The sequence below is a fragment of the Mycobacterium yunnanensis genome (assembly GCF_025823185.1).
GTDB lineage: Bacteria > Actinomycetota > Actinomycetes > Mycobacteriales > Mycobacteriaceae > Mycobacterium > Mycobacterium yunnanensis.
This window is the reverse complement of the sequence record NZ_JACKVK010000013.1, coordinates 1-230,686: the sequence shown is the minus strand read 5'-3', so window position 1 is coordinate 230,686 and position 230,686 is coordinate 1. Positions and strand designations below refer to the sequence as shown.

The window sequence follows — 230,686 nt, the reverse complement described above, 5'->3', positions numbered from 1 at the left end:
GCGCCACGACCTGTCGGACACCTTCCCCCAGGGCACCTTCGATCTGATCTCCGCGCAATTCCTGCACTCGACCGTGCGGCTTGAGCGCCCGCAGATCCTGCGCACCGCCGCGAGCGCCGTCGTCCCCGGGGGCCTGCTGGTCGTCGTCGACCATGCCGCGCCGCCGCCGTTCTCCAAGAAGGTGCCCCACGATCACCCGTTCCCCTCGCCAGAGGAAGTGCTGGCCGATCTGGACCTGGCCACCGAAGAATGGGAGCGGGTGCGCGTGGAGGTCGTCGACCGCGACGGCACCGGCCCGGACGGTGAGCCGTTCACCTGGCGCGACAACGTGATGGTGCTGCGCCGCCGCGCGTGATCGCCGACTATGCGGCCACTGTGCAGATGTGCGAGAGGCCATCACCGTGACCGCAGAGTCGGGCCGGTGGCCGCCGAGGGCCGAGTCCCGGGGTACCGTGATTCCCGCGGACGAGTTGGCCGGGCGGCCGCGGCTCTCGGGTCTTGCCCGAGAGTCGAGGAAAGTCCGGACTTCACAGAGCAGGGTGATTGCCAACGGCAATCCGAGGTGACTCGCGGGACAGTGCCACAGAAAGTAGACCGCCGCCCCTCCTTCGGGCAGGGCGGTAAGGGTGAAACGGTGCGGTAAGAGCGCACCAGCACTCCGGGTGACCGGAGTGGCTAGGTAAACCCCACCCGAAGCAAGGCCAAGAAGGCCGCAACCTGGTTGCGGCTGCGCGGACGTTCGAGGGCTGCTCGCCCGAGTCCGCGGGTAGGCCGCTTGAGGCACCCGGTGACGGTGTGTCCAGATGGATGGTCGCCGCCGCACCGTCGGAAATGACGGCGCGGAACAGAATCCGGCTTACAGGCCAACTCGTCCGCCCACCGCGTCAGCGCGCGGAGCGCACCGCCTTCTTCAAGCCCTCGAGTGCGGCGTCGAGCTTCTCCTCCGCGCTGCGCGCGATCTCGGCCTCGAGCTGGAACAGCACCCCGTAGGTGAAGGTGTCCTCGCCCGCGGCATGCGCCGCCAGGGCCTCCTCGGACAGGTGTGCCCGGCTGACCACACTGTCCTGATGGTCGCCGAGCAGCGACTGGATCGACTTGGCCCCGTCGGCCACCCCGTCCTTGCCGAGCGCGGATGCCGTGTAGCGAAGCTGCTTGGCTCGTTTGCGGATCGCGTGCAGTGCCTCGTCGGCGTCCTCGGGGGAGACCGTCTCGTCAGCGGCGGCGGCCTCGGCCTTCTTCGCCGACTTGCGCAGCTTCTTGTACGCCGTCCCCACGGTCACCTGCTCGGGCTGCGAACCGGCCTCCGTCGGCGCGGGCTCGGCGGTGAGCAGTGCCTCCAGCCCGTCGAGCAGGCGGAAGTATCGCTCGGACCGCATCGCCACCAGCGACCGCTTCCAGCCGGCGCGGTACCGGCGTTTGGCGCCGTCGACGAGCCGTTCACGAACCGGCCCGCGGATCAGCTCGGCGGGCAGCTCGCCGAGCACCGTCTCGTACTTCTCGGCCAGCACCTCCGCGTCGCGCGCGACACCCAGGATGCCCGCCAACTCCTTCAGTTCTTCGAGCAGCCACGAATCGTCGTCGATGCCGAAGGACTCCTCGGAACCACGCAGCAGGCTGCGCACCTTGCGGGTGATCACCCGCATCTGATGCACGGAGTCCCAGGCGTCGGCCCGAACGGCCCTGTCCCACACCAGGAGTTGCTCGACCTGCTCGGCGACGGCGCGGTGCACCGGGTCGTCCGCGCGCGCAGTCAGTGGAGCGGCAGACGACTTGAGCACCTTCGCCAGCTTGGAGCCGTGCCCTGCCGGCTCGGCGCCCGCGTCGAAGAGCCGGTTGGCCAAACGGTCCAGCAGCGCCGCGTCACCCCCGCCGCCCTCCACGAGCTCGAGTTCCCACTCCCGCCATTCCTGGGGCCCGTCGTCGCCCTCGGCCGACGCGCGGACGACGTCGTCGCAGAACTCGGCGATCGCCGTGCCGTCGGAACCGAACAGCAGGTCGACCGTGCGGGTGGTGGAGATGTGCGCCACCGGCCGCAGCGGACGGTCCCGCACGATTGCGAGCACGACGTCGCGCAGGTCGTCGGGAACCGTGTCGTCCGGCACGCCCGACTCGCCGAGCGGGGTGCGGACCTCGGTCCTGGAGTCAGCGCCGGCGGGAAGCTTCAGATGCCACCCCGCATCGGGTCCGCCCGTACGGCGCCGCAACGTGATCCGGTGCCGAGCGAGATCCTGTTCCGGCGTGTCGAAGTAGACGGCGTCGAGCTGCTGGACGGGGGACCGGTCCACCCGGGCCACCGCGGACAACCCGCCGAAGGACGGTGACACGGTGTCACCGGTGACCGCGAACTTGCGCTCGACCTCCGTGTGGCGCGACGGCTTGCGCTTCTGGGCTGACATCTCCACCTTTGGTTGGTCGTCGTAGTGGTGAACAGGTTGCCACATCAAGGTGAACGAACGTCGGCTCGACCACGTGGCCTCGCCGACCGGTGGGATAACGTCGGACGATGCCCGAATTCGACACGTTGAAGTTCACCCGATCCGGCCCCATCGTCGACGTCGTCCTGGACCGGCCGGAGGCCGCCAACGGGATGAACGACACGTTGACCCGGGAGCTCGCCGAAGCCGCGGCCCTCTGCGACGACGCGGCCGTCAAGGTCGTCACCATCACCGGTGAAGGCAGATTCTTTTGTGCCGGAGGCGATCTCAAGGCGGTCTCGTCGGCCTCCAGCCCCGGCGCGTACGTCGACGGCATGGCCCAAGACCTGCACCGGGCGATGTCGACCTTCGCCAGGATGGACGCCGTGGTGATCACGGCGGTCAACGGCGTCGCCGCCGGGGCCGGGTTCCCGCTCGCGGTGTCCGGCGATCTGGTCATCGCCGCGGAATCGGCGTCCTTCACGATGGCCTACACCAAGGCGGGACTGAGCCCGGACGGCGGCTCGTCCTACCTGTTGCCCCGGCTGATCGGTCTGCGCCGAACCCAGGAACTCATGATCACCAACCGAGTGCTGCGTGCCGCCGAGGCCGCGGACTGGGGACTGGTGACCACCGTGGTGCCCGACGCCGAGCTGCCCACCGCCCTTCGCGAGCTGGCGACCCGGACCGCGTCGGGGGCGCGCAAGTCCAACGCCGCGGTCAAACAGCTGCTGCTGACGTCCTATTCGTCGACGTTCGAAGATCAGGTCGCCCGCGAGGCCCAGCTGATCTCGGCGTGCGCCGACTCCGACGACGGCAAGGAAGGCGTCGCGGCATTCCTCGGCAAGCGACGCCCGGAATTCGCCTAGAAGGAGTGCTCCTCGGCGGGGAACGCGCCCGTGGCCACGTCGGCGGCGTACTGCGTTGCGGCGCGCCGCAGTTCGCCGCCCACGTCGCCGAACCGCTTGACGAACTTGGCGGTCCGGCCCGCCGTCATCCCGGCCATGTCCTGCCACACCAGCACCTGGGCGTCGCAGTTGGGTCCCGCGCCGATGCCGACCGTCGGAATGGTCAGCTTGCCGGTGATCTGGGTGGCCAGCTCCGCGGGCACCATCTCCAGCACGACGGCGATCGCGCCGGCTTCGGCGACGGCGATGGCGTCGTGGATGGTCTGGTCGGCGGCGTCACCCCGGCCCTGGACGCGGAAACCGCCGAGGCCGTTGACGCTCTGCGGGGTGAAGCCGATGTGGGCCACCACGGGGATGCCGGCCTGGGTCAGGGTCGCGATCTGCTCGGCGACCCGTTCACCGCCCTCCAGCTTGACCGCGGCCGCGCCGGCTTCCTTCATGAACCGCGTCGCGGTGGCCAAGGCCTGCTGCGGGCTCGCCTCATAGCTCCCGAAGGGCAGGTCGGCCACCACGAGGGCGTGCGGGGCGCCGCGCACGACCCCGCGCGCGAGGGGGATCAGCTCGTCGGCGGTGACCGGGACGGTGGTGTCGTAGCCGTAGACCACGTTCGCCGCGGAGTCGCCGACGAGGAGGACGGGAATGCCGGCCTCGTCGAAGATGCGGGCGGTGGAGAAGTCGTATGCGGTGAGCATCGACCACTTGTGACCCTCGGCCTTCCACTTCAGAAGGTGATGGGTGCGGGTCTTGGTCCGCGGAGCGGCCGATGGGGCCGAAGTGCGGGGGGCGGGCGTTTCGGTGGCGGCACCGTAAACCGTCTGCTCAGACATCGTTGTCCTCAATCTCGTCGACTCATTCCTCGAGGCCCATCCGGGTCCCCGGGTCATCTGACGCCACAAGTCTGTCACCCCGCGGAGCGAAGGTGAACCGACGGTCGAGTGCAGTTCCTCACACCTGAACCGTCGGCGGGCCTACCATCGGCGACATGCAACGGCTCAGCGGACTCGACGCCAGCTTTCTCTACCTCGAAACGTCCGCGCAGCCGCTACACGTGTGTTCGGTCCTCGAGATCGACCCGTCCACCATCCCCGGCGGGTACACCTTCGACCAGATGCGCGACGCGCTGACCCAACGCATCAAGGCCATGCCCGAATTTCGGGAGAAGGTTGCCGACAACCGGTTCAACCTCGACCACCCGGTGTGGGTGGAGGACCACGACTTCGACGTCGACCGGCATTTGCACCGCATCGCCCTCCCGTCGCCTGGGGGGCGCGTCGAGCTCGGTGAGATCTGCGGTCACATCGCCTCGCTGACTCTGGACCGCACCCGACCGCTGTGGGAGATGTGGATCATCGAGAACGTGGGAGGCGCCGACGCGGATTCCGGCGGCCGCCTAGCGGTGTTGACCAAGGTGCACCACGCCTGCGTCGACGGCGTGACCGGCGCCAACCTCATGTCGCAGCTGTGCAGTACCGAGCCCGACGCCCCGGCTCCCGATCCCGTCGACGGCGTGGGCGGGGGGTCGGATCTCGAGATCGCCGTCAGCGGGGCCTTCAAGTTCGCCACCCGGCCCCTGAAGCTGGTCAACGTGGTGCCGTCGACGCTCTCGACGGTGGTGGACACCGTGCGGCGAGCACGCAACGGGCTCACCATGGCGGCGCCCTTCGCCGCGCCCAAGACCCGGTTCAACGCGACGGTCACCGGCCGCCGCAACGTCGCCTTCGCCCAACTCGACCTCGAGGACGTGAAGGCCGTCAAGAATCAGTACGGCGTGAAGGTCAACGACGTGGTGATGGCCTTGGTGGCGGGCGTCCTGCGCCGGTTCCTGCTCGACCGCGAGGAACTTCCCGACGGCACGTTGGTGGCGATGGTGCCGGTGTCGGTGCACGAGAAGTCCGACCGGCCCGGCCGCAACCAGGTGTCGGCGATGTTCGCCAGCCTGCACACCGACATCGAGGACCCGGCAGAGCGCCTGCGGGCGATCGCCGGCGCGAATTCGGTTGCCAAGCAACACAGTGCGGCCATCGGGGCGACGCTGCTGCAGGACTGGTCGCAATTCGCCGCGCCCGCGGTGTTCGGCGCTGCGATGCGCGTCTACGCGTCGAGCCGGCTGACGAGCGCCGTCCCCGTGTACAACCTGGTGGTGTCCAACGTGCCGGGCCCGCAGGTGCCGCTGTACTTCTTGGGCGCGCAGGTGAACGCGATGTATCCGCTGGGGCCGATCTTCCACGGATCCGGGCTGAACGTGACCGTGATGTCGCTCGACGGCACGCTCGACGTGGGGCTCATCTCCTGCCCCGACCTGCTGCCCGACCTGTGGGACATGGCCGACGACTTCGAGGTCGCACTCAAGGAGTTGTCGAACGCGGCGGGTTGACACCCTCAACTGCGCCGACGGTTCCTCATGGCAGCATGACAGCCATGAACCTCAGACGCGGGGTCCTCGCGGCCACCCTCATCGTGCTGCTGGTGGCCGGGTGCAGCCGTCTGGTCGACGGACGCGGCGTCATCGCCACGCCGCGGCCAGGCACGCCGATCGAATGGTCGCAATGCGACGCCGCGTCCTCCGACGTCCGCATCCCGGCGGGTGCCGAATGCGGAAAGCTCTCGGTCCCGGTCGATTACGCCAAGCCCGACGGTGACGTGGCCCGTCTGGCGATGATCCGGTTCAAGGCGACGGGGGACAAGATCGGGTCGCTCGTCGTCAACCCCGGCGGACCCGGCGAGTCCGGCGTGAACGCCGCCGCCTCCCTCGTCGGCGCCATTCCCGATTCGGTCCGGCAGCGCTTCGACCTCGTCGGCTTCGACCCTCGCGGGGTCGGTGCCTCCACGCCGGCGGTGTGGTGCAACTCCGATGCCGACAACGACCGGCAGCGTGCCGACGACCAGGTCGACTACACCCCCGAGGGTGTCGCCCACATCGAGTCCGAGACCAAGGACTTCGTCGCCCGCTGTGTGGAGAAGATGGGTGACGAGTTCCTCGCCAACGTCGGAACCTCAAGCGTCATCAAGGATCTCGACGCCATCCGCAGCGCCCTCGGCGACCAGAAGCTGACCTACCTCGGTTACTCCTACGGCACCCGCATCGGAGCGGCGTACGCCGAGGCCTACCCGCAAAACGTCCGCGCGATGATCCTCGACGGCGCGGTAGACCCCAACGCGGATCCGGTCGAGGCCGACATCCGCCAGGCCGCGGCGTTCCAGAAGGCGTTCGACGATTACGCGTCCGACTGCGGGAAGAGTCCGCGGTGCCCGCTGGGCACCGACCCCGCCAAGGCCGTCGACGTCTACAAGGACATGGTCGAGCCACTGGTCGACGATCCGGCCAAGACCCGGGACCCGCGGGGGCTGAGCTACAGCGACGCCATCGTCGGCACCATCCTGCCGCTGTATTCACCGAACCTGTGGCGCCATCTCACCCAGGCGCTCTCCGAGCTGAAGAACGGCAACGGCGACACCATGCTGGCGTTGGCCGATCTCTACATGGGCCGCGACGAGAACGGTCACTACAACAACTCGACCGACGTTCGGGTCGCGGTCAACTGCGTCGACGAGCCGCCGATCACCGACCGCAAGACCGTGGTCGACGAGGACCGCCGCGTCCGTGAGGTCGCGCCGTTCATGAGCTACGGGCAGTTCACGGGGAACGCCCCACTGGGCACGTGCGCCTTCTGGCCGGTGCCCGCGACGTCCAAGCCGCACCAGATCTCGGTCGCGGGACTGCCTCCGGTGCTGGTGGTCTCGACGACCAACGATCCGGCGACGCCCTATCAGGCCGGCGTCGACCTGGCCAAGCAGCTGGGCGGCACGCTGGTGACGTTCAACGGAACCCAGCACACCGTGGTGTTCCAGGGCAACAGGTGCGTCGACGACATCGCCGCGAAGTACCTCGTCGACGTCGCGGTGCCGCCACCCAGCTCGACCTGCTGACCGGCCGAAGGTCACCGTCGGATCACCGTCCGGTTGCCGACTCGCGTCTGCTCGAGCCCCGCCGGGTCACCGAACTGCCTTGCGTGCAACCATGTTCGCCATGGCGATGGTGGGCAGGCTGATCGCGGCACTGCCCGCACTGCTGCTGGCGGCGACGCTGGTGGCCCCCGAGGTGTCGGCCTCGCCCGAGGAATCGCCCACCGCGCAATACGGGCAAGCCCCGGTGTGGGGCAGCTGTGCCGAGTTCCTGGGATCGGCCACCGCGCTGCCGACTGCCCGGTGCGGCATGGTGAACGTACCCGTCGACTACGCGAAACCCGAAGGGCCGCAAGCACAGCTGGCGGTCATCCGGGTGCCGGCCACCGGCGACCGAATTGGCGCGCTGATGGTCAACCCCGGCGGGCCAGGGGCGTCGGCCGTCGACGCCGTCGCGGCGATGGCCCTGAGTTTCGGGGACAACGACGTCACCCGTCACTTCGATCTGGTCGGCTTCGACCCGCGTGGCGTCGGACGCTCCACCCCGCAGGTGCGGTGTCGCACCGACGCCGAATTCGACGCCTTCCGCCGCGAATCGCTGACCGACTACAGCCCGGCCGGAGTGGCCCGCATCGAACAGCTCTATCAGCAGTACGCCCAAGAGTGCGTCGCCCGCACCGGGCGCGACTTCCTGGCCAACGTGGGCACCGCCTCCACGGTTCGCGACATGGACGTCGTCCGGGCGGCGCTGGGAGAGAACCAGATCAACTTCCTCGGCTACTCCTACGGCACCGAACTGGGCGCCAGGTATGCCGAACTGTTCGGCGACCGGGTGCGGACCATGATCCTCGACGGCGCCGTCGACCCCGGTGCCGATCCGGTCGCGGAGAACGTCCGTCAGCTCGCGGGCTTTCAGACCGCGTTCGACGACTACGCCGCGGACTGCGCGCGGTCGGTGGACTGCCCGCTGGGCCAAGATCCGACTCAGTTCGTGGCGCGGTACCACCAGTTGGTCGACCCGCTGGTCCAGCAGCCGGGCCGGACCTCCGACCCGCGGGGGCTGGGCTATCAGGACGCCGTCACCGGCACCGCCAACGCGCTCTACACGCAGCGGTATTGGAAGTTCCTGACCAGCGGGCTGCTTGGGCTGCAGCGCGGCACCGACGCCGGCGACCTGCTGTTGCTCGCCGACGACTATCAGGGGCGCAACGCCGCCGGTCGCTACACCAATCAGCAGGACGCGTTCTCGGCCATCAGGTGCGTCGACTCGCCCTATCCGACCGACCCCGCCGTGTGGGCCGACGCCGACCGTCAGGGCCGGGCCGCGGCGCCGTTCATGTCCTACGGTCAGTTCACGGGGTTCGCCCCGAGGGACGCCTGCGCGCTGTGGCCGGTGGCGCCGACGTCGACGCCGCACGCCGCGACCTCACCGGGGCCGGGCAAGGTCGTCGTGGTCTCCACCACCCACGACCCGGCCACACCGTACGAGGCCGGGGTGGATCTGGCGCGGGAGATGAACGCCTCGCTCCTGACGTTCAACGGCACTCAGCACACCGTCGTGTTCAACGGCGACGCGTGCGTCGACTCCGCCGTCGTCCGCTTCTTGGTGGACCTCGTGCCGCCACCGCCGGACTCGCAGTGTTGATCGGGCCGCCCGGCAAAGGCGAAACTGCCGAGCCGCTCACCATACGCAGCAGGCGCGTAACACGGAATTAACAGCCGATGCCTACGCTTCGCACATGGATCGGCAGAAGGAATTCGTGCTCCGGACGCTCGAGGAGCGTGACATCCGATTCGTACGGTTGTGGTTCACCGACGTCCTCGGCTACCTCAAGTCCGTAGCGATCGCCCCTGCGGAGCTTGAAGGCGCGTTCGAGGAGGGCATCGGCTTCGACGGTTCGTCGATCGAGGGCTTCGCCCGGGTGTCAGAATCCGACACGGTCGCCCGCCCCGACCCCTCCACCTTCCAGGTGCTGCCGTGGACCACCAGCGGTGGAAAGCACCACTCCGCGCGCATGTTCTGCGACATCACGATGCCCGACGGCTCCCCGTCGTGGGCCGACTCGCGCCACGTCCTGCGTCGGCAGCTGGCCAAGGCCAGCGAATTGGGCTTCTCCTGCTACGTGCACCCGGAGATCGAGTTCTTCCTGCTGCAGCCCGGCCCCTACGACGGCTCCGAGCCCGTCCCGGCCGACAACGGCGGCTACTTCGACCAGGCGGTACACGACTCGGCCCCCAACTTCCGCCGGCACGCCATCGACGCCCTGGAGTCGATGGGCATCTCGGTGGAGTTCAGCCACCACGAGGGTGCGCCCGGTCAGCAGGAGATCGACCTGCGGTACGCCGACGCGCTGTCGATGGCCGACAACGTGATGACCTTCCGCTACGTCGTCAAGGAAGTTGCACTGACCGAAGGCGTCCGCGCCACGTTCATGCCCAAGCCGTTCTCGGAGTATCCCGGGTCGGCGATGCACACCCACATGAGCTTGTTCGAGGGTGACTCCAACGCCTTCCACACCCCCGACGACCCGCTGCAGCTCTCGTCGGTCGGCAAGTCCTTCATCGCCGGCATCCTGGAACACGCCAGCGAGATCAGCGCGGTCACCAACCAGTGGGTGAACTCCTACAAGCGGCTCGTGCACGGCGGCGAGGCCCCCACCGCGGCGTCGTGGGGCGCGGCCAACCGCTCGGCGTTGGTCCGGGTGCCGATGTATACCCCGCGCAAGGCGTCCTCGCGACGCATCGAGGTGCGCAGCCCCGACTCGGCCTGCAACCCCTACCTCGCGTTCGCGGTGTTGTTGGCGGCTGGACTGCGCGGCGTCGAGAAGAACTACGTGCTCGGCCCGCAGGCCGAGGACAACGTGTGGAATCTGACGCCGGAGGAGCGGCGCGCGATGGGTTACAAGGAGCTGCCCGGCAGCCTGGGCGTGGCCCTACAGGAGATGGAGAACTCCGAGTTGGTCGCCGAGGCGCTCGGCGAGCACGTCTTCGACTTCTTCCTGCGCAACAAGCGCGCCGAGTGGGAGACCTACCGCAGCAACGTCACGCCATATGAGCTGAAGGCCTACCTCTCCCTGTAGCGCCGGCGTCCCTGACCCCTGCGTTACCGTGAAGGGATGGCCAAACCAGCGACGCAGCGTCCGACGCTGCCCAGCGTCGGGCGGCTCGGGCTGGTCGAGCCCCCCGCGCGCGAGGGTCTGGACCGGCTGGGGTGGACCACCGACGCCTACGTCGAGCTGCTGTGGTCGCTGTCCCGGGCACCCGACGCCGACACCGCGCTGCGGACCATGGTGCGCCTGGCCGACGCGCTCGGTGACGACTGGCAGGAACTCGACCGCGCGCTGGTGAAGGACCGCGGTCTTCGAGGTCGGCTGTTCGGCGTGCTTGGCTCGTCCTTGGCGCTGGGCGACCACCTGGTCGCGCAGCCGAACTCCTGGCACCTGCTGGTCGGGCAGGTCACGCTGCCCGGGCCCGACGAGCTTCGCCGCGTGTTCACCGAGATGGCCGAGACCACTTCGGAGACAAACGATTTGCGGGTGCTCTACCGCGACCGGCTGCTGGTGTTGGCGGCGCTCGATCTCGCGCCGACGGTGGAGAACGAACCCGTGTTGCCGTTTCCGACGGTGGGGGAGCATCTCGCGGACCTCGCCGACGCCGCGTTGGCGGCCGCGCTGGTCGTCGCGACCAGGACGGTGTGCAAGGACACCGCGCCGCCCCGGCTGGCCGTCATCGCGATGGGCAAGTGTGGGGCCCGCGAACTGAACTACGTCAGCGACGTCGACGTCATCTTCGTCGGCGACAAGGCCGACCCGGTCAGCGCCCGGCTGGCCGGGGAGATAATGCGCTTCGCCGGGGAGGCGTTCTTCGAAGTCGACGCCGGCCTGCGGCCCGAAGGCAAGAGCGGCGAGCTGGTGCGCACGCTGGAATCCCATGTGGCGTACTACGAACGCTGGGCCAAGACCTGGGAATTCCAGGCGCTGCTCAAGGCCCGCCCGGCCGTCGGCGACGCCGAACTCGGCGAGCGGTACATGGCCGCCCTGATGCCGATGGTGTGGGCGGCGTGCGAACGGGAGGACTTCGTCTCCGAGGTGCAGAAGATGCGCCGGCGCGTAGAAGAACTCGTGCCCGCCGGGGTCCGCTCCCGCGAGATCAAGCTCGGCACCGGCGGGCTGCGCGACGTCGAGTTCGCCGTACAGCTGCTGCAGCTCGTCCACGGCCGCAACGACGAATCGCTGCACGTGGCCTCGACCGTGGACGCGTTGGCGGCGCTGGGTGCCGGCGGCTATGTCGGCCGCGACGACGCCGCGAACCTCACCGCGTCCTACGAATTCCTGCGGCTGCTCGAACACCGCCTTCAGCTGCAGCGGCTCAAGCGCACCCACATGCTGCCCGAGGCCGGCGACGACGAGGCCCTGCGGTGGCTGGCCCGCGCCGCACACATGCGCCCCGACGGACAACACGACGCGCTCGGCGTGCTGCGGGAGGAGCTCAAGCGTCAAAGCCTGCGGGTCTCGCGTCTGCACGCGAAGCTCTTCTATCAACCGCTGCTGGAATCCGTCGACGTCGACGGATTCCAGATCTCCCCGACCATGTCGCCCGAATCGGCCGAACGTCAGCTCGCCGCACTGGGTTACGAGGGACCGCAGAGTGCGCTGACCCATCTGGCGGCGCTCACCGGCAGCAGCGGTCGGCGGGGGCGGGTGCAACAGGTGCTGCTGCCGACGCTGCTGGACTGGCTGTCGGACACACCCGACCCGGATGCCGGGTTGCTCGCCTACCGCAGGCTCAGCGAGGAGATGGCCGAGCAGCGTTGGTTCTTGGCGTCGTTGCGTGACGAGGGCGCGGTGGCCAAGCGGCTGATGCACGTGCTGGGTACGTCGGCGTTCGTCCCCGAACTCCTCATGCGCGCACCCGAGGTGATCCGGCAGTACGCCGACGGCCCGTCGGGACCCAAGCTGCTGGAGGTCGAACCGGAGAGCTTGGCTCATGCGCTGATCGCGTCGGTGGGCAGGCACACCGATCCGCTGCGGGCGATCGCCGCGGCCAGGACGCTGCGTCGCCAAGAGCTGGCACGTCTGGCGTCTGCGGATCTGCTCGGCATGCTCGAGGTCACCGAGGTGTGCCGGGCGCTGACCTCGGTGTGGGTGGCGGTGCTCCAAGCTGCCCTGGACGTCGTGATCCGGGCGAACTCGCCCGCGACCGGCCCTCCGGCGACGATTGCGGTGATCGGCATGGGCCGACTCGGTGGTGGGGAACTGAGCTACGGCTCCGACGCCGACGTGATGTTCGTGTGCGAACCCGGCGGTGGCGCAGAGGAATCCGTGGCGGTGAAGTGGTCGGTCACCATCGCCGAACAGGTCCGTGCGCTGCTGGGCACCCCGAGCGCCGACCCGCCGCTCGAGGTGGACACCAACCTGCGTCCCGAGGGTCGCAGTGGCCCGCTGGTGCGCACGCTGGCCTCCTACGAGGCGTACTACGCGCGGTTCGCCCAGCCCTGGGAGGTGCAGGCGCTGCTGCGGGCCCACCGCGTCGCCGGTGACGAGGACCTCGGCCACCGCTTCCTGCTGATGGCCGACAAGACCAGGTACCCCTCCGGTGGGGTGTCGGCCGATGCGGTGCGCGAGATACGCCGGGTGAAGGCCCGCATCGACGCCGAGCGGCTGCCCCGAGGGGCGGATCCGAACACGCACACCAAACTCGGTCGCGGCGGCCTCGCCGACGTGGAGTGGACCGTGCAACTGCTGCAGTTGCGCTACGGTCACGAGATCGAGGCACTGCACAGCACCTCGACCCTGGACGCGCTCAACGCAATTGGCGCCGCCGAGCTCATCGCCGAGGGTGACGTCGACCTGCTGCGGCAGGCCTGGCTGACCGCGACCAAGGCCCGCAACGCCCTGGTGCTGGTGCGGGGCAAGCCGACCGACCAGTTGCCAGGACCTGGCCGTCAGCTCAACGCGGTCGCCGTCGCAGCGGGCTGGGAGACCAGCGACGGAAGCGAGTTCCTCGACAACTACCTGCGGGTGACCCGGCGCGCGAAGACGGTCGTGCGACGGGTGTTCGGCGAGTGAGCACGGACTTTCCGTTCGACGTCATCACCGCCGAGGAGTACGAGCGGCAGCAGCGGGTGCATGGTGGGCTGACCGATGCCATCCGGGAGCTGATCGACGCGGGCATCCGTACCGACGTCGACGACGCCACGGCGCTGGAGGCCAAGGCGGCCGTCGAGGCGGTCACGGCCCGGTTGCGCAGCGCGCAGCGCACCACCACCTCGACGCTGCGCCACGCCGGCACCGGGCTGCCACTCGCGTGGGCGAATCCCGCAGTGGGGCTTCGCAACGCGATCGCCCCGCCGATGGTCATCCACCACGAGGACGGCGGCCGGTGCTGGGCCGAGTTCGACCTTGGGTTGCCGTACGAGGGGCCACCGGGTCTGGTGCACGGCGGCATCTGCGCGTTGGTGCTCGACCATCTGCTCGGCGAGGTGGCCAGTGACGGGCTGACCAAGCCGTTGTTCACCTGCACCATCACGCTGCGCTATCTGCGTGGCACCCCGCTCGGTCCCGTGCGGGCAGAAGCGTTCGTCGAACGCAGCGAGGGCGTCAAGACCTTCGCGCGGGGATTCCTCGGCGACGCCGACGGCTGGACGGTGGAGGCATCCGGTGTGTTCATCCGACCGGCGTGGGCGCGGGGAACGGAGTGACGGTCTGCGTCAGCCCCTGGTGCGGGTGACCGTTGCCGTGCGGCCGCGACGCCGGGCGTCAATGGCCCATGCGCCGCCGCCGGTGAACACCAGCAGCAGGAACGCGAAGCAGTAGAGCACTGCCGCTTCGCCGCCGTTGACCAGCGGGACGAAGTTCTTCGGCAGGTGCGCGGTGAAGTACGCGAAGGCCATGGTGCCCGAGGCAATGAAGGCCGCGATCCGGGTGAACAACCCAAGGCCGATGAGGACGCCGGTGACCAGCTCGATGACCCCGGCGTACCAGTAGGGCCACAGTCCGACCGGAGCTTGCTGCTCGGCGACCGGCCAGCCGAAGAGGTGGGAGGTGGCGTGGCACAGGAAGAGCAGCGCGAAGACCACGCGGAAGATGCTCAGTACCGCGGGGGCGTGGGGGGTGAGTCTGGCGTCGAGGTTCGTCAGCATGGCCACGACTCTACTATCCGGACCATGGTCCGTATAGTCGTACCCGGTTGCGACACGACGAAGCCGGGCGGAGTGAACTCCGCCCGGCTTCGTGTGCCGGCTTACGCGCCGATTGAACGTCACATCGGCGAGCCGATTAAACGTCGTAGTACAGCGCGAACTCGTACGGGTGCGGACGAATCTGGATCGGCATGATCTCGTTCTCACGCTTGTAGGAGATCCAGGTGTCGATCAGATCCTCGGTGAACACGCCGCCCTCGGTGAGGTAGTCGTGATCCTCCTCGAGACGGTCGATGACCGCCGACAGCGACGTCGGAGCCTGCGGGATGTTCGCGGCCTCCTCGGGGGGCAGTTCGTAGAGGTCCTTGTCGACGGGCGCCAACGGCTCGATCTTCTTCTTGATGCCGTCGATGCCTGCCATCAGCATCGCCGCGAACGCCAGGTACGGGTTGCCCGAGCTGTCCGGGCAACGGAATTCGAGACGCTTGGCCTTTGGGTTGTTGCCGGTGATCGGGATGCGCACGCACGCCGACCGGTTGCGCTGGCTGTACACCAGGTTGATCGGCGCCTCGTAACCCGGCACCAACCGCTTGTAGGAGTTCACCGTGGGGTTGGTGAACGCCAGCAGCGACGGCGCGTGGTGCAGGATGCCGCCGATGTAGTGGCGCGCCAGATCCGACAGGCCGGCGTAACCCGACTCGTCGTGGAACAGCGGCTTGCCGTCCTTCCACAGCGACTGATGGGCGTGCATGCCGGACCCGTTGTCGCCGAAGAGCGGCTTGGGCATGAAGGTGACGGTCTTGCCGTTCTTCCACGCCGTGTTCTTGATGATGTACTTGAACAGCAGCACGTCGTCGGCGGCGGCCAGCAGGGTGTCGAACTTGTAGTTGATCTCGGCCTGGCCCGCGGTGCCCACCTCGTGGTGACCGCGCTCGAGGACGAACCCCGCGTTCTGCAGGTTGGTCGCCATCTCGTCGCGCAGGTCGACGTAGTGGTCGTACGGAGCGACGGGGAAGTAGCCGCCCTTGGGCCGGACCTTGTAGCCGAGGTTGGGGCTGCCGTCGGCTTCGAACGGCTCGCCGGTGTTCCACCAGCCCGACTCGGAGTCGATCTCGTAGGAGGTGCCGTTGATCTTCGAGTCGAAGGTGACCGAGTCGAAGATGTAGAACTCGGCCTCGGCACCGAAGAAGCAGGTGTCGGCGATTCCCGTGCTGGCCAAGTAGTTCTCGGCCTTGCGGGCCACGTTGCGCGGGTCGCGGGAGTAGGCCTCGCGGGTGAACGGGTCGTGCACGAAGAAGCTCAGGTTGAGCGTCTTGGCGTGGCGGAACGGATCGATGCGCGCGGTGTTGGGGTCCGGCAGCAGCATCATGTCGGATTCGTGGATGGACTGGAAGCCGCGTACCGACGAACCGTCGAACGCCAAGCCGTCCTCGAACACGCTGGCGTCGAACGCCGAAGCGGGGATCGAGAAGTGCTGGACGACGCCCGGCAGATCGCAGAAGCGAATGTCGACGTACTCGACGTTCTCGTCCTTGATCAGCTTGAAGATGTCGTCTGCAGTCTTTTCTGGCACTGAGAATTCTCCTTTGACTGGATGATCCGCCGTTCGACGCTAGGGACACCATATTGCGCGCCGGTCAATGCCATGTTGCACGGACGTTACGCAGTGGTGGTGCCAGGCGCCCACCCTATGCTGGTTTCATGGCCCGCACCTTTGGTTCTTGGCTCTCCGGGCCACCGCCGTCCGAAGCTGGCGACGCGAGTCAGGGACCCAATGACTACGCCGGTCAACGTCTCGGTCTGCCCCAGTCGGGCCCGGGTTCACTGGTCGGCACCGGCCGCCGCGTCCTGGCCGTCACGCTGGACTGGTTGATCGCGATGGGGCTCGGGTCCCTCGTCGGATCGCTGGACCGCACCGGCACGCTCGCCGACCATCGGTCGCTGGTGCTGGAGGCGATCTGGGTGGTGATCGGGATCGTCTCGGTGCGGCTGTTCACCTTCACTCCGGGACAATTGGCGTTGGGTCTGCAGGTGGTCTCGGTCGACCACCGCCAGCACGTCGGCATCGGGCGGGCGGCCGTTCGCGTTCTGCTGGTCGCCCTGGTGATCCCCGCCCTGTTCACCGACGCCGACGGTCGGGGGTTCCAGGACCGGTTGACCGGAACGGCCGTCGTCCGCCGCTAGACCTCGTGGCGGATCTGCCCGTTCATCATGGTCATGGTGACCTTGGCCTGGTGAATGTCGTGCGGGTCGCCTTCGAGGATGTTGGCGTCGAGCACGATGAGGTCGGCGAGCTTGCCGACCTCCAATGACCCCACCTTGTCGTCCAGTCGGATCTGGTGGGCCGCGCCCAAGGTGTTCGCGTGTACGGCCTCGACGATCGAGAGCCGCTGGTCGACGGGCTCCAGGACCGGCCCGTCCGGCTTCCCGATGAGCTGCCGGGTGACGCCGATCTGGATCGAATCCAGCGGCTTGTACGTCGAGAAGTAGCCTGCCGCAGGCCAATCCGTGCCTAGCGAGATCCGACCGCCGGACGTGAGCGTCGCCTGCGTCCGGTAGAGCAGGTTCTTGCGGGGCGCGCCGTACCGGGCGCCCATGTTCATCACCGTGTCGGGGTCGGCCGACATCCAGTTCGCCGAGAACTGCGAGATGACGCCTAGCTCACCGAACCGCGGGATGTCCGAATCCTCCACGTAGACCAGGTGGGCGATGGCGTGGCGGCGCTCCCGCGGCGGGTTGGCCGTGATCGCCTCGGCGATGGCGTCGAGTGCGACGCGGGCGGTGCGGTCCCCGCAGGCATGGATGTGCAAGTCGAAACCGGCGGCGTCGACGTCGCGCACCATGCGGTGCCACTGCTCCTCGGTGAACGGTGAGCTGCCCGTGCTGTCGGGCTTGTCGGCGTAGGGATCTACCAGCCACGCGGTGTAACCGCCCTGCGTGCCGTCGCCGACGATCTTCACCACCGTGGCCTGCACCTGCTCGGTCGAGACACGGTTGCGCACCTCGGTCATCTTGGCCACCGTGTCGTCGACCGGTGGTCCCTTCACGGCGTAGGAGGCCACGACGCGGAACGGCAACTCGCCCCGCTTCTCCGCGTCGACGTAGAGCTCGAGGATCGCGGCCTGGTCCTCGCCGATCGGCGGCACCCCCGCGTCGAACAGGGACGTGATGCCGGCGGCGGCGGCCTTGGGCGTCCACGAGGCCAACAGCTTCGCCATCGTCTCGGGGGAGATGGGCTCGACGGCGTTGACCACCTGGAGCTCGGCGACGACCTCGAGGACGTAACCCGTCGGATCGCCCTTGCCGTCGCGAGCGAAGTAACTGAACCCGGGGATCGGATCGGGGGTGTTGCGGTCGACGCCCGCCATCTGCAACGCCTTCGAGTTGACCCACAGGCTGTGGCCGTCGATGGCGAAGAAGAACGCGGGGCGGTCCGGCACGATCCGATCCAGGTCTGCCTTGGTGGGCCCTTCGGGACCGAACATGTCGACGCGCCAACCGAATCCGCGCAGTGGACCTACCGGGTTGTCGGCGGCGTACTTCGAGATCGCGGCGAGCGCGTCGGCCCCGGTGGGCACCTGCAGGTCCAGGCCCGAGGTCAGGAACGCACCCATGAAGGGGTGGATGTGGGCCTCCACGAACCCCGGCATCAGCAGTCGGCCTTTCAGGTCGACCACCCGGGTACCGTCGCCCACCCGCGCCATCGCCCCGGCCTCGTCGCCGACGTAGGTAATGGTGTTGCCCGTGACGGCAAGCGCCTTCACCCACTGCTGCGGGCCGGCGACGGTGTAGATCGGACCGTTGCGGAAGACGAAGTCCGCCTTCGTGTCCGAACCCGCGGCTTCCGGTGCGCTACTCGGCGACGCCGACTCGCGGCCTGGCGAGCAGGCCGCCATTGCCGTCGTGGCCGCGGCCACCGCGGCGATCGTCAACACCGTCCGTCTGGTGGTCTTGGCGGCCCCGAACGCCGCGAAATGTGGCGCCCACTGACACGATGTACACATGCGCTTCCCCCCAAAGGCACTGTCGAGAATGCCTTTTCACGCCCCGCCCGATGCGGTGACGCTAGCGAAGATTAGCGGGTGAACCTCGACTGCGACGCGATTTGACGCACGCGTCACGGACTGTGACGAACGTGGGGCTACTTGCGGCGCACCGTGCGCTGGACGCCGCGCATCTTCGCGCCGGGAGGCAACGGGCCCTTCGGCATGGCCGACGGTCCCATCCGGGTTCCCAGTGCCGCCAGCCGCGACTCCAGGGAGTCCATCTGCTTGGCGGTGATGTTGGCGGGCAGCTTGGTCAGGTGTCGCTCCAGCTTGGACAACGGCACCTCACCCTCACCGTTGCCGACGACGAAGTCGTAGATCGGAATGTCGCCGATGAGCCGCGCGGTGCGCTTCTTCTCCTGGGCCAGCAGCGGCTTGACGCGCGTCGCCGATCCCTCGCCGACGAAGATCACACCGGGCCTGCCGATCACGCGGTGCACGGCGTCGAAGTGTCCGGTCGCCGCGACGCCCGGGGTGACCCGCCACTTGCCCCGCAGGTTGTCCAGCGCCCACGCGGCGGCGCCGGTCTGGCCCTCGGCCTTGCGGTACACCGACTTCTGGGCGCGACGCCCGAAGATGATGAACGCCACCAGCAGACCCAGCACGATGCCGAGCGGGATCAGCGTGACATAGGTGAACGTGTTGCCGACGAGCACGCCGATCAACACCGCGATCGCCACGATCAGCACGAAGGCGCCGATCATGTAGGGCAGGAGCCGGCTGTCCTCCTTGCGCTGAATCTGGAAGGCCTGCCAGAGCTGACTGCGGCGCTCCTTGGATGCGGCCTTGCGGGCAGCCTTCGCCTCGGCCTTGGCGGCCTTGTCGACGCCGGGTTTGCGAGTCTTCGCCATCGGATCAGGATACGGGTGGACGCCAGCCGAGAGTCAGGACGGGCTGGTCCGGGCCTGGGCCGCCTGGGCGTACAACTTGCCCGCCCGGTAGGACGACCGCACCAGCGGGCCCGCCAGCACGCCGGGGAAGCCGACCTCTTCGGCGAACTTGCCGTGCTCGACGAATTCCTCCGGCTTGACCCACCGCTCGACCGGATGGTGCCGGGGGGTTGGCCGCAGGTACTGCGTGATGGTGATGATGTCGCAGCCCGCGTCGTGCAAGTCGACCAGGGCCGTCCGCACTTCCTCCGGGGTCTCGCCCATGCCCAGGATCAGATTGCTCTTAGTGACCAATCCGTAGTCACGCGCCGCGGTGATGACCGCGAGGCTGCGCTCGTAGCGGAAGGCGGGACGGATGCGCTTGAAGATGCGCGGCACGGTTTCTACGTTGTGCGCCAACACTTCTGGGCGCGTCTCGAAGACCGTCTCGAGCTGTTCGGGGATGGCGTTGAAGTCCGGGATCAACAACTCGACGCCGGTGTTCGGGTTGAGCGCCTTGATTTGGCGCACCGTCTCGGCGTACAGCCACGCACCGCCGTCGGGCAGGTCGTCGCGGGCCACTCCGGTGACCGTCGAATACCGAAGACCCATCGCCTGGACGCTCTCGGCCACCCGCCGGGGCTCGTCGCGGTCCAACTCCGAGGGCTTGCCGGTGTCGATCTGGCAGAAGTCACACCGGCGCGTGCACTGCTCGCCGCCGATGAGGAACGTGGCCTCGCGGTCTTCCCAGCACTCGTAGATGTTGGGGCAGCCGGCCTCTTCGCAGACCGTGTGCAGACCCTCGCGCTTGACCAGGGCCTTGAGTTCCTTGTACTCCGGGCCGGTCTTCAGCTTGGTCTTGATCCACGGCGGCTTGCGCTCGATGGGGGTCTCGGCGTTGCGGACCTCCAGGCGCAGCAGCTTGCGGCCGGTCGACGACACGGGCAGCTTGGCGATCTCGGACGGTTCTGCGGTCACTCCGACAATGCTAGCGCTGGTCGTCGGTCGAGGGCGGCGGGCACCGTGACGGCGACGGCGTCGGCCACCTCGTCGACGGTGATCCGACGGCCCAGCTCGGCGGTCAACGACGTGACACCGGCGTCGGAGATGCCGCACGGGACGATCGAGGTGAAGGCGGACAGGTCGGAGTCACAGTTCACCGAGAAGCCGTGCAGCGTGGTCGCCCTGGCCACCCGGATGCCGATGGCCGCGACCTTGCGTGCCGGCCTGGCGGCGGACTGCGGGACCCACACGCCGGATCGACCTTCGACCCGGCCGGTCTCGAGCCCGAAGCCCGCGCACACCGCCATCAGGGCGCCCTCCAGGCGGCGGACGAACTCGACCACGTCCAGCGGTTGCGCCAAGCCGACGATCGGATAGCCGACCAGCTGACCCGGCCCGTGCCAGGTGATCTTGCCGCCGCGGTCGGTGTCGACCACCGGGACGTCGGAGTAGACGGGACGCTCGTGCGGTTCGGTGCGGCGGCCCGCGGTGTAGACCGGTGGATGTTCGAGCAGCAGCAGGGTGTCGGGGCCGCCGGCGATCCGCGCCTCGGCCACTTCGCGCTGCATCTGCCAGGCGTCGAGGTAGTCCACCGAGCCGAGTCGTCGCACCTCGACCTCGGTGTCCGTCGACCGGACCGATGCTGCGCCCACGCTCTGAACGGTACGCGCGTCAGGTCGTCTTGGGCGCGGTGACGTAGGCCATGGCCTCGCCGATGGTGTGGTGGTGGAACTCGAAGCCGGCCCGTTCCAGCGCCGCGGGGATGGCCCGCTGTCCGCCGAGGAGACCCTCGTCGGCGAGTTCGCCGAGCACGGCCCGCAGGGCGAACGCGGGCACCGACATCGGCGTCGGCCGGTTGAGTGCCCGACCCAGCGCCGCGGTGAATTCGGCGTTGGTGACCGGCGCGGGTCCCGTGCCGTTGACCGGACCGACGAGGTCGTCGTGCTCGACGGCGAATGTCACCGCGCGCACCTCGTCCTCCAGGCTGATCCACGGCATGTACTGCTTGCCGTTGCCCAACCGGGCTCCCAAGCCGAGGCTGAAGAGCGGCTTGAGCTTGGCGAGCATGCCACCCGACGGGGACAGCACCAGCCCGGTCCGTAGCTTCACCACCCGCACGCCTGCGGCGACGGCGGTCGACGTGGCGTCCTCCCAGTCCTGGCACAGGCCGGCGAGAAATCCCTGACCCGCCGGGGCGGACTCGTCGACGACGCGGTCCCTAGTGTCGCCGTAGTAGCCGACCGCGCTGGAGTTGACGAGCACGGGGACACCGGATTCGACGACCGCCCGGGACAGCACCTCGGTCGGCCCGATGCGGCTGTCGCGCAGGCTCTGCTTGAACGCACCCGACCACCGCTTGCCTGCGACGTTGACGCCGCACATGTTGACCACGGCGTCCGCGCCGCGCAGCGCACTCGCGTCGAACTCACCGGTGTCGGGATCCCAGAACACCTCGTCGGAGCTCGACGGCGGACGACGCACCAGCCGCAGCACGCGGTTGTCGGCAGCGCGCAACGCCGACGTCAGCGCGGAACCGATCAGCCCGGAGGAACCTGCAATCGCGATGACGGCATTTCGCACGAGGCCTACAGTCCGAGGTCGGCCTCGAACGCTCCCTCTTCGAGGCGGCGTTTGACCGTCGTCAGGAAGCGGCCGGCATCGGCTCCGTCGACGAGTCGGTGGTCGTAGGTCAGCGGCAGGTAGCACACCGACCGGACGCCGATCGACTCGTTGCCGTTCTCGTCGACCACCACGCGGGGACGCTTGACGATCGCGCCGGTGCCGAGCATCGCCGCCTGCGGCGGGACCAGGATCGGCGTGTCGAACAGCGCGCCCTGGCTGCCGATGTTGGTGATGGTGAACGTGCCGCCGGACAGCTCGTCGGGCTTGAGGTTGCCCGAGCGCGCCCGTGCCGCGATGTCGGCGATCGCCCGCGCCAGCCCGCCAAGGGACAGGTCACCGGCGTTCTTGACGACGGGGGAGAGCAGACCCTGTTCGGTGTCGACCGCGAAGCCCAGGTGCTCGGCGTCGTAGTAGGTGATCTGCTTGCTGTCCTCGTCGTAGCTGGCGTTGACGTTCGGGTGTGCCTTGAGGGCGTCGATCACCGCGACCGCGAAGAACGGCAGGTACGTGAGGTTGACGCCTTCGCGTTCGGCGAACGTCGCCTTGGCGCGGGCGCGCAACGCCACGATCTTGGTCAGGTCGACCTCGTGGGTCTGCGTCAATTGTGCTGTCGTCTGCAGGGATTCGCGCGTCTTCTTGGCGGTGATCTGCCGGATGCGGTTGGCCTTCTGCGTTGTGCCGCGCAGGTGCGCCAGCGCCGGTGCGGGCGCGGACGAGGCAGCCGCAGGCTTGGAGGCGGGTGCGCTCGGCGGTGCGGCGCTCGGCTCGGGAGCCTTCTTGGCCTCAGCGGCGGCGAGCACGTCCTGCTTGCGGATGCGGCCGCCGACGCCGGTGCCCTTGACCGACGACAAGTCGACGTCGTTGTCCGCGGCCAGCTTGCGGACCAGGGGAGTGACGTACGGGCCGCCGTCGGACGACGGTGCCTCGGCGGCAGGGGCTGCCTTCGGTTCGGGCTTGGGTTCCGGTTTGGGCTCGGGCTCGGACTTCGGTTCCGGCATGGGCTCGGGCTTGGCCTCGGCCTTCGGCTCGGGTTCCTTGGCGGGCTCGGGCTCGGGCTCCGGCTCCGGCTCCGGCTCTGGTTCGGGCTCCGGCTCCGGCTCGGGTTCTGGCGTGGCGTCGGCGTCGGCATCGCCAATCTTGGCGAGTTCGCCGCCGACGGCGACCGTGTCGTCCTCCTCGGCGGTGATGGACAGCAGGGTCCCGGCGACCGGCGACGGGATCTCGGTGTCGACCTTGTCGGTGGAGACCTCGACGAGCGCGTCGTCGACCTCGACGCTGTCGCCGACCTTCTTGAGCCACCGGGTGACGGTGCCCTCGGTGACGGACTCACCAAGTTCGGGCATCACGACCGAGGTGGACGAGCCACCGCCACCGCTGGACTTCGGGGCGGCCTTGGTCTCTTCCTTCGCCTCGGGCTCGGGCTCTGGCTCTGGCTCTGGTTCGGGCTCCGGCTCTGGTTCGGACTTCTCCTCCGCGGCGGGGGCGTCGTCACCGCCGTCACCCTCGCCCTCATCACCGATCGTGGCGAGATCGCCGCCGACCTCCACGGTGTCGTCCTCGTTGGCGATGATCTTGGTGAGCACGCCGGCGGCCGGCGACGGAATCTCGGTGTCGACCTTGTCGGTCGACACCTCCAGCAAGGGCTCGTCGACCTCGACGGTGTCGCCTTCTTGCTTCAGCCATCTCGTGACGGTCCCCTCGGTGACGCTCTCACCGAGTGCGGGCATCTGGACGGTGATGGCCATGTGATGTGACTCCTCGAACGGTCGCTCGTAACGGTCGAAAATGCTCGACGCCCATCCTGTCACGTCCGAGGCCGGTGGTCGCCGCAGACCGGCCGAGTTGCTCCTCTGGCACCATTGAAGGTGAATCCGAGTGAGTGAGGTCCAGTTGGGACTGTTCGACACCTTCCGCCGTCGCGGGTCCAAGGGCGCCTCCGACCGGCGAGACCCCGGGGCCGACCTCAAGTACCTCCGGCAGTGGGTGGCCGAGCACCACGGGGTCGAGGCGTTCGTCGAACCCAAGACCACCGTCACCGAGGTCACCGTGGTGCTGGTGGCGGCCGACGGCGAATGGACCCGGCGCCGAGCCGGCGGCGACAGGGGCGCCCGCCGGCTCAGCGACAAGCTGAACATCCCGGTCTACGACGTCCAGAAGGTCGGCTACCCGCAGCGCATGCGCGACTTCGACGCACGCCGGCGCATCGAGCGCAAACGCGAGCTCAGGCGGGAACTCGAGGATGACTGAGGTGGGCAGCCGTCACAGCTGCGACGCGCCGCCGTCGACGACCAGCTCGGCGCCGGTGGTGTAGGTCGCGTCGAAGGCCAGGAAGACGACGGCCTTCGCCACCTCCTCGGGCTCGCCGAGACGACGCATCGGGTTGAGGGCCCGCTGCGCCTCCAGGAAGTCGCGTGCCTCCTGCGCAGGCATGGATCGCTCGAGGATGCCGGTGTCGACGGGTCCGGGCGAGACGGCGTTGACCCGAATTCCCCTGTCGACCAGTTCCGCGGCGAACGTGCGGGTCATGGACCGCAGGGCAGCCTTGGTCGCGGAGTAGACGCTCGTCGCGGCGATGCCCTTGCGGTTGGCGATCGACGTGGTCAGCACCACCGAGCTGCCGGGCGGCATCAGCGGGACGAAGCGTTGCAGGGTGAAGAACGGCGCCCTGGTGTTGACGGCGAACACGTCGTCGTACTGCTCGGCCGTGGTGTCCTCGATGGTGCCTCCCCCCGTCGCGCCGGCGTTGAGCACGAGCAGGTCGACGCCGCCGAACGCGGCGGCCGCGCGGTCGGCGAGCCCGTCGACGTCGCCGACGTCGCGACGGTCCACCAGGGCCCGCGGACCGAGGGCCGCCGCGGCGGCCGTCAACGACGCGGGGGTGCGGCCGGTCACCAGCACCCGGGCCCCGCCCGCGTCCAACACCTTGGCGGTGGCGAGACCGATGCCGCTGGTGCCGCCGGTGATGACGACGCGCTTGCCGTCGTATCCAGTCATGTGAATTCCTCTCTCGGACAACTGCTTAGAGCTGTGAGTCGCCACCGTCGACGACCAGTTCGACGCCTGCGACGAACGTCGCGTCGAAGGCCAGGAACGCCACCGCAGGCGCGAACTCGCTCGGCTGGCCGAAGCGCCGCATCGGGTTGCTCGCGGTGAACGCGGCCTTGATGTCGGCGGCTCGCTCCGGCACTTCCTTCTCCAACTTGCCGGTGTCGATCGAGCCCGGGCTGACGGCGTTGACCCGGATGCCCCGCGGCAGCAACTCCCGGCTCAGCGTGCGGGCCATCGAACGCAGCGCGGCCTTGCTCGCCGAGTACACGCTCAGCGCGTCCCAACCCGTCTGGTTCGCCGTCGACGTCGTCAGCACCACGGCACTGCCCTCGACCATGAGCGGCACCAGCTTCTGCACCGTGAAGAACGGGCCCTTGGTGTTGATCGCGAACACGTCGTCGAAGGTCTGCTCGGTCACCGCGTCGAACGGGTCGAAGCTGCCGATTCCCGCGTTGACCACCAGAGCGTCGACCGTGCCGAACTCGGCCCGCACCCGCTCGGCAAGCGCGTCGACGTCCGCGAGCGAACTGGTGTCGCTGCGGACGGTGACGGCCTGGCTGCCCAGCTGCGCCGCCGCGTCGTCCAGCGTCTGCTGATGGCGTCCGGTCACGAGGACGCGTGCGCCCTCGTCGACGAGATGCGCGGCCGCGGCCAACCCGAGGCCGCTGCTTCCGCCGGTGATCACTGCCGTCTTCCCGTCGTATCTGCCCATGCGACGAGTCTTTGGCAGTTCGGCGCGCGCGTCCAAGACCCGTTCGGCACCCCGCCATGCGACAACGGAATGACGGTGTCGGAATAGCGATCCGCGTCGATCGGGTTGGACCTCGGCGATGAACGACAACGGAGCCGACCTCGAACTGCGGCTGGTGCGGTACTTCACCGTCGTGGCCGAGCACCGGAACTTCGGCCGGGCCGCGGCCGAGCTACGCGTCGCACAACCAGCCCTGAGCCGTCAGATCCAGCGGCTGGAGAACCGGCTCGGCGTACTCCTCTTCGACCGCGTGCCCCACGGCGCCGAGCTGACCGACGCGGGAAGGGCGTTCCTCCCCGAGGCGCACGACGTGCTGCGGGCCGCGCACCGGGCCACGCTCACCGCCCGGGCTCACGCACCCGCGGGCAACGTGGCCGTCGGCTACGTCGAGGATCTCGTCGTCACCCCGGCCGTGCGTGAACTGCGACGCCGCCACCCGCAGGCGACGATCGGCACCCGGCACCTCGAGTGCCGGGACGAGCGCATGTTCGCCGACGGAACGGTGGACGTGGTGGTCGCGCGGGCGCCGCTGCCTCACCCGGCCGACGACCTGCGCGTCACCCCGCTCTACGAAGAGCCGCGGATGCTGGTGCTGCCGGCCGACCACCACCTCGCCGGTCGGGCCTCGGTGTCACTGCAGGACTTCGCCGGCGGTCTGCCCGTCTACTGCTCGCACGGCGCGCCACGGTCGATCTACCCGACCGGCGTCGCCTCGCTGCAGACGGGCCCCGTTGTCGAAGGCTTCGAGGACAGACTCGAACTCGTCGCCAGCGGCCAGGCGGTGGCCGTCCTGCCCGTCGGGGACCGGCGTAGCTCGCTGCGTGCGGACCTGGCGTCGGTCCCGATCGACGACGTGCCCGCCAGCGAGGTCGTCGTGGTCCACCGGGCGGGGGAGACCAACCCGCTGGTCGCCGAGTTCGTCCTGGTCGCCCAAGCTCGCCTGATGCCCGTACCGGCCTGACCAACCGTTCTCGGCTAGCCCTCCTTCGCTACGTCCTCCAGCACGGCGAACATGGTCCGGGTGGGCACCCCGGTGCCGCCCTTGCCGGTGTACCCCCACGGGCCGCCGGTGTTGTAGGCGGGTGCGGCGACGTCGACGTGGGCCCACTGCACGCCCTCGGCGACGAACTCGCGGAGATAGACCCCGGCCACCAGCATCCCGGCGTACCGCGAACCGCTGACGTTGGCCAGGTCGGCGACGGTGGACTTCAGGTCGTCCTTCAACTCGTCGGGCAGCGGCATCGCCCATCCGTTCTCCCCGACGGCCTGCGACAGCGCGGCGACCCGATCCCGGAACTCGTCGCTGCCCATCACCCCGGGGGTGCGGGCGCCGAGTGCGACGGTCTGCGCACCGGTCAGCGTGGAGGTCTCGATGAGATAGTCGGGGGCGTCCTCGCACGCCCGCACGATGGCGTCGGCCAGGATCAGCCGGCCCTCGGCGTCGGTGTTGAGCACCTCGACGGTGATGCCGCCGTACTGGGTGAGGACGTCACCGGGGCGCTGGGCGGTGGCCGAGGGCATGTTCTCGGCCATCGGCACCGTCGCGACGACGTCGATCGGCAGGTTCTGCTTGGCGGCCAGCACGACGGTCGCGATGACGGCGGCCGCGCCGCCCATGTCGGAGGTCATGTGATGCATGTTCGCGGCCGGCTTGATGGAGATGCCGCCGGTGTCGAAGGTGATGCCCTTGCCGACGAGGGCCACCTTCTTGGGCTTGCGGCCCTTGCCGCCGGAGTGCGTCAACCGGACCAGCCGCGGCGGCCGCGACGAACCCTTGCCGACGCCGACGATGCCGCCGTAGCCGCCCTTCTCGAGGGCCTCCTCGTCGAGCACCTCGACCTTCAGGCCGACCGATTCACCCAAAGCCCGTGCGCGCTTGGCGAATTCGTCGGGAAACAGGTGGCTGGGCGGGGTGTTGACGAAGTCGCGCGCGGTGGCGACCGCGGTCGCCACGTCGGTGCCGCGGACGGCCTCGGTCTTCGCGCTCTTCGCCGTCGAGAGCACCGTGATCTTGGCCAGGCGGGCGTCCTTGGGGGCGGTCTTGGCACTGCGGAAGTCGCTGAAGCGGTAGGCGCCGAGGATCAAGCCCTCCACGGTGGCCGCCACGTCGACCTCCGAGAGCGTCGTCACGACGCTCTCGACGCCGCTCAGCGCCCGCGCCGCCACCCCCGCCGCGCGCCGGATCACGTCGCCCGGCCACTCGTCGCGGGCCTTGCCGAGGCCGACGGTCAGCACGCTGGCCACCGGCAGCGAGGGAACGACGATTCGCGTGGTCTGCTCGCTGCCGCCCTTGACGCCGAGCGCGGCCAGGGCCACCTCGATCTCGCCGACGGCCTCGGCGTCGAGGAAGGGATTGGGCAGTACCCGCGCACGGTCGTCGTCACCGGAGACGACGGGCACGATCAGCACCGCCGAGCCAATGCCGCGCTTGGGCAGGCCGGTGGAGACGGTGACGGCGGGGGACTGGTAACCGGGTGCAGTGCTCACGGGGGTCACCCTAGTAGCGCAGGCACGGGTCCGGCGGGGCAGGAGCGAGGCGACCGGGGGCATTAGAGTCACTGGCCGTGAGTGACAACCTGCTGAAGGGTCCGCTGGAGGACCGCCACCGCGAGCTGGGCGCGAGCTTCGCCGAATTCGGGGGATGGCTGATGCCGGTGTCCTACGCGGGCACCGTCAGCGAGCACAACGCCACCCGAAACGCCGTCGGCCTCTTCGACGTCAGCCACCTGGGCAAGGCCCTGGTGGTCGGACCGGGCGCTGCGGAATACGTCAACTCCGCACTCACCAACGACCTGCGCCGAATTGGTGCGGGCAAGGCGCAATACACGTTGTGCTGCAACGACTCCGGCGGCGTCATCGACGACTTGATCGCCTACTACGTCTCCGACGACGAAGTGTTCCTCGTGCCGAACGCGTCGAACACCGCCGCCGTCGTCGCCGCGCTGAAGGAGAAGGCACCGGCAGGATTGACCATCACCGACGAGCACCGCAGCTACGCCGTGCTCGCCGTGCAGGGTCCGAAGTCCGCCGAGGTGCTCGCCGCGCTGGGCTTGCCCACCGACATGGACTACATGGGGTACGCCGACGCCGAATATGAGGGCGTGCCCGTCCGGGTCTGCCGGACCGGGTACACCGGCGAGCACGGCTACGAGCTGTTGCCCGAGTGGGACCGCGCCGCGGTCGTGTTCGACGCACTGGTCGAGGCCGTCGCGGCCGCCGGCGGCGAACCGGCCGGGCTTGGCGCCCGCGACACGTTGCGCACCGAGATGGGCTACCCGCTGCACGGGCACGAACTGTCACTGGACATCTCGCCGCTGCAGGCGCGGTGCGGCTGGGCGATCGGCTGGAAGAAGGACGAGTTCTGGGGCCGCGAGGCGTTGCTCGCCGAGAAGGCGGCCGGCCCACGGCGGGTGCTCCGCGGACTCAAGGCGGTGGGCCGCGGCGTGCTCCGAGCCGACATGACGGTGCTCGACGGTGACCGGCCGGTGGGCGTCACCACGTCGGGAACCTTCTCTCCGACAATGAAACTCGGCATCGCGCTGGCCCTGCTGGACACCGACGCCGGCATCGCCGACGGCCAGCGCGTCGCGGTCGACGTGCGGGGCCGGGCGTTGGAGTGCGAGGTGGTCGCGCCGCCGTTCGTCGAAGCGAAAACTCGCTAGTCACGGGTTATACAATCGCCACATGACTGACCGCTCCCTGGACTTCACGCTTGCCCGCAATGCGCATCCGGCAAGTGACGAAGTACGGGCCGGAATTCTGGCCGACCCCGGGTTCGGCCGGTACTTCACCGACCACATGGTCTCGGTGGACTACACCGAGTCAGACGGCTGGCACGACGCCACGGTGCTGCCCTACGGCCCGATCCAACTGGACCCGTCGTCGGTGGTGCTGCACTACGCGCAGGAAGTGTTCGAGGGTCTGAAGGCCTATCGATGGAGCGACGGTTCCATCGTGTCGTTCCGGCCGGAGGCCAACGCCGCGCGACTGCGGACCTCGGCCAGGCGGCTGGCCATCCCCGAACTGCCCGACGAGGTGTTCCTCGAATCGCTGCGCCAGATCATCGCGGTCGACGGTGACTGGGTGCCTGCCGCCGGTGGCGAGGAGTCGCTCTACCTCCGTCCGTTCATCTTCGCGACGGAGTCGGGCCTTGGCGTGCGACCGGCCGTCGAGTACCGCTACATGGTGATCGCGTCACCCGCGGGCGCGTACTTCAAGGGTGGCCTCAAGCCGGTGTCGGTGTGGCTGTCGACGGAGTACGTGCGGGCCAGCCCCGGCGGCACGGGCGCGGCCAAATTCGGCGGCAACTACGCCGCGTCGCTGCTCGCCCAGGCCGAGGCCACCGACCACGGCTGCGACCAGGTGGTGTGGCTCGACGCCCTCGAACGGCGCTACGTCGAGGAGATGGGCGGCATGAACCTGTTCTTCGTCTACGGCAGCGGCGGTACCGCGCGGTTGGTCACCCCCGAGCTCAGTGGCTCGCTGCTGCCGGGGATCACGCGAGATTCGTTGCTGCAGTTGGCATCCGACGCGGGGTATTCGGTCGAGGAACGCAAGATCGACGTCGACGAATGGCAGAAGAAGGCCGCCGCGGGGGAGATCACCGAGGTGTTCGCCTGCGGCACCGCCGCGGTGATCACCCCGGTCTCGCACGTGAAGTCCGCCGACGGCGAGTTCACCATCGCCGACGGCCAACCGGGCGAGGTCACCATGGCACTGCGCGACACCCTGACCGGTATTCAGCGTGGCAAGTTCGCCGACACCCACGACTGGATGACCCGGCTCGGCTGATCAGCCGTTGGCCGACCGTCGTCCCCGACGGCGCGGGGCCTCGTCGAGCGTGGCGGCATTCGATTCCACGGCGAGGCGGACGACCTGCTGCGCCAGGACGTCGCTGACGTAGTAGACCTGGCGCCTGCCGTCACGGCGGGCGTCGACGACACCGGCCAGTTTGAGCTTGCCGAGGTGGTGGCTGACGGTGGCCATCGACTGCCCGGTCTCCTCGGCGAGGGTGCCAACGTCCCGCTCGCCGAGGGACAGCAACCACACGAGGTGCAGGCGTACGGTCGCCGACAGCATGGCGAACATACCTGCGGTGTCTTGAATTAGCTGCTCGGAGACCCTGGCCTCGGGTGACTGGCCGGCGGCCACGGGCACTCCTTCCTGACGACGTCTGGATAGGTTCCCGCAAGTTGGACGCTGTGACAACCGTTTGATCGTCTGTTCCCGTCGACGAGGATCCGGCATGGCCCTGCAGTCACTCGTGACCACCCGCCGCGGTCCGACGCCGTCCGGAGACGAGCCGCGGTTGGCCGAACTCGCCAATGCGCCGTCGTTCGTCGCATTCCAGCGGTTGGCCAGCTCCCCGAATGGCCTGACCGAGCAGAGCGCTGCCGAGCGGGCCGCCGAGTTCGGGGAGAACAGGCCGGGCTGCTACGTCGACGACCGGGTGGCCGCACGGGTCGTGGCTGCCGTGCGCAGCCCGTTCGTCGCCCTGCTCAGCGTGCTCGGCATGGTGCTGATCGCCGTCGGCGACCAGGGGGGCGCGGTTACCGTCGCCGTGGTCGTGTCCTCGGCGGTGGGGCTGCGGCTGTGGCAGCAGACGCGCGCGGACAGGGCGGTGCGCGGGCTGCGTCGGCAGTCGTCGACGACGGCCACCGTCCGACGCAGGCCCGGGGCCGGGCAGCCGGCCGTCGACCGCGAGGTCTCGGTTCGCGACCTGGTGCCCGGTGACGTCGTCGTGCTCGTCGCCGGTGACGTCGTCCCGGCCGATCTTCGGATCGTCACCGCTGCCGGCCTGATGCTGGATCAGGCCGTGGTGAGCGGGGAGTCGATGCCGGTGCCCAAGGCGCCCCCGGCCGCCGACGTCGACCCCCGGACCGACGTCGGATTCGACACCTCGTCGCTGTGCTTCACCGGAACGACGGTGGTCTCCGGGACCGGTACGGCGCTGGTGGTGGCGACGGGCCCGGCCACGCTGCACGACGCGCTGGCGCGAACGGTCGCCGATCTGCGTCCCACGTCGAGCTTCGAGCAAGGCGTGCGCACGGTCGGGCTGGTGCTGATCCGCTTCATGCTGGTGATGGCGCCCGTGGTCTTCGTCGTCAGCGGTCTGGTCACCGAGGACTGGCGCCGAGCCGCGTTGTCCGCGGTGTCCGTGGCAGTCGGGCTGACACCGGAGATGCTGCCGGTGATCGTCACGGCCAACCTGGCCCGCGGCGCGACCAGGTTGGCGCGAGATCGGGTGATAGTCAACCGGCTCGAGGCGATCCAGGATCTCGGCGCGATGGACGTGTTGTGCGTCGACAAGACCGGCACGCTGACCGAGGACCGGGTGGTGTACGCGCACGCCGTCGACCCGGCGGGGGCCGTCGACGACTCCGTCGGCGAACTCGCCCACCTCGCGGTGTCGCTTCAGGACTGCCCCTACGACGTCCTCGACGAGGCGATCGTGGAACGGATGGCCGGCGCCGATGCGGCGCTGCTCGCCGATGCGGCCTTCGACAAGGTCGACGAGATCGCCTTCGACCACACCCGGCGGCTGGCCACCGTCGTCGTCCGCCGTCGGCGGGACGAGCACATCCTCGTCACCCACGGTGACCCGTCGGCCGTCATCGCCTGTTGCGACCGGATTCGATTGGCCGGCAACGTGATCGAGATGGACGACGAGCGCATCGCCGATGCGATGTCCGTCGTGCGCGACTGCGGCGCCCGCGGGATGCGGACGTTGGCCGTGGCGGTCCGAGACGGCCGGGCACGCCTCGAGCGCTACACCGAACGCGACGAGCACGCCATGGTCCTCATCGGATTCCTCGGGTTCGTCGACCCCGTGCGCGTCGGTGCCGACGCGGCGATCGAGACCCTGGCCGGACACGGCGTCGCGGTGAAGATGCTGACCGGCGACGGTGAGGACATCGCGCGCATCGTGGCCGAGCGGGTCGGATTGGCCCCCGGTGACCCGGTGCTCGGCAGCCAGGTCGACGCCGCCGACGACGCCGGACTCGGGGCGCTCGTCGAGGGAGCCACCGTGTTCGCGCGCTTGACGCCCGCACACAAGGCCAGGATCGTGGGTGCGTTGCGCAGCACGGGACACACGGTCGGATTCATCGGCGACGGCGTCAACGACGTTCCCGCACTGCGCGTTGCGGATGCGGGCATCGCCGCCGACGACGCCTCCGACGCGGCGAAGGGGGCCGCCGACCTGATCCTCCTCGAGGACGGCTTGGACGTCCTGGCCCGTGGTGTGATCGAAGGTCGTCGCACGCTGTCGAACACCATGAAGTACGTCAAGATCACCGCGAGCTCGAACTTCGGCAACGTGTTCACGGTGCTGATCGCGTCGGCATTCCTGCCGTTCCTTCCCATGTTGCCGGTGCAGTTCATCGTGCAGAACCTGCTGTACGACGCCGCGCAGCTGGCGCTGGCGTGGGATCGCGCCGAAGACGACTATCTGCGCTCGCCGCGCCGCTGGAATCCCAGTGGGCTGGTGCGTTTCATGCTCTGGTTCGGACCGCTGAGTTCGTTGTTCGACGTGGCGACGTTCGCCGTGCTGTGGTGGATCTTCGACACCGCGCATCGGCCGGCCCCCTTTCACACCGGGTGGTTCGTCGAGGGATTGCTGACCCAGTTGCTGATCGTGCTGGTGCTGCGCGTCAGGACGGCGCCGTGGCGGGGCGCGGGACCGTCGCGTCCCGTGGTGGTCGCGTCGTCGGGGGCCGCGGCTGTCGGACTGTTGCTTCCCCTTACATCCGTGGGGGCACGGCTGGGGTTGGTGGCTCTGCCGTGGGTCTACCTGCTCTGGATCGCCGCCGCCATGACGGCATATGCGCTGTCGGCCCAGTTCGCGAAGCGGTGCTACGTGCGGCGCCACGCCGACTGGCTGTAGGACGGGGCCTCACCCCTTGCTGCCGTAGAACGTGGCCTTCACCGACGGGCTGGCCTCCGGGGTGGCCATCGCCGTCGGAGCGTCGTCGTTGCCCAGCGCGACCGTCTCGGTGGTCGTCGAGGCGAGCTTCATCGCCGTGACGACCGGCTGCGTGTACATGGTCGTCGTAGCCGAGTCACCGGAGCCGCCGGCGACCGCCTGATGGGGTGCCGGGCCTGCACTGCCCACGATCGCGGCGGCAGTGGCGACGGCGCAGGCGCCCACGGCGGCGGCCGTCGACTTCAGTCGTTGATTGGTCATTCTCGCTCCTCGGGTCGGGGGGTCGACACCGTCGAGTAGAAGCCTCAACACTCAAATAGTCAAACGATTGTACAACTATCGGAAGGTGATGTTCAGGCCCCTGACATGTTCGCGCGCAACGATCCTCGTCGAGCGCGACGAGCCGAGGAGGCCCACCATGACTGAATCGACCACCGTCGGGGAGCACACCGGCCCCGAGGCGACCACGATCTCGTTGTCGGATCTGCTGCGCGCGCCAGTGGTCGCCAGTGCCGGCGAGACCATCGGCCGGGTCGTCGACGTCACCGTCCGACTGCGCGGACCGGACGCCTATCCGGAGGTCACCGGTCTGGTCGCCGCGATGGGCGGCCGTCGCGTCTTCGTCGCCGCCCGCACCGTCGACCAGTGGCGACCAGGCCGGGTGACGTTGACTGGCAACGCCGTCGACCTGCGCAGCTTTCAGCGCCACGACGGCGAGGTGTTGCTGCGGGCCGACGTGCTCGGCCACCGCCTCATCGACGTGGCGGCCGCAGAACTGGTGCGCGCCTATGACGTCGAGCTGGAGCACACCGGTCGAGGGTGGTCCCCGGTGCGCTTGGACACCCGGCGTCGGCCGCGGTTCTTCGGTCTGTTCGGATCCAACGACGTTGCCTCCGTGCGGGATTGGCGGTCCTTCGAACCGCTCATCGGTGACGGACGCTCGGCCGCGGCGCGCCGGGTCGCGGGTCGGGTCGGCGCGCTCAAGCCCGCTCAGATCGCCGACCTGCTCGAGGACGCCGACCGCGCCGAGGGTTTCGAGATCCTCGACCGTGTCCGCAGCAATCCCGGACTCGAGGCCGACGTGTTCTCCGAACTCGACTCCGACAAGGCCAGCCAGCTGCTCGACGGCATGCCCGATGCCGACGTCGCCGGACTGCTCGGCCGGATGCGCGCCGACGACGCCGCCGACGCGATCGTCGACCTGCGCCAGTCGCGCCGGCTGCGGGTCCTCGATTTGATGCCCGCCCCGCAACGCGTCAAGGTGACGACCCTGATGGGCTTCAACCCAGACACCGCAGGCGGGCTGATGAACACCGACGTGACGACCTGCGCTGCCACCGCAACCGCAGGCGAGGCGCTTGCGGTGATCGCCGCCGCGACCACGCTGGCGCCCGAGGCGCTGTTGAAGGTCCACGTCCTCGACGAGGGTGCCCACCTGGTCGGGCTGGTCTCGGTGATCGCCCTGCTGCAGAGCGAGCCCGCCACTGCCGTCGTCGCGCTGATGGATTCGGACCCGTCCCGGGTAGATGCCGCCGTCGACCTCGCCGACGTGGCCCTGCTGATGGCGGACTACGACCTGTACCTGGTGCCCGTCGTCGACGACGAGGACCGCGTGCTTGGCGTGGTGACGGTCGACGACGTGCTGCAGGCGACCATCCCCGAGGACTGGCGACGTCGCGAACCCGCGCCCCGGGCCGTCCGAGCCGCCCGGTACCCGTCGTGACCGCCGATCCCCGCCTGCGCACGGCGGTACTGGACAGCGCCCACCTCGGCGACATCGAGGGTGCCTTCGGCCGGATCTCGGTCGACGCCGGCGACCGGCCACGCACGCTGAAGGTGCGACTCGTGACGATGCTCGCGATCGTGGGTCCGGGCCTCGTCGTGATGGTCGGCGACAACGACGCGGGCGGCGTGTCCACCTACGCCCAGGCCGGGCAGAACTACGGCTACAGCCTAATGTGGGTCCTGCTGCTGCTCATCCCGGTGCTCGTGGTCAACCAGGAGATGGTGGTGCGCCTCGGCGCGGTCACCGGCGTCGGGCATGCGCGGCTCATCAACGAGCGGTTCGGCCGGGGCTGGGGCTGGTTCTCCGTCGGTGACCTCTTCGTCCTGAACTTCCTGACCATCGTCACCGAGTTCATCGGAATCGGCCTTGCCGCAGACTACTTCGGCATCTCCCGGTACGTCGTCGTGCCCACCGCAGCCGTCGCGCTGGTGGCCGTCATGGCCTCGGGAAGCTTTCGTCGGTGGGAACGGGCCATGTTCGCATTCATCGCCATCACCCTGCTGCAAGTGCCCATGCTGCTGATGTCGCACCCCGACTTCGGCCGTGCAGCAAGGGACTTCGTGGTGCCCGGCATCTCCGGCGGAGTGAGCTCGGACGCGGTGCTGCTGATCATCGCCATCGTCGGCACCACCGTGGCCCCGTGGCAGCTGTTCTTCCAGCAGTCCAACATCGTCGACAAGCGCATCACGCCACGCTTCATCGGCTACGAACGCGCCGACACCGTGCTCGGCGCGTTCGTCGTGGTGCTTGGCGCCGCGGCACTGGTCATGACCGGCGACTGGGCCGCCCGGTCCACCGGGACCGAGGGCGCCTTCACCGACGCCGGCGCGGTCGCCGAGCTGCTCGGCCACGGTGACCATCTGCTGGGGTCGATCTTCGCGATCGTGCTGCTGGACGCCTCCGTCGTCGGCGCGGCCGCGGTGACACTGGCCACCAGCTACGCCTTCGGGGACGTGTTCGGCATCAAGCACTCCTTGCACCGGAGCTTCTCCGACGCCAAGCGCTTCTACCTGTCCTACACCGCCATGGTCGCCCTCGCCGCGGGGGTCGTGCTCATCCCCGGCGCGCCGCTGGGCGTGATCACCACGGCCGTGCAGGCCCTGGCCGGCTTGCTGCTGCCCAGTGCGAGCGTCTTCCTGCTGCTGCTGTGCAACGACCGGGAAGTGTTGGGTCCGTGGGTGAATCGGCGGTGGCTCAACGTGGTGGCCATCGTGATCGTGGCGGTTCTGCTGGTCCTGTCGGGAATCCTGATGGCCACCACGCTGTTCCCGGACCTCGACGTCGTCGAGACGGCCGAGGGTCTGAGCGCGGTGCTCGCGGTGGCCGGCGCGGTGGCGATGGTGGCGCTGCGCCTCGCGGCCAGTCGGCGGCCGCCCTCGAGCCCGCCGCCGCTGCCCAGCGGCCTGGACCGCGCGACGTGGCGCATGCCGCCGCTGACGCTGCTGCGACCGGTGACGTGGTCGGCGGGCACCCGCACCGGCATGCTGGCACTGCGTGGCTACCTGGTGCTCGGCGCGCTGCTGCTCATCGTGAAGGCGCTGCAGCTCGGGCGGGGTTAGCGCACCACAAGGCCCAGCGCGGCGACGGTGGTCGTCAGTTCCACGCACGCACCGAGTACGTCACCGGTGACGCCGCCGAACCGACGGACGCAGTGGCGCAGCAGGAGTGCGGTGATCCCGAGGGCGACGGCCACGGCGAGGGGACCCTGCCACGGCCGGTGGGTGGCGAACACCGAGCCGGTGGCGAGCGCCACGATCCACGCGGCGGCCACCCATCCCGGTTGAGATCCCGCCACCAGCGCGGCCAGGGTGCCGCCGGGCGCCGCGGGGACGCCCCGGCGGCAGGCCGTCACCACCGCGACCCGGCCCGCCGTCACCGCCACGACGATGGCCGCCGGGTCGAGCATGCTGAACGCCAGGCCCTGGACGACGATCGCCACCACGATCGCGGCGACGCCGAACGGACCTGCCGGTCCGTCACGCATGACCGCCAGCGCCCGTTCCGGCGGGCCGTAGCAGCCCAATCCGTCGACGGTGTCGGCGAACCCGTCGACGTGCAGACCCCGCGTCGCGAGCAGCAGCACCGCCACCACGGCCATCCCGGTCAGCGGACTCGTCGACCCGAACGCGTGCCCCGCCAGCCAGGCCGCCGCGGCCGCCACCGCCCCGAGAGCCACCCCCACCACCGGCAAGGCGGTCAACGCGCCCCGGCCGAAGGGCTGCCGGGTACGAATCGGTACGACCGTACCGAACGCGAACGCCGAAGCGAGCGAACCGATCACGACGACGGCCCGTCCTTGACCGTCAGCGGTTGCCCGGCCACCACCAGGACCACGCGGTGACACGCCGCCGCGAGGCGCTGGTTGAGCAGGCCCAGCGCATCGGCGAACAGTCGACCCGCCGCGGTGGCCGGCACCACCGTCAAACCCACCTCGGGGCTGACCAGTGCCAGCGGACCGCAAAACGCCTCGACGGCGGCGACCAGGTCGTCCACGTCGGGCTCGACGCTCCCGCCGGTCCAGGCGTCACGCCGATCCATCGCACCGACCAGCCACCCCCCGACGTCGTCGACCAGGGTGGGCACCTGCGCGTCGGCCCGCAAGAGCGTTGCCACGTCGGCACTCTCGACCGTCGACCACCGGTGGTCACGGCGGCGACGATGGGTGTCGACCCTGGCCACCCAGTCCGGATCGTCGGACACGGCTCCGGTGGCCACATACCGGATCGGGCCGGCCGCGGCGTCCTGGACGAGGGCGGTCTCGGCCCACTGCGACTTGCCGGACCGGATGCCGCCGAGCGCGAGGACGCGCACGACGACTCAGGCGACCGTGGCGCCGCGCTCGACCTGGGGGCGCGGTGCCCGCATGCGGCGCAGCTGAGACGCCCGGCTGGCGGCGTAGAAGCCCAGCTTCCATCCGCTCTCGGTGTTGTCGGGGAACTTCGCGTCGACTGCCTTGTTGACCTTGCGGCCGATCAGCAGGCCGTCGGCCACCATGACGAGCACCAGGCCAAGCATGACGAATTGCACGTAGTACTGGATCTGCACCGACGGCAACGACAGCATCACGAAGACCAGCGCCAGCGCGGCGGGCATGAACAGACCGAGCAGGTTGCGCCGGGCGTCGACGACGTCGCGGGCGTAGCGGCGCAGCGGGCCCTTGTCGCGGGGCAGCAGGTACGCGTCCTCACCCGACATCATCTTCTCGCGGCGCTCGGCCAGCGCGGCGCGGCGGACCAGCTTGTCGGCCTTGCGCTCCTCCTTGCTCATCGTCTGCTTGACGGCCTTCTTGCGCTTGCGCGCCTCGGCCGACGTCATCGGAGCGGGAGCGACCGGACCGCGGCTGCGGGTCTGGTTGCGCTTGGGGGTGGGCCGACCCTTGGGGGCCGTCACCCGGGCCCCGGCCTCTCGAGCGGTCGCCAGCTCGGCCTCGGACATCCCGGGGGCGTCGCCCTCTTCGGGTGGGGGACTGTCCTTCTTGCGACCCAGCAGATTCACACCTCACAGGTTACTGACGATGTCGCGGCACTCAACACGAGCCTCCGTACTGTCGAGTAGGCGGCACCCGCCTTACCCTCTTGGGGTGACCCCCGACCTGCGCGTGCTGATCGCACCCGACTGTTACGGCGACAGTCTCACTGCCGTCGACGCGGCCGAGGCCATCGCCACCGGCTGGCAACGAGCCCGGCCGGGCGACCAGCTGACCCTGGCACCACAATCCGACGGCGGTCCGGGGTTCGTCGACGTGTTGGCCACCCGGCTCGGCGAACGTCGGTCGGCTCGAGTCAGCGGTCCGCTGGCCGCCGAGGTAACCGCCGACTGGGTGTTCGACCCCGACTCGTCGATTGCCTACGTCGAATGCGCGCAGGCCTGTGGCCTGGCCATTCTCGGCGGCCCGCCCACGGTGCGGACCGCCGTCGACGCGCACAGCCGCGGCGTCGGCCAACTCGTCGACGCCGCGCTGACCGCCGGCGCCACCCGCGTCGTCGTCGGATTGGGCGGCAGCGCCTGCACCGACGGCGGCCGCGGCTTGGTCGACGCGCTCGGCGGCCTCGACGCCGCCGTGGCGCGGCTCGCGGGCGTCGACCTGGTCGCCGCCACCGACGTGGAACACCCGCTGCTCGGACCCAGGGGAGCGGCGCACGTCTTCGGTCCGCAGAAGGGCGCCGACCCCGCCACCGTCGACCTGCTCGAAGAACGGCTGACCGCCTGGGCCGACACCCTGGAGGCCGCCGCGGGACGCGCCGTGCGCGATCTGCCCGGCGCGGGGGCTGCCGGCGGCCTGGGAGCGGCGCTGCTGGCACTCGGCGGTCGACGGGAATCCGGCGCCGCGGTCATCGCCGAACACACCAACCTGTCCGGTGACGTCGCGTCCTCCGACGTCATCGTCACCGGGGAGGGCCGCTTCGACGACCAGTCGCTGCACGGCAAGGTCGTCAGCGCCCTGGCCTCTGGTGCCGAGCACGCCCAGGTGCTTGTGCTCGCCGGGCAGGTCACCCTCGCCGCCGACGCCTTGGCCGGGGCGGGCATCGCGGCCGCGCACTCGATCACCGACTACGCCGGCTCGATCCAGCTCGCGATGGACGACGCCGCGCGGCAGCTCACCGGGCTGGCCGAGCAGACGGCGTCACGCTGGGCGGCCGCTGAGGGTCGGGAATAGCGCTCCGGCAAGGTACCGTTGAGATATCCGACGCATGACAATCTCCTCGATGAAGATTGGCACTAGGGAGTAGGAATGACTGTTCAGGACGAGTCGACCACGACTACCACCGCCGCCCACGGCGCGATCCTCACCGACGCGGCCGCGGCAAAGGCCAAGTCCCTGCTGGATCAGGAAGGCCGTGACGACCTGAATCTCCGCATCGCCGTCCAGCCCGGCGGGTGTGCGGGTCTGCGCTACGAGTTGGCATTCGACGATCGCTCGCTCGACGGCGATCTGAACGTCGACTTCGGGGGCGTCACGCTGACCGTCGACCGGATGAGTGCGCCGTACCTGCAGGGCGCGACGATCGACTTCGTCGACAGCATCGAGAAGACGGGCTTCACCATCGACAACCCGAACGCCGGCGGATCCTGCGCCTGCGGAGACTCCTTCAACTGAGTCGCGGCCGCGCGACGCCGGTCAGAACTGGCCGGCGTTGCGGGGCAAGTACGAACACACCAGGATGTTCCGGTCCTGGATCAACAGCTGAGCGATGCCTTGGCGTTCCACCTCGCCCTGGCCGCGGCCGGCCGGTGTAGCGCGCATCGTGAACAGCACCTGAGCCTGCGTCGGCGACCACGTCACGATCTTGTCGATCGACGCCACCTTCACCGAGGCGTACTGCCGCCGAAACGCGTCGCTGGTCAGATTGGCCAGGGTCATGTCGGAGCGGCGATCGGTCACCGCGTCGAAGAACCCGCACGAATTGTTGCGGGCCACGGTCTCGTCGTCCCCGTTGGTCAGCGCGTCCAAGAACCCCTGGATCGCTGCCGAGGCGGAGGAATCGGTCACCGTCACCTGGTCGTCGCCCGTGCGCCCGCGGACCAGTACGACGGTGACGACGATCGCCGCGATGAGAGCCAGTGTCAACACCGCGATCAGCACCAGCCGTCCCCGCCGTCGCGGCGACGGGTAGTTCACCGGCGGGGGCAACGTCCCCGGGTACGCCGCGGGCACGGCACCCGGATAGAACGGCAGGCCAGGGGGCTGCATCCCTGCGGGCGGATACGGTTGACGGGGCGTCGATTCCGGGTACGGGGACTCGGGGTACGGGATGGGGCCGGCCATGACGTTGTTAGGCTAGCGCACCGACCTGCTGTTTAGTCTTGGCAGCGCGTGCAACCAACTGAAGGGCAACGCTTCGTGACGATTGTGGTGACCGGATCCATTGCGACCGACCATCTGATGAAGTTCCCCGGCAAGTTCTCCGAGCAGCTGTTGCCCGAGCACCTTCAGAAGGTGTCGCTGAGCTTCCTGGTCGACGACCTCGTCCTGCACCGCGGCGGCGTGGCAGGCAACATGGCCTTCGCGATCGGTGTCCTCGGCGGCGACGTGGCGCTCGTCGGCGCGGCCGGCAAGGACTTCGAGGAGTACCGCAGCTGGCTCGACGAGCACGGCGTCGACTGCTCCAACGTGCTGATCTCGGAGAACGCCTACACCGCCCGTTTCGTCTGCACCACCGACCAGGACATGGCCCAGATCGCGTCGTTCTACCCGGGTGCCATGTCGGAGTCCCGCAACATCTCCCTCGCCGCCGTCGCGGAGAAGGCCGACTCGGTCGACCTCGTCATCGTCGGGGCCAACGATCCCGAGGCGATGTTCCTGCACACCGAGGAGTGCCGCACGCTGGGCCTGCCCTTCGCGGCCGACCCGTCCCAGCAGCTCGCCCGCCTCTCCGGTGAGGAGATCCGCAAGCTCATCGACGGTGCGGCCTACCTGTTCACCAACGACTACGAGTGGGACCTGCTGCTGCAGAAGTCGGGCTGGAGCGAGGCCGAGGTGATGAACCAGATCGGCCTGCGCGTGACCACGCTCGGACCCAAGGGCGTCGACCTGGTGTCGGCGGACGGTACCTCCGTCCACGTGGACGTGGTGCCCGAAACCCATCAGGCCGACCCGACGGGCATCGGCGACGCGTTCCGTGCCGGCTTCCTCACCGGCCGTGCCGCCGGGCTCAGCCTCGAACGGTCGGCCCAGTTGGCCTCGCTGGTCGCGGTGCTCGTGCTCGAGGCGACCGGGCCGCAGGAGTGGACCTGGGACCGCGACGCGGCAATCGAGCGACTGTCGGCCGCCTACGGCGCCGAAGCTGGCCAAGAAATCGGCGCGACGCTGGCCTGACGGCCTACAGCTGCACCGGATACGTCGGTTCGGCGATCTCAGGCACCACGCTGCGTTCGACGAAGATCGCGTGCCACAGCATGAAGATCAACACCGTCCACAGCCGACGGCTGTGATCGGCGGCGCCGGTCCGGTGCTCGTCGAGCATGCGAGCCACCGCGCCCTTGTCGACCAAGTCAGCGGTCTGGGACGACGCGAGCGTCTCGTGTGCCCACTCGAGTAGCTCACCCGAGCGCAACCAGTGCCGGATGGGCACCGGGAAGCCGAGCTTCGCGCGGTTCAGAACGTGGGCGGGCACGATCGGTTCCAGCGCCCGGCGCAACGCGTACTTCGTGGTGGTCCTGGTGATCTTCTGGTCGAACGGCAGGCGCGAGGCCACCGCGAACACCTCGGGATCCAGGAACGGCACCCTCAGTTCCAGCGAGTTGGCCATCGTCATCTTGTCGGCCTTGACCAGGATGTCGCCGCGCAACCACGTGAACAGGTCGACGTGCTGCATCCGGGCCACCGGGTCCCAGCCCCGCGACTCGTCGTACACGGCAGCGGTCACGTCGGTGTGCGTCCACTCCGGCCGGAACCCCGGCAGCACCGCCCGCAGCTGGTCGTCGGAGAAACTCCTGGCGTTGCCGTAGTACCGCTCCTCGAGCGTCAACGACCCCCGGTGCAGCAGGCTCTTGCCGCGCACGCCCTCGGGCAACGGTCGCGACGCGCGGCCCAGGGTGCGGCGCAGCCGGCCGGGCACGTAGTCGAAGGCCTTGAGCGACAAAGGTTCCCGATAGATGGTGTACCCGCCGAACAACTCGTCGGCGCCCTCCCCGGAGAGCACCACCTTGACGTGCTTGCGGGCCTCGCGCGCGATGAAGAACAGCGGCACCAGGGCGGGATCGGCGACCGGCTCGTCGAGATACCAGACGATCTCGGGCAACGCGGCCACGAATTCGGCCTGGCTGACCACCTTGGCGACGTGGCGGGCGCCGATCGCCTCGGCCGAGGCCACGGCCACGTCGATCTCCGAGAAGCCCTCCCGCTCGAACCCGGTGGTGAAGGTGATCAAGCGGGGGTTGTGCCGCATCGCCAGCGCCGCGATGGCCGTCGAGTCGATGCCGCCGGAGAGGAACGCACCCACCGTGACGTCGGCGCGCATGTGCTTGGCCACCGAGTCCTCCAGGACCGCGGTGATCTCGTCGTAGCGGCTCTTCTCCGCGCCCGCGACGAACGGCACCGCCGAGAACCGGGGCGTGAAGTAGCGCGTCACCTCCGGCTCGTGGCCCGGACGGATGCGGGCGTAACTGCCCGATTCCAGCCGGCGCACGCCGCGGTGCAACGTCTCGGGCTCGGGCACGTACTGCAGCACCGTGTAGTGCTGCACGGCCCGCTCGTCGACGCCGAGGTCGACACCCGCGACCGGGGCGAGGTCCAGCAGCGATTTCTTCTCGCTGCCGACGACGGTGCCGCCGGCTGCCGTGGCCATGAACAGCGGCTTGATGCCGAACGGATCGCGCGCACAGAACAGCACGCCGTCGAGGGCGTCCCACAGCGCGAAGGCGAACATGCCCCGCAACCGGGTCAGGGCCTCGGTGCCCCAGTGGTGATAGGCCGCGATGATCGCCTCGCCGTCACCGTCGGTGGCGAACTCGGCGCCGTGCTCGGTGCGCAACTTCTCCCGCAACTCGAGGTAGTTGTAGATCTCGCCGTTGAACACCAGCCGGTAGCGGCCGGGCTGCTCGGGCGGACCCCAGCTCAACGGTTGATGGCTGTGGGCGATGTCGATGATCGACAGCCGGTTGAAGCCCAGCACCACGGTGGGATCGGACGCGTCGTCAGCCCAGGTACCCGGCTCGTCGGGCCCGCGGTGACGCATCAGGTGAGTGGCCCCCGACACCGCGTCGACCAGCCCGGAAGCCGGGTCTGCGGACGGGTTGCGTAGATAGGCCAGCAGTCCGCACATCGCGTCAGTATGCCGAATCCCCAAGGGTCACGGAACCGACACCCCGGTCGCTTCGCTCGAGCCGCCAGGCGTGGTCTACGCTGCGTAGTATTCGCCTGGTTTCACCCATCTTCTAGGAGGCACCGACGTGACCGCACGCTGGTTCCGGTTGGTGGCGTTGTCGGTAGTTCTCGGTGGGACTTCGCTCCTGCTCAGCGGCTGCAGCTGGTCTGAGGCACTTGGCCTCGGCTGGCCCAACGGCATCACGCCCGAAGCCAAGGTCAACCGAGAGCTGTGGATCGCCTGCGTCATCGCAGCGCTGGTCGTCGGCGCCATCGTCTACGTGATGCTGTTCTGGACGAGCGTGTTCCACCGCAAGAAGAAGACCGACACCGACCTGCCCCGCCAGTTCGGCTACAACATGCCGCTCGAGCTCGTCTTGACCGTCGTGCCGTTCCTCATCATCTCGGTGCTCTTCTACTTCACCGTGGTGGTGCAGGAGAAGATGCTGCACAAGGATCCCAACCCCGAGGTCGTCATCGACGTCACCGCCTTCCAGTGGAACTGGAAGTTCGGTTACCAGAAGATCGCCTTCAAGGACGGCACGCTGAACTTCGACGGCGCCGACGCCCAGCGCAAGGCCGCCATGGTGTCCAAGCCCGAGGGCGTCGACGAGCACGGCGAGGAACTCGTCGGCCCGATCAAGGGGCTCAACCCCGAGGACCGCACGTACCTGAACTTCGACAAGGTCGAGACGACGGGTACCAGCAACGAGATTCCAATCCTGGTGCTGCCCAAGGGCAAGCGCATCGAGTTCCAGATCGCCTCGGCCGACGTGATCCACGGCTTCTGGGTGCCGGAGTTCCTCTTCAAGCGCGACGTGATGCCGGATCCGAAGGCCAACAACTCCGACAACGTCTTCCAGGTCAGCGAGATCCAGGAGACCGGCGCGTTCGTCGGTCGCTGCACCGAGATGTGCGGCACGTACCACTCGATGATGAACTTCGAGGTGCGCGTCGTGGAGCCCAACGTGTTCAAGGCCTACCTGCAGTACCGCATCGACCACCCCAACGGAACCAACGCCGACGCGCTCGGAGCGGTGGGGCTGCCCGAGCTGGCGGTCACGACGCACCCGTTCGAGTCGCGCCGCGGCGAGCAGGTTCCGATGGCGAGCAAGTAGGGACGACGACTCATGCACATCGAAGCGAGACTGTTCGAGTTCCTCACCGCGTTCTTCGCCGTCTGCGCCGTCGGCTACGGCGTCCTGACCGGGATCTACGCCAACGGCGGCATCGAATGGGCGGGCACCACGGCGCTCGTCCTGACCACCGGGCTGTCGCTCATCATCGGCACCTTCTTCCGGTTCGTCGCCCGGCGCCTCGACACCCGGCCCGAGGACTACGAAGACGCCGAGATCTCCGACGGCGCAGGCGAGTTGGGCTTCTACAGCCCCAGCAGCTGGTGGCCCTTGCTGATCGCGCTGTCGGCGTCGGTGACCGCCGTGTCGATCGCCCTGTGGTTGCCATGGATGATCGTCGCCGGCGTGTGCATGGTGCTGGCGTCGGCCGCGGGTCTGGTGTTCGAGTACTACACCGGTCCCGAGAAGCACTGATCCCGACGAACTCAAGGTCACGATAGAGGGCCTAGTTGGTCCGTGGGTCGCGCCACCGCGGTCGTCCGGGTGTCGTGTTCGGTAAGGTTGCCGAGGCACGACCACCAGTCACGACCCCGACGCTGACGTCGCGCCACTCGGGCAGTCGAAAAGGACAGGCGTAGATGAGCGGGCCGAATCCCCCAGAGCCGGATTCTCCAGGATCGAAGTCACTGGGGCCGGACGAACCGGATCGGGATTCGCCGAAGACCGGCGAAACCGAGATCTACTCCCGGGCGTACTCCGCCCCGGAGTCCGAACAGTTCACCAGCGCACCGTACGTGCCGGCGGATTCCGCCCTGTACGACTACGACGACTATTCCGCGAAGTCCGAACTCGACGACTCCACCCCACCGCGCTGGCCGTGGGTGGTCGGGGTGGTCGCCATCGTCGCGGCGATCTCGCTGGTGGTCTCCGTCGCCGTCCTGGTGACGCGCACCGACAGCGAAACGCTCGCCACCCCCGACACGAGCACCACGACGACGGTGCCGCCGGTACAAGACGAGATCACCACCACGACGCCACCACCGCCGCCGCCCCCACCGCCGACCACCACCGAAGAACCCCCGCCGCCGCCCCCGGAGACGATCACCGTCACCCAGGAGCCGCCGCCACCGCCGCCGCCCGCGGCCGAAGCGCCGCCGCCCGCGCCGCCGGCCGAGACGGCACCGCCGCCGGCGACCTCCGCCGCACCGGCGGGCCCGCGTTTCATCACCTACACCGTGACGGGTACCAAGGCGCCGCTGGACCGCATCTCGGTGACCTACACCGACGCCTCCGGTCGCCAGCGCACCCAGCAGAACGTCTACATCCCGTGGTCGCTGACGGTCACGCCGATCTCGATGTCGGAATTCGGCTCGGTGCAGGCGTCGAGCCTGCTGCGGTTGAGCAAGCTGAACTGTCAGATCACCACGAGCGACGGGCAGACCATCGCGTCCCAACAGAACAACGATTGGCAGACGAGCTGCTGATGACTACTGACATCGACAATGGAGCGGCGGGGTCCTCGCACGTGCGTCCGCGTCCTGGCACGCCCGACCGCACCGACCGCCTCCTGGTGGTCGCGGCCGTCGCGCTCTGGTTGGCGGCGCTGGGGGCCGCGGTGGCGGCCGTCGTCGCACTCGTCGACTTGGCCAGCGCCCACACCGGCGGTGCCGAGAAGTCGGACACACCCTGGCTGCTGTACGCCGTCATCGGGGTGTCGGCACTGGTGATCGTCGGCGCAATTCCGTTGCTGCTCAAGGCTCGACAGTCGGCGGTGAGCATTCCGTCGCGTACCGAGGGGTCCGGGGAGGCCACGTCCCGGGAGACCCCGTCGGTGGCTCAGCGGTTGCAGCCCTTCGGCGCTCCGGTGCTGCGGCGGTACTCGACGCCGCCGGCCGGGCACCGAGTGGGCTTCCCGACCGCGGCCGTCGAGCAGATCTGGTTGCGTTGCACCGCCTCGCTCGCGGCCTTGATGGGCGCCGCTGCAACGGCAATCGGCGTGGCCACCTATCTGATGGCCACCGATCACGACACGGCGTCCTGGAGCGTGTACGCCGTCGCCGGCCTCATCACGGTGGGCATGATCGCCGTGCCGTGGATCTTCCTGCGCCAGCTTCACGGCGTGCTCGAATCTGCCGCCTAGCACCAGGCACCCGGGGTAGGGGAGTGGGGCCCAGGGTCGAGGGTGGGTTTCCGTACGCAGTCTGCGAGTGCGGCGTGCACGAGCTACACGCTCGGCGACGAATGTGGCCGTCCCACAGACGAACACCGCCCCGACTGTCGTCGCGGTGGGGGAGCGAGGGTTGGCGTCGTGCGCCCCACCGCGTGACGAGCGTGGTGTTCTGTACGCGGTCTGCGAGTGCGGCGTGCACGAGCTACACGCTCGGCGACGAGTGTGGCCGTCCCACAGACGAACACCGCCCCCGACTGTCGTCGGGGGCGGTGCGTCGTTCGCGTCTAGCAGACGGTCAGTGGTCTCCGTCGGAACCGTGGCCGTTGGAACTGTGGCCGTTGGAGGCGTGACCGTTGGAACCGTTGCCGTTGCCGAGCTGGCGTTCCTTCAGTGCCAGCATCGCCCGGTGTTCGGAGGCGTGCGCGGCCTGAACCAGCGCAGCCTGCTCACCCTCGGGATCCGGGAACAGGAAGCTACCCGTGCCCGGGGCGCCGGCAGAGCCCAGCTTGTTCATCTTCTTGGGCAGCGGGGCGCCCTGGTACTCCAGCGGGATCGGGTGGCCGTGCTCGTCGACCGGCCCCAGCGGCTGGTGCAACTCGACGTAGGCACCGTGCGGCAGCCGCTTGAGGATGCCGGTCTCGATGCCGTGCTCGAGCACGGCGCGGTCACTGCGCTGCAAGCTGATCGCCCACCGGTAGGTGATGTAGTACACGATCGCGGGCAGCACGACCATCCCGATGCGGCCGATCCACGTCGTCGCGTTCAAGGACACGTGGAACTTGAGCGCGATGATGTCGTTCATGCAGGCGAACGTCAGCACGATGTACAGCGCGATGGCCATCGCACCGATCGCGGTGCGCACCGGGGCGTCGCGGGGGCGCTGCAACAGGTTGTGGTGCGCGGTGTCCTTGGAGAACCGCTTCTCCAGGAACGGGTAGATCGTCAGCAAGATGAAGACCAACCCCATGATGAGGGCGACGGCGACCGCGGCGGGCACGGTGTGGCCGAAGGGGTAGATCTCCCAGGCCGGCCACATACGAGCCAGGCCGTCGGTCCACATCATGTAGAAGTCGGGCTGTGAACCGGCCGAGATCTGGGAGGGCTTGTACGGGCCGAGCTGCCAGATCGGGTTGATCTGGAGAAGACCGCCCATGAGGCCGAGGATGCCGACGGTCATGGCGAAGAAGGCGCCGGACTTGACCGCGAACACCGGCATGACCCGCACGCCGACCACGTTGTGCTCGGTGCGGCCCGGACCGGGGAACTGAGTGTGCTTCTGGAACCACACCATCGCCAGGTGCACCCCGATCAACGCCAGTATGATCCCCGGAATCAACAGGATGTGCAGCGCGTAGAGCCGCGGGATGATGATCGACCCCGGGAAGTCCCCACCGAAGAGCGCCCAGTGCAACCAGGTGCCAATCAGGGGCATCCCCAACGTGATCGAGGAGAACGCCGCCCGCAACCCGGTCCCGGAGAGCAGATCGTCGGGCAGCGAATACCCGAAGTACCCCTCGAACATCGCCAAGATCAGCAGCAGCGNCCAATCAGGGGCATCCCCAACGTGATCGAGGAGAACGCCGCCCGCAACCCGGTCCCGGAGAGCAGATCGTCGGGCAGCGAATACCCGAAGTACCCCTCGAACATCGCCAAGATCAGCAGCAGCGACCCGATCACCCAGTTCGCCTCCCGNGGGCGGCGGAACGCACCGGTGAAGAACACCCGCGCCAAGTGCACCATGATCGACGCCGCGAACAGCAGCGCCGCCCANTGGTGGACCTGNCGCACGAACAGACCGCCACGGACCTCGAAGGAGATGTCNAGTGCGGTNTCATAGGCCCGCGACATCTGAATGCCGTTGAGCGGCTGGTACACCCCGTGATAGGTGACCTCGGCCATCGACGGGTCGAAGAACAGGGTCAGGTACACACCGGTCAGCAGCAGCACGATGAAGCTGTACAACGCGATCTCACCAAGCAGGAACGACCAGTGCGTCGGGAAGACCTTGTTCAACTGACGACGCACCGCCGCCGAGGGGTGAGGGTCAGGTACACACCGGTCAGCAGCAGCACGATGAAGCTGTACAACGCGATCTCACCAAGCAGGAACGACCAGTGCGTCGGGAAGACCTTGTTCAACTGACGACGCACCGCCGCCGAGGGGTGATACCGCGAATCGATCGCATCGCCCTGATGGGCGGCCAACTCTGCCAACTTAGGGCTCATGACGTCCGCTCCCAGAATGCCGGTCCGACGGGTTCGATGAAGTCACCGTTTGCCACCAGGTAGCCATCCTTGTCGATGGTCACCGGGAGCTGTGCCAATGCCCGCGCGGCCGGGCCGAAGATCGGACGCGCGAAGTGCAACGCGTCGAACTGCGACTGGTGGCAGGGGCAGAGGATGCGGTAGGTCTGCTGCTCGTACAGCGACGAGGGGCAGCCCAGGTGCGAGCACACCTTCGTGAAGGCGAACAGGTCACCGAAGTTGAAGCTCTCCTGGCCCTGCCGCTTGACCACGCGCGAGATGTCCTCGGGGCGGATGCGGATCAGCATGACCGGGTTGCGCACGCCCATCGCGATCTCGTTGAGCTTTTCGTGCGACTCGAATGTCGAACCGTCGCCGTCGGACTCACGCCACGGGAACACCGTCTCCATGCCGCCGGCGTCGATGTCCTCGGGACGCATCTTGACGAACGGCGAGCTGCCGGGCTGGCCGGTGGCCCGCGCCAGGTAGATCGTCTCGCCGGTGAAGCGGGGGCTCCACCCCGAGGTCCACAGGACGGCCTTCTTGCCCTCGGCCGTCGGAACGACCGGCTTCCACGGGTTCTTGATGATGCCGCCGATGAACGCGACCGCGGTGCCCAGGCCGAACGCGCCGAGGCCGATGCCGAGCGACAGACCAATCAGCTTGCGGCGCTTCAGGGTCGAGCCTTCGAGTGCGTCGGTCAGGTTGGCTGCCGTGGCACGTCGTTCGATCTCGGGGGAGCGGCCGTCGTGCCGGTCCTGGATCGAGATCTCCTCGGGGATGAACTTCTTCTGGAACAGCACTGCGCCGATGCCGATCGCCAGGATCGACAGGCCGAACGTCAGACCGTAGAGCGGGGTGGCCAGGCTGTAGACGAACTCGCCAGCCGAGCCGTAGGGCTGGTACTCCCACGGCCAGAACAGGAACACCAGTAGCAGGGCCAAGCCCAGCAGGCCGCCGAAGAGCAGCCAGTAGGCCACGGTGCGCTCGGCGCGCTTCTCGGCCTTGGTGCCCTCGATGGGCCAGCGGTTCTCCTTGAAGACCGTCTCGACGCCGTCCATCCGGCCACCGAGGGCGACGAGCTCCTCGCGCGACATCGCAGCCAGCTCTGCGTCGGTGGGAGCGTTGGCCACGTCGGCGCGCTCGGAGGTGTCGGTGCCCTTCACCTCGGTGGAGTCGGCCTTGGAGCCGTGGCCGTCGTTCACGTTGTCGGTCATGCGCGAGATCCCACCCACATAGCTGCGCCGATGACGGCGACCATCCCGATGATCCAGGCCGCCATGCCCTCGGGCGCGGGGCCGAAGCCGCCGAGACCGTAGCCGCCCGGGTCGGGCGTCTCGGTGGCCTGGCGAACGTAGGCGACGATGTCGTGCTTCTCCTCCGGGCTGAGCTGGCGATCGGAGAACTTGGGCATGTTCTGCGGGCCGGTCAGCATGGCGGTGTAGATCTGCGCGGGGGTGGCCTCGTCCAGCGGCGGGGCGTACTTGCCCGAGGACAGCGCACCGCCCTTGCCGGTGAAGTTGTGGCACGACGCGCAGTTGAGCCGGAACAGGTCGCCACCACGGGCGACGTCGTTGCCGATCAGGTCGGCGTCGGCCACGGCGCCGTTGGCGTCGCGGGGGGTGACGGGACCGCCGCCGTTGGCCTGGACGTAGGCGCCGAGGGCGTCGATCTGGTGCTGGTCGAAGATCGGGGCCTTGCGGGGGGCCTGGGCCTCACCGCGCATCGCGGGCATGCGGCCGGTGCCGACCTGGAAGTAGACCGCCGCGTCACCCGTGCCGATGAGGCTGGGTCCGCGGTCGGGAACGCCCTGAAGGTTCGCGCCGTGGCACGTCACGCAGGAGGTCTCGAAGAGCTGCTTGCCCGTGCGCAGCAGCGCCAAGCTCGACTCGTCGGCGACCGCCACCTGCGGCTTGGGCGTCAGGGTGGCGGCGATGCCACCCGCGACGAGAAGTCCGGTCAGAAGCAGAAGTGCTCCCGACACGCGTCGGCGCAACCGACGGCGAGACTTGTTGGTCATCGATCCCCTTCTCATCGGGCGTTGTGAAGACTGCTCGTCCGTGCCGCTCATCGTCTGCCTCTATCGCACGAAGTAGATGACGGCGAACAGGGCGATCCAGACGATGTCGACGAAGTGCCAGTAGTACGACACGACGATCGCGGCGGTGGCCTGGGCCGGCGTGAACTTGCTCATGCGCGTGCGCGCCAGCAGGAACAGGAAGGCGATCAGACCGCCGATCACGTGCAGCCCGTGGAAGCCGGTGGCCAGGTAGAACACCGACCCGTAGGCGCTGCCCGGGATGGTCGTGCCGTGGGTGACCAGGTGGTAGTACTCGTACCCCTGCCCGAGGACGAAGAACAGGCCCATCCCGAAGGTCAGCAGATACCAGCGGCGCAGTCCGAACACGTCACCGCGTTCGGCGGCGAAGACGCCCATCTGGCACGTGAACGACGATGCGATCAGCACCAGCGTCACGGGCACCGCCTGAACCAAGTTCAGTTCGGTGGGGGCCGGTGGCCAGTCACCGCCGGCTTGCGCCCGTGCGGTGAAATACATCGCGAACAGCCCAGCAAAGAACATCAACTCGCTGGAAAGCCACACGATGGTGCCAACACTTACCATGTTGGGACGGTTCAGCGAATGCACGCGAGCAGTGATCGCGGTTCCAGAGGTCCCTACAGCACTCGTCACAACATGAAGTATGACGCTTTGTAGTTGTCGAACTCCACCCGGGTCGCGACATTGGTCATAATCACTTCGTGACATCTGGAGATTCCCATACGTGGCCGCAGGTTCTGGGCCGACTGACCACTCGGCGCGCACTGGCGGCGGGGCAGGCCGGGTGGGCGATGGACCAGATCATGACCGGCGCCGCGACGCCGGCTCAGATCGCCGGGTTCGCGGTCTCCATGAAGATGAAGGGGCCCACCTCCGCGGAGGTCAAGGAGCTCGCCGACACCATGCTGCGGCACGCCCACCGCGTGCCCACCGACGTCATCGGCACGGCTGCGGTGGACGTCGTCGGCACCGGCGGTGACGGCGCCAACACCGTCAACCTGTCGACGATGGCGTCGGTCGTGGTGGCCGCCAGCGGCGTGCCCGTCGTAAAGCACGGAAACCGGGCGGCGTCGTCGCTGTCCGGAGGTGCGGACACCCTCGAAGCCCTTGGCGTACGGCTCGACCTGAGTCCGCAGGACGTGGCGCGCTGCGTCGCCGAGGTCGGCATCGGGTTCGCCTTCGCCCCGCAGTTCCATCCGTCCTACCGGCACGCGTCGGCGGTGCGCCGCGAGATCGGCGTGCCCACGGTCTTCAACCTGCTGGGGCCGCTGACCAATCCGGCCGGTCCGCGGGCCGGTCTCATCGGTTGCGCGTGGGGTGACCTCGCCGAGGTGATGGCCGGCGTGTTCGCCACCCGTGGTTCGAGCGTGCTCGTCGTGCACGGCGACGACGGTCTCGACGAGCTGACCACCACCACGACCAGCACCATCTGGCGCGTCCAGGCGGGCACCGTCGAGCGGTTGACGTTCGATCCGGGGGCCTTCGGCTTCGAGCGGGCCGAACTCGACGAGCTCACCGGTGGCGACGCCGAAGCCAACGCGGCGTCGGTACGCGAGGTGTTCGGCGGCGCCAAGGGGGCCGTGCGCGATGCGGTGATCCTCAACGCCGCCGGTGCGATGGTGGCCCACGCCGGGCTATCCAGCGACGCCAAATGGGTGCCTGCGTGGGAGATCGGCCTGGCGCGGGCCGCCGATGCGATCGACTCCGGCGCGGCCGAAGACCTGCTCGCGCGTTGGGCGCGGTTCACCCAGGACCTCTGAGCGCTCATCCTGGTCGGCCGCGAGCCGGGCCGAGCGCGCCGTGGCCGCCCACCGGAGGTGCCGGCCCGCCGCGTTGAGCGGGGTGGCGTAGCCGACGCCGTCGGGGGTGTCGGTTCGCACGATGCGCACGCCCGGCTGGGCGAGCCAGCGTGCGACGAGTCCCACCTCCTCGACCAACGCGCCGCCCAGCGGTGCCGGGTCCCGCAGGATCGACTGGGCCGCGGCGCCGAGGGCCTCGACGACCGGCATCGGCGGCACCCCCCGTCGTGCGGTGCCCGCGGCGGCGAGCTGCCCGTTGCGGACGATCGCGAGATGCCACCCGCCTGCGCCGTCCGGGCTGGCGGCGACCAGCTCGTCGACCGCGACCAAGGCCCGCAACCGCTGGCCCCTCCAGACGGTGTCGATGGCCGTGGCCGTGTGATCGCGTAGCCGAGCCGCGGTCTCGTACTTGCCGCGCTCGGCCAGCGCCGCGACGTGGGCCACCGCCCCGCGCAGCGCCGCGTCGTCGGTGCCCGCGATGAGCGCGGCCGCCGTGGCGGGCCCGTCGGCGTAGGCGTCGGCGGCGACCCCGCGCCCGGCCGGACACGGCGACAGCTCGACCTCCGGGCAGGACGGCCCGTGGAGTGCCGAACGGGCCAGCCGGGTGGTGCAGGTCCGGACGCCGGTGGAGCGGGCCAGCAGTGCGGCGGTCTCGACGGCGTCGGCGCGGACGCGGAAGGGGCCGATCGCCCGGTCGTGCTTGGGCGAGCGCACGACCGAGAACCGGGGGAACGCCTCGTCGGTCAACACCACCCACCACCACCGGTGCGGAAACTTCGAGCGCCGGTTGTACGGCGGGGCGTGCGCGGCGAGCAGCCTCAGTTCGCGTACCCCGGCCTCCAGTTCGTGGGCGCACTCGACGTGGTCGACCCGCGTGGTCAACGACGCCATCTCCTTCATCCGCGTGCGCGGATCGCTGCCGTTGAAGTACCCCGACACGCGACGCCGCAGGTCGACCGCGGTGCCGACGTAGAGCACCTCGTCGGACGGGCCACGAAACAGGTACACCCCCGGTCGACGCGGCAGCGCCGTGGCCAGATGCCGGTTTTGGCGCTGCGCGGGGGTGACGTCGGGCAGGTAGGACCGCAGCTCGCCGAACGTGTGGATGCCCTGGTTGCCGACGCGCTCGATGAGCGCGTGCAGCACGTCGACGGTGGCCCGCGCGTCGTCCAGGGCGCGGTGGGTGGGCCTGGTGCTGGCCCCGAACAGCTGGGCCAGGGCCGAGAGCCGGACGCTGGGGGCCTCGTCGCGGGTCAGCACGCGGCGGGCCAGTTTGACGGTGCACAGCACGGGGGGACGCCGCCAGGGCAGCTGCAGTCGCTCGGCGGCGGCGCGGAGGAACCCGACGTCGAACCCCGCGTTGTGGGCGACGAGGACCGCGCCCTTGGAGAACTCCAGGAACGCGGGCAGCACCGAGTCGATCCTCGGGGCGTCGCAGACCATGGCCGTGGTGATGCCGGTGAGCGCGACGATCTTCGGCGGGATGGACCGGCCGGGGTCGACGAGGGTGGCGAGCTCGCCGAGCACCTCGCCGCCGCGCACCTTGACCGCGCCGATCTCGGTGATGGCGTCGAATCCGTAGCCGTTCTCGTCGCCCTTGGCCCGGCTGCCGGTGGTCTCGAGGTCGACGATGACGAAGGTGGTGTCCCGCAGGTTCAGCTCGGTGAGGGCAGCGGCATCGTCGCCGAACGTCGCGTCGACGTCGCCGAAGCTCAGCTGCTCCATGGCAGGGCACGGTAGGCCGCCCAACCGACATCTGCTCACATCGGTGTAATTCGCGGGTCCGCCGGTCTTGTCGGTGGTCGTGGTTAGCGTGCGCCTCATGACCCGACGGAAGGGAGAACGGCCATGACTCGACCAGAGGCGGGACCGAACCCGCCAGAGCCGAACCCGCCCGAGTTGGACCTGGGAGCGGCCGACTCCGACGCCGGGACGCTGCACGTCGACTGCGACGACTGCGCGGTGCGCGGACACGGCTGCAAGGACTGCGTCATCAGTGTCTTGCTAGGTGTTCCCGACACGTTGCTGGCCGACGAACGCCAAGCGCTCGAAGTCCTCGCAGACGCCGGATTGGCGCCTCGGCTACGGTTGGTACCGATTCACCGGAGGCGCGCCGACGGGGTCGCGTGACGGCCTCAGGAGTCGCGGGCAGCGAAATATTCCCGCGATCCCTGTTAAATTTGCGTCCTCTGTTGGACAACCCCGATGCCGTTTCGTAACCTATCCGAGACCTAACGCAGTTCGAGCGGCTCGCTAACGGCAGTTTGAAGGACGCGAAATCTTGAGGTTTTACGCCATGCACCGAAGCGCACGTGTACTTCGGCGACCGATGATCGGCGCGCTAGCAGGGGTGGTGGTCTTCGGCGGAGCGCTGGCGGGTAGTTCGCACGCCGATCCCGCCGCCGACGCGCTGGCAAAGCTGAACGAGCTGTCGCGCCAAGCCGAGCAGACCACCGAGGCGATGCACAGCGCCGAGCTGGACCTGGGCAACAAGCTTGCGGCGCAACAGGCTGCCGACCAGAAGCACGCGGCCGACGTCGCCGCCGTCGACGCCGCGAAGGCGCAGCTGGCAACCTTCCAGAACTCCGTCGACCGAGTTGCTGCAGCCCAGTACATGGGTGGTCGCACCGCCGGCTTGGACGCCATGCTGACCGCCAACTCGCCGCAGGGCCTGATCGACCAGCTCGCCGTGCAGCGGGTGATGGCCACCGAGATGTCGGCTCAGATGCAGAACTTCAAGTCCGGCACCGTGGCGGCCACCAATGCCGAAGTCGAGTCGGCAAAGTCGGCCGCCGACGCCAAGACCGCTGCCGAGCAGGCCGCAGCAGTGCGCGCCGACTTGCAATCCAAGCAAAGCAAACTCCAGATTCAAATGGCGATCGTCAAGTCGCAGTACACCGCGCTGACCCCCGCCCAGCGCGAGGCTCTGGCGGCCATCCCGCCGGCCCCGCCGCTCCCGGCCGCCGCCCCACCGCCCCCGCCGGACGTGCTCGCGTCCGCACCCGACGGCATCAACCCCGGCGACCTGGCTCCGCCGCCCGACGCCGCACCGCCTGCCGCGCCCGCCGAGGGCGAGGGCATGGTCGCCGTGCAAGCCGCGCTCACCCGCATCGGTTCGCCCTACTCGTGGGGTGCCGCTGGGCCCAGCGCCTTCGACTGCTCCGGTCTGGTGATGTGGGCCTTCGGTCAGGCCGGGGTCAACCTGCCGCACTCGAGTCAAGCGCTGGCCCAGGGCGGCCAGCCGGTGTCGATGGACCAGATGCAGCCGGGTGACCTCATCACGTACTACTCGGACGCCTCGCACGTCGGCATCTACATCGGCAACGGAATGATGGTGCACGCCTCGACCTACGGCACTCCGGTGAGGGTGGCTCCGATGGACAATGCGCCGATCCACAACGTCCGTCGTTACTAGCAAGCCGGTCCTCGGCCTGCTGCTGCTGGCCGAGCTGACCGCCGCCGCGGTGCTGGTGTCCCGACCCGTCGGTGACGCCGACCCGCCGGCGACGCCCACCGCCACTCATGCCTCCCTCGACGTCCCGTCGACGCCGTCGGACCCCCTCGTGCTGCGGGACGGCCGAACGGTCTCGCTGATGTCACTCGGGGGTGCCGACACCGCCGACCTGGAGGGTCGGGTCTGGGGTGAGCTCGACGGCGCCGCGGACGCCGTCACCGCCTTCTGGGGCGACCAGTGGCCGCGCAACATCGTCGTCGTGCTGACCCGCACCGACGAGGAATTCAGGGCCTTGGCCGCCGGGGAACCCGACATCGCCGCCGCCACGACCGCGCAACGCATCGTGTTCGCCCCCGGTGCCAGCTCGATGAGCGACGCGTCGCTTCGAATCGTGTTGCGTCACGAACTCTTCCACTACGCCGCGCGCAGCCGCACCGCCGTCGACGCGCCACGCTGGCTGACCGAGGGCGTCGCCGACTTCGTGGGCCGACCGCCGACCGCGATGCCCAACCGGCAGACCGCCGACCTCCTCGCCCACCTGCCCTCGGACGCGGACCTCGACACCGCCGGTGCAGTGCGATCGCTGGCCTACGACAAGGCGTGGTGGTTCAGCCGGTTCGTCGCCAGCCGCTACGGCGCCGAGACGCTGCGCACGCTCTACGTCACCGCGTGCGGGCCGGGCCACCCCGACCAGGCCACGGCGATCAAACGGGTGCTCGGTGCCGACCCGCCACAGGTGCTCGCCTCGTGGCGCGCCTGGCTCGGTGGATAGGCGGACGTGACCGCACCGACGCGAGGAGCACGGTGGCCAACGTCCTGCTGGTGACCAACGACTTCCCGCCGCGGCGGGGAGGCATCCAGTCCTATCTGGAGAACCTGGTCGCCGAACTGGTCACCGCCGGCGAGCACACCGTCACCGTCTACGCGCCGACGTGGAAGGGCGCACAGGAGTACGACAGGGCCGCCCCGTTCGAGATCGTCCGCCACCCGACGACGCTGATGGTCCCGGAACCGTCGGTGGCCCGCCGGATGACCAGGCTCGTCGCCGACCGCGAGGTCGACGCGGTCTGGTTCGGCGCCGCCGCACCGCTGGCGCTGCTCTCTCCGCTGGCGCGTCGCGCCGGGGCGAAGCGAGTGATCGCCTGCACCCACGGCCACGAGGTGGGCTGGTCCATGCTGCCGGTGGCGCGAACGGCGTTGCGCCGCATCGGCAACGACGCCGACGTGGTCACCTATATCAGCCAGTACACCCGGCGCCGGTTCGCGGCGGCGTTTGGTCCCCACGCCGCACTGGAGCGGCTGTCACCGGGCGTCGACGTCGACCGGTTCGCCCGCGACCCCGTGGCCAGGGCGACGATGCGGGCGCGCTACGGCCTCGGCGACGGGCCGGTGGTGGTGTGCGTGTCGCGGCTGGTGCCACGCAAGGGCCAGGACATGCTGATCCGCGGGCTGCCCGCGATACGCGAGCGCGTGCCGGGAACCAAGCTCGTCGTCGTCGGGGGCGGGCCACACCTTGCCGAGCTTCAACGGTTGACGCGAACCTTCGGCGTCGTCGAGGACGTGGTGTTCACCGGCGGCGTACCCGCCGAAGAGCTGCCCGCGCACCACGCGATGGCCGACGTGTTCGCGATGCCGTGCCGCACCCGCGGCTCGGGTCTCGACGTCGAAGGGCTCGGCATCGTCTACCTGGAGGCCTCGGCGACGGGTGTACCGGTGGTCGCCGGTGATTCCGGCGGCGCCCCTGAGTCGGTGCTCGACGGCACGACCGGCCTCGTGGTCGACGGCTGGGACGTCGGCTCGATCGCCGCCGCCGTCGGTGACCTGCTGTCCGATCCCGACCGTGCCGCCGAGATGGGCCGAGCCGGCCGACACTGGGTCGTCGACGAATGGCAGTGGCGAACCAAGGCGCGTCGGCTCTCGGAGCTGCTGACCGGCTAGTGCCTATTTCGCGTACAGGGCGTCGATGTCGGCGGCGAACTTCTCGGCGACCACCTTGCGCTTGACCTTCATCGTCGGGGTCAATTCACCGGTGTCCTCGGTGAAGTCGACGGGCAGGATGCGGATCTTGCGGATCGACTCCGCATGCGACACCGCCTGATTGGCCTCCTTGACGGCCTGGTCGACCTCGGCGAGCAGGTCGGGATCCTCGGCGAGGTCGCCCACCGTGGCCGAGGCGTCCTTGCCGTTGCGCTGCTTCCAGCCCGGGAACGCCTCGGGGTCGACGGTGATCAGCGCGGCGATGAAGGGCTGCGCGTCGCCGACGACCATGGCCTGGCTGATCAGCGGGTGTGAGCGCAGCCGGTCCTCCAGCAGCGCAGGGGCGACGTTCTTGCCGCCCGCGGTCACGATGATCTCCTTCTTGCGGCCGACGATGGTGAGGAAACCGTCGTCGTCGATCGCCCCGAGATCACCGGTGTGGAACCAGTCATCGGTGAAGACGGCTTCGGTCTCCGACGGATTGTTCCAGTACCCGCCGAACACCACCCCGCCTCGGACGAGGAGCTCGTCGTCGTCGCCGAGGCGCATCGAGTTGCCGGGCACCAACTTTCCGACCGAGCCGACTTTCACGTCGTCCACGCGGTTGACGGTGATCGCCGCGCTGGTCTCGGTGAGCCCGTAGCCCTCGTAGATGGTGACGCCGACGCCGCGGTAGAAATGCCCGAGCCGGGCGCCCAGTGGCGCTCCTCCCGAGATCGCGGCGCGGCAGTTGCCGCCAAGCGCGGCCCGCAGCTTGCCGTACACGAGCCGGTCGAAGAGGGCGTGCTTGGCATTCAGAAGCACGCCCGGCTTGCCGGAGGCCTTGGCCTGGCTCCACTCGATGGCGGTGGTCGCCGCCGCGGCGAAGATCTTGTCCTTGCCGCCGTCGCGGGCGTTCTGCTCGGCGGTGTTGTAGACCTTCTCGAATACGCGTGGCACCGACACGACCAGGGTCGGCTTGAACACCCCGAGGATCGGCACCAGGTTCTTGACGTCGCTGGTGAAGCCGAGGGTGACCTTGTTGCTGAAGGCCGCGATCGTGATGGCCCTGGCCAGCACGTGCGCCAGGGGCAGGAAGACGAGCAGCTTCTCGCCCTTGGTCAGCAGGTTCGGGAAACACGCCTTGGCGCCGCGCATTTCGTGCAGCAGGTTGGAATGCGTCAGCTGGCAACCCTTGGGCCGCCCGGTGGTGCCGGAGGTGTAGACCAGCGTGGCGACGTCGGCCGAGCGGGTGGCCTCGAGGCGCGCCGTGACCGCGCCTGCGTCGACGTCGCCGCCGATCCTGGCGAGCTCGTCGAGCGCGGCCGGGCCCGACCCGGCGATGGAGTAGACGTGTCGCAGGGCGGGCAATTCGGCCTTGAGCTGCTCGATGGTGCGAAAGTGCTCGTCGGTCTCGGCGAACGCCGCGACCGCACCGGAGTCCGACAGGACGAATCGAACCTGTTCGGCGGAGCTGGTCTCGTAGATCGGCACCGTCACCGCACCGATGGACAGGATGGCGAAGTCGGCGATGGCCCACTCGTAGCGGGTCGCCGAGAAGATCGCCACGCGGTCGCCGGCCTGCACGCCCTCGGCGATCAGGCCCCGGGCGGTGGCCTGCACCTGCTCGGCGACCTGGGCGCAGGTGACGTCGGTCCACGATCCGTCGACGAGTCGTTGGACGATGACGTGGTTCGGATCGTCGGCGGCGTGGGAGAAGACGGAGGCGGCCACGGTGTCGTGCTCGCCGACGGTGAACGATGCCGGAACGCTGAACTCGCGCACGATGTGGCCCTTTCGAACGGGGTCCCCTCGCGGGACGGATACTTGGACGACTATCCAGGTAGGCAGCCTAGTCGGCCACCTGGTGGTCGCGACGGGCTCGTGTGTGAAGGTGGTGGCGATGAACAGCATCCAAGTGGCCGACGAGACCTTCGTGTGCGCGGACCCGGCCGACGTCGGCGCCGCGGTCGCCGACCCCGCGAGTTGGCGACGGTGGTGGCCCGACCTCCGGCTGACGGTGGTCGAGGACCGTGGCCCGGCCGGCCAGCGCTGGACCGTCACCGGTGCCCTGACCGGCACGATGGAGGTCTGGCTCCAGCCGTCCTTCGACGGGGTGATCCTGCACTACTTCGTCCACGCCGAGCCGTCCGGCGTCGCGGCGTGGCAACTCGCCAAGATGAACCTCGCCAAGGCCAATCATCAGCGTCGCGTGGCAGGCAAGAGGATGGCATTCGAGGTCAAGCAGAAGCTCGAGGAGTCCCGCGGCGTCGGAGTGTCCCGGCTCGCACCGGCAGTTGATTGAGGACCCACGTCGCGGGTACGGGTACATTTCGGGTCGAACGGACGTGAGTCCAGTAGCGCTCTAGCGACCCGGGGAAGTGAACACGTGGCGGACAAGACTGCGCAGACGATCTACATCGACGCCGAGCCTGCGACGGTGATGGACGTCATCGCCGACATCGGCTCGTACCCCGACTGGGTGGCGGAGTACAAGGAGACCGAGGTCCTCGAGAGCGACGACGAGGGCTACCCGAAGACGGCGCGCTTGGTGCTCGACGCCGCTGTGCTCAAGGACACCATGGTGCTGGCCTACACGTGGCCGGCCGATCGCGCGTCGGTGCGGTGGTCACTGGTGTCGAGTTCGCTGCTGCGCGCCCTCGACGGCGCATACCTGTTGACGCCCAAGGGTTCCGGCACCGACGTCACCTACGAATTGTCCGTCGACCTGGTCATCCCGATGATCGGGTTGCTCAAGCGCAAGGCAGAACGCCGTCTCACCGACACCGCACTGAAGGATCTCAAGAAACGAGTCGAGGCTGACTGAGACCAGCGGGCCCGGCGGACGCTCCGCGGCAGGCAGCACCAGGATCAGTCTCTTCGTCGGCAAGGGCGGCGTCGGCAAGTCGACCCTGGCGACCGCCGCCGCGGTCCGCGACGCGCGCAGCGGCCAGCGCGTGCTGGTGGTCTCGACCGATCAGGCACACTCCACCGGTGACGTCCTCGGCATCGAGGTGACGCCGACGGGTGAGCGCCGGCCGACCCGCGTGCTCGCCGATCTCGACGCCGACGGTGGCGCCGGCGGCTCGCTGGACGTCCTCGCCCTGGACACCCTCGCCCTGCTCGAGCGGCGGTGGCGGCAGGTGGCCGGGGTGCTCGCGGCCCGCTTTCCCGAATCGGATCTGGGTGAGGTTGCGCCCGAGGAGCTTTCGGCGTTGCCCGGCATTCAGGAGGTGCTTGGTCTCGACGAGGTTGCCGAGTTGGCGGCCTCCGATGAGTGGGACCACGTGATCGTCGACTGCGCCTCGACCGCCGATGCGATGCGGATGTTGACGCTGCCCGCGACGTTCGCGCTGTACCTCGAGCGGGCGTGGCCGCGCCACCGCAGGCTGTCACTGGGGGACGAGGCGACCTCGGCTGCCGTCGTCGACCTCGTCGAGGGCATCGCCAACGGCACCGAGCGCCTCGGTGAACTGCTCACCGACGCCGCCCGGGTGAGCGCCCACCTCGTCCTCACCCCCGAGCGGGTGGTGGCCGCTGAGGCCGCCCGCACGATCGGGTCGCTGTCGCTGATGGGCGTCGCCGTCTGCGAGCTCATCGTCAATCAGGTTCTCCTGCAAGATGACTCGTTCGAGTACCGGAACCTGCCCGAGCATCCGGCCTTCGACTGGTACACCGAGCGCATCGCCGAACAGCGCCACGTCCTCGACGAGCTGGACGCCGCCATCGGCGACGTCACCCTGGTGCTGGTGCCACATCTGGCGGGGGAGCCGATCGGACCCAAGGCGCTCGGCGAGCTTCTCGACGCGGCCCGGCGCCGCGACGGTTCGCCGCCACCGGCGCCCGCGCGGCCGGTGGTCGACCGCGAATCCGGCTCCGGGCTCGATGCCGTCTATCGGATGCGACTAGAGTTGCCGCAGGTCGACCCGCGCTCGCTGACGCTCGGACGGGTCGACGACGACCTGATCATCGGCGCCGGTGGTATGCGTCGCCGAGTGAGGTTGGCGTCCGTGTTGCGGAGATGCACCGTGCTGGACGCGCACCTGCGCGGCGGTGAACTCACGGTGCGCTTTCGACCGAACCCGGAGGTGTGGCCGGCATGAGTGACTTCCACGCCGACCTCGCCCCAGAGCTTCGCCGCCTGGCACAGACGATCCTCGACCGGCTCGACCCCGCCGTCAGAATGGCCGCCGCCCGCGCCACCACCGGGAGCCCGGGGCAGTGCCAGCAGGTGTGGTGCCCGGTCTGCGCGCTGGCCGCGCTGGTCGCCGGGGAGCAGCACCCCATGCTCAACGTGATCGCCGAACACAGCGTGGCGCTGCTGTCGGTGGTCCGCGCGATGACCGACGCCATGGGCGAGTCCAATCCGGGCGATCCGGGGCCGGATGGCCCCGCGCCGCGCCCCGACCCGGATGGTGGTCCGGCGCCGTCGGGCCCGGGCCACTATCAACACATCCCCGTCAGCGTCGAGGACTGACCGGATACTGGGTAGAGTTGTGTCCTAGGGCACCGTCCGGGCGCCGCATGCGGGAGGCTCAATGTGGTATTGGCTCTTCAAGTACGTCTTCATGGGGCCGCTGCTGCAGATGCTCGGCCGCCCCAAAGTCGTTGGGCTGGAGAATGTTCCGGACCGCGGCGCCGTCATCCTCGCCAGTAACCACCTCGCCGTCGCCGACAGCTTCTACAAGTGCCTGGTGGTGCGACGCCGCATCACCTACCTGGCCAAGTCCGAGTACTTCACCGGCACCGGCATCAAGGGCCGCTTGACCCGCTGGTTCTACACCGCCGCCGGTCAGGTGCCCATCGACCGCACCGACGCCGACGCCGCGTTGGCCGCGCTGACCACCGCCACGCGCATCCTCGGCGAGGGCAAGGTCCTCGGCATGTACCCCGAGGGCACCCGCTCGCCCGACGGCCGGCTGTACAAGGGCAAGACCGGCATCGCCCGGCTGGCGCTGGAGACCGGCGTCCCCGTCATCCCGGTGGCGATGGTCGGCACCGACGACGTCAACCCGCCCGGATCCAAGATGTGGCACTTCGGCCGGGTCGAGGTCCGCTTCGGCAAGCCCCTGGACTTCTCCCGATTCGAGGGGCTGGCGGGCAACCGGTTCATCGAGCGCGCCGTCATCGACGAGGTGATGTACGAGCTGATGCAGATGTCGGGTCAGGAGTACGTCGACCTCTACGCCGCCGACGTCAAGGTCGCCCTCGAAGGCGGCGCTGGTGGGTCCGACGGACCGCCGCCGGCCCGGATGCCCACGTCCGCAGCAGGCTAGACGGCGTGCGCCGGCGAGACGTCGGCGTTCGCGCCCGATCCCTCGCGCTCCCGTAGCGTCACCGCCCCGGCCACGGCGATCAGCGCCAGCGCCCACCACACGTAGGACCCGCCGAGCAGCTGCCGCCACAGCGCGGCCGATGTCTCCTCGTGTTCGACCATCAGATGGATCGGCACGAAGTACGTCAGGCACACCCCGGCGACGCTGATCACGCCCATGGCCGCGTTGCGGTAGCGCACCGCAAGCACGGCCGTGGCCAGGATCGCCGGCAGCGCCCACACCCAGTGGTGTGACCACGACACCGGCGACACGACCAATCCGAACATCGCCACGCACGTCAACGCCAGCACGGCCTGATCGCCGGCGCGCAGCGAACCGTTCCGCAGCACGCGGCGCACCGCCCACACCGTCAGGCCCAGCACCGCGAAGCAGGCCACCAGCCAGATGACGAAGCGCGGCGTCTCGGCGATGCCCAGGCGGGCCAGCGTGCCCGCGATGTTCTGGTTGGTCAGATAGGTGGCGGTGCCGATGCGGTCGGTGTCGCGCACGGTCTGCGTCCAGTACTGCCACGAATCCCGCGGCGCCAGCGCACCTCCGAGAGCCGTGGCCAGGGCGGCCGAGGCCATGGACGTCAGCAGCGCGCGGGTGTCGCGACGCAGCAGGAAGTAGAGCAGGAACACCGCAGGCGTCAGCTTCAACGCGATGGCCACGCCGAGCAGCAGGCCGCGCGGCCACGGCGTCTTCCGCGGTGCGCAGTCCGCGATGACCAGGGTCATCAGCACCACGTTGATCTGACCGAACTCGAAGTTCGACCGGATGGGCTCCAGGTAGACCGCGGCCGGGGCCACCACGGCCGCGGCCAGCCAGACCCGCCGCTGCCAGGCCGGGCCCGCGACGGTCGCGGAGACGTCCCACACTCCGAGCCGGGTCAGCACGATCGTGGTGGTCACCACCAACAGCACGATCGTGATGGCGGTGATGGTCGCGCTGGCCGCGTTGAGGGACAGCATCGCGAACGGAGCGAACACCGCGGCGGCTAGCGGCGGGTAGGTGAACGGCAGGTCGAGACCGGCGCCGGTGTGGAACAACACGCCGTCGCGGTAGAGCGGGGTGCCGTCCAACCACGCCCGGCCGCCCATGCGGTAGACGTCGATGTCGATGCGATATGGGGTCACGGCCAGCAGCCGCCATCCCGCCCAGACCACCACTGCGATGGTGAGCAGCTGAAACAGCCGCCACGCCGCGCCTGCCCATGGCGCGGGCAGACCTGGTGATCCGCCGAGGAGCTGCCGAATTCTCATGTCGCGGACAAGAGTATCGGTGGCACTCGGCGCGTCGGGGACCATCCGGTCCGCGACGCGCGCAGGTCGGCGTAAGTTTTGCGCGTGTTCGACGATTGGAAGTTCGACTTCGGGCTGGACTTGGGGATCCCCCCGGGTCGGCAACCCCTGATGTGGTGTCTGATCGCCTTCTTGCTGACGTTCCTGGTGACGCGCACGATCGTCCGCTACATCCGACACAACGCGAACAACGACACCCCGCCCAAGTGGTGGCAACCCCGCAACATGGGGCACGGGTCGACTCACATCCATCACGTCGTCATCGGTGTGATCCTGGTCATGGTCTCGGGGGTGACGATGGTGACCCTCGCCGTCGACGGCGGCGTCCCCGAATTCACCGTCGCCGCGATCGGGTTCGGCATCGGCGCGGCGCTCGTGCTCGACGAGTTCGCGCTGATCCTTCATCTGCAGGACGTGTACTGGTCCGAGGACGGCCGGGCCTCGGTGGACGCGGTGTTCGCCGCGGTCGCCGTCGCCGGTCTGCTCATCCTGGGGTTCAACCCGCTGTCGTTCTTCGACATCGACATCTGGCGCGAGGATCAGACGTTGCTGGCCCGCGCGACCGTGATCGGCATTGCGCTCATCACCCTGGCGCTCGCGGTCGTGGTGCTGCTCAAGGGCAAGGTCTGGACGGGTCTGGTGGGCATGTTCATCACGCCGTTGCTGATCGTCGGGGCGATCCGGGTCTCGCGCCCGCACGCACCGTGGGCCCGGTGGCGCTACGGCGCCCGCCCGCGCCGCATGCATCGCTCACTGGAGCGAGAGCGGCGGCTGCGCCGGCCGGTCGTCTCGGCCAAGCTCTGGCTCCAACACGTCATCGCCGGCGAGCCGCACTTCCCGGACGAGCTCGAGGTCGACGCCCAGCTCGACCGGGAGATCCACCCGGCTCCCGCCCCGACCCCAGCTCCCGAGACGGACGCCGCCTGATGCGCTACTTCTACGACACCGAATTCATCGACGACGGTCGCACCATCGAGCTGATCTCGATCGGGGTGGCCGCCGAGGACGGTCGCGAATACTACGCCATCTCAACGGAATTCGACCCCCATCGCGCCGGGGCCTGGGTGCGCAAGCACGTGTTGCCGAAGCTGCCGTCGCCCTCGTCGAAGTCGTGGAAGTCCCGGCGCGAGATCCGGTCGGACCTCGAGGACTTCTTCGACATCGACGGCGACGACACCATCGAGTTGTGGGCGTGGGTGGCCGCCTACGACCACGTCGCGCTGTGCCAGCTGTGGGGGCCGATGACCGACCTGCCGCCCGCCATCCCGCGGTTCACCAGGGAGCTGCGGCAGTTCTGGGAGGACCGCGGTTCGCCGAGAATGCCGCCGCGACCGAGAGACACCCACGACGCGCTGGTCGACGCCCGGCACAACCTGACCCGGTTCCGGCTCGTCACCAGCCTTGCCGGCGGCGACGACGACGATGACGGGTCCTGGGCCGCACGCTCCTGAACTGCGGCTATGGGCGGGACCGGGATGCAGGATGAGCATCGGCGCGCGGTTACCATGGACGGGTGAACTGGACAGTCGACGTGCCCATCGACCAGCTGCCGGAGCTCCCGCCGCTGTCGAGTGACCTTCGCGAGAGGCTCGACGCCGCCCTCGCCAAGCCAGCGGCGCAACAACCGAGCTGGCCCGCCGACCAGGCCAAGGCCATGCGGACCGTGCTGGAGAGCGTGCCGCCGGTGACCGTGCCCTCGGAGATCGAACGCCTCAAGGGGCACCTGGCCGACGTCGCGCGGGGCGAGGCGTTCCTGCTGCAGGGCGGCGACTGCGCCGAGACGTTCGTCGACAACACCGAACCGCACATCCGCGCCAACATCCGCACCCTGCTGCAGATGGCCGTGGTGCTGACCTACGGCGCCAGCATGCCGGTGGTCAAGGTTGCCCGCATCGCCGGTCAGTACGCCAAGCCGCGCTCGTCCGACGTCGACGCGCTGGGCCTGAAGTCCTACCGCGGGGACATGGTCAACGGTTTCGCCCCCGACGCCTCGGTGCGCGACCACGACGCGTCGCGGCTGGTGCGCGCCTACGCCAACGCCAGCGCCGCGATGAACCTGGTGCGTGCCATGACGTCGTCGGGGTTGGCGTCGCTCGAGTCGGTGCACGACTGGAACCGCGAATTCGTCCGTACCTCCCCGGCGGGCGCGCGGTACGAGGCGCTGGCCGCCGAGATCGACCGCGCGTTGCGCTTCATGAGCGCGTGCGGCGTGAACGACATCAACCTGCAGACCGCCGAGATCTACGCCAGCCACGAGGCACTGGTGCTCGACTACGAGCGGGCGATGCTGCGGCTGTCCAACGAGTTCCCGGCCGAGGCACCAGAACCGCGGCTCTACGACCTGTCTGCGCACTACGTCTGGATCGGTGACCGCACCCGCCAGCTCGACGGCGCGCACATCGGGTTCGTCGAGACGATCTCCAACCCCATCGGGGTCAAGATCGGGCCGACGACGCCGCCCGAGCTGGCCGTCGAATACGTCGAGCGGCTCGATCCGCACAACCAGCCCGGCCGCCTGACGCTGGTCAGCCGGATGGGCAACGGCAAGGTGCGCGATCTGCTGCCGCCGATCATCGAGAAGGTGCAGGCCACCGGGCGTCAGGTGATCTGGCAGTGCGACCCGATGCACGGCAACACCCACGAGTCCTCGACCGGCTACAAGACCCGGCACTTCGACCGCATCGTCGACGAGGTGCAGGGCTTCTTCGAGGTACACCATGGGCTGGGCACTCACCCCGGCGGCATCCACGTCGAGATCACCGGTGAGAACGTCACCGAGTGCCTCGGTGGCGCGCAGGACATCTCGGACTCCGACCTGGCCGGCCGCTACGAGACGGCGTGCGACCCGCGGCTGAACACCCAGCAGTCCCTCGAGTTGGCGTTCTTGGTCGCGGAGATGCTGCGGGGCTGAGCCGCTCTTAGATCAGGCCCTGCAGGTTGCTGCCGAGCGTCCACGCTCCGGCGGCCACCATGGCGGTCAGCGTCAGGATGCCGACCGCCCAGAACAGCGACACGCGTCTTCCGCGTTGCCGCGCCCATACCAGTTCGTCGATGTCGATGCCTGCGAATTGGCCTGAGCGGTAAGGGGTTCGAGGTCGATCCCAATCATCGGGGTCGCGGGGCATCTCCCGGGTGTGCTGGCGCGGCGCGGGCGGGGGAGTGGCCTCGCGAGGCGGCAGGATCGGGGGCGGTGCCTGTGGTGGTGCCGTGGCCGCGGTGGTGTGCTCGTCTCCGTCGTCGGAATCGGCGCGATTCGCCAGCCGGCTGTGGAACTCGGCCGACGCGGCGTGCTGCGCGGAATTCGCCGGTGCGGGAACGCGAAACGGTGGCAGGCCCAATTCGGTGACGATCGCGGCGAGGTCGGCGCCCATCGCGGCGGCGTCGGGATACCGGTCGCCGGGGGTGCGTCTGGTCGCCCGTCGCACCAACTCGTCGAACTGCGGCGGCACGCCCGCAATCGCGGCGCTCGGCGGCGGGACGTCGTTGTCCATCCGCTGATAGGCGACGGCCAGCACGCTGTCACCGGTGAACGGCGTGGTGCCGGTGAGCAATTCGTAGGTCAGGATGCCCACCCCGTAGACGTCGCTCTCGGGGGTGGCGTCACCCGTGCCGACCTGCTCGGGGGACAGATACGCCGCGGTGCCGAGGATCACGCTGGTGGAGGTGATCTTGGCCTCGGCGACCGCGCGCACCAACCCGAAGTCGGCGATCTTGACCTCGCCGTCGTCGGAGATCAGCACGTTCTCCGGCTTGATGTCGCGGTGCACCAGACCGGCGCGGTGCGCCGCGGCCAACCCACCGAGGATCGGCGTCAGCACCGCGGCGACGGCGTGCGGTGGCATCGGGCCGCGTTCGCGCAGCAGTTCCCGCAAGGTGCCGCCCTCGACGAGTTCCATCACCAGGTAGGGCAGTCCGGCGCCGTGGTCGCCGAGCCCCTGGTCGTACACCGCGACCAGCCCGGGATCCTTGAGCCGGGCCACGGCACGGGCCTCCCGCTGAAACCTTGTCAGGAACTGCGAGTCACCGGCATAGCGGGAGTCCATCACCTTCAGCGCCACCGGGCGGTCCAGCCGTAGATCCAGGCCGCGGTACACCGCGGACATCCCACCGGTCGCGATCAGGGCGTCCACGCGGTAGCGCGCGTCCACGACGAGGCCGACGAGCGGGTCCGATCGTTGGCTGCTATCCACGCACGCATCTTAGACTCGGACGGGTGAGCAACATTCCGGCTGCGGACGACGTCCTGGACCCCGACGAAGCCGTCTACGACCTGCCCGCCGTGGCGTCCATCCTCGGCATCCCGGTGACCAAGGTGCACCAGCACCTGCGTCAGAAGCATCTGATCGGCGTGCGCCGCAATGGGGTGCTGGTGGTGCCGAAGATCTTCTTCGACGGCGGGCACGTGGTGAAGAGCCTGTCCGGTCTGCTCGTCGTGCTGCACGACGGCGGTTACAGCGAGACCGACATCGTGCGGTGGCTGTTCACCCCGGATGCGTCGCTGACGCTGAGCCGTGACGGCACCGGCGAGGTCGTGGAGAACGCGCGGCCGGTCGACGCGCTGCACTCGCATCAGGCGCGCGAGGTGGTGCGCCGCGCCCAGGCCATGGCCTACTGACGTTCGGCCGTCGCCGGTTGGGCAGACTTCGCCAGGGAGTACCACGCCACCACCGCGCAGGCGGTGGCCAGGCCGACGTGCAGCCAGGAGTACATGCCGTGTGAGCCGTCGGGTTTGAAGATCACCATGATCCACGTCGAGAAACCGGCGATCGCCGCGATGGCCCTGGTGCTCTGCGCCAGCGCCGACGCAATGGCCAGCGGCCAGGTGTAGTACCAGGGCAGCGCCGCAGGTACGAACAGCACCACTACGAGCATCGCCAGTGCGATACCCGTCAGCGCTTCGCGGTCGTCGTGGCGAAACCGCCACCACAGCAACGGAAGTGAGATCGCGATGATCGCCACACCCGCGATGCGCGTGACCTCGAGCACGGCGTAGAAGTTCACCGGGAAGAACAACCCGCCGACGGCGTTGACCAGGTTCGCCGTCGCGGTCGGCACGGTCAGCCAGTTGATGATCTTCACCGAGCCGGCGAGTGCGGTCAGCCACCCCAACCCGACACCGGCCAGCCACGACACGACCGCGAAGACCACCACGAAGATCAGCGCCGAGGCGCCGGTCGCGACGGCGAACGCGCGCACCGGCTTCAGCCCGCGCCCGTCTCTGAGGCGGTGGGTCCACATCCACACCATGAACGGCAGCGCGATACCCGCCGTCGCCTTCACCGCCACCGCGATCGCAATGAGACCCACGCCCCACACCGGTTTGTCCTGCAACGTCAGCGCGATCGCCGCCATCATCAGGCCGACCATCAGCATCTCGTTGTGAACGCCGCCCATCAGATGGATGATCACCAGCGGGTTGAGCACGCAGATCCACAGCGCGGCAGGCTCGTTGGCCCCGACGTGGCGGGCGATGCGCGGGGCGGCCCAGATCAGCAACACCAGACCGGGCAGCATGCACAGCCGCAGCAGCATGGTGCCCTCGATGACGTGGTCGCCGACGATCATGGTGACGAACTTGGCCACCAGGATGAACACCGGCCCGTACGGCGCCGTCGTCGTCGTCCAGATCGGACTCACGTTGTCCAACAACGGGTTGGGGTTCTCGATGGGTCCGACGACGTAGGGGTCGAAGCCGTCGCGCAGCAAGGCGCCCTGCGCCAGATACGAGTACGTGTCGCGGCTGAACACCGGCGCGCTCAACAGCAGTGGCGTCAACCAGAATCCGGTGGTGGCCACCATGGTGTACGTGCTGGCGGTCCGGTCGACGACCCGTCGGCCCAGCCAAAGCCAGGCGAACAGCATCGCCGCCACGCCACCCCACAGCAGCACCGACGAGAACACCAGTCCGTGCCCGAAGCGCAACCAGGACAGCTGAACCGACTCCAGCACCGGGTCGTGCAACCGGGTGCTACCTGCGCCGAGACCGCCGAGGGTGATGAGCACCGCGCCGAGGAAGCCGAGCCGGGCCGGTCGGCTCTCCGGCGAGGCGGCGAACGCGGTCAGCCGCGAAACTTGTCCGGCGACACGGGATTTCGGTTGGTGCGCGGCGGTCGGGGTCGTCATGGGCCTCAAGCGGTCCGGTTGGACGCCAATCTGGCGAGCTCGGCCAGACCGACCTTGGCGTCGGCGTCGACTGGCGCCGCGTCCAGCAGTGCCAGGGCCTGCCCGGTGAGGAGCTCGATGCGGGACTCGACCGCGGCGAGTGCGCCGACGGCCTCGATCGCCTGGCACAGCTCGCGGACGTCGGCCTCGGAGAGGTCGGTGCCGATCCCGGTGCGCAACATCTTGGCCGCCAACGGGTCCGAGGCGTCGGCCCGTGTGACGGCCTCCGCGAGCAGCACGGTGCGCTTGCCCGACCGCAGGTCGTCGCCGGAGGGCTTGCCGGTGACCGCGGGGTCGCCGAACACGCCGAGCACGTCGTCGCGCAACTGGAACGCCACGCCCAGGTCGGTGCCCACGCGATGGAACATGTCCTGCACGTCGGGCCGGTCGGCCGCCGCGGCCGCGCCCAATTGCAACGGGCGCGTCACCGTGTAGGAGGCGGTCTTGTAGGTGTTGACGTTCATCGCCGACTCGACCGTCTCGGCGCCGCTGGCCTCGGCGACGATATCGAGGAACTGCCCCCCGAGCACTTCGGTGCGGATGTCGGCCCACACTCGCTGGACGCGCTGGCGGGCGTCGTTCGGCAGGTCGGCGGAGGTGATGATGTCGTCGGCCCAGACCAGCGACAGGTCCCCGAGCAGGATGGCGGTTGACAGCCCGAACTGCTCGGAGGAGCCGTGCCAGTTGCGGTCCCGGTGCAGCTCGGCGAAGTGCCGGTGCACGGTCGGCAGGCCGCGCCGGGTGGCGGAGGCGTCGATGACGTCGTCGTGCACGAGGGCGCACGCGTGGAGCAGTTCCAGCGCGGAGAACAACAGCAGTTCGTCGGCGCCGGCGGTCCGACCCGCCGGCGCCACGGCCCGCCAGCCCCAGTAGGCGAAGGCGGGACGCAGCCGCTTGCCGCCGCGCAGCACGAATTCCTCGAGCGCGGCGGTCATCTCCGCGTAGTCGGCGCCGATGTAGGCGGCGTCGGCGCGGCGGGTCTGCAGGTAGTCGCGCAGTCGGTCGGTGACGGCGCTGGCGAGTTCGGGGGCCGAGGGGCCCGCGGCGGCGTTGAGGCTCAGTGCTCGCCCCTTTCACGTCGTGGAACGTTCAGCCTAGAGCCTTCAGGCAGGCCGGGAATCAGCGAGGGCGACGGGGTCATCGACGCGACTCGTGCGGGTTCGCCAAGACGGGGCTGCGGTCCCGGCTGGCCCACGCGACCCCACCGATGATGCCCGCGACCAGGAAGGCGGCGACGCCCAGCCAGATCGCCGCGCCGGTGAACGATCGGGCGCTGGGATCGGTGTAGCGGGCCTGGGCGTTCATGGTGGTGACCACACCCGGCTTGAGCGTCCACTGCACGACGTCGGAGGACACCTGCTCACCGTTGGTGGAGGTGACGTCGCCGGGGAAGGCGACGTTGAGCGACACGTCGGCGTCGGGGTCGTTGAGCGTGGTGAGGTCGGCGCGACCCTCGAGGATCACCAGGTCACCGGCCCGGCGTAGCGAGATGTCGACTCCGGCGGCGTCGGCGTTCATGTTGGCCAGCTGGGGCAACTCGGCGAACGTCAGGTCGGAGAAGACCGCCTGGCTCCCGACGTAGTCGTCACGCTCGTAGGGGGAGACCGCCACCTTCGTGGCGAAGGGCAGGCTGTTGAGCAGCTGCGGGCCCTTGTCGTTGGCGTCCCGTGGCTTGGCGGCGGCGATGATCTGTCCGGAGACCCGGTCGTCGGGCGAGACGGTGATCGAGGCCCGCACGCGTACGCAGCCCGCGATCATCGGCGCGAGGAGCACCAGCAAAAGCACGGCGAGCAGGCGTTTGCGGCGGGTCGGCACCCCGACATGGTGCCAGACCAATGCCGGAGGCGACGCACTACAGGGGCAGATCTCGGCCCAGGATGGCGAACGGCCGTGGATCACCGGCGAAGTGGTAGCCGCGGATGACGTCGGTGAAGCCGAGGCGCCGGTACAACCGCCAGGCCCGGTTGGCCTCCTCGTCGACCTCGGGGGTGGACAGCAGCACCTGAGGTTCGGTGCGGCCGGCAAGCAGGCGTCGGACCAGCGCCTCGCCCAGACCGCGGCCCTGAGCCCTCGGGTGGATGTGCACCTCGGTGAGCTCGAAGTAGTCGTTGGTCAACTCCGCGATCTCGGCCCGGTCGGCGCCGCCCCGTTCGAGGCCCTGCACGACCTGCTGCTGCCACCACTGATCGGGTGCGCCGCAATATCCGTAGGCCACCCCGAGCATGGGGGCTGCGGCCAGCGGCGGGGCGTCCGGGTCGTCCACGGCGTGGTCGGGGACCTCGACGGCGGCGACGGCCGTCCAGCCCCGGCGACGGATGTGCTCGAGCCACATCGAGGCGCGTTGGTCCTCGGTGCCGCGGGGGTAGCGCATGGCGTCGACGTAGATGCCGAGTGCGTCCCCGAGGCGCCTCTTCATGTCGCCGGGTGACAAGTCGATGAGGAACGTGGTCAACCTGTTGATGTCCTTCACGGTGTTGGCCGAATGGACGTCATTATCCGGTTAGTGACGCGGCATCTCGCCACCGGCGCTGGACGAACTATGATCGTGGTCTGACGTCGGTTCGGTGGGCAGCCTCGAAGTGACTCTCTGGAAGTAGGTGGTACGCGCCGGATTCTGCTCGTATCATGAAGGGCAGGTGCCCCGTGGTTTGCGGGAGTACGTATTTTGAACGCACGACCGTAAATTCGCGGTCGCAGCAGGGACTCGACATGGGAGGCGCGGATGCCACTCTCCGATCATGAGCAGCGCATGCTCGACCAGATCGAGAGCGCTCTCTATGCCGAGGATCCCAAGTTCGCGTCGAGTGTGCGCGGCGGGAACCTGCGGGCACCGTCGGCGCGGCGCCGACTGCAGGGCGCGGTGGTCTTCATCGTGGGTCTTGCGCTCCTCATCTGTGGTGTCGCCTTCCGGGCCACGCAGATCAGCGGCTTCCCGGTGTTGAGCGTGGTCGGATTCATCCTGATGTTCGGCGGCGTGGTCTACGCGATCACCGGACCCCGCGTGGCGGGTGCCCGTGACGGCGGCGCGCCGGAACACAATTCCGCGCAGCAGAAGCGAGCCAAGGGCAGTAATTCGTTCTCCAGCCGCATGGAGGAGAGGTTCCGCCGCCGCTTCGAGGAGTGACGCACGCGGCACCGTAAGGGCAGCTCCGTATGGAGCTGCCCTTTTTCTTTGCGTCCGACACGCCGTGACGGCCGGTATCGGTGGGTGAGCCGCCCTCCTTCCCCCACCCCGCCCCACCGCGGGTGGAAGGGGCTCTTAGCTGGCGTTTTCGTCTGCCAGCGCGTGGCCGCGGGCGATTGCACACCCCCTCGAGCGCACGTCCGTGGTGTCGAGTGGGGGATGACGCCTCACTTTTGCCCATGAATGGAGCAAAGTGGGGGATCGTGGGGTAATGTGGCGGACATCGGAGCGGCTAGGGCTCCGGATGGCGGGCAGAAGCGAAGCGACTCGGGACCCCTCGAGTGGTTGGAGGTGTCGGGATGTTCCTCGGCACCTACACGCCCAAGCTCGACGACAAGGGGCGGCTCACGCTGCCCGCCAAGTTCCGCGAAGCACTGGCAGGGGGGTTGATGGTCACCAAGAGCCAAGATCACAGCCTCGCCGTCTACCCACGGGCCGAGTTCGAGAAGCTCGCCCAACGAGCGGCGCAGGCGTCGAGGAGCAATCCCGACGCTCGGGCCTACCTGCGGTACCTCGCCGCGGCAACCGACGAGCAGCATCCCGACGCACAAGGCCGGATCACCCTGTCGGCCGACCACCGCCAGTACGCCGACCTGTCCAAGGACTGCGTGGTGATCGGATCGATCGACTACCTGGAGATCTGGGACGCCCACGCCTGGCAGGACTATCAGCAGACCCACGAAGAGAACTTCTCCGCGGCCAGCGATGACACCCTGCGCGACATCATCTAGCCCGCCCGTCGACCACGGCCCAGCCCTTGCAAGGTGGCCTCTGCCCGAACCGGCCCTGACGTACTTCCCCAACGCCAGGTACGCAATCTCGGACAGGGACCTCCCTGCAAGGGCGGCCACACGGGCACCCATCTCGAAGGACCCCGCCACTCCTTGCAAGGGCGCTGCCGTCATGCCTGAACATCCGCACGACCCGGTCCTGCTGGACCGGTGCGTCGAACTCCTCCTGCCCGCCCTGACCCGGCGCAGCGCCGACGGCACCGGAGCGGTCCTGGTCGACGCGACCCTTGGCGCCGGCGGCCACGCCGAACGCTTCCTGCGCCAGCTGCCCGGTCTTCGGCTGGTCGGCCTCGACCGCGACCGCACCGCCCTGGCGATCGCCGCCGAACGACTGGCTCCCTTCGCCGACCGAGTCGACTACGTCCAGACCCGGTATGACGGCTTCTGGGCGCAGGACACCGCGGTGGACGGGGTGCTGTTCGATCTCGGCGTCTCGTCGATGCAACTCGACCGTGCCGAGCGGGGTTTCTCCTATTCCCACGACGCGCCGCTGGACATGCGCATGGATCAGGACGCGCCGCTGACGGCCGCCGAGATCCTCAACACCTACGACAAGTCGGCCATCACGCGGATCCTGCAGGAGTTCGGCGAGGAGCGCTTCGCCAGCCGCATCGCGGGCGAGATCGTCCGGCGACGCGCCCGCAAGCCCTTCGAGACCACCGCCGAACTGGTCGAGTTGCTCTACGACGTCATCCCCATTCCCGCCCGCCGCACGGGCGGGCACCCGGGCAAGCGCACGTTCCAGGCGCTGCGCACCGCGGTCAACGGCGAGCTGGACTCGCTGCGCTCGGCCATCCCGTCGGCGCTGTCCGCCCTTCGCCTCGGTGGCCGGATCGTGGTGATGGCCTACCAGTCCCTCGAGGACCGGATCGTCAAGGGCGAATTCGCCGCTGCCACGGCGTCCCGCACCCCTGCCGGGCTGCCCATGGAACTTCCGGGCCACGAGCCGTACTTCGTCTCGCTGACCCGCGGCGCGGAGAAGGCCGGGGACGACGAGATCGCCCGCAACCCCCGTAGTGCATCCGTTCGGCTCCGCGCCCTCGAGAAGCAGACGTCGGACAAGTTCGTTGGAAGGGAAGGTTCGTGATGGCCAAGCGACGAGAAGCGGTGCGCGGCTCTGACGAACGCAAGCGCGTCAAGCGCAAGGCTGGTCGGCCACGCGAGGCCGTCGCCCAGCGGCGACCGGTCGACGCGCCGCAGCGCGGCCGCCGCAACACCAGGGAACAGCGCCCCGACACGTCGCGGCCGCACACCGGCCCGATGCCGCGGCCCGCCGAAGGTCCCGTGCGGCCGAAGAATGCCGCCCAGGCCAAGGCCCGCTCGAAGGCGCGCAAGGCCAAAGCCCCCAAGATCGTCCGCCCCCCGCTTCGGGAGCGCCTGCTGGTCAGGCTGGCGTCGATCGACCTCGATCCGCGGCGGTTCGTCACCCGCGTGCCATTCGTGGTGCTCGTCATCGGCGCGCTCGGCATCGGTCTTGGCGTCACGCTCTGGTTGTCGACCGACGCCGCCGAGCGGTCCTACGAACTGGGCCGCGCCCGTCAGGTCAACCAGGCCCTGATGCAGCAGAAGGACGGCCTCGAACGCGACGTTCTCGAGGCACAGGCCGCGCCGGCGCTGGCCGAGGCCGCGCGCAACCTCGGCATGATCCCGTCCCGCGACACCGCGCACCTGGTGCAAGACCCCACCGGCAACTGGATGGTCGTCGGCACCCCGAAGCCGGCCGAAGGCGTGCAACCGCCACCGCTGAACAGCCCGCTGCCCGACCCGAGCGCCGCACCGCCGGCGCCCCCCGCGGCGCCCGCGCCGCCGGCGCCGCGCGTGGTCGACCCCCGCGAGGTGACCGTGCACCTCCCGCCGCCGGGGACGGCGCTGCCCAACCCCGAGGTCCCCGTCGCCGGACAACCCGCCGTCCCGCTGCTGGCGCCCGTGCCGGGCCAGGTGCCCGTCCTCGGTCAGGTGCCCGTGCCGAACACCCTGCCGCCGGTCGACGTTCCACTGGCCGTCGCACCGGTCGACCCCGCGGCGCCGCATCTGGACTCCCCGCAGGGGGCGGCCCTCCCGGGACCCGTGCCCGCCGACCAAGCCGTCCCGCCCGCGCCCGTCGTCGTGCCAGGAGCCCCCACATGAGCCGACCCGGCACCCCCCACGCGGCCAACGAGCGCCGCATCCGCCAACCCGTCGCCGACGACGGTCCGCGCACCGCCACGTTCGGGTTCCGCCACCGCGTCGGAAACGGCGTGATCCTGCTGGTCCTCGTCATCGCGGCCGGCCAGCTCTTCATGCTGCAGGTGCCGCGTGCGGCGGGGTTGCGGGCTGAGGCCGCCAGCCAGCTCAAGGTCACCGACGTCGAGGCGGCCGTCCGCGGCAGCATCGTCGACCGCAACGACGACAAGCTGGCGTTCACCACCGAGGCTCGCGCGCTGACCTTCCAGCCCACCAAGATCCAGAAGCAACTCGTCGACGCCCAGGGCGTCAAGCCCGACGCACCCGATCCCGTCAAGAGACTCCGCGAGATCGCCAAGGGAGTGTCGGGCCTGCTGAATAACAAGCCCGACGCCGACACCCTCTACAAGAAGCTGGCAGGCAAGGACTCCTTCGTCTACCTGGCCCGTGCGGTCGACCCGGCGATTGCCGACGCCATCATCAGCAAGTACCCGGAGGTCGGCGCGGAGCGTCAAGACATCCGCCAGTACCCCGGTGGCTCACTGGCCGCCAACATCGTCGGCGGCATCGACTGGGACGGTCACGGACTGCTCGGTCTGGAGGACGCGCTGGACTCGAAGCTGGCGGGTACCGACGGCTCGGTGACCTACGACCGCGGCTCCGACGGCGTGGTGATCCCCGGCAGTTACCGCAACCGCCACGACGCGGTCAACGGGTCGACCGTGCAGCTCACCCTCGACGACGACATTCAGTTCTACGTCCAGCAGCAGGTGCAGCAGGCCAAGAACCTCTCCGGCGCGAAGTCGGTGTCGGCGGTGGTGCTCGACGCCAAGACCGGTGAGGTCATGGCGATGGCCAACAACGACACGTTCGACCCCAGCCAGGACATCGGCCGCCAGGAAGACCGCCAGCTCGGCAATCCGGCGGTGTCCTCACCGTTCGAGCCGGGCTCGGTCAACAAGATCATCACCGCGTCGACGGCCATCGAGAACGACCTGACCAACCCCGACGAGGTGCTCCAGGTGCCGGGGTCGATCAACATGGGCGGCGTCACCGTGCGGGACGCGTGGAGTCACGGCGTGATGCCGTACACGACCACCGGCGTCTTCGGGAAGTCCTCGAACGTGGGGACTCTGATGCTGGCCCAGCGGATCGGCCCCGAACGCTACGCGCAGATGCTCGACAAGTTCGGCCTCGGTCAGCGCACCGGCGTCGGCTTGCCCGGCGAGAGCGCCGGACTCGTTCCGCCGATCGACCAGTGGTCGGGCAGCTCGTTCGCCAACCTGCCCATCGGCCAGGGTCTTTCGATGACGCTGCTGCAGATGACGGGGATGTACCAGGCGATCGCCAACGACGGCGTGCGCATTCCGCCGCGCATCCTCAAGGCCACCATCGCCGCGGACGGCACCCGCACCGAGGAGCCGCGGCCGGAAGGTGTCCGCGTGGTGAACCCGGGGACCGCGCAGGCGGTGCGAAACATGTTGCGCGCCACCATCCAGAAGGATCCCACCGGCGTGCAGCAGGGCACCGGGTCCGGTGCCGCGGTCGAGGGCTATCAGATCGCGGGCAAGACGGGCACCGCGCAGCAAATCAATCCCGCCTGCGGTTGCTACTTCGACGACGTCTACTGGATCACCTTCGCGGCGATGGTGCCTGCCGACGACCCGCGCTACGTGGTCGGCGTGATGATGGACAACCCGCACCGCACCGCCGACGGGTCACCGGGAACCACCGCGGCACCGCTGATCCACAACCTGTCGGCGTGGCTGCTGCAGCGTGAGAACGTGCCGCTCTCACCCGACCCGGGTCCCAAGCTCGTCCTCCAGGCTGACTGACGGTCGGTCCGAACCGCGGCCGCTAAGGTGTCATGGCCATGAACTTGCGTCCCTCGAGTCCCGTCGGTGACGACCTCGCCGCAGTGGGTCGACGCGTGCACGCCGTCCTCCGGGGTGGTTCGGAAGGCACGCGGATCACCGGGGTGACGCTGCGCAGCCACGACGTCCAGCCCGGAGATCTGTTCGCCGCGCTGCCCGGAGCGAAGGTCCACGGCGCGAAGTTCGCCGCCGACGCCGTGGGTCGGGGCGCCGTCGCGGTGCTCACCGACGAGGCCGGTGCCCAGGTGATGGCGGGTGTCACGGGCGTCCCCGTGCTGGTGCACCCCGCGCCGAGGACGGTGCTCGGCGACGTCGCCGCCGCCGTGTACGGCAGGCCTTCGGAGCAGATGCGCGTCATCGGGGTCACCGGCACCTCCGGCAAGACCACCACCACCTATCTGGTGGAGGCGGGACTGCGCGCCGCGGGTCGCGTCGCGGGGCTCGTCGGCTCGGTGGGCATCCGCGTCGACGGTCGTGACGAGCCCAGTGCCCTGACCACCCCGGAGGCGCCCGACCTGCAGGCCTTGTTCGCGGTGATGCTGGAGCGGGGCATCGACACCGTGGTGATGGAGGTGTCCAGCCACGCCCTGACACTGGGCCGGGTGGACGCCGTGCACTTCGCCGTCGGCGGGTTCACCAACCTGTCGCGAGACCACCTCGACTTCCATCCGACGATGGCGGACTACCTCGACGCCAAGGCCAAGCTGTTCGAACCGGAGTCCTCGACGCACGCCGACCTGTCGGTGGTGTGCGTCGACGACGACGGCGGCCGCTCGATCGCCGCCCGCGCCGAGCGACCGGTGACGGTCAGTGTGGCCGGACACGAGGCCGACTGGCGCGCCGAGGACGTGCGCACCCTCGACGGCGGGGGACAGGAGTTCCTCGCCGTGGACCCGGCGGGCGTGCACCACCGTCTGCGGATCGGTGTGCCCGGACGCTTCAACGTCGCCAACACGCTGCTCGCCGCGGCGCTGCTCGACGCGGTCGGGGTGTCACCCGAGCAGGCGGCGCCCGGTCTGCGGACGGCGACGGTGCCGGGGCGGCTTCAGCCCGTCGACCGGGGACAGGACTTCCTCGCCGTCGTGGACTACGCGCACAAGCCCGGTGCCCTGCGGGCCGTGCTGGAGACGCTGCGCGCACAGTCACGCGGCCGGATCGCGGTGGTCGTCGGGGCGGGTGGCAACCGCGACCCCGGCAAGAGGGGGCCCATGGGAGAGGTGGCCGCCGAACTGGCCGACCTGGTCGTCGTCACCGACGACAACCCCCGCGACGAGGATCCCGCCGACATCAGGGCGGCGGTCGTGGCAGGCGCCGCAGGCGGCCGGGCCCTGGTCGAGGAGATCGGCGACCGTGCGGCGGCCATCGACTTCGCCGTCCGCTGGGCCGGTGCGGGTGACGTCGTGTTGGTGGCGGGCAAGGGACACGAGACAGGCCAGACCAGCCACGGTCGAACCCGGCCGTTCGACGACCGCGACGAGGTAGCTCGGGCGCTGACCGCACTGGGGGTGACGCCGTGATCGCCATGTCCCTGGCCCGGATCGCCGAGATCGTCGGCGGCGAGTTGGCCGACGTCTCGGCCGAGGACGCCGCGTCGACCGTCGTCACCGGCTCGGTCGAATTCGACTCCCGTGCCTTGACCCCCGGCGGGTTGTTCCTGGCGCTGCCCGGGGCGCGGTCGGACGGCCACGACTTCGCCGCGGCAGCGGTCGCGGCGGGCGCGGTCGGCGTCCTCGCCGCGCGCCCGGTCGGGGTGCCCGCGGTCGTGGTGCGGCCCGACGACGCGCCTGCCGACAGCGGTGCCAGCGTGCTGGAGTTCGACGCCGACGGGTCCGGTGCCGCGGTGCTCGCGGCGCTGGCCAAACTGGCCGCCGCGGTGGCCGCCGAACTGGTCGCCGGGGGACTCGTCGTCGTCGGGGTGACCGGATCCTCGGGCAAGACCTCGACCAAGGATCTGCTGGCGGCGGTGCTCGCGCCGTTGGGCTCGGTGATCGCGCCGCCCGGCTCCTTCAACAACGAACTCGGGCACCCGTGGACGGTGCTGCGCGCGACAGCCGACACCGACTACCTGGTGCTGGAGATGTCGGCCCGCCACCGCGGAAACATCGCCGCCCTGGCCCGCATCGCGCAGCCGTCGATCGCGGCGGTGCTCAACGTCGGCACCGCCCACCTCGGTGAGTTCGGGTCGCGGGAGGCCATTGCCGAGACGAAGGCCGAACTGCCGCAATCGGTTCCGGCCTCGGGGGTAGTGATCCTCAACGCCGACGACCCGGTGGTGGACGCCATGGCCGCCACGACCGCGGCGCGCGTCGTGCGGGTGGGCCGGTCCTCGGGCGCCGACGTGTGGGCCGGTGACGTCGTCCTCGACGACCTGGCCAGGGCGCGTTTCACGTTGCATGCCGGTGGCGCCTCGACCGAGGTGGCGCTCGCCGTGCACGGCGACCATCAGGTGTCCAACGCCCTCGCGGCGGCGGCCGTCGCGCTGGAGTGCGGCGCGAGCCTGGACCAAGTCCGGGAGGCGCTGGCGTCGGCCGGGCCGGTGTCCCAGCACCGGATGCAGATCGGCACCCGGGCCGACGGCGTGACGATCGTCAACGACGCCTACAACGCCAACCCCGATTCGATGCGCGCGGGTCTGAAGGCCCTGGCGTGGATGGCCCGCGGCGGCGCCGACGGTGACGGCCGGCGCCGGAGTTGGGCGGTGCTGGGGGAGATGGGCGAACTCGGTGACGACGCGATCGCCGAGCACGATGCCATCGGGCGGTTGGCCGTGCGCTTAGATGTGTCACGACTGGTCGTCGTCGGAACCGGGAGGGCAATGAGCGCCATGCACCACGGGGCCGTGATGGAGGGGTCATGGGGCAGTGAGTCCGTCATGGTCGACGACGTCGACGCCGCTCTGGCGTTGCTGGGCGAGGAACTCGAGCCAGGGGACGTGGTGTTGGTGAAGGCCTCGAAGTCCGCGGGCCTGGCCGCGCTGGCCGAGAAACTTGCCGGCGGGCAGGAGCGCAGCGACTCGGGGAATGTGACAAGCGAGCAGGACCCGACCGGATGAGGCAGATTCTCATCGCCGTCGGCATCGCCCTCGCCGTGTCGATCCTGTTGACGCCGGTCTTGATCCGCGTCTTCACCCGGCAGGGTTTCGGTCACGAGATCCGCGAGGACGGTCCGCCCAGTCACCACAAGAAGCGCGGCACCCCGTCGATGGGTGGCGTGGCCATCCTGGCGGGCATCTGGGCGGGGTACCTCGGCACGCACCTCGTCGGCTTGGTCATCGACGGCGAGGGTCCCTCGGCGTCGGGCCTGCTGGTGCTGGGCCTGGCGACGGCCCTGGGTGCGGTCGGCTTCGTCGACGATCTGATCAAGATTCGCCGGGCCCGCAACCTGGGCCTGAACAAGACCGCCAAGACGGTCGGTCAGTTGGTCGCCGCGGTGCTGTTCGGCGTGCTGGTGCTGCAGTTCCGCAACGCCGACGGTTTGACGCCGGGCAGCCCGGAGTTGTCCTACGTCCGCGAGATCGCGACCGTGACGCTGGCGCCCGCGATCTTCGTGCTGTTCTGCGTCGTGCTGGTCAGCGCATGGTCCAACGCGGTGAACTTCACCGACGGGCTCGACGGCCTGGCGGCCGGGGCGATGGCGATGGTGACGGCGGCCTACGTGATCATCACCTTCTGGCAGTTTCGCAACGCGTGCGCCTTCAGTCCTGGCCTCGGCTGTTACAACGTCCGCGATCCGCTGGACTTGGCGTTGGTGGCCGCGGCCGCAGCCGGCGCCTGCATCGGCTTCCTGTGGTGGAACGCCGCTCCGGCCAAGATCTTCATGGGCGACACCGGATCCCTTGCCCTGGGCGGGGTCATCGCGGGCCTGTCGGTCACCAGTCGCACCGAGATGCTGGCCATCGTGCTGGGAGCGCTCTTCGTGGCCGAGGTCACGTCGGTGGTGGTGCAGATCCTGGCGTTCCGGACGACGGGCCGCCGGGTGTTTCGGATGGCGCCGTTCCATCATCACTTCGAGCTGGTCGGGTGGGCCGAGACCACGGTCATCATCCGATTTTGGCTGCTCACGGCCATTGCCTGCGGTCTTGGCGTGGCGCTGTTCTACAGCGAGTGGCTGGCCACGGTCGGGGCCTAGCCGGGTCTCGACTTCGGCGACACGCGCCGGATGTCCGCCCACCTCGGCCCGTGACGGGGGAGGATTCTGGGGTGTCAGTGACGAATGAGCCTGCAGTTACGAATGTGACTGATGTGACGAACGTGGCACGGTACCCGCGGTGACCAACCCCTTCGCCAAGTTACGACGCAGCAAACCCCACTCCGGAAACCCCGTCGTCGCCGACACCGTCCCCCGCACCCGCTTCGGCGCCTGGCTGGGTCGCCCCATGACGTCGTTCCACCTGGTCATCGCCGTCGCGGCCCTGCTGGTCACCCTCGGCCTGATCATGGTGCTGTCGGCCTCCGGCGTGCACTCATACGACGAGGACGGCTCGCCCTGGGCGATCTTCGCCAAACAGGTCCTCTGGACCGTCGTCGGCCTGGTGGCGTTCTACATCGCCCTGCGCACGCCGGTGGCCTTCATGCGCAAGGTGGCCTTCCCCGGCTTCATCTTCACCATCTTCCTGCTGGTCCTGGTGCTCATCCCGGGTATCGGCAAGGAGTCCAACGGTTCCCGCGGTTGGTTCGTCGTCGCCGGCTTCTCGATGCAGCCCTCCGAGCTGGCCAAGATCGCCTTCGCCATCTGGGGTGCGCATCTGCTCGCCGCCCGCCGCATGGAGCGCGCCACGGTGCGCGAGATGTTGTTCCCCCTGGTGCCGGGCGCGGTGGTGGCCCTGATGCTCATCGTCATGCAGCCCGACCTCGGCCAGACGGTCTCGCTCGGCATCATCCTGCTCGGGCTGCTCTGGTATGCCGGTCTGCCCCTGCGCATCTTCGCGACCTCGCTGATCGCCGTCGTGATAGCCGCGGGCATCCTCGCCGTCTCGGCGGGCTACCGGTCCGACCGGGTGCAGTCCTGGCTGAACCCGGGCGCCGACTCGCAGGGCTCGGGTTATCAGTCGCGGCAGGCGCGCTACGCCCTGGCCAACGGCGGCATCTTCGGCGACGGGCTCGGGCAGGGCACCGCCAAGTGGAACTACCTGCCCAACGCCCACAACGACTTCATCTTCGCCATCATCGGCGAGGAGCTCGGCCTCGTCGGCGCGGTGGGGCTGCTGTGCCTGTTCGGCCTCTTCGCCTACACCGGGATGCGCATCGCCCGGCGCTCGGCGGACCCGTTCCTGCGGCTGCTGACCGCCACGACCACGCTGTGGGTGCTCGGTCAGGCGTTCATCAACGTCGGCTACGTCGTCGGTCTTCTTCCGGTCACCGGCCTGCAGCTGCCGCTGATATCGGCGGGCGGCACGTCCACGGCGACGACGCTGTTCATGCTGGGCATCATCACCAACGCCGCGAGACACGAACCGGAGGCCGTCGCCGCGCTGCGGGCCGGTCGGGAGGACCGGTTCAACCGGCTGCTCCGCCTGCCGCTGCCCGAGCCCTACGTGCCGTCGCGGCTGGAGTCCGCCCGGGATCGGCTGCGGACGCGCCCCGAGAAGCGCCCGCCGCCCAAGCCGACGCCACCGCGGCCCAGCGCCAAGAAGCCCAAGCAGAAGGCCAACGTCAAGACCAAGGTCAACACCAAGGTCAAGGTGTCCGATCCGAAGGCCGGTAGGAGGGGCAGGCCCACGCGTGTCCGCACCGCAGAGGATCGCAGGCGCGGTTCGGCCGAGCCGGTCGGCAGGACGGCCAAGGGCACAGGGCATCATGGAGACCGTCAGCATCAGCCGAGCCGTCGAGCTCGCCCCTTGGAAGGCCAGCGTTACGGGTGATCGACCCTGATGTGCCGGGCCCCGGCGGGCAGGTCTCCGTCGTCCTCGCAGGCGGTGGCACCGCCGGTCACATCGAGCCCGCCATGGCCGTCGCCGACGCCCTGGTCGCGCTCGACCCCACGGTGCGGATCACAGCCCTAGGCACGACGCGCGGCCTCGAAACGCGGCTGGTGCCCGAGCGGGGTTACGACCTCGAGCTGATCACGCCCGTCCCGTTCCCGCGCAAACCCAGCGGTGACCTGGTCCGGCTCCCGCTGCGGGTCCGGTCGGCGGTCCGGCAGACGCGGGCGATCCTCGACGCCGTCCGCGCCGACGTGGTGGTCGGCTTCGGCGGTTACGTCGCCCTGCCTGCGTACCTGGCCGCGCGAGGTGGTGCGTCGCGACGCTCCGCCATACCCGTGGTCATCCACGAGGCCAACGCCCGTGCCGGCTGGGCTAACCGGGTGGGCGCCCGCTCGGCGCGGCGCGTGCTCGCCGCGACGTCCGACCCTGGACTCGGGCGTCGCGTCGAGGTGGTCGGCGTCCCGGTCCGCGAGTCCATCACGTCCCTGGACCGCATGGCCTTGCGCGCCGAGGCCCGGGCGCACTTCGGCTTCGCCGACGACGACCGGGTGCTGCTGGTCTTCGGTGGCTCCCAGGGGGCGCAGTCGCTCAACCGTGCCGTGTCCGGGGCGGCCGCGGAACTCGCCGCGGCCGGTATCGCGGTGCTGCACGCGCACGGTCCGAAGAACGTCCTGCAGCTTCGCGTGCCTGCGGTGGGGGATCGCCCCTACGTGGCGGTGCCGTATCTGAGTCGAATGGATCTGGCCTATGCGGCCGCCGATCTGGTGATCTGCCGCTCGGGTGCGATGACCGTCGCCGAGGTGACCGCCGTGGGCCTGCCCGCGGTGTACGTCCCGTTGCCGATCGGCAACGGCGAGCAGCGGCTCAACGCGCTGCCCGTCGTCGGCGCAGGCGGCGGCCTCCTGATCGCCGATGCCGATCTGACATCCGAATTCATCATCGAGACCGTGCGCGTGCTGCTGTCGGACCCGCCGAGGTTGACGGCCATGACGGCGGCTGCCACGCTCGCCGGGCATCGTGACGCCGCCCGCCGGGTCGCCGAGGTGGCACTCGCGGCCGTCACCGAGCAACGGAGCGCGCGATGACCGTGATCAGGTCGAGGGAACTGCCGCCGGAACTACAGCGGGTGCACATGGTGGGCATCGGGGGTGCCGGCATGTCCGGCATCGCCCGGATCCTGCTCGACCGTGGCGGTCTGGTGTCGGGATCGGACGCCAAGGAGTCACGCGGGGTCGTGGCACTGCGGGCGCGCGGTGCCCAGGTCCGGATCGGGCACGACGCGTCGTCGCTGGACGTGCTGCCCGGCGGCCCGACCGTGGTGGTCAGCACGCATGCGGCGATTCCGAAGGACAACCCCGAGCTCGTCGAGGCGCGGCGCCGCGGCATCCCCGTCATCCTGCGGCCTGCGGTCCTGGCGCGGCTGATGGACGGCTACACCACGGTGATGGTGACCGGCACGCACGGCAAGACCACCACGACGTCGATGATCGTGGTGGCCTTGCAGCGCGGTGGATTCGATCCGTCGTTCGCCGTCGGCGGTGACTTGGGGGAGGCGGGCACCAACGCCCATCACGGCAGCGGGGAGTGCTTCGTCGCCGAGGCCGACGAGAGCGACGGCTCGCTGCTGGAGTACACCCCGGACGTCGCGGTGGTGACCAACGTCGAGGCCGACCATCTGGACTTCTTCGGCACCGTCGAGGCCTATGTGGCGGTGTTCGACGGGTTCGTCGCCCGGCTGCGGGCCGGCGGTGCACTGGTGGTGTGTGCCGACGACCCCGGTGCCGCAGCCCTTGGCGAGCGTGCCGAGGCCGCCGGGGTGCGGGTGCTGCGCTACGGCAGCGCGGACCGGTCGACGAATCTCGCTGCGGCGCTGGTGGATTGGCGTCAGCAGGGCACCGGCAGCGTGTCGTCGGTGCAGCTGGCGGGTGAGTCGCACCCCAGGGGGATGCGCCTGGCCGTGCCGGGGCGCCACATGGCGCTCAACGCGTTGGCGGCGCTGCTGGCCGCGGTTCGGGCGGGTGCCGACGTCGAGACGGTGCTCGACGGGTTGGCCGCCTTCGAGGGGGTGCGGCGGCGTCTCGAGTCGGTGGGCACGGCCGCGGGCGTGCGGCTGTTCGACGTCTACGCCCATCACCCGACCGAGGTGCGGGTCGACCTCGAGGCTCTGAAGGCCGTGGCGGGCGAGGGTCGCTGCATCGCGGTCTTCCAACCCCACCTGTACTCCCGGACGCAGACCTTCGCCCGCGAATTCGGGCACGCGCTGAGCCTGGCCGACGAGGTGTTCGTGCTCGACGTGTACGCCGCGCGGGAGCAGCCGATCGCCGGCGTCAGCGGTGCCAGCGTGGCCGAGCACGTCGACGTCCCGGTGCGTTACGTCGCGGACTTCTCCGCCGTCGCGGGTCAGGTGGCGGCGGCGGCCAGACCGGGTGACGTGGTGGTGACGATGGGTGCGGGCGACGTCACGATGCTCGGAGGCGAGATCCTGGCTGCGCTGACCCAGCGGGCCGCGCCGGGAGCCCGGCAGTCGTGACCGGACCCACCGAGGAGCCCGAGGCCGCCGACGAATCCGGCGGCGTCGCGGGCGAGGCCCCCGGTGAGGGTGCCGCCGTGCCGGGTGACGTCATCGCCAGGACCGACGACGACGAACCGGACTTCGAGGGGCCCCGGCGCCGGGCCCGGCGCGAGCGCGAGGAGCGCCGGGCCGCCCAGGAGCGCGCGATCGCCATCGAGAACGCCCGCCGCGAGGCCAAGCGGCGCGTCACCGGACGTCCAGCCGACGACCCGAAACCCGCTGCCCGCGGTCTGATTCGGGGATTGAAGGCGCTGATGTGGTCGGCGCTGATCAGCGTCGTGGTCGTGGGTGCCGGACTGCTTCTGTACTTCACGCCCATCATGTCGGCTCGCGTCCTGGCGATCACGGGTCTGGTCACGCTGTCCCAGGACGAGGTCCAGCAGGCGGCCGCGGTTCCGGCGGACACGCCGCTGCTGCAGATCGACACGGATGCGGTGGCCGACCGCGTGGCGACCATCCGGCGGGTCGCCAGTGCCCGGGTTCAGCGGGAGTACCCGTCGACCCTGCGCATCACGATCGTCGAGCGGATCCCGTTGGTGGTCAAGGACTATCCGGACGGACCGCACCTGTTCGACCGTGACGGCGTCGACTTCGCCACCGCGCCGCCGCCGCAGGGGCTGCCGTATCTGGATGCCGACACCCCGGGCCCCACGGACCTTCCGACATTGGCCGCGCTGCAGGTGCTGACGTCGCTGCGGCCGGAGGTGGCCTCTCAGGTCAGTCGGATCGGTGCGCCGTCGGTCGCGTCGATCACGCTGACCCTGTTCGACGGTCGGCAGGTGATCTGGGGGACGACCGACCGGACCGACGAGAAGGCGCTGAAGTTGGGCGCGTTGCTGACCCAGCCGGGGACCACCTACGACCTGTCGAGCCCGGATCTTCCGACGGTCAAGTAGGTCTCGCGTCACCCGCGGTGGAAAATCACGCGGCGTGTCGCGGCGCGCCTGCACCGATACCTCGCGTGCTCGCCCTACCGTTCTGTTCGAGCGAAACTACTTGACATAACTCTAAGCCTATGGTTGAGGTTGAGGGTTGGCCCAGGAGGAAGACTACCGATGACACCCCCGCACAACTATCTCGCAGTAATAAAGGTGGTCGGCATCGGTGGCGGTGGCGTCAACGCCGTCAACCGGATGATCGAGCAAGGACTCAAGGGCGTCGAGTTCATCGCCATCAACACCGACGCGCAAGCGCTGTTGATGAGTGACGCCGACGTCAAGCTCGACGTCGGCCGGGACTCCACCCGTGGCCTCGGCGCCGGCGCCGACCCCGAGGTCGGCCGCAAGGCTGCCGACGACGCCAAGGACGACATCGAGGAGCTGCTGCGCGGCGCCGACATGGTGTTCGTGACCGCGGGCGAAGGCGGCGGCACCGGCACCGGTGGCGCTCCCGTCGTCGCCACGATCGCCCGCAAGCTGGGCGCGCTCACCGTCGGCGTCGTCACCCGCCCGTTCTCCTTCGAGGGCAAGCGGCGGTCCAACCAGGCCGAGGCGGGCATCGCAGCACTGCGCGAGAGCTGCGACACCCTCATCGTGATCCCCAACGACCGGTTGCTGCAGATGGGCGACGCCGCGGTCTCGCTGATGGACGCGTTCCGCAGCGCCGACGAGGTGCTCCTCAACGGCGTGCAGGGCATCACCGACCTGATCACGACCCCCGGCCTGATCAACGTCGACTTCGCCGACGTGAAGGGCGTGATGTCCGGAGCCGGCACCGCGCTGATGGGCATCGGGTCGGCGCGCGGGGACGGCCGGGCGCTCAAGGCCGCCGAGATGGCGATCAACTCGCCGTTGCTCGAGGCGTCCATGGAAGGTGCGCTCGGCGTGCTGCTCTCGGTCGCCGGCGGCAGCGACCTCGGCCTCTTCGAGATCAACGAGGCGGCGTCGCTGGTGCAGGACTCCGCGCACCCCGAGGCCAACATCATCTTCGGCACCGTGATCGACGACTCGCTCGGCGACGAGGTGCGCGTGACCGTGATCGCCGCGGGCTTCGACGCCGCCGGACCCAGCCGCAAGCCGGTCGTGGGTGCCGGCCTCGGCAGTCCGTCGGTGGCCGCGGGCACCTCGGGCAAGCTGCGCCCGGCGTCGGCGTTCGATCCGGATCCGGCGAGCGTGCCCGTGCACACCAACGGAGCGACGGTCAGCATCGGTGGCGGCGGAGACGACGACGACGACGTCGACGTGCCGCCCTTCATGCGTCACTGACCGGGCGACTTCCCGACGGCCGGGATACTGGTTGGCGTGACTCGACGCATCAGATGTGTGACCACGACGAGGGCCGGCGGCGCCTCGGTCGCGCCGTTCGACTCGTTCAACCTCGGCGATCACGTCGGTGACGATCCGGCCGCGGTGGCGGCGAACCGAGCCAGGCTCGCCGCGACGATCGGGCTTGGCCCCGACGGCATCGTCTGGATGAACCAGGTGCACGGCGACCGCGTCGTCGCGGTGGACGGACCGGTCGAGGGCGCGGTCGACGACGCCGACGGGCTGGTGACCACCCGGCCCGGGTTGGCCTTGGCGGTGGTGACCGCCGACTGCGTTCCGGTCCTGGCGTCGGACCCGCGCGCCGGGGTCGTCGCGGCCGTCCACGCGGGCCGGGCCGGTGCCAAGGCGGGCGTCGTGGCCAGGGCGGTGGAGGCGATGCTCTCGCGCGGGGCCCACGTAGAGGACATCTCCGTGCTCCTCGGTCCGGCGGTCAGCGGCCGCAACTACGAGGTGCCCGACGACATGGCCGTCGACGTCGAGGCGGCACTGCCCGGCAGCCGTACCGCCACCGCCCGCGGGACCGCCGGCCTGGATCTGCGGGCCGGCCTCGCCCGGCAACTGGCCGGGCTCGGCGTCACCAAGGTGGCCGTCGACCCGCGCTGCACCGTGGCGGATCCGAACCTGTTCAGTCATCGCCGAGGCGCTCCGACCGGGCGCCTGGCCTCCCTGGTGTGGATGGAATGACCTCGACGCGCGCCGCCAATCTCGCCGAATCCCTTGCCGCCCTGCGCAAGCGGGTCGAGGCCGCCGCCGCCGCGGCGGGTCGCGACGTCGTCGACGTCGAACTGCTCCCGGTGACGAAGTTCTTTCCCACCTCCGACGTCGTGGAATTGGTGCGGCTCGGGTGCGACGCCTTCGGCGAATCGCGGGAGCAGGAGGCGTCCCGCAAGATTGCCGAGGTTGCGGAACTGGCGGTCGGGGAGCGGATGCCGCCGTTGCGCTGGCACATGATCGGCAGCATCCAGCGCAAGAAGGCCCGCGCGGTGGCGAACTGGGCTTTCGCCGCGCACTCGGTGGACCGCACCGCGGTGGTCGAGGCGCTGGGTCGGGCATCTGCCGAGGCCTTGGCCGAAGGCACCCGGACGGCGCCGCTGCAGGTCTATCTGCAGGTGAGCCTGGACGGAGATCCCGATCGGGGCGGGGTCGACGTGGGCCGACCCGACCTCGTGGACGAGCTGTGCGGCCTGGCCGACGCCTCCGACGGGCTGGACTTCGTCGGCCTGATGGCGATCCCCCCGCTACACGCCGACGTAGCGGAATCGTTCGCGCGTTTAGAGAGTGAACTGCATCGGGTACAGGCCTTCTACCAGCAGCGTCTGGGTCTGTCGGCGGGTATGTCCGGAGACCTCGAGACGGCGGTGAAACACGGGTCTACGTGTGTGCGTGTCGGTACCGCACTTATGGGGCCCCGTCCCCTAACGTCACCCTGAGTAGTCACTCCAGTCACATCTTCATCACAGACAACACGTATCCGTCATCAGAAGGGTCTCCGATGAGCACACTGCATAAGGTCAAGGCCTACTTCGGTATGGCGCCGATGGACGATTACGACGACGAGTACTACGACGACGACGACCGCACGTCGCGCGCCGCCTACCCGCGTCGCGCCCGGGAGGACCGCTTCGAGGACGAGGGCCGCGGATACGAGGCCCGTCCCGGCGAGAGCCGCGGCTACGACGACCGGATGGACCGTCCGAGCCCGCGTGAGTTCGAGCGCGAAATGGCCGGTGCGCCAGCGGGTTACCGCGGTGGGTACATGGACGAGCCCGCCTTCCGGGGTCGGCGCGAATTCGAGCGGCCGCGGTTCAACACCCTGCACGGGGCGACCCGTGGCGCCGTCGCCATGGAGCCGCGCCGGATGGCGGAACTGTTCGAGGCTGGCAGCCCGCTGGCCAAGATCACCACGCTGCGCCCCAAGGACTACAGCGAGGCCCGCACGATCGGCGAGCGCTTCCGCGACGGAACCCCCGTCATCATGGACTTGGTCTCGATGGACAACGCCGACGCCAAGCGTCTGGTCGACTTCGCCGCGGGCCTGGCCTTCGCCCTGCGCGGCTCGTTCGACAAGGTCGCCACGAAGGTGTTCCTCCTGTCCCCGGCCGACGTCGACGTCACCGCCGACGAACGCAAGCGCATCGCGGAGGCCGGCTTCTACGCCTACCAGTGACGGCCTGGGTACGCTGGTCCTACATCGGGTCCTCCTTCGACCCGTGGTCTGGCACTACCCAATGTCACCATCGCCTGGAGTGAGGTCGCGCAGTTGTCCCTGTTCTTTTCGATCCTGGGCTTCGTGCTGTTTGCGTTCTGGCTCCTGTTGATCGCACGGGTGGTCGTCGAGTTCATCCGCTCGTTCGCCAGGGACTGGCGTCCGCGGGGCTTCATGGTCGTGGTGCTCGAGGTCATCATGACGCTCACCGACCCGCCGGTGAAGTTGCTTCGCCGCATCATTCCGCAGCTCACGATAGGTGCGGTGCGTTTCGACCTGTCGATCATGGTTCTGCTGCTGGCAGCGTTCATCGGAATGGAATTGGCCTGGAGCCAGTAGCGCACGAGCCCGCGGAAGGCCCCGTGAACAGTAAAATTGGCTCTTAAACTGGACCTCAACCGCAACCGCCGGGTCTACTGTGACAGGATGGACGCCAGTTACTTCCAGCATGGCTTTCACATGACACCGGTTGACGGTCGAGACCTCAAGGGGGCAGACGATGCCGCTTACACCAGCCGACGTCCATAACGTCGCGTTCAGCAAGCCGCCGATCGGCAAGCGCGGATACAACGAGGATGAGGTCGACGCCTTCCTCGATCTCGTCGAGAACGAACTGACGCGCCTCATCGAGGAGAATGCGGACCTGCGCCAGCGGGTCGCCGAGCTCGACCAGGAGCTTTCCAGCGTGCGCGCCGGCAGTGGCGTTCAAGCCACGCAGTCGATCCCGCAGTACCAGCAGCCCGAGCCCGAGCCGGAGCCCGTTGCGCCGCCGCAGCCCGCCTACGAGGCGCCGCAGCCGGTCGCCGCCGCGCCGGTCAGCGAAGATTCGCACATCAAGGCGGCGAAGATCCTCGGCTTGGCCCAGGACACCGCCGACCGTCTGACCGGCACCGCGAAGGCCGAGTCGGACAAGATGCTCGCCGACGCGCGGGCGCAGGCCGACGCCATGGTCAACGAGGCCCGCTCGACCGCCGAGACCACGGTCTCCGAAGCCAAGGCCAGGGCCGAGGCGCTGTTGTCGGATGCGCAGACCCGTTCGGAGGCGCAGCTCCGCCAGGCGCAGGAGAAGGCCGACGCGCTTCAGGCCGACGCCGAGCGCAAGCACACCGAGATCATGGGCACCATCAACCAGCAGCGCACCGTGCTGGAAGGTCGGCTCGAGCAGCTGCGCACCTTCGAGCGTGAATACCGGACGCGTCTGAAGACCTATCTCGAGTCGCAGCTCGAAGAGCTGGGCCAGCGCGGCTCCGCGGCGCCGGTGGACTCGACCGCCAACAACGACGGCGGCGGATTCAACCAGTTCAACCGGGGCAACAACTGATCGGCTGATTGATGCTGATCGTTGCGCTAGTCCTTGCCGTCATCGGCCTTGCCGCGCTGGTGACCGCCGTGGTGACCAGCAATGAGCTGATCGCCTGGGTGTGCATCGGGGCCAGCGTCATCGGCGTGCTGCTGCTCATCGTCGACGCGCTTCGCGAGCGGTCGCGGGGTACCGAGGCGACCGACACCCACGGAGACGACGGCGACGAAGCGACGACCGTGATGCCGGCCGTCTCCGATCCCGAGGCTGCGGAGGACTACCCGGAGGAACCCCTCGAGGGGCGCGCGGCGTCAGTCGAGGAGCCCGCAGAGCCGACCGGTTCCGAGTCCGAGCCGGAGCCGGAGCCGTCCACCGTCGGCGCCGAAAGTCACGACGCCGACGTCACCACCGAGGACGCCCCGGAAGCCAAGCGCGACTGAGCCTTCGGGGCCAATCCTGCGTACGCCTGGCCATCCGCCGGTCGGACCGCTACGAATGGATGTCGTGGGCATCGAGTTCGAGAGCGTGGTCGACCATCCGTTGGACGAGGTCTTCGCGTGGCACACCCGCCCGGGTGCGATGCCGCGGCTCGTACCGCCGTGGCAGCCGATGACGGTGGTCGCCGAGACGACGTCGGTGGCCGACGGTCGCGCCGTGCTCGGCCTGCCCGCCGGCCTGCGGTGGGTCGCGCAGCACGAGGGTGCCGACTACGATCCGCCGCACCGCTTCGTCGACGAGTTGTCCTCCGACGGGATCATGTCGTGGCCGCCGCGGTTGATCGGAAGATGGCGCCACACGCACGATTTCAGCGCTGAGGGGGCGGATTGCACCCGGGTGCACGACCGCGTCGAGGCACCGATCCCCGCGGCCGCCCTGCGCCCGACCTTCGTCTACCGCCATCGGCAACTGGCCGACGACCTCGACGCGCACCGCGACGCCGCCAACGCGGGGCTGACACGCGTCACCGTCGCGGTGACGGGGGCGTCGGGTCTGGTCGGTTCGGCGTTGACGGCGCTGCTCACCAGCGGCGGTCACCGCGTGATCCGGCTGGTCCGCCACGCCCCGACCGGCGCCGACGAGCGCCAGTGGGATCCCGACGCGCCCGCGGCCGACCTCCTGGCGGGCACCGATGCGGTGGTGCACCTGGCCGGCACGTCGATCGCCGGGCGGTTCACCGACGCCCATCGCGCCGCCATCCGCGACAGCCGCATCGAGCCGACCCGCAAGCTCGCCGAGGTCGCCGCCCGTCCCGGCGGCCCGGCCACGTTCGTCAGTGCGTCGGCGATCGGCTTCTACGGTTACGACCGCGGCGACACCCCGCTCGACGAGGACAGCTCCCGCGGTGACGGCTTCCTGGCCGACGTGGTCGCCGACTGGGAGGCCGCGACCGCACCCGCGACCGAGGCCGGTCGACGCGTCGTGGCGGTGCGCACCGGCATCGTGCAGGCCGCCCGCGGCGGAACGCTCAAGCTGTTTCGTCCGCTGTTCGCCACCGGTCTTGGCGGCAGGTTGGGCAGCGGTGAACAGTGGCTGTCCTGGATCGGCATCGACGACCTGCTGGACGTCTACTACCGGGCGATCTACGACGATCGGCTCAGCGGGCCGGTGAACGCGGTGGCCCCGAATCCGGTACGCAACGTGGACTACACCGCGGCTCTGGCGCGCACCATGCACCGCCCGGCCCTGCTGCCGGTGCCGTCCTTCGGTCCGCGGCTGCTGCTTGGGAGTCAGGGCGCCCGCGAACTGGCCGAGGCCAACCAGCGGGTGCTACCCGTGAAGCTCAAGGATGCGGGCCACCGGTTCCGCCAGCCCGAGGTCGGCGACGCGCTGGCCCACCAGCTGGGTCACGCTCAGGCCTGAGCGACCCCGTCGACGAACGCCCTGACCAGGGCGTGCACCCGCTTGGTCGCGCTGTCGAGCTCGGACCGGGTCGCGGCGCGCAGCTGGTCGGCGTCCAGTCCCAGCGCCGCGAGTTCGGTGACGCCGTCCCCGGCCAGCCACAGCTCCAGCAGCGCCTCGTCCACCTCCGGGTGGAACTGCAGGCCCATGGTGGTACCCGTGACGAAGGCCTGGGAGGCGCTGGCGTTCCTGGCGATCTCCACCGCGCCCGGCGGCACGGTGAACCGGTCGAAGTGCCACTCGAACCACGGTCCGCCCGGCACCAACTCGGTGCGGGACGCGTCGACGTCGAACCAGCCCACTTCCGGTGCCGGGGAGCGGGCGACCGACCCGCCGAGGGCGTGGGCGATGAGCTGGCCGCCGAAGCACACGCCGAGCATCGGAACGGCGGCCGCGTGTGCCTCGCGCACCATGGCGGCCTCCGCCGCCATCCACGGGAACGCGTCGTTCACGCCCCACCGCGAGCCCAGGGGTACCACCACGTCGTAGGCGAGGGGATCCGGCATGGGCACCTCGACGGCCGGATCGTGGGCCTGCGCGGCGGTCACCACCTCGAAAGTCGCCACGTCGTAACCACATTCGGTGAACGCGTCGCCCAGCATCGCCTCCGGCGCAGTGGGATCGTTGTAGAGGAACAGCACCGTCTTGGCCACCGCTAGAGGATACGGGCAGCTCCGTCAGGAAGGGATGTCGAGGAGCTGTTCGAAGAACCCACCGAAGCCACCCTCGCGGTCGACGAGGTGCACTTCGAGGATCCAGTGACAATCCCGTCCCGAGGGGTCGACGCGGCGCATGGGGTTCGTGTTCGGCGCGGCGATGTAACTCGCCATGGCGTCGCCGCTGATGCGTTCGTGTGGGAATTCGCCGACCAGATGCCCCACGTGCTCGCCGACGTGGTCCCAGCCGGCGTCGTGAATCAGCCCCCGGACGTGGTCGAAGAGCTGCGCCCCGGTGACGGCCGGGTGGGCGTCGAAGTACGCGCGGCCGGCGTCCCAGATGCGCGGAAGGTCAGCGGCGAGCCGATGTTTGACGGGATCGTCGCCCAGGACGTAGGTGCGCCCGAAGTCGGCCTCCCAGTCGGCGAAGATGGGGCCGAAGTCGAGGAAGACGATGTCGTCGGCTGCGACGACGCGGTCCGGTGGGTTCTCGGCGTAGGGCTCGACGGTGTTGGCTCCGGCGCGCACGATGCGCTTGTGCCAGAACTTCGTGATGCCGAAGAGCTCGTCGGCCAGGGCGCGGATCTGGTCGCTCAGCTCGCGTTCGCCGACGCCGGGAACGATCAGGCGGCGTGCAACCACCTCGTCGAAGAGGGTGACGGCCTTGCGCTCGGCGTCGCGAAGGGCGCCGATCCGGGATTGCTCGACTACTGCGTCCATGGTCCTATTCTGCGTGGTTCGCCCGATAGCGGCGCTCGGGCCTGCCCGCCCCGTACTGCAGGCGCAGCTCGACGGCGCCGACGCCGAGGAAGTGCTCGAGGTAGCGGCGCGCGCTGACTCTCGAAATACCCACCAGCTCAGCGCATTCCGCCGAGGACACCTCGCCGGCGGCCCGCACGGCGTCGAGCACCAGCTGCCCGGTGACCGCGCCGAGACCCTTGGGCAACGCGTCGTCGGCGACGGCCGTCGCGCCGCCCTGGCGGCCGAAGAGGGAGTCGATCAGGGACTGGTCGGCCCCGGCGGCCGACGACAGCGCCTCGGCGCGCGCGGCGAAGGCCTCCAACTTGGCTCGCAGCTGGGGGAACTCGAACGGTTTGATCAGGTAGTCGGCCGCGCCGCCGTCGAGCGCCCCGCCGACGGTGTCCAGTTCACGGGCCGCGGTGATCATAATGACGCCGACGGGGTCGCCGGCCGCGCGCAGTCGTTTGAGGACCTCCAGTCCCGTCATGTCGGGCAGGTACACGTCGAGCAGGATGAGGTCGGGGTGTAGCGCGGCCGCCATCTCCAGGGCCTCCGAGCCGGTGCGGGCAGCGCCGACCGTGGTGAACCCGTCGACGCGGTCGACGAACTTGCGGTGGATCTCGGCGACCATGAAGTCGTCGTCGACGACGAGGACCTCACGCATGCTGGGCCAACCGGGCCGGTGGAAGGCTGACCGAGAAGCACGCCCCGCCCCCGGGCGCGTCGGTGACCTCGACCGTGCCGCCGAGTTGGGCGCTGACCAGGCGGACCAGAGCCAGACCGATTCCACGTCCCCCGGGCACCTCTGGTTTGGAGGTGACGCCCCTGGCGAAGATCTCCTCCCGAAGATGTGCGGGCACACCGGGTCCCGAGTCGGTGACGGACACGGTCATCCCTTCGGCGTCGTCGAGGCGGACGGTCACCCGCCCGGCGTCGGACCCCTCGGAGACGTCGACGGCGTTGTCGATCAGGTTACCCAGCAGGGTGATGACGTCGGTCGAGAGCGCGGGATCGAGTGCCGAGAGATGGGAGTCGGGATCGATGACAAGCGCGACGCCGCTCTCGGCGGCCAGGGAGGTCTTGGCGATCAGCAGCGCGGCGACGGCTGGGTCGGCGACCAACTGGGTGACGGTGTCGCTGATCTCGGCGCGCCGGCGGGTCAGCGCCCCGACGAAGTCGTGCACGGAATCGTATTCGCCGAGCTGGACCAGCCCCGAGATGGTGTGCAACTGATTGGCGAATTCGTGGGTCTGGGCGCGCAGGGTGTCGGTCACGCTCTTGTGCGAGGACAACTGACCCTGCATGGACGCCAACTCGGTGCTGTCGCGCATGGTGGTGACCGTGCCGATCCGCCTGCCCTGGCTGGTCGCCGAGCGCCGGTTGAGCGCCAGCACCCGGGTGCGGGTCACGATGACGACGTCGGATTGGGCGGCCCGCCCGTCCCCTCCGGCCAGGAGGAACTCGGCGACGGCCGGGTCGAGGTCGATCTCGTCGACCCGGCGTCCCACGGCGTCGTCGGTGAGGTCCAGCAGCGCCTGCGCGCTGTCGTTGAGCACCGTGACGACCCCGTCGTCGTCGACGGCGACCACGCCCTCTCTGATGCTGTGCAGCAACGCTTCTCGATGCTCGGCCAGGCCGGCGATCTCGGCGATCTCCAAGCCTCGGGTCTGCCGCTTGATGCGGCGCGACAACAGCCACGACGCCATCGCGCCCAATGCCGCACCGAGCCCGAGGTAGACCAGCAGCCGCTCGCCGGCGCCGCCGAGGAGTCGCCATGCCGAGGGGTAGCGCTCGGAGACCGACACCACGGCCAGCACCACACCGTCGACGTCGTTGATCGGGACTTGGCCGGCCAGGCTGTGCACGCCGTCGACGTCGAGGTCGCCGAACCAGGCCCGGCCGTGGGCGGCGCCGCTGCCGGAGAGGTCCAGGCGCCGTCCGACGCGCGACGGGTCGGTCGAGACGCGGACGGTGCCCGTGGGGTCGACGATCTCGGCGAGCTCGGCGCCCGAGAGCGCCACGGCCCGATCGACGTCGGGGGCCAGGATCTGCGCGGCGAACGGGTCGGCGAACCGCTCGCGGACGATCGGCGTCGACGCCAGGTTCTCCGCGACGGCGATCATCCGCTGGCCGCGGACGTCTCGGAACTCGTCGGTGGACTGGGTGACCGACACCGCGGCGACGGCGACCAGGACGATGGCGATCACGACGAGCTGGAAGACGAGGAACTGGCCGGCGAGGCTACGGGTGCCACGGGTGGCCCCGCCGCCGCGCACCGGCCACGCCCGACGCGTCCATTCCTCGGGTGATCGCAACGACCACAACTTCCTTTGCGTTCGTAAGAGTGACCTGTGTCACCTCGCGGTCCAGTATTGCTCAGCATCACACTCAAGCGAATTGGGACGACCCTATGAGAGCACGACCACCCAGAACCACGCGCACCCTGGCGTTCCTGATCAGCCTCGCGCTCGCCGCTGCGTTCGCGACCGGCTGCGGGGTGACGCGTGGCAATGACGACTCCGGCCTGCACCGGCTGCGGATGATGGTGCCCAACAGCCCCGGCGGCGGGTACGACCTGACCGCGCGCACCGCGGTGAAGGTCATGGAGGACGACGACATCACCGGTCGCGTCGAGGTGTTCAACGTCATCGGTGCCGGCGGCACTGTGGCCATGGCCCGGCTCATGAACGAGAAGGGCAACGGCGACCTCATGATGATGATGGGCCTCGGCGTCGTCGGCGCGGTCTACACCAACGGGTCCAACGCGCTGGTCACCAACGCGACCCCCCTGGCCAAGATGATCGAGGAGCAAGAGGGCATCCTCGTGCCCGCCAACTCGCCGTTCCGGACGGTCAACGACTTCGTCACCGCGTGGAAGGCCGATCCGGCGAAGGTCACCGTCGGCGGCGGCTCCTCCCCGGGCGGACCCGACCACCTCTTCCCGATGGAGACTGCCCGCGCCGCGGGAGTCGATCCCACGAAGGTCAACTACGTCTCCTACGACGGCGGCGGCGACCTGCTGACCGCTCTGCTCGGCGGCAAGATCGCCGCGGGCACCTCGGGTCTCGGTGAATACGTCGACCAGATCGAGGCGGGTCAGGTTCGCGTCCTGGCGGTGTCGGGGGAGAAGCGCGTCGAGGGAGTCGACGCTCCGACGCTGAAGGAAGCCGGTATCGACCTCACCTTCACCAACTGGCGCGGCGTCCTGGCACCACCGGACATCTCCGAGGAGTCCAAGCAGGTGCTGGTGAAGTCGCTCGAAGACATGCACGCCACCGACGCTTGGAAGGAGGCCCTGGTGAAGAACGGCTGGACTGACGCGTTCATGACCGGCGCGCCGTTCGAACAGTTCCTCAAGGATCAGGACCAACGCGTCTCCACGACGCTGACCGAGCTGGGGCTGGTATGACCGCGCCGACCGACGAACCCACCCAGGGATCCGAGCCGATCACCGAGCCTGTGGCACCGACCGTCGACCGGGCGCAGTACCTGGTGTGCGCGGTGCTGGTGGCCGTCGGCGCCTTCCTCTTCTACGACGCGCTGAACCTGCCCGGCGGCTTCGCGAAGGTCGACCCCGTGGGGCCGCGGCTCTTCCCGATGGTCGTCGGGGCCGGTCTGGTGCTGTTGGCGGTCATCCTTGCCATCGCGATTCCCCGCGGATCCCGCGGCGAGGCCGACGCGGGGGAGGACATCGACCCCGATCGGCCAAGTGACTGGCGCACCGTCGGCCTGCTGGTGGCCATCTTCGTGGCCACGATCCTGCTCGTCCTCCCGCTGGGCTGGACCATCACCAGCGCGCTGATGTTCGCCGCGTCGGCCACGGTCCTCGGCAGCAAGCACTACGTGCGAAACCTCGTCATCGGCGCCGTGCTCGGCGTCGTCAGCTTCTACGCGTTCTACTCAGGGCTCGGAATCCCGCTGCCCGCAGGCATTTTGGATGGGATCCTCTGATGTTGGCGAACTTGGACTGGCTGCTGCAGGGGTTCGAGCAAGCGGCCACCCCGATGAACCTGCTGTACGCCTGCATCGGCGTGCTGCTGGGAACGGCCGTCGGGGTACTGCCCGGCATCGGCCCGGCGATGACGGTGGCCCTGCTGCTGCCCATCACCTACAACGTCAGCCCCAGTGCGGCGTTCATCATGTTCGCCGGCATCTTCTACGGCGGCATGTACGGCGGGTCGACGACCTCGATCCTGCTCAACACTCCCGGCGAGTCGTCCTCGGTGATCACCGCGATCGAGGGCAACAAGATGGCCAAGGCGGGCCGAGCCGCGCAGGCCTTGGCGACGGCCGCCATCGGGTCGTTCGTCGCAGGCACCATCGGCACGCTCCTGCTGGCGCTCTTCGCTCCGATGATCTCGCGGTTCGCCGTCACCCTCGGCGCACCGTCGTATCTGGCCATCATGTTGTTCGCCTTGGTCGCGGTGACGGCGGTGCTGGGCTCGTCGAAGCTGCGCGGCGGCATCTCGCTGTTCCTCGGGTTGGCGATCGGGCTGGTGGGCATCGACTCGCTGACCGGTCAGGCCCGGGCGACGTTCGGCCTGCCGCAGCTCTCCGACGGCATCGACATCGTGGTCATCGCGGTGGCGATCTTCGCCCTCGGCGAGGCGCTCTGGGTCGCCGCGCATCTGCGGCAGAAGCCCGCGGAGGTCATTCCCGTCGGACGGCCGTGGATGGGCAAGAGCGACTGGAAGCGGTCGTGGAAGCCGTGGCTGCGCGGCACGGCCTTCGGTTTCCCGTTCGGCGCGCTGCCCGCCGGCGGTGCCGAGCTGCCGACGTTCCTGTCCTACATCACCGAGAAGAAGCTCTCCAAGCACCCCGAGGAGTTCGGCAAGGGCGCCATCGAGGGCGTGGCCGGTCCGGAGGCGGCCAACAACGCCTCGGCGGCAGGCACTCTGGTGCCGATGCTCTCGCTGGGCTTGCCGACCAACGCCACGGCCGCGGTCATGCTGACGGCGTTCGTGTCCTACGGGATCCAGCCCGGCCCAACCTTGTTCGACAAGGAGCCGCTGCTGATCTGGACGTTGATCGCGAGCTTGTTCATCGGCAACTTCCTGCTGCTGGTGCTCAACCTGCCGCTGGCGCCGGTGTGGGCCAAGCTGTTGCGCACCCCGCGGCCATACCTCTACGCGGGCATCCTGTTCTTCGCGACACTCGGTGCCTTCGCCGTCAACATCCAGCCGCTCGACCTGGTGCTGCTGCTGGTCTTCGGTCTGCTCGGGCTGATGATGCGGCGTTTCGGCCTGCCGGTGCTGCCCTTGATCATCGGCGTCATCCTCGGACCGCGCATCGAACGTCAACTGCGGCAGAGCCTGCAGCTCGGCGGTGGTGAATGGGGCAGCTTGTTCACCGAGCCGGTGGCGATCGGCGTCTACGTCTGCATGGTGCTGCTTCTGCTGGCGCCGCTGGTGCTCAAGCTGATGCATCGCAGCGAGGAGACGCTGCTCTTGGTCGAGGACGACAAGGATCAACGAGAGAAGGCGCAGTCGAAATGATCGTCGTCGGATACACCGCGGACCAGTACGGGCAGGCCGCCCTGGAGCACGCCATGACCGAGGCGTCGGTGCGGGGGACGGGTCTGCTGGTGGTCAACTCGACCAAGGGCGACGCGTACGTCGACCCGTCCTTCGCCGGGGCGCCGGAGGTGCACGACGTCGAGGACAGGCTCAAGCGCAGCGGGTTGGCCTACGAGCTGACCCAGCCCGTCGGCGTCGACCCGGTCGACGAGCTCCTCGCGGTCATGGACCGTCCCGACGCCGAGCTGTTGGTCATCGGAATCAGGCATCGCAATCCGGTGGGAAAGCTGCTGTTGGGCAGTGTCTCGCAGCAGCTGATCCTGGAATGCCAAAAGCCGGTGCTCGCCGTCAAACCCTCGGAGTGACGTCGGGCATCGGGCAACGTCCCTACGGGGCCCCCGCGAAGCCGCGTGGGTCGGGGCTCGGCATTCCCGACGACGATCGTCTGACGCGTGTCGAGAAATTTGCCCTCGGGCGGTCGACGATTCGGTGGCGAAAATGCAGTTCGGTGGAAAGCCAATAACGGTTCGGTCGCGCGCAAATCACCCGATGGGCGTCATGACCACACCGGTTACGGCCAGAAGGACTACGAGAGGGAAATTCGTACTACCCGTGTGGCGCGCTGCCAAACAGACGTCGAATGGCGCTGACGACGGCGCACAATGGGATCGTCGCCGCCGGTGAGAACCGCTTTCGTCGACGCCTGGCCGCCACCGGGGGTGCGCCGCGCCGCGGACGCGCCGCAGCGAAGGCGGCACGCCGCAGCGCGACACGCCGTCCTGCCTCGAGCGGCGGATCCTCGGAGACGCCGTCGAACGCAGGAGTAGCGAACAATGTTCGTGGCGGAGGCGTCCCCGAGGCTCGCGGCGCGACGAGCGCCGCGCCGCTGCTGACCAGCCGTCCGGCGGCCAAACCGGACGTCGGCGAGCAAAGAAGCACGCACAGGCATGGGTTTCTACGCCTGCGACGATTCACCGACATCATCGGTCTGGCGACGTGACGGCAGGCGCAGACGTCGCATCGTGACGGTCGACGTCGGGTCCTTCACGGGGTGATCCAATGCCATTGAATGGCGAGTCTCGAGCCGGGCGACGCAATTCTGGCAAGCAACGAAATGTGATCTTGTAGCAAACGTCGGCGACGGCCTCGAAAGCAGGCAAAAGTTCTGTTTGCAAATGTCTGGTGAACCACTTTTCCGTGCTGTAACTTTTGCTGATCGCGCCACATTCCTAATCAGGGGGTTGTCATGCAACTTGCTCTCCGTTCACCCGTCTCGGCCGGCATTGCGCTGGTGGGAGCAACCGCCATCGCGTTGAGCCCGATCACCCCGCCTGCACCGAATTTGAGCCTCAAGCCCGAGCAGATTTCGTCCGTCTACGCGGAGTACACGCCGACCGGACTGGCCTCCGCCCTGACCGATCTGATCGGCGGGGTCGGCGCTGCCGGCAATGCGGCGATCACGGGGATCGGCGGCATCGGGAACACGGTGATCGCGACGGCCGGAAACTTTGGCAACGCACTGAGCGCCACGGGGGTCGGCGCACTCGCGGCGATCGCGTCGAACCCGCTCAACCCGGCGGCCTACCCGGCCGCGCTGGCGCTTCTGTTGACGGGCGGCGGGGCCGCCATCACCGGTGGTATCGCCGGCCTGGGCGTAGCCGGTCAGCAGGCCCTCGCGACCCTCGGCGCGGTCGGCAACATCACGCTCCAGACCATCGGCGCGATCGGAAACGAACTCACCGGCGGTGCCGCTCTCACCGCGCTCGCGGCGTTGGCCCCCGGTGACGTGCTGGCCGCGATCGGCGTCCTCGCGGCAGGCGCTGCGACCGCCATCAACGACGCGTTCCTGGGCGTCGGATCGGTCGGCACTCAACTCGTGGGCGGTCTCGGCGGCGCGGGGACGCAGGCGCTCGCCGGGTTCGGTGGAGTGGGCATCGGCCTCCTCGGTGGGTTGGGCGCGGCGGGCGTGCAGACCGTTGCGGGTCTCGGCGCCACCGGCAACGCGTTCGTCAACACCGTCGGAAACGTTGGCAACGCGGCGATTCAGACGATTGGCGGCGTCGGCAACGCGCTGTCGGGCACGTTGTTCGGCGCCCTGGGCACGATCCTGTCGAACCCGCTCAACCCGGCCAGCTACGCGAGCGCGCTCAACACGCTGGTCAGCGGCGTCGGCGCCGCGGTCAACGTCGGTCTGGTCGGCACGGGCGTCACCGGCAACCTCCTGGTGACCGGCTTGGGCGCCACCGGCGGGGCGTTCCTTGGCACCCTCGGCCTGGCCGGCACCACGCTGGTCTCGACCCTCGGCAACGCCGGGGCGGCCACGATCGGCACCATCGGGACCATCGGCAACGGTCTGGTCGCGAGCGCCGGTGGAATCGGAAACACCATCATCGCCACCACCGGCAGCGTGGTGGGCACTCTCGGCACCGCATTGGGGACCGCGTTCGGCCTCATCACCGGGCAGCCCGTGGCGCCGGCGGCGAACGACGTCCAGTTCGCAGCGCTGGCGGCGCCGGGTGACGTCTCCGTGCAAGCCCTTACACCGGGTGACATCGGCTCGGCCGTCGGCGTGCTGCTCCAAGGCACCGGTACGGCGATCACACAGGGGATCGTGGGCTTCGGCACCGCGGGCAACCAGCTCCTCACCGGGCTCGGCGGCGCTGGCATCACCACCGTGGCGACGATCGGCGGACTGGGCCTCATCGGCCTGGCAACCATTGGCGCGCTTGGCAACACGGCGATCCAGACGATCGGCGCCGTCGGCAACACGCTACTCGCCGGCGGGGGCGCCGCACTGGGGTCGATCCTGGCCAATCCGTTGAACCCGGCCAGCTACGGCGCCGCCATCCAGACGGCCATCACCACCGTGGGCACGGCGGTCAACCTCTCGCTGCAGGGTGTCGGGAACGCCGGCAACATCGGGCTTCTCGGGGCTGGGCTGGCAGGCAACATCGCGCAGGCCGGCTTCGGTGAGGCAGGCAACCAGGTCATCAACGGGGTCGGCGGGGCAGGCAACACCGTGGTGCAGACGGTCGGCCAGGTCGGCAACACGTTGAACGACGCCGTCGGCACCGCCGTCGGAATCATCACGGGACCGTCCACCGCCGCGGTGGACAACAGCCCGACCGACGTCACGACCCTCGCCCGCAGCTCGCGGACGAACCTGGTCACCTTGGACAAGACCGAGCCCGCCGCCATCACGGCTGGCCCGGACGAATCCGGCACCGCCGCGGCGGATTCCACCGCGACCGACGCCTCCAAGTCCACTGGCGGCACGTCGTCCGAGACCAAGGACACCAAGGACACCAAGGATTCCACGGCGTCGAAGGACGCCACGGATTCCACGGACGCCAAGGACACGAAGGGCAACACCAAGGACACCAAGGCCGACCCGACGACGGGCGGCAACAAGTCCGAGCCCACGACGAAGGCTGCCAGCTCCAACGCCGGTGGCAGCGAAGGCGGCGGATCATCCGCAGCCGGAAGCGAGGCCAAGTCCGGTGCCTCGGCTGCCTCCGGTGGCAGCGAGTCCAAGGCCGGTGCCTCCTCGGGCGGCGAGAGCTAGGGCGTAGCAGCAGACAGACGGCGATGGGCCCCTCCGCGCGGAGGGGCCCATCGGCGTCTACATCGCCGTCAATTGTTGGGTTGGGTCCCCGAAGCCCGGGGTACACCCCGGCCATGGTCGACACCCGGTCGGCGGCCCACACCGCCCACGACAACGTCTGGTTCGAACGCGCCGCACGGGCCGGCTTCGCCGTCAGCGGTCTGCTGCACCTGTTGATCGCATTCATCGTCGCGCGCCTGGCGCTGGGGTCCGGCGGCAACGCCGACCAGTCCGGCGCCCTGGCCACCCTGGCCGCCCAACCCGGCGGTGCCGTGATGTTGTGGGTGGCCGCAGTCGTGTTGGCGGCGCTCGGGGTGTGGTACCTCGTCGAGACGTTCCTGGCAGACGACGCCAAGCATCGCGTGAAGTCCGCAGCCGTCGGGGTGGTGTACCTCTCGCTCGCCTTCTCCGCGGGCAAGTTCGCGGTGGGCAGCGGCAAGTCCAGCGGTCAACAGAATGCCGGCCTGAGCGCCACGATGATGCAATCCGGTTGGGGCAAGGCAATCTTGGTCATCGTCGCCCTCGTCATCATCGGCGTGGGCGGCTACCACGTCTACAAGGGCGTCACCAAGAAGTTCTTCAAGGACCTCGACGTGTCGGGGGGCACCGGGGTCACCTGGGTGGGCATCATCGGGTACGTGGCCAAGGGCCTCGTCTTGGCGGGGGCGGGCATCCTCGTCGTCGTCGCAACCTTCACCTCCGATCCGGCCAAGGCCTCGGGGGTCGACGCCGCGGTCAAGACGCTCGGCGCGGCGCCGTTCGGCAAGTTCCTGCTGTTGCTCGCCGCCGTCGGGTTGGCTGCCTACGGGGCCTACGGCTTCGTGCGGGCCCGGCACGCGAAGATGTGACCGCTCAAGGACATTCGACGGTCAGCCGGATCGATCCCTCGTCGTCGACGTCCACGGGGTGCGAGCAGACGCCAGGTCCGGCGCCGGTCACCTCGGCGCCGCTGTCGAGTGAATAGGTCCGGCCGTGCAACGGGCACACCACGGCCTCGTCGTCGGTGAGACCGTCGGCCAGGGGCCCGCCGCGGTGCGGGCACACCGCACCCAAGGCCCGCAGGGTGCCGTCCCGCTTGCGGAACACGGCGATCTGTTCGCCGCCGACGGCGAACGTGCGACCCTCGCCGACCGGAATCTCGTCCACCCGGCCGATCGCCGCGTCGCTCATCGGACCACTCTGCTCTTCGCGCGAGCGCTCATCGGACCACTCTGCTCTTCGCGCAAGCGCTCATCGGACCGGAACCTGGGGGAGCGGCAACAACGGCAGCGACGACCGGAACTGTCCCTCACTCGCCGGCTCGCGGCCGTCGAGCCACGGATCACGATAGGCGGCAACGGATTTCGCCATTTTGGCATCCAGTTGCGCCGCCAGCCCCTCGGCGTCGTCTACCACCACGGCGCGGATGTGCTCGATCCCGAGGCGGGGCACCCACGAGTAGGTCCGCTCCAGCCAGTTGGCGTTCTCCCGGTAGTACTGCAGGAAGCGGCCGGTCAGCGTCATGACCTCGTCGGCGGTGTCGACGGTGGCCAGCAGATCGCCCTTGCGGATGTGGGCGCCCGCTGCGCCGCCGACGTACATCTCCCAACGGCCACCCTCGACGGCGACGACACCGAGGTCCTTGCACAGGGCCTCTGCGCAGTTGCGTGGGCACCCGGTGACGGCGAGCTTCATCTTCGCCGGGCTGGCCAGGCCCTGGAAGCGTTCTTCGATGGCGATGCCGAGTGCGGTCGAGTCGCCGACGCCGAAGCGGCAGTAGTCGCTGCCGACGCACGTCTTCACCGTGCGAAAGCTCTTGCCGTAGGCGTAACCCGATGGCATGTCCAGATCGGCCCACACCCCGGGCAGGTCCTCCTTCTTGATGCCCAACAGGTCGATGCGCTGGCCCCCGGTCAGCTTGATCATCGGGACGTCGTACTTGTCGGCGACGTCGGCAATCCTGCGCAGCTGGTGCGGATTGGTCACGCCGCCCTTCATCTGGGGGACCACCGAGAACGTGCCGTCCCGCTGGATGTTGGCGTGCACCCGGTCGTTGACGAAGCGGGCGTCGCGCTCGTCGACGAACTCGTCGGCCCACATCATCTCCAGCAGGGATGCCAACGCCATCTTCGAGCCGGCGTCGGGTCGTCCGTCGGGTGTCAGTGCCGCGAATACCGATGAGACCGAATGCAATTGGAGGTCGCGGATCAAGCCCATCAGCGTCGGCTTGTCGTACGGAACGGCCGGAACGTACCAGTTGGCCGACGGGTCCTCGGTGACCGCACCACCGGCGGCCCATTCCACGACCTGCGCCACTAGTTGCTTGCACGAACCGCAGCCCTTGCCGGCCTTGGTCGCCTTCATCACCCCGCCGACGGAGCTCTCGCCGCCGCGCACACAGGCCACCAGGGCGCCCTTGGAGACGCCGTTGCAGTTGCACACCTGTGCGTCGTCGGCCAGTTCGGCGACCCCCACCGCCACGTCGGGCGTGCCGATGTCGAACAGCATCGACACGCGTTCGTCGGGAAGCGCCAGACCGCTGTCGAAGGCCTGCGTCAGGAACGAGACCTTGCTGACGTCGCCGACCAGGGTCGCGCCGACCAGCTTGCCGTCGCGGATCACGATCGTCTTGTACACCCCGTGCCGCGGTTCGGAGAACTGCACGAATTCGTCGTCGGGGAGTTCCGGGCCCTTCAGCCCCATCGACGCGACGTCGACGCCCGCCACCTTCAGCTTCGTCGCCGTGCGCGAACCGTGATACGCCGCCGAGGAATTCGTGCCCGTCAGATGGTCGGCAAGCACCGCGGCCTGCTCCCACAGCGGCGCCACCAATCCGTACACCTGACCGCGGTGCTGCGCGCACTCGCCGACGACGTACACGTCGTCGTCGTCCACGGACCGCATGTGGTCGTCGACCACGATCGCGCGCTCGACGGTCAGGCCGGCGCGTTGCGCAAGTCCCACGTTCGGTCGGATGCCGGTCGCGATGACCAGCATGTCGCACGCGACCGTGGTGCCGTCGGCGAACACGATGCCGGTGAGCCGACCGTCGTCGGACGTGGTCACCTCGGTGGTGCGCTTGTCGACGTGCACCGTGATGCCGATGCCCTCCACCGACTTTCGCAGTATCGCTCCAGCGGGATCGTCGAGTTGGGCGTTCATCAGGGTGGGTCCGGCGTGCACGACGTCGACCTCGAGTCCGCGGTTCTGCAGGCCGCGGGCTGCCTCGAGGCCCAGCAGACCGCCGCCGATCACCACGGCCTTCGTGCGGTGGGCGGCCTCGGAGATCATTCCGACGCAGTCGTCGAGGGTGCGGAAGCCGAAGACGCCGTCGACCAGGTTCTTGTCGTCGGCCCACAATCCGGTCATGGGCGGGAAGAAGGACCGGCTGCCGGTCGCCAGGATCAGCTTGTCGTAGCGGGTGGCCGCGCCGTCGTCGGAGTACACGAGGCGCGCGTACGGGTCGACGCGGACCACTCTGACTCCCGCCCGAAGCGAGATCCCGTTCTCGGCATACCAGTCGACCTCGTTGAGGTAGATCTCGCTGGGGTCGTCGCTGCCGGCGAGCACGTTGGACAGCAATATCCGGTTGTAGTTGCCATAGGGCTCGTCCCCGAAGACGGTGACGTCGAACAGGTCCGACCCCCCGCGCGCCAGGATTTCCTCGACCGCGCGGACACCGGCCATTCCGTTGCCGACGACGACCAGTTTGCGGCGGGTGTCGGTCACCGGACCTGCACCATGCCGAGGTCGACGACGACGGTACCGCTGCACCCGGCCGGCGCGGCGACGTGGAGTTCGAGCACGGAGTCGGCGAGCAAGTCCTCGACCACCCGCAGCGCGACGTGAGTGGCCCCCTTGGCGGCAATGGGGAAAAAGCGCATCGGATTTCCGTCCCGAAACAGCACGACGGAGATCATGTCGTCGGTGGAGTTGCCGCCGCGGAAGTACACCGGCTGTGTCGTCGCACCGGCGGGGACCACGTAGCGTAGCGACTCGTCGATCAACACCGGCTTGTCCAGGCCGTTGCCGTCGAACGCGAACGGGCCCTGCAGGAATACCGGTGTGCTGCCATCGCTCATCTGGCCGAAGTTAAGAGGGGTTTGTTTCGGCGTTGTTTCCGTCGGGAGTCCCCTGCGAACAACATCGCCTCACCCGTGCGCCCGATCCACTGTGAGGCGGTGTTGACACTGCCGACACCGCCGGGCAACGGATGCGGAACGGCCTGGCAGTAAACCTGATTCACCACCATCGGAGGAGAATCACAGATGTCGCCGACCAGCGAGAGCACCACCGAGCAGCCGCGGCGCAGCCGTGACATCGAGCACTGGGATGCCGAGGACGTCGCGGCCTGGGACGCCGGAGGAAAGGACATAGCGAAGCGCAATCTGATCTGGTCCATCGTCGCCGAGCATGTGGGCTTCTCCATCTGGTCGATCTGGTCGGTGATGGTGCTGTTCATGCCCCAGGGCGTGTACCACATCGACGCTGCAGGCAAGTTCTACCTGGTGGCGATGCCGACCCTCGTCGGCGCCTTCATGCGCATCCCGTACACCGTCGCCCCGGCCCGCTTCGGCGGCCGCAACTGGACCGTCGTCAGCGCGCTGCTGCTCCTCATTCCGACCCTGATGACGCTGTACGTGATGACCCAGCCCGGCACCTCGTACACCACCTTCATGATCGTGGCGGCGTTCGCGGGTTTCGGTGGCGGCAACTTCGCCTCGTCGATGACCAACATCAACGCGTTCTATCCCCAGCGGCTCAAGGGCTTCGCGCTCGGACTCAACGCGGGCGGAGGCAACATCGGCGTCCCGGTCATCCAGCTCATCGGGCTGTTCGTGATCGCCGTCATCAGCAACACTGCACCCGAGATCGTCTGTGCCATCTACCTCGTCGCCATCGCGGTGGCAGCCCTCGGTGCCGCCTTCTTCATGGACAACCTGCGCAACCAGCGCTCCAACCTCGGGGCGATGCTCGAGGCGCTGCGCTACCGCGACTCCTGGGTCATGAGCTTCCTCTACATCGGCACGTTCGGCTCCTTCATCGGCTTCAGCTTCGCCTTCGGCCAGGTCATGCAGATCAACTACCTCGCAGGCGGCGACACCGCCGCGCAGGCGTCGCTGCACGCCGCCCAGATCGCCTTCATCGGGCCCCTGCTGGGGTCGGTCTCCCGGCCGTTCGGCGGCAAGCTCGCCGACCGTGTCGGCGGCGGCAAGGTGACGCTGTACGTGTTCGTCGCGATGATCTTCGCGGCGGGCATCCTGGTCACCACCGGCGTGCTCGACGACGCCCAGAAGGGTGCCCCCAGCGGCGGGCAACTGGCCGCCTACGTGGTCGGCTTCATCCTGCTGTTCATCCTGTCCGGCATCGGAAACGGCTCGACCTACAAGATGATCCCGTCCATCTTCGAGGCAAAGGCGCAGGGCCGCGACGAGTGGAGCCGCGAGGAGAAGGCGTCGTGGTCGCGCAGCATGTCCGGTGCGCTGATCGGATTCGCCGGCGCCGTCGGCGCATTGGGTGGGGTGTTCATCAACATCGTGCTCCGGGCGTCCTACGTCGGCGACGCCAAGTCCGCGACCAACGCGTTCTGGGTCTTCCTGGGCTTCTACGTCGTCTGCGCCGTCACGACGTGGCTCGTCTTTCTGCGGATGTCCACCCGGGCCCGGGCCGGCGAGAACGTCGGCAGCCCGGCTGAACCGGTCACCGCGGGCTGACCGACGTGACCGTCACGACCAGAACCGCGTGCTCCTATTGCGGTGTCGGCTGTGGCATCGAGGTTCACACCGACACCGACCCCGCGACCGGACGTCCGGTGATCGCCAGGGTGACGGGCGACAAGCTGCACCCCACCAACGCCGGTCGGCTCTGCACGAAGGGCGCGACGCATGCCGAGATGATGGCCGCCGACGGCGACCGGCTGAGCTCGGCGCTGGTGCGACCGTCACGCGGGGAGCAGCCCGTGTCGACGTCGGTCGACGAGGCGGTCGCCGAGGCCGGGCGGCGGCTGCGCGCCATCGTCGACGAGCACGGACCCGACGCGGTGGCGCTCTACGTCTCCGGCCAGATGTCGATCGAGGCGCAGTACTTGTCCACCAAGCTGGCCAAGGGCTTCCTGCGGACCGTGCACATCGAGTCGAACTCGCGGCTCTGCATGGCAAGTGCCGGAACGGGTTACAAGCAGTCCCTCGGTGCGGACGGGCCGCCCGGATCGTATGCCGACTTCGACGCCACCGACCTGTTCTTCGTCATCGGTTCGAACATGGCCGACTGTCATCCCATCCTGTACCTGCGGATGGCCGAACGCCTCAAGGCCGGCGCGAAGCTCATCGTGGTCGACCCGCGCCGCACCACCACCGCGGACAAGGCCGATCTCTATCTGCAAATCACGCCCGGCACCGACCTGGCTCTGCTCAACGGCATCCTGCACCTGCTGGTCTCCTCCGGGGCCGTCGACGCCGAGTTCATCGCCGAGCACACCGAAGGCTGGGACGCGATGCCGGACTTCCTCGCCGACTACGAGCCCGACGCCGTCGCCCGCATCACCGGCTTGAGCGAGGCCGACATCCGGCTGGCGGCCGAGATGATCGCCGAGGCCGGCGACTGGATGACCTGCTGGACCATGGGTTTGAACCAGAGCACCCACGGCACGTGGAACACCAACGCCATCTGCAACCTGCATCTGGCCACGGGCACGATCTGCCGCCCGGGCAGCGGCCCCCTGTCGTTGACCGGTCAACCGAACGCCATGGGTGGCCGTGAAATGGGCTACATGGGCCCTGGTCTACCGGGGCAGCGGGTGGTCACCTCCGCCGACGACCGTGCCTTCGTCGAAGGGGTGTGGGGTCTGCAGCCGGGTGCCATCCGCACCGACGTCGGCCCCGGCACGATCGACATGTTCCAACGGATGGCGGACGGCGCCATCAAGGCGTGCTGGATCATCTGCACCAATCCCGTTGCCAGCGTGGCGAATCGCCGCACCGTGATCTCCGGTCTGGAAGCGGCGGAGCTCGTCGTCACTCAGGACGCCTACCGCACCACCGCGACCAACCACTACGCCGACGTCGTCCTACCGGCCACGCTGTGGGCCGAAGCCGACGCGGTGACGGTCAACTCAGACCGCACCATGACGCTGCTGCCGCAGTCCATCCCTGCCCACGGCGACGCCCGGCCGGACTGGCAGTTGATCTGCCAGGTCGCCGAGCACCTCGGGTTCGGTGACCACTTCGCCTACGCCTCCAGCGAGGAGGTCTTCGCCGAGATCGGCGAATTCTCAAACACCCGTACGGGTTACGACCTCAGAGGGGTCGGTTACGACCGGCTGAGGCAGGGTCCGGTGCAATGGCCCGCGCCGCCGCAGAACGAGCCGGGCGGCGACGCCGACCGCCACCCGATCCGCTACCTCAACGACGGCGTGAGCCAGGACCCGTTCGTGGACGCCGACGGCCACCGCCCGCGGCTTGCGTTCCCGACTCCGTCGCGACGGGCGGTGTTCCACCCCCGGCCGCACCTACCGCCCGCCGAGATGCCCGACGACGACTACCCGATGGTGTTGAACACCGGCCGCCTGCAACACCAGTGGCACACCATGACCAAGACCGGCAAGGTGGCCAAGCTCAACAAGCTCGACGACGGTCCGTTCGTCGAGATCCACCCGGCCGACGCCGAGGCGCTCGACGTGGTCGACGGTCAGCCCGTCGAACTGGCGTCGCGGCGGGGTCGCGCGGTGCTGCCCGCGGTGGTCACCGACCGGGTGCGTCCCGGCAACTGCTTCGCGCCGTTTCACTGGAACGACGAACACGGCGAATACTTGGCGGTCAACGCCGTCACGTCCGACGCCGTCGACCCCGTCTCGCTGCAGCCGGAGTTCAAGGCATGCGCGGTGCGGTTGCGCCCGGCCGGACCGCCACCGGTTCCCGCGCAACTCGTGGGCGGCCAGATCCACGAGATCGGGGCGGTATTCGGCCTCGACGATCACCCGGTGCCGGTGCTCGCCGAGGCCGAAAGGCACTATCTCGCAGGCTTCTTCAAGGCGTTGCCAGCCGACGTCGACGGCGTTCCGATGCTGCCGGTCGAGGCGCCGGTGGGCGCCGCGGTGCGGCACTACGTCGACGGTCTGCTCGCCGGCACGTACCCCCGCATCGCCGAGGGTGCCGAGCAGCCCTCGACGGAACCCCGTCCGCTGGTGCTGTGGGCGTCGCAGACCGGTACCGCCGAGGACCTCGCCGGCCAGGTGGCCGACCGGCTGGGACCCGCGCGGGTGGTCAACATGGACGACTGCCAGCTCTCCGACCTGGCCCGCGCCGGTGACGTCCTGGTCGTCACCAGCACCTTCGGCGACGGTGGGCCGCCGGACAACGGCGCCGACTTCTGGGCCCGCCTGAGCGCCGAGGACGCGCCTGCCCTGGACGGGGTGCGCTACGCGGTGCTGGGCATCGGTGACCGCTCCTACGACGACTTCTGCGGGCACGCCAAATCCGTCGACGCCCGGCTGGCCGAGCTGGGGGCCACCCAGCTCGCCGCCCGAGCCGACTGCGAGGCCTACGAGGCGGAGCCCCTTGCGCAGTGGGCGGACACGGTGTCGGCTCTGGTCGGGGCGGCCCCCGCTGCCGCCGCGCCGTCGCGAACCGTCGCGCCGTTCACCAGGGCCAGCCCGGTCGACGCGCCGTTGAGTCGTAACGTGCTGCTGACCCCGCCGGGAGCGGGAAAGGAGGTGCGGCAGTTCGGCTTCGACGTCTCCGCACACGACGTCACGTACTCCGTCGGCGACGCGCTGGGCGTGTTTGCCGTCAACGACGAGGCCGCCGTGCGGCGATGGCTCGACGCGACCGGTCTGTCCGCCGACGACCTGATCGAGGTCGACGGTCGGGACATGGCCTTGGCCGAGGCGTTGACGACCCACTACGACATCTGTCGCGTGACGCCCAACCTGCTCGACTTCGTCGTCGACGGCAGCGAGGAGGCGGGCTCGCTGCGGACCCTGCGCCGCAGCCGCTCGGACTTGGACCGGTGGCTGCGCGGCCGCGACGGCGTCGACCTGGTGGCCGAGTTCGGCGTGCGTGCCGAGCCGGAGCAGTGGCGCGACGCCCTGGTCCGGCTGACGCCGCGGTCGTACTCGATCTCGAGCAGCCCGTTGGTCAGTCCGCACGAGATCCAGCTGACCGTGTCGGTGGTCCGCTACCTGAGCGGTGACGGCGGGCGGCGCGGGGGAGTGTGCTCGACGTTCCTCGCCGACCGGGCGACGCAGGCGTCGGTGTTTCTGCAACCGTCGCCGCACTTCCGGCCGCCAGAGGACGGCTCGGTGCCGATGATCATGATCGGCCCCGGGACGGGCATCGCACCCTTTCGCGGTTTCCTTCAGGAGCGCCGCGCCCTGGGGCACACCGGTCGCAACTGGTTGTTCTTCGGTGACCAGCACCGCGCCGAGAACTTCTACTACCGAGACGATGTGGAGGACATGGTCGACGACGGGTTGCTGAGCCGGTTGGACCTCGCCTTCTCCCGCGATCAAGCCCAACGGGTGTACGTGCAGCACAAGATTCGCGACTACGGGGCCGACGTGTGGCGTTGGCTGGAAGACGGTGCCCACGTCTACGTATGCGGTGACGCCACCCGCATGGCCAAGGACGTCGATGACACGCTCACCGAGGTCATCCGGACTCACGGGGGGCTGTCGAGTGAGGCCGCGCACGACTACAAGCGGGAGCTCGTCGCCGTCAAACGGTACGTGCGCGACGTCTACTGAACGCCGCCAAGGCACCGGTGGCGGGGTCCGTCGGGGTGTAGGTTCCGACCATGGCCGCACCCACCGTGAACGTGAAACTGCCAGGCCGCCTTGGCGACCCGACCATGGAAATGCGCACCGATCCGCGAGCCGATCCCCGGATGCTCGCCGCCGTCGCCCCCTTCGGCCTTGGCGCCACGGCCGTCGAGGTGCCCGTCACCCGGCAGTCGCCGCTGGAGGAACGCCTTGCCGTCGCCGCCGCGACCGAGCAGGGCTTCGACGGGTTGTTCGGTGCCCTGCTCGCCGACGTTCCGCCCGCCCAGGGCGTCGAGTGCCGGCGCCTGAGCATCACCGGCGTCGACGGCAACGACATCGCGCTGTACGTCCACCGTCCGATCGGGGTGGCCATGCCCCTGCCCGGTCTGCTGCACCTGCACGGCGGGGGCATGGCGATCCTCAGTGCGGTCGACAAGGGTTCCACCCTGTGGCGCGAGCATCTGGCGGCCCGCGGGTGCGTCGTCGTCGGCGTCGAGTTCCGCAACGCAGGCGGCGCGCTGGGCCCGCACCCGTTTCCCGCCGGGCTGAACGACTGCGCCAGCGCGCTGGATTGGATGCACGCCCAGCGCGAGGGTCTCGGGCTGACGTCGATCGTCGTCACCGGCGAATCCGGCGGCGGCAACCTCTCGATCGCCACGGCGTTGAAGGCCAAGCGCGAGGGACGGCTGGACCACGTCGACGGGGTGTACGCCCAGGTGCCGTTCGTCTACGGCGGGTACGACGTGCCGAACCCGGCGCTGCCGTCACTGGTCGAGAACGAGGGCTACATCCTGAGCCCGTCGGTCATGACGTTGATGGCGGGGCTCTACGACCCGTCTGGCGAGCACGCGCACGACCCCCTGGCGTGGCCGTACTACGCCGACGAGGACGACCTGCGGGGGCTGCCGCCGCACGTGATCACCACCGACGAGATCGACCCGCTGCGCGACGAGGGGCTGGCGTTCCTGCGGGCCCTGCAGCGGGCCGGGGTCGACGCGACCGGGCACACCTACAACGGCGTCGGCCATGCCTGTGAGCTGTTGATGGGGGCGTTCGTGCCGGATCTGTTCGAACGGGCCCTGCACGACGTGGTGGACTTCGCACGCGGGGTGAGCAGAACCCTGAACTGATGTGGTGTCCGAGGGGGGACTTGAACCCCCACGCCCATTAATAGGGCACTAGCACCTCAAGCTAGCGCGTCTGCCATTCCGCCACTCGGACAAGAGCGCCTAAGGCTAACGGATTGCGGGGCCCGGACCAAAACGGGCCGGGGCGGGCAGTGGTACGAATGGTGACCGTGACTGACTTTCCGAAGCCCTCCGACGAGGTCGTCGAGCTCGTGAGCTCGCTCATCCGGTTCGACACGTCCAACACCGGCGAGCTCGAGACCACCAAGGGCGAGGCCGATTGCGCCCGCTGGGTGGCCCGGCAGCTCGAGGAGGTCGGCTACGAATGCGAATACGTCGAGTCCGGCGCCCCGGGTCGGGGGAACGTCGTGACCCGGCTGGCGGGAGCCGACCGCAGCCGCGGCGCGCTTCTGATCCACGGGCACCTCGACGTGGTGCCCGCCGAGGCCGCCGACTGGAGCGTGCACCCGTTCTCCGGTGCCGTCTCCGACGGCTACGTGTGGGGGCGCGGCGCCATCGACATGAAGAACATGATCGGGATGATGATCGCCGTCGCGCGATACCTGAAGCGCTCGGGCACCGTGCCGCCCCGGGACCTGGTGTTCGCGTTCGTCGCCGACGAGGAGGCCGGCGGAAGGTACGGCTGTGGCTGGCTGGTCGAGAATCGCCCCGACCTCTTCGAGGGCGTTACCGAGGCAATCGGCGAGGTCGGAGGCTTCTCGCTGACGGTGCCCCACCGCGACGGCGGCGACAAGCGCCTGTATCTGATCGAGACGGCCGAGAAGGGCATGCGCTGGATGCGGCTCACCGCCCGCGGCCGCGCCGGCCACGGCTCGTTCGTCCACGACGACAACGCCGTCACGACGCTCGCCGGCGCGGTGGACCGGTTGGGCCGCCACCAGTTCCCCGTGGTGCTGACCGACACCGTCTCGCAGTTCCTCACCGCCGTCGGCGAGGAGACCGGGCATTCCTTCGACGCGGACTCACCGGATCTGGACGGTGTGGTCGCCAAGCTGGGCCCGATCGGTCGCATCGTGGGCGCGACGCTTCGCGACTCGGCGAACCCGACGATGCTCACCGCGGGCTACAAGGCCAACGTCATCCCCGGGTCGGCGCAGGCCGTGGTGGACTGCCGCATCCTGCCCGGGCACGCGGCGCAGTTCGAGGCGGCGGTCGACGAACTGATCGGGCCGAACGTCACCCGCGAGTGGATCACCGACCTGCCCGCCTACGAGACCACCTTCGACGGCGAGCTGGTCGACGCCATGAACGCCGCGCTGCTGGCGGTCGACCCGGAGGCGCGCATCGTGCCCTACATGCTCTCCGGCGGGACCGACGCCAAACACTTTGCGCGACTTGGCATTCGGTGCTTTGGGTTCATCCCGCTTCGGCTACCGCCCGAACTGGACTTCGCGGCGTTGTTCCACGGCGTCGACGAACGGGTACCCGTCGAGTCGCTGACGTTCGGCACCGAGGTGCTCGAGCGCTTCCTGCTGCATTGCTGACCGACCACCAACCGAAAGGGACTGATGAGCACCCCGTACGACGATCTGCCCGACCTCCCGAGCTTCACCCTGACCTCGAGGTCGGTCACCGACGGTCAGCCGCTGTCCAACGATCAGGTCAGCGGCATCATGGGCGCCGGCGGCTCGGACGTCTCGCCGCAGTTGAGCTGGTCCGGGTTCCCCGAGACCACGCGCAGCTTCGCGGTGACGATGTACGACCCCGACGCGCCGACGGCCTCGGGCTTCTGGCACTGGGCGGTGGCCAACCTGCCCGCCACCGTCACCGAGTTGCCGGAGGGCGTCGGGGACGGCAGCAGCAGCGAGTTCCCTGGTGACGCGCTCACCCTGGCCAACGACGCCGGCCTCAAGCGCTTCATCGGCGCCGCCCCGCCGCCGGGACACGGGCCGCACCGCTACTTCATCGCCGTGCACGCCGTCGACGTGGAGAAGCTCGACATCCCAGAGGGCGCGACGCCGGCCTACCTGGGGTTCAACCTGTTCAGCCACGCCATCGCCCGCGCGGTCATCGTGGGCACCTACGAGGTCGCCGAGGACTGACGCTGCGCGAACGTGGAGAAACCGTCGATGACGAGCGTCCGCGTCGACGACTTCTCCACGTTCGCCGCGGCGCTCGGCTAGCGGGCCGCCGACCCCACGGCTTCCGCCAGCGACGTGAAGCCCTCGGCGTGCAGGCGCTGGGCCAACCCGTCGTGAATGTGCTTGGCCCACAGGCCCCCGCCGTAGACGAAGCCGGTGTAGCCCTGCAGCAGTGACGCGCCCGCGACGATGCGCTCCCACGCGTCGTCGGCGGTCTCGATGCCGCCCACGCTGATCAGCACCAGCCGATCGCCGACGCGGCGGTACAGCCGGTGCAGCACCTCGACCGAGCGACGCGCGACGGGCGGACCCGAGACGCCGCCTGCGCCCAGCGCGTCGACGCCCGCGGTGGCGAGCCCGGCGCGGGACACGGTGGTGTTGGTGGCGACGATGCCGGCCAGGCCCAATTCGACTGCAAGATCGGCGATGTCGTCGACGTCGGAGTCGGACAGATCGGGGGCGATCTTGACCAGCACCGGGGTCGACGTCTCGGCGCGGACGGCGGCCAGGATGGGCCGCAGCGTCTCCACGGCCTGCAGGTCCCGCAGGCCCGGGGTGTTGGGGGAGCTGACGTTGACCACCAGGAACGACGCCAGCGGGCCCACCAGGCGCGCGCTCTCCGCGTAGTCAGCGACGGCTTCCTCGGCGGGGGTCGCCTTGGTCTTGCCGATGTTGGCACCGATCGGCACGCTCGCGTCATGGCGTCTCAACCGCAGCGCCAGCGCACCCGCGCCGTGATTGTTGAAACCCATCCGGTTGAGCAGGGCGCGGTCCTCGGGCAAGCGGAACATTCGCGGTGCGGGATTGCCCGGCTGGGCTCGAGCGGTCACGGTGCCCACCTCGGCGTAGCCGAAACCCAGTGCACCCCAGGTGTCCAGACCGGTGCCGTCCTTGTCGAAGCCGGCCGCCAGCCCAACCGGTCCAGGAAACCGGACCCCGAACACCGTGCTGGCCAGGACGGGATCACGCGGGGCCAGCCACCCGGCCAAGACCCGGCGCAGCGGCGCGGGGGCGGTCACCAGCCGCAGCACGGCGAACACCAGGGTGTGGATTCGTTCGGGCGGAACGAGGAAGAGCAGTCGTCGCAGGGACTGGTAGATCACGACGCCGGCTGACCGTCGACGCTTGCCCACGTCGCGGACTTCCTGCGCCGCAACAGCACTCGACGACTGCCGTCGGTGTAGAGCCGAACCCTGGTCAACTCCCAGCCGCGGTACTCGGCTTCGATGGACAACCGGAGCGACGCGGACACGCGCGTGACGTCGGGGGGCAGTCGCAACGGCACCCACTCGTAGTCGTCGGAGAGGTCGGCCTCCCACGCGGCCGGCATGCGGCCTCGCTGAGCCGAGCTCACTCCAGTGCCCTTCTCTTCGCGCAAGCGCTCATCGGCGGCCGTCTCCTCTTCGCGCAAGCGCTCATCGGCGGCCGTTTCCTCTTCGCGCAAGCGCTCATCGGCGGCCGTCTCCTCTTCGCGCAAGCGCTCATCGGCGGCCGTCTCCTCTTCGCGCAAGCGCTCATCGGCCGGCCCCCGGGATGACCTGCACACCCGCCCCCGATCCGGACACGACGAAGAGTGTCCCGCTCTGGTCGTCGTATGTCATGGCGTTGGGTTGCTGCACGGTTGGATAACGCACCTTCTCGACGGGTATTCCGGTCGCCAGATCGTAACCAACGACGGTGTTGGTCGCAGTTTGCGACACCCAGGCCAGCCGCGACGACCCGGCCAGGCCAAACGGCGCACCCTTGACCGGATATTGCTGACGCAGCATCAGCGGGTCGGTGCCGAACACCAGCAGCGCCTCCCCGCGGGTGTCGGCGACCAGGATGCGGCCCGCCGGGTCGCCCACCATGGTGGTGGCGCCCTCGCCGGCCCGCAGCGCGTGCTGTTGTTTGGTGCCCGACGGGTCGACGGTCGTGACCGAGGTCTGGCCCCTGTCCAGCACGGCGACCGTATCGCCTTGCGCGACAAGGGCATCCACGCGGGCGAAGATCTGCAGCCGAGCTCCCACGGTGGTGTCGGAGCTCAACGTGAACACCGCACCCGACGCGCTGCCGAGGACGATCTTGCCGTCGGACCGGCGGGTGACGGCGGTGAAGTCGGTGTCGCCTTCGCCGTCGACTGCGCGCCGGACCACCGGGCCGCCGGCAAGGTTCACCACGAAGTATCCGCCCTTGGTCGCGGCGTACACCGTGCCGCGGCCGTCACCGGCGACCGCGGTCGCGGGGCCGGGCAGCGGGACGGTTCGCGACGGTCCGTTGACCGGGAACGTCACCAGCTCCGAACCCCCGGCCGCATCGGTGCTCAGCACCACCGACGACGCCGTCGCCGCGTCGAACACCACGGCCTCGCCGCGCCCGGCCAGCGGCCGCACCGCACCCGCAGGCACCTCGGCGGTGGCGGGCGAGACGGCGGCGGTGGCCGGGTCGATGGTCGGAGGAGGACCGTCCACGGTCTTCGAACCGCAGGACGCGAGTGCGACCACCGCCACGATCAGCACGCCGCTGCGAACTAGGCGACGCCGCGGTGTCGGGGGCGTTGGCACGGGGTAGGCCTCTCCAATGGGATGGGATTGGGGACTGATGGGCCAGTTTAGGCACGCCGTCACACCGCCCCGACGGTATGGTTCCGACATGTCCATGACCTCCGTCGACGACTTGTCCGGCAACGGATTCGACGTCGAGGTGGTGTCTACCGGGCCGTACGCGAGCGGGTTCGGCCGGGTCGGGGACGGCCGCAGTTTCTCCTTTCACGTCGACCGGCGACACCTGACCGTCGAGGTGTACCGCCCCAGGCTGCGCGGCCCGGTCCCGCAGGAGGAGGACGTGGTGGCCGCGGCCAGCCGAAGCCTCGAGCACGTCGACGTCGGCGACGAACGCAGTCTCGCCGCGGCCGTCCGGGACGCCGTCAACGACGCTCAGCCGGTGCCGCGCACGGCTCGCTGACCTTCCGTCCGCGGTACGGTCTTCGGCGTGATGGAGATGTCGTGGCTGCAGGTCGTGGTGCTCTCGGTGGTCCAGGGCCTGACGGAGTTCCTGCCGGTGTCGTCCTCAGGGCACCTCGCCATCGTCTCGCAGCTGTTCTTCGCCGACGACGCAGGCGCGTCGTTCACCGCGGTCAGCCAGCTCGGCACCGAACTCGCGGTGCTGATCTACTTCGCCAAGGACATCGGCCGCATCGTCGTCGCCTGGTTCGCCGGTCTGCGCGACTCCTCGCGCCGCACGCCGGACTACTGGCTCGGCTGGTGGGTCATCCTCGGGACCATCCCCATCGGCGCGGCCGGGCTCATCTTCAAGCACTACATCCGCGACGACGTCCGCAACCTGTGGGTCATCGCGACGGCGCTGATCGTGTTCTCCGGCGTCATCGCCGCCGCCGAGTACGTCGGCAAACAGACCCGCCCCATCGAGCAGTTCACCTGGAAGGACAGCATCGTCATCGGCGTCTCCCAGTGCCTGGCCCTCATCCCCGGGGTGTCGCGGTCGGGGGCCACCATCAGCGCCGGGCTGTTCCTGGGCCAGCAGCGCGAAGCCGCCGCCCGCTTCGGCTTCCTGCTGGCCATCCCCGCCGTGCTGGCCTCGGGGCTGTACTCACTGCCCGACGCGTTCCATCCCGACGGCCGCGGCATGAGTGCCTCCGGGCCGCAGCTGGTGGTCTCGGTCGCCATCGCCTTCGTGGTGGGTCTGGCGGCGGTGTCCTGGTTCCTGAAATTCCTGGTGCGCCACGGCATGTACTGGTTCGTCGGCTATCGCGTGATCCTCGGCGTGACGCTGCTGATCCTGCTGGGCACCGGCACCGTGGCGGCGCAGTGATGCCTCCCACCCACCGCCCGGCGATGTCTCCCACCCACCCAAGGCCCGTCCGATGACCGTCATCCTCCTTCGCCACGGCCGCTCCACCTCCAACACCGCCCACACCCTGGCGGGGCGTTCCGAGGGTGTCGACCTCGACGACAAGGGCCGCGAACAAGCCGATGCGCTCGTCGCCCGCGTCGCCGACCTTCCGATCAAGGCGATCGTGAGGTCGCCGCTTCTGCGCTGTGAGCGAACGGTCGCGCCACTGGCCGCGGCCCTCGGGCTGGAGCCCGTCGTCGAGGACCGTCTCTCCGAAGTCGACTACGGCACGTGGACCGGCTCCAAGATCGCCGACCTCGTCAAGGAGCCGCTGTGGGCGGTGGTCCAGCAGCAGCCCAGCGCCGCGGTGTTCCCCGACGGCGAGGGGCTGGCGCAGGTTCAGGCCAGGGCGGTCGCGGCGATCCGCCACCACGACCGCACCCTCGCCGAGCAGCACGAAGGCGACGTCCTGTGGATTGCCTGTACGCACGGTGACGTCATCAAGTCGATCATCGCCGACGCCGTCGGCAGCCATCTGGACAGCTTCCAGCGCATCACCGCCGACCCGGCGTCGATGAGCGTCATCCGGTACACCGCGATGCGCCCCTTCGTGCTCCACGTCAACCACACCGGCCCCGCCTTGACCTCCGCGCTGCTGGCGAAGCCGGAGCCCTCCGGGGACGCGGTGGTGGGCGGTTCCACCGACTGACGCGTCCGATCACACGCGCCACGTCGCCGTTCGAATTACGGATGGGGTGGCTATACCGGTATTTTGGGAGGTGCCATGACCCGCTCGATTCACGTCTTCCGCTCACCCGACCGCTTCGTGGCCGGGACGGTCGGGCAACCTGGCGACCGGACGTTCTACCTTCAGGCCGTGCACGACGACCGCGTCGTGTCGGTGATCCTGGAGAAGCAACAGGTGGCGGTGCTCGCCGAGCGGATCGCCGCTCTGCTGCTGGAGATCAACCGCCGCTTCGGTACCCCGGTGCCCCCCGAGACCACCGAGGTCGAGGACCTCAGCCCGCTGATCACCCCCGTCGACGCCGAGTTCCGCGTCGGGACGATGGGCCTGGGCTGGGATTCGGAGGCCGAGACCGTGGTGGTCGAGTTGCTCGCCGTCTCGGAGACCGAATTCGACGCGTCGGTGGTGCTCGACGACGCCGAGGACGGGCCCGACGCGGTGCGGGTGTTCCTGACGCCGGAGTCGGCCCGCGAGTTCGCGGCCCGCTCCAATCGCGTGATCTCCGCGGGTCGGCCGCCGTGCCCGCTCTGTGACGAACCGCTGGACCCGGCGGGACACATCTGCGTGCGTACCAACGGTTATCGACGAGGCATGCTGGCGGAATCCGACGATGACCCCGACTTCTGAGCGCCCCGGCGACGACGAAGTCCTTCGCTCCGGTGCGCTGACGGTCCTCGGCCGCATCCGCTCGGCGAGCAACGCCACGTTCCTGTGCGAGGCGATTCTCGGTGAACGCACCGTGCATTGCGTCTACAAGCCGGTCGCGGGAGAGGCCCCGCTGTGGGACTTTCCCGACGGCACGCTGGCCGGCCGCGAGGTGTCGGCGTACCTGGTGTCGGCCGCTCTCGGGTGGAACGTGGTGCCGCACACCGTCGTTCGTGACGGGCCCGCCGGCCGCGGGATGGTGCAGCGGTGGGTCGACCAACCCGGGGACGTGCTGGACGAGTCCGAGGCGCCCGACGACTCCCAGGCCGGCCCCGACCTGGTCGACCTGCTGCCCGCCGGTGAGGTGCCACCCGGTTTCCTGCCGGTGTTGCAGGCCTACGACTACGCGGGTGACGAGGTCACCCTGGTGCACGCCGACGACTCGAGGCTGCGGCGGATGGCGGTGTTCGACGTCATCATCAACAACGCCGACCGCAAGGGCGGGCACATCCTGGCCGGCGTCGACGGCGGCGTCTACGGCGTCGACCACGGCGTGAGCATGCACACCGAGGACAAACTGCGCACGGTGCTGTGGGGCTGGGCCGGCAAGCCCGTCGAGGACGAGGCCCTGCGCGACATCGCGTGCCTGCGCGACGCGCTTCTCGGCAATCTGGATCAGACGCTGCGCCCGCACGTCACCAACCGGGAGATCGACGCGCTGTACGCCAGAACCGTTGGTCTGCTGGAGAACCCGGTCATGCCGTCACCGGATCGACGCAGGCCGATCCCGTGGCCCGCGTTTTGACGCGAGTGTTCTACGCTCGTCGTCATGACTGATCACGATCGCGCCGCCGCCCGCAGGGAGATCGCCGACGCCCTCTCCAAGGCGCTCGACCGCCGCCACGAGGTGCTCGACGCGATCGTCGAAGCGGATGACCGCGCCGCGGCCGTCCAGGCCATCTCGGCACTGCTCGACACCTCGCCCAAGGGTGGCGAGGCCGTGATGACGATCTCGTTCGACCAGCTCACCAGAGATTCGCGGCGCAAGATCGCCGACGAGCTCGAAGACCTCAACAAGCAACTGACGTTCACCCTCGGCGAGCGTCCGGCCAGCTCGGGGGAGAGCCTGGCACTGCGTACCTTCTCCGCCGACGGCGACCGCGACCTCTTCGTCGCGCGGACCTCCGACGTCGGCGCGACCGGCGACGGATCCGGTGCACCCGCGGGCAACATCGACGACGAGCTGAACGCCGCGCTTCGTCGCGTCTCCAACGAGGATGCGGTCTGGTTCGTCGCCGAGGAGGGTGGCGACAAGGTCGGCATGGTCTTCGGCGAGCTCGTCGGCGGCGAGGTCAACGTCCGCGTGTGGATCCACCCCGACCACCGCCACCGTGGCTTCGGCACCGCTGCCCTGCGCCGCTGCCGTTCGGAGATGGCGGCTTACTTCCCCGCGGTCCCGATGGTCGTGCGCGCGCCCGGCGCCACGCCCAAGTAGGACCCGATCAGTCCTCACACCAGCGATGCGGCGCTCGCCGCGGAGGTGGCCGACGAAGCAGGCCGGATGTTGGTGGCGCTGCGCACCGAGATCGGCTTCGACGACTACTACCACCTCGGCGACGCCGGGGACCGTCGCGCCAACACCCTGATCCTCGACCGGCTCCGCGAGCATCGCCCCGACGACGCCGTCCTGTCCGAGGAGGCGGCCGACGACCTCTCCCGGCTCGGCGCCGACCGGGTGTGGATCGTCGACCCCGTCGACGGCACCCGGGAGTTCTCGACGCCGAGGCGCACCGACTGGGCGGTGCACATCGCACTGTGGCAGCGCGACGGGGGCGGGGTCGGCGGCGTCACCGACGCCGTCGTCGGGCTGCCCGCGTTGGGTGAGGTGTACCGCAGTGACACCGTGACGCCGCCACCGCCGCGCCGGGCGGGTCCCATCCGGATCGCGACCAGCCGCCACCGACCGCCCCCGGTGCTGTGGTGGCTGCGGGACCTGCTCGACGTGGAGCTGGTCGGCATCGGTTCGGCGGGGGCCAAGGCGATGGCCGTCGTCCGCGGCGACGTCGACGCCTACGTCCACGACGGTGGTCAGTACGAATGGGACTCCGCGGCCCCGGCGGGCGTGGTGGCGGCCGCAGGTCTGCACGCGTCGCGGCTGGACGGCTCGCCCCTGCGCTACAACCGCCCCGACCCGTACCTGCCCGACTTCGTGATGTGCCGCCCGGAGCTGGCCGACACCCTGCTCGAGGCGATCCGGTCGATCTTCTGACTCGACTCGGGAATGGATCGGCCCCGTCGGTTGTCGCACCCTTGGAACCACCACCGTCGGAGGCCGAACTGAACGCAACCCCTAGAGTCGGTGCCATGCAATCGTGGCCTGCGCCGACCGTTCCGCAGCTCACCGGCAAGGGAACGCCGTTGCGCCTCTTCGACAGTGCCGACGGGCAGGTGCGCCCCGTCGCCGCAGGCGAGACGGCCACGATGTACGTCTGCGGCATCACCCCGTATGACGCCACCCACCTCGGTCACGCGGCGACGTACCTGACCTTCGACCTGGTCTACCGGTCGTGGCTGGACGCCGGTCACCGGGTGCACTACGTCCAGAACGTCACCGACGTCGACGACCCGCTCTTCGAACGGGCGGCGCGCGACGGGCTCGACTGGCGTGAGCTCGGCGCCAGGGAGACCCAGCTGTTCCGTGAGGACATGGCGGCGTTGCGGGTGCTGCCGCCGCAGGACTACGTGGCCGCCACCGACGCGATCGCCGAGGTGATCGAGCTGGTGGAGAAGCTGCTCGCCAGCGGCGCGGCCTACGTCGTCGACGACGCGGAATTTCCCGACGTCTACTTCCGCGCCGACGCGACCACGCAGTTCGGCTACGAGTCCGGTTACGACCGCGAGACCATGCTGCGGCTGTTCGGCGAGCGGGGCGGCGACCCGGATCGGGTAGGCAAGGGCGACGCGCTCGACGCCCTGCTCTGGCGCGCCGAGCGGCCCGACGAACCGAGTTGGCCGTCGCCGTTCGGCCCTGGCCGACCCGGCTGGCACGTCGAGTGCGCCGCGATCGCCCTCGACCGCATCGGCACCGACCTCGACGTCCAGGGTGGCGGCAGCGACCTGATCTTCCCGCATCACGAGTTCTCCGCCGCCCACGCCGAATCGGCAACGGGTGAACGGCGATTCGCCCGGCACTACGTGCACGCCGGCATGATCGGGCTCGACGGCCACAAGATGAGCAAGAGCCGCGGCAACCTGGTGCTGGTCTCCGCACTTCGCGCCGAGGGCGTCGACCCCGCCGCCATCCGGCTCGGCTTGCTGGCCGGGCACTACCGTGCCGACCGCTCCTGGGACGCCGGAGTGCTCGCCGAGGCTCAGGAACGCCTGGCCCGCTGGCGCGCCGCGGCGGCGTTGCCCGCCGGTCCCGACGCCACCGACGTCGTCGACCGGATCCGCCGCTACCTCGCCGACGATCTCGACACCCCCAAGGCGCTCGCGGCCGTCGACGGCTGGGTCGTCGACGCGACGGAATTCGGTGGGGACGACGCCGGGGCGCCCGGCCGGATCGCCGCGGCAGTCGATGCGCTCCTCGGCGTTCAGCTCTGAGGACTGCCCTGCTCTGATCACGAGGTACCTTTCCGCCCATGACAGCGGTGAGCGGCAAGGTCGTGTTCATCACCGGCGGAGCCGCCGGCGTCGGTGCGGAGGTCGCCCGACGGTTGCACGCCAAGGGTGCCCGGTTGGTGCTCGTCGACGTCGACGCCGGGGCGCTCGAGCGCTTCTCCGCCACCCTCGACGGTGACCGGGTGCTGACCGTCACCGCCGACGTCCGCGACCTGGCCGCCATGCAGGCCGCCGCGCAGCGCGCGACGGAGCGCTTCGGCGGCGTCGACGTGGTGGTCGCCAACGCCGGCATCGCCAGCTACGGATCGGTGCTGCAGGTCGACCCCGTGGCGTTCAAGCGGCTGCTCGACGTCAACGTCCTCGGGGTGTTCCACACCGTGCGGGCGACGCTGCCGTCGCTCGTCGAACGCCGGGGCTACGTGCTGATCGTGTCGTCGCTGGCCGCCTTCACCGCCGCGCCGGGCCTGGCGCCGTACAACGCCAGCAAGGCCGCCGTCGAACAGTTCGCCAACGCGCTGCGCCTCGAGGTCGCCCACCACGGCGTCGACGTCGGGTCGGCGCACATGTCGTGGGTGGACACGGCGATGGTGCGTGACACGAAGACCGATCTGACGACGTTCGGCGAGATGCTCGCCAAGCTGCCGTACCCACTGAACGTCACCACCTCGGTCGAGAAGTGCGGCGCGGCGTTCGTCACGGGCATCGAGAAGCGCAAGACCCGGGTGTACTGCCCCGGCTGGGTGGGTGCGCTGGGGTGGGTCAAGCCGATCTTCTCCACTCGCCTCGGCGAGGCCCCCATCCGCCGCGTCGTGCCCGACCTGCTGCCGCGGATGGATGCCGAAGTGGTCGCGCTCGGCAGGTCGACGAGCGCCCACTCCGAGGCGTCGAACACGCCGAACCCGACGTGACATCCCGCCCGGCGAGCTTTAGGGGTCGTCGACCACCGCGGTGGTTTGATGTTGACGTGAAGTCGACGTTCCTCAGACGGGCGGGGCGCGTCGGTGTCGCCGCGGTGCTGATCGCCGTTGCCGCGGCATGTGCGAAGGGGGAGAAGCCCGCCGCCACGAGCACGGTGTCATCGCCCCCGCAGTCCGCGTCGGTCAGCCCGGAGCAAGCCAGGGCGATCGCCAAGGAGGCCTACGTCTACGGCTTCCCGATGGTCGACGACTACCGCGTCATGTACTCGTACTTCGTGGACGAGGGCGACGCCGAGTACAAGGGCGGCTGGAACGAGGTCCACAACACCGCGCGGGTCTTCACCCCTGCCGACACGACGATCCAGACCCCGAATTCCGACACGCCCTATTCCACCGTCGGCGCCGACCTTCGGGCCGAGCCCCTCGTGTTCACCGTCCCGCCGATCGATCAGGACCGCTACTTCTCGCTGCAGTTCGTCGACCAGTACACCGCCAACTTCGCCTACGTGGGCAGCCGGACCACCGGCAACAGCGGTGGCAAATACCTTCTCGCGGGACCCAATTGGACGGGGGAGAAGCCCGCGGGCGTCAACGAGGTCATCCGGTCCGACACCGAGTTGGCGCTGGTGCTCTACCGCACCCAGTTGTTCGAGCCGGCAGATCTGGACGCCGTCAAGAGGATTCAGGACGGCTACGGCGTGGAGCCGCTGTCGACCTTCCTCGAGCAGCCGCCGCCACCGCCGGCCCCGGCGATCGACTTCGTCCCTGCCCTGACCCCTGATCAGGAACGCACCTCACCCCAGTTCTTCGACATCCTGAACTTCGTCATGAAGTTCACCCCGACATTGCCCGCCGAGAAGGCGATGCGGGATCGGTTCGCCTCCATCGGCATCGGCCCCGATGGTTCGTTCGACGCCGAGAAGCTCAGCCCCGAGATGCGCGCCGCCGTTCAGGACGGCATGGCCGACGCCTGGGCCGAATTCGACGCCCTGCAGAAGAACGAGATCGACACCGGAAAGGTGTCCTCGGCCAATCTCTTCGGCACCAAGGACGACCTGAAGGGCAATTACCTCTATCGGATGGCCGGCGCGGTGCTGGGCATCTACGGCAACACCGCCGCCGAGGCGATCTACCCGGGTTTCAACTTCGATGCCGCCGGCGCGCCTCTCACCGGAGCCGACAGGTACACCTACCGCTTCGCCCCGGGTCAGCTGCCGCCCGTCAACGCGTTCTGGTCGTTGACGATGTACGGGCTACCCGGCAGCGAGCTGGTGGCCAACCCGATCAACCGGTACCTGATCAACTCCTCGATGCTGCGTGTGCTGGTCCCCGACGCCGACGGTGGCTTCACAATCTACGTGCAGCACGACTCGCCCGGCCCCGAACGGGATCCGAACTGGCTGCCTGCCCCCGAGGGCCCGTTCAGGTTGGTGCTGCGGCTCTACTGGCCGAAGCCCGACGCACTGGACGGTCAGTGGCAGGCCCCGAAACCCGTCAAGGTGCCAGCCTGACGCCCTAGCCCCGGAAGCCCGGCCCGCGGCGGCGCAGGTACCGCTCGAATTCCGCGGCCAGCGCGTCGCCGTCGATCTTGCCGAGGGCATCGGTCATGTCCACCTCGGCGTCGCCGCGCTCCTCGAGGGACTGCACGTACTCGGCGATCTCGTCGTCGTCGGCGGTCATCTCGGTGACGGCCTGCTCCCACTCCTCGGCCTGAATCGGCAGGTCGGCCAGCGGCACCTCGATGTCGAGGACGTCCTCGACCCGGCGCAGCAACGCCACCGTCGCCTTGGGGTTCGGCGGTTGCGACACGTAGTGCGGCACCGCGGCCCAGAACGTGACAGCGGGAATCCCCGCGGCCACGCAGGCGTCCTGGAAGACGCCGGCGATGCCGGTCGGGCCCTCGTACCGGGTCTCCTCCAGGCCGAAGAACTTGGCCGACTCGGGGGAGTAGGCCGCCCCCGAGACGGGCACCGGCCGGGTGTGGGGCGTGTCGGCCAGCAGGGCACCCAGGATCACGACGGTCTCGACGTTGAGCTTCTCCGCGATGGCCAGCAACTCGGCGCAGAACGTGCGCCACCGCATGTTGGGCTCGACGCCGTGCATCAGGACGATGTCGCGGTTGCTGCCGGGTGGGCGGCAGTGCGATATGCGCATGGAGGGCCACACCAGCTCGCGGGTCACGCCGTCGATCTGGCGGATCACCGGGCGGTTGACCTGATAGTCGTAATAGGACTCGTCGTCGATCTCGACGATGGTGTCGGCCTCCCAGATCACGTCGAGGTGTTCCAGGGCGTCACTGGCCGCGTCACCGGCGTCGTTCCAGCCTTCGAAGGCCGCCACGATGATGGTGTCCTGCAGGTCGGGCAGGTCTGTCACCAGGCCAGCGTAAGCCCTGCCCGTCGCCCGCGAGCGCCATCACCGGGCGGGTCGTCGATGCCGAACCTAGAGCCGGTACATCTCCCGGCTCATCAGCGCCTGCTCGACGTATGAGGCGTGCCACGCCGTGTCCTGCGGCTTGGGCGGCGGCAGGTGGGGCAGGTGCACGTGGTGTGGCAGGTGGACGGCATGCGGCAGGTGGACGGGATGTGAGAGGTGCCCGTGGTGGGGCAGGTGCACGTGTCGGTGATCGAGCATCCAGCGCAGGGCGGCCCGGGTTCGCGATAGTGGGACGGGCGCACCCTGGGTGAAGATGATCCGCTGGCCGACGGTGTCGGCATCCGCGATCGGTGTCTCGGCCAGGCCGGTGACGTTCGGTTCGGTGCCGTGGAGCCTCGAAGCGGTCATGTGACTTCCTTCCCCCGAAGGTGGTTGAGTGCCTGTTCATCGTCAACCCACGGCAGCGGCGAGGACTAAGTAGCGAGGTACTTAAGTCGGCCGGTGCGTGTTGCGACCCTCAGGACGTGAACTCGTCCGTCGACCAAGAACGTTGCGGCGCCAAATCGTTGAGCGTCTCGGTGGGTTCCGGGGGTCGTACGAGGGCGGCGAGCTCGTCGCGGCTGGTGGTACCGGTCTTGGCCATGGCGTTGTAGACGTGGCTCTCCACCGTGCGCACCGACAACGTCAGACGGTCGGCCACGGCGCGACTGGACAGTCCGTCGCCGAGCAGCACGACGATCTCCCGTTCACGTTGCGTCAGTGGTAACGGCGCGGTCGACTGCTGCAGGAATGCCGGCGTGCGGGCGCCGCCACACCGTTTCGCCAGCGCCTCCGCCCTCGCCGAGCAGCCCAGCGACGATCCGCGAAGATCGCCGTCGCGGTAGGCGACGGCGGCGTGCGAGGCGGCGTCGACGGCCGCCACTAGGTCACCCATTCGCTCGAACTCCTCCGACACCGCCGCCAGGGCACCGCCGTCGCGGTCCTTCAGCGCGGCGGCGTACCGCGCTGCCGCGCCCGCCCGCGGTCCCTCGACGAGGTGCTCGAGCTCCCGTAGCCGCGGCCCACACGACGCGTCGCCGAACTGGGTCGCGGTCTGCAAGCACATTACCTCGGCCGCGAATTGACCTTTCGTGCAAGCGGTTTGGGCGCCAGCGCGGGCCACTCGGGCGGCGTCGCCGGTGGCTCCCCGGCAGGCCGCAACCCACGCCCCGGCAATGTCGTACTCGTAGTCCAGATATTTCCAACTCGGATACGCGGGCCGCGCGAACGATGCGGCGGCGTCGGCGGCGAATCCGCGCATGGCGAGCGCCACGGTGTACGGCAGGTTGTACTGATAGCCGAAGCCGTTGGTGTCGCCGAAGGAGTAGACCACCTCGACCGCCGGTGCCAGTAGCGAACATGCGAGGTCTAGGCGACCGGCAGCCAACGCCGTCCTTCCGGCCAATGCGGTGCTCAGAATCTGCGCCAAGCCTGGGACGTCGACGGCCTGGACCCGCGTCTTCTCCGTGGCGTCGACGGCGTCGGCGATCCGCCCCGCCAGCAGCAGCGCGCCGACGTAGCCGTCTGCGATCACGAACCGCATCTGTGCGGCGTCGAAAGAGCCTGCGGCGATGGCGTATCCGGTGGTCGCGGCGGCCAGCGCAGCCGTCGTGCGGCCGGCGTCCCCCGCGGCGATGGTCGTCGCCCATGCGGTGACGGCGGCCACGATCGCGGGGAGCCGGTCGAGCGCGAGGCCGTCGGAGGCCAAGCGCGCCTTCTCCGGCTCGCCGATGGCAGCCCAGTGGACGGCGAGGAACGCGTCGAGGCAGCCCCGTGCGGGTGCGGGCGTGACGGCCGCCGCGTCGTCGACGATCCGCTTGGCTCCGACGGGATCGGCCATTGCGCACAGCATGTTCGTCGCCCGCAGGAACGCGATCCTCGAGACGTCCGCGGCGGTGAGTTCGGCGGCGGGGATGGCGGTGAGCGCGTCATCGGAGTCGGCGCCGCGGCCCAGCCAGGACAGCACGTAGGCGCGGGCCAGGTACGCCTCCAGGCCACCGCCGGCCCGGATGGCCGCCTCGGCCAGTCGATCCGACAACGGCAGGTCGGCGAGCCACACGGCACCCCGTGCGGCGGACAGAAGGAGTACGGGGTCGGGTTCGAGGTCGGAGTGCAGGCTTAGGGACGCCCGCCGCACGACGACCCGAATCTCGTTGCGACGGTCGCCGTTGGCCAGTTCGTTCGCCACCAGCGCCCGCAGGCGACGCAATCGGGTGGGTGGGGCCCGTCTCCTCCGAACCTCCCCGTAGAGCGGGTGCGCCACCCTGACCTCCACGACGCCGTCGACGGCCTCGACGGTGACCAGACCGTGGTCGTCGGCCAGCTCGACCGCGCCCGGATCGGTGATCCGCTGCAGGGAGGCAAGCTCGACCGGCTCGGCCACGGCCAGAACGTCGACCACCTCGCTCACCGCGGCGGGCAGGGCACCGATGCGGGCTTCGATCAAGTCGACCAGATCGGTGGGCACGACGGGATCCCCATGCCAGTGCCACTGGCCGTCGCGCCTGGTGATCACGCCGTCGGTGAGGCCGCGTTCGACGATGTTGTGGAGGTACAGCGCGTTGCCCCTGGTCAGCCTCCACAGTCGTTCGGCGACGTCTGGGTTCAGCGGTCCGCCCAGCGTCGTCGACAGAAGGGCCGAGGTCTCCTCGCGGGTGAGTGGTTCCAGCTCCAGCCGCTCGAATTCGGCGTCGCGCCAAATCTCCTGCACCCCGAGCGGGATGGGCTCACCGTCGCGGACGGTGAGTACCACCTTGCCGGCGTTGCGCCGCACCAGCTGGTGGACCACGAACGTCGACAGCTCGTCGAGCAGGTGGACGTCGTCGACGCCCAGGACCATTCCCGAGTTCTGGGCGGGCACGCCGGCCAGGGACTCGATGACACCCCGGACCAATTGCACCGGCTGCGCCACCCCGGGCTGCGCCCATTCGGCGAAGGCGCCGAGTGGAACCGAACGCGCCGACGACGTGCCGACCGCCCACCGCGTGGCGCATCCCCGTGCCGCGGCGACCGCGAGTGCCTCGCGCACGATGCGGCTCTTCCCGACGCCTGCCGGTCCGGCTACCACGACCCCGGAGAGTCGCGGAGCGGCGATCGCCGCCTCGATGTGTCGCATCTCCCGTGACCGGCCGGTCAATGGCCAACGTGCCGCCACCCGTGAAGCGTAGGACGCTTGGAACTGCCTGTACACAGGCCGTTTTCGCGCCGGGACGATCCACGCTTTGCTGTGCGGGGACTCGTTTCGGGCCACTGTTGGTTGCCGCGACCGCCGATGCCCCCAGGCGTCTCGGACGTCGATCGGGATGACGACGTAGACTCGACGGGTCGAGAGGCGTTGCAACGGTTGTCCCGGGGGGCTTGATCCCACCTTGGCATCCGCCACGCTCGGCAGAGTCAAGGACGCCTTCCGTATTGGAAGGAGCGCACATGACCGCCGCAGAGAAGGCCCCTCACGCCCTTGCGCCGCACGTCCGACCCGACTGCACCAGTGAACTCACCGCCGCGCTGAACCAGCGCATCATGGTGATCGACGGCGCGATGGGCACGGCCATCCAACGCGACCGGCCCGACGAGGCCGGGTATCGCGGCGACCGGTTCACCGAGTGGCCGACTGCCCTGCAGGGCAACAACGACCTGCTGACCCTGACGCAACCGCAGATCATCGAGGGCATTCACCGCGAATACCTCGAGGCGGGCGCCGACATCCTCGAGACCAACACGTTCAACGCCAACGCCGTCTCGCTGTCGGACTACGACATGGCCGACCTGAGCTACGAGCTCAACTACGCCGGCGCGGCGTTGGCGCGCAAGGCTGCCGACGAGTTCAGCACGCCGGACAAGCCCCGCTACGTCGCCGGAGCCATCGGGCCGACCACCCGCACCGCGTCGATCTCGCCGGACGTCAACGACCCAGGCGCCCGCAACGTCTCCTACGACCAGCTCGTCGCCGCCTATCTCGAAGCCGCCAACGGGCTGGTCGACGGTGGTGCGGACCTGCTCATCGTCGAGACCATCTTCGATTCGCTCAACGCCAAGGCGGCGGTCTTCGCGGTCGAGACGCTATTCGAGGAGCGCGGCCGGCGCTGGCCGGTGATCATCTCCGGAACCATCACCGACGCGTCGGGCAGGACGCTGTCCGGCCAGGTCACCGAGGCATTCTGGAACGCCATCAGGCACGCGAGACCACTCGCCGTCGGCCTCAACTGCGCCCTCGGTGCGCCGGAGATGAGGCCCTACATCGCCGAGGTGGCGCGGATTTCCGACACGTTCGTGTCCTGCTACCCCAACGCCGGCCTACCGAACGCGTTCGGTGAGTACGACGAATCCCCGCAGGCGCAGGCAAGCTACATCGAGGAGTTCGCGGAAGCCGGGCTGGTCAACCTGGTCGGCGGTTGCTGCGGCACCACGCCCGAGCACATCGCCGAGATCGCCAAGGTCGTCGAGGGCAAGCCACGGCGCGAGCTGCCGGAGATTCCCGTGGCCACCCGGCTATCGGGCCTCGAGCCGCTCAACGTCTCCGAGGACTCCCTGTTCGTCAACATCGGCGAGCGCACCAACATCACCGGCTCCGCCCGGTTCCGCAACCTGATCAAGGCCGAGGACTACGACACCGCCCTGTCGGTGGCTCTGCAGCAGGTCGAGGTCGGTGCGCAGGTCATCGACGTCAACATGGACGAGGGCATGATCGACGGCGTCGCGGCGATGGACCGGTTCACCAAGCTGATCGCGGCCGAGCCGGACATCAGCCGGGTGCCGGTGATGATCGACTCCTCCAAGTGGGAGGTCATCGAGGCGGGCCTGAAGAACGTGCAGGGCAAGCCGATCGTGAACTCGATCTCCATGAAGGAGGGCGAGGAGAAGTTCGTCCGCGAGGCCCGGCTGTGCCGCAAGTACGGCGCCGCCGTGGTGGTGATGGCCTTCGACGAGCAGGGCCAGGCCGACAACCTGGAGCGCCGCAAGGAGATCTGCGGGCGCGCGTACCGGATCTTGACCGAGGAGGTCGGCTTCCCGGCCGAGGACATCATCTTCGACCCGAACTGCTTCGCGCTGGCCACCGGCATCGAGGAGCACGCCACCTACGGCATCGACTTCATCGAGGCCTGCGCCTGGATCAAGGAGAACCTGCCCGGCGTGCACATCTCCGGCGGCATCTCGAACGTGTCGTTCTCCTTCCGTGGCAACAACCCGGTCCGCGAGGCGATCCACGCGGTGTTCCTGTTCCACGCCATCAAGGCCGGCCTGGACATGGGCATCGTCAACGCGGGCGCGCTGGTGCCGTACGACTCGATCGACCCCGAGCTGCGGGACCGCATCGAGGACGTGGTGCTGAACCGCCGCGCCGATGCGGCCGAACGGCTGCTGGAGATCGCGGAGCGGTTCAACAGCAAGGACAAGGCCGACGATCCGGTGGCGGCCGAATGGCGCAGCCTGCCGGTCCGCGAGCGCATCACGCACGCCCTGGTGAAGGGCATCGACGCCAACGTCGACGACGACACCGAGGAGTTGCGCGCCGAGATCGAGGCCGCGGGCGGTCGCCCCATCGAGGTCATCGAGGGTCCGCTGATGGACGGCATGAACGTCGTCGGTGACCTCTTCGGCGCGGGCAAGATGTTCCTGCCGCAGGTCGTGAAGTCGGCCCGCGTGATGAAGAAGGCGGTGGCGTATCTGCTGCCGTACATCGAGGCGGAAAAAGCCGAATTACTTCCTGGCGAAACTGCCAAGAAGGACACCAACGGCACGATCATCATGGCGACGGTCAAGGGTGACGTCCACGACATCGGCAAGAACATCGTCGGAGTCGTGTTGCAGTGCAACAACTTCGAAGTCATCGACCTCGGGGTGATGGTGCCTGCGCAGAAGATCCTCGACGCGGCCAAGGAGCACGACGCCGACATCATCGGGCTCTCCGGACTGATCACCCCGTCGTTGGACGAGATGGTCAACTTCGCCGTGGAGATGGAGCGCCAGGGGTTGGAGATTCCGCTGTTGATCGGCGGCGCCACCACCTCGCGCGCGCACACGGCGGTGAAGGTCGCGCCGCGCCGCAAGGGCCCGGTGGTGTGGGTGAAGGACGCCTCCCGCTCGGTGCCCGTCGCGGCCGCACTGCTCGACGACAAGCAGCGGCCCGGGCTGCTGGAGGCCACCGAGAAGGACTACGCGTCACTGCGGGAGCGCCACGCCCAGAAGAGTGAGCGCAAGATGCTTACGCTGGAGAAGGCGCGGGCCAACCGGACGCCGATCGACTGGGACGGTTACACGCCGCCGGTGCCCGCGCAAGGAACGGGAGTACGTGAGTTTCAGGACTACGACTTCGCCGAACTTCGCGAGTACATCGACTGGCAACCGTTCTTCAACGCCTGGGAGATGAAGGGCCGGTTCCCGGACATCCTCAACAACCCGGTCTCCGGGGAGACGGCCCGCAAGTTGTACGAGGACGCCCAGGCGATGCTCGACACCTTGATCAAGGAGAAGTGGCTGACGGCCAACGGCGTCATCGGGTTCTTCCCCGCGAACGCGGTCGGCGACGACGTCGAGGTCTACACCGACGACACGCGCAGCACGGTGCTGACCAAACTGTTCAACCTGCGTCAGCAGGGCGAGCACCGCGCCGGCATCCCGAACCGGTCGCTGGGTGACTTCGTCGCACCCAAGGCGACCGGCCTGGCCGACTACGTCGGCGCCTTCGCCGTCACCACCGGGCTGGGCAGCCACGCCAAGATCGAGGAATTCAAGGCCGCCAACGACGACTACAACGCGATCTTGCTCGAGTCGCTCGCCGATCGCCTCGCCGAGGCGTTCGCCGAACGGATGCATCAGCGAGTTCGCAAGGAATTCTGGGGCTTTCAGCCCGACGAGCAACTCGACAACGAGGAGCTCATCGGTGAGAAGTACGTCGGTATCCGGCCTGCCCCCGGCTATCCGGCCTGCCCGGAGCACACCGAGAAGACCACGATCTGGGAGTTGCTGGACGTCAAGGAGCGCACCGGCATCGAGCTGACTGAGTCGATGGCGATGTGGCCAGGGGCCGCGGTCAGCGGCTGGTACTTCTCTCACCCCGAGTCGCAGTACTTCGTGGTGGGTCGGCTGGCCCAGGACCAGGTCGCCGACTACGCCGCGCGCAAGGGGTGGACGCTGCAGGAGGCCGAGCGTTGGCTCGCACCCAATCTCGGCTACAACCCGGAGGACTGATGATGCGTGCCGTGCTGTTCGACATGGACGGGACCCTCGTCGACTCCGAGAAGCTGTGGGACGTCTCGCTGCAGGCGTTGTACGCCCGTCTCGGCGGCGTGCTGACCGCCGAGGTGCGGGAGTCGACGGTGGGCAGTTCCTCGGAGGGGTTGATGCGCATCGTCTACACCGATTTGGGTCTGGAGCAGGACCCCGCGGCGATGGACGAATCGGCGGACTGGTTGCACGACCGGACCGGTGAGCTCTTCGAGCAGGGCCTGACCTGGTTGCCGGGGGCGCGGGAGACGCTGGATGCGCTGACCGCCGCCGGCGTGCCCCTGGCGCTGGTCACCAACACCCGCCGGGGACTCACCGAGCGGGCGCTGAAGAGCATTGGCAGCCACTACTTCTCGGTGTCGGTATGTGGTGACGAGGTCGAGCATGCCAAGCCCGCGCCCGACCCGTATCTGCGGGCCGCGCACCTGCTCGGATTCGACCCGGCCGAGTGCCTGGCCGTGGAGGACTCGGTGACGGGATCGGCGGCTGCGGAGGCGGCCGGGTGCCCAGTGCTGGTCGTGCCCAATGACGTCGAGGTGCCCGAGGGTCCGCGGCGCCGGCGGGTGACGTCGCTGGCCGAGGTGGACGTGGACGCGCTGAGGGCGATCCACCGCGATCTGAGCAGTCAGCTCGGCGCACCCGCCTCCGGGTGAGCTGGTCCGCACGGGGTTTGACGTGACGCGCTGCGGGATACCGCAAAAAGGCTCACCCGATTGTCCTATCGTGGTGTGACAGGTATCACGCAGCGCTGCGAAAGGAACCTCATGGCTGGCCAGGGACCCCCGGTATCCGATGGGCCGTCGGCGATCTCCGACGAAGACTTCTCATCCGGCCGCACCGCCGTACGCATCGCCTGCGTGGCGGCGTTGGGCGGTCTGCTGTTCGGCTACGACAGCGCCGTGATCAACGGCGCGGTGGCCTCGATCGAAAAGCAGTTCAACGTCGGCTCCATCGAATTGGGCTTCGCCGTCGCTTCGGCGCTGCTCGGCGCCGCGCTCGGCGCGATGACGGCGGGCCGCGTCGCCGACAAGATCGGTCGCATCTCGGTGATGAAGATCGCCGCGGTGCTGTTCTTCATCAGCGCGTTCGGCACCGCGCTCGCGCCCGAGGTCATCACGCTGGTGGTGTTCCGCGTCATCGGCGGTATCGGCGTCGGCGTGGCGTCGGTGATCGCGCCGGCCTACATCGCCGAGACCTCGCCGCCACGCATCCGCGGACGGCTTGGCTCGCTGCAGCAGCTCGCCATCGTCTCCGGCATCTTCCTGTCCTTCGCCATCAACACGCTGCTGCAGAAGTTCGCCGGCGGCGCGGACCGCGACCTCTGGTTCGGGCTCGAAGCGTGGCGCTGGATGTTCCTCGTCATGGCCGTGCCCGCGGTCGTCTACGGCACGCTGGCCTTCACCATCCCGGAGTCGCCGCGCTATCTCGTTGCCAGCCACAAGATCCCGGAGGCTCGCCGGGTGCTCAACATGTTGCTGGGACAGAAGAACCTCGAGATCACGATCACCCGCATTCAGGAAACCCTGGAGCGCGAGGACAAGCCGTCGTGGCGGGACATGAAGAAGCCGACCGGCGGCATCTACGGCATCGTGTGGGTCGGCCTCGGCCTGTCGGTCTTCCAACAGTTCGTCGGCATCAACGTGATCTTCTACTACTCCAACGTGCTGTGGCAGGCCGTGGGATTCAGCGAGGACCAGTCGGCGATCTACACCGTGATCACCTCGGTCATCAACGTGGCGACCACGCTGATCGCCATCGCGCTGATCGACAAGATCGGCCGCAAGCCGCTGTTGCTGATTGGCTCCTCCGGCATGGCCGTCACCCTGATCACCATGGCGGTGATCTTCGCCAACGCGACCCTTGGCGCCGACGGCAAGCCAAGCCTGCCCGGAGCATCCGGCGTGATCGCCCTCGTCGCCGCCAACCTGTTCGTGGTCGCCTTCGGCATGTCGTGGGGCCCGGTGGTGTGGGTGCTCCTCGGCGAGATGTTCCCGAACCGAATCCGCGCTGCCGCACTCGGGCTGGCCGCGGCCGGCCAGTGGGTGGCGAACTGGCTGATCACCGTGACATTCCCCGAACTGCGTGAGCACCTCGGCCTGGCATACGGCTTCTACGGGCTGTGCGCCGTGCTCTCGGGGCTGTTCGTCTGGCGGTGGGTGCGCGAGACCAAGGGCGTGTCCCTGGAGGACATGCACGGCGAGATCCTCGCCACGGCCAAGCCCACGGCGAACGCCTAGAACCGTGACGTGACGGTCACGGCGGCCAAACCGCCGTGACTTCACCCGCGGTGACGTGGAACAATCGCCTGCCGTGAAGACCTTCGACGCGCTGTTCGCCGAACTCAGTGAGCGCGCGCAGACCCGACCCGCAGGTAGTGGCACCGTCAAGGCTCTGGACGGCGGCGTGCACGGGCTGGGCAAGAAGATCCTGGAGGAAGCCGGTGAGGTGTGGCTGGCCGCCGAGCACGAGGGTGACGACGCGCTGGCGGGGGAGATCAGTCAGCTCCTCTACTGGACGCAGGTCCTGATGATCTCCCGGGGTCTGACCCTCGACGACGTCTACGCCAAGCTGTGAACGATTCTCTTCGCGCACGCGGCTCATCGGCGATGGATTCTCTTCGCGTCGCCGTCCCCAACAAGGGTGCGCTGAGCGAGTCGGCCGCCGAGATCCTCTCCGAAGCCGGTTACCGGCGTCGACGCGACCCCAAGGACTTGACCGTCGTCGACCCGGAGAACAACGTCGAATTCTTCTTCCTCCGGCCGAAGGACATCGCGATCTACGTCGGATCCGGTGAACTCGACTTCGGCATCACCGGACGCGACCTCGCCAGGGAATCCGACGCCCCCGTCCAGGAGCGGCTGGCGCTCGGATTCGGCTCGTCGAGCTTCCGCTACGCCGCTCCGGCCGGGCCCGCCTGGACCGTCGAGGGGCTCGCGGGCAAGCGCATCGCCACCGCGTATCCCAACCTGGTGCGAAAGGATCTGGCCGCCAAGGGCATCGACGCCACCGTCATCCGGCTCGACGGGGCGGTGGAGATCTCGGTGCAGCTCGGCGTCGCCGACGTCATCGCCGACATCGTCGGCACGGGCCGCACCCTGGGCCTGCACGGCCTGGTGGCCTTCGGTGAACCGCTGTGCGACTCCGAGGCGATCCTGATCGAGCGCGCCGACGCGGACCCCGCCACGGCGCCGGCCCGCGACCAGCTCGCCGGCCGCGTCCAGGGCGTGGTGTTCGGCCAGCAGTATCTGATGCTCGACTACGACTGCCCACGAACGGTTTTGGATCGGGCCACGGCCGTCACCCCCGGGCTCGAGTCGCCGACCATTGCGCCGCTGGCCGATCCGGCGTGGGTCGCGGTGCGCGCACTGGTGCCGCGGCGCACCGTCAACGCCATCATGGACGAGTTGGCGGCCATCGGCGCCAAGGCAATCCTGGCGTCGGACATCAGGTTCTGCCGCTTCTGAGCGATCAGTGTTAACTTTCCAGCCATGACGCAAGTCCTGGTGATCGTGCTGGCCCTCCTCATCGGTGTCGTGGCCGGGCTGCGCGCGCTGACCCCACCGGCGATCGTCGCCTGGGGCGCTCTGCTGGGCTGGCTGCCCGTCGACGGCACGTGGGCGCAGTGGGTGGGTCATCCCATCACGGTCGCGGTGCTCACCGTCCTGCTGGTGGTGGAGTTGATCACCGACCAGTTGCCCAAGACGCCCAGCCGCACCGTGCCCCCGCAGTTCATCGCACGCCTGCTGACGGGGGCCTTCGCCGGCGCCGTCATCGGCGCGGGCACCCACCACACCATCCTCGGCATTGGCGCGGGCATGATCGGCGCGGTGCTGGGCACGCTCGGCGGTTACCAGGCGCGCAGCCGACTGGTCGTCCGCAACGGGGGACGAGACCTGCCCGTCGCCGTCGCCGAGGATGCGATCGCGGTGCTCGGCGGTCTCGCCATCATCGCCCTGGCGTCGACCGCGTTCTGAGAGGACCGTCATGACCACCAGGTACGACGCCATCATCGTCGGCGCCGGGCAGGCCGGTCCGCCGCTGGCGGGGCGGCTGACCGCGGCGGGTCAGAAGGTGGCCGTCATCGAACGCAAGCTGGTCGGCGGCACCTGCGTCAACACCGGGTGCATCCCGACCAAGACCCTGGTGGCCAGCGCGCACGTCGCCCACTCCGCCCGCCGCAGTGCGGAATACGGCATCGGCACCGGCGACGTCGTCGTCGACATGGCGAAGGTGAAGGCGCGCAAGGACGCCATCAGCCAGGGCGACCGGGAGGGCCTCGAATCCTGGCTCGAGGGCATGGAGGGTTGCACCTTCATCCGCGGCCACGCACGCTTCGAGGGGCCCCACACCATCCGCGTCGACGACCAGGTGCTCGAGGCGGACCACGTCTTCCTCAACGTCGGCGGCCGCGCGACGGCACCGCCCATTCCCGGACTCGACGAGGTCGACTACCTCACCAACGTCGGCATCCTCGAACTCGACGTGGTCCCAGAGCATCTGGTGATCATCGGCGGCAGCTACATCGGGCTGGAGTTCGCCCAGATGTACCGCCGCTTCGGAGCGCGCGTCACCGTGGTCGAGCGTGGCCCGCGGGTGACGGCCCGCGAGGACGAGGACGTGTCCGCGGCAATTCAGGACATCCTGGAGCGTGAGGGCATCGTCGTGCACGTCGGCGCCACCGACATGCGAATCACTGCGCGGGACAACGGGTTCGATCTGTATCCGCGCGACGGTGCCGAGCCCGTCTCCGGCAGTCACCTGCTTGTGGCCACCGGCCGCCGACCCAACACCGACGACCTCGGGCTGGAGGCCGCCGGGATCGAGACCGACGCACGCGGGTACGTCGTCGTCGACGACCAGCTGCGCACCAACGTCGACGGGGTGTGGGCGATGGGGGACTGCAACGGCAAGGGCGCCTTCACCCACACTTCCTACAACGACTTCGAGATCGTCGCGGCCAATCTGCTCGACGACGACGCGCGCCGGGTCAGCGACCGGGTGCCGACCTATGCGCTGTATGTCGACCCGCCGCTGGGCCGCGCGGGCATGTCCACCGACGAGGTCCGCAAGTCCGGTCGCAAGGCGTTGGTGGGCAAGCGACTCATGACGAAGGTGGGCCGCGCCGTCGAGAAGGGCGAGACCCAGGGCTTCATGAAGGTCCTCGTCGACGCCGAGACTCAGGAGATCCTCGGCGCCTCCATCCTCGGGGTCGGCGGCGACGAAGTGGTTCAGGACATCCTGGACGTGATGACGGCCAAGCTGCCGTACACCGCGATCTCGCGCACCATGCACATCCATCCGACGGTCAGCGAGCTGCTGCCGACGCTGCTGCAGGACTTGTCTCCGCTGGAGTGAGGCGCGCTCACCGCGCGCGATGAACCACCCGACCGTCCACCATCGTCAGGGCCACACCCACCTCGCCGATGTCCTGGGCGTCGAACACGTCACGGTCCAGTGCGACGAGGTCGGCCACGTTGCCGACCTCGACGGTGCCGCAGTCGTCCTCCCAGCGATTGGCGTAGGCAGATCCCACGGTGTACGCCTGGATCGCGGTCGAGAGATCGATGGCCTCCTCGGGCACCAATGGCTCGTCGAAGACACCGGCGCCGATCGCGTGCGGGTCGGCGCGCGAACCGGTCCGGTGGACCGCGGTGTGAAGTGCCAGCAGGGGATTGGGGTCGGTCACCGGCCAGTCGCTGCCCATCGCCAGCCGTGCGCCATGCCGGGCGATGGAGGCGAACGGGAAGTGCCAGCGTTCGCGTTCGGGCCCCAAGAGCGGGAGCTTGCGCTCGACGATCTCCTTGTCGCGGCGGGCCCACAACGCCTGGATGTTGGCGATGACGCCGAGCCGGGCGAAGCGCGGGACGTCCGACGGGTCGACGACGTCCAGGTGGGCGATCTGATGCCGGCCGTCGAATTCGGGGTTCTCGCGGATGGCAGGCTCCAGCGCGTCGAGACATTCCCGGACGGCGCGGTCACCCACTGCGTGCATGTGAATCTGAAATCCCTCCGCCGCCAGACGGCGGGTGATCTGCCCCAGTTCATCGGGATCGATGAACGACAGCCCGGACGGTGCATTGCCGTCGGTCGTGCCTCGATACGGCGACAGCATGGCGGCGGTGCAGTTCTCGCAAATGCCGTCTTGCATGATCTTGACCGTTGCGGCGGTGAATCGGGAGTGTCCTGCCGCGGCGCGCCGCTCGAGAATCGTTGGCAATTGCGCCAATCCGGCTTCGGCAGACCACCACAGCGCACCGGCGACGCGGGCGGTGAGCTCGCCGGCGGCATCGGCGTCGACGTAGGTGTCCAAGATGTCGGTGAGTCCGAACGCGCTGATGCCGACGCCGGCGTCGTGCCAGCCCGTGACGCCGACGGCGTGCAGGCGCTGTTGAGCCTCGAGCAGGGCTCGGCGCAGGAAGTCTGGTGTGACGGCGGGTATCAGCGCGTTGACCGGTGCAGCGGCCTGCTCGAACAACATGCCGGTCGGTTCGCCGTCGGCGTCGCGCACCACCTGCCCACCCTCGGGATCCGGGAAGGACGCGTCGATTCCGGCTCGGCGCAGCGCGCTGCCGTTCACCCAGACCCCGTGACCGTCGTGACTGGTGAGCACGACGGGTCGATCGCCGACGACGTCGTCGACGTCGTCGCGAGTGGGGAAGCCACCCGCGAAGGCGTCGCCATACCAGCCACTTCCGGCGATCGTCTGGTCTCCCGGGTGCGCCGCGGCGTAGTCGCCGATGGCCTGGCGGTAGGCGTCCCGGTCATGGGGCAGCGTGGACAGGTCGCAGCGCAGGGCTTGGACGCCGGCTGCGACGGGGTGGGCGTGGGCGTCGACGAAACCGGGCAGCAGCGTGGCGCCCGAGAGGTCCACGACCTCGGTGCCGTCGCCGAGCAGTGCACGGTCGACACCGCGACCGACCGCCACGACCCGGCCGCCGGCAACCGACACCGTGTCGGCTGGGCGGTCGGACCCCGGCCGGAACACCGATGCGTTGGTCAGTACGTAGTCGGCCTGCACCTCGGCGATCGTGCTCGCGTCCCGAGGTGTGGTCAACACGGGGCTACATCGGCAAAAGCGATCCAAAACTCCGATTCTTTGTGATTTATCTGTGCTACCGATCACTCGATACTGGGACGACCTCAGTCAGAGCCGCACCACCTGCTCCATCGTCGAAAGTCGGTCACGCCCATGACATCACCTGTTCCCAGTCCTGAGTCCGTGGAGAGCAGGACCATCGAACACATCCCGGTCGACGAACGACACGGCCGGGCCCGTGACCTGTTCACCGTCTGGTTCGGCTCGAACATCATGCTGCTGACGATCATCACCGGCGCACTCAGTACCACGGTGTTCGGCTTGCCGCTCTGGGCCGCAGCACTTTCGGTGGTGCTCGGCAACGTCATCGGAGCCGTGGTGATGGCGCTGCACGCCGCCCAGGGGCCGCAGATGGGCGTGCCGCAAATGTTGCAGACGCGCGCGCAGTTCGGTTCCTACGGGAGCCTGCTGGTCGTGGTCCTCGTCATCTTCATGTACCTGGGCTTCTTCGCCTCCAACGTCGTGCTCGGCGGTCAGGCGCTGGCCAAGGTGACTGGTCTGCCGACGAGTTGGTCGATCGTCGTGATCGGGCTGATCAGCGTGGTGGCGACGATGGTGGGCTACCGACTCATTCACCGGGTGACCGCGGTGCTGTCGGTGGTCGCCGGCGGCGCACTGCTCATCGCGTTCGTGTGGATGGTCGGTGTCAACGGCGTCCCGGCGCAGACGTGGCATTCCGGCGGGTTCACCTGGGCTGGCTTCATGGCCACGCTATCGGTTGCCGCCTTGTGGCAGATCGCCTATGCCCCATACGTTTCGGACTACACGCGGTACATGCCCAAGGACACCGGACAACGGGCTGCGTTCTGGGGCACGTACTCGGGCTGTGTGCTGGGCTCGGTGCTGCCGATGCTGCTCGGCGTCCTCGTCGGGGCGGCGCTGCCCGACGACGACACCCTGGAGGGTCTGTCGACGCTGACCCACGGCGTGAGTACCGGGGTGTTCGCGATCTTCGCCATCGGCATCACGGCGACCAACGCGATGAACCTCTACTGCGGCACTCTCTCGACGATCACCGTGGGCCAGAACGTCTTTCCGCGCTGGAACCCCCGAGCGGGCAGCCGGGCCACGGTGTCGGTCGCCCTGTTCGTCGTCGCCCTGATTCCGGCGCTGGTGAGCGCCGACGACTTCCTGGCCAACTATGCCAACTTCCTGGCCTTGCTGCTGTGCGTGCTGATTCCCTGGACGGCCGTCAACCTCGTCGACTACTACCTCTTGCGCCACGGGGTGTACGACATCGACGCGTTGTTCGAACGCGACGGCGGTCGGTACGGCCGCTTCAACTGGGTGGCCATCGGCTGCTACTTCGCCGGGATCCTGGTGCAGATACCGTTCCTGTCCACCACGCTGTTCACCGGTTTCGTCGCCTCCGCGATTGGCGGCGTCGACGTCTCCTGGATCGTCGGACTGGCCGTCATCTGCCCGCTGTACTACGCGCTGATGAAGCCACGAATGGGTTCGTCGTCGGTGGCGGCGACGGCGGGTGTGGAGACCGTGGCGTGACTGCCCCCGCGACCCAGTCCCACTACGTCGTCGTCGGCGGCGGCACGGCGGGATGCATCGTCGCCGCTCGGCTGTCCGAGGATCCCGGTGTCACCGTCACCCTCGTCGAGCCGGGTCCCTCGGACGCCAACGAGCCTCGCGCACTGGATATTCGGCGCTGGCCGGACATGGTGGAGAGCGAATACGACCTCGACTACCGCAGTGTGCCCCAGGAGCGCGGCAATTCGCACATTCGGCAGGCGCGAATGCGCATCCTCGGCGGTTGCTCGACTGCGAACACGATGATCACGTGGCGTCCGTTGGCGGCCGACCTCGACGAGTGGGCCGCACTCGGCGTCGAGGGCTGGGATTCCGACGTGCTGAATCCGTACTTCGACGGGCTCGCCACCCCGATCAATCCCGTGGACGCCAAGGACCAGAACCCCTACCTCGCCGACGTCGTCGACGCGGCCCGCCAAGCGCTCGATTTGCCCGCCCGATCGAGATGGAACAGCGACCCCGACTTCGCCACGACGGGCCAGGGCGCGGGCTTCTTCGAGATCGGGTACACCCCCGAGAGCCATCTGCGGTCGTCGACGTCGGTGCACTACGTGCACGGAGTCGTCGGCGAACGTGACAATCTCGAGGTCCTCCATGGTCTGGCGGCCATCCGGGTGCTCCTCGAGGACGGCGCCGCGGTAGGCGTCCTGGTGCGCGACGCCGACGGGGCGGAGCGCGAGATCCGCGCGACACGGGAGGTCGTGCTGTGCTGCGGGGCCGTCGACACCCCGAAGTTGTTGCAGCTCTCCGGCATTGGTCCCAGCCGCATGCTCGTCGACGCCGGCGTCGACGTCGTCGTCGACCTGCCCGGTGTGGGGGAGAACCTCATGGACCACGCTGAGGGCCTGATCGTGTGGGAGGCGCGGCGAGACGTGCCGGACACGTGCGCAACCGGATGGGATGCCGGGGCGGCGGTGAAACTGCACGACGGTGAACCCGCCAGGCCCGACGTCCTGATGCACTTCCCGGTCGAGGCCTGGGCCGTCCACGCCGTCACCTACGGCGTGACGCTGCCCGATCGGATCGTGGCGATCGCGCCCAACGTGGCCAAGCCGAAGAGTCGGGGTCGGGTGTGGATCACCAGCAGCGACCCCGGGCAGGCTCCGAGCATCGACTACGGGTACTTCACCGATCCCGACGGCGCCGACGAGGCCACGTTGATCGCCGGCATCAGGCTGGCCCGCAGGGTCGCCGCCGCGTCGCCGATGTCGGAGTGGATCGGGCGCGAGGTGTTCCCCGGCGCCGAGCTGACCACCGACGAGGAACTGTCACCGCCGCTGCGAGCCACCCATCAGACCGTGTACCACGTCTCGGGAACGTGCCGGATGGGAGCCGCCGACGATCCGATGGCGGTCCTGGACTCGCACCTGCGGGTGCGGGGAGTGGTCGGGTTGCGGGTCGTGGACGCGTCGGTGTTCCCGACCATTCCGTCGGTGAATCCCGTCGGCACGGTCATGACGGTCGCCGAGCGGGCCGCCGTCCTGATCGCCGCCGACGGGGCGCGAGAGAAGCCCACCGAGGACGCCGCCGAAAGAGTCACCGTCACAACTTAATCCACGTGGTCTTGAGTCCGGTGTACTTCTCCAGCGCGTGCAGGGACAGGTCGCGGCCGAACCCGGACTGCTTGAATCCGCCGAAGGGTGTCTGAGCGCTCAACGCGTCGACGGTGTTCACCGACACCGTGCCCGCCCGCAGTGCGCCGGCGACGTTGTGGGCACGGCGCAGATCGTTGGTCCACACCGAGGCCGCCAACCCGTAGACGGAGTCGTTGGCCGCGCGGATCGCCTCGTCGTCGTCGGTGAACGTGCGCACTGCGAGAACCGGTCCGAAGACTTCGTCGGTGACCAGCTCGGCCGACGGACTGAGTCCGGTGATCACGGTGGGCTCGAAGAAGCAGCCGCGGCCGTCGACGGTGTCGCGCTGCCCGCCAACCCGGACCTGGCCCTCGGTCCTGGCTCGGTCGACGAAGCCGAGAACGTGGCTCGTGTGGGCCTCGTCGACGATGGCACCCTGGGTCGCCGCGGGGTCGAGTGGATTGCCGGGGCGCATCGCCGCCGCGCGCTCGACCAACTCGCCGACGACGCCATCCGCGATCGAGGCCTGCAGCAGCAGCCGTGAGTTCGACGAGCAGACCGCCCCCTGGTTGTAGAAGGCGCCGAACAGGGCCATCTCGACGGCCTGATCCAGATCGGCGTCGGCGAAGACGATGTTGGGGCTCTTGCCGCCGCATTCCAGCCACACCTGCTTGAGGTTCGAGTCGGCGGCGTAGCGCAGGAATCGCTTGCCGGTTGCGGTCGAACCGGTGAAGGCAAGCACGTCGACGTCCTGGTGCAAGCCCAGTGCGGCTCCGGCGGTGTCGCCATGGCCGGGGACGACGTTGAGCACTCCCGGTGGGAGGCCCGCCTCGGTGGCCAGTTCGGCGAGGCGCAGCGACGAAAGCGGTGCCCGCTCGGACGGCTTGAGCACGACGCTGTTGCCTGCGGCCAGCGCCGGGGCGACCTTCCACACGGCGAGGTCCAGCGGGAAGTTCCAGGGCGTGACGGCACCGACGACGCCGAGCGGTTCCCGGGTGACGAGCGCGAGATTGCCGGGCTCCGTCGGCGCGATCTCTCCGTTGATCTTGTCGAGCGCTTCGCCGTAGTAGGCGAATAGCGCTGCGGCCGAGGGCACGTCGACGGTGTAGGCCTCGCCGACGAGCTTCCCCATGTCCAGCGAGTCGAGCAGCGCAAGCTCGACGGCGTTCTCGTTGACCAGATCGGCGAGCCGCAGCAGCACCCGTCGTCGGTCGCCCGCGGAGCTGCGGGACCAGTCGCCCGCTTCGAAGGACGCACGCGCGGAGGCCACCGCTGCGTCGACGTCGACGGATTGCGCCGAGGCGACACTGGTCAGCACCTCACCCGTGGCGGGGTTGACCGAGTCGAACGTCTCACCGGATTCGGCGGGTCGGAACCCGCCGTCGACGTAGATCTCGTTGCGCGGTCGGATGGCGGCGGCCCGTTCGGTCCAGTCGGCCAGGGTCGTCGGTGCGGCGTTCGTGGTCATGGTGTCTCAACACTGAAGCGTTCTCGGTCACCTGTACAACAGAGGTTTCCGAACCCTAAGATCGATTTCTCCTATGCGGAAGGCGCTGCGTGGCGGACTACACCCTGCGGCAACTCGAGTACTTCGTCGCCGTCGCCGAGGCCGGTAGCGTCACCCGGGCGGCGGCCGCCGTCCACCTGTCCCAGTCGGCGATGTCGGCCGCACTGGCCGACCTCGAGACCGCACTGTCGGTCCAACTGCTCGTGCGGCACCACGCCAGAGGCATCAGCCTCACGCCGGCGGGCAAGGAACTGCTCGTCGCCAGTCGGCAATTGTTGGCGTCGGCCACCGATCTGCGGACCGTCGCCCAGGGCTTGGGAACCTCGCTCAGCGGAACCCTCTCGATTGGCTGCTTCGAGGTCGTCGCGCCCTATCTCCTGCCCGAATTGCTCTCCGTGGCAGCCGAGAAGCTGCCGAAGTTGCACCTGCAGACCACCGAGGTGGATCTCGCCGACCTCGCCGAGGGCGTCGCCGACGGCACCTTCGAACTCGGCATCGGCTACGACCTCGTCGAAGACCCCCGATTGAAGCGGTGGCCGCTGTTCACCCTGCCGCCCTACGTGCTGGTGGCCGGGTCCCACCGCTTGGCCGAACGCGAGCAGGTCGACCTCGCCGAGCTGGCAGACGAGCCGATGGTGCTGCTCGACCTGCCACACAGCCGCGACTACTTCCAGCGAGTGTTCGCCGAAGCGGGTGTCTCGCCGAACATCCGCTACCGGTCGACGACCGTGGAGACGTGCCGCGCGTTGGTGGGGCGCAACCTGGCGTACACGGTCCTGAACCTTCACGCGGCCGTCCCGGTCGCGCTGGACGGTCATCCGGTCGCGGCGGTGCCGATCAGCGGCGAGCCGCCGGCGCTGACGGTCGTCCTGCTCGACTCGGCCGCGGCCCGCTCGACGCGCCGTGCCAGCGTGGTCGCCGAACTCTGCAGGAGCCTGTTCGCCGACAAGAGCGACGTCTGAGCACGCTAAATCGGATTCCCCGATCCCATGCATCGGAACTATGCGCTGTACAGATGTAGAGGGCGGGCCGACGATGGAATCGCGAACGCATCCGTCGAATGCAGTGGAGGACACGGTGGTGAGCCACGATATCGAGGTGCTGGTCGTCGGTGCCGGCCAAGCAGGCATCGCGATGAGCGAGCACCTCAGTGCCGGCGACGTGCCGCACCTCGTCGTCGAGCGCGACCGCATCGCCGAACGGTGGAGGTCGTGGCGGTGGGACTCGCTGGTCGCCAACGGCCCCGCGTGGCACGACCGGTTTCCCGGTCTCGAGTTCGACATCGCCCCCGACGCGTTCGCCGGCAAGGAGCGCGTCGCCGACTATCTCGAGGCCTATGCGACCAAGTTCGACGCCCCGGTCCGGACCGGGGTTCAGGTGAACTCGGTTCGAAAGATGGAGGGCAAGAGTGGATTTCACGTCGAGACCTCCGACGGTGACCTGAACGCCCGCTTCGTCGTCGCCGCAACGGGAGCGTTTCAGAAACCCGTCGTGCCGGCGGTGATTCCCGAGACCTCCGGGCTGCACCAGATCCATTCCAGCGCCTATCGCAATCCGCAACAGCTCCCCGACGGTGCGGTGCTGGTGATTGGCGCCGGATCCTCGGGTGTGCAGATCGCCGACGAACTGCAGCAGTCCGGGCGTCAGGTGTATCTGGCCGTCGGGCCCCACGACCGACCGCCGCGCAGCTACCGGGGGCGCGACTTCTGTTGGTGGCTTGGCGTATTGGGCAAGTGGGACGCCGCCGCGCCGCCCCGCGGTGCGGAGCACGTCACCATCGCCGTCAGCGGCGCCCACGGTGGCCACACCGTCGACTTCCGGAATTTGGCGGCCAGTGGGATCACGCTCCTGGGCATGGCTGGTGACTACGCCGACGGCGTGCTGACCATCGCGCCGGATCTGCGCGCCAACATCGACGCCGGCGACGCGAACTACCTGTCGATGCTCGACGAAGCCGACGCCTACGTCGCGCGCAACGGTCTCGATCTTCCCGAGGAGCCCGAAGCTCGCGTCTTCGCTCCCGATCCGGAGTGCGGGTCCGACCCGATCGGTCGACTCGACCTCGCCGCCGCCGGAATCACCACGGTCATCTGGGCGGTCGGGTTCGCGTTCGACTACGACTGGCTGCAGGTCGACGCCTTCGACTCCAACGGACGGCCGCGACACCAGCGAGGTGTGTCCACCGAGGCGGGGATCTACTTCCTCGGGCTGCCGTGGCAGTCCCGGCGCGGCTCGAGCTTCATCTGGGGGGTGTGGCACGACGCCAAATACCTCGCGGATCAGATTGCCATCCAGCGCAGCTACCTGGCCTACGAGGCCCCCCGAACGGAAGGGATTCTGGGCTGATGATCGATGCCACGCCACAGGGCGCGACCCACCGCAGGATTCGCCCCTTCAACACCAAGGACACCTACCCGGAGCAGAACCTCGACAACGACCTGTGCCAAGCCGTCGTCGCCGGCGGTGTGGTGTACCTCCGCGGACAGATCGGACAGGATCTCGACACCCGCGAATCGGTCGGCATCGGGGACGTCGAGGCGCAGGCCGAGAAGGCCATGGCCAACATCGCGATGCTGCTCGAGGAGGCCGGCAGCAGCGTCGGCGACATCGTCAAGGTCACCGTGTACCTCGTCGACGTTCGTTACCGCGAAACGGTGTACCGCGTGATGGGCCGCTGGCTCAAGGGCGTCTACCCGGTGTCCACCGGGCTGGTCGTCAGCGCCCTGGCCCGGCCGGAGTGGCTCGTCGAGATCGACGCCACCGCGGTGCTCAGCCAGTCCGCGGGTCGGTCGTGACGTTCTCCCTCGTGGTGCGCGACGGCACCGCGTTCGGCATGGTGGTGTGCTCGTCCAGCCCGGCCGTCGCCTCCCGGTGCGTGCACCTGCGGGCCGGAGTCGGCGCCGTCGCCAGCCAAAACGTCACCAATCCTCGGCTGGGCGCCGTGGCGCTCGACGAATTGGCCACCGGGGCCGACGCGGCTGCCGCCCTCGCGGCGACCGTCGCAGGAGAAGAACACCCCCAGTACCGGCAGTTGATCGTGGTCGACCGCACCGGGAACACCGCCGTGCACACGGGAGCCGAGGCCCTCGGCATCCGCCACGAGGTGACCGCGCCCGATCGTGCGGCGGCAGGCAACATGCTCCACGACCGCGACGTCGTCACCGCCCTGATCGGCGGGTACGCCGACTCGACGGCGCCCACGCTCGAGCAGCGACTGCTCGACGGACTACACGCTGCGGTCACCGCGGGTGGCGAAGCAGGCCCGGTGCACTCCGCCGGGCTGCAGGTGGTCGACGACGTGCCGTGGCCCGTGACCGATCTGCGCGTCGACTGGCACGACGATCCGATCGGCGAACTGCAACGGCTGTGGCTGTTGTGGGACCCCGTCAAGGCCGATTACCGCACGCGCGGCCTCGACCCCACTGCCGCACCGTCCTACGGAGTACCCGGAGACCGATGACCGCCATCGACGACGCCGTCCGCGCGGCGTGCGACCGCACCACCGACCGCATCCTGGCGCTCTCCCACGACCTGCACGCGCATCCCGAGGTGGCCTGGGAGGAAGTTCGATCCTGCGCACGCGTCGCCGGTGACCTCGACGACGCCGGCTTCACGGTGTCTGAGCACTTCACCGGCTTGCCAACCGCCTTCGCGGCCAGAATCGGGACGGGGCCGCTGCACCTTGCGGTCTGTGCCGAGTACGACGCCCTGCCCGGCCTCGGCCACGCCTGCGGGCACAACGTCATCGCGGCGATCTCCAGCGGTGCCGCCATGGCCCTCGCCCCCTACGTCGACGACCTCGGCATCACGCTGACGGTCCTCGGCACCCCGGCCGAAGAAGGCGGCGGTGGCAAGATCGAGATGCTGGAGCGCGGCGGATTCGACGGTGTCCACGCTGCCGCGATGGTGCACCCGGGCCCGGTCGACGTGGCGCGTGCCGAGCCGTATGCGGTGTCGCACAGCCACATTCGCTATGACGGCAAGGCTGCGCACGCAGCGGCGTATCCCGATCGTGGCGTCAACGCCGCCGATGCCTTCACCATCGCCCAGGTCGCCATCGGCATGCTGCGCCAGCAGTTGCCGAACGACGTCCGGGTGCACGGGGTGATGACGAACGGGGGAGAGGCACCCAACGCCATCCCGCAACGCACCGAGGGGCGCTGGTACGTCCGCGCTGGGACGCTCGCCGAACTCGCCGGCCTCGAGCAGCGGGTCAACCGTTGCTTCGAGGCCGGTGCGCTGGCAACGGGCTGCGAGTTGACGATCACCCCGGAGAGCAAGCCCTACGCGGAGTTTCGCACCGACGACGGTCTGCTGGGCCACTACGTCCGCCGCGCCGAGGAGATCGGCCGACGGTTCAGTTCGGGTGCCGACTCCCTGATGAACCGGGCCTCCACCGACATGGGCAACGTCTCGCAACGCATCTCGGCGATCCACCCGTACATCGGCATCAATTCGCTGCCCGCGGTGAACCATCAACTCGAGTTCGCCGCCGCCGCGGTCACCGCCGCCGCCGATCGGGCCGTGACCGACGGCGCTCGCGCACTGGCGCTGACACTGCTCGACGCCGCGTCCGACCCGGCCACCCGTGACCGACTCCTCACCGGTGCGGTGTCATGACCACGGCGCTGACCCGCCTCGAGCACGACCTGCTCGGCGACTACGAGGTTGCCCACGAGGCCTACTACGGCGTGCACACGGCGAGGGCAGTAGCGAACTTCGCCATCACGGGGACGCCCATCTCGAGCCATCCCGAGCTCGTGGTCGCCCTGGCGTGCGTCAAACTCGCTGCGGCCAGGGCGAATCGACGCCTTGGCCTCCTCAACGCCGAACACTGCGACGCGATCGTCGCCGCATGCGAGGAGATCAGGGCCGGCGAGCTCCACGACCACTTCGTCGTCGACGTCATCCAGGGTGGCGCAGGCACGTCGACCAACATGAACGCCAACGAGGTCGTCGCCAACCGGGGGCTCGAGCTGCTCGGGCACCAGCGTGGCGACTACCGCCATCTGCATCCCCTTGAACACGTCAACCTGGGGCAGAGCACCAACGACGTATACCCGACCGCGGTCAAGATCGGGCTGCAGTTCGCCGTGCACCGGCTGCGAGTCGCGATGGCCGCACTGGTGACGGCGTTCGCGGACAAGGCCGTCGAGTTCGGCGGTCACCTCAAGATGGGGCGCACCCAGCTGCAGGACGCCGTGCCGATGACGCTGGGCCAGGAGTTCGGCAGCTACGCGGTGATGGTGGGCGAAGACGCCGACCGGCTCGGCGAGGCGGTCACGCTGATCTCCGAGATCAACCTCGGGGGCACGGCGATCGGCACCGGTCTCAACGCCCCGCGTGGCTATGCCGAGGCCGTATGTGAGGAGCTGTGCGCCGTCACCGACCTCTCGCTGGTGACGGCGTCCAACCTGGTCGAGGCGACGCAGGACGTCGGCGCATTCGTCCAGCTGTCCGGCGTGCTCAAGCGCACGGCGGTCAAGCTCTCGAAGATCTGCAACGACCTTCGCCTCTTGTCGTCGGGGCCGCGGGCCGGGTTCGGCGAGATCAACCTGCCTGCGGTGCAGGCAGGTTCGAGCATCATGCCCGGCAAGGTCAACCCCGTCATTCCGGAAGTGGTCAACCAGGTGGCCTTCGAGGTGGTCGGCAACGACATCGCGATCAGCATGGCCGCCGAGGGCGGCCAGTTGCAGCTCAACGCCTTCGAACCCATCATCGCGCACAGCCTGTTCGAATCGCTCGCGCACCTGACCGCCGCGTGTGACACGTTGCGAACGCGGTGCGTGGTGGGCATCACCGCCAACGTCGCGCACATGCGGGCCGCCGTCGAGCACTCGATCGGTCTGGTGACCGCGCTCAACCCCCACATCGGTTACGAGGCTGCCACCCGGTTGGCCGCCGACGCCCTGAACTCCAATTCCGACATCGCGTCGCTGGTGCTCGACCGCGGATTGCTGACCCCCTCCGAGCTCGAATCGATCCTTCGACCCGACAACCTGACCGGGTGTGTCCACGCCTTTGGAGACTCGTGAGCGACGGGGTCACCATCGGACTGGCGCAATGGCTCTCGCGGTGTGGCGACGCCGAGCACAACCTGAGCAGCGCAACGGGTTTCGTCGCCGAACTGGCTCGGCGTGGCTGCGGCCTGGTGGTCCTGCCGGAGCTGTGGCCCTGCGGGTACGATCCGGCGACCCTGGCCCGTGACGCCAGGGCGGCGGCCGAGCCCCTCGACGGCCCGCGGGGCGACGCGCTGTCGGCCGCGGCGCGTGAGCACGGGCTCTGGTTGTTCGCGGGCTCGGTGCCCGAACTCGACGGCGAAGCATTGCACAACACCGCCGTCGTGTACGGACCCGACGGTCGGCTCGCGGTCGCCCACCGGAAGGTCCATCTCTACACCCCGTTGGACGAGGGCGACGTCTTCGACCCAGGTGAGCGGCCGACGACCCTCGACGTCGACGGCATTGGGACCGTAGGCATCAGCACCTGCTTCGACGGAGACCACCCCTCCTACGCGCGTCGCCTGAACCGTCTCGGTGCCAGGGTGGTCGTCGCACCGTGCGCTTACGAGACCGGCGCCGAATCGTGGTGGGACGTCCTGTATCCGGCCAACGCGCTGGTGAACGGGCAGTGGTGGATCATGGTCAACCAGTGTGGTGGCGACCTGTTCGGCAAGAGCCGCATCATCGCGCCGGACGGCGCGATCGTGGCAGAAGCGCCGCGCGTCGGCGACGGCGCCGACTCCGAGTTGCTGGTGGCCACCGTGGATCTGGCCGCCGGGATACGCGACGCGGATGCGACCGCGAGCGCCCTCTGGGCCTGAGTACGTCTAGCGCGGCATCACCAGCAGGGTCTGCGCCGAGGTGCCGATGAAGCCGTCGCGGTCGAAGATCTCGGCGGTGGTGACGCCGATGCCGTCGGGTCCGATCGACCCGCGCGCCCGCACCGCGAAGTCCTCCCCGCGCGGCAACCGGTGCAGGTGCACCGCGGTGTCGGTGTTCATGAACGTGTAGCGGGCCGGATCCAGCTGCGCGCCAACGCCGTTGGCGGAGTCGACCACCAGGGCCATCCGCTGCAGGTCGGTGACGGGCTCGTCGTCGACGAGGGGCAGGAGCGAGCGCAGCCAGGCCACCGACGCGCCGCCGTCGCCGACGGTTTGGCGCCGCCAGGTCACCGATTCCAGGTAACCCGGTGCGCCGTCCCACCCGTGCGCGTCGGTCGACTGCTCGCCCTCGGTGAGCGGGGGATGACGGTCGAAGGCGACCGCGGCGGTGTCGCCGACGGCCAGCATCCAGGCCGACAGGGTGGCCACGGCCCGCCAACTGCCGTCCGGGCGTTGGGCAGACATCTCGGCCTGGTGCAACGAGATTCGCGACCCTGGGCGCTGCACCCACGAACGCACGCGCACCGGCGCCACGGGGATGGCGCCGAGAATGTCGAGGAGCAACCGGCCGATCCGCTGCCCGGAGCCCGCGGCCTGATCCTCCAGGAGTCGGGTCATCAGGGCCAGCGGCGGCGAACCGTGCTGGATCGTCGAATCCCAATTGCTCGCCGTGTACTTCGTGCTGTCGAACAGATGGGTGTCGCCGTCGGCGCCGAGTCGTCGGTAATAGCTGTCGGTCATGCCGCCGGCTCCGCGTGGTCGGTCCCCGTCGGCCAACCGGGGTACGGCGGCGGCGTACCACCGAACGTCGGGCAGTGGCGATGATGGGCGCACCAGTCGCACATCCGCGACGGCTTGGGCCGAAAGTCGCCGGTCTCGCCGGCGCTTTGAATGGCCTGCCACATCGCCATCAGCGTCCTCTCGAAGCGCACCAGTTCGTCGAGGTCGGGCGTGTAGTCCAAGACTTGACCGTCGGCGAGGTACAGCAGGCGAAGCCGGGCGGGCAACACCCCGCGCGACCGCAGCAGGGCCACGGCGTAGAACTTCATCTGGAACAAGGCCTTGGCCTCGGCTGCCTCGCGGGTGGCCGAGGGCGCCTTGCCGGTCTTGTAGTCCACCACCCGCAACTCTCCGGTGGGGGCGACGTCGATGCGGTCGACGAAGCCGCGCAGCAGCGTGCCGTCGGACAGCTCGACCTCGACGCGCTGTTCGCAGCTCTCCGGGTCGAACCGCGTCGGGTCCTCCAGGCGGTAGTAACCCGCCACCAGCGCCCTAGCCTCCTCGAGCAACCTGTCTCGCATGGCCGGGTCCACGTCCCCGGTCAGCTCGGGGCGCGCCGCGGCCATCTCCTCCCACGCCGGCTCGACCAGCGTCGTCGCGGTGCCGGGGACTCGGCTGGCCGCGGGCAGTGCGTAGAGCAGCTCCAAGGCGCCGTGTACCACCGTCCCGCGCATCTGGGCGGGTGAGGAGGGCTCCGGCAGGCGGTCGATGGCGCGCAGCCGATACAACAGCGGACACTGCTTGAAATCGCTGGCCCGCGACGGCGACAACGCGGGACGCCGAATCGGGGCCTCCGTGGGCATCGGGGCCGATGACGCCACCGCCTGCTCGCTCACCGTGATCTCCCTCCGCTCCCGTCGTCGCTGCCGTGCCACGGGCAGCCTATGACGCTCGACCGACAACCCCGCCCACCGGCGTCGGCGGGTCTGCTGGCAGGCTCAGCGGCTGTGAAACGCACCGGGCCGTTCGACGTCGGCGACCGTGTCCAGCTGACCGACGCGAAGGGCAAGCACTACACGATGGTGCTCAGCGCGGGCGGCGAGTACCACACCCACCGCGGCGGCATCCCGCACGATTCGGTGATCGGGCAGCCCGAGGGCAGCGTGGTCAAGTCCGCCAACGGCGACTCGTTCCTGGTGCTGCGGCCGCTGCTCATGGACTACGTCCTGTCCATGCCCCGCGGCGCGCAGGTGATCTACCCGAAGGACGCCGCGCAGATCGTGCACGAAGGCGACATCTTTCCTGGCGCGCGTGTCCTGGAGGCCGGTGCCGGCTCGGGCGCGCTGACGTGCTCGCTGCTGCGGGCCGTCGGGCCGCAGGGCACCGTGGTGTCCTACGAGCTTCGCGAGGATCACGCCGAGCACGCCGAACGCAACGTGGTCACGTTCTACGGCGAGCGGCCGGCGAATTGGGACCTGCGGATCGCCGACCTCACCACCTACGACGGGCCTCAGGTCGACAGGGCGGTGCTGGACATGCTGGCGCCGTGGGAGGTGCTCGAGGCCGTTGCGGGCGCTCTGGTGTCCGGCGGTGTGCTGATGGTCTACGTCGCCACGGTGACGCAGTTGTCGCGGATCGTGGAGGCGCTGCGGGAGCAGCTGTGTTGGACCGAGCCGCGAGCGTGGGAGTCACTGCAGCGGGGGTGGGACGTCGTCGGCCTTGCCGTGCGCCCACAGCACTCGATGCGCGGCCATACCGCGTTCCTGGTCAGTGCGCGCAAGTTGGCGCCCGGCACGGTGACGCCCGCGCCGTACCGGCGCAAGCGGCCCGCGGTCTAACCCGGCGGCGGCGCTGGCGGAGGTGGTGGCGGTGGCGTCGCACCGACGAGCGGCAGCAGTTGGTCGGCGGTCCGCTTGCTGAGCTGCCAGGTGTCGCGGACGGGGGCGAACTCCATGGGAAATGTGAAGGGGCGCACCTGCGGATCGGGTGAGCCAATGGTCACCGTGGCGACCACGTGGCCGGGTTCGCCAGCCCACCGAAGGTCGGTCGCGTCCACGGTCAGCGGGGCGAATCCGCTGGCGACGAGGGCCTCGCCGAAGTTCTTCAGCGCGGGCACGTCGTCGGCCGTGGCGTACTGCACCAGGGCGACCTTCTGCTCGGCCGGCACCGTCGGATCGGCCAACCGGTAGAGGACGCCCGTCAATTGATCCGGCGACGGCAACGGCGCGACCGTGGGCAGAGCAGGACGCATGGTTCCGGTCGCGGGAGGCGCGCTCTGCGGCCCAGCCGCCTGAGGCGGGTCGGCGCACCCGCCAAGCCAGAGCGCCGCCACCAAGGTGACGGCGCTCAGGACGGGTGCGCGGCTGGTCAGGTCAGCCCTGCGAGGACAGCAGCGCCAACGCCGACTGCTTGGAGATCTGCCATCCGGTGGGGCTGGGGCCGGCGACGAAGGTCACCGGTTCGGTCTTGGTGGCACCGGTGTTCGCGGTGGCCGTGACGTTCGCTGTGGCGGTCGTGCCGTCCGAGTCGACGTCGGCGACGACGAAACTCAGCGGGAAGTAGCCCTTGGCGGCTGCCTTGCTGTACTCCCGGTCGGCGGCGATGCCCTCGATGCGGCCCAGGCCGCCCTCGATGTACGTGCCCTTGGCGCCGGAGAAGGAGCCACCACCGGCGAGCCCGTTGAGGGTCTGCAGCAGGGGCGCCTGGAGGTCGGGTGCCGGCGCCTGGGGCATCGGGATGCCCAAGACCACGGGCTGTACGACGGCCGTGGACGGTGACGCGCCCGAACCGAGGTTCGATGCAACGGACGTCACACCACCCGCTGCTCCGGCTACGACGGCTGCTGCTGCCATGCCGGTAACGAGGGTTTTCAGGATCACGGCTGTCCTTTCGATCGGCCTAACTCGTCAATGAGGCTAACAGTGTTGCTGGTGTGTCGAATTCCTACACGACGCACAAAGACTGAATCGCCGGTAGCGTTGAAGGTGTTACTGCACCAACTTTCGGTGCGGGGAGGGGCGCAACATGAGTGAGTCACAGCCCATGTCCAGTGGCGAGGCTGCCGAATTGGAAGAGCTGCGCCGCGAAGCCGCCGCGCTTCGCGAGCAGCTCGAACGCTCGGTGGGGTCCGACAGTGGCCTTCGAAGCGCACGAGACGTGCACCAGCTCGAGGCCCGCATCGACTCCTTGGCGGCCCGCAACGCCAAGCTGATGGACACGCTCAAGGAAGCACGTCAGCAGTTGCTGGCGTTGCGCGAAGAGGTGGACAGACTGGGCCAGCCGCCCAGCGGCTACGGCGTCCTGCTCGGCACTCACGAGGACGACACGGTCGACGTGTTCACCTCCGGTCGCAAGATGCGGCTGACGTGCTCGCCGAACATCGAGGTCAAGGATCTCAAGCAGGGCCAGACGGTCCGGCTCAACGAGGCCCTCACGGTCGTCGAGGCCGGCACCTACGAGTCCGTCGGCGAGATCAGCACCCTGCGCGAGATCCTCGGCGACGGCCACCGCGCCCTGGTCGTCGGTCACGCCGACGAGGAGCGCATCGTCTGGCTCGCCGAACCCCTGGTCGCCGCGGAGTTCCTGGTGGAGGACCCGGACGCGGAGCCGTCCGACGACGACTGGAAGCCCCGCAAGCTGCGCCCTGGCGACTCGCTGCTGGTGGACACCAAGGCCGGTTATGCCTTCGAGCGCATCCCCAAGGCCGAGGTCGAGGATCTGGTGCTCGAGGAAGTGCCCGACGTGAGCTACCACGACATCGGTGGTCTGACGCGTCAGATCGAGCAGATCCGCGACGCCGTGGAGTTGCCGTTCCTGCACAAGGACCTCTACCGCGAGTACTCGCTGCGGCCCCCGAAGGGCGTGCTGCTCTACGGGCCGCCCGGGTGCGGCAAGACGCTCATCGCCAAGGCGGTGGCCAACTCGTTGGCCAAGAAGATGGCCGAGGTCCGTGGCGAGGACGCCCGCGAGGCGAAGTCGTACTTCCTCAACATCAAGGGCCCCGAGCTGCTCAACAAGTTCGTCGGCGAGACCGAGCGCCACATCCGCTTGATCTTCCAGCGTGCGAGGGAGAAGGCCTCCGAGGGCACGCCGGTGATCGTGTTCTTCGACGAGATGGACTCGATCTTCCGGACCCGTGGCACCGGCGTCAGCTCCGACGTCGAGACCACCGTGGTGCCGCAGCTCCTCAGCGAGATCGACGGCGTCGAGGGCCTGGAGAACGTCATCGTCATCGGCGCCTCCAACCGCGAGGACATGATCGACCCGGCGATCCTGCGGCCCGGCCGCTTGGACGTCAAGATCAAGATCGAGCGGCCGGACGCCGAGGCGGCCCAGGACATCTTCTCCAAGTACCTGACCGAGGACCTGCCGGTGCACGCCGACGATCTCGCTGAGTTCGGCGGTGACCGCGGTGCGTGCGTGAAGGCGATGATCGAGAAGGTCGTCGAGCGGATGTACGCCGAGGTCGACGAGAACCGCTTCCTCGAGGTCACCTACGCCAACGGTGACAAGGAAGTCATGTACTTCAAGGACTTCAACTCCGGCGCGATGATTCAGAACGTCGTCGACAAGGCCAAGAAGTTCGCGATCAAGTCGGTCCTGGAGACCGGGCAGCACGGTCTGCGCATCCAGCACCTGCTCGACTCGATCGTCGACGAGTTCGCCGAGAACGAGGACCTGCCCAACACCACCAACCCGGACGACTGGGCCAGGATTTCGGGCAAGAAGGGCGAGCGGATCGTGTACATCCGCACGCTGGTCACCGGCAAGAGCTCCAGCGCCAGCAGGGCCATCGACACCGAGTCGAACCTGGGGCAGTACCTCTAGACCCTGGCGTTCACCTGCAGGTAGGCGTCGCGCCCCGCGAGGCTCACCGCGACGTCGGCGATCAGCGGGTCGAAGAAGCGTTGCCGATACAGCGGGTCGACGCTGGTGCTGACGGTGAAGTACAGGCCGGAGAGCACCGCGACGAACAGCGACATGTGCACCGTCGTCTGCGGGATGGGGATGTGGATTCCGAACCACGTTCCCGCGCACGGAGGTTGACCCACTGCGCAGCTCTGCTCGGCCGACCACAGGACGGCGACGTCGTCGGGCACCGCGACGATGCCCAAGGCCAGGAAGAACGCGAACACGCCCGCGGTGAAGAACACCACCTGGATGGCCTGGGACACCACCATGACGGCGGCGACGTTGATCTGCTCGGCGCGTGAGAGCGGGGTGCGGGGAATCCGGTCACCCGCCGGCACCGCCAGCGGGGTCCCGGTCAGCAGGCTGGCTTGGTCGGTCTCCCCGGCGCGGTCCTCCCGCAGCGCGCGTACCTCGTCGCGGATGGTCGTTACCACGAACGCAAGGGCGACGACGGCGAAGAAGCCGATGACCTGCCACAGCCGCTGGCGCGTCATGCGCGCGGCGAGCTGCCAGAGCTCGCCGGTGAAGTAGACCACCACCGTCAGCATCAGCAGGGGCAGGGCACGGCTCATCAGCGTGCCGAGGGCGCCGAGCTGCACCCAGGCGAAGCGGAACGCCCAGGCCGCGATCGACCCGAAGCCGACATAGGTGAGCCAGATCGCGAGCACCGTGATGACGACGAACGCCGGCGCCTCGGCTGCGGCGGCGGGCGACCACCCGCTGACCGTCACCGGCATGACGACCACGAAGATCGCCATGACCACCAGGGCCGCCGTCCGCCGGCCCCTCTCGCCGCGGGTGGTGTCGAGGCGGTGCAGCAGGTACAGCGCGAACGGCGCGGCGAGCAGGACGACGGCAATCACGCCCAGCCGCACGGCATACCCGTAGTCGGGAGAATCGCCGGTCACTTCGGCCAGCAGCATCGTCACCGCCGTGAGCGCCCCCACGCCACTGACCATCGGCGCCGAGCGCTCGATCAGATGCCGCGAGCGCACCCGCCGGGTCAGCACCAGCGGCAGGCCACGATGCAGAAACCACTCGTGGACCTGCTGCATGTCGGGCACGGCAAACATTGTGATGGACTGGTCACCGCTATGGCGAGACGGCGCACTGCGGAGTGGGGCATCTCGGCGCGGTCGGCACTGGTCGCGGCGACGGTCGCTTCGTCGCCCTTGGCATCGCCGGGGCCGGGCTCGCGGCGATTCTCTACCGCACCATGCTCTCGGGCGTCGACACCGCGGCGGCCACCAGGGTCAGCGAGATCTCGACCCAGCTCACCGCCCGCGGCGTCGCCGGCCTGGATCCGATCCTGCTGAGCACCGACCAGCGCATCGTGGCAGTGCAGGTGATCGGCGGGGACGGCGCGGTGCTGCGGCGGTCACCGGCGGCCCCCGCCACGCCGCTTGTCGCGATGAGCGACGTCGGCGACGGGATTCGCATCGGCATGCCCGAGGTGTCCACGCCGTTCGACCGCGTCCGCTTCAGCGCCCAAACGGTCACCGGCCCCGACGGCCGGTACACCGTGGTGGTCGGGGAGGGCACCGCCACGATTGCGTCGACCATCTGGGCGGTCGTCGTCGCGCTGGGCATCGCCGCGCCCGTGGTAATCCTGGTGTCCGGGGTGGCGACCTACGTGCTGGTCCACCGGTCCATGCGATCGGTCGACGACATCCGGTCCAGGGTCGCCGAGATCACCACCTCCGATCTGGCCGAACGGGTTCCGGTGCCCGACAGTCGCGACGAGATCGCGGCCCTTGCGGTGACGATGAACGAGATGCTGGCCCGCATCCAAGCGGGTCACGAGGCGCAGAAGCGCTTCGTCGGCGACGCCTCACACGAACTGAGGAGCCCGCTGACGACCATCATCTCGGCGCTGGAGGTGGTCGTCGCCCACCCCGAGGTGCTCAGCGACGATCAGGCCGGCGACCTGGTCACCACGACGCTGATGCCCGAGGCCCTGCGCATGAAGGTGCTCATCGACGACCTTCTGCTGCTGGCCAGGGCCGACGAGCGGGGGCTGGAGATCGCCCGTGAGGACGTCGACCTCGACGATCTGGTGGCCGAGGAACTCGAGCGGCTACGCCGCGAGACGACGCTGGACGTCCAGGGTGAGCTGGAGCCGGCCCGGTTGACCGGAGATCCCGCCGCGCTGTCGAGGGTTCTGCGCAACCTGCTCGACAACGCCGTACGGCACGCGGCCTCGCGCGTTCGGGTCTCCGTGCGGGGCGGCGCCGACGCGGTCTTGGTCACCGTCGCCGACGACGGGCCTGGCATCCCGCCCGAGGACCGCGAGCGCGTCTTCGACCGCTTCGTCCGGCTGGACTCCGACCGGTCCAGAAGCGCAGGCGGTTCGGGTCTGGGCCTGGCGATCGTGCGGGAGATCGTCGCGGCTCACGGCGGCCAGGTGGAGGTCGGCCAGGGCATCGGCACCGGAACGTCGGTGACGGTTCAGCTGACGCCGTCGGAGGCCAACCGGTAACCCACGCCGCGGACGGTCTCGATGGTCTTGGTGCCGAACGGAATGTCGATCTTGCGCCGCACGTAGCCCACGTACACCTCGACGACGTTGTCGGCGCCCTCGTAGTCGGCGGCCCAGACGTTCTGCAGGATCTGCGCCTTGGTCACCACGGTGTCCTTGTTGCGCATCAGATATTCGAGCAGGCCGTACTCGCGTGGTGTCAGCGAGATCTGCGCGTCGCCTCGGAACACCTCGCGACGCGACGGGTCGAGCGTCAGCATGCCGGCCTCCAGGACGGCGGGACGCTGCGGCGCGGCACGACGCACCAGAGCCCGAAGCCGCGCCACCAGCACGATGAACGAGAACGGCTTGGTGAGGTAGTCGTCGGCACCGAGGTCGAAGGCGTCGGTCTGGTCGTACTCGCCGTCCTTGGCGGTCAGCATCAGCACCGGCGTCCAGATTCCGCGAGAACGCATGTGCCGCAACACTTCGTACCCGTTGAGCCCGGGCAGCATGATGTCGAGGACGACGACGTCGTACTCGCCCTCGGTGGCGCGGGCCAACCCGTCGACGCCGGTGGCCACCGCCACCACGGTGAATCCCTCGGCCCGCAATCCCATCATCAGGGTCGACGCCAGCAGCGCCTCGTCTTCGACGACGAGGACCTTCACGGCGCCACCCGGTGCGTGTCGTCGGGTTCGCGGAGCACGGCATAGTTGACCAACTCGGGTGCCCGCCTGGCAACCAGGGGCCTTCCCCTACGCTGAGCACATGCAACGGATCATCGGTACCGAGGTCGAATACGGCATCTCATCGCCGTCCGATCCGACCGCCAATCCGATCCTCACGTCGACGCAGGCCGTGCTGGCGTATGCGGCAGCCGCGGGCATCCAGCGGGCGAAGCGGACCCGATGGGACTACGAGGTCGAATCTCCGCTGCGCGACGCGCGCGGCTTCGACCTGAGCCGGGCCAGCGGGCCGCCGCCGATCGTGGACGCCGACGAGGTCGGTGCGGCCAACATGATCCTGACCAACGGCGCTCGGCTCTACGTCGACCATGCGCACCCGGAGTACTCCGCCCCCGAGGTGACCGATCCGCTGGACGCCGTCATCTGGGACAAGGCCGGCGAGCGGGTCATGGAGGCGGCCGCGCGGCACGTCGCCAGCGTGCCAGGTGCGGCCAGGCTGCAGCTCTACAAGAACAACGTGGACGGCAAGGGCGCCTCGTACGGCACCCACGAGAACTACCTGATGAGTCGGCAGACCCCGTTCTCCGCCGTCATCGCCGGTCTTACCCCGTTCCTGGTGTCGCGTCAGGTCGTCACCGGCTCGGGCCGCGTCGGCATCGGTCCTGCCGGTGACGAGCCCGGTTTCCAGCTGACCCAGCGCGCCGACTACATCGAGGTGGAGGTCGGCCTCGAGACCACGCTGAAGCGCGGCATCATCAACACCCGCGACGAGCCCCACGCCGATGCCGACAAGTACCGCCGCCTGCACGTCATCATCGGCGACGCGAACCTCGCGGAGACCTCGACCTATCTCAAGGTGGGCACCACCTCGCTGGTGCTCGACCTCATCGAGGAGGGCCCGGCGCACGGCCTGGACCTCTCCGACCTCGCGCTGGCGCGACCCGTGCACGCCGTGCACGTCGTGAGCCGCGATCCGTCGCTCCGGGCCACCGTCGCCCTCACCGACGGTCGCGAATTGACCGCGCTTGCGCTGCAGCGGATCTACCTCGACCGGGTGGCCAAGCTGGTCGACGCCCGCGACCCCGACCCGTCGGCGACGAAGGTGCTCGAGACGTGGGCGACGGTGCTGGACCTGCTCGAGCGCGACCCGATGGAGTGCGCGGAGATCCTCGACTGGCCCGCCAAGCTGCGGCTGCTGGAGGGCTTCCGGCAACGGGAGAACCTGGGCTGGTCGGCCCCGCGGCTGCACCTGGTGGACCTGCAGTACTCCGACGTGCGGCTCGACAAGGGCCTCTACAACCGACTGGTCGCGCGCGGGTCGATGAAGCGCCTCGTCACCGAACAGCAGGTGATCGACGCCGTCGACAACCCGCCCACCGACACCCGGGCGTACTTCCGCGGTGAGTGCCTTCGCCGGTTCGGCGCGGACATCGCGGCGGCCAGCTGGGATTCGGTGATCTTCGACCTCGGCGGGGATTCGCTGGTGCGCATTCCGACCCTGGAGCCGCTACGGGGAAGCAAGGCCCACGTCGGGGCGTTGCTCGATTCGGTGGACAGCGCAGCCGAACTCGTCGAGCAGCTCACGACCTGACGACGGGCAATCCAGACCCCGACCGGTAGTGTGATGGAACTGGCGGGGATTGACACGAGCAGGAGGCAGCGATGGCTCAGGAGCAGACCAAGCGTGGTGGTGGCGGTGGCGACGAGGACGATCCCACCGGCAGCGGCGCGGCTGGCCAGGAGCGTCGCGAGAAGCTCTCCGAGGAGACCGACGATCTGCTCGACGAGATCGACGACGTGCTCGAGGAGAACGCCGAGGACTTCGTGCGTGCGTACGTCCAAAAGGGCGGACAGTGACCTGGCCGCACAACGATCGGCCGTCATCCCTACCCATGAGTCTTGGCACCTCACCGTCGTCGATGTCTGCTGACGGCTCGTCGTTCTTCGAATTGTTGCGCAGGCAGTCCCCGCATCTGCTGCCCGTGAGCCGCCCGGGTGACGTCACGGTTGGCGACGCACTCCCGCACGGCACCACGATCGTGGCGATCAAGTTCCCCGGCGGCGTCCTCATCGCCGGTGACCGCCGGTCGACGCAGGGCAACATCATCGCCGGCCGCGACGTCCAGAAGATTCACGTCACCGACGACTACACCGCGACCGGCATCGCAGGCACCGCCGCCATCGCCGTCGAATTCGCCCGGCTCTACGCCGTGGAACTCGAGCACTACGAGAAGGTCGAGGGCGTCGCCCTGACCTTCGCGGGCAAGGTCAACCGGCTGGCGATCATGGTGCGCGGCAACCTCGGTGCCGCGCTGCAAGGCTTCGTCGCCCTGCCCCTTCTGGTGGGTTACGACCTCGACGATCCGAACCCCGAGGGCGCCGGACGCATCGTGTCCTTCGACGCCGCCGGTGGCTGGAACGTCGAATTGGAGGGTTACCAGTCGGTGGGGTCGGGCTCGATCTTCGCGAAGTCGTCGATCAAGAAGCTCTACTCCCGGGTGACCGACGCCGACTCCGCGTTGGCGGCCGCCGTCGAGGCGCTCTACGACGCGGCCGACGACGATTCGGCGACGGGTGGTCCCGACCTGGCGCGCGGCATCTACCCGACGGCGGTGGTCATCGACGCCGAGGGCGCGGTCGAGGTCACGAAGGAACGTATCGCCGCACTGGCCCGCGAGGTCATCGAAAGACGTTCTCGCGACGAGTCTTTCGGCATCGACGAGGGGACCGTTGAGCTGTGAGCTTTCCGTACTTCATCTCCCCTGAGCAGGCGATGCGCGAGCGGTCCGAGCTCGCACGCAAGGGCATCTCCCGCGGCCGCAGCGTCATCGTGCTGGCCTATTCGGGCGGGGTGCTCTTCGTGGCGGAGAACCCGTCACGATCGCTGCAGAAGGTCTCCGAGCTCTACGACCGGGTCGGGTTCGCCGCGGTCGGCCGGTTCAACGAGTTCGACAACCTGCGCCGCGGTGGCATCCAGTTCGCCGACACCCGGGGTTACGCGTACGACCGCCGCGACGTCACGGGCCGTCAGCTCGCCAACGTGTACGCCCAGACCCTGGGCACCATCTTCACCGAGCAGGCCAAGCCCTACGAGGTCGAGCTGTGCGTGGCCGAGGTGGCGCACTTCGGGGAGGTCAAACACCCTGAGCTGTACCGCATCACCTACGACGGCTCCATCGCCGACGAGCCGCACTTCGTCGTGATGGGCGGCTCCACGGAGCCGATCACCACGGCGTTGAACGACTCGTTCACCGAGAACGCCAGCCTGAGCGAAGCGGTCAAGATCGCCGTGGACGCCTTGAAGTCGGGTATCGCGGCGGCCGCGGGCAACGGCACCGAGTCCCGCACGTTGGGTCCGGCCACGCTGGAGATCGCCATCCTCGACGCCAGCCGCCCGCGGCGTGCGTTCCGCCGCATCACGGGCTCGGCGCTGGAGGCACTGCTCCCGGTGGAGGAGTCCTAGTCGATCTCGTCGAAGTCCTCACCGCGACCGGTGGCGATTTCCTTGATCTTGTCGGCCGCGTGGGTGGCGATGTGCATCGAGCTGGACACGATGCCCTCCACGCCGGCCGACACGTCGCCCTTGAGGATGTGACCGGCGCTGTCGACGATGTCCGCCGACCGTTCGACGGCGTTGGTGGCGATGTCCTTGACCGATTCGATCGCGTCTCGGGGGTTGAAACCCATCAGATCCTCCTCGTGTTTGGCCCTACCGTAGCGTCCCGGGGCGACGCCTAAGCCAATGGTCACCCCGTGTAGTACGCACAACCCGTAAGCTCGACTACGTGCAGCGGCGAATCATGGGCATTGAGACCGAATTCGGTGTGACGTGCACGTTTCACGGTCACCGAAGGTTGTCTCCCGACGAGGTGGCCCGCTACCTGTTCCGGCGCGTGGTGTCCTGGGGGCGTAGCTCCAACGTGTTCCTTCGCAACGGTGCCCGGCTGTACCTCGACGTGGGCAGCCACCCGGAGTACGCGACCGCCGAATGCGACAGCCTCATCCAGCTCGTCACCCACGACCGCGCAGGTGAGCGCGTGTTGGAGGACCTCCTCGTCGACGCCGAACAGCGCCTGGCCGACGAGGGCATCGGGGGCGACATCTACCTCTTCAAGAACAACACCGACTCGGCGGGCAACTCCTACGGCTGCCACGAGAACTACCTGATCGTCCGCGCCGGCGAGTTCTCCCGAATCTCCGACGTCCTGCTTCCGTTCCTGGTCACCCGCCAATTGATCTGTGGCGCGGGCAAAGTGCTGCAGACCCCCAAGGCGGCCACGTTCTGCCTCAGTCAACGTGCCGAGCACATCTGGGAGGGCGTCTCCAGCGCAACCACCCGCAGCAGGCCCATCATCAACACCCGCGACGAGCCGCACGCCGACGCCGAGAAGTATCGCCGCCTGCACGTCATCGTCGGCGACTCCAACATGTGCGAGGCCAGCACGATGCTGAAGGTGGGCACCGCCGCGCTGGTGCTCGAGATGATCGAGGCGGGCGTGCCGTTCCGGGACTTCTCGCTCGACAATCCGATCCGCGCGATCCGCGAGGTCAGCCACGACCTGACCGGTCGACGCCCGGTGCGCCTCGCCGGCGGTCGCCAAGCCAGTGCCCTGGACATCCAGCGGGAGTACTACAGCCGCGCCGTCGAACACCTTCAGACCCGCGAGCCCAACGCCCAGATCGAGCAGGTCGTCGACCTCTGGGGGAGGCAGCTCGACGCCGTGGAGAGCCAGGACTTCGCCAAGGTCGACACCGAGGTCGACTGGGTCATCAAGAAGAAGCTGTTCGAGCGGTATCAGGACCGCTACGACATGGAACTCTCCGACCCCAAGATCGCCCAGCTCGACCTGGCCTACCACGACATCAAGCGCGGTCGTGGGGTGTTCGATCTGCTGCAGCGCAAGGGTCTGGCTGCGCGGATCACCACCGACGAGGACATCGACGCGGCGGTCGACGAACCGCCGCAGACCACCAGGGCCAAGCTGCGCGGGGAGTTCATCAGTGCCGCGCAGGCCGCCGGCCGGGACTTCACCGTCGACTGGGTGCATCTGAAGCTCAACGATCAAGCGCAGCGCACGGTGCTGTGCAAGGACCCGTTCCGCGCAGTCGACGAACGCGTGAAACGACTCATCGCCAGCATGTAGACCCGCGGGCAGCCGGCGACCGGGTGAGGGCCCGGTCGGCATTAAGCTCGCCGGGTGGGGATCTCCAAAGTCGAACGCCTGATGAACCTCGTCATCGCGTTGCTGTCGACCCGTTCGTACATCACGGCCGAGCGCATCCGCGAGACGGTTTCCGGGTACGCCGAGAGCCCCAGCGACGAAGCCTTCTCGCGAATGTTCGAGCGGGACAAGAACGAATTGCGCGACCTCGGCATACCCCTCGAGACGGGCCGGGTGTCGGTATTGGACCCCACCGAGGGGTACCGCATCAACCGGGAGGCCTACGCGCTGGCGCCGGTGGAGTTGACCGCCGACGAGGCCGCCGCCGTCGCCATGGCCACCCAGCTGTGGGAGTCCCCGGAGATGGTGACGGCCACCCAGGGTGCGCTGCTGAAGCTGCGGGCCGCCGGGGTGGACGTCGACGCACCGGAGTCGGCGGTCGCCATCACCACCACCGCGGCGCTACCGGGGTTGCGCGGCTCGGAGGACGTGCTGGGAATTCTGTTGGCGGCGATCGACTCTGGGCAGGCCGTGCAGTTCAAGCATCGGGCCTCGCGCAGCGACCCCTACACCGAACGCACCGTCGAGCCCTGGGGTGTCATCACCTACCGCGGCCGCTGGTATCTGGTGGGCCACGACCGCACCCGGGAGGCCACTCGAACCTTCCGGCTGTCCCGCATCGACGCCGACGTGCGCGCGATCGGACCGCGGCACGCGGTGCGCAGGCCCGACGGCGTCGACCTGCGTCAGATCGTGCGTCAAGCCGTCACCGTCGCCGACGCGCCGGTGAGCGCGGAGGCCCGGGTGTGGGTCGCCGAGGGCCGCGGCACCGCGCTGCGGCGCCAAGCCGTCACCACGACGCCGCGCACGATGGGCGGACGCGCCGGTGACGAGATCGCCGTCGACGTCGGTCGGGAGGATCAGCTGGCCCGTGACGTCGCGAGCTGTGGGGCCGACGCCGTCGTCCTGGAGCCGGCCTCGTTGCGGGAGAACGTGGTGGCGCGGCTGCGGGCGCAGGCGGAGGTGGCGTGACGTGAGTAGCGTCTCCACGCGGCTGGTCCGGCTGCTGAACATGGTTCCGTACTTTCAGGCCAACCCGCGGATCACCCGGGCCGAGGCCGCCGCCGAACTCGGCGTCACCGAAACGCAACTCACGCAGGATCTCGACCAGCTGTGGATGTGCGGACTTCCCGGGTACGGCCCCGGTGACCTGATCGACTTCGAATTCTCCGGCGACACCATCGACGTCACGTTCTCCGCAGGCATGGATCACCCGCTGCGCCTGACCTCGCCCGAGGCAACCGGCATCCTAGTGGCCCTGCGGGCCCTGCTCGAGGTGCCCGGCATCGTCGACCCCGAGGCCGCCCGCAGCGCGATCGCGAAGATCGAATCCGCCGCGGGCACTGCCACCGGGGCGCGGGAGGGTGCCGACGCCGCGGTCGACGAGCCCGCTCCCATCGAGAGTGGGATTGCCGCCGCGGTGCGGGGCGCGGTGCGCGACGGCCGCGCGCTCTCGATCGACTACTACTCGGCCAGCCACGACACGCTGTCGACCCGCGTCGTCGACCCGATCCGGGTGGTGCTGGTCGCCGACCACACCTACCTCGAGGCGTGGTGCCGCACGGCCGACGCGGTGCGACTCTTCCGGTTCGACCGCATCGTCGACGCGCGGGTGCTTGACGAACGGTCCGCCCCGCCGGAGCCCGCGGTGGCCGCCGGCCCGGACACCTCGCTGTTCGACGCCGACCCGTCGCTGCCTGCGGCGACGCTGCTGATCGACCGGTCGGCGGCGTGGATGTTCGACTACTACCCGCTGCGGGTAGTGCACGAGCATGCCGACGGTTCGGTCGAGGCGGCGCTGACCTACGCCTCGGAGGGGTGGATGGTGCGCCTGGTCCTCGGCTTCGGTTCGGCGGTGCGCATACTGGAACCGCGGGCGTTGGCCGACCGGGTCCGGGACTCGGCGGCGGCCGCGCTCGAGGCCTACGAAGCGCTAGGCCGCAACGAGGACGGGTAGACTCGTCCGCAACACTTGGAGGTGTCCAAATTGGGTGGTCTACAACCGTGGCACTGGTTGATCGTCATCGCGGTGTTCGTTCTGCTGTTCGGTGCGAAGAAGCTTCCAGACGCCGCGCGGTCGCTGGGCAAGTCGATGCGAATCTTCAAGTCCGAGATCAAGGAAATGCAGTCCGACGGCAAGGACGACGAGGCGGCGAAGCCCGCAGCGTCGCCGACGCAGATTTCCTCGGAGCGGGTCGAGCCGTCGCCGGCGCCTGCGCCCCACTCCACCGAGCAGCGACCGGCCTGATCGGCTCCTACCCCCGGCGCGCCGCGAGGCAGCGCCAGTAATTGGCGTCCAAATCTCTCGTGCGCACTCCCGAAATCCTCAAGCGGCTCGATCCCCGTCGTCGGCGATCGCAAGCCAATCCCGACGGCACCATGTCGTTGGTCGACCACCTCCACGAGTTGCGCAATCGCGTGCTCATCGCGGTGGCGGCAATCCTCGTGACCACGGTCTTCGGCTTCATCTGGTACACCCACTCGTTCTTCGGGTTGCCCAGCCTCGGTGACTGGCTCCGCGCGCCGTACTGTTCACTGCCGGCGTCCGCCCGCGCCGACATCGCTCCCGACGGGCAATGCCGGTTGCTCGCGACGGCCCCGTTCGACCAGTTCATGCTGCGCTTCAAGGTGGCGCTGACCGCTGGTGTCGTCCTGGCTTGCCCGGTGTGGCTGCAGCAATTGTGGGCGTTCATCACCCCCGGGCTCTACCAAAGGGAACGCCGATTCGCCTCGGTCTTCGTGTGCTTCGGCGCGGCGCTGTTCGTCACCGGCGCGATCCTCGCCTACGTGGTGCTGTCCCAGGCGTTGGCCTTCCTGCTCACCGTCGGCAGCGACGTGCAGATCACCGCGCTCAACGGCGACCAGTACTTCGGCTTCCTGATCAACCTGCTGCTGGTGTTCGGCATCAGCTTCGAATTCCCGCTGCTGATCGTGATGCTCAATCTCGTCGGCATGCTGCCGTACGAGAAGTTGAGGTCGTGGCGGCGCGGTCTGATCTTCGGGTTGTTCGTCTTCGCCGCGTTCGCCACACCTGGCTCGGACCCCTTCTCGATGCTCGCCCTGGCGCTCGCGCTGTCCCTGCTGCTCGAGTTCGCGATCCAGATCGCGCGCTTCAACGACAAGCGCAAGGCGCGCCGGGCGGCGCAGGAGGAGATACCCGACGACGAGGCGGCTCCGATCGGCGCGGCTGAGTCGATCGAGGCGCCCAGTGCGGTGCCGACCCCGTCGCGGCTGGGCATCGATGACCAAGCCACCTGACACACCGCAGCTCGACGACTTCGCCGCGGGATTGCCATTCAGCCTCGACCCGTTCCAGATCCGCGCCTGCCAGGCGCTGGAGAACGGCCACGGTGTCCTGGTCTGCGCCCCCACCGGCGCGGGCAAGACCGTGGTGGGGGAGTTCGCGGTGCACCTCGCCCTGGCCGCGGGCCGAAAGTGCTTCTACACCACGCCGATCAAGGCGCTGAGCAACCAGAAGCACAACGACCTGGTGCAGCGCTACGGCGCCGAGCGCATCGGACTGCTGACCGGTGACCAGAACCTCAACGGCGACGCCCCGATCGTCGTCATGACCACCGAAGTGCTTCGCAACATGCTCTACGCGAACTCCGATGCGTTGCAGGGTCTCTCGCACGTCGTCATGGACGAGGTGCACTTCCTGGCCGACCGCATGCGCGGTGCCGTGTGGGAGGAGGTCATCCTGCACCTCTCCGAGGACGTGCGGCTGGTCAGCCTGTCGGCGACGGTGAGCAACGCCGAGGAGTTCGGCGGCTGGATTCAGACGGTGCGCGGTGACACCACGGTCGTGGTCGACGAGCACCGGCCCGTTCCGCTGTGGCAGCACATGATGGTCGGCAAGCGGTTGTTCGACCTGTTCGAGGGCGCGGAGGTGACCGGCGACCGCAGCCTCGTCGACCCCGAGCTCATCCGTCACATCTCGCACCGGCGGGAGGCCGACCGGCTCTCGGACTGGCAGCCGCGTGGCAGGCAGGGCCGCGGGCGCGACGGTCATCGGCACTCCGGTGGTGGTCGGCCCACCATCTACCGCCCGCCGTCACGACCCGACGTCATCGGGGTCCTCGACCACGAGGGTCTGTTGCCGGCGATCACGTTCGTGTTCTCCCGAGCCGGCTGCGACGCGGCGGTCAAGCAGTGCCTTCGGTCCTCCCTGCGTCTCACCGACGACGCCGAGCGCGCCCGCATCGCCGAGGTGATCGACCGACGCTGCGCCGAGCTCGACGACGCCGACCTGGTGGTCCTCGGGTACTACGAGTGGCGGGAGGGGTTGCTCCGTGGCATCGCCGCACATCACGCGGGATTGCTGCCGGTGTTCCGCCACACCGTGGAGGAGTTGTTCACCGCCGGCTTGGTCAAGGCCGTGTTCGCCACGGAGACACTGGCTCTGGGCATCAACATGCCCGCGCGGACCGTCGTGCTGGAACGGCTGGTCAAGTTCAACGGCGAGCAGCACGCCCCGCTCACACCGGGGGAGTACACCCAGCTGACGGGACGGGCCGGTCGCCGCGGCATCGACGTCGAAGGTCATGCGGTGGTGCTCTGGCATCCCGACGTCGAACCCGCCGACGTCGCCGGGCTGGCGTCGACCCGAACGTTCCCCCTGCGCAGTTCCTTCGCCCCCTCGTACAACATGACGATCAACCTGACCAACCACATGGGCCCCAAGCAGGCCCATCGACTGTTGGAGCGGTCGTTCGCGCAGTATCAGGCGGACCGCTCCGTCGTCGGTCTGGTCCGCGGGGTGACCCGCGGGGAGAAGATGATGGACGAGATCGCCGCACGATTCGGCGGTCGCGACGCCCCGATCCTCGCCTACGCACGGCTGCGCGCCACCATCGCCGACCGCGAACGCGCGCAGTCGCGGGCCTCGCGGGTGCAGCGCAGGCAGGCGGCCAACGACGCGCTGGCGGCGTTGCGTCGCGGTGACATCATCACCATCGGACAGGGCCGCCGCGGTGGGCTGGCGGTCGTCCTCGAGCCGGCCGGCGATCGCGACGACCCCCGGCCGCTGGTTCTCACCGAAGACCGCTGGGCGGGCCGCATCTCGTCGACCGACTTCTCGGGATCCTCGCTACGGGTGGGGTCGATGACACTGCCCAAGCGCGTCGAGCATCGCCAACCCCGGGTGCGTCGTGACGTCGCCTCGGCGTTGCGTTCGGCCGCCGCCGCACTGCCCGTGCCCGCCGGGCGGCCCAAACGTGGTCAGCCGGGCCAGGATCGGGAACACGACGTCGATCCCGAGCTCGCCGGCCTGCGTGAGCAGCTGAAGGCCCATCCCGCCCACCACCTCGCCGACCGTGACGAACGGGTCCGGGAGGCCGAGCGGTTCCTGCGCATCGAGCGCGACAACGCCGACATCCAGAAGAAGGTCAACGCGGCGACCAACTCGCTGGCCCGCACGTTCGACCGAATCGTGTTGTTGCTCATCGGCCGTGGCTACATCGAGCGGACGTCCAACGGGGATCTGAAGGTCACCGACGACGGGCGGCTGCTCTCGCGCATCTACAGCGAGAGCGATCTGCTGGTCGCGGAGTGTCTGCGCAGTGGCACCTGGGACGGACTCGACCCCGCCGACTTGGCGGGGGTGGTGTCAGCGGTGTTGTTCGAGTCCCGTGGCGACACTCCGGGTGCGTCAGCGGTTGTCGAGGGCGCGACGCCCGGTATGCGGAGGGCGCTGGCGCAGACTCGCCGGTCGTGGTCGGAGATTCGCGCAGAGGAACAGCAGCATCGTCTGCCGGCGAGTCGTGAACCGGACTCAGGTTTCGTGGCCGCCGTCCACCGCTGGGCGACCACGGGTGATCTGTCGGCGTCCTTGGCGGCATCCGACGCCTCGGGCAGTGGATCGCCTTTGTCGGCAGGCGATTTCGTGCGGTGGTGCCGCCAGGTGCTCGATCTGCTCGACCAGGTGCGAAATGCCGCTCCCACACCGGCGTCGAGGACGTCGGCGAAACGCGCGATCGAGGCCATTCGGCGCGGCGTCGTGGCCGTCGACGCGGGGTAGTGTGTGGCAGGCGTTTCGATGTCGACGGTAGACGGAACCAAGGAGAGACGATGAGTGGACCCCAGGGATCCGATCCCACCCACCCGTGGGCGGGTCAGCAGCCGGCCGATCCTGCGTGGCAGCCACAGGCCCCCGAACAGCCGCAACCGGAACAGTCGCCCTGGGGTCAGCCGCCTCCGGCCTACGGCCAGCAGCCGCCGGCGTACGGCGGGCAGCCGCAGTACCAGCAGCCCACCTATGGTCAACCGCAGTACCAGCAGCCCGACCAGTACGGCCAGCAGCCGACCGCGTACGGCCCGTCGTCGTACCCGCAGCCGCCGCAGTACGGGCAGCCGCCGCAATACGGAGAGCAGCCGCAGTACGGTCAGCCCCCGCAGTACGGCCAGCCGCAATACGGCCAGTACGACCCGAATCAGCAGTTCTCGCCCTACTCGTCGACCGACGCGGGATCCAAGAAGTCCAAGGGTCTCGTCCTCGGCGTGGTGGGTGCCCTGGTGGCCGTCGTCATCGTGGTCGTCGGAATCCTCGGATTCTGGAAGCCGGGCTTCTTCATGACCACCAACCTCGACGTGAAGGCCGCTCAGTCGGGTGTGCAACAGATCCTCAGCGACTCGACCAACGGCTACGGCGCCAAGAACGTCCAGGACGTCAGCTGCAACAACGGCGCCAACCCGAAGGTCGTCAAGGGCGGGACGTTCGACTGCGAGGTCAGCATCGACGGTACGAAGCGCCAGGTCACGGTGACGTTCCAGGACGACAGCGGAACCTACGAGGTCGGCAGACCGCGCTAGCGCCTACCGCGACGGCAGGCCGTCGAGCGCCTTTTGAAGGCGGCCGACCGACGAGGTGACGCCGTATTCGCCCGCGAGTTCGGCGACGCGGCGCGGGTCTCGCGCAGTCAGCGGCAGCACGTCCGACTCGGTCGACAAGGTGACCTCCGCGTCGGTGGCCACCCGGACCACCTTCTCCGCCGCCGCGACGTAGTCCGTGGCAGCCGAGAGCTTCTTGCGTTGCGCGGCAGGCATCTTCGACGACGGGTCGCCGGCCGCGGCCATGATCTCCTCCAGTGAGCCGTACTGCGCGAGAAGAGTCGACGCCGTCTTGTCGCCGATGCCCGCGACACCGGGCAGGCCGTCGGACGGGTCACCGCGCAGCAGGGCCAGTTCGGCGTAGGCGGCGCCGGCCCGCGCCAGCGGCACCCCGTAGTGGTCGGACACCTCACCGGGGCCGAAGAGCGTCGCCTTGGCCAGTCCGCGGCCGATGTAGAGCACTCTGACCTGGACGGGTTCGTCGGCGACGAGTTGCAGGAGGTCGCGGTCCCCGCTGACCACGACGACGGGGTCGACGCGCTCCCGGGCGGCCAGCGTGCCGAGGACGTCGTCGGCTTCGAATCCCGGTGCGCCGGCGGTGGCGATGCCGAACGCGTCGAGCATGGCCATGATCATGTCGACCTGGGGCGTGAGCTCGTCGGGTACCTCTTCGACGTCTGGTTCACCGGCGGCGCGTTCCTCCTCCACCCGGTGCGCCTTGTACGACGGAATGAGGTCGACTCGCCACTGTGGCCGCCAGTCGAGGTCCAGGCACACCACCAGCCGTCCGGGACGGTGGTTGGCGACCACCGTGGCGACGGCGTCGAGGAAGCCGCGCAGCGCGTTGACGGGGCGTCCGTCGGGGGCGGTGATCGAGGACGGAACCCCGAAGAAGGACCGGAACCACATGCTGGCGCCGTCGAGGAGAAGGACGGGTGGAGTCGGCACCGATTGACAGTAGCGTGCGGTATTGATGGAGCCATGGGCTTGTCCGTGGACCGCATCGATCACGTCGTCGTCAACACCACCGACGTCGACCGCACCGTGGACTGGTACGTCCGCGTGCTCGGCATGACGCGCGAGGACTTTGGCGAGGGCCGAATAGCGTTGCGGTTCGGCTCGCAGAAGCTCAACGTCCGCCCGACGGGCGCGCCGAACTGGGAGACCGGGGCCCTCGACGCTCCCGGCGCGTTGGATTTGTGCTTCGTGGTCGACGCCGAGGCCGCCGCGGTCGGGGAGCATCTGCGCGCGTGCGGCGTGGAGGTGACGCAGGGACCGGTGACGAAGACCGGCGCGCTGGGGTCGATGACGTCGCACTACTGCCGTGACCCGGACGGCAACCTGATCGAGGTCGCCACGTATCGGCGCGCCGATTAACCTCGACGCATGGACACCGGCAGATTCGGCACGGACGTGTACGGGGAACGCTTGCGGGCGGCGACGGCTGCGACCGCCGACGCAGGCTTGGCCGGGCTGGTCGTCACGCCCGGCTACGACCTGCGCTACCTGGTCGGATCGCGGGCACAGACCTTCGAGCGGCTGACGTCATTGGTGCTGCCAGTCGACGGTGAGCCGACGGTGGTGGTTCCTCGTATGGAGCTGGCGGCGCTGAAGGATTCCGCGGTGATGGAACTGGGCCTGCGCGTTCGGGATTGGGTGGACGGTGAGGATCCGTACGCCATGGTCGCCGAGGTGTTCGGCGGGGGTCCGGTCGCCACGGCGGTGACCGACGCAATGCCTGCGCTGCATCTGCTGCCGCTGGCCGAGGTGTTGGGCACGGTGCCGGTGCTGGCGACCGCGGTGCTGCGGCGGCTGCGGATGATCAAGGATGCGGCGGAGGTCGACGCGCTACGCAAGGCGGGGGCGGCGATCGACCGCGTGCACGCGCGGGTGCCCGAGTTCCTGGTGCCGGGGCGCAGCGAGGCCGACGTCGCGGCCGACATCGCCGAAGCCATTGTCGCCGAGGGGCATTCGGACGTGGCCTTCATCATCGTCGGGTCGGGACCCAACGGCGCCGATCCGCATCACGAGTGCTCCGACCGCGTGCTGCAGGCAGGCGACGTGGTGGTCGTGGACATCGGCGGACCGTATGAGCCCGGCTACAATTCGGATTCGACGCGGACCTACAGCATCGGCCAGCCAGCCGACGACGTGGCCGGTCGGTACGCGGTTCTGCAGCGGGCCCAGCAGGCGGCGGTGGCCGTGGTTCGCCCGGGCGTCACCGCGGAACAGATCGACGCCGCGGCGCGTGACGTCCTCGCCGCCGAGGGCCTGGCGGACGCCTTCGTGCACCGCACCGGGCACGGCATCGGGCTGTCGGTGCACGAGGAGCCCTACATCGTCGCTGGCAACGATCTGCCGCTGGAAGAGGGCATGGCCTTCAGCATCGAGCCCGGCATCTACTTTCCCGGCTCGTGGGGTGCCCGAATCGAGGACATCGTGATCGTCACCAGTGACGGTGCGCTGTCCGTCAACGATCAGCCCCGCGATCTCGTGGTCGTTCCCGTCTAATCCATTGGCGGCGCCTCTCGTTCGAGCCGGATGCGGTCGGCGCGGTCTTGGGCGCGGGTGTTCTTGCGCCGCGGCATGGTGAGGCCTGCGGTGTGGCTCGCTGGGACGTCGCGCACCCTCACCGTGGCGGTGGGTCTGGACAGTTCGGGGAACAGCAGGCGACTGGCCGGCGTGGTGACGTACTCCAGTCCGTCCGGTGCGGTCCAGATGACGGTGCCGTCGTCGAGTTGCCTGTCGCGCCAACCGTTCTCGCCACCCCAGAAGGTCTTGAGCAGGTGGTGTCGACGGCAGACGCACTTGAGGTTGGACGCTGCAGTCGGTCCGTGTGGCCACGGAATCGTATGGTCCACGTCGCAATTGGTCGCAGGTACGCGGCAGCCAGGGAAGCGGCATGTCATGTCGCGGCAGCGGATGAAGTCAGCCAGCTTCTTCGACGGTCGGTATCGGTTCTCTGGTGGGGCCTGTCCTGGGTGCACGATTGAGGTGATGGTCGCACCGATGGCGGCCCGGCACGCGATCGCACCAGGGAGGAATTGGCCGCCCATCAATGCCGCGGGCCGCAGCTTGGCCAGCCGTCCGGGGGTTGGGGTCATCAACTCGGTAAGGGTGAGGTCACGCAGGGGCTTGTCGAAGAGGCGTGGCTCTACCCCGTCGATAGCGGCGCACTCGTCGGCCGCGATGGATTCGCCGGTTTCCACGAGGGTGTCCGGTGGCGGTGCGGGCGTCTCGGGCCTCGGCGCGGGCGGCTCGGAGTCGGACGTCTCTGTCGGCTCAGCCAGCGTCTCGTCACTGGCGATCACGTACACCACCACGCCGGTGGCGGGCGGGTTCTGGGCGGCCGCGCAGTCGTCGTTGCCGCACAGGCACGCCATGCGGTCGGTTCCGACGGCGCCGATGGCGTCGGCGCGGAGTTGGTCGGCGGTTCGGGGGTCGCCCGGGCAGACGGTGGCGGCCAGGTTCTTGAGCCGGGTCTGGAACGCCTTGGCGTCGTGGGCGAACAGGGTGGCCAAGATGGTGGCCATCCCGCTGCCGTCCTCCTCGATCCTGACGTCGACGGAGCGACCCCGTGCCTTGGTCTCGTCCCGTCGGAGGGCCTGCGGGTCGACCTGGTGGACGAAGAAGTCGATGGCCTTTTCCGTCTTGTCCACCGACCGCGGCTCCCAGTCCGCGAACGCCTCGGCCAGCAGGGCATCCAGCCTCCGCAGGGCATCCGGATCGACGACCAGGGCACCGCGGTGCACCACGGTCTTCACCAACGCATAGGTGATGAGGCCTTGGGCGAACACCGCGGCAACCTTGGGGAACCGCTCGTGCAGCGCGACGGAAGTCAACAGTTGGTGGAACGCCGCCCCGGGGGTGATGTTCTGTGCGGCGCCGATGTGGGCGGCGACGGCGTCGAAGTTGTCCAGGCACCATTGGTCTCGATCGGCCGACCCGGACTGGGCGTAGACGTGCTCGAGCATGGCGGCCATCGCCGCGACCTTGCGGGCACAGGCGGCGGATTCCGTCCGCGTCCAGGCCGAGACCGCTCCAGCACCGCTGGTGCCGGCCGTCGCGTTGACGAGGTCGTCGAACATGAGTCCAGTCTAGGCCGGGGGTCTGACGAAAACTGTTCTCCGACAAGCATTCTGTGGATGAATGCCGCACTGTGGACAACCCCGCCCAAACTCCCAGAAGTGTCAGAGGCTAGTGGTAGGCGCTGCGCAGCTGTCGCCTGGCGCAGCGATTAACCGGGTTCGCTGCCCAGATCCGCGATGCTGCACGCGGACCACTCCACTACCGTCGCGCGCTCAGCCCGGGAGACCGTCCTCGCTGTGAATGAGGGTGAGGGTGCCAGTGGCAACGACATACCCGTCAGTCGTCGTGCCCGCGATCCAGCAATTCAGACGATCCGAGCACCCGCTCGATCCGGACCTCGATGACCACCCGCCGGGGGTTGACCCGCGGTGTCCGGTAGCGCTGGGCGTAGCGAAGCTCGGCGTCGCGCACGGCCTCCGGTTCGGCGCTCACCGTCGAGCTACCCTCCAGCGACAGCCACCGCGCGCCGTCCACCTGGCTGAGCACGGCCACCCCACGCTGATCGGCGTTCACGGCCTTTTGCGAGCCACCCGTGGTGATGACCCGGGCGATGTGAGTCTTGGGGTCGAAGGTGAATCCGACGGCCACCACGTGGGGGGAATTGTCCGATCGCAAGGTGGTCAGCATGGCGAGATGTCGTTCGGTCAGGAACGCCAACGCGTCGTTCGTCAGTCGGGTAGTCGCCTTCGCCATCGGTGTCCAACCTAGCGCAGGACATAATCGCTCCCATGGAGGACACGGCGGACAACCGCCTGGTAGTCGTTTTCGGCGGACGCAGCGAGATCGGGATCGAGCTCGCGACCAGACTCGCGCCCGGTGCGACGGTGGTGTTGGCGGCTCGCGGCAGCGACCGGCTCTCCGATGAAGTCGCGGCCGTCGCGGCGGCCGGGGCGGTGGCGGTCCACGTCCGGGAATTCGACGCCGACGCCCTCGATTCGCACGCCCCCCTCGTCGACTCCCTGGTCGCCGAATTCGGCCCCATCGCCACCGCGGTGGTCGCCTTCGGGATCCTCGGTGACCAAGCCCGCGCCGAACGCGACCCGGCACACGCCGCCGCGATCGTGCACACCGACTACACCGCACAGGTCAGTCTTCTGACGACGTTGGCGGCGACCATGAAGTCCGCGGGGACCGGCGCGATCGTGGTGTTCTCGTCGGTGGCCGGCGTCCGTCCTCGGCGAGCCAATTACGTGTACGGCTCGGCGAAGTCGGGTCTCGACGCATTCGCCCGCGGCTTGGCCGACGCCCTGCACGGCTCTGGGGTCCGGCTGCTGCTGGTGCGCCCCGGCTTCGTCGTCGGACGGATGACCGAGGGTATGTCTCCCGCGCCCCTGTCGAGCACTCCCGCGCAGGTGGCTGCCGCGGCGGCGGAGGCACTCGCCAAGGGGCGCAGCGAGATCTGGGTGCCGCGGTCGCTGGCCGCGCTCGTCGTGGCCTTCCGGCTGATGCCGCGGGCCCTGTGGCGGAGGTTGCCCCGATGATCGTCGTCGTGGGGATAGGGGCCGACGGAATGTCCGGGCTGTCCACCGCATCCCGCACCGAACTGTCAAGGGCCACGGTCGTTTACGGGTCGCCGCGACAACTGGACCTGCTCGACGACTCCGTCTCGGCGCGCAGGCGGGCGTGGCCGACCCCGCTGCTGCCGGCCCTGCGCGCCCTGCTCGACGACGCCTACGAGGGTCACGACGTGCACGTGGTCGCCAGCGGTGACCCGCTGCTCCACGGCATCGGAAACACCCTCATCCGCATGTACGGCTCCGAACGAGTGGCCGTCCTGCCGCACGTGTCCTCGGTGACGCTGGCGTGCGCCCGGGTCGGCTGGGCGGTGCAGGACACCGAGATCATCAGCCTCGTCACCGCACCCGCGCATACCGCCGTGCGGCGAGGAGGGCAGGCGGTGGTGTTGTCGCGCGACGCCGACAGTCCCGCCGCGCTGGCGCGGTTGCTCGCCGAGACCGGCCGGGGCGACTCCGAACTGACGGTTCTCGAGCAACTCGGGGGGCCCCTGGAACGTCGCCGCTCGGCTACCGCCCGGGAGTGGGCCGGCCGCCCGCCGCAGGACGTCGACAAGCTCAACGTGATGGCGGTTCGGTACCTGCCCGACGAGCGGGTCGCCCATGCGCTGCCCGACGACGTGTTCGCCCATGACGGTCAAATCACCAAGCAGTCGGTGCGGGCGGTCACCCTCGCGGCGCTGGGTCCCCGCCCCGGGGAGGTGCTGTGGGACGTCGGCTCCGGTTCGGGGAGCATCGCCGTCGAGTGGTGCCGCAGCGCATCCGGTTGTGCTGCGGTCGCCTTCGAGCGCGACGCCGCCCGCCGGGCCCGCGTCGAGCGCAACGCGGTGGCCTTTGGTGTCGCGGTCGACGTGCGCGGCGCGGCACCGGCCCACTTCGACGGTGCCCCCGAGCCCTCGGCGGTCTTCGTCGGCGGCGGTCTCACCCAGCCCGGGGTCCTCGAAGGGTGCTTCGACCACCTGCCGGTGGGTGGCCGCCTCGTCGCCAACGTCGTCACCGTGGAGTCCGAAGCCGTGGTCTCGCAATGGTATTCGCGCCTGGGCGGCACGCTGCGCCGCTTTCAGCATTATCACGGTGAGCCCGTGGGCGGCTTCACCGGATTCCGCCCGGCCATGCCGGTGACCCAGTGGGTGGTGAGCAAGCCGTGACCGTGTACTTCATCGGCGCCGGACCGGGTGCGGCCGACCTGATCACCGTCCGCGGCGAACGGCTGCTGAAGCGGTGTCCGGTATGCCTCTACGCGGGTTCGATCATGCCCGACGACCTGCTGGCACTGTGCCCGCCGGACGCCAAGGTGGTCGACACCGGCCCGCTCACGCTCGAGCAGATCGTCACCGAGCTCACCGACGCGCACGCCGCCGGCTTGGACGTCGCGCGGCTGCACTCCGGGGACCCCTCGATCTACAGCGCCCTGGCCGAACAGTGCCGCCGCCTCGACGCGGCGGGCGTCGACTACGAGGTGGTGCCGGGGGTGCCCGCCTTCGCTGCCGCGGCGGCAGCCCTCGGTCGCGAGCTGACCGTGCCCGGTGTCGCGCAGACCGTCACCCTGACCCGGGTCGCGACGCTGTCGACGGCGATGCCCGAGGGGGAGGATCTGCAGACGCTGTCGGCGCCCGGCGCCACGTTGGTCCTCCACCTCGCGGCTGCCCAGGTCGACGCCATCGTGCCCGATCTGCTCGCCGGTGGTTACGGGCCCGAAACACCCTGTGCCGTGGTGGCATTCGCGTCCTGGCCACAGGAGCAGGTGCTGCGCTGCACTCTGGGTGAGCTGGCCGAACGGGTGCACTCCGCCGGGATCACGCGCACGGCCGTCATCGTCGTCGGCGACGTGTTGGCCGCCGACGGTTTCTCCGACAGCTACCTGTACTCGTCGGGGCGGCGCCGCGGAAGCCGGCATTGATGCGGGTGCTCCTACTCGGCGGCACCGCCGAGGCACGGGCGCTGGCGGCCGAACTGACCCCTGACGTCGAGGTGATCAGTTCGCTCGCCGGGCGGGTCCCGAATCCGGCGCTGCCGGTGGGCGAGGTCAGGGTCGGCGGCTTCGGGGGAGTCGACGGGTTGCGGCAGTGGCTCCGCGAGCAGCGTGTCACCGCCGTCGTCGACGCCACGCATCCGTTCGCCGCGCGCATCACCGCCAACGCCGCGCGGGCGTGCCGCGAGGAACGTCTGCCGCACGTCGTGCTGGCCCGACCCGCGTGGCCACCGGGTGAGGCGATCCAGGTTGGCTCCGACGTAGAGGCCGCCGAGGTCGTGGCCCGCAGCGGCTTGCGACGGGTCTTCCTGACCACCGGGCGCTCCGGTAGCGCCGCGTTCGCCGACGTCGACGCGTGGTTCCTGATTCGTGCGGTCACACCGCCCGATGACGTCGAGTTGCCGCCGCGACACCAGCTGCTGCTCTCCCGTGGCCCGTACCACTACGACGACGAGCGAAGGTTGCTGTCCGACAACGGGATCGACGCCCTGGTGACCAAGAACAGCGGCGGCGACATGACGCGGGACAAGGTGGACGCCGCCGCCGACCTCGGAATCCCGGTGATCATGGTGCAGCGGCCCCCACTACCCCCGGACGTACGGGTCGTCGCGACCGTCGACGACGCCGCGGCGTGGGTCAGAGCGCTCTGACCGCGTCCAGACTGCCGAGCTCGCGGATGGCCTGGCAGCCGCGTTGCATCATCACCAGCATCATGTCGTCACCGCGCTCGGTGGACACCGAGAACGCGCAGCCCAGCACCGACAGGAACGGCACCTGCACCATGCCGACGCGGTAGTCCTCCCAGCACGTGTCGAGACCGTAGTCGCCGACGCCGTAGCCGGACAGCTCCGCGAAGTAGGCGGCCACCAGGTCGTGCTCGACGACCGCACGGAGCTCAGGTGCGAGGCTGGTCCCGGTGAAGTACGCCAGGTCGCGGGCAGGCAGCCCGACGCCCAGCGTCTGCCAGTCCACCACGGTGACGTGACGGCGGTCGGGGGTGTAGAGGAGGTTGTCGAGGCGGTAGTCGCCGTGCATCAACGCGAAGCGGTCCTGGGTGCCCGTCAGCCACGGCCCGACGAGCGACATCGCCTCGGTGATCGTGTCGCAGTCCTCGGCCGTCATCCGGGACCCCAACCGGTCGAGTGTCATCTGAGCCGCCAGCACGGCGACCTCGCCGAGGCCCCGCATGGCGTCCTCGGTGGCCGCGGACATCACCAGACCCTCGAAGGCGGGCCACCGTGGATCGCACCACGTGGGGCCGTGCAGACCGGCCAGGGCGCGGACGGCCAGCCGTGCCTCCTCCGCCCCGCACCCGGCGATCTGGTCACCCTGTACCGCAGGGGCCATGTCGGCCAGCACCAGCACGAAATCGCCTCCGTCGGAGGAGATCTCGCAGTGGAAGTGCCGGGGGATGGGGACCCGGACGACGTCGGCGACCTCGGTGTAGAAGGCGTACTCGGACCGGTATCCGAGGGCGACGCGCTCACGGACGGCGTCGTCCTGGGACGAGAGCTTGATCGCGAAGGTGCCGGGCAGCGACGGCTGGTCGGTCGCGTACTGCACCGCGAGCCGGTAGGTGGCCCCGGTCTGACCGGTGCCGATGGCTGTGACGTCGACGGATCGGACGTCGGTGGCGAGCACGGATTCGACCCACCGTGGTGTCACGTCGGCCGGACTGCGGGGGATGACGACGGCCGGTGGAATGGGCCCACTCATGAGGCCGAACGTAACCGGCCCAGTAGACACTTGTCCAGTGTTGTCTACTCGCGCTCGGTGGCCACCGCGTTGACGGCGGCCGCGGCCATCGCGCTGCCGCCGCGCCGACCCGTCACGACGAGGTAGTCCATCCCGCGGGGGCGCTCGACCAGCTCGTCCTTCGACTGCGCGGATCCCACGAAGCCGACCGGGCCGCCCAGGACCGCCGCGGGTACGGGCGCGCCCTCGTCGATGAGTTCGAGAAGACGGAACAGGGCGGTCGGCGCGTTGCCGATCGCGACCACGGCCCCACCGAGCCGGTCGGCCCACAGGTCGACACCGGCCGCGGAGCGCGTGTTGCCCATGGTCGCGGCGAGGCCGGCCGCCCGCGGATCGGCGACCAGCGAGACGATCTCGTTGTCGGCGGGCAACCGTGACCGGGTGATGCCCGCGGCGACCATCGAGGAGTCGCACAGCACCGGTGCCCCGCCCGCCAGAGCGCGGTGGGCGGCGTCGACGACGCCGGGGCTGAACGCGACGTGCTGGGCGACGTCGACCTGACCGCAGGTGTGGATCAGCCGGACCACCACGCGTGACACGTCGTCGGGAAACCGTGCCAGATCGGCTTCGTCGCGAATCATCGCGAACGACTGGCGGTAGATCTCGGCGGCGTCGCGGGTGTAGTCGAGCACCCGATCACCCTACGGGCGGCGCGGTTCGTACCCGTCCGCGGTGGCGACGAGGACCTCCCCGGTCGAGGGGCTTCCGCAGGCACGCTCGCATCCCACGAAGTGCCGGTGCACACCGGCGGTCCCGTCGGCGACGGCCGCTGCGGCGTCGCGCCGCACGTCGGCCGCGGAGTGCGCACACCCCGGGCTGCCGGTGCAGGAGCTGACGTCGAGCCACGGTGACTGCTCGTCGAAGACCAGGCCCAGTGGGGCGAGCACCCGCAGGGCGGTGTCGGCGATCTCCTCGTCGAGGTCGAACACCAGCACCGACCGCCATGGCGTGATCACCAGTGGGGAGCCGACCGCCGCGAGGTACTCCGCGACCCTGGTCCGCAGAACGCCGAGGGGCACGGCGGCGCCGAGGGTGACCCGGCCGTCGTCCTGCTGAAGCCAACCGACTGGCGGACGGGTGACGGGGGGCCAGGTGGCACCCGGTTCGGCAGAGGGGGACAACCCCTCGAGCAGCGGGGCGACGTCGTCGAGTTCGGCCGTCCGCCAGGCAGTTCCGCGCACCGCGGCGAACCGCCGAGCCACCTCGACCAGCAGCGGCACGCCGTCACGGGTACGTACGCCGGTGTCGACCCCCGCCACCACCAGGGCTGCGGTGTCGTCGTCGACGAAGTGCAGGCCCACGTCGGCGCCAAGTCCGGACACGTCACCGCGACCGTCGTCGAGGGCGAACATGAACCGGCCCGGCAGGCCGGCCAAGGCGCCGTCGGCTTGGATCGCCTCGTCGAGGGCGCCGACGAGGCCCCGCACGTCCGCGACGCCGCCCCGGCGACCTGTCAGCGGTGACGCGACGACGTTGCGCACGCGCTCGTGGGTGGGTGACGGCAACAGGCCGGCCTCGGCGATCGCCGCGGCCAGCGCGTCGGCGTCGGTGATGCCACGGATCTGCACGTTGCCGCGCGAGGTCAGTTCCATTGCCGGGGAACCGAACCGGGCCGCGGCCAGCGCCAGCGCCTCGAGCTGTGGCGCCTCGATCATGCCGCCGGGGAGTCGAACCCTGGCCAGGGCGCCGTCGGCAGCCTGATGAACGGCGAGCGCACCGGGGCACGCGTCGTCGTTGCGAGTTCTGGCCATCCCCCTACGGTACGGCGACCAGACGCGGCGGCGCCACGACCTCCGAGTAGTGCGACGCGTCGCCCGTGATCACGCGGCTGGGCGTGCCGTTGACGTCGACCGGGACGTCACCGGCCAGGGTGACCCGGCTCAGGCGACGGTACTGGTCGTCGTAGTCGGACACCGCGTAGTGCTGCGTCTGACGGTTGTCCCAGATGGCCAGGTCGCCCGGGCTCCAATTCCACCGAATCGTGTTCTCCAGCTTGGTCACCCGGGCCTGCAGCAGTTGCAGCAGGGCCGCCGACTCGTTGGTGCCGAACCCGACGAAGCGTTTGACGAAGTGCCCGAGCAGCAGCACCCGCCGTCCCGTCTCGGGGTGGACGCGCACCACGGGATGCTCGGTCTCGAAGCGCTCGGAGACGAACTCCTCGCGGTACTCCCGGGTGGTCCTGGCGTTCTCGTCGTCGACGGCGGTGGTCTCCGCGAAGTCCTTGACGTAGTCGTAGTCGTTGGTGTGGATCGCCCACAGGTTCTCGGCAAGGGCGGCCAGCGGTGGCGGCAGCTGCTCGTAGGCCGCCCGGGTCGACGCCCACGCCGTGGTGCCGCCGTAGGAGGGCAGGGTGATGGCCCGCAGCAGCGACGCCTTGGGAATCCGGTCGACGAAGGTGACGTCGGTGTGCCAGGAGTTCGCCTTGTCGTAGCGCGAGTCGATGGGCAGCACGTCGGCTCCACGCGAGGTCACCGTGGGGTGCGCGATGGTGGGCGTGCCCAGCGCCCTGGCGACGTCGAGTTGGCTTTCGTCGTCGAGGTGGTGCTGGTCGCGGAAGAAGATCACCTGGTGTTCGAGCAGGGCGGCGTTGATCGCTTCGACGGTCGACGCCGACAGGTCGCCGGTCAGTCGAACGCCGTCGACGCGGGCGCCGATGTTCGCGCCGAGCTTGACGATCACGGGGGAGTTGGCCATGAACTGATTGGCTCACGAATGGCCGTTCCTGGCCACCCTTCGGCTACCGACGATTCGAAGGGCCGTTGTGACTCGCGTCACGTTTACGAGTGGCCTGTACCGTCCCGCACCAAACCCACTCTTGCGGTACCGCCGGTACTACCTTCAGGTCAACGCAACGGCTCGACGCAGGAGGAACGGCAATGGTGGGACTAGTGGCATTCGCGGCAGTGGTGGGCGTATTGGCGGTCATGCTGGGACGCCCGTACCAACAATCGTGGTACGGCCGCTGGGGAAACTCCGACCGGTAACCACGATGCGGTACGAATGGTAGGTGCACCAGCCCACCGTTCTCCTGCTGTCCACGTCGGATACCGACTTGATGACGGCGCGCGCCAGCGGTGCGCAGTACCGCTGGATGAACCCCAGCCGCTTGGTCGACGGTGAACTCGACACTCTGCTCGACGGCGTCGACGTCGCCGTCATCCGGATCCTCGGCGGCTACCGCAGCTGGCAGGACGGCATCGACGCCGTGGTCGCCAAGGGCATCCCCACGATCGTGATCAGCGGCGAACAATCTCCTGACGCCGACCTGATGAGCCATTCCACGGTGCCCGCGGGCGTCGCCCTGCAGACCCACGTATACCTGGCCCAGGGCGGTGTCGCGAATCTCCAACAGCTACACGCCTTTCTGAGCGACACCCTGCTGATGACGGGATTGGGCTTCGCCCCGCCGGAGGCCACCCCCACGTGGGGGGTGCTGGAGTGCCCGGCGGGCCACGTCGCCTCCAACGACGGCCCCCGCGTGGCGGTCCTCTTCTACCGGGCCCAGCATCTGGCCGGCAACACGGCCTACGTCGGGGCGCTGTGTCACGCGATCGACGCCGCCGGCGGCCAACCCGTGCCCATCTACGCGGCCTCGCTGCGCACGCCCGAACCCGAACTGCTCGAACTCCTGAGCACCGTCGACGCCCTCGTGACGACCGTGCTGGCCGCCGGCGGAGCCGTCCCGGCGACGGTGACCGCAGGAGGCGCCGACGACACGTGGAACGTCGCGCACCTGGCCGCACTGAACATCCCCATCCTGCAGGGGCTGTGCCTGACGTCGTCGCGGACGCAGTGGAGCGAGAACGACGACGGCATGAGTCCGCTCGACGTGGCCACCCAGGTGGCCGTGCCGGAATTCGACGGTCGCATCATCACGGTTCCCTTCTCGTTCAAGGAGATCGACGACGAGGGTCTGATCTCCTACGTCGCCGACCCGGAGCGGTGTGCGCGGGTGGCTGGTCTCGCGGTGCGGCAGGCCCGGCTGCGACGCATCGCGCCTGCCGACAAGCGGGTGGCGCTGGTGTTCTCGGCCTACCCGACCAAGCACGCGCGCATCGGCAACGCCGTCGGCCTCGACACCCCGGCCAGCGCCGTCGGCCTGCTGCGCGCGATGCGCGACGCCGGCTACGACATCGGGGACGTGCCCGGCGTCGACGCCCAGGATGGCGATGCGCTCATCCACGCCCTGATCGAACGCGGCGGCCAAGATCCCGACTGGTTGACCGAGGAACAACTGGCCCGCAACCCGATCAGGGTGTCGGCCAAGGACTATCGGGCGTGGTTCGCCACGCTGCCCGCCGGGCTGGCCGACGCCGTCGTCGAACACTGGGGTCCGCCGCCCGGCGACTTGTTCGTCGACCGCACCCACGATCCCGACGGCGAGATAGTCATCGCCGCAATGCAATCCGGCAACGTCGTGATCATGGTGCAGCCCCCGCGCGGTTTCGGCGCCAATCCGGTGGCGATCTACCACGACCCCGACCTACCGCCCAGCCACCACTACTTGGCGGCCTACCGGTGGCTCGACGGGCAATTTGGAAACGGCTGCTCCGGTCATTTCAAGGCCGACGCCGTGGTCCACCTCGGCAAGCATGGAAACCTGGAGTGGTTGCCAGGCAAGACACTTGGCATGTCGTCGACGTGCGGCACCGATGCGGCGCTGGGTGACCTTCCGCTGATCTACCCCTTCCTGGTCAACGATCCGGGAGAGGGCACCCAGGCCAAGCGCCGGGCCCACGCGGTGCTCGTCGACCACCTCATCCCGCCGATGGCCCGCGCGGAGAGCTACGGCGACATCGCCCGTCTCGAGCAACTGCTCGACGAACACTCCAACATCGCCACGCTGGATCCCGGAAAGCTGCCCGCCATCCGCCAGCAGATCTGGACCCTGATGCGGGCGGCGAAGATGGACCACGATCTCGGCCTGGAGGACCGCCCAGACGAGGACGTCTTCGACGACATGCTGCTGCACGTCGACGGGTGGCTCTGCGAGATCAAGGACGTCCAGATCCGCGACGGTCTGCACGTGCTCGGCCAGGCCCCCGTGGGGGAGGCCGAGCTGGACCTGGTGCTGGCGATCCTGCGCGCCCGCCAGCTCTTCGGTGGCGAACACACCGTGCCGGGGCTGCGTCAGGCGCTCGGCCTGGCCGAGGACGGCACCGACGTCAGGGGTGCCGTCGACGTCGCCGAGCAACGTGCCCGCGAACTGGTCGCCGCGCTGGCCGACGCCGACTGGGACGTCGAGGCCGTCGACCGCATCGCCGAGACCCCGGAGGTGGCGAGCGTCCTGCGCTTCGCGGCCGGTGAGGTGGTCCCGCGGCTGCGGGAGACCAACCACGAGATCGACCAGATCCTGCACGCGCTCGACGGGGGCTTCATCCCCGCCGGCCCGTCGGGCTCGCCGCTGCGCGGCCTGGTCAACGTGCTGCCCACCGGGCGCAACTTCTACTCCGTCGACCCCAAGGCCGTGCCGTCGCGACTGGCGTGGGAAACCGGTATGGCGCTGGCAGATTCGCTGGTAGAGCGCTATCTCGCCGACAAGGGCGAGTATCCGCGCTCGGTCGGTCTGTCGGTGTGGGGCACCTCGGCGATGCGCACCTCCGGTGACGACGTCGCCGAAGTCCTGGCGCTGATCGGCGTGCGACCGGTGTGGGACGACGCGTCACGCCGGGTGGTCGACCTCGAGCCCGTCGACCTCGACGAACTCGGGCGGCCCCGCATCGACGTGACGGTCCGCATCTCGGGTTTCTTCCGCGACGCCTTCCCGCACGTCGTCACCATGATCGACGACGCCGTGCGCCTGGTCGCCGAACTCGACGAGAGCGACGAGCAGAACTACGTCAAGGCCCACACCAGCGTCGACCTCGCCGACCACGGCGACCAGCGCCGAGCCACGACCCGCATCTTCGGCTCCAAGCCGGGGACCTACGGCGCGGGTTTGCTGCAGCTCATCGACAGCCGCAACTGGCGCGACGACGCCGACCTCGCCGAGGTCTACACCGCATGGGGTGGCTTCGCCTACGGTCGCGGCCTCGACGGCGCCGCCGCCAGCGACGACATGAACCGCCAGTACCGCAGGATCGCGGTGGCGGCGAAGAACATCGACACCCGTGAGCACGACATCGCCGACTCCGACGACTACTTCCAGTACCACGGTGGCATGGTCGCGACCGTCCGCGCGCTGACGGGCCAGGACCCCGAAGCCTACGTGGGGGACAACACCCGGCCCGAGGCCGTGCGCACCCGCACGCTGTCGGAGGAGACCACCCGCGTGTTCCGCGCGCGCGTGGTCAACCCGCGCTGGATGTCGGCGATGCGTCGGCACGGCTACAAGGGCGCCTTCGAGATGGCCGCGACCGTGGACTACCTGTTCGGGTACGACGCGACCGCGGGCGTGATGGCCGACTGGATGTACGAGCGCCTCGCCGGGGAGTACGTGCTCGACGAGGAGAACCGCAAGTTCATGAACGAGTCCAACCCCTGGGCGCTGCACGGCATGGCCGAGCGACTGCTGGAGGCCGCCGGGCGTGGCATGTGGGCTCAGCCCGAGTCGGCCACCCTGGACGGGCTGCGTCAGGTGCTGCTCGAGACCGAAGGCGACCTGGAGGGTTAGATTCACCACATGGCCCCCACGTTCGCCGAGGTCGCGAAGTCCGAGTACGTGCTGTTGACGACGTTCACCAAGGACGGCCGGCCCAAGCCGACGGCCATCTGGGTCGCGCCGGACGACCGCGGTCGCGTCGTCGCCATCACCCAGGAGAAGTCCTGGAAGGTCAAGCGCATCCGCAACACCCCGCGCGTCACCATCGCCGAGTGCGATCGCGGCGGCAAGCCCAAGGGGGAGTCCGTCGAGGCGGTCGCGGCGATCCTGGACAAAACCGAGACGCCGAAGGTCTACGACGCGATCGGCAGGCGCTACGGCATCGTCGGCAAGCTGTTCAACGTCTTCAGCAAGCTCAAGGGCGGCATGAAGAACAACGTGGGCATCGAACTGAAGGCCAGCTAGTGCCCACCTTCGAGGACGTCTACCGCGAGAAGTACCTGCTGCTGACCACGTTCACCAAGGACGGTCGGCCCAAGCCGACGCCCATCTGGGGCGTGCCGGAGGGTGACAAGCTGTTGATCAGCACCGACAAGGGGTCGTGGAAGACCAAGCGCATCAACAACACTCCGCGGGTGACGATCCAGAAGTGCGGGGTGCTCGGCAAGGTGAAGGGCGAACCCGTCGAGGCCGTCGCGCGCATGCTGCCAGAGTCGGAGACGCGGCGGGTGTTCGATCTGGCGACCAAGCGCTTCTGGTATCACGCCTGGTGGTGGATCCCGCAGGCGCTGATCCGCGGCGGCGTGGACAAGGTGCACGCCGCCATCGAGGTTCGCGCGATCGATTCACCCTAGGAACCGTCGGGCCGTGCGAAACGTTGACCGGGCATGGCAATGCGGCTCTTCCTGATCTACGTCCTCGTCGAGTTGGCGGTCGTGGTGGCCCTGGTCTCCACGATCGGCTTCGGGTGGACCTTCCTGCTGGTGGTCGGCACCTTCGTCGCGGGCCTGGTGGTGGCCGGCTCGCAGGTGAAGGGGCAGATTCAGCGGCTGCAGAGGGGGCTCTCGGAGCCCAGGGGCGCGGTGTCCGACGGCGCCCTGGTGGCGCTGGGCGGCGTGCTGACCGTCGTCCCCGGCCTGGTCACCTCCGTGCTGGGGCTTCTGCTGCTCGTGCCGCCCACCCGTGCCCTGGCCCGCCCCGTCGTGGCGGCGGTGGCCGCCCGTAGCCTCGGTCGAATGCCAATCATCGTCACCCAGACCGGAGGTGCGCCGTTCCGCGCCCGTAGAAGCACCGATTACGTCGACGGCGAAGTGGTCGACGTGACCGACGTGGAGCAGGCGCGCCTGCCCCGGCACCCCGACGTCGCTTGACGACGCTGCTGCTCGGCGGCCAGGTCTACACCCCGGCCATGCCCGACGCCACGGCGATCGCGATCAGCGACGGGCCCGACGGCGTCGTCGCCTGGGTGGGCACCGACGACGTCGGCCGTCGGCAGTTTCCCGACGCCATGGTGGTCGACCTCGACGGCGGTTTCGTCACTCCGGCGTTCGTCGACGCCCACGTCCACGTCACGGCGACCGGTCTCGCGCTGGTGGGGTTGGACCTGCGCGCCGCGACGTCGCGAGAGCATGCGTTGCGGCTCGTCGGCGACTACGCCCGCCGCCATCCCGACGGACCCGTCTGGGGTCACGGCTGGGACGAGTCGCGGTGGCCGGAGGGCACGGCGCCGACCACCGCCGACCTCGACGGGCTGCTCGGCGACCGGCCCGCGTACCTGGCGCGGGTGGACGTGCACTCCGCGGCGGCGTCGACCGCCCTGCGCAGGACCGTCCCCGGGTTGACCGACGCCGCCGGGCATCACGACCAGCAGCCGCTGACTGCCGACGCCCACCACCTGGTGCGCGCCGCGGCTCGCGCGTCGCTGACCCCCGGTCAGCGCCGCGAGGCCCGGGTGGCGGCTTTGGACGCGGCGGCCGGCTGCGGCGTCGCCGCGGTGCACGAGTGCGCCGGGCCCGACATCGGGGGCGCCGACGACTGGCGGGAACTGCACGCGCTCGACCACGGCGTCGAGGTCGTGGGCTACTGGGGTGAGGCGGTCACCACCGCCGCCGCGGCCCGAGGACTGGTCGATGAGTTGGGCGTCCGCGGTCTCGCCGGTGATCTCTTCGTCGACGGGGCGCTGGGCTCGCACACCGCGTGGCTGGGCGAGCCCTATGCCGACGCCCCCGGGTGCGTCGGCAACGCCTATCTCGACGGCGCCGCCGTGGAGGCCCATCTGGACGCGTGCACCGAGGCCGGAATCGCGGCGGGCTTCCACGTCATCGGCGACGCCGCCGTCACGACCGTGGTGGACGCCGTGGCGCGGGTGGTCGAACGGCGCGGAGCCCCGGCCGTGGCACGGTGTGGCCATCGGCTCGAACACCTCGAGATGGTGTCCGAGGAACAGGCTGCCCAGCTCGGCAGCTGGGGTGTGATCGCCAGCGTGCAACCCAACTTCGACGCCCTGTGGGGCGGCGCCGACGGCATGTACGCGCGGCGGTTGGGTGCGCACCGCGCGGCTCTCCTGAACCCGCTGGCGCTGTTAGCATCCCAAGGCGTGCCACTCGCCTTCGGTTCCGATTCGCCGGTCACCGGCATGAACCCGTGGGAGACCATCAGGGCCGCAACCACCCATCACACGTCGGGCAGCGCAGTGTCGGCGCGGGCGGCGTTCGCGGCGGCCACCCGCGGCGCGTGGCGCGCCGGCGGCGTCCGCGACGGGGTGGCCGGCACGTTGGCGCCTGGCGCGCCCGCAACCTACGCGGTGTGGGACGTCCCGGGGGGTCTCGGAGCCCTCGAGGTCGCCGCGCCCGCCGACACCGTGGCCCGGTGGTCCACCGACCCGCGATCGCGAATCCCCGCCCTGCCTCGGCTCGCCCCGGATGCGCTCCTGCCGACCTGTCGTCAGACGGTGCACCGGGGTGTCACCATCCATGGCTGATCGCGCGGTGGTGGCCCGCCTGCTGGGCGCATTGCAGCCGCGTGCCGTGCGCCTGACCGCGGCCATCGCCGCCGGCATCCTGGTGTGCGTCAGCTTCCCGCCCTTTGGATGGTGGCCCGCCAGCTTCGTCGCCTTCGGCCTGCTGGCGTGGCTGCTGACCCGGCCGGCCACCACGACGGTGGGTGGGTTCGGGTACGGATTCCTGTTCGGGTTGGCGTTCTACGTCCCCCTGCTGCCCTGGATCAGCGGTTTCGTCGGGGCCGTGCCGTGGTTGGCGCTGTCGGCGATGGAGGCGCTGTTTCCCGCCGTCTTCGGACTCCTCGCCGTCGTGGTGCGCCGGCTACCCGGCTGGCCGGTGTGGTTCGCCTGCCTGTGGGTGCTCGGTGAGTGGCTCAAGTCGACGGTCCCGTTCGGCGGCTTTCCCTGGGGGCTTGTCGGTTACGCGCAGGACGACGGGCCGTTGCTCGTCGTCGCCCACTTCGGCGGCGTGCCGCTGGTGTCCTTCGCCGTGGCGCTGATCGGGTTCGGCCTCGCGGCCATCGTGATGGAGGCCGTCCGCTGGTGGCAGACCGACCACCACAGCGGCCGGGTCGACCTGCCGGCGATCCTGGTGCCGGGGGCCGGCGTCGCGCTCGTGCTGGTCGTCGTCGCCCTCGCCACGCCCTTCGTGCGGCAGTCCGCGGTGGGTGCGGCCGACGACTCCGCCACGACCGTCGCCGCGGTGCAGGGCAACGTGCCGCGCCTCGGGCTGGACTTCAACGCCCAGCGCCGCGCCGTGCTGGACAACCACGTGCGGGAGACGATGCGCCTGGCGGAGGACGTCCGCGCGGGCCGCGCGCCGCAACCCGCCGTCGTGGTGTGGCCCGAGAACTCCTCGGACATCGACCCGATCGTCAACCAGGACGCCGCCGACCAGATCGCCGGCGCCGCCGACGCCATCGCCGCCCCGATCCTGGTGGGGGCGGTCGTCGCAGCACCCGGTTACACCCCACAGGACCCGGAGGCGACCAACACGGTGATCGTGTGGGACCAGGCGACCGGGCCCGGTGAGCGACACGACAAGAAGATCGTGCAGCCGTTCGGGGAGTACCTGCCGTGGCGCAGCTTCTTCCGCAAGTTGTCGTCCTTCGCCGATCGGGCGGGCTACTTCGTCCCCGGCTCGGGCAACGGCGTCGTCCACGCCGCAGGCATCCCCATCGGGGTGACGACGTGCTGGGAGGTCATCTTCGACCGCGCCGCCCGCGAATCGGTGCTCAACGGGGCCCAGTTCCTGGCCGTCCCCACCAACAACGCCACGTTCGACGAGTCGATGAGCGCCCAGCTCCTGTCGTTCGCGCGGCTGCGGGCAGTCGAGCACGACCGCTTCGTCGTCGTCGCGGGCACCGTCGGAATCAGCGCCGTGATCGGGCCGGACGGTCGGGAGCTAGGCCGCACCGACTTCTTCACCCCCGCCTACCTCGACTCCCAGATCAGGCTGAAGTCCAGCCTCACGCCCGCAACCCGCTGGGGCCCCGTCGTGCAGGGCGTGATCGTGATCGCCGGGGTGGGGGGTTTCGTCTGGGCCATGCTGCACAATGGTCCGCTGGCGGATAAGTTCGCGCGGCGCCGTCACGAGGCGCCGGCTGCCGAGAAGTCCACGACGAAGGAGTGACATGACCGACGAGCGAGACCGCGCATGATGCCGGGTGGCGACCGCCCCAGTCAGCGCACGCTGGTCATCATTCCGACCTACAACGAGCGCGAGAACCTTCCGTTGATCGTCGGTCGGGTGCACGCGGCGCGGCCGGACGTGCACGTGCTGGTGGTCGACGACGGCAGTCCCGACGGCACCGGTGAGCTGGCCGACGAGCTGGCCCTTGCCGATCCCGATCGCATTCACGTGATGCACCGCACCGCCAAGAACGGTCTTGGTGCGGCGTACCTGGCGGGCTTCGCCTGGGGGCTTGGCCGGGCGTACTCCGTACTGGTGGAGATGGACGCCGACGGCTCGCACGCACCCGAGGAGCTGTACCGGTTGCTCGACGCGGTCGACGCGGGCGCCGACCTGGCCATCGGTTCGCGCTACGTCGACGGGGGCACCGTGCGCAACTGGCCGCGGCGACGAATGATGTTGTCGCGCACGGCGAACGGCTACTCCCGCATCTCGCTCGGGGTGGACGTCAACGACATCACCGCGGGCTATCGGGCCTACCGCCGCGAGGTGCTCGAGAAGATCGACCTCTCGGCCGTGGACTCGAAGGGCTACTGCTTCCAAGTCGACCTGACGTGGCGCACCATCAGTGCCGGCTTCACCGTCGCAGAAGTGCCCATCACGTTCACCGAACGTGAATTGGGCAAGTCGAAGATGAGCGGCTCCAACATCCGCGAGGCGATCTTCAAGATCGCCGAGTGGGGCATCCGCGGGCGCCTCGACCGCGCCCGCGGAGTCGTGCGCTAGCTGCTGGCGCCGCGGCGACGGGTCTTGATGATGTCCAGCCGCTCCTTGAGCAGTTCGTCGAGTTCCTCGACCGAGCGACGCTCCAGCAGCATGTCCCAGTGCGTGCGCGGGGGCTTGACCTTCTTGGGCTCGGGCACGTCGCCGTCGATGAGCGTGCCCTCCATGCCGTTGCGGCAGGGCCAGGTGCCGGGAATCTCGGCCTCGTCGGCGAAGGGGACCTCGAACTCCTCGCCGTTGTCGGTCCGGTAACGCGCCATCTGCCGGGGCGCCAAGTCGTGGTTGCGGTCGGTTTCGTAGCTCACGGCTCCGAGTCGGCTACCCCTCAAGACACGATCAGCCATGGTTCTCACTCCTCTTCCTGCGAACGTTCCGGGGATGTCAACGCAGCCGTGTGGCTCGAAGTTCCCGACGCGAGTGTCCATGATACCGGGGCCACGCGGGTCAGCCGTTTACAGTCGAGTGCCGTGGCACCAGAAACGCGACGGCGACGCCGAGTTCAACCGTGCCGCTGGTGTGGTCGCGAGGTGCCGGACGCGGGTGTGGGCCGGCGACGTCAGTACTGCCGTCAGTCGTGCCGCCAACGGGCCTACGAGCAACGCGCCATGGTCAAGGGCACGCCGCTGGCGCCCGATTCGGTGGTGCTGTCCGCCGATGAGGCCGCGCAGCTCTCCGATCGCGTCTACCAGGTCAGGTGTGCCGCAGAGGACGTGGCCACGGCCCTCGAGGAGGGCGCCGACGGGTCCGAACTCCGTGAGCTGTGCGACGCGCTGATGCGGGCTGCAAAGGCGGCCGACGGCTGGCGCTGAAGATTCGTGCCAATTCGGCTGAACCATCTGGCGTGGTCGCCCGTCGTTCCTCCTGACAGCACCTCGAAGGGGGTGTAACGCCAGAAGGGATACCGTGACCGTGCTATCGCCGCTTACGTCGACTGACTCCGCGATCGAGCCCGCCGTGTGGTACTTCGGTGACTTCGTCCTGGACCTGCCTCGCTACGAACTCCGGCGCGACGGGGTTTCCATTCCCGTCGAGCCGCAGGTGTTCGACGTGCTGACACAGCTCGTCAAGCATCACCACCGGGTCGTGACCAAGATCGAACTGTTCGACGCCGTGTGGGGCGGGAAGTTCGTGGGGGAGGCCGCGCTGTCCAGTCGCATCAAGGCGGTTCGACGCGCCCTCGGTGACGACGGTGTCTCGCAACACGTGATTCGTACCGTCCGCGGGCGGGGATACCAATTCGTCGGGGTGTTGCACACCGAGGACGAAACGGCCGCGGAGCCCGACGACTCCGGGGCCGACGCGGTCTCCGGGGTCGTGCTCGACATCCGATGCCTGCGTTCGCGCCACGCGCGCAGTCACGGCAACCGCTACCGCGTGGCACGGTCGACGCGGCGCCGAGAGTTTCACGGGCCGCCGAGGTGAGGGCGCAGGCCAGGACGCCTCGTCAGACGGGGAATCAAACGGGAGAGTGGGTATGTTTCACATACGTTCGCCGCATCGACGCGCAGCTCGAGCCGTCAACCGCGTGAACCACGGACCGACAGAGGAACTAGCTCACGATGACGGACTCTTCACCCGAGCCGCGGCAGACGGTCGATCCGGCCAACGCCGAGTTGCTGAAGGTCATCCACGACGAGCACGGCCCGGCCTTGAACCGATTCGTCCTTCGTCTGACCCGAGGCGACCGGGAATTCGCCGAGGACGTCGTGCAGGAATCGCTGCTGCGGTTGTGGCAGAACGAGACGATCCTGACCACGTATTCGCAAGACTCGACGCGGGCGTGGCTGCACACAGTCGCCAGGAACCTGGTGATCGACGATCGGCGCAGCTCGCGCTACAAGCGCGAGTTTCAGACCGACGTGGTCCCCGAACGAAGCGCACCGGACATCTTCGGCCCTGCGGTCGACAAGTGGGTCGTCTCCGATGCCCTGCGATCGCTGAGCCCTGAGCATCGGACCGTGCTCGTGCGCGCTCACTACCTAGGACAAACCGCCGTCGAGATCGCCCACCACGAGGGCATCCCGCCGGGAACCGTCAAATCTCGACTGCATTACGCCTTGCGCGCGCTCCGCGTCGCCTTGGAGGAAAGGGGGGTCGTCAAATGACCTCCGAACGCGACATGGCCGAATGGGATGCCGCCTACCTGCTGGGTGCCCTCTCGGCCGAGGAAGCCGCCGAATACGAACGACACCTCGCCGTCTCGGGCGAACCCGCCGAACTGCGCGACGGCGCCGAGCTCACCTCGATCCTCGACGTGCTCTCACCCGAGGAGGCCATGGCTCTGCTCGACGCCGAGCCGGCGCCTCGGCGCGAGGAGGCGCCCGCCGCGCCCGCGTCGTTCGCCGCGGCGACGCAGCGACGTCGCGAACGTTCCCGCGGCTCCCGGTGGGTGACCACGCTGGCTTCGGCGGCTGCCTTCCTGCTCATCGGCGGCCTGGTCGGGTACGCCGTCATCCCCCGTCAGTCCTCCGACGGTGTCGATCTGCAGGCGATGGCGGCCGGCCAACGACAGGGGGTGACGGCCTCGCTGGCGCTCTCGGAGGAGCCGTGGGGCACGCGCCTGGACTGGGAGTGCCAGTACACCAAGGACTGGGCGGTCAAGGCCACCGGCTACGACCTGGTCGTCACCACGAAGCAGGGCGCCGAGTCCGTCGTCGCCTCGTGGCGTCCGTCGGGCGTGGAGAAGCAGGCCTCGAATCTCGCTGCCGCCACGGTGATTCCGAAGTCGGACATCCGCACCGTGACCATCCGGGAATCCGGGTCGCCGACCCCGCTCGCGGTCACCACCCTGGCCTGAGCTGCGTTCGGCTCAGAGCGAGTCGAAACCTTCCGCGGCGGCGCGGCGCTCCGTAGCGTCGCACCATCGTGACCGCCTCCCTCGTCGTACCTCCGCCCGTTGCCCGGGTGAAGCGGCGAAGGTGGGGGCTAATCCGGTTGGCCTCGCCAATCGCGCTACTGGCGCTCTGGCAGCTCGGCAGCGCACTCGGACTGATTCCTCAGGACGTCCTCCCCGCCCCGTCCCTGATCCTCGAGGCAGGGGTCGAGCTCGTCAGAAGCGGTGAACTCGTCGACGCCCTCGCCGTGTCGGGTGTCCGAGTGCTGCAGGGATTGCTCCTCGGCGGGCTGGTTGGCGTGGTCCTCGGCACCGCCGTGGGGCTCTCGCCATGGTTCGAGGCCACCGTCGACCCGCCGATGCAGATGGTCCGGGCGTTGCCCCACCTCGGCCTGATTCCGCTGTTCATCCTCTGGTTCGGCATCGGCGAACTGCCCAAGGTGCTTCTGGTGGCGCTCGGCGTCAGCTTCCCGCTGTACCTCAACACCTTCTCCGCGATCCGACAGGTCGACCCCAAGCTGTTCGAAACCGCTCAGGTGCTTGGCTTTTCGTTCTGGCAGCGGTTCCGCACCATCATCGTGCCCAGCGCCGCACCCCAGGTGCTCGTCGGGTTGCGTCAATCCCTGGCCATCGCGTGGCTCACGCTCATCGTGGCCGAGCAGATCAACGCCGACAAGGGCATCGGCTACCTCATCAACAACGCCCGCGACTTCCTGCGCATCGACGTCATCATCTTCGGGTTGGTGGTCTACGCCATGCTCGGCATCGGGACGGATGCCATCGTGCGGGCCGCCGAACGCCGTGCGTCGAGGTACCGCTCGTGACGGTCACCTCCGAACGCCGGACCGGAGTCGCCGGCGAACTTCGTCACGTCGACAAGTGGTACGGCGAGCACCACGTGCTGGATGACGTGTCGGTGCGCATCGGGCACGGCGAGATCGTCGCGCTCATCGGGCGCAGTGGCTCCGGGAAGTCGACGGTGCTCCGCGTGCTGGCCGGCCTGTCCACCGACCACACCGGCGAGCGCGTGGTCACCGGGCCGCCGGCGTTGGCGTTCCAGGAGCCGCGGCTCTTCCCGTGGCGCGACGTCCGAACCAATGTGGGGTACGGGTTGACCCGCAGCCGACTGCCCGCGGCCGAGAGGACGGCTCGCGCCGACCGGGCGTTGGCCGACGTCGGTCTCGGCGACCGCGGCACGGCATGGCCCCTGACGCTGTCCGGTGGACAGGCGCAGCGGGTGTCCTTGGCGCGAGCCCTGGTGGCCGAACCGGAACTGCTGCTGCTCGACGAACCGTTCGGTGCCCTCGACGCGCTGACACGGCTGACGATGCGGGCGCTGCTGTTGACGTTGTGGCGTGAACACGGATTCGGGGTGCTGCTGGTGACCCACGACGTCGACGAAGCGGTGGCCTTGGCCGACCGGGTGCTGGTCCTCGACGAGGGTCGCGTGTCGCACGAGCTGGTCGTCGACGACGCCCGGCGGTCGCCGTCGGATCCCTCGCGCAACACCGAGCGCTACCGGGCCGTGCTGCTCGACGAGCTCGGCGTCGAACTCTGACCACTGTGCCGTCGATTCACGAGGGGGAACCGTCATGTCCGCATCCAGACGAGTGATCGCGCTGCGCGTCACAGCGGTGCTGACGCTGGTTGCAGTGCTGGCCGGCTGCGTGTCGCGAGAGGAGAACGCGGGCACGCAGGAGGCGCCGGCCACGGTGCCGTTGTCCGAGCTGTCGGACGTGACGCTGCAGATCGGCGACCAGAAGGGCGGCACCGAGTCGCTGCTCAAGGCCGCGGGCGTCCTGACCGACCTGCCGTACCAGGTGGTGTTCTCCACCTTCACCTCGGGACCACCGCAGATCGAGGCCGCGACGGCGGGCAAGATCGACTTCGCCATCACCGGCAACACTCCGCCGATCTTCGGCGCCGCCTCGAACGCCAAGGTCAAGGTGGTGACGGCCTACGAGAACGGCGGCGACGGCGACCGCGTCCTGGTGCGGGCGGACTCGCCGATCAAGACCGTCGCCGACCTGCGCGGCAAGAGCGTGGCCGTCGGCAAGGGCAGCTCCGCGCACGGGCACATCCTGGCGCAGCTGCAGAAGGCGGGTCTCACCCCCGCGGACGTGAAGCTGGTCTTCCTGCAACCCGCCGACGCGCTGACCGCCTTCACCAGCGGGCAGGCTGACGCCTGGGCGATTTGGGATCCGTACACCGCGCAGGTGGAACAGCGGGTGCCCGTGCGAAGCATTGCCCAGGCCACCGGTGTCACCAACGGGGCCGGATTCGGCATCGCGTCGGACGCCGCCCTCGCCGACCCGAAGCGCAACTCGGCGCTCGGCGATCTGCTGGTGCGCTACGCGAAGGCAACGCGCTGGGCGCAGGACCACCCCGAGGAATGGGCCGCCAAGTACTCGGCGGCGGTGGGCCTGTCCCTACCCGTCGCGACCGCCGCGCAGGGCCGCAGTTTGCGCTCCTCGACGGAGCTGTCCGGCCCGCTGGTCGACTCGGAGCAGAAGCTGGCCGACCTGTTCGCCGAGACCAAGCAGATCGCGTCTGCGCCGACGTTCGCCGACTGGGTCGACCACCGCTACGACGACGTACTCAAACCCTTTCTGACGAAGGCCAATTAGGAGTTCCATGTCGACGGCCAAGTTCTTCTGGTTCCTGCCCACCAGCGGCGACAGCCGTTCCATCGTCGCGTCGTCGCACGCGTCGTCGAACCAGGTCGTGCCGCCGAACTATCGGCCACCGAGCCGTGGCTACCTCGCCGAGGTGGCCCGTGCGGCCGACCGGCTCGGCTTCGAAGGCGTGCTGACACCGACCGGAACATGGTGCGAGGACGCGTGGTTGACCACGGCGGCCCTGTTGGCCGAGACCGAGCGGCTGAAGTTCCTCGTCGCGTTCCGGCCCGGGCTGGTTCCGCCCACGCTGGCCGCCCAGCAGGCGGCGACCCTGCAGCGGTTCTCGGGCGGCCGCGTGCTGCTCAACATCGTGACCGGCGGCGACGACGTCGAGCAGCGGCGCTTCGGCGACTGGCTCGACCACGACGAACGCTACGCTCGCACGGGCGAATTCCTGCACATCGTCGACTCGGTCTGGCGAAACGGACCGCTGGACTTCACGGGCGAGTACTACCACGTCGAGAACGCGATGGTGTCCGCCCCGCCGGACCCGTTGCCGCAGTTCTACTTCGGGGGATCCTCTCCGGCTGCGCTGCCCATCGCGGCCCAACACGTCGACGTCTACCTGACGTGGGGCGAGCCACCGCAGGCAGCGGCCGCCAAGATCGCGAAGGTACGCGAACTCGCGGCGGCGCGGGGGCGCACCCTGCGATTCGGCATCCGTCTGCACACCATCAGTCGGGACACCTCGGCCGCCGCCTGGGCGGTGGCCGACGAGCTCGTCGCCGGGCTCAGCGCAGACCAGATCGCCAAACAGACTGCGCTGCACGCCAGTTCGCAGTCAGAGGGGCAGCGGCGCATGACGGCGCTGCACGGTGGCCGGCTCGACGATCTCGAGATCTACCCCAACCTGTGGGCAGGGGTGGGGTTGGTGCGCGGGGGAGCGGGCACGGCGCTGGTGGGCAGCCACGAGGAAGTGGCGAACCTCATCGTCGAGTACCACTCGCTGGGGTTCGACGAGTTCATTCTCTCCGGCTACCCCCATCTGGAGGAGGCGCACTGGTTCGCGGAGGGTGTGCTGCCACTGCTCGTGCAGAAGGGTGTCGCCTGAGGGTTGGTTGGCTACCCTCCAGTGGTGGATGAATGGTTCGAACACAGCCCCTTCGTCGGGTTCGTGCCGTGGATCATCTACTGGGTGGTGGCCGAGGGACCCAGCACGTGGATGTTCGGCGCGCTGTGCGCGGTGCTGTCGGCGATCATCCTCGGCATCTCCATGGGGCGCGGGGGACCACGGTTGCTCGAGCTCGTCACCATCGGGTTCTTCGTCGCGGTGACGGCGGCGGGCGTCGTGCTGGGGGCCACGGACCGCGACTGGATGGACACCTACGCCACGACGTTGTCCAGTGGCGTCCTCGCGGTGATGGCACTGGTGTCCATGGCGTTCACGCCGTTCACCGAGCAGTACGCGAAAATGGACCGGCCCCTGCAGGATTGGGAGAAGCCGGCCTTCCGGCAGACCAACCGGGTGCTGACGTTGATGTGGGCCTTGGTGTTCGCGTTGATCTCGACGCTGGGCTTCGTGGCCACCCGGGTGCCGGAGACCGTGGACTGGACCAACTGGGTGATCCCGGTCGTCGTCATCGTCGGCGCGGTGGGGATGACGCAGGCCTACCCGGCCCGGGTCCGCGAACGGGCCCGTCCGACGTGAGGGTAGCGCGGCTCACAGCCAACCCGTGGCTATGATCGCCGGGTGGTAGATCAGCCGGACTCGTCGGCACTTTCCGAGGAAGCGCTGACCAGCGCCGTGGACGCGGCGCGCGAAGCCTTCGAACGTGCGGGTGACCTCGACGCCCTGGCCCGAGCCAAGACCGAGCATCTGGGCGACAAGTCGCCCATCGCGCTGGCACGTCAATCGCTGGGGGCACTGGACAAGACCCAGCGGGCCGAGGCCGGCCGGCGCGTCAACGTGGCGCGCACCGGTGCCCAGGAGGCGTTCGACGCGCGCATCGACGTGCTGCGTGCCGAGCGGGACGCCGCCGCCCTGGTCGCCGAACGCATCGACGTGACGTTGCCGTCGACGCGCCAGCCGATCGGCGCCCGTCACCCCATCACCATCCTCGCCGACCACGTCGCGGACGTCTTCGTCGCGATGGGCTGGGAGCTGGCCGAGGGACCCGAGGTCGAGACCGAGCAGTTCAACTTCGACGCCCTGAACTTCCCGCCCGACCACCCTGCGCGCAGCGAGCAGGACACCTTCCAGATCGCCCCCGACGGGTCACGTCAGGTGTTGCGCACCCACACCTCGCCGGTGCAGATCCGTGCTCTGCTCGAACGCACGCTGCCGGTCTACATCGTCTCCATCGGCCGGACGTTTCGCACCGACGAACTCGACGCGACCCACACGCCGGTGTTCCACCAGGTCGAGGGCATGGCCGTCGACCGCGGGCTGACGATGGCCAACCTGCGCGGCACGCTGGACGCGTTCGCGCGTGCCGAATTCGGGCCGCACGGCCGCACGCGCCTTCGCCCCCACTTCTTTCCGTTCACCGAGCCGTCGGCCGAGGTCGACATCTGGTTCGAGGACAAGAAGGGCGGTCCCGGCTGGGTCGAGTGGGGTGGCTGCGGGATGATGAACCCCAACGTCCTGCGCGCGTGCGGGATCGACCCCGACGAGTACTCCGGATTCGCGTTCGGCATGGGTCTGGAGCGAACCCTCCAGTTCCGCAACGGCATTCCGGACATGCGAGACATGGTCGAGGGTGACGTCCGGTTCTCCCTGCCGTTCGGGGTGGGCGTCTGATGCGCGTTCCCTACAGCTGGTTGCGTGACGTCGTGCGCGCCGGCGCCCCCGACTGGGACGTCTCTCCCGAGGAACTCGAGCGCGCGCTCATCGGCATCGGACACGAGGTCGAGGAGATCGTCCCCGTGGGTCCGGTGTCGGGTCCGCTGACGATCGGGCGGGTCGTCGAGATCGAGGAGCTCACCGGGTTCAAGAAGCCCATCCGCGCCTGCAGGGTCGACGTCGGAGAACCCGAGCCACGCGACATCGTCTGCGGCGCAACCAACTTCGCCGTCGGAGACCTTGTCGTCGTCGCGTTGCCCGGCACCGTACTGCCGGGGGACTTCACGATCGCCAAGCGCAAGACCTACGGCCGCACCTCCGACGGGATGATCTGCTCGGCCTCCGAGCTCAACCTGGGCACCGACCACGCCGGGATCATGGTGTTGCCGCCGGGCACCGCCGAGCCCGGCGACTCCGCAGTCGACGTGGTCGGCCTCGACGACGTGGTCTTCCACCTCGCGATCACCCCGGACCGGGGCTACTGCCTCTCCATCCGCGGAATGGCCCGTGAACTGGCCTGCGCCTACAACCTCGAGTTCGTCGACCCCGCCGCGGTCCCGCCGCTGCCCGTCACCGGTGAGGCCTGGCCGGTGTCGGTCCAGCCTGGCACGGGTGTTCAGCGCTTCAGCGTGCGGCCGGTGGTCGGCATCGATCCCACGGCCGTGTCGCCGTGGTGGATGCAGCGCCGCCTGCTGCTCAGCGGCATCAGGGCCATCTCTCCCGCGGTCGACGTGACCAACTACGTGATGGTGGAGCTCGGGCACCCCCTGCATGCCCATGACCGCAGCCTTATCAGCGGCGCCTTCGACGTGCGCTTCGCCGAGCAGGGGGAGGAGGTCGTCACCCTCGACGACGTGACGCGCACCCTCGACGCGGGCGACGTGTTGATCGTCGACGACGTGGCCACCGCCGCCCTCGGCGGGGTGATGGGCGCCGGCACCACCGAGGTGCGCGACACCACCACCGACGTGCTGCTCGAGGCGGCAGTGTGGGATCCGGCGACGGTGTCACGTACGCAACGCCGTCTGCATCTGGTGTCGGAGGCGAGCCGGCGCTACGAGCGCACCGTCGACCCGGCGATCTCCGTCGCCGCGCTCGACCGCAGCGCCGCGCTGCTGGCCGATATCGCCGGTGGCACCGTCGAACCCTCTCTCACCGACTGGCGCGGCGATCCGCCTCGCGAGGACTGGTCGCCCCCGGCGGTCCAGATGCCGGTGGACTTGCCCGACCGTCTGGCCGGTGTGGCGTATCCCGCGGGTGCCACCGTGCGACGGCTGACTCAGATCGGGTGTCGCGTCACGGAGTCCGACGGCGTGGTCACCGTCGTGCCGCCGAGTTGGCGCCCCGACCTTCGCCAGCCCGCCGACTTGGTCGAGGAGGTGTTGCGGCTGGAGGGTCTGGAGAAGATTCCGTCGATCCTGCCGACGGCGCCCGCCGGTCGGGGTCTGAGTCCAACGCAGAAGCGGCGACGTGCCGTTGGAAAGGCGTTGGCGCTCAACGGCTTCGTCGAGATCTTGCCGACGCCGTTCCTGCCCGCCGGCGTCTTCGACGTGTGGGGGCTGCCCGCCGACGATCCCCGGCGCGCCACGATGTCCGTACTGAACCCGCTCGAAGCCGATCGGCCCCAGCTCGCCTCGACGCTGCTGCCCGGCCTTCTGGAGGCGTTGATACGCAACGTCTCCCGCGGCGCCGTCGACGACGCGCTCTTCGGCATTCAGCAGGTGGTGCTGGCCACTCCCCAGACCAAGGCGGTCGACCGGCTGCCCGTCGACCGTCGCCCCACCGAGGCCGAGATGGCGACGATCGACGGCGCGCTGCCGCGCCAGCCCTTACACGTCGGCGCGGTGCTGACCGGTCTGCGCGAGCCTGCCGGTCCGTGGGGCCCCGGTCGCCCGGTGGACGCCATGGACGCCTTCGAGGCAGTGCGCGTGATCGGCCGGGCCTGCCACGTCGAGTTCGAATTCCGGGCCGCGCAGCAGTTGCCATGGCATCCCGGGCGGTGCGCCGAGATCGTCTACGACGGGCAGGTGATCGGGTATGCCGGTCAGCTGCATCCCGCCGTCATCGAGCGCTCAGGACTGCCCAAGGGCGTGTGCGCACTGGAGTTGGACCTGAGCGCGGTGCCCGTCGTCGAGCCGTTGCCTGCCCCGTCGGTGTCGCCGTTCCCGGCGGTGTTCCAAGACGTCAGCCTGATCGTGGCCGATGACGTCGCCGCGCAGTCGGTGGTCGACGCCGTCCGCGAGGGCGCGGGCGCGCTACTGGAGGACGTCCGCATCTTCGACGTCTACACCGGCCCGCAGGTCGGCGAGGGCCACAAGTCCGTGGCGCTGGCGCTGCGGTTCCGGGCTGCCGACCGGACCCTTACCGAGGACGAGGCGAGCGCGGCGCGCGACGCCGCCGTCGAGGTCGCAGTGGCCCGGGTGGGCGCCGTGCAACGCCGCTGATAAATGAATTTGCACCTGCACGCATAAACATGCAGAATCGCAGCATGACCTCTGTGGCGGTGGCCGGTGCGAGCGGCTATGCGGGCGGCGAGATCCTTCGGCTGCTGCTGGGCCACCCCGCCCTGGCCGACGGACGCCTGGAGATCGGCGCGCTCACGGCCGCGGCCAGCGCCGGCACCTCTCTCACCGAACACCATCCCCACCTGCTGCCGCTGGCCGACCGGGTCTTGGAGCCCACCGAGGTCGACGTGTTGGCCGGCCATGACGTCGTGTTCCTGGCTCTGCCGCACGGACATTCGGCGGCCCTGGCCGAGCAACTGGGCCCCGACACCCTGATCGTCGACTGCGGCGCGGACTTCCGGCTGACCGATCCCGCGGCCTGGGAGCGCTTCTACGGGTCGACGCACGCGGGCAGCTGGCCCTACGGGTTGCCCGAATTGCCCGGCGGCCGTGAGGCGTTGCGCACCACCAAGCGGATCGCCGTGCCCGGCTGCTATCCGACGGCCGCCCTGCTCGCTCTGCTACCCGCGCTCGCCGAGCACCTCGTCGAGCCGGCCGTGACCGTGGTCGCGGTCAGCGGCACCTCCGGGGCCGGACGCGCTGCCAAGGTCGACCTGCTCGGCTCCGAGGTCATCGGCTCGGCGCGCGCCTACGGCGTCGGCGGCACGCACCGCCACACCCCCGAGATCGCCCAGGGTCTTCGCACGGTGACCGACGAGGACGTCACCGTGTCCTTCACCCCGGTGCTGATTCCGACCTCCCGCGGCATCCTCGCCACGTGTACCGCCAAGACCACGGCGTCGCAGTCGGAGATTCGGGCCGCCTACGAGAAGGCCTACGGAGGTGAACCGTTCGTGCATCTGCTTCCCGAGGGTCGACTGCCGACCACAGGTTCGGTGATCGGCAGCAACGCTGCGCAGGTCGCAGTGGCCGTCGACGCGGACGCCGGTGTGCTGGTGGCGCTGTGCGCGATCGACAACCTCGTCAAGGGAACCGGAGGGGCGGCCGTGCAGTCGATGAATATTGCGCTGGGATGGGAAGAGACGGAAGGGCTTTCGATCGTGGGTGTAGCGCCGTGACCGGAGGGCAGGAGCGAAGCGACCGGGGGAGTCGGACCCGGCTGATCCGCAATCAGGGCGTCACCGCGCCGTCGGGCTTCCGGGCGACCGGTATCGCCGCGGGCATCAAGGCCTCCGGCAAGCCCGACCTTGCCCTGGTGGTCAACGAGGGCCCCGACCTCGCCGCGGCCGCGGTGTTCACCCGCAACAAGGTCAAGGCCGCCCCGGTGCTCTGGACCCAGCAGGTGATGACCACCAAGCGTCTTCGGGCCGTCATCCTCAATTCCGGTGGTGCCAATGCCTGCACCGGCCCGCTTGGCTTTCAGGACACGCACGCCACGGCCGAGGCCGTCGCCGACGCCCTGTCGAATTGGGGCACCGAGACCGGCGCGATCGAGGTCGCGGTCTGCTCGACCGGGCTCATCGGGGACCGGCTCCCGATGGACAAGGTGCTCGGAGGCGTCAAGGACGTCGTGCAGGAGATGGCTGGCGGGCTTACCGGCGGTGCCGAGGCGGCCCAGGCCATCATGACCACCGACACCGTGCCGAAACAGGTTGCGCTGCACCACGACGGCGACTGGACGATGGGCGCGATGGCGAAGGGCGCCGGCATGATGGCGCCGTCGCTGGCGACCATGCTGTGCGTGATCACCACCGATGCCGTCGCCAACTCCGACGCTCTCGACCGGGCACTGCGTGCCGCGGCGGGGCGCACCTTCGACCGGCTCGACATCGACGGCAGCTGCTCGACCAACGACACCGTGCTGCTGCTGGCCTCGGGCGCCAGTGAGATCACCCCGACGCAGGACGAACTCGACGCCGCCGTCTTGGCCGTCTGCGACGACCTTTGCGCGCAGCTGCAAGCCGACGCCGAGGGCGTCACCAAGCGGGTGTCGATCACGGTGACCGGCGCGGCCGACGAGGCCGACGCGGTCGTCGCGGCCCGGGTCGTCGCCCGCGACAGCCTGGTCAAGACGGCGCTGTTCGGCTCCGACCCCAACTGGGGCCGGGTGCTGGCCGCGGTGGGGATGGCGCCGGTCGACATGGCGGCCGATCGAATCAGCGTGTCGTTCAACGGCACTCCTGTGTGCGTCGACGGCGCCGGCGCTCCGGGCGCGCGTGAGGTGGACCTCTCCGGGGCCGAGATATCCGTGGTGGTCGACCTCGCGGTCGGGACGGGTCAGGCCACGGTGCGGACCACCGACCTCTCCCACGCCTACGTCGAAGAGAACTCGGCCTACAGCTCGTGACGGCCTCCACCCACACCAAGGCCGCCGTCCTGGCCGAGGCACTGCCGTGGCTCACGGCGCTTCACGGGAAGATCGTCGTCGTCAAGTACGGCGGCAACGCCATGACCGACGACACCCTCAAGACCGCGTTCGCCGCCGACATGGTGTTCCTCCGCAACTGCGGCATCCATCCGGTGGTGGTGCACGGCGGTGGCCCGCAGATCAGCGCCATGCTCACCAAACTGGGCATCGCAGGCGACTTCAAGGGCGGATTCCGCGTCACCACGCCCGAAGTGCTCGACGTGGCCAGGATGGTGCTCTTCGGTCAGGTGGGCCGCGAACTCGTCGGCCTGATCAACGCCCACGGTCCGTATGCCGTCGGCATCACAGGTGAGGACGCGCAGCTGTTCACCGCGGTGCGCCGCAGCGTCCTCGTCGACGGTGTGCCCACCGACATCGGGCTGGTCGGGGACGTCGCCAAGGTCGACGTCACCGCCGTGACGGACCTCATCGACGCCGGGCGCATTCCGGTCATCTCCACGGTGGCTCCCGACGCCGACGGCGTGGTCCACAACGTCAACGCCGACACCGCCGCCGCCGCCCTGGCCGAGGCGCTGTCGGCGACGAAGCTGCTGATGCTCACTGACGTCGAGGGCCTCTACACCAGCTGGCCCGACCGCACGTCGCTGGTCAGCGAGATCGACGCCGCCACCCTGACCGACCTGCTGCCGACGCTCGAGGCGGGCATGGTGCCCAAGATCGAGGCCTGCCTGCGGGCGGTCGCAGGCGGGGTGCCCAGCGCTCACGTGATCGACGGCCGGGTGGAGCACTGCGTGCTGGTGGAACTGCTGACCGACGAAGGCTCGGGAACCAAGGTGACCCGGGGCGAGCGGAGCGACGGGAGAGGTGTCCGGGGCGAGCGGAGCGACGGGAAGGGTGCACCCAGATGACGAATACCGAAGTGCTGCAAGCACGTTGGCAGGCCGTGATGATGGACAACTACGGCACGCCCGCGGTCGCCCTGGTCAGCGGTGACGGTGCGGTCGTCACCGACGCCGACGGCAAGACCTACGTCGACCTGCTCGGCGGCATCGCCGTCAACGTGCTGGGGCACCGGCACCGCGCCGTCATCGACGCGGTGACCACCCAGCTCGAGACCCTCGGTCACACCTCCAACCTGTACGCCACCGAACCGGGCGTCGCCCTCGCCGAGGCGCTCGTCGCGCACCTCGGCGGCGACGTGCCCGCGCGGGTGTTCTTCTGCAACTCCGGCACCGAGGCCAACGAGGTCGCGTTCAAGATCTCGCGGCTGACCGGCCGCACCAATCTGGTGGCCGCCGAGAACGCCTTCCACGGTCGCACCATGGCCTCGCTCGCGCTGACCGGTCAACCCTCCAAGCAGGCACCGTTCGCACCCCTGCCCGGCAACGTGACCCACGTGCCCTACGGCGACGTCGCCGCCCTCGAACGAGTCGTGGACTCCGACACCGCCGCGGTCTTCCTCGAACCGATCATGGGGGAGGGCGGGGTGGTCACGCCGCCGCCGGGCTACCTGACCGCGGCGCGTGAGATCACCGCGCGGCACGGTGCCCTGCTCGTCCTCGACGAGGTGCAGACGGGGGTGGGACGTACCGGAACGTTCTATGCCCACCAGCACGACGGCATCACCCCCGACGTCGTCACCCTGGCCAAGGGCCTCGGCGGCGGTCTGCCCATCGGCGCCTGCCTGGCGATCGGCGAGGCGGCGACACTGCTGACGCCGGGTCTGCACGGCAGCACCTTCGGCGGCAACCCGGTCTGCACGGCCGCGGCCCTCGCGGTGCTCCGGACGCTGACGGAGGAGGACCTGGTGTCGCGGGCCGATGTGCTCGGCAAGGTCATCGCCCACGGTGTGGAGGCCATCGGCCACCCCCTCGTCGACCACGTTCGCGGCCGCGGTCTGCTGCGCGGCATCGTGCTGACCGCACCCAAGGGCAAGGCGGTCGAGGCCGCGGCCCGCGACGCCGGTTTCCTCGTCAACGCCGCGGCGCCAGACGTCATCCGGTTGGCACCGCCGCTGGTGGTCACCGACGCCCAGATCGACGCGTTCCTGACCGCGCTGCCCACCGTTCTCGACACAGCCCAGGAGACCTCGTGACCGTCCGGAACTTCCTACGCGACGACGACCTCTCACCCGCCGAGCAGGCCGAAGTCCTCAGCCTCGCAGCCGAATTGAAGAAGGCGCCGTTCAGTGCGCGCCCGTTGGAAGGTCCGCGGGGTGTCGCGGTCATCTTCGAGAAGAACTCCACCCGTACCCGGTTCTCCTTCGAGATGGGCATCGCCCAGCTCGGCGGTCACGCCGTCGTCGTGGACGGTCGCAGCACCCAGCTGGGCCGCGAGGAGACACTGGAGGACACCGGCGCGGTGCTCTCGCGCTACGTCGACGCGATCGTCTGGCGGACGTTCGCCCAGGAACGGCTGACCGCCATGGCCACCGGCGCCACGGTACCCATCGTCAACGCGCTGTCCGACGAGTTCCACCCCTGCCAGGTGCTCGCCGACCTGCAGACGCTGGCTGAGCGCAAGGGCGAGCTGCGGGGATTGAAGATGACCTACTTCGGTGACGGCGCCAACAACATGGCGCACTCGCTGATGCTGGGCGGGGTGACGGCGGGAATCCACGTGACCATCGCCGCCCCAACGGGTTTCGAGCCGGCGCGGCAATTCGTCGCCGCCGCGGAACGCCGCGCCGCCGAGACCGGGGCCAGCGTGACCGTCACCTCCGACGCCAAGGCCGGCGCCAAGGGTGCCGACGTCCTGGTGACCGACACCTGGACGTCGATGGGCCAGGAGAACGACGGCCTGGACCGCGTGCGGCCGTTCCGGACGTTCCAGGTCAACGACGCGCTGCTCGAGCAGGCCGACCCGGATGCGGTGGTGCTGCACTGCCTGCCCGCCCACCGTGGTCACGAGATCACCGACGACGTCATCGACGGACCGCGCAGCGCCGTGTGGGACGAGGCGGAGAACCGGCTGCACGCGCAGAAGGCGTTGCTGGTGTGGCTGTTGGATCAGTCGTGACCACCTCGACCAGGGCGGGGCGGCAGGCGCGCATCGTGTCGCTGCTGTCTTCGCACTCGGTGCGCAGCCAGAGCGAGCTTGCGGCGATGCTGGCCGGCGAGGGCATCGAGGTCACCCAGGCGACCCTCTCGCGCGACCTCGAAGAGCTCGGGGCGGTGAAGTTGCGCGGCGTCGACGGCGGCACCGGGGTGTACGTCGTCCCCGAGGACGGCAGCCCCGTGCGCGGCGTGTCCGGCGGCACCGAGAGGGTCACCAAGCTGCTCGGTGAGCTGCTGGTGTCCACCGACGCCAGCGGCAACCTCGCGATCCTGCGCACCCCGCCGGGTGGGGCGCACTACCTGGCCAGCGCCATCGACCGCTCGTCGCTGCCCTACGTCGTCGGCACGATCGCCGGGGATGACACCATTCTGGTCGTGGCCCGCGAACCCATGACCGGCGCCGAGCTCGCCAGCACGCTCGAACGACTTCAGTAACCAGCCCGAGAACCAATCAAGGAGAACGATCTACATGTCCGAACGCGTCATCCTGGCGTACTCCGGCGGACTTGACACGTCCGTCGCGATCAGCTGGATCGGCAAGGAGACCGGGCGCGAGGTGGTGGCCGTCGCCATCGACCTGGGCCAGGGTGGAGAGGACATGGAGGTCGTCCGGCAGCGCGCGATCGACTGCGGTGCGGTCGAAGCCGTGGTGGTCGACGCCCGTGACGAGTTCGCCGACGAATACTGCCTGCCGACCATTCAGAGCAATGCGCTCTACATGGATCGCTACCCGCTGGTGTCGGCCATCAGCCGACCGCTGATCGTCAAGCACCTGGTGGCGGCCGCGAAGGAGCACGGCGGCGGCATCGTCGCGCACGGCTGCACCGGCAAGGGCAACGATCAGGTGCGCTTCGAGGTCGGATTCGCTTCGCTGGCACCACATCTCGAGGTGCTGGCACCGGTGCGCGACTATGCCTGGACGCGGGAGAAGGCCATCGCCTTCGCCGAGGAGAACGCCATCCCGATCAACGTCACCAAGCGCTCGCCGTTCTCGATCGACCAGAACGTGTGGGGCAGGGCGGTGGAGACCGGCTTCCTGGAGCATCTGTGGAACGCCCCGACCAAGGACGTCTACGACTACACCGAGGACCCCACGGTCAACTGGAGTTCGCCGGACGAGGTCGTCGTCGGCTTCGACAAGGGCAAGCCCGTCTCGATCGACGGTCGCCCGGTGTCGGTACTGGAGGCCATCGTCGAACTGAACCGGCGGGCCGGCGCGCAGGGCGTGGGTCGCCTGGACGTGGTGGAGGACCGGCTGGTGGGCATCAAGAGCCGTGAGATCTACGAGGCGCCGGGCGCCATGGTGCTGATCACCGCCCACACCGAACTCGAGCACGTCACGCTGGAACGCGAACTCGGCCGGTTCAAGCGTCACACCGACCAGAAGTGGGGCGAGCTGGTCTACGACGGACTCTGGTACTCACCTCTCAAGCGCGCGTTGGAGTCCTTCGTCGCCGAGACCCAGGAACACGTGACCGGCGAGATCCGACTCGTCCTGCACGGCGGCCACATCGCCGTCAACGGTCGGCGCAGTGCGGAGTCGCTCTACGACTTCAACCTGGCCACGTACGACGAGGGTGACACCTTCGACCAGTCCAGCGCCAAGGGCTTCGTCCACGTACACGGGCTGTCGTCGAAGATTGCCGCCCAGCGCGACCTCGCTGGCAAGTGAGCACCAACGAAGGATCGCTTTGGGGCGGCAGATTCGCCGACGGCCCGTCGGAAGCGCTTGCCGCCCTGAGCAAGTCGACCCACTTCGACTGGGTGCTCGCACCGTATGACGTGCGGGCGTCCAAGGCGCACGCGCAGGTGCTGTTTCGGGCGGGGCTGCTCAGCGAGGAGCAGCGCGACGGGTTGCTCGCCGGGTTGGACGGCCTCGGCGCCGACGTCGACGACGGCAGCTTCGGCCCCCTACCGTCCGACGAAGACGTTCACGGTGCGCTGGAACGGGGTCTCATCGACCGCGCCGGAGCCGATCTCGGCGGCCGGCTGCGCGCCGGACGGTCCCGAAACGACCAGGTGGCCACACTGTTTCGGATGTGGCTGCGCGACGCCATGCGCGCGGTCGGCGCCGGTGTGCTCGAGGTGATCGGCGCGCTGGCCATCCAGGCCGCCGCCCACCCCACCGAGATCATGCCCGGCAAGACGCATCTGCAGTCTGCCCAGCCAATTCTGTTGGCTCACCACCTGCTGGCCCATGCGCACCCGCTGCTGCGTGACGTGGACCGCATCCTCGACCTCGACGACCGCATCGCGGTGTCGCCGTACGGGTCCGGAGCCCTGGCGGGTTCCTCGCTGGGACTGGATCCCGACGCGATCGCCGCCGACCTGGGTTTCACTGCCGCGGCCGACAATTCACTCGACGCGACGGCCTCCCGCGACTTCGCAGCCGAGGCCGCGTTCGTGCTGGCGATGATCGCCGTGGACCTGTCGCGGCTGGCCGAAGACGTAATCCTGTGGAGCACCACCGAATTCGGCTACGTCAAGCTGCACGACTCTTGGTCCACGGGCAGTTCGATCATGCCGCAGAAGAAGAACCCCGACATCGCCGAGCTGGCCCGCGGCAAGTCGGGCCGGCTGATCGGCAACCTGACGGGTCTGCTGGCCACGCTCAAGGCGCAACCGCTGGCCTACAACCGTGACCTGCAAGAGGACAAGGAGCCCGTCTTCGACTCGGTGGCTCAGTTGAGACTGCTGCTGCCCGCCATGGCGGGTCTGGTCGCGACGCTGACCTTCGACGCCGAGCGGATGGCCGAGCTGGCGCCGCAGGGCTACACCCTGGCCACCGACGTCGCCGAGTGGTTGGTCCGCACGGGAGTGCCGTTCCGCGTGGCCCACGAAGCAGCCGGCGCCGCCGTGAAGGCAGCCGAGGCGCGCGGCGTCGGGCTCGAGGAACTCACCGACGACGAGCTGGCGGGCATCCACCCCGGGTTGACACCCGAGGTGCGCGAGGTCCTGACCGTCGAGGGCTCGGTGAGCTCCCGCGACGCCAGAGGCGGCACGGCACCGACCCAGGTCGCCAAGCAGCTTCGGGTGGTCCGCGAGGCGGCCGAGCGGCTCGAGGACGCCCTGCGTCGGTAGCAGCCGGTACTCAGCCGACGAGTTCGGTGAGCTCGAGCCACCGCTCTTCGAGGGTGGCGACCTCGGCTTCCAGCTCGCGGAGGCCGGCGGTCAGACTGCGCAGACCCTCGTAGTCCCCCTGGTCGTGCTCGGCCTGGCGGCGCTGGGCGTCCTTGATCTGGTCGTCGAGCTTGGCCAGCTTCCGCTCGATGGCCGAGATCTCCTTCTGCGTCGTGCGCAGGTCGGCACCGGAGAGCGTAGGGGCATCCGCCGCAGCGGACTTCGTCGCCGCCGCGCCGGTGGTGTCTGCGTGTGCCGTGCGCAGGCGCAGGTATTCGTCGACGCCGCCCGGCAGGTGCCGCAGGTGCCCGCCGAGGATGCCGTACTGCTGATCGGTGACGCGCTCCAGGAAGTACCGGTCGTGGCTGACCACGATCAGCGTGCCCGGCCAGGAGTCCAGCAGGTCCTCCATGGCGGCCAGCATGTCGGTGTCGAGATCGTTGGTCGGCTCGTCGAGGATGAGCACGTTGGGTTGGTTGAGCAGGATCAACAGCAGCTGCAGCCGCCGCAGTTGGCCACCGGAGAGGTCCTTCACCGGCGTCGAGAGTTGAGCGCTGGCGAAGCCGAGTCGCTCCAGCAACTGGCCGGGCGTCAATTCCTGCGACTTGGAACCCGACCCGAAGGTGTAGGTGGTGGCCAACCGGCTCAGGACGACGCGCACCGGCTCGTCGAGATGATCGGACAACTCGTCGACGCCCTGGGTTAGGGTGGCGATCTGCACCGTCTTGCCGTGCTTCACCCGGCCCTCACTGGGTTCCACGGACCCGTCTATGAGGCCGAGCAGGGTGGACTTGCCTGCACCGTTCACACCGAGGATCCCGGTGCGCTCACCGGGAGCTATCCGCCACTCCACCTCCTGCAGCACGTCCCGCTCGCCGTAGCGCACCGACACGTCGAGCAGGTCGACGACCTGCTTGCCCAGCCGGGTCACCGCCAGCGACTGCAGCGCCACCTTGTCGCGGATCTCGGGCACGTCGGCGATCAACGCGTTGGCGGCGTCGATACGGAACTTCGGCTTCGAGGTGCGGGCCGGCGCGCCGCGGCGCAGCCAGGCCAGCTCCTTGCGAGCAAGGTTTTGGCGCCGGGCCTCGCTGGAGGCGGCCTGCCGATCGCGTTCGACCCGCTGCAGGATGTAGGAGGCGTACCCGCCGTCGAAGGGTTCGACGATGCGGTCGTGCACCTCCCACGTCGTGGTGCAGACCTCGTCGAGGAACCACCGGTCGTGGGTGATCACCAGTAGCCCGGCCGACGTCGGCGACCAGCGCCGCTTCAGATGCTCGGCAAGCCAGGTGATTCCCTCCACGTCGAGATGGTTGGTCGGCTCGTCGAGGGCCAGCACGTCGTGGTCACCGCCCAGCAGTCGGGCCAGGGCGACCCGGCGCCGCTGCCCACCCGAGAGTGTGCCGAGCCTTGCGTCCCAGGGCAGCTCTCCCAGCAACCCGGCGACCACGTCGCGCATGCGGGGATCACCGGCCCACTCGTGCTCGGGTGCGTCGCCGACGACGGCATGCCCGACCGTGTCGTCGTCGTCGAGGGTGTCGGCCTGGTCGAGCACGCCGATCCGTACGCCGCCGCGCACCGTCACCCGCCCGGAGTGCGGGGTGACGCGGCCGGCCAGCATGGCCAACAGGCTGGACTTTCCGTCGCCGTTGCGGCCGACGATGCCGATCCGGTCGCCTTCGTTCACGCCAAGGGAGACCGAGTCGAAGACGACTTTCGTGGGGTATTCGAGATGAAGGGCTTCCGCCCCGAGGAGATGCGCCATGTCCCCATCAGGCTAGGCCGACCGGCGGCGCAGGTTTACAGCGGCCGACCAGCAACGCTGTGCCATGATGTCGTGGCGGTCGGGTGACCGGGTTTCAGTCAAGGAGCGAGCTTTGGCGCATTTCTCGTTTGTCACCGGTCCGGTGAGCCGATTGCTGGCGACCGCGCAGAACGGGCTGGAAGTGCTTCGCTACGGAGGGCTGGAAACTGGCGCGGTGCCGTCGCCGTTCCAGATCGTCGAGAGCGTGCCGATGTACCGGTTGCGGCGTTACTTCCCGCCGGACAGCAGGCCCGGCGGCAAGCCGGCCGGTCCGCCGGTGCTGATGGTGCACCCGATGATGATGTCGGCTGACATGTGGGACGTCACCCGCAACGAGGGCGCCGTCGGAATCCTGCACGCGGCGGGCGTCGACCCCTGGGTCATCGACTTCGGCTCGCCCGATCAGGTCGAGGGTGGCATGCAGCGCAACCTCGCCGACCACGTCGTGGCGCTCAGCGAAGCCATCGACACCGTCAAGAAGGTCACCGACCGCGACGTGCATCTGGCGGGCTACTCCCAGGGCGGCATGTTCGCCTATCAGACCGCGGCCTATCGGCGGTCCAAGGACTTGGCGAGCATCGTGGCGTTCGGGTCGCCGGTGGACACGCTGGCCGCGCTGCCGATGAACCTGCCCGCGGGTCTGGCCGTCGGGGCCGCGGACTTCATGGCCGACCACGTGTTCAGCCGCCTCGACGTGCCCGGCTGGTTGGCCCGCACGGGCTTTCAGATGCTCGACCCCATCAAGACCGCTCAGTCACGACTGGACTTCCTGCGACAGTTGCACGATCGCGAGGCGCTGCTGCCCCGCGAGCAGCAGCGGCGGTTCCTGGCCAGCGACGGCTGGATCGCCTGGTCGGGCCCGGCGATCGCCGAGTTGCTCAAGCAGTTCATCGCCCACAACCGGATGATGAGCGGCGGGTTCTCGATTCGCGGTGACCTGGTCACCCTCGCCGACATCGACTGCCCGGTGCTGGCGGTCGTCGGCGAGGTCGACGACATCGGCCAGCCCGCGTCGGTCCGGGGCATCAAGCGCGCCTCCCCGCAGGCCGAGGTCTTCGAATACCTCATTCGCACAGGGCATTTCGGTCTGGTCGTCGGGTCCAAGGCGGCCTCTCAGACCTGGCCGACGGTGGCGGCGTGGGTCCGCTGGATCTCCGGCGACGGCGAGATGCCTCAGGACGTCGTCCCGATGGCGCTACAGCCCGACCAGGCCACCGACACCGGGGTGCCGCTGGCCTCGCGCGTCGCTCACGGGGCCGGTGCCGCCGCCGAGGTGACCTTCAGCGTGGCCCGCTCGGCGGCGGGCGCCTTCGTCGCGGCCAACAAGTCCGCGCGGGCGCTGGTCGCCGAGACCGCTCGCACGCTGCCGCGATTGGCTCGGCTGGGGCAAATCAACGACCACACCCGCATCTCGCTCGGACGCATCATGACCGAGCAGGCCCGGTCGACGCCGGGTGGTGAGTTCCTCCTGTTCGACGGGCGCGTGCACACCTATGAGGCGGTGGACCGACGCGTCGACAACGTCGTCCGCGGCCTCATACAGGTGGGCGTCCGCCAGGGCGCGCACGTCGGCGTGCTAATGGAGACGCGGCCCAGCGCGCTGGTCGCCATCGCCGCGCTGTCACGGCTCGGTGCGGTCGCGGTGCTGATGCCCCCTGACGCCGACCTCCACGAGGCCGCGCGCCTCGGGGCGATCTCCGACGTCATCGCCGACCCCGTGCACCTCGAGGCCGCGACCGCGCTGCCGATGCGGGTGCTCGTGCTCGGCGGTGGCGAATCGCGTGACCTGGAGTTCGCCGATGACGCCGACGTCGTCGACATGGAGCAGATCGACCCCGACGTCGTCTCCCTTCCGGGGTGGTACCGCCCCGATCCCGGTTACGCCAAGGACTTGGCGTACATCGCGTTCGCGACCGTCGGCGGTGAGCTCGTCGCCCGCCAGATCACCAACTTCCGGTGGGCACTCTCTGCCATTGGCACCGCGTCGGCGGCCAACCTCGGCAACGGCGACACGGTGTACTGCCTCACCCCGTTGCACCACCAGTCCGGCCTGCTCGTCAGCCTCGGCGGGGCCGTCGTCGGCGGCACCAGGATCGCGCTGTCACGCGGCCTGCGCCCCGACCGGTTCGTCCACGAACTGCGGCAGTACGGCGTCACCGTGGTGTCCTACACCTGGGCGATGCTGCGCGACGTGATCGACGATCCGGCCTTCGTGCTCAACGGCACTCATCCGGTGCGGCTGTTCATCGGGTCCGGCATGCCGACCGGCCTGTGGGGTCGCGTCGAGGAGGAATTCGCGCCGGCCCACGTCGTCGAGTTCTTCGCCACGACCGACGGCCAGGCGGTGCTGGCCAACGTCGCAGGCGCGAAGATCGGCAGCGAGGGACGACCGCTGCCCGGTGGAGGCCACATCGAGCTGGCGGCCTACGACGCCGAGGACGACCTCATTCTCGAGGACGATCGGGGCTTCGTCGCGCTCGCGGCCACCAACGAGGTCGGTGTTCTGTTGGCGCACCCACGCGGGCCCGTGGACCCGACGGCCTCGGTCAAGCGCGGCGTGTTCGCCCCTGCGGATCTGTGGGTGTCGACCGAATACCTCTTCCGCCGCGACGAGGACGGCGACTACTGGCTCGTCGCCAACCGCGGTTCGCTGATCCGCACCCCGCGTGGCCCGGTGTTCGGCGACGCGGTCAACGACACGCTCGGCCGGATCGACGCCGTCGACCTCGCGGTCACCTACCGGGTGCCGGCCGGCGAGCGCGAGCTGGCCGTCTCGGCGCTGCTGCTGCGTCCAGGCGGAAGCGTTCCCACCGCCGACCTGAACGCCGCCATCGTCAACCTGCCCGTCGGGAGCGCCCCCGACGTCGTCCACGTGGTCACCGACATGACGCTCAGCGCCACCTATCGGCCACTGCTGGGACCACTGCGGTCCGCGGGCATACCGAAGGGGTCGCGGCACGCCTGGTACCTCGACGAGGACGGAACCTACAAGCGGCTGACCGCGGCGGTACGCGCCGAACTGACCGCGTCCGCCGACGAGTGACCCATGTGAAGCGAGTGACATGCTGCCGCGCTCGCCCGGCTTTGTTAGGCTCCGCCTGGCCGAACGTGGCCACCCGGGTCGGGCCGGATACACGCGAACGCTCGACGATGGAGGATTGATGGCCGAACAGACCAGCACCAACGGCTGGCGTCGCGCCCTGGGGAGTGCCGTCATCAGCGCGTCCCTTGCGGCGGGGCTCTTGACCGGGGTCAGCTCGGCCTCGGCGGTGGCGGACCCGTCCGCCGATGCCGCGGCAGCCAGCGACGCGGCTCCCGCGATGACCGCTGACCAAGCGCTCGCGATCATCGCCGCCGACTACGACACGGGTTCTGGCGGTGGCCAGATCTCCAACTTGATCGAGAAGATCATGAAGCTGCGTGCGCGTGGCATCCGGCCCTCGACGTCGAACCAGGAAGCCATCGTCGCGGCGTTGGACAAGCGCCCCAACCAGGGACCGTTGGTCGAGGCACTGGAGTCGACGCTGTCGTACCAGATGCGGCAGGCGTCGCGGCAGACCGGTGGCGGCCCCGTCCTGAACCCGCCGACCATCGGCATTGGCGGCGGCGGTGGCGGGATACCGAACCCCAACGGTGGCGGCGGCGTCAACATCCCGCTCGGCTGACGCGTGATCGACGAACGACTGCGCAGCCTGCTGGTCTGCCCGGAGGATCGCGGTCCGCTTCTGCTGGTGGGCAACGAGTTCCTCTACAACCCGCGGCTGCGGCGTGCCTACCGCATCGAGGCGGACGTACCCGTGTTGCTCATCTCCGAGGCCGTCACGATCACCGACGACGCCGAGCACCAGGGTCTGCTGGATCGCGCCGAATCCTGATCAGCCCAGACCGGGTAGTTCACCGGTCAGGTAGCGCTGCAGGTTCGGGGCGACGGTCTCGGCGATCTGCTCGACCGGCAGTGACGCGAACGGTTCCAACTCCAGGATGTAGCGCGCCATCACGATGCCGACGAGTTGGGACGCGACGAACTGGACGCGAACGCGGCCCGATCCCGGGGGTTCGTCCACGCGGGTGCCGATCTCCACGGAGATCACGTCCTGCAGGAAGGACCGGATCAGGCCCACCCCCTCCCCGGCGAGCATCGAGCGCAACGTGGCCAGGAACGCCGGACCCATCTCCGAATCCCACAGTGGCAGCAACAGCAACGGCAGCGCCGATCCGAGCTGGTCGACCGGTATCTCCCGCATCGGTCCGATGACGCGCATCGGGTCGATCGGGATGTGCACCGCCGCGGCGAAGAGTTGCTCCTTGGTGCCGAAGTAGTGGTGCACCAGCGCCGAGTCGACGCCTGCGGCGGTGGCAATCGATCGGATGGACGTGTTGCCGATGCCGTTGCGCGCGAACAGCTCTCGTGCGTTGTCGAGGATTCGGTCGCGGGTGTCGGATGTTCCTGGCGGGCGGCCCGGGCGTTTGCGCTTGGCCGTGCTCACGGCGTCCTTCTCCGCAGCGTGGCCGCCGCCAGGCCCATGGCGACCACGGCGAAGGCGACCACGACGGCGATGTCGCGGGCAGCCGTCGACGTCAGGTCGGGGTGCGCGCCGACCATGCGCAACGCCTCCAGTGCGTAGCTCGCCGGCATCGCGTTGCTGATCCACTGCAGCCAGTCGGGCAGCGCGTCACGCGGCACGACGATGCCGCACAACAGGAGTTGCGGAGCAATGACGACGGGCATGAACTGCACGGCCTGAAACTCCGTGCGCGCGAACGCACTACACAGCAGCCCCAAGCCGACGCCGAGTACGGCGTTGACGATGGCGATGAGGAACACCAGCGCTGGGCTGCCCTCGGTGTGCAGGCCGAGCAGCCAGAAGGAGATCACGCACGCCAGCGTGGCTTGGGCGGCGGCGGCGACGGAGAAGGCGGTTCCGTAGGCGGCCAGCAGGTCGAACCGGCGCAGGGGAGTGGTGAGGATTCGCTCCAGCGTCCCGGACACGCGTTCGCGCTGCATGGTGATCGACGTGATAAGGAACATCATGATCAACGGAAACACCCCGAGCATGATCAGGCAGGCGTTGTCGAACGGGGCGGGGGTGCCCGGCCGGTGCGGCAGGTCGGCGAACATGAAGTACATCAGCGCGATGACCGCGCTCGGGACCACGAGGATCATCGCCAGGCTGCGGTGATCGGCGGCCAGTTGTCTCAGGATGCGTCCGGTGGTGGCCAGATAGGCCTGCGGGTTCAGCCGGGAACGGGTGCGGTGGTGTGCCGGATGACCGACAGAAACGCGTCCTCCAGAGACTGACATGCCGTGTCCTCTCGTAGTCGGGCCGGTGTGGTGTGTGCGATCAGACGGCCCTCACGCATCAGCAGCAGGTCACCGCAGTGGTCGGCCTCGTCCATCACGTGACTCGACACCAGCAGCGTCGTCCCGCGTCGCGCCAATTGGCGAAACCGATCCCACAGGTCGACCCGCAGGACGGGGTCCAGGCCGACGGTCGGTTCGTCGAGCACCAGCACCTCGGGGTGGGCAACCAGTGCGCAGGCCAGCGACACCCGGGTGCGTTGACCACCGGAGAGCTTGTCGCACAACGCGGTTCGGTGATCGGTGAGCCCGACGTTGGCGATGGCCTCGTCCGCCGCGCCGGCGCCGGCGCCGTACAGGGAGGCGAAGTACCGCACGTTGTCGACGACACGCAGGTCGCGGTAGACGGTCGCATCCTGCGTCACGTACCCGACGCGGTGACGCAGTTCGGCGGACCCCGCGGGCCGTCCGAGCACCGTGACGCTGCCCTTCGCGATGACCTGGGTGCCGACGATGCTGCGGATGAGCGTGGTCTTGCCACACCCGGACGGGCCGAGGATGCCGGTGATGGTGCCGGGGGCGATCTGAACGGCGACGTCGTCGAGTGCCGTGCGCGCGTTGCGCACCACGGTCAGATGCTCGACGGACACGGCAGGTTCGGGCCGGTCGCCGGTCAATTCATCGTGCGATGAAATCATCATGTGATGAATATCCTCCCCGCAGGTGGAGGCGTCAAGACCGGCGGGCAGAATCGTCCCGATGAACGCGCAACGGCTGAGCGTGGACCCGGTGTCGGCGGCGCGCGCGCTGCTCGGCGCCACGCTGACCTGTCGTGAGGTGGTCGCGGAAGTCGTCGAGGTCGAGGCCTACGGGGGTCCGGCCGACGGGCCGTGGCCGGACTCCGCGTCGCATTCGTTTCGTGGTCGAGGCGGGCGCAACGAGGTCATGTTCGGCCCGGTCGGGCGGATGTACACCTACCGCAGCCACGGCATCCACGTGTGCGCGAACGTGGTGTGCGGTGACGACGGTGTGGCCGCCGCGGTGCTCCTCCGGGCCGCGGTTGTGACCGACGGGTTTGGCCTCGCCCACGCCCATCGTGGTCCGGTGGCTACGGCGGCGTTGGCCCGCGGTCCGGGAAACCTGTGCTCCGCTCTCGGAATCACGATGCAGGACAACGGATTAGACCTGTTCGACGCCGGCAGTCCGGTCCGGTTGACGCTGGGAAAGCCCCGCCCCGCGCTCAGTGGCCCGCGGGTGGGGGTCAGCAAGGCCGCCGACCGGCCGTGGCGGTTCTGGCTGGCCGACCATCCGGAGGTCTCCGCCTACCGGCGCAGTCCCCGGGCACCCGCGCCGGGTGACGGCGACTGATGGGAGAGGATTGACGGCGTGACTTCCTTGGGCTCCGGCATCCTCGACGAACTGGATTGGCGCGGCTTGATTGCGCAGTCCACCGACCGCGACGCACTGGCCGACGCAGCGGCTGCGGGACCCCTGACGCTCTATGCCGGTTTCGATCCGACGGCGCCGAGCCTGCATGCCGGGCACCTGATACCGCTGCTGACGTTGCGACGCTTCCAGCGCGCGGGGCACCGGCCCATCGTGCTGGCCGGCGGCGCGACGGGGATGATCGGGGACCCACGCGAGACCGCCGAACGCACGCTCAACACCGCTGACGTCGTGGCCGAGTGGTCGGAGCGCATTCGCGGTCAACTGGAGCGGTTCGTCGAGTTCGACGACTCGCCCACCAGCGCCGTCGTCGAGAACAACCTGACCTGGACCTCCGAGCTGTCGGCCATCGAATTCCTCCGCGACCTCGGCAAGTACTTCTCGGTCAACGTCATGCTCGACCGCGACACGATTCGTCGACGGCTCGAGGGTGACGGCATCTCGTACACCGAATTCAGCTACATGCTGTTGCAGGCCAACGACTTCGTCGAGTTGCACCGCAGGCACGGATGCTCGCTGCAGATCGGCGGCTCCGACCAGTGGGGCAACATCATCGCCGGCGTGCGCCTGGTGCGCCAGAAGCTCGGAGCCACGGCCCACGCCCTGACGGTGCCGCTGGTGACCTCGGCCGACGGAAAGAAATTCGGTAAGTCCACCGGGGGCGGGAACGTCTGGCTCGACCCGGAGCTGACCTCGCCATATGCCTGGTACCAGTACTTCTTCAACACCGCCGACGCGGACGTCGTGCGCTACCTGAGGTGGTTCACGTTCCTCTCGGCCGACGAGTTGAGAGAGCTCGAGGTCGCGACCACCGAGCGACCGCACGAGCGGACCGCGCAGCGCCGCCTGGCCCAGGAGCTCACCACGCTGGTCCACGGCCAGCGGGCCACCGAGTCGGTCGAGCTGGCCAGCCAGGCGCTCTTCGGACGGGGCGAACTGGCGGGTCTCGACGAGTCGACCCTGGGTGCGGCTCTGCGGGAGACGTCGGTCGCCGAGTTGGGACCGGGTGCGGCCGACGGCATTGGCGACCTGTTGGTGGCCACGGGTTTGTCGAAGAGCAAGGGCGAGGCACGACGGACGCTGTCCGAGGGCGGCGTCTACGTCAACAACGCACGGGTCGACGCCGATGACTGGACTCCACAGTCAGGGGACTTCTTGCACGGGAAGTGGCTCGTCCTGCGGCGCGGAAAGCGGAACGTGGCGGGTGTCGAGCGGGTGCTCGGGGCCTGAACTTCTGTCCGACACGCCTCTGACCAGGCGATTTGACTCTCCGTTATCCGGCACGTAACTTTATCCAAGTCGTCAGCGACGCGGTCCGCCGCAGAGCGCGACGACATCCCAGAGGGAAGTTCACTTCGGTGGCTTCACTCTACTGTCCGCAAGAGGCTAGCGGCTTTACGCCGCGGGGCTGTCATGCGAGCAGGTGGGTGTGTTGTTTGAGAACTCAATAGTGTGTTTGGTGGTTTTTGTTTGTTGTTTTTGGCCATCTTGGTGGGGGACTTCCCGTCTTCCTGCTGTTGGGATGGTTTGTTTTTTGATGCCAGTTTTTGGTGTCTTTTTGTTAGGTCAGATTTCTCTGATTTGCGGATTGGCCTGGTTTTTCTGGGTTGTCTTTGTTTGGAGAGTTTGATTCTGGCTCAGGACGAACGCTGGCGGCGTGCTTAACACATGCAAGTCGAACGGAAAGGCCCTTCGGGGTACTCGAGTGGCGAACGGGTGAGTAACACGTGGGTTGTCTTTGTTTGGAGAGTTTGATTCTGGCTCAGGACGAACGCTGGCGGCGTGCTTAACACATGCAAGTCGAACGGAAAGGCCCTTCGGGGTACTCGAGTGGCGAACGGGTGAGTAACACGTGGGTGATCTGCCCTGCACTTCGGGATAAGCCTGGGAAACTGGGTCTAATACCGGATATGACCACATGATGCATGTCGTGTGGTGGAAAGCTTTTGCGGTGTGGGATGGGCCCGCGGCCTATCAGCTTGTTGGTGGGGTCACGGCCTACCAAGGCGACGACGGGTAGCCGGCCTGAGAGGGTGACCGGCCACACTGGGACTGAGATACGGCCCAGACTCCTACGGGAGGCAGCAGTGGGGAATATTGCACAATGGGCGCAAGCCTGATGCAGCGACGCCGCGTGAGGGACGACGGCCTTCGGGTTGTAAACCTCTTTCAGCACAGACGAAGCGCGAGTGACGGTATGTGCAGAAGAAGGACCGGCCAACTACGTGCCAGCAGCCGCGGTAATACGTAGGGTCCGAGCGTTGTCCGGAATTACTGGGCGTAAAGAGCTCGTAGGTGGTTTGTCGCGTTGTTCGTGAAAACTCACAGCTCAACTGTGGGCGTGCGGGCGATACGGGCAGACTAGAGTACTGCAGGGGAGACTGGAATTCCTGGTGTAGCGGTGGAATGCGCAGATATCAGGAGGAACACCGGTGGCGAAGGCGGGTCTCTGGGCAGTAACTGACGCTGAGGAGCGAAAGCGTGGGGAGCGAACAGGATTAGATACCCTGGTAGTCCACGCCGTAAACGGTGGGTACTAGGTGTGGGTTTCCTTCCTTGGGATCCGTGCCGTAGCTAACGCATTAAGTACCCCGCCTGGGGAGTACGGCCGCAAGGCTAAAACTCAAAGAAATTGACGGGGGCCCGCACAAGCGGCGGAGCATGTGGATTAATTCGATGCAACGCGAAGAACCTTACCTGGGTTTGACATGCACAGGACGCTGGTAGAGATATCAGTTCCCTTGTGGCCTGTGTGCAGGTGGTGCATGGCTGTCGTCAGCTCGTGTCGTGAGATGTTGGGTTAAGTCCCGCAACGAGCGCAACCCCTATCTTATGTTGCCAGCGCGTCATGGCGGGGACTCGTAAGAGACTGCCGGGGTCAACTCGGAGGAAGGTGGGGATGACGTCAAGTCATCATGCCCCTTATGTCCAGGGCTTCACACATGCTACAATGGCCGGTACAAAGGGCTGCGATGCCGTGAGGTGGAGCGAATCCTTGAAAGCCGGTCTCAGTTCGGATCGGGGTCTGCAACTCGACCCCGTGAAGTCGGAGTCGCTAGTAATCGCAGATCAGCAACGCTGCGGTGAATACGTTCCCGGGCCTTGTACACACCGCCCGTCACGTCATGAAAGTCGGTAACACCCGAAGCCGGTGGCCTAACCCCTCGTGGGAGGGAGCCGTCGAAGGTGGGATCGGCGATTGGGACGAAGTCGTAACAAGGTAGCCGTACCGGAAGGTGCGGCTGGATCACCTCCTTTCTAAGGAGCACCACGAGACTCGTGTCCCGCCCACATCGTGTGGGGGTTCGGTGAACCGAGCGAATCGTTGGATGGCCTCACACCTGTAGTGGGTGGAGGTCTGGTGCACA

Annotated in this window: 208 protein-coding genes, 1 tRNA gene, 1 rRNA gene, 1 other RNA gene and 5 pseudogenes (1 of these 216 cut by a window edge); 147 read left to right on the top strand and 69 right to left on the bottom strand. The window is 69.1% G+C overall.

Annotated features, from left to right (window positions below; genetic code table 11):
* Both H7K45_RS24740 and rnpB read left to right on the top strand, forming a co-directional pair.
* On the top strand, window positions 1-355 hold the 3' portion of the coding sequence (locus tag H7K45_RS24740) for an SAM-dependent methyltransferase (protein WP_263998698.1). The gene continues 281 nt to the left of window position 1, outside the view; 355 of the gene's 636 nt are visible here — the last part of the coding sequence; its start codon lies off the left edge, out of view; its stop codon occupies window positions 353-355.
* Between the two features lie 111 nt (window positions 356-466).
* Window positions 467-875: RNase P RNA component class A (gene rnpB / locus H7K45_RS24735), an RNA gene on the top strand.
* Window positions 876-884: 9 nt separating this feature from the next.
* On the opposite strand, the gene H7K45_RS24730 is transcribed toward rnpB, so the two are convergent.
* Entirely contained in the window at window positions 885-2,396 is a 1,512-nt protein-coding gene (locus tag H7K45_RS24730) for a CYTH and CHAD domain-containing protein (protein WP_263998697.1), read from the bottom strand.
* Window positions 2,397-2,503: 107 nt separating this feature from the next.
* Between H7K45_RS24730 and H7K45_RS24725 the strand changes: the two genes are divergently transcribed.
* Window positions 2,504-3,283 (top strand): enoyl-CoA hydratase/isomerase family protein, encoded by a 780-nt coding sequence (locus H7K45_RS24725; protein WP_263998696.1) that lies wholly within the window; start codon window positions 2,504-2,506, stop codon window positions 3,281-3,283.
* On the opposite strand, the gene panB is transcribed toward H7K45_RS24725, so the two are convergent.
* Complete coding sequence (gene panB / locus H7K45_RS24720; RefSeq protein ID WP_263998695.1) at window positions 3,280-4,149, bottom strand: 3-methyl-2-oxobutanoate hydroxymethyltransferase; 870 nt, start codon at window positions 4,147-4,149, stop codon at window positions 3,280-3,282. The genes H7K45_RS24725 and panB overlap by 4 nt on opposite strands.
* A gap of 155 nt (window positions 4,150-4,304) precedes the next feature.
* Here panB and H7K45_RS24715 point away from each other — a divergent pair, with 155 nt between their 5' ends.
* The 6 genes from H7K45_RS24715 (at window position 4,305) to H7K45_RS24690 (ending at window position 13,925) form a co-directional block, all read left to right on the top strand.
* Complete coding sequence (locus H7K45_RS24715; protein WP_263998693.1) at window positions 4,305-5,696, top strand: WS/DGAT/MGAT family O-acyltransferase; 1,392 nt, start codon at window positions 4,305-4,307, stop codon at window positions 5,694-5,696.
* A 44-nt stretch (window positions 5,697-5,740) separates the two neighbouring features.
* Window positions 5,741-7,249 (top strand): alpha/beta hydrolase, encoded by a 1,509-nt coding sequence (locus tag H7K45_RS24710; RefSeq protein WP_263998692.1) that lies wholly within the window; start codon window positions 5,741-5,743, stop codon window positions 7,247-7,249.
* Between the two features lie 91 nt (window positions 7,250-7,340).
* A complete protein-coding gene (locus tag H7K45_RS24705; protein ID WP_263998691.1) occupies window positions 7,341-8,870 on the top strand; it encodes an alpha/beta hydrolase in 1,530 nt (509 codons plus the stop codon).
* 94 nt (window positions 8,871-8,964) lie between these two features.
* A complete protein-coding gene (gene glnA, locus H7K45_RS24700; protein WP_263998690.1) occupies window positions 8,965-10,305 on the top strand; it encodes a type I glutamate--ammonia ligase in 1,341 nt (446 codons plus the stop codon).
* 36 nt (window positions 10,306-10,341) lie between these two features.
* The gene (locus H7K45_RS24695; RefSeq protein WP_263998689.1) at window positions 10,342-13,293 is read left to right on the top strand and encodes a bifunctional [glutamine synthetase] adenylyltransferase/[glutamine synthetase]-adenylyl-L-tyrosine phosphorylase; all 2,952 of its coding nucleotides are present in this window, start codon (window positions 10,342-10,344) and stop codon (window positions 13,291-13,293) included.
* The gene (locus H7K45_RS24690) at window positions 13,290-13,925 is read left to right on the top strand and encodes a PaaI family thioesterase (RefSeq protein ID WP_263998688.1); all 636 of its coding nucleotides are present in this window, start codon (window positions 13,290-13,292) and stop codon (window positions 13,923-13,925) included. The genes H7K45_RS24695 and H7K45_RS24690 overlap by 4 nt, the downstream gene beginning before the upstream one ends.
* Before the next feature lie 9 nt (window positions 13,926-13,934).
* Here H7K45_RS24690 and H7K45_RS24685 read toward each other — a convergent pair whose 3' ends face one another.
* Complete coding sequence (locus H7K45_RS24685) at window positions 13,935-14,366, bottom strand: DoxX family protein (protein WP_263998686.1); 432 nt, start codon at window positions 14,364-14,366, stop codon at window positions 13,935-13,937.
* Window positions 14,367-14,502: 136 nt separating this feature from the next.
* The gene (gene glnA, locus H7K45_RS24680; protein ID WP_263998685.1) at window positions 14,503-15,939 is read right to left on the bottom strand and encodes a type I glutamate--ammonia ligase; all 1,437 of its coding nucleotides are present in this window, start codon (window positions 15,937-15,939) and stop codon (window positions 14,503-14,505) included.
* A gap of 128 nt (window positions 15,940-16,067) precedes the next feature.
* Here glnA (H7K45_RS24680) and H7K45_RS24675 point away from each other — a divergent pair, with 128 nt between their 5' ends.
* Complete coding sequence (locus H7K45_RS24675) at window positions 16,068-16,550, top strand: RDD family protein (protein WP_263998683.1); 483 nt, start codon at window positions 16,068-16,070, stop codon at window positions 16,548-16,550.
* Here the strand turns inward: H7K45_RS24675 and H7K45_RS24670 are convergent.
* The 6 genes from H7K45_RS24670 to sucB all read right to left on the bottom strand — a co-directional run bounded on the left by H7K45_RS24670 (window position 16,547) and on the right by sucB (window position 23,651).
* A complete protein-coding gene (locus tag H7K45_RS24670; RefSeq protein ID WP_263998682.1) occupies window positions 16,547-18,370 on the bottom strand; it encodes an amidohydrolase in 1,824 nt (607 codons plus the stop codon). The genes H7K45_RS24675 and H7K45_RS24670 overlap by 4 nt on opposite strands.
* A gap of 137 nt (window positions 18,371-18,507) precedes the next feature.
* Window positions 18,508-19,263: a DUF4191 domain-containing protein gene (locus H7K45_RS24665; RefSeq protein ID WP_263998681.1), complete on the bottom strand. Its 756-nt coding sequence runs from the start codon at window positions 19,261-19,263 to the stop codon at window positions 18,508-18,510.
* A 33-nt stretch (window positions 19,264-19,296) separates the two neighbouring features.
* A complete protein-coding gene (gene lipA / locus H7K45_RS24660) occupies window positions 19,297-20,229 on the bottom strand; it encodes a lipoyl synthase (RefSeq protein ID WP_263999307.1) in 933 nt (310 codons plus the stop codon).
* Window positions 20,230-20,255: 26 nt separating this feature from the next.
* Entirely contained in the window at window positions 20,256-20,936 is a 681-nt protein-coding gene (gene lipB, locus H7K45_RS24655) for a lipoyl(octanoyl) transferase LipB (RefSeq protein WP_263998680.1), read from the bottom strand.
* A 19-nt stretch (window positions 20,937-20,955) separates the two neighbouring features.
* Window positions 20,956-21,864 carry a TIGR01777 family oxidoreductase gene (locus tag H7K45_RS24650; RefSeq protein WP_263998679.1) on the bottom strand — a complete coding sequence of 303 codons (909 nt, stop codon included), beginning with the start codon at window positions 21,862-21,864 and terminating at the stop codon, window positions 20,956-20,958.
* A 5-nt stretch (window positions 21,865-21,869) separates the two neighbouring features.
* The gene (gene sucB, locus H7K45_RS24645; protein WP_263998678.1) at window positions 21,870-23,651 is read right to left on the bottom strand and encodes a 2-oxoglutarate dehydrogenase, E2 component, dihydrolipoamide succinyltransferase; all 1,782 of its coding nucleotides are present in this window, start codon (window positions 23,649-23,651) and stop codon (window positions 21,870-21,872) included.
* A gap of 145 nt (window positions 23,652-23,796) precedes the next feature.
* On the opposite strand from sucB, the gene H7K45_RS24640 reads away from it, so the two are divergent.
* A complete protein-coding gene (locus H7K45_RS24640; RefSeq protein WP_263999305.1) occupies window positions 23,797-24,153 on the top strand; it encodes an oxidoreductase in 357 nt (118 codons plus the stop codon).
* Window positions 24,154-24,165: 12 nt separating this feature from the next.
* Here the strand turns inward: H7K45_RS24640 and H7K45_RS24635 are convergent, their stop codons facing one another.
* Both H7K45_RS24635 and H7K45_RS24630 read right to left on the bottom strand, forming a co-directional pair.
* Window positions 24,166-24,900: an SDR family oxidoreductase gene (locus H7K45_RS24635; RefSeq protein ID WP_263998677.1), complete on the bottom strand. Its 735-nt coding sequence runs from the start codon at window positions 24,898-24,900 to the stop codon at window positions 24,166-24,168.
* A 25-nt stretch (window positions 24,901-24,925) separates the two neighbouring features.
* On the bottom strand, window positions 24,926-25,666 hold the full coding sequence (locus H7K45_RS24630) for a glucose 1-dehydrogenase (protein WP_263998676.1): 741 nt from the start codon (window positions 25,664-25,666) through the stop codon (window positions 24,926-24,928).
* Window positions 25,667-25,784: 118 nt separating this feature from the next.
* Between H7K45_RS24630 and H7K45_RS24625 the strand changes: the two genes are divergently transcribed.
* Window positions 25,785-26,666: a LysR family transcriptional regulator gene (locus H7K45_RS24625; protein ID WP_263998675.1), complete on the top strand. Its 882-nt coding sequence runs from the start codon at window positions 25,785-25,787 to the stop codon at window positions 26,664-26,666.
* Window positions 26,667-26,680: 14 nt separating this feature from the next.
* Here the strand turns inward: H7K45_RS24625 and H7K45_RS24620 are convergent, their stop codons facing one another.
* Complete coding sequence (locus H7K45_RS24620) at window positions 26,681-28,192, bottom strand: leucyl aminopeptidase (RefSeq protein ID WP_263998674.1); 1,512 nt, start codon at window positions 28,190-28,192, stop codon at window positions 26,681-26,683.
* Window positions 28,193-28,269: 77 nt separating this feature from the next.
* On the opposite strand from H7K45_RS24620, the gene gcvT reads away from it, so the two are divergent.
* Together gcvT and H7K45_RS24610 are read left to right on the top strand one after the other, a co-directional pair.
* Window positions 28,270-29,367, top strand: a complete 1,098-nt coding sequence (gcvT, locus tag H7K45_RS24615) for a glycine cleavage system aminomethyltransferase GcvT (protein ID WP_372512634.1) — start codon at window positions 28,270-28,272, stop codon at window positions 29,365-29,367.
* Between the two features lie 22 nt (window positions 29,368-29,389).
* Entirely contained in the window at window positions 29,390-30,496 is a 1,107-nt protein-coding gene (locus H7K45_RS24610) for a branched-chain amino acid aminotransferase (protein WP_263998673.1), read from the top strand.
* Here H7K45_RS24610 and H7K45_RS24605 read toward each other — a convergent pair whose 3' ends face one another.
* The gene (locus H7K45_RS24605; RefSeq protein WP_263998671.1) at window positions 30,497-30,856 is read right to left on the bottom strand and encodes an ArsR/SmtB family transcription factor; all 360 of its coding nucleotides are present in this window, start codon (window positions 30,854-30,856) and stop codon (window positions 30,497-30,499) included. It abuts the gene before it with no gap.
* Window positions 30,857-30,950: 94 nt separating this feature from the next.
* Here H7K45_RS24605 and mgtA point away from each other — a divergent pair, with 94 nt between their 5' ends.
* Window positions 30,951-33,590 (top strand): magnesium-translocating P-type ATPase, encoded by a 2,640-nt coding sequence (gene mgtA / locus H7K45_RS24600; RefSeq protein ID WP_263998669.1) that lies wholly within the window; start codon window positions 30,951-30,953, stop codon window positions 33,588-33,590.
* 9 nt (window positions 33,591-33,599) lie between these two features.
* Here the strand turns inward: mgtA and H7K45_RS24595 are convergent, their stop codons facing one another.
* Window positions 33,600-33,890 carry a hypothetical protein gene (locus H7K45_RS24595; protein WP_263998668.1) on the bottom strand — a complete coding sequence of 97 codons (291 nt, stop codon included), beginning with the start codon at window positions 33,888-33,890 and terminating at the stop codon, window positions 33,600-33,602.
* A 157-nt stretch (window positions 33,891-34,047) separates the two neighbouring features.
* Between H7K45_RS24595 and H7K45_RS24590 the strand changes: the two genes are divergently transcribed.
* Window positions 34,048-35,352: a magnesium transporter MgtE N-terminal domain-containing protein gene (locus H7K45_RS24590; RefSeq protein ID WP_263998667.1), complete on the top strand. Its 1,305-nt coding sequence runs from the start codon at window positions 34,048-34,050 to the stop codon at window positions 35,350-35,352.
* Window positions 35,349-36,974, top strand: a complete 1,626-nt coding sequence (locus H7K45_RS24585; protein ID WP_263998666.1) for an NRAMP family divalent metal transporter — start codon at window positions 35,349-35,351, stop codon at window positions 36,972-36,974. Before H7K45_RS24590 ends, H7K45_RS24585 begins: the two co-directional genes overlap by 4 nt.
* Here the strand turns inward: H7K45_RS24585 and H7K45_RS24580 are convergent.
* From H7K45_RS24580 to H7K45_RS24570, 3 genes are read right to left on the bottom strand one after another with little or no spacing between them, the layout of a single operon-like run.
* On the bottom strand, window positions 36,971-37,696 hold the full coding sequence (locus H7K45_RS24580; RefSeq protein WP_263998665.1) for an adenosylcobinamide-GDP ribazoletransferase: 726 nt from the start codon (window positions 37,694-37,696) through the stop codon (window positions 36,971-36,973). The genes H7K45_RS24585 and H7K45_RS24580 overlap by 4 nt on opposite strands.
* The gene (locus tag H7K45_RS24575) at window positions 37,693-38,226 is read right to left on the bottom strand and encodes a bifunctional adenosylcobinamide kinase/adenosylcobinamide-phosphate guanylyltransferase (RefSeq protein WP_263998664.1); all 534 of its coding nucleotides are present in this window, start codon (window positions 38,224-38,226) and stop codon (window positions 37,693-37,695) included. The genes H7K45_RS24580 and H7K45_RS24575 overlap by 4 nt, the downstream gene beginning before the upstream one ends.
* A 6-nt stretch (window positions 38,227-38,232) precedes the next feature.
* A complete protein-coding gene (locus tag H7K45_RS24570) occupies window positions 38,233-38,910 on the bottom strand; it encodes a DUF3043 domain-containing protein (protein ID WP_263998663.1) in 678 nt (225 codons plus the stop codon).
* A gap of 85 nt (window positions 38,911-38,995) precedes the next feature.
* Here H7K45_RS24570 and H7K45_RS24565 point away from each other — a divergent pair, with 85 nt between their 5' ends.
* Together H7K45_RS24565 and H7K45_RS24560 are read left to right on the top strand one after the other, a co-directional pair.
* Window positions 38,996-40,072 (top strand): glycerate kinase family protein, encoded by a 1,077-nt coding sequence (locus H7K45_RS24565; RefSeq protein WP_263998662.1) that lies wholly within the window; start codon window positions 38,996-38,998, stop codon window positions 40,070-40,072.
* 75 nt (window positions 40,073-40,147) lie between these two features.
* On the top strand, window positions 40,148-40,513 hold the full coding sequence (locus H7K45_RS24560) for a HesB/IscA family protein (protein ID WP_263998661.1): 366 nt from the start codon (window positions 40,148-40,150) through the stop codon (window positions 40,511-40,513).
* Between the two features lie 21 nt (window positions 40,514-40,534).
* Here H7K45_RS24560 and H7K45_RS24555 read toward each other — a convergent pair whose 3' ends face one another.
* Complete coding sequence (locus H7K45_RS24555) at window positions 40,535-41,182, bottom strand: Rv0361 family membrane protein (RefSeq protein WP_263998660.1); 648 nt, start codon at window positions 41,180-41,182, stop codon at window positions 40,535-40,537.
* Window positions 41,183-41,257: 75 nt separating this feature from the next.
* On the opposite strand from H7K45_RS24555, the gene H7K45_RS24550 reads away from it, so the two are divergent.
* Window positions 41,258-42,232 (top strand): carbohydrate kinase family protein, encoded by a 975-nt coding sequence (locus H7K45_RS24550; protein ID WP_263998659.1) that lies wholly within the window; start codon window positions 41,258-41,260, stop codon window positions 42,230-42,232.
* Window positions 42,233-42,236: 4 nt separating this feature from the next.
* Here H7K45_RS24550 and asnB read toward each other — a convergent pair whose 3' ends face one another.
* Complete coding sequence (gene asnB, locus H7K45_RS24545) at window positions 42,237-44,180, bottom strand: asparagine synthase (glutamine-hydrolyzing) (RefSeq protein WP_263998658.1); 1,944 nt, start codon at window positions 44,178-44,180, stop codon at window positions 42,237-42,239.
* A gap of 127 nt (window positions 44,181-44,307) precedes the next feature.
* Here asnB and ctaC point away from each other — a divergent pair, with 127 nt between their 5' ends.
* From ctaC to H7K45_RS24525, 4 genes are all read left to right on the top strand, one after another.
* Window positions 44,308-45,339, top strand: coding sequence for an aa3-type cytochrome oxidase subunit II (gene ctaC / locus H7K45_RS24540; RefSeq protein WP_263998656.1), 1,032 nt, complete (start codon window positions 44,308-44,310; stop codon window positions 45,337-45,339).
* Window positions 45,340-45,351: 12 nt separating this feature from the next.
* Window positions 45,352-45,771, top strand: a complete 420-nt coding sequence (locus tag H7K45_RS24535) for a cytochrome c oxidase subunit 4 (protein ID WP_263998654.1) — start codon at window positions 45,352-45,354, stop codon at window positions 45,769-45,771.
* A gap of 164 nt (window positions 45,772-45,935) precedes the next feature.
* Entirely contained in the window at window positions 45,936-46,781 is an 846-nt protein-coding gene (locus H7K45_RS24530; protein ID WP_263998653.1) for an MmpS family transport accessory protein, read from the top strand.
* Entirely contained in the window at window positions 46,781-47,437 is a 657-nt protein-coding gene (locus H7K45_RS24525; RefSeq protein ID WP_263998652.1) for a DUF2561 family protein, read from the top strand. The genes H7K45_RS24530 and H7K45_RS24525 overlap by 1 nt, the downstream gene beginning before the upstream one ends.
* A 325-nt stretch (window positions 47,438-47,762) precedes the next feature.
* Here H7K45_RS24525 and H7K45_RS24520 read toward each other — a convergent pair.
* The 6 genes and pseudogenes from H7K45_RS24520 to ctaE all read right to left on the bottom strand — a co-directional run.
* Window positions 47,763-49,007: pseudogene (locus tag H7K45_RS24520) on the bottom strand (cytochrome b); the annotation flags it as partial.
* A gap of 35 nt (window positions 49,008-49,042) precedes the next feature.
* Window positions 49,043-49,507: pseudogene (locus H7K45_RS24515) on the bottom strand (cytochrome b N-terminal domain-containing protein); the annotation flags it as partial.
* Window positions 49,477-49,692 (bottom strand): hypothetical protein, encoded by a 216-nt coding sequence (locus H7K45_RS24510; RefSeq protein ID WP_263998651.1) that lies wholly within the window; start codon window positions 49,690-49,692, stop codon window positions 49,477-49,479. The gene H7K45_RS24510 and the pseudogene H7K45_RS24515, both read right to left, overlap by 31 nt.
* A complete protein-coding gene (gene qcrA / locus H7K45_RS24505) occupies window positions 49,689-50,927 on the bottom strand; it encodes a cytochrome bc1 complex Rieske iron-sulfur subunit (RefSeq protein ID WP_263998650.1) in 1,239 nt (412 codons plus the stop codon). The genes H7K45_RS24510 and qcrA overlap by 4 nt, the downstream gene beginning before the upstream one ends.
* Entirely contained in the window at window positions 50,924-51,745 is an 822-nt protein-coding gene (qcrC, locus tag H7K45_RS24500) for a cytochrome bc1 complex diheme cytochrome c subunit (protein WP_263999302.1), read from the bottom strand. The genes qcrA and qcrC overlap by 4 nt, the downstream gene beginning before the upstream one ends.
* 45 nt (window positions 51,746-51,790) lie before the next feature.
* A complete protein-coding gene (gene ctaE, locus H7K45_RS24495) occupies window positions 51,791-52,402 on the bottom strand; it encodes an aa3-type cytochrome oxidase subunit III (RefSeq protein ID WP_263998649.1) in 612 nt (203 codons plus the stop codon).
* A gap of 68 nt (window positions 52,403-52,470) precedes the next feature.
* Here ctaE and trpD point away from each other — a divergent pair, with 68 nt between their 5' ends.
* The gene (trpD, locus tag H7K45_RS24490) at window positions 52,471-53,529 is read left to right on the top strand and encodes an anthranilate phosphoribosyltransferase (RefSeq protein ID WP_263998648.1); all 1,059 of its coding nucleotides are present in this window, start codon (window positions 52,471-52,473) and stop codon (window positions 53,527-53,529) included.
* On the opposite strand, the pseudogene H7K45_RS24485 reads toward trpD, so the two are convergent.
* Window positions 53,467-55,293 (bottom strand): annotated as a pseudogene (locus tag H7K45_RS24485) (DEDD exonuclease domain-containing protein); the annotation flags it as partial. The gene trpD and the pseudogene H7K45_RS24485 overlap by 63 nt on opposite strands.
* Before the next feature lie 123 nt (window positions 55,294-55,416).
* Between H7K45_RS24485 and H7K45_RS24480 the strand changes: the two are divergent.
* From H7K45_RS24480 to H7K45_RS24465, 4 genes are all read left to right on the top strand, one after another.
* Window positions 55,417-55,698 (top strand): hypothetical protein, encoded by a 282-nt coding sequence (locus tag H7K45_RS24480; protein ID WP_263998647.1) that lies wholly within the window; start codon window positions 55,417-55,419, stop codon window positions 55,696-55,698.
* A gap of 199 nt (window positions 55,699-55,897) precedes the next feature.
* Complete coding sequence (gene ripC, locus H7K45_RS24475) at window positions 55,898-56,983, top strand: peptidoglycan hydrolase RipC (protein WP_263998646.1); 1,086 nt, start codon at window positions 55,898-55,900, stop codon at window positions 56,981-56,983.
* A complete protein-coding gene (locus H7K45_RS24470) occupies window positions 56,952-57,794 on the top strand; it encodes a DUF4157 domain-containing protein (RefSeq protein ID WP_263998645.1) in 843 nt (280 codons plus the stop codon). Before ripC ends, H7K45_RS24470 begins: the two co-directional genes overlap by 32 nt.
* Before the next feature lie 32 nt (window positions 57,795-57,826).
* Window positions 57,827-58,960 (top strand): glycosyltransferase family 4 protein, encoded by a 1,134-nt coding sequence (locus tag H7K45_RS24465; RefSeq protein ID WP_263998644.1) that lies wholly within the window; start codon window positions 57,827-57,829, stop codon window positions 58,958-58,960.
* 3 nt (window positions 58,961-58,963) lie between these two features.
* Here the strand turns inward: H7K45_RS24465 and H7K45_RS24460 are convergent, their stop codons facing one another.
* On the bottom strand, window positions 58,964-60,763 hold the full coding sequence (locus H7K45_RS24460) for an AMP-dependent synthetase/ligase (protein WP_263998643.1): 1,800 nt from the start codon (window positions 60,761-60,763) through the stop codon (window positions 58,964-58,966).
* Window positions 60,764-60,881: 118 nt separating this feature from the next.
* Between H7K45_RS24460 and H7K45_RS24455 the strand changes: the two genes are divergently transcribed.
* The 5 genes from H7K45_RS24455 (at window position 60,882) to H7K45_RS24435 (ending at window position 64,254) form a co-directional block, all read left to right on the top strand.
* The gene (locus H7K45_RS24455) at window positions 60,882-61,283 is read left to right on the top strand and encodes a polyketide cyclase / dehydrase and lipid transport (protein WP_263998642.1); all 402 of its coding nucleotides are present in this window, start codon (window positions 60,882-60,884) and stop codon (window positions 61,281-61,283) included.
* A gap of 84 nt (window positions 61,284-61,367) precedes the next feature.
* Window positions 61,368-61,805, top strand: a complete 438-nt coding sequence (locus H7K45_RS24450) for an SRPBCC family protein (protein WP_263998641.1) — start codon at window positions 61,368-61,370, stop codon at window positions 61,803-61,805.
* Entirely contained in the window at window positions 61,798-63,081 is a 1,284-nt protein-coding gene (locus tag H7K45_RS24445; protein WP_263999301.1) for an ArsA family ATPase, read from the top strand. The genes H7K45_RS24450 and H7K45_RS24445 overlap by 8 nt, the downstream gene beginning before the upstream one ends.
* Window positions 63,078-63,455 carry a hypothetical protein gene (locus H7K45_RS24440; protein ID WP_263998640.1) on the top strand — a complete coding sequence of 126 codons (378 nt, stop codon included), beginning with the start codon at window positions 63,078-63,080 and terminating at the stop codon, window positions 63,453-63,455. Before H7K45_RS24445 ends, H7K45_RS24440 begins: the two co-directional genes overlap by 4 nt.
* A gap of 61 nt (window positions 63,456-63,516) precedes the next feature.
* Window positions 63,517-64,254, top strand: coding sequence for a lysophospholipid acyltransferase family protein (locus H7K45_RS24435; RefSeq protein ID WP_263998639.1), 738 nt, complete (start codon window positions 63,517-63,519; stop codon window positions 64,252-64,254).
* On the opposite strand, the gene H7K45_RS24430 is transcribed toward H7K45_RS24435, so the two are convergent.
* Window positions 64,251-65,555, bottom strand: coding sequence for a glycosyltransferase 87 family protein (locus H7K45_RS24430; RefSeq protein ID WP_263998638.1), 1,305 nt, complete (start codon window positions 65,553-65,555; stop codon window positions 64,251-64,253). The two genes, H7K45_RS24435 and H7K45_RS24430, sit on opposite strands and share 4 nt — an antisense overlap.
* A gap of 150 nt (window positions 65,556-65,705) precedes the next feature.
* Here H7K45_RS24430 and H7K45_RS24425 point away from each other — a divergent pair, with 150 nt between their 5' ends.
* The 3 genes from H7K45_RS24425 (at window position 65,706) to H7K45_RS24415 (ending at window position 68,505) form a co-directional block, all read left to right on the top strand.
* Window positions 65,706-66,521 (top strand): hypothetical protein, encoded by an 816-nt coding sequence (locus H7K45_RS24425; protein ID WP_263999300.1) that lies wholly within the window; start codon window positions 65,706-65,708, stop codon window positions 66,519-66,521.
* Entirely contained in the window at window positions 66,521-67,045 is a 525-nt protein-coding gene (locus H7K45_RS24420) for a polyadenylate-specific 3'-exoribonuclease AS (RefSeq protein WP_263998637.1), read from the top strand. The genes H7K45_RS24425 and H7K45_RS24420 overlap by 1 nt, the downstream gene beginning before the upstream one ends.
* A gap of 62 nt (window positions 67,046-67,107) precedes the next feature.
* On the top strand, window positions 67,108-68,505 hold the full coding sequence (locus H7K45_RS24415; protein WP_263998636.1) for a class II 3-deoxy-7-phosphoheptulonate synthase: 1,398 nt from the start codon (window positions 67,108-67,110) through the stop codon (window positions 68,503-68,505).
* Window positions 68,506-68,512: 7 nt separating this feature from the next.
* Here H7K45_RS24415 and H7K45_RS24410 read toward each other — a convergent pair whose 3' ends face one another.
* The gene (locus H7K45_RS24410; protein WP_263998635.1) at window positions 68,513-69,784 is read right to left on the bottom strand and encodes a protein kinase domain-containing protein; all 1,272 of its coding nucleotides are present in this window, start codon (window positions 69,782-69,784) and stop codon (window positions 68,513-68,515) included.
* Between the two features lie 23 nt (window positions 69,785-69,807).
* On the opposite strand from H7K45_RS24410, the gene H7K45_RS24405 reads away from it, so the two are divergent.
* Window positions 69,808-70,209 carry an Rv2175c family DNA-binding protein gene (locus H7K45_RS24405; RefSeq protein ID WP_263998634.1) on the top strand — a complete coding sequence of 134 codons (402 nt, stop codon included), beginning with the start codon at window positions 69,808-69,810 and terminating at the stop codon, window positions 70,207-70,209.
* Here H7K45_RS24405 and H7K45_RS24400 read toward each other — a convergent pair.
* From H7K45_RS24400 to H7K45_RS24385, 4 genes are all read right to left on the bottom strand, one after another.
* Complete coding sequence (locus H7K45_RS24400) at window positions 70,203-71,717, bottom strand: alpha-(1->6)-mannopyranosyltransferase A (protein WP_263998633.1); 1,515 nt, start codon at window positions 71,715-71,717, stop codon at window positions 70,203-70,205. The two genes, H7K45_RS24405 and H7K45_RS24400, sit on opposite strands and share 7 nt — an antisense overlap.
* Before the next feature lie 5 nt (window positions 71,718-71,722).
* Window positions 71,723-72,817: a bifunctional (2E,6E)-farnesyl/geranyl diphosphate synthase gene (gene idsA2 / locus H7K45_RS24395; RefSeq protein WP_308206439.1), complete on the bottom strand. Its 1,095-nt coding sequence runs from the start codon at window positions 72,815-72,817 to the stop codon at window positions 71,723-71,725.
* A gap of 76 nt (window positions 72,818-72,893) precedes the next feature.
* A complete protein-coding gene (locus H7K45_RS24390) occupies window positions 72,894-73,514 on the bottom strand; it encodes an LppM family (lipo)protein (protein WP_263999299.1) in 621 nt (206 codons plus the stop codon).
* A 94-nt stretch (window positions 73,515-73,608) separates the two neighbouring features.
* Window positions 73,609-74,208: a GNAT family N-acetyltransferase gene (locus tag H7K45_RS24385; RefSeq protein ID WP_263999298.1), complete on the bottom strand. Its 600-nt coding sequence runs from the start codon at window positions 74,206-74,208 to the stop codon at window positions 73,609-73,611.
* Between the two features lie 270 nt (window positions 74,209-74,478).
* Between H7K45_RS24385 and H7K45_RS24380 the strand changes: the two genes are divergently transcribed.
* From H7K45_RS24380 to H7K45_RS24285, 20 genes are all read left to right on the top strand, one after another.
* Window positions 74,479-74,880, top strand: coding sequence for an SCO2097 family morphological protein (locus H7K45_RS24380; RefSeq protein WP_263998631.1), 402 nt, complete (start codon window positions 74,479-74,481; stop codon window positions 74,878-74,880).
* A gap of 359 nt (window positions 74,881-75,239) precedes the next feature.
* On the top strand, window positions 75,240-75,671 hold the full coding sequence (gene mraZ / locus H7K45_RS24375; protein ID WP_263998630.1) for a division/cell wall cluster transcriptional repressor MraZ: 432 nt from the start codon (window positions 75,240-75,242) through the stop codon (window positions 75,669-75,671).
* Window positions 75,646-76,818, top strand: coding sequence for a 16S rRNA (cytosine(1402)-N(4))-methyltransferase RsmH (gene rsmH / locus H7K45_RS24370; protein ID WP_263998629.1), 1,173 nt, complete (start codon window positions 75,646-75,648; stop codon window positions 76,816-76,818). The genes mraZ and rsmH overlap by 26 nt, the downstream gene beginning before the upstream one ends.
* On the top strand, window positions 76,818-77,858 hold the full coding sequence (ftsL, locus tag H7K45_RS24365) for a cell division protein FtsL (RefSeq protein WP_263998628.1): 1,041 nt from the start codon (window positions 76,818-76,820) through the stop codon (window positions 77,856-77,858). Before rsmH ends, ftsL begins: the two co-directional genes overlap by 1 nt.
* On the top strand, window positions 77,855-79,729 hold the full coding sequence (locus tag H7K45_RS24360) for a peptidoglycan D,D-transpeptidase FtsI family protein (protein WP_263998627.1): 1,875 nt from the start codon (window positions 77,855-77,857) through the stop codon (window positions 79,727-79,729). The genes ftsL and H7K45_RS24360 overlap by 4 nt, the downstream gene beginning before the upstream one ends.
* Window positions 79,730-79,761: 32 nt before the next feature.
* Complete coding sequence (locus H7K45_RS24355; RefSeq protein WP_372512633.1) at window positions 79,762-81,285, top strand: UDP-N-acetylmuramoyl-L-alanyl-D-glutamate--2,6-diaminopimelate ligase; 1,524 nt, start codon at window positions 79,762-79,764, stop codon at window positions 81,283-81,285.
* A gap of 5 nt (window positions 81,286-81,290) precedes the next feature.
* The gene (locus H7K45_RS24350) at window positions 81,291-82,820 is read left to right on the top strand and encodes a UDP-N-acetylmuramoyl-tripeptide--D-alanyl-D-alanine ligase (RefSeq protein WP_276070547.1); all 1,530 of its coding nucleotides are present in this window, start codon (window positions 81,291-81,293) and stop codon (window positions 82,818-82,820) included.
* Window positions 82,817-83,896: a phospho-N-acetylmuramoyl-pentapeptide-transferase gene (mraY, locus tag H7K45_RS24345; protein WP_263998624.1), complete on the top strand. Its 1,080-nt coding sequence runs from the start codon at window positions 82,817-82,819 to the stop codon at window positions 83,894-83,896. Before H7K45_RS24350 ends, mraY begins: the two co-directional genes overlap by 4 nt.
* Before the next feature lie 139 nt (window positions 83,897-84,035).
* On the top strand, window positions 84,036-85,628 hold the full coding sequence (ftsW, locus tag H7K45_RS24340) for a putative lipid II flippase FtsW (RefSeq protein WP_308206430.1): 1,593 nt from the start codon (window positions 84,036-84,038) through the stop codon (window positions 85,626-85,628).
* Window positions 85,625-86,776, top strand: coding sequence for an undecaprenyldiphospho-muramoylpentapeptide beta-N-acetylglucosaminyltransferase (gene murG / locus H7K45_RS24335; protein WP_263998623.1), 1,152 nt, complete (start codon window positions 85,625-85,627; stop codon window positions 86,774-86,776). The genes ftsW and murG overlap by 4 nt, the downstream gene beginning before the upstream one ends.
* 5 nt (window positions 86,777-86,781) lie before the next feature.
* The gene (gene murC / locus H7K45_RS24330) at window positions 86,782-88,221 is read left to right on the top strand and encodes a UDP-N-acetylmuramate--L-alanine ligase (protein ID WP_263999297.1); all 1,440 of its coding nucleotides are present in this window, start codon (window positions 86,782-86,784) and stop codon (window positions 88,219-88,221) included.
* A complete protein-coding gene (locus tag H7K45_RS24325; protein ID WP_372512632.1) occupies window positions 88,218-89,159 on the top strand; it encodes a cell division protein FtsQ/DivIB in 942 nt (313 codons plus the stop codon). Before murC ends, H7K45_RS24325 begins: the two co-directional genes overlap by 4 nt.
* 159 nt (window positions 89,160-89,318) lie before the next feature.
* Complete coding sequence (gene ftsZ, locus H7K45_RS24320) at window positions 89,319-90,467, top strand: cell division protein FtsZ (RefSeq protein ID WP_263998622.1); 1,149 nt, start codon at window positions 89,319-89,321, stop codon at window positions 90,465-90,467.
* 36 nt (window positions 90,468-90,503) lie between these two features.
* Entirely contained in the window at window positions 90,504-91,211 is a 708-nt protein-coding gene (pgeF, locus tag H7K45_RS24315) for a peptidoglycan editing factor PgeF (protein ID WP_263998621.1), read from the top strand.
* On the top strand, window positions 91,208-91,957 hold the full coding sequence (locus H7K45_RS24310; protein ID WP_263998619.1) for a YggS family pyridoxal phosphate-dependent enzyme: 750 nt from the start codon (window positions 91,208-91,210) through the stop codon (window positions 91,955-91,957). The genes pgeF and H7K45_RS24310 overlap by 4 nt, the downstream gene beginning before the upstream one ends.
* 62 nt (window positions 91,958-92,019) lie before the next feature.
* Window positions 92,020-92,694: a cell division protein SepF gene (locus H7K45_RS24305; RefSeq protein WP_263998618.1), complete on the top strand. Its 675-nt coding sequence runs from the start codon at window positions 92,020-92,022 to the stop codon at window positions 92,692-92,694.
* A gap of 93 nt (window positions 92,695-92,787) precedes the next feature.
* Complete coding sequence (locus H7K45_RS24300) at window positions 92,788-93,072, top strand: YggT family protein (RefSeq protein ID WP_263998617.1); 285 nt, start codon at window positions 92,788-92,790, stop codon at window positions 93,070-93,072.
* 160 nt (window positions 93,073-93,232) lie between these two features.
* Window positions 93,233-94,054: a DivIVA-like cell division protein Wag31 gene (gene wag31, locus H7K45_RS24295; protein WP_263998616.1), complete on the top strand. Its 822-nt coding sequence runs from the start codon at window positions 93,233-93,235 to the stop codon at window positions 94,052-94,054.
* 11 nt (window positions 94,055-94,065) lie between these two features.
* Entirely contained in the window at window positions 94,066-94,473 is a 408-nt protein-coding gene (locus H7K45_RS24290) for a hypothetical protein (protein WP_263998614.1), read from the top strand.
* Between the two features lie 64 nt (window positions 94,474-94,537).
* On the top strand, window positions 94,538-95,893 hold the full coding sequence (locus H7K45_RS24285; RefSeq protein ID WP_263998613.1) for a TIGR01777 family oxidoreductase: 1,356 nt from the start codon (window positions 94,538-94,540) through the stop codon (window positions 95,891-95,893).
* On the opposite strand, the gene H7K45_RS24280 is transcribed toward H7K45_RS24285, so the two are convergent.
* Genes H7K45_RS24280 through H7K45_RS24265 form a run of 4 tightly spaced genes read right to left on the bottom strand, consistent with a single transcriptional unit; the run spans window position 95,884 to window position 99,605 of the window.
* Window positions 95,884-96,585: a type 1 glutamine amidotransferase gene (locus tag H7K45_RS24280; protein ID WP_263998612.1), complete on the bottom strand. Its 702-nt coding sequence runs from the start codon at window positions 96,583-96,585 to the stop codon at window positions 95,884-95,886. The genes H7K45_RS24285 and H7K45_RS24280 overlap by 10 nt on opposite strands.
* Before the next feature lie 24 nt (window positions 96,586-96,609).
* Window positions 96,610-97,308 (bottom strand): M24 family metallopeptidase, encoded by a 699-nt coding sequence (locus tag H7K45_RS24275; RefSeq protein ID WP_263998611.1) that lies wholly within the window; start codon window positions 97,306-97,308, stop codon window positions 96,610-96,612.
* 4 nt (window positions 97,309-97,312) lie between these two features.
* Window positions 97,313-97,993: a response regulator gene (locus tag H7K45_RS24270; RefSeq protein ID WP_263998610.1), complete on the bottom strand. Its 681-nt coding sequence runs from the start codon at window positions 97,991-97,993 to the stop codon at window positions 97,313-97,315.
* On the bottom strand, window positions 97,986-99,605 hold the full coding sequence (locus H7K45_RS24265) for a sensor histidine kinase (protein ID WP_263999295.1): 1,620 nt from the start codon (window positions 99,603-99,605) through the stop codon (window positions 97,986-97,988). The genes H7K45_RS24270 and H7K45_RS24265 overlap by 8 nt, the downstream gene beginning before the upstream one ends.
* 134 nt (window positions 99,606-99,739) lie before the next feature.
* On the opposite strand from H7K45_RS24265, the gene H7K45_RS24260 reads away from it, so the two are divergent.
* From H7K45_RS24260 to H7K45_RS24235, 6 genes are all read left to right on the top strand, one after another.
* On the top strand, window positions 99,740-100,738 hold the full coding sequence (locus H7K45_RS24260) for a Bug family tripartite tricarboxylate transporter substrate binding protein (protein ID WP_372512631.1): 999 nt from the start codon (window positions 99,740-99,742) through the stop codon (window positions 100,736-100,738).
* Complete coding sequence (locus H7K45_RS24255) at window positions 100,735-101,280, top strand: tripartite tricarboxylate transporter TctB family protein (protein WP_263998609.1); 546 nt, start codon at window positions 100,735-100,737, stop codon at window positions 101,278-101,280. The genes H7K45_RS24260 and H7K45_RS24255 overlap by 4 nt, the downstream gene beginning before the upstream one ends.
* A 2-nt stretch (window positions 101,281-101,282) precedes the next feature.
* Complete coding sequence (locus H7K45_RS24250) at window positions 101,283-102,824, top strand: tripartite tricarboxylate transporter permease (protein ID WP_263999293.1); 1,542 nt, start codon at window positions 101,283-101,285, stop codon at window positions 102,822-102,824.
* Window positions 102,821-103,210: a universal stress protein gene (locus H7K45_RS24245; protein WP_263998608.1), complete on the top strand. Its 390-nt coding sequence runs from the start codon at window positions 102,821-102,823 to the stop codon at window positions 103,208-103,210. The genes H7K45_RS24250 and H7K45_RS24245 overlap by 4 nt, the downstream gene beginning before the upstream one ends.
* Window positions 103,211-104,091: 881 nt before the next feature.
* Window positions 104,092-106,410 carry a beta strand repeat-containing protein gene (locus H7K45_RS24240; protein WP_263998607.1) on the top strand — a complete coding sequence of 773 codons (2,319 nt, stop codon included), beginning with the start codon at window positions 104,092-104,094 and terminating at the stop codon, window positions 106,408-106,410.
* 113 nt (window positions 106,411-106,523) lie between these two features.
* Window positions 106,524-107,297 carry a DUF1206 domain-containing protein gene (locus tag H7K45_RS24235; protein ID WP_263998606.1) on the top strand — a complete coding sequence of 258 codons (774 nt, stop codon included), beginning with the start codon at window positions 106,524-106,526 and terminating at the stop codon, window positions 107,295-107,297.
* 4 nt (window positions 107,298-107,301) lie between these two features.
* Here H7K45_RS24235 and H7K45_RS24230 read toward each other — a convergent pair whose 3' ends face one another.
* The 3 genes from H7K45_RS24230 to H7K45_RS24220 are packed head-to-tail and all read right to left on the bottom strand — an operon-like array spanning window position 107,302 to window position 110,510.
* Window positions 107,302-107,619 (bottom strand): Rieske (2Fe-2S) protein, encoded by a 318-nt coding sequence (locus tag H7K45_RS24230; protein ID WP_263998605.1) that lies wholly within the window; start codon window positions 107,617-107,619, stop codon window positions 107,302-107,304.
* Window positions 107,620-107,679: 60 nt separating this feature from the next.
* Window positions 107,680-110,157 (bottom strand): nitrite reductase large subunit NirB, encoded by a 2,478-nt coding sequence (gene nirB, locus H7K45_RS24225; RefSeq protein ID WP_263998604.1) that lies wholly within the window; start codon window positions 110,155-110,157, stop codon window positions 107,680-107,682.
* Window positions 110,154-110,510 (bottom strand): molybdopterin oxidoreductase, encoded by a 357-nt coding sequence (locus tag H7K45_RS24220; RefSeq protein WP_263998603.1) that lies wholly within the window; start codon window positions 110,508-110,510, stop codon window positions 110,154-110,156. The genes nirB and H7K45_RS24220 overlap by 4 nt, the downstream gene beginning before the upstream one ends.
* 186 nt (window positions 110,511-110,696) lie before the next feature.
* Here H7K45_RS24220 and H7K45_RS24215 point away from each other — a divergent pair, with 186 nt between their 5' ends.
* From H7K45_RS24215 to H7K45_RS24205, 3 genes are read left to right on the top strand one after another with little or no spacing between them, the layout of a single operon-like run.
* The gene (locus H7K45_RS24215) at window positions 110,697-112,142 is read left to right on the top strand and encodes a nitrate/nitrite transporter (RefSeq protein WP_263998601.1); all 1,446 of its coding nucleotides are present in this window, start codon (window positions 110,697-110,699) and stop codon (window positions 112,140-112,142) included.
* A 5-nt stretch (window positions 112,143-112,147) separates the two neighbouring features.
* Window positions 112,148-116,170: a bifunctional nitrate reductase/sulfite reductase flavoprotein subunit alpha gene (locus tag H7K45_RS24210; RefSeq protein ID WP_263998600.1), complete on the top strand. Its 4,023-nt coding sequence runs from the start codon at window positions 112,148-112,150 to the stop codon at window positions 116,168-116,170.
* 50 nt (window positions 116,171-116,220) lie between these two features.
* Window positions 116,221-117,315, top strand: coding sequence for an alpha/beta hydrolase fold domain-containing protein (locus H7K45_RS24205; RefSeq protein ID WP_263998599.1), 1,095 nt, complete (start codon window positions 116,221-116,223; stop codon window positions 117,313-117,315).
* A 2-nt stretch (window positions 117,316-117,317) separates the two neighbouring features.
* Here H7K45_RS24205 and H7K45_RS24200 read toward each other — a convergent pair.
* Window positions 117,318-117,406, bottom strand: a tRNA-Leu gene (locus H7K45_RS24200).
* Between the two features lie 67 nt (window positions 117,407-117,473).
* Between H7K45_RS24200 and H7K45_RS24195 the strand changes: the two genes are divergently transcribed.
* Both H7K45_RS24195 and H7K45_RS24190 read left to right on the top strand, forming a co-directional pair.
* A complete protein-coding gene (locus H7K45_RS24195) occupies window positions 117,474-118,817 on the top strand; it encodes a M20/M25/M40 family metallo-hydrolase (RefSeq protein ID WP_263998598.1) in 1,344 nt (447 codons plus the stop codon).
* 24 nt (window positions 118,818-118,841) lie between these two features.
* Window positions 118,842-119,375 (top strand): YbhB/YbcL family Raf kinase inhibitor-like protein, encoded by a 534-nt coding sequence (locus H7K45_RS24190; protein WP_263998596.1) that lies wholly within the window; start codon window positions 118,842-118,844, stop codon window positions 119,373-119,375.
* 77 nt (window positions 119,376-119,452) lie between these two features.
* On the opposite strand, the gene H7K45_RS24185 is transcribed toward H7K45_RS24190, so the two are convergent.
* The 3 genes from H7K45_RS24185 to H7K45_RS24175 form a co-directional block, all read right to left on the bottom strand.
* The gene (locus tag H7K45_RS24185) at window positions 119,453-120,514 is read right to left on the bottom strand and encodes a quinone-dependent dihydroorotate dehydrogenase (RefSeq protein ID WP_263999292.1); all 1,062 of its coding nucleotides are present in this window, start codon (window positions 120,512-120,514) and stop codon (window positions 119,453-119,455) included.
* Window positions 120,514-120,744, bottom strand: coding sequence for a DUF5703 family protein (locus H7K45_RS24180; RefSeq protein WP_276070540.1), 231 nt, complete (start codon window positions 120,742-120,744; stop codon window positions 120,514-120,516). Before H7K45_RS24180 ends, H7K45_RS24185 begins: the two co-directional genes overlap by 1 nt.
* A gap of 184 nt (window positions 120,745-120,928) precedes the next feature.
* Window positions 120,929-121,957: a YncE family protein gene (locus H7K45_RS24175; protein ID WP_263998595.1), complete on the bottom strand. Its 1,029-nt coding sequence runs from the start codon at window positions 121,955-121,957 to the stop codon at window positions 120,929-120,931.
* Window positions 121,958-122,051: 94 nt separating this feature from the next.
* On the opposite strand from H7K45_RS24175, the gene H7K45_RS24170 reads away from it, so the two are divergent.
* The 10 genes from H7K45_RS24170 (at window position 122,052) to H7K45_RS24125 (ending at window position 130,684) form a co-directional block, all read left to right on the top strand.
* Window positions 122,052-122,357 carry a hypothetical protein gene (locus tag H7K45_RS24170; protein WP_372512660.1) on the top strand — a complete coding sequence of 102 codons (306 nt, stop codon included), beginning with the start codon at window positions 122,052-122,054 and terminating at the stop codon, window positions 122,355-122,357.
* A gap of 36 nt (window positions 122,358-122,393) precedes the next feature.
* The gene (locus H7K45_RS24165) at window positions 122,394-123,224 is read left to right on the top strand and encodes an undecaprenyl-diphosphate phosphatase (RefSeq protein ID WP_263999290.1); all 831 of its coding nucleotides are present in this window, start codon (window positions 122,394-122,396) and stop codon (window positions 123,222-123,224) included.
* A gap of 52 nt (window positions 123,225-123,276) precedes the next feature.
* The gene (locus H7K45_RS24160) at window positions 123,277-123,954 is read left to right on the top strand and encodes a histidine phosphatase family protein (protein WP_263998592.1); all 678 of its coding nucleotides are present in this window, start codon (window positions 123,277-123,279) and stop codon (window positions 123,952-123,954) included.
* A 75-nt stretch (window positions 123,955-124,029) separates the two neighbouring features.
* Window positions 124,030-124,617, top strand: a complete 588-nt coding sequence (locus tag H7K45_RS24155) for a DUF3090 domain-containing protein (RefSeq protein ID WP_263998590.1) — start codon at window positions 124,030-124,032, stop codon at window positions 124,615-124,617.
* Window positions 124,601-125,440 (top strand): SCO1664 family protein, encoded by an 840-nt coding sequence (locus tag H7K45_RS24150; RefSeq protein WP_263998588.1) that lies wholly within the window; start codon window positions 124,601-124,603, stop codon window positions 125,438-125,440. The genes H7K45_RS24155 and H7K45_RS24150 overlap by 17 nt, the downstream gene beginning before the upstream one ends.
* Before the next feature lie 24 nt (window positions 125,441-125,464).
* A complete protein-coding gene (locus H7K45_RS24145; RefSeq protein ID WP_263998587.1) occupies window positions 125,465-126,130 on the top strand; it encodes a GNAT family N-acetyltransferase in 666 nt (221 codons plus the stop codon).
* A gap of 66 nt (window positions 126,131-126,196) precedes the next feature.
* Window positions 126,197-126,904 (top strand): 3'(2'),5'-bisphosphate nucleotidase CysQ, encoded by a 708-nt coding sequence (locus tag H7K45_RS24140; RefSeq protein ID WP_263999289.1) that lies wholly within the window; start codon window positions 126,197-126,199, stop codon window positions 126,902-126,904.
* Window positions 126,905-126,999: 95 nt separating this feature from the next.
* Complete coding sequence (mshC, locus tag H7K45_RS24135; RefSeq protein WP_263998586.1) at window positions 127,000-128,238, top strand: cysteine--1-D-myo-inosityl 2-amino-2-deoxy-alpha-D-glucopyranoside ligase; 1,239 nt, start codon at window positions 127,000-127,002, stop codon at window positions 128,236-128,238.
* Window positions 128,239-128,276: 38 nt separating this feature from the next.
* Window positions 128,277-129,164, top strand: a complete 888-nt coding sequence (locus tag H7K45_RS24130; RefSeq protein ID WP_263998585.1) for an SDR family oxidoreductase — start codon at window positions 128,277-128,279, stop codon at window positions 129,162-129,164.
* A gap of 104 nt (window positions 129,165-129,268) precedes the next feature.
* On the top strand, window positions 129,269-130,684 hold the full coding sequence (locus tag H7K45_RS24125; protein ID WP_263999288.1) for a DUF1254 domain-containing protein: 1,416 nt from the start codon (window positions 129,269-129,271) through the stop codon (window positions 130,682-130,684).
* A gap of 4 nt (window positions 130,685-130,688) precedes the next feature.
* Here H7K45_RS24125 and H7K45_RS24120 read toward each other — a convergent pair whose 3' ends face one another.
* From H7K45_RS24120 to H7K45_RS24110, 3 genes are all read right to left on the bottom strand, one after another.
* Window positions 130,689-131,552 (bottom strand): PAC2 family protein, encoded by an 864-nt coding sequence (locus H7K45_RS24120; protein WP_263999287.1) that lies wholly within the window; start codon window positions 131,550-131,552, stop codon window positions 130,689-130,691.
* A 63-nt stretch (window positions 131,553-131,615) separates the two neighbouring features.
* Window positions 131,616-131,957 (bottom strand): hypothetical protein, encoded by a 342-nt coding sequence (locus tag H7K45_RS24115; RefSeq protein WP_263998584.1) that lies wholly within the window; start codon window positions 131,955-131,957, stop codon window positions 131,616-131,618.
* 109 nt (window positions 131,958-132,066) lie between these two features.
* Window positions 132,067-134,742 (bottom strand): helix-turn-helix transcriptional regulator, encoded by a 2,676-nt coding sequence (locus H7K45_RS24110; RefSeq protein WP_308206429.1) that lies wholly within the window; start codon window positions 134,740-134,742, stop codon window positions 132,067-132,069.
* Window positions 134,743-135,014: 272 nt separating this feature from the next.
* Between H7K45_RS24110 and metH the strand changes: the two genes are divergently transcribed.
* From metH to H7K45_RS24075, 7 genes are all read left to right on the top strand, one after another.
* Window positions 135,015-138,776: a methionine synthase gene (gene metH, locus H7K45_RS24105; RefSeq protein ID WP_263998583.1), complete on the top strand. Its 3,762-nt coding sequence runs from the start codon at window positions 135,015-135,017 to the stop codon at window positions 138,774-138,776.
* Between the two features lie 2 nt (window positions 138,777-138,778).
* Window positions 138,779-139,465, top strand: coding sequence for an HAD family hydrolase (locus tag H7K45_RS24100; RefSeq protein ID WP_263998582.1), 687 nt, complete (start codon window positions 138,779-138,781; stop codon window positions 139,463-139,465).
* Window positions 139,466-139,576: 111 nt separating this feature from the next.
* Window positions 139,577-141,049 (top strand): sugar porter family MFS transporter, encoded by a 1,473-nt coding sequence (locus tag H7K45_RS24095; protein ID WP_263998580.1) that lies wholly within the window; start codon window positions 139,577-139,579, stop codon window positions 141,047-141,049.
* 55 nt (window positions 141,050-141,104) lie between these two features.
* Complete coding sequence (locus H7K45_RS24090; RefSeq protein WP_263998579.1) at window positions 141,105-141,386, top strand: phosphoribosyl-ATP diphosphatase; 282 nt, start codon at window positions 141,105-141,107, stop codon at window positions 141,384-141,386.
* A 32-nt stretch (window positions 141,387-141,418) separates the two neighbouring features.
* Window positions 141,419-142,276 carry an ATP phosphoribosyltransferase gene (gene hisG / locus H7K45_RS24085; RefSeq protein ID WP_263998578.1) on the top strand — a complete coding sequence of 286 codons (858 nt, stop codon included), beginning with the start codon at window positions 141,419-141,421 and terminating at the stop codon, window positions 142,274-142,276.
* 24 nt (window positions 142,277-142,300) lie between these two features.
* A complete protein-coding gene (locus H7K45_RS24080) occupies window positions 142,301-142,786 on the top strand; it encodes a DUF4126 family protein (RefSeq protein ID WP_263998577.1) in 486 nt (161 codons plus the stop codon).
* Window positions 142,787-142,796: 10 nt separating this feature from the next.
* Entirely contained in the window at window positions 142,797-144,167 is a 1,371-nt protein-coding gene (locus H7K45_RS24075) for an FAD-containing oxidoreductase (RefSeq protein ID WP_263998576.1), read from the top strand.
* Window positions 144,168-144,174: 7 nt separating this feature from the next.
* Here H7K45_RS24075 and H7K45_RS24070 read toward each other — a convergent pair whose 3' ends face one another.
* Complete coding sequence (locus H7K45_RS24070; RefSeq protein ID WP_263998575.1) at window positions 144,175-145,869, bottom strand: amidohydrolase; 1,695 nt, start codon at window positions 145,867-145,869, stop codon at window positions 144,175-144,177.
* Between the two features lie 132 nt (window positions 145,870-146,001).
* Between H7K45_RS24070 and H7K45_RS24065 the strand changes: the two genes are divergently transcribed.
* Entirely contained in the window at window positions 146,002-147,411 is a 1,410-nt protein-coding gene (locus H7K45_RS24065) for a purine-cytosine permease family protein (RefSeq protein WP_263998574.1), read from the top strand.
* Window positions 147,408-149,003, top strand: coding sequence for a GMC family oxidoreductase (locus H7K45_RS24060; RefSeq protein WP_263998573.1), 1,596 nt, complete (start codon window positions 147,408-147,410; stop codon window positions 149,001-149,003). The genes H7K45_RS24065 and H7K45_RS24060 overlap by 4 nt, the downstream gene beginning before the upstream one ends.
* Here H7K45_RS24060 and H7K45_RS24055 read toward each other — a convergent pair.
* Window positions 148,993-150,492 carry an aldehyde dehydrogenase gene (locus H7K45_RS24055; RefSeq protein WP_263998572.1) on the bottom strand — a complete coding sequence of 500 codons (1,500 nt, stop codon included), beginning with the start codon at window positions 150,490-150,492 and terminating at the stop codon, window positions 148,993-148,995. The genes H7K45_RS24060 and H7K45_RS24055 overlap by 11 nt on opposite strands.
* Before the next feature lie 89 nt (window positions 150,493-150,581).
* On the opposite strand from H7K45_RS24055, the gene H7K45_RS24050 reads away from it, so the two are divergent.
* From H7K45_RS24050 to H7K45_RS24020, 7 genes are all read left to right on the top strand, one after another.
* Window positions 150,582-151,493: a LysR family transcriptional regulator gene (locus H7K45_RS24050; RefSeq protein ID WP_263998571.1), complete on the top strand. Its 912-nt coding sequence runs from the start codon at window positions 150,582-150,584 to the stop codon at window positions 151,491-151,493.
* 115 nt (window positions 151,494-151,608) lie between these two features.
* Complete coding sequence (locus tag H7K45_RS24045) at window positions 151,609-152,877, top strand: flavin-containing monooxygenase (RefSeq protein ID WP_263998569.1); 1,269 nt, start codon at window positions 151,609-151,611, stop codon at window positions 152,875-152,877.
* Window positions 152,877-153,326, top strand: a complete 450-nt coding sequence (locus H7K45_RS24040) for a RidA family protein (protein WP_263998567.1) — start codon at window positions 152,877-152,879, stop codon at window positions 153,324-153,326. Before H7K45_RS24045 ends, H7K45_RS24040 begins: the two co-directional genes overlap by 1 nt.
* Window positions 153,323-153,991: a DUF1028 domain-containing protein gene (locus H7K45_RS24035; RefSeq protein WP_263998566.1), complete on the top strand. Its 669-nt coding sequence runs from the start codon at window positions 153,323-153,325 to the stop codon at window positions 153,989-153,991. The genes H7K45_RS24040 and H7K45_RS24035 overlap by 4 nt, the downstream gene beginning before the upstream one ends.
* Window positions 153,988-155,151 carry a M20 family metallopeptidase gene (locus H7K45_RS24030; RefSeq protein ID WP_263998565.1) on the top strand — a complete coding sequence of 388 codons (1,164 nt, stop codon included), beginning with the start codon at window positions 153,988-153,990 and terminating at the stop codon, window positions 155,149-155,151. Before H7K45_RS24035 ends, H7K45_RS24030 begins: the two co-directional genes overlap by 4 nt.
* A complete protein-coding gene (locus H7K45_RS24025; RefSeq protein WP_263998564.1) occupies window positions 155,148-156,566 on the top strand; it encodes an aspartate ammonia-lyase in 1,419 nt (472 codons plus the stop codon). The genes H7K45_RS24030 and H7K45_RS24025 overlap by 4 nt, the downstream gene beginning before the upstream one ends.
* A complete protein-coding gene (locus H7K45_RS24020; protein ID WP_263998563.1) occupies window positions 156,563-157,354 on the top strand; it encodes a carbon-nitrogen hydrolase family protein in 792 nt (263 codons plus the stop codon). Before H7K45_RS24025 ends, H7K45_RS24020 begins: the two co-directional genes overlap by 4 nt.
* A gap of 6 nt (window positions 157,355-157,360) precedes the next feature.
* Here the strand turns inward: H7K45_RS24020 and H7K45_RS24015 are convergent, their stop codons facing one another.
* Window positions 157,361-158,155 (bottom strand): thioesterase family protein, encoded by a 795-nt coding sequence (locus tag H7K45_RS24015; protein ID WP_263998562.1) that lies wholly within the window; start codon window positions 158,153-158,155, stop codon window positions 157,361-157,363.
* The gene (locus H7K45_RS24010; RefSeq protein WP_263999285.1) at window positions 158,152-158,997 is read right to left on the bottom strand and encodes a RecB family exonuclease; all 846 of its coding nucleotides are present in this window, start codon (window positions 158,995-158,997) and stop codon (window positions 158,152-158,154) included. Before H7K45_RS24010 ends, H7K45_RS24015 begins: the two co-directional genes overlap by 4 nt.
* A 144-nt stretch (window positions 158,998-159,141) precedes the next feature.
* Between H7K45_RS24010 and H7K45_RS24005 the strand changes: the two genes are divergently transcribed.
* Window positions 159,142-159,972, top strand: coding sequence for a tRNA (adenine-N1)-methyltransferase (locus H7K45_RS24005; RefSeq protein WP_263998561.1), 831 nt, complete (start codon window positions 159,142-159,144; stop codon window positions 159,970-159,972).
* Here the strand turns inward: H7K45_RS24005 and lppK are convergent.
* The gene (lppK, locus tag H7K45_RS24000) at window positions 159,969-160,505 is read right to left on the bottom strand and encodes a lipoprotein LppK (RefSeq protein WP_504928630.1); all 537 of its coding nucleotides are present in this window, start codon (window positions 160,503-160,505) and stop codon (window positions 159,969-159,971) included. The two genes, H7K45_RS24005 and lppK, sit on opposite strands and share 4 nt — an antisense overlap.
* Before the next feature lies 1 nt (window position 160,506).
* A complete protein-coding gene (locus tag H7K45_RS23995) occupies window positions 160,507-161,013 on the bottom strand; it encodes an MTB12 family secreted protein (RefSeq protein ID WP_263998559.1) in 507 nt (168 codons plus the stop codon).
* 145 nt (window positions 161,014-161,158) lie between these two features.
* Between H7K45_RS23995 and arc the strand changes: the two genes are divergently transcribed.
* Window positions 161,159-162,961, top strand: a complete 1,803-nt coding sequence (gene arc, locus H7K45_RS23990) for a proteasome ATPase (RefSeq protein ID WP_263998558.1) — start codon at window positions 161,159-161,161, stop codon at window positions 162,959-162,961.
* Here the strand turns inward: arc and H7K45_RS23985 are convergent.
* A complete protein-coding gene (locus H7K45_RS23985) occupies window positions 162,958-164,118 on the bottom strand; it encodes a hypothetical protein (protein ID WP_263998557.1) in 1,161 nt (386 codons plus the stop codon). The genes arc and H7K45_RS23985 overlap by 4 nt on opposite strands.
* 21 nt (window positions 164,119-164,139) lie before the next feature.
* Between H7K45_RS23985 and H7K45_RS31570 the strand changes: the two are divergent.
* Window positions 164,140-165,524: pseudogene (locus tag H7K45_RS31570) on the top strand (sensor histidine kinase).
* Here H7K45_RS31570 and H7K45_RS23975 read toward each other — a convergent pair.
* On the bottom strand, window positions 165,494-166,174 hold the full coding sequence (locus H7K45_RS23975; protein ID WP_263998555.1) for a response regulator transcription factor: 681 nt from the start codon (window positions 166,172-166,174) through the stop codon (window positions 165,494-165,496). The pseudogene H7K45_RS31570 and the gene H7K45_RS23975 sit on opposite strands and share 31 nt — an antisense overlap.
* Window positions 166,175-166,274: 100 nt before the next feature.
* Here H7K45_RS23975 and dop point away from each other — a divergent pair, with 100 nt between their 5' ends.
* From dop to prcA, 4 genes are all read left to right on the top strand, one after another.
* The gene (dop, locus tag H7K45_RS23970; protein ID WP_263998553.1) at window positions 166,275-167,783 is read left to right on the top strand and encodes a depupylase/deamidase Dop; all 1,509 of its coding nucleotides are present in this window, start codon (window positions 166,275-166,277) and stop codon (window positions 167,781-167,783) included.
* Window positions 167,784-167,854: 71 nt separating this feature from the next.
* Complete coding sequence (locus H7K45_RS23965) at window positions 167,855-168,049, top strand: ubiquitin-like protein Pup (protein ID WP_263998552.1); 195 nt, start codon at window positions 167,855-167,857, stop codon at window positions 168,047-168,049.
* A complete protein-coding gene (prcB, locus tag H7K45_RS23960; protein WP_372512630.1) occupies window positions 168,046-168,933 on the top strand; it encodes a proteasome subunit beta in 888 nt (295 codons plus the stop codon). The genes H7K45_RS23965 and prcB overlap by 4 nt, the downstream gene beginning before the upstream one ends.
* Window positions 168,930-169,655: a proteasome subunit alpha gene (gene prcA, locus H7K45_RS23955; protein WP_263998550.1), complete on the top strand. Its 726-nt coding sequence runs from the start codon at window positions 168,930-168,932 to the stop codon at window positions 169,653-169,655. The genes prcB and prcA overlap by 4 nt, the downstream gene beginning before the upstream one ends.
* Here the strand turns inward: prcA and H7K45_RS23950 are convergent.
* On the bottom strand, window positions 169,652-169,879 hold the full coding sequence (locus H7K45_RS23950) for an Rv1893 family protein (RefSeq protein ID WP_263998549.1): 228 nt from the start codon (window positions 169,877-169,879) through the stop codon (window positions 169,652-169,654). The genes prcA and H7K45_RS23950 overlap by 4 nt on opposite strands.
* Before the next feature lie 98 nt (window positions 169,880-169,977).
* On the opposite strand from H7K45_RS23950, the gene pafA reads away from it, so the two are divergent.
* From pafA to H7K45_RS23915, 7 genes are read left to right on the top strand one after another with little or no spacing between them, the layout of a single operon-like run.
* Complete coding sequence (gene pafA, locus H7K45_RS23945; RefSeq protein WP_263998548.1) at window positions 169,978-171,336, top strand: Pup--protein ligase; 1,359 nt, start codon at window positions 169,978-169,980, stop codon at window positions 171,334-171,336.
* A gap of 54 nt (window positions 171,337-171,390) precedes the next feature.
* Window positions 171,391-172,386 carry a helix-turn-helix transcriptional regulator gene (locus tag H7K45_RS23940; RefSeq protein WP_263998547.1) on the top strand — a complete coding sequence of 332 codons (996 nt, stop codon included), beginning with the start codon at window positions 171,391-171,393 and terminating at the stop codon, window positions 172,384-172,386.
* Between the two features lies 1 nt (window position 172,387).
* Window positions 172,388-173,371, top strand: a complete 984-nt coding sequence (locus H7K45_RS23935; protein WP_263998546.1) for a helix-turn-helix transcriptional regulator — start codon at window positions 172,388-172,390, stop codon at window positions 173,369-173,371.
* 30 nt (window positions 173,372-173,401) lie between these two features.
* On the top strand, window positions 173,402-173,662 hold the full coding sequence (gene tatA, locus H7K45_RS23930) for a Sec-independent protein translocase subunit TatA (RefSeq protein WP_263998545.1): 261 nt from the start codon (window positions 173,402-173,404) through the stop codon (window positions 173,660-173,662).
* 59 nt (window positions 173,663-173,721) lie between these two features.
* Entirely contained in the window at window positions 173,722-174,672 is a 951-nt protein-coding gene (tatC, locus tag H7K45_RS23925; protein ID WP_263998544.1) for a twin-arginine translocase subunit TatC, read from the top strand.
* Entirely contained in the window at window positions 174,656-177,433 is a 2,778-nt protein-coding gene (locus H7K45_RS23920) for a DEAD/DEAH box helicase (protein WP_263998542.1), read from the top strand. The genes tatC and H7K45_RS23920 overlap by 17 nt, the downstream gene beginning before the upstream one ends.
* Window positions 177,434-177,483: 50 nt before the next feature.
* A complete protein-coding gene (locus H7K45_RS23915) occupies window positions 177,484-178,224 on the top strand; it encodes a DUF4333 domain-containing protein (protein WP_263998541.1) in 741 nt (246 codons plus the stop codon).
* Between the two features lie 3 nt (window positions 178,225-178,227).
* Here the strand turns inward: H7K45_RS23915 and H7K45_RS23910 are convergent, their stop codons facing one another.
* Window positions 178,228-179,190, bottom strand: coding sequence for a 5'-3' exonuclease (locus H7K45_RS23910; RefSeq protein ID WP_263998540.1), 963 nt, complete (start codon window positions 179,188-179,190; stop codon window positions 178,228-178,230).
* Window positions 179,191-179,223: 33 nt separating this feature from the next.
* Here H7K45_RS23910 and H7K45_RS23905 point away from each other — a divergent pair, with 33 nt between their 5' ends.
* Together H7K45_RS23905 and H7K45_RS23900 are read left to right on the top strand one after the other, a co-directional pair.
* Window positions 179,224-179,619, top strand: coding sequence for a VOC family protein (locus tag H7K45_RS23905; RefSeq protein ID WP_263998539.1), 396 nt, complete (start codon window positions 179,224-179,226; stop codon window positions 179,617-179,619).
* A gap of 9 nt (window positions 179,620-179,628) precedes the next feature.
* Entirely contained in the window at window positions 179,629-180,753 is a 1,125-nt protein-coding gene (locus H7K45_RS23900) for a M24 family metallopeptidase (protein WP_263998538.1), read from the top strand.
* Here H7K45_RS23900 and H7K45_RS23895 read toward each other — a convergent pair.
* Window positions 180,750-182,330 carry an HNH endonuclease signature motif containing protein gene (locus H7K45_RS23895; protein WP_263998537.1) on the bottom strand — a complete coding sequence of 527 codons (1,581 nt, stop codon included), beginning with the start codon at window positions 182,328-182,330 and terminating at the stop codon, window positions 180,750-180,752. The genes H7K45_RS23900 and H7K45_RS23895 overlap by 4 nt on opposite strands.
* A gap of 277 nt (window positions 182,331-182,607) precedes the next feature.
* Window positions 182,608-183,024 (bottom strand): F420-dependent biliverdin reductase, encoded by a 417-nt coding sequence (locus tag H7K45_RS23890; protein ID WP_263998536.1) that lies wholly within the window; start codon window positions 183,022-183,024, stop codon window positions 182,608-182,610.
* A gap of 35 nt (window positions 183,025-183,059) precedes the next feature.
* On the opposite strand from H7K45_RS23890, the gene dprE2 reads away from it, so the two are divergent.
* The 4 genes from dprE2 to H7K45_RS23870 are packed head-to-tail and all read left to right on the top strand — an operon-like array spanning window position 183,060 to window position 186,467.
* On the top strand, window positions 183,060-183,812 hold the full coding sequence (gene dprE2 / locus H7K45_RS23885) for a decaprenylphospho-beta-D-erythro-pentofuranosid-2-ulose 2-reductase (RefSeq protein ID WP_263998535.1): 753 nt from the start codon (window positions 183,060-183,062) through the stop codon (window positions 183,810-183,812).
* Window positions 183,809-184,993, top strand: a complete 1,185-nt coding sequence (cbiE, locus tag H7K45_RS23880; RefSeq protein ID WP_263998534.1) for a precorrin-6y C5,15-methyltransferase (decarboxylating) subunit CbiE — start codon at window positions 183,809-183,811, stop codon at window positions 184,991-184,993. Before dprE2 ends, cbiE begins: the two co-directional genes overlap by 4 nt.
* Window positions 184,990-185,745: a precorrin-4 C(11)-methyltransferase gene (cobM, locus tag H7K45_RS23875; protein WP_263998533.1), complete on the top strand. Its 756-nt coding sequence runs from the start codon at window positions 184,990-184,992 to the stop codon at window positions 185,743-185,745. The genes cbiE and cobM overlap by 4 nt, the downstream gene beginning before the upstream one ends.
* Complete coding sequence (locus tag H7K45_RS23870) at window positions 185,745-186,467, top strand: cobalt-precorrin-6A reductase (protein WP_263998532.1); 723 nt, start codon at window positions 185,745-185,747, stop codon at window positions 186,465-186,467. The genes cobM and H7K45_RS23870 overlap by 1 nt, the downstream gene beginning before the upstream one ends.
* Here the strand turns inward: H7K45_RS23870 and H7K45_RS23865 are convergent.
* From H7K45_RS23865 to H7K45_RS23850, 4 genes are read right to left on the bottom strand one after another with little or no spacing between them, the layout of a single operon-like run.
* Entirely contained in the window at window positions 186,454-187,533 is a 1,080-nt protein-coding gene (locus H7K45_RS23865) for a phosphotransferase family protein (protein ID WP_263998531.1), read from the bottom strand. The genes H7K45_RS23870 and H7K45_RS23865 overlap by 14 nt on opposite strands.
* Before the next feature lie 44 nt (window positions 187,534-187,577).
* Window positions 187,578-188,204, bottom strand: coding sequence for a precorrin-8X methylmutase (locus H7K45_RS23860; protein WP_263998530.1), 627 nt, complete (start codon window positions 188,202-188,204; stop codon window positions 187,578-187,580).
* A gap of 9 nt (window positions 188,205-188,213) precedes the next feature.
* Window positions 188,214-189,323, bottom strand: a complete 1,110-nt coding sequence (gene cobG, locus H7K45_RS23855; protein WP_263998529.1) for a precorrin-3B synthase — start codon at window positions 189,321-189,323, stop codon at window positions 188,214-188,216.
* 4 nt (window positions 189,324-189,327) lie between these two features.
* Window positions 189,328-190,266 carry a TauD/TfdA dioxygenase family protein gene (locus H7K45_RS23850; RefSeq protein ID WP_263998528.1) on the bottom strand — a complete coding sequence of 313 codons (939 nt, stop codon included), beginning with the start codon at window positions 190,264-190,266 and terminating at the stop codon, window positions 189,328-189,330.
* A gap of 313 nt (window positions 190,267-190,579) precedes the next feature.
* On the opposite strand from H7K45_RS23850, the gene cobN reads away from it, so the two are divergent.
* Genes cobN through H7K45_RS23815 form a run of 7 tightly spaced genes read left to right on the top strand, consistent with a single transcriptional unit; the run spans window position 190,580 to window position 199,530 of the window.
* Window positions 190,580-194,185 (top strand): cobaltochelatase subunit CobN, encoded by a 3,606-nt coding sequence (gene cobN, locus H7K45_RS23845; protein WP_263998527.1) that lies wholly within the window; start codon window positions 190,580-190,582, stop codon window positions 194,183-194,185.
* A gap of 9 nt (window positions 194,186-194,194) precedes the next feature.
* Entirely contained in the window at window positions 194,195-194,578 is a 384-nt protein-coding gene (locus H7K45_RS23840; RefSeq protein WP_263998526.1) for a PPOX class F420-dependent oxidoreductase, read from the top strand.
* A complete protein-coding gene (locus H7K45_RS23835) occupies window positions 194,578-194,967 on the top strand; it encodes a PPOX class F420-dependent oxidoreductase (RefSeq protein ID WP_263998525.1) in 390 nt (129 codons plus the stop codon). The genes H7K45_RS23840 and H7K45_RS23835 overlap by 1 nt, the downstream gene beginning before the upstream one ends.
* A 33-nt stretch (window positions 194,968-195,000) precedes the next feature.
* Window positions 195,001-195,483, top strand: a complete 483-nt coding sequence (locus H7K45_RS23830) for an FxsA family protein (RefSeq protein ID WP_263998523.1) — start codon at window positions 195,001-195,003, stop codon at window positions 195,481-195,483.
* Window positions 195,480-197,093 (top strand): amidohydrolase, encoded by a 1,614-nt coding sequence (locus H7K45_RS23825; RefSeq protein ID WP_263998522.1) that lies wholly within the window; start codon window positions 195,480-195,482, stop codon window positions 197,091-197,093. The genes H7K45_RS23830 and H7K45_RS23825 overlap by 4 nt, the downstream gene beginning before the upstream one ends.
* A complete protein-coding gene (lnt, locus tag H7K45_RS23820) occupies window positions 197,086-198,744 on the top strand; it encodes an apolipoprotein N-acyltransferase (protein WP_263998521.1) in 1,659 nt (552 codons plus the stop codon). The genes H7K45_RS23825 and lnt overlap by 8 nt, the downstream gene beginning before the upstream one ends.
* Window positions 198,745-198,768: 24 nt before the next feature.
* Window positions 198,769-199,530, top strand: a complete 762-nt coding sequence (locus H7K45_RS23815) for a polyprenol monophosphomannose synthase (protein ID WP_263998519.1) — start codon at window positions 198,769-198,771, stop codon at window positions 199,528-199,530.
* On the opposite strand, the gene H7K45_RS23810 is transcribed toward H7K45_RS23815, so the two are convergent.
* Complete coding sequence (locus H7K45_RS23810; RefSeq protein WP_263998518.1) at window positions 199,527-199,871, bottom strand: RNA polymerase-binding protein RbpA; 345 nt, start codon at window positions 199,869-199,871, stop codon at window positions 199,527-199,529. The genes H7K45_RS23815 and H7K45_RS23810 overlap by 4 nt on opposite strands.
* Before the next feature lie 123 nt (window positions 199,872-199,994).
* Here H7K45_RS23810 and H7K45_RS23805 point away from each other — a divergent pair, with 123 nt between their 5' ends.
* From H7K45_RS23805 to argH, 19 genes and pseudogenes are all read left to right on the top strand, one after another.
* On the top strand, window positions 199,995-200,336 hold the full coding sequence (locus H7K45_RS23805; protein ID WP_263998516.1) for a hypothetical protein: 342 nt from the start codon (window positions 199,995-199,997) through the stop codon (window positions 200,334-200,336).
* Window positions 200,337-200,481: 145 nt separating this feature from the next.
* Window positions 200,482-200,808: pseudogene (locus H7K45_RS23800) on the top strand (winged helix-turn-helix domain-containing protein); the annotation flags it as partial.
* A gap of 278 nt (window positions 200,809-201,086) precedes the next feature.
* A complete protein-coding gene (locus H7K45_RS23795) occupies window positions 201,087-201,632 on the top strand; it encodes a sigma-70 family RNA polymerase sigma factor (protein ID WP_263998515.1) in 546 nt (181 codons plus the stop codon).
* On the top strand, window positions 201,629-202,324 hold the full coding sequence (locus tag H7K45_RS23790; protein ID WP_263998514.1) for a hypothetical protein: 696 nt from the start codon (window positions 201,629-201,631) through the stop codon (window positions 202,322-202,324). The genes H7K45_RS23795 and H7K45_RS23790 overlap by 4 nt, the downstream gene beginning before the upstream one ends.
* 107 nt (window positions 202,325-202,431) lie before the next feature.
* Window positions 202,432-203,184, top strand: coding sequence for an ABC transporter permease (locus tag H7K45_RS23785; protein ID WP_372512658.1), 753 nt, complete (start codon window positions 202,432-202,434; stop codon window positions 203,182-203,184).
* The gene (locus tag H7K45_RS23780; RefSeq protein WP_263998513.1) at window positions 203,181-203,918 is read left to right on the top strand and encodes an ABC transporter ATP-binding protein; all 738 of its coding nucleotides are present in this window, start codon (window positions 203,181-203,183) and stop codon (window positions 203,916-203,918) included. Before H7K45_RS23785 ends, H7K45_RS23780 begins: the two co-directional genes overlap by 4 nt.
* A 34-nt stretch (window positions 203,919-203,952) precedes the next feature.
* Entirely contained in the window at window positions 203,953-204,987 is a 1,035-nt protein-coding gene (locus tag H7K45_RS23775) for an ABC transporter substrate-binding protein (protein WP_263998512.1), read from the top strand.
* A 7-nt stretch (window positions 204,988-204,994) separates the two neighbouring features.
* Window positions 204,995-206,089: an LLM class flavin-dependent oxidoreductase gene (locus H7K45_RS23770; protein WP_263998511.1), complete on the top strand. Its 1,095-nt coding sequence runs from the start codon at window positions 204,995-204,997 to the stop codon at window positions 206,087-206,089.
* 24 nt (window positions 206,090-206,113) lie between these two features.
* On the top strand, window positions 206,114-206,686 hold the full coding sequence (locus H7K45_RS23765; protein WP_263998510.1) for a hypothetical protein: 573 nt from the start codon (window positions 206,114-206,116) through the stop codon (window positions 206,684-206,686).
* Window positions 206,687-206,728: 42 nt separating this feature from the next.
* Window positions 206,729-207,778 (top strand): phenylalanine--tRNA ligase subunit alpha, encoded by a 1,050-nt coding sequence (gene pheS / locus H7K45_RS23760; protein WP_263998509.1) that lies wholly within the window; start codon window positions 206,729-206,731, stop codon window positions 207,776-207,778.
* On the top strand, window positions 207,778-210,264 hold the full coding sequence (gene pheT, locus H7K45_RS23755) for a phenylalanine--tRNA ligase subunit beta (RefSeq protein WP_263998508.1): 2,487 nt from the start codon (window positions 207,778-207,780) through the stop codon (window positions 210,262-210,264). The genes pheS and pheT overlap by 1 nt, the downstream gene beginning before the upstream one ends.
* Before the next feature lie 29 nt (window positions 210,265-210,293).
* A complete protein-coding gene (argC, locus tag H7K45_RS23750; protein ID WP_263998507.1) occupies window positions 210,294-211,343 on the top strand; it encodes an N-acetyl-gamma-glutamyl-phosphate reductase in 1,050 nt (349 codons plus the stop codon).
* Complete coding sequence (gene argJ, locus H7K45_RS23745; RefSeq protein WP_263998506.1) at window positions 211,340-212,572, top strand: bifunctional glutamate N-acetyltransferase/amino-acid acetyltransferase ArgJ; 1,233 nt, start codon at window positions 211,340-211,342, stop codon at window positions 212,570-212,572. Before argC ends, argJ begins: the two co-directional genes overlap by 4 nt.
* Window positions 212,569-213,501, top strand: coding sequence for an acetylglutamate kinase (argB, locus tag H7K45_RS23740; protein ID WP_263998505.1), 933 nt, complete (start codon window positions 212,569-212,571; stop codon window positions 213,499-213,501). The genes argJ and argB overlap by 4 nt, the downstream gene beginning before the upstream one ends.
* On the top strand, window positions 213,498-214,688 hold the full coding sequence (locus tag H7K45_RS23735; protein ID WP_263998504.1) for an acetylornithine transaminase: 1,191 nt from the start codon (window positions 213,498-213,500) through the stop codon (window positions 214,686-214,688). Before argB ends, H7K45_RS23735 begins: the two co-directional genes overlap by 4 nt.
* On the top strand, window positions 214,685-215,611 hold the full coding sequence (argF, locus tag H7K45_RS23730; protein ID WP_263998503.1) for an ornithine carbamoyltransferase: 927 nt from the start codon (window positions 214,685-214,687) through the stop codon (window positions 215,609-215,611). Before H7K45_RS23735 ends, argF begins: the two co-directional genes overlap by 4 nt.
* Window positions 215,542-216,084, top strand: a complete 543-nt coding sequence (locus tag H7K45_RS23725; protein WP_372512629.1) for an arginine repressor — start codon at window positions 215,542-215,544, stop codon at window positions 216,082-216,084. Before argF ends, H7K45_RS23725 begins: the two co-directional genes overlap by 70 nt.
* Window positions 216,085-216,118: 34 nt before the next feature.
* Complete coding sequence (locus H7K45_RS23720) at window positions 216,119-217,321, top strand: argininosuccinate synthase (RefSeq protein ID WP_263998501.1); 1,203 nt, start codon at window positions 216,119-216,121, stop codon at window positions 217,319-217,321.
* On the top strand, window positions 217,318-218,730 hold the full coding sequence (gene argH, locus H7K45_RS23715; protein WP_263998500.1) for an argininosuccinate lyase: 1,413 nt from the start codon (window positions 217,318-217,320) through the stop codon (window positions 218,728-218,730). The genes H7K45_RS23720 and argH overlap by 4 nt, the downstream gene beginning before the upstream one ends.
* A gap of 10 nt (window positions 218,731-218,740) precedes the next feature.
* On the opposite strand, the gene H7K45_RS23710 is transcribed toward argH, so the two are convergent.
* A complete protein-coding gene (locus H7K45_RS23710; RefSeq protein ID WP_263998499.1) occupies window positions 218,741-220,534 on the bottom strand; it encodes an ABC-F family ATP-binding cassette domain-containing protein in 1,794 nt (597 codons plus the stop codon).
* Between the two features lie 67 nt (window positions 220,535-220,601).
* Here H7K45_RS23710 and H7K45_RS23705 point away from each other — a divergent pair, with 67 nt between their 5' ends.
* From H7K45_RS23705 to H7K45_RS23695, 3 genes are all read left to right on the top strand, one after another.
* Window positions 220,602-223,616, top strand: a complete 3,015-nt coding sequence (locus H7K45_RS23705; protein WP_263999283.1) for an acyl-CoA synthetase — start codon at window positions 220,602-220,604, stop codon at window positions 223,614-223,616.
* A 118-nt stretch (window positions 223,617-223,734) separates the two neighbouring features.
* On the top strand, window positions 223,735-224,238 hold the full coding sequence (locus tag H7K45_RS23700) for a hypothetical protein (protein ID WP_263998498.1): 504 nt from the start codon (window positions 223,735-223,737) through the stop codon (window positions 224,236-224,238).
* Window positions 224,239-224,241: 3 nt separating this feature from the next.
* A complete protein-coding gene (locus H7K45_RS23695; protein ID WP_263998497.1) occupies window positions 224,242-224,448 on the top strand; it encodes a Trm112 family protein in 207 nt (68 codons plus the stop codon).
* Here H7K45_RS23695 and H7K45_RS23690 read toward each other — a convergent pair whose 3' ends face one another.
* The 3 genes from H7K45_RS23690 to H7K45_RS23680 are packed head-to-tail and all read right to left on the bottom strand — an operon-like array spanning window position 224,449 to window position 226,573.
* Window positions 224,449-225,060: a TetR/AcrR family transcriptional regulator gene (locus H7K45_RS23690; protein ID WP_263998496.1), complete on the bottom strand. Its 612-nt coding sequence runs from the start codon at window positions 225,058-225,060 to the stop codon at window positions 224,449-224,451. It abuts the gene before it with no gap.
* On the bottom strand, window positions 225,057-225,875 hold the full coding sequence (locus tag H7K45_RS23685; RefSeq protein WP_263998495.1) for an ABC transporter permease: 819 nt from the start codon (window positions 225,873-225,875) through the stop codon (window positions 225,057-225,059). Before H7K45_RS23685 ends, H7K45_RS23690 begins: the two co-directional genes overlap by 4 nt.
* Window positions 225,809-226,573 carry an ABC transporter ATP-binding protein gene (locus tag H7K45_RS23680; RefSeq protein ID WP_263998494.1) on the bottom strand — a complete coding sequence of 255 codons (765 nt, stop codon included), beginning with the start codon at window positions 226,571-226,573 and terminating at the stop codon, window positions 225,809-225,811. The genes H7K45_RS23685 and H7K45_RS23680 overlap by 67 nt, the downstream gene beginning before the upstream one ends.
* A 58-nt stretch (window positions 226,574-226,631) precedes the next feature.
* Between H7K45_RS23680 and H7K45_RS23675 the strand changes: the two genes are divergently transcribed.
* From H7K45_RS23675 to H7K45_RS23665, 3 genes are all read left to right on the top strand, one after another.
* Complete coding sequence (locus H7K45_RS23675) at window positions 226,632-227,240, top strand: DNA-3-methyladenine glycosylase (protein ID WP_263998493.1); 609 nt, start codon at window positions 226,632-226,634, stop codon at window positions 227,238-227,240.
* A gap of 27 nt (window positions 227,241-227,267) precedes the next feature.
* Entirely contained in the window at window positions 227,268-228,548 is a 1,281-nt protein-coding gene (gene tyrS / locus H7K45_RS23670) for a tyrosine--tRNA ligase (protein ID WP_263999282.1), read from the top strand.
* A 509-nt stretch (window positions 228,549-229,057) separates the two neighbouring features.
* A 16S ribosomal RNA gene (locus tag H7K45_RS23665) occupies window positions 229,058-230,576 on the top strand.
* Window positions 230,577-230,686 lie beyond the last annotated feature (110 nt).

Excerpts from the sequence above, each read along its gene's own strand:
- H7K45_RS24055 (WP_263998572.1), bottom strand. The coding sequence starts at position 150,492 with ATGACCACGAACGCCGCACCGACGACCCTGGCCGACTGGACCGAACGG.
- H7K45_RS23675 (WP_263998493.1), top strand. The coding sequence starts at position 226,632 with ATGAACGCGCAACGGCTGAGCGTGGACCCGGTGTCGGCGGCGCGCGCG.
- H7K45_RS24275 (WP_263998611.1), bottom strand. The coding sequence starts at position 97,308 with ATGGACGCAGTAGTCGAGCAATCCCGGATCGGCGCCCTTCGCGACGCC.
- H7K45_RS24705 (WP_263998691.1), top strand. The coding sequence starts at position 7,341 with ATGTTCGCCATGGCGATGGTGGGCAGGCTGATCGCGGCACTGCCCGCA.
- H7K45_RS23865 (WP_263998531.1), bottom strand. The coding sequence starts at position 187,533 with ATGAGTGGGCCCATTCCACCGGCCGTCGTCATCCCCCGCAGTCCGGCC.
- H7K45_RS24010 (WP_263999285.1), bottom strand. The coding sequence starts at position 158,997 with ATGCCCACGGAGGCCCCGATTCGGCGTCCCGCGTTGTCGCCGTCGCGG.
- qcrA (WP_263998650.1), bottom strand. The coding sequence starts at position 50,927 with ATGACCGACAACGTGAACGACGGCCACGGCTCCAAGGCCGACTCCACC.
- H7K45_RS24190 (WP_263998596.1), top strand. The coding sequence starts at position 118,842 with ATGAGCACCCCGTACGACGATCTGCCCGACCTCCCGAGCTTCACCCTG.
- H7K45_RS23720 (WP_263998501.1), top strand. The coding sequence starts at position 216,119 with ATGTCCGAACGCGTCATCCTGGCGTACTCCGGCGGACTTGACACGTCC.
- H7K45_RS23795 (WP_263998515.1), top strand. The coding sequence starts at position 201,087 with ATGACGGACTCTTCACCCGAGCCGCGGCAGACGGTCGATCCGGCCAAC.
- H7K45_RS23985 (WP_263998557.1), bottom strand. The coding sequence starts at position 164,118 with ATGTTTGCCGTGCCCGACATGCAGCAGGTCCACGAGTGGTTTCTGCAT.
- H7K45_RS24310 (WP_263998619.1), top strand. The coding sequence starts at position 91,208 with ATGACCTCGACGCGCGCCGCCAATCTCGCCGAATCCCTTGCCGCCCTG.
- H7K45_RS23700 (WP_263998498.1), top strand. The coding sequence starts at position 223,735 with ATGGCCGAACAGACCAGCACCAACGGCTGGCGTCGCGCCCTGGGGAGT.
- H7K45_RS24420 (WP_263998637.1), top strand. The coding sequence starts at position 66,521 with ATGCGCTACTTCTACGACACCGAATTCATCGACGACGGTCGCACCATC.
- H7K45_RS24130 (WP_263998585.1), top strand. The coding sequence starts at position 128,277 with ATGACAGCGGTGAGCGGCAAGGTCGTGTTCATCACCGGCGGAGCCGCC.
- H7K45_RS24140 (WP_263999289.1), top strand. The coding sequence starts at position 126,197 with ATGTTGGTGGCGCTGCGCACCGAGATCGGCTTCGACGACTACTACCAC.
- H7K45_RS24530 (WP_263998653.1), top strand. The coding sequence starts at position 45,936 with ATGAGCGGGCCGAATCCCCCAGAGCCGGATTCTCCAGGATCGAAGTCA.
- H7K45_RS23680 (WP_263998494.1), bottom strand. The coding sequence starts at position 226,573 with ATGATGATTTCATCGCACGATGAATTGACCGGCGACCGGCCCGAACCT.
- H7K45_RS23685 (WP_263998495.1), bottom strand. The coding sequence starts at position 225,875 with ATGTCAGTCTCTGGAGGACGCGTTTCTGTCGGTCATCCGGCACACCAC.
- ftsL (WP_263998628.1), top strand. The coding sequence starts at position 76,818 with ATGGCCAAGCGACGAGAAGCGGTGCGCGGCTCTGACGAACGCAAGCGC.
- ftsZ (WP_263998622.1), top strand. The coding sequence starts at position 89,319 with ATGACACCCCCGCACAACTATCTCGCAGTAATAAAGGTGGTCGGCATC.
- mraZ (WP_263998630.1), top strand. The coding sequence starts at position 75,240 with ATGTTCCTCGGCACCTACACGCCCAAGCTCGACGACAAGGGGCGGCTC.
- H7K45_RS23830 (WP_263998523.1), top strand. The coding sequence starts at position 195,001 with ATGGCAATGCGGCTCTTCCTGATCTACGTCCTCGTCGAGTTGGCGGTC.
- sucB (WP_263998678.1), bottom strand. The coding sequence starts at position 23,651 with ATGGCCATCACCGTCCAGATGCCCGCACTCGGTGAGAGCGTCACCGAG.
- H7K45_RS24115 (WP_263998584.1), bottom strand. The coding sequence starts at position 131,957 with ATGACCGCTTCGAGGCTCCACGGCACCGAACCGAACGTCACCGGCCTG.
- H7K45_RS24065 (WP_263998574.1), top strand. The coding sequence starts at position 146,002 with ATGACATCACCTGTTCCCAGTCCTGAGTCCGTGGAGAGCAGGACCATC.
- H7K45_RS24165 (WP_263999290.1), top strand. The coding sequence starts at position 122,394 with ATGTCGTGGCTGCAGGTCGTGGTGCTCTCGGTGGTCCAGGGCCTGACG.
- H7K45_RS23850 (WP_263998528.1), bottom strand. The coding sequence starts at position 190,266 with ATGGCCAACTCCCCCGTGATCGTCAAGCTCGGCGCGAACATCGGCGCC.
- H7K45_RS24630 (WP_263998676.1), bottom strand. The coding sequence starts at position 25,666 with ATGGGCAGATACGACGGGAAGACGGCAGTGATCACCGGCGGAAGCAGC.
- H7K45_RS24670 (WP_263998682.1), bottom strand. The coding sequence starts at position 18,370 with ATGTGTACATCGTGTCAGTGGGCGCCACATTTCGCGGCGTTCGGGGCC.
- H7K45_RS23890 (WP_263998536.1), bottom strand. The coding sequence starts at position 183,024 with ATGGCGAAGGCGACTACCCGACTGACGAACGACGCGTTGGCGTTCCTG.
- H7K45_RS23950 (WP_263998549.1), bottom strand. The coding sequence starts at position 169,879 with ATGGGTTTCAACCCCCGAGACGCGATCGAATCGGTCAAGGACATCGCC.
- H7K45_RS24240 (WP_263998607.1), top strand. The coding sequence starts at position 104,092 with ATGCAACTTGCTCTCCGTTCACCCGTCTCGGCCGGCATTGCGCTGGTG.
- mgtA (WP_263998669.1), top strand. The coding sequence starts at position 30,951 with ATGGCCCTGCAGTCACTCGTGACCACCCGCCGCGGTCCGACGCCGTCC.
- H7K45_RS24555 (WP_263998660.1), bottom strand. The coding sequence starts at position 41,182 with ATGGCCGGCCCCATCCCGTACCCCGAGTCCCCGTACCCGGAATCGACG.
- mshC (WP_263998586.1), top strand. The coding sequence starts at position 127,000 with ATGCAATCGTGGCCTGCGCCGACCGTTCCGCAGCTCACCGGCAAGGGA.
- H7K45_RS23705 (WP_263999283.1), top strand. The coding sequence starts at position 220,602 with ATGTCGTGGCGGTCGGGTGACCGGGTTTCAGTCAAGGAGCGAGCTTTG.
- glnA (WP_263998690.1), top strand. The coding sequence starts at position 8,965 with ATGGATCGGCAGAAGGAATTCGTGCTCCGGACGCTCGAGGAGCGTGAC.
- H7K45_RS24015 (WP_263998562.1), bottom strand. The coding sequence starts at position 158,155 with ATGACCGACAGCTATTACCGACGACTCGGCGCCGACGGCGACACCCAT.
- H7K45_RS23900 (WP_263998538.1), top strand. The coding sequence starts at position 179,629 with ATGGACACCGGCAGATTCGGCACGGACGTGTACGGGGAACGCTTGCGG.
- H7K45_RS24080 (WP_263998577.1), top strand. The coding sequence starts at position 142,301 with ATGACGCAAGTCCTGGTGATCGTGCTGGCCCTCCTCATCGGTGTCGTG.
- H7K45_RS23905 (WP_263998539.1), top strand. The coding sequence starts at position 179,224 with ATGGGCTTGTCCGTGGACCGCATCGATCACGTCGTCGTCAACACCACC.
- qcrC (WP_263999302.1), bottom strand. The coding sequence starts at position 51,745 with ATGAGAAGGGGATCGATGACCAACAAGTCTCGCCGTCGGTTGCGCCGA.
- ripC (WP_263998646.1), top strand. The coding sequence starts at position 55,898 with ATGATCGGCGCGCTAGCAGGGGTGGTGGTCTTCGGCGGAGCGCTGGCG.
- asnB (WP_263998658.1), bottom strand. The coding sequence starts at position 44,180 with ATGTGCGGACTGCTGGCCTATCTACGCAACCCGTCCGCAGACCCGGCT.
- H7K45_RS24390 (WP_263999299.1), bottom strand. The coding sequence starts at position 73,514 with ATGATCGCGGGCTGCGTACGCGTGCGGGCCTCGATCACCGTCTCGCCC.
- H7K45_RS23965 (WP_263998552.1), top strand. The coding sequence starts at position 167,855 with ATGGCTCAGGAGCAGACCAAGCGTGGTGGTGGCGGTGGCGACGAGGAC.
- H7K45_RS24635 (WP_263998677.1), bottom strand. The coding sequence starts at position 24,900 with ATGACTGGATACGACGGCAAGCGCGTCGTCATCACCGGCGGCACCAGC.
- H7K45_RS24470 (WP_263998645.1), top strand. The coding sequence starts at position 56,952 with ATGCGCCGATCCACAACGTCCGTCGTTACTAGCAAGCCGGTCCTCGGC.
- H7K45_RS23815 (WP_263998519.1), top strand. The coding sequence starts at position 198,769 with ATGATGCCGGGTGGCGACCGCCCCAGTCAGCGCACGCTGGTCATCATT.
- H7K45_RS24145 (WP_263998587.1), top strand. The coding sequence starts at position 125,465 with ATGACTGATCACGATCGCGCCGCCGCCCGCAGGGAGATCGCCGACGCC.
- H7K45_RS24480 (WP_263998647.1), top strand. The coding sequence starts at position 55,417 with ATGACTCGACCAGAGGCGGGACCGAACCCGCCAGAGCCGAACCCGCCC.
- H7K45_RS23870 (WP_263998532.1), top strand. The coding sequence starts at position 185,745 with ATGCGGGTGCTCCTACTCGGCGGCACCGCCGAGGCACGGGCGCTGGCG.
- H7K45_RS24730 (WP_263998697.1), bottom strand. The coding sequence starts at position 2,396 with ATGTCAGCCCAGAAGCGCAAGCCGTCGCGCCACACGGAGGTCGAGCGC.
- H7K45_RS24455 (WP_263998642.1), top strand. The coding sequence starts at position 60,882 with ATGAACAGCATCCAAGTGGCCGACGAGACCTTCGTGTGCGCGGACCCG.
- H7K45_RS24625 (WP_263998675.1), top strand. The coding sequence starts at position 25,785 with ATGAACGACAACGGAGCCGACCTCGAACTGCGGCTGGTGCGGTACTTC.
- arc (WP_263998558.1), top strand. The coding sequence starts at position 161,159 with ATGAGTGAGTCACAGCCCATGTCCAGTGGCGAGGCTGCCGAATTGGAA.
- H7K45_RS24380 (WP_263998631.1), top strand. The coding sequence starts at position 74,479 with ATGCCACTCTCCGATCATGAGCAGCGCATGCTCGACCAGATCGAGAGC.
- pheT (WP_263998508.1), top strand. The coding sequence starts at position 207,778 with ATGCGCGTTCCCTACAGCTGGTTGCGTGACGTCGTGCGCGCCGGCGCC.
- H7K45_RS24510 (WP_263998651.1), bottom strand. The coding sequence starts at position 49,692 with ATGAGCCCTAAGTTGGCAGAGTTGGCCGCCCATCAGGGCGATGCGATC.
- H7K45_RS24710 (WP_263998692.1), top strand. The coding sequence starts at position 5,741 with ATGAACCTCAGACGCGGGGTCCTCGCGGCCACCCTCATCGTGCTGCTG.
- H7K45_RS24350 (WP_276070547.1), top strand. The coding sequence starts at position 81,291 with ATGTCCCTGGCCCGGATCGCCGAGATCGTCGGCGGCGAGTTGGCCGAC.
- H7K45_RS24195 (WP_263998598.1), top strand. The coding sequence starts at position 117,474 with ATGGTGACCGTGACTGACTTTCCGAAGCCCTCCGACGAGGTCGTCGAG.
- H7K45_RS24290 (WP_263998614.1), top strand. The coding sequence starts at position 94,066 with ATGCTGATCGTTGCGCTAGTCCTTGCCGTCATCGGCCTTGCCGCGCTG.
- H7K45_RS24665 (WP_263998681.1), bottom strand. The coding sequence starts at position 19,263 with ATGGCGAAGACTCGCAAACCCGGCGTCGACAAGGCCGCCAAGGCCGAG.
- H7K45_RS24030 (WP_263998565.1), top strand. The coding sequence starts at position 153,988 with ATGACCGCCATCGACGACGCCGTCCGCGCGGCGTGCGACCGCACCACC.
- H7K45_RS24255 (WP_263998609.1), top strand. The coding sequence starts at position 100,735 with ATGACCGCGCCGACCGACGAACCCACCCAGGGATCCGAGCCGATCACC.
- H7K45_RS24535 (WP_263998654.1), top strand. The coding sequence starts at position 45,352 with ATGCACATCGAAGCGAGACTGTTCGAGTTCCTCACCGCGTTCTTCGCC.
- H7K45_RS24170 (WP_372512660.1), top strand. The coding sequence starts at position 122,052 with ATGACCTCCGTCGACGACTTGTCCGGCAACGGATTCGACGTCGAGGTG.
- H7K45_RS24100 (WP_263998582.1), top strand. The coding sequence starts at position 138,779 with ATGCGTGCCGTGCTGTTCGACATGGACGGGACCCTCGTCGACTCCGAG.
- H7K45_RS24075 (WP_263998576.1), top strand. The coding sequence starts at position 142,797 with ATGACCACCAGGTACGACGCCATCATCGTCGGCGCCGGGCAGGCCGGT.
- argC (WP_263998507.1), top strand. The coding sequence starts at position 210,294 with ATGCAGAATCGCAGCATGACCTCTGTGGCGGTGGCCGGTGCGAGCGGC.
- H7K45_RS24560 (WP_263998661.1), top strand. The coding sequence starts at position 40,148 with ATGACTGTTCAGGACGAGTCGACCACGACTACCACCGCCGCCCACGGC.
- H7K45_RS24260 (WP_372512631.1), top strand. The coding sequence starts at position 99,740 with ATGAGAGCACGACCACCCAGAACCACGCGCACCCTGGCGTTCCTGATC.
- H7K45_RS24305 (WP_263998618.1), top strand. The coding sequence starts at position 92,020 with ATGAGCACACTGCATAAGGTCAAGGCCTACTTCGGTATGGCGCCGATG.
- H7K45_RS23915 (WP_263998541.1), top strand. The coding sequence starts at position 177,484 with ATGAGTGGACCCCAGGGATCCGATCCCACCCACCCGTGGGCGGGTCAG.
- H7K45_RS24430 (WP_263998638.1), bottom strand. The coding sequence starts at position 65,555 with ATGAGAATTCGGCAGCTCCTCGGCGGATCACCAGGTCTGCCCGCGCCA.
- H7K45_RS24220 (WP_263998603.1), bottom strand. The coding sequence starts at position 110,510 with ATGAGCGATGGCAGCACACCGGTATTCCTGCAGGGCCCGTTCGCGTTC.
- lnt (WP_263998521.1), top strand. The coding sequence starts at position 197,086 with ATGGCTGATCGCGCGGTGGTGGCCCGCCTGCTGGGCGCATTGCAGCCG.
- H7K45_RS24230 (WP_263998605.1), bottom strand. The coding sequence starts at position 107,619 with ATGAGCGACGCGGCGATCGGCCGGGTGGACGAGATTCCGGTCGGCGAG.
- H7K45_RS24155 (WP_263998590.1), top strand. The coding sequence starts at position 124,030 with ATGACCCGCTCGATTCACGTCTTCCGCTCACCCGACCGCTTCGTGGCC.
- cobG (WP_263998529.1), bottom strand. The coding sequence starts at position 189,323 with ATGGCCAGAACTCGCAACGACGACGCGTGCCCCGGTGCGCTCGCCGTT.
- H7K45_RS24040 (WP_263998567.1), top strand. The coding sequence starts at position 152,877 with ATGATCGATGCCACGCCACAGGGCGCGACCCACCGCAGGATTCGCCCC.
- H7K45_RS24595 (WP_263998668.1), bottom strand. The coding sequence starts at position 33,890 with ATGACCAATCAACGACTGAAGTCGACGGCCGCCGCCGTGGGCGCCTGC.
- H7K45_RS23810 (WP_263998518.1), bottom strand. The coding sequence starts at position 199,871 with ATGGCTGATCGTGTCTTGAGGGGTAGCCGACTCGGAGCCGTGAGCTAC.
- H7K45_RS24695 (WP_263998689.1), top strand. The coding sequence starts at position 10,342 with ATGGCCAAACCAGCGACGCAGCGTCCGACGCTGCCCAGCGTCGGGCGG.
- wag31 (WP_263998616.1), top strand. The coding sequence starts at position 93,233 with ATGCCGCTTACACCAGCCGACGTCCATAACGTCGCGTTCAGCAAGCCG.
- H7K45_RS24675 (WP_263998683.1), top strand. The coding sequence starts at position 16,068 with ATGGCCCGCACCTTTGGTTCTTGGCTCTCCGGGCCACCGCCGTCCGAA.
- H7K45_RS24180 (WP_276070540.1), bottom strand. The coding sequence starts at position 120,744 with ATGCCGGCCGCGTGGGAGGCCGACCTCTCCGACGACTACGAGTGGGTG.
- H7K45_RS24270 (WP_263998610.1), bottom strand. The coding sequence starts at position 97,993 with ATGCGTGAGGTCCTCGTCGTCGACGACGACTTCATGGTCGCCGAGATC.
- H7K45_RS23770 (WP_263998511.1), top strand. The coding sequence starts at position 204,995 with ATGTCGACGGCCAAGTTCTTCTGGTTCCTGCCCACCAGCGGCGACAGC.
- H7K45_RS24715 (WP_263998693.1), top strand. The coding sequence starts at position 4,305 with ATGCAACGGCTCAGCGGACTCGACGCCAGCTTTCTCTACCTCGAAACG.
- cbiE (WP_263998534.1), top strand. The coding sequence starts at position 183,809 with ATGATCGTCGTCGTGGGGATAGGGGCCGACGGAATGTCCGGGCTGTCC.
- H7K45_RS24610 (WP_263998673.1), top strand. The coding sequence starts at position 29,390 with ATGACTGACCGCTCCCTGGACTTCACGCTTGCCCGCAATGCGCATCCG.
- H7K45_RS23790 (WP_263998514.1), top strand. The coding sequence starts at position 201,629 with ATGACCTCCGAACGCGACATGGCCGAATGGGATGCCGCCTACCTGCTG.
- H7K45_RS24245 (WP_263998608.1), top strand. The coding sequence starts at position 102,821 with ATGATCGTCGTCGGATACACCGCGGACCAGTACGGGCAGGCCGCCCTG.
- H7K45_RS23895 (WP_263998537.1), bottom strand. The coding sequence starts at position 182,330 with ATGTTCGACGACCTCGTCAACGCGACGGCCGGCACCAGCGGTGCTGGA.
- H7K45_RS24725 (WP_263998696.1), top strand. The coding sequence starts at position 2,504 with ATGCCCGAATTCGACACGTTGAAGTTCACCCGATCCGGCCCCATCGTC.
- H7K45_RS24400 (WP_263998633.1), bottom strand. The coding sequence starts at position 71,717 with ATGACGACCCCGACCGCCGCGCACCAACCGAAATCCCGTGTCGCCGGA.
- H7K45_RS23920 (WP_263998542.1), top strand. The coding sequence starts at position 174,656 with ATGACCAAGCCACCTGACACACCGCAGCTCGACGACTTCGCCGCGGGA.
- hisG (WP_263998578.1), top strand. The coding sequence starts at position 141,419 with ATGGATTCTCTTCGCGTCGCCGTCCCCAACAAGGGTGCGCTGAGCGAG.
- mraY (WP_263998624.1), top strand. The coding sequence starts at position 82,817 with ATGAGGCAGATTCTCATCGCCGTCGGCATCGCCCTCGCCGTGTCGATC.
- H7K45_RS24025 (WP_263998564.1), top strand. The coding sequence starts at position 155,148 with ATGACCACGGCGCTGACCCGCCTCGAGCACGACCTGCTCGGCGACTAC.
- H7K45_RS23840 (WP_263998526.1), top strand. The coding sequence starts at position 194,195 with ATGGCCCCCACGTTCGCCGAGGTCGCGAAGTCCGAGTACGTGCTGTTG.
- H7K45_RS24160 (WP_263998592.1), top strand. The coding sequence starts at position 123,277 with ATGACCGTCATCCTCCTTCGCCACGGCCGCTCCACCTCCAACACCGCC.
- rsmH (WP_263998629.1), top strand. The coding sequence starts at position 75,646 with ATGACACCCTGCGCGACATCATCTAGCCCGCCCGTCGACCACGGCCCA.
- H7K45_RS24095 (WP_263998580.1), top strand. The coding sequence starts at position 139,577 with ATGGCTGGCCAGGGACCCCCGGTATCCGATGGGCCGTCGGCGATCTCC.
- metH (WP_263998583.1), top strand. The coding sequence starts at position 135,015 with ATGACCGCCGCAGAGAAGGCCCCTCACGCCCTTGCGCCGCACGTCCGA.
- H7K45_RS24525 (WP_263998652.1), top strand. The coding sequence starts at position 46,781 with ATGACTACTGACATCGACAATGGAGCGGCGGGGTCCTCGCACGTGCGT.
- H7K45_RS24215 (WP_263998601.1), top strand. The coding sequence starts at position 110,697 with ATGTCGCCGACCAGCGAGAGCACCACCGAGCAGCCGCGGCGCAGCCGT.
- H7K45_RS23710 (WP_263998499.1), bottom strand. The coding sequence starts at position 220,534 with ATGGCGCATCTCCTCGGGGCGGAAGCCCTTCATCTCGAATACCCCACG.
- H7K45_RS24360 (WP_263998627.1), top strand. The coding sequence starts at position 77,855 with ATGAGCCGACCCGGCACCCCCCACGCGGCCAACGAGCGCCGCATCCGC.
- panB (WP_263998695.1), bottom strand. The coding sequence starts at position 4,149 with ATGTCTGAGCAGACGGTTTACGGTGCCGCCACCGAAACGCCCGCCCCC.
- H7K45_RS24685 (WP_263998686.1), bottom strand. The coding sequence starts at position 14,366 with ATGCTGACGAACCTCGACGCCAGACTCACCCCCCACGCCCCCGCGGTA.
- H7K45_RS24150 (WP_263998588.1), top strand. The coding sequence starts at position 124,601 with ATGACCCCGACTTCTGAGCGCCCCGGCGACGACGAAGTCCTTCGCTCC.
- H7K45_RS23735 (WP_263998504.1), top strand. The coding sequence starts at position 213,498 with ATGACGAATACCGAAGTGCTGCAAGCACGTTGGCAGGCCGTGATGATG.
- H7K45_RS24440 (WP_263998640.1), top strand. The coding sequence starts at position 63,078 with ATGAGTGACTTCCACGCCGACCTCGCCCCAGAGCTTCGCCGCCTGGCA.
- H7K45_RS24355 (WP_372512633.1), top strand. The coding sequence starts at position 79,762 with ATGGCCATGAACTTGCGTCCCTCGAGTCCCGTCGGTGACGACCTCGCC.
- dop (WP_263998553.1), top strand. The coding sequence starts at position 166,275 with ATGCAACGGATCATCGGTACCGAGGTCGAATACGGCATCTCATCGCCG.
- H7K45_RS24235 (WP_263998606.1), top strand. The coding sequence starts at position 106,524 with ATGGTCGACACCCGGTCGGCGGCCCACACCGCCCACGACAACGTCTGG.
- H7K45_RS24590 (WP_263998667.1), top strand. The coding sequence starts at position 34,048 with ATGACTGAATCGACCACCGTCGGGGAGCACACCGGCCCCGAGGCGACC.
- H7K45_RS24425 (WP_263999300.1), top strand. The coding sequence starts at position 65,706 with ATGTGGTGTCTGATCGCCTTCTTGCTGACGTTCCTGGTGACGCGCACG.
- H7K45_RS24435 (WP_263998639.1), top strand. The coding sequence starts at position 63,517 with ATGTGGTATTGGCTCTTCAAGTACGTCTTCATGGGGCCGCTGCTGCAG.
- H7K45_RS24205 (WP_263998599.1), top strand. The coding sequence starts at position 116,221 with ATGGCCGCACCCACCGTGAACGTGAAACTGCCAGGCCGCCTTGGCGAC.
- H7K45_RS23775 (WP_263998512.1), top strand. The coding sequence starts at position 203,953 with ATGTCCGCATCCAGACGAGTGATCGCGCTGCGCGTCACAGCGGTGCTG.
- dprE2 (WP_263998535.1), top strand. The coding sequence starts at position 183,060 with ATGGAGGACACGGCGGACAACCGCCTGGTAGTCGTTTTCGGCGGACGC.